The 226,216-nt window shown below is 72.2% G+C and carries 224 protein-coding genes and 1 pseudogene (2 of these 225 cut by a window edge); 124 read left to right on the top strand and 101 right to left on the bottom strand.

Annotation, left to right across the window (positions count from 1 at the left end):
* The 3 genes in view from HOO61_RS04350 to HOO61_RS04340 are tightly spaced (at most 39 nt apart) and all read right to left on the bottom strand, a layout consistent with a single transcriptional unit that may run on beyond the window.
* Positions 1–200, bottom strand: the 5' end (the start) of a protein-coding gene (locus tag HOO61_RS04350; RefSeq protein ID WP_172257235.1) for a dihydrofolate reductase family protein. 364 nt of this gene lie to the left of the window's left edge; 200 of the gene's 564 nt are visible here — the first part of the coding sequence; it begins with the start codon at positions 198–200; its stop codon lies off the left edge, out of view.
* 39 nt (positions 201–239) lie between these two features.
* A complete protein-coding gene (locus HOO61_RS04345) occupies positions 240–728 on the bottom strand; it encodes an SRPBCC domain-containing protein (RefSeq protein WP_172257234.1) in 489 nt (162 codons plus the stop codon).
* A gap of 13 nt (positions 729–741) precedes the next feature.
* Positions 742–1,107 carry a helix-turn-helix transcriptional regulator gene (locus HOO61_RS04340; RefSeq protein WP_172257233.1) on the bottom strand — a complete coding sequence of 122 codons (366 nt, stop codon included), beginning with the start codon at positions 1,105–1,107 and terminating at the stop codon, positions 742–744.
* Positions 1,108–1,274: 167 nt separating this feature from the next.
* On the opposite strand from HOO61_RS04340, the gene HOO61_RS04335 reads away from it, so the two are divergent.
* Positions 1,275–2,297, top strand: coding sequence for a serine/threonine-protein kinase (locus HOO61_RS04335; RefSeq protein ID WP_216658541.1), 1,023 nt, complete (start codon positions 1,275–1,277; stop codon positions 2,295–2,297).
* A gap of 28 nt (positions 2,298–2,325) precedes the next feature.
* Here HOO61_RS04335 and HOO61_RS04330 read toward each other — a convergent pair whose 3' ends face one another.
* Positions 2,326–3,009 (bottom strand): alpha/beta fold hydrolase, encoded by a 684-nt coding sequence (locus tag HOO61_RS04330; protein WP_172257231.1) that lies wholly within the window; start codon positions 3,007–3,009, stop codon positions 2,326–2,328.
* Positions 3,010–3,102: 93 nt separating this feature from the next.
* Here HOO61_RS04330 and HOO61_RS04325 point away from each other — a divergent pair, with 93 nt between their 5' ends.
* Positions 3,103–4,059 (top strand): YafY family protein, encoded by a 957-nt coding sequence (locus tag HOO61_RS04325; protein WP_172257230.1) that lies wholly within the window; start codon positions 3,103–3,105, stop codon positions 4,057–4,059.
* On the opposite strand, the gene HOO61_RS04320 is transcribed toward HOO61_RS04325, so the two are convergent.
* A complete protein-coding gene (locus tag HOO61_RS04320) occupies positions 4,049–4,681 on the bottom strand; it encodes a hypothetical protein (RefSeq protein ID WP_172257229.1) in 633 nt (210 codons plus the stop codon). The two genes, HOO61_RS04325 and HOO61_RS04320, sit on opposite strands and share 11 nt — an antisense overlap.
* Positions 4,682–4,731: 50 nt before the next feature.
* Between HOO61_RS04320 and HOO61_RS04315 the strand changes: the two genes are divergently transcribed.
* The gene (locus HOO61_RS04315) at positions 4,732–4,923 is read left to right on the top strand and encodes a hypothetical protein (protein WP_172257228.1); all 192 of its coding nucleotides are present in this window, start codon (positions 4,732–4,734) and stop codon (positions 4,921–4,923) included.
* An 8-nt stretch (positions 4,924–4,931) separates the two neighbouring features.
* Here HOO61_RS04315 and HOO61_RS04310 read toward each other — a convergent pair whose 3' ends face one another.
* Both HOO61_RS04310 and HOO61_RS04305 read right to left on the bottom strand, forming a co-directional pair.
* Positions 4,932–5,345 (bottom strand): DUF1801 domain-containing protein, encoded by a 414-nt coding sequence (locus HOO61_RS04310; RefSeq protein WP_172257227.1) that lies wholly within the window; start codon positions 5,343–5,345, stop codon positions 4,932–4,934.
* 145 nt (positions 5,346–5,490) lie between these two features.
* Entirely contained in the window at positions 5,491–6,093 is a 603-nt protein-coding gene (locus tag HOO61_RS04305) for a LysE/ArgO family amino acid transporter (RefSeq protein WP_172257225.1), read from the bottom strand.
* A 116-nt stretch (positions 6,094–6,209) separates the two neighbouring features.
* Here HOO61_RS04305 and HOO61_RS04300 point away from each other — a divergent pair, with 116 nt between their 5' ends.
* Positions 6,210–6,998 carry an ABC transporter ATP-binding protein gene (locus HOO61_RS04300; RefSeq protein WP_172257223.1) on the top strand — a complete coding sequence of 263 codons (789 nt, stop codon included), beginning with the start codon at positions 6,210–6,212 and terminating at the stop codon, positions 6,996–6,998.
* Between the two features lie 3 nt (positions 6,999–7,001).
* Positions 7,002–9,545, top strand: coding sequence for an ABC transporter permease (locus HOO61_RS04295; protein WP_172257221.1), 2,544 nt, complete (start codon positions 7,002–7,004; stop codon positions 9,543–9,545).
* 67 nt (positions 9,546–9,612) lie between these two features.
* Here HOO61_RS04295 and HOO61_RS04290 read toward each other — a convergent pair whose 3' ends face one another.
* Entirely contained in the window at positions 9,613–10,653 is a 1,041-nt protein-coding gene (locus HOO61_RS04290; protein WP_367650017.1) for a DNA polymerase IV, read from the bottom strand.
* A gap of 364 nt (positions 10,654–11,017) precedes the next feature.
* On the opposite strand from HOO61_RS04290, the gene HOO61_RS04285 reads away from it, so the two are divergent.
* Positions 11,018–11,722: a slipin family protein gene (locus tag HOO61_RS04285; protein WP_253941964.1), complete on the top strand. Its 705-nt coding sequence runs from the start codon at positions 11,018–11,020 to the stop codon at positions 11,720–11,722.
* A gap of 118 nt (positions 11,723–11,840) precedes the next feature.
* Positions 11,841–12,101 (top strand): hypothetical protein, encoded by a 261-nt coding sequence (locus HOO61_RS04280; RefSeq protein ID WP_172257219.1) that lies wholly within the window; start codon positions 11,841–11,843, stop codon positions 12,099–12,101.
* Between the two features lie 42 nt (positions 12,102–12,143).
* On the opposite strand, the gene HOO61_RS04275 is transcribed toward HOO61_RS04280, so the two are convergent.
* From HOO61_RS04275 to HOO61_RS04255, 5 genes are all read right to left on the bottom strand, one after another.
* Positions 12,144–13,001: a GNAT family N-acetyltransferase gene (locus HOO61_RS04275; RefSeq protein WP_172257217.1), complete on the bottom strand. Its 858-nt coding sequence runs from the start codon at positions 12,999–13,001 to the stop codon at positions 12,144–12,146.
* 48 nt (positions 13,002–13,049) lie between these two features.
* Positions 13,050–14,246 (bottom strand): cysteine desulfurase-like protein, encoded by a 1,197-nt coding sequence (locus tag HOO61_RS04270; RefSeq protein ID WP_172257215.1) that lies wholly within the window; start codon positions 14,244–14,246, stop codon positions 13,050–13,052.
* Between the two features lie 20 nt (positions 14,247–14,266).
* Positions 14,267–15,214: a succinylglutamate desuccinylase/aspartoacylase family protein gene (locus HOO61_RS04265; RefSeq protein WP_172257213.1), complete on the bottom strand. Its 948-nt coding sequence runs from the start codon at positions 15,212–15,214 to the stop codon at positions 14,267–14,269.
* 111 nt (positions 15,215–15,325) lie between these two features.
* Entirely contained in the window at positions 15,326–15,685 is a 360-nt protein-coding gene (locus HOO61_RS04260; protein ID WP_172257211.1) for a hypothetical protein, read from the bottom strand.
* A gap of 49 nt (positions 15,686–15,734) precedes the next feature.
* Positions 15,735–17,216 (bottom strand): carbohydrate-binding domain-containing protein, encoded by a 1,482-nt coding sequence (locus HOO61_RS04255; RefSeq protein WP_172257209.1) that lies wholly within the window; start codon positions 17,214–17,216, stop codon positions 15,735–15,737.
* A 156-nt stretch (positions 17,217–17,372) separates the two neighbouring features.
* Between HOO61_RS04255 and HOO61_RS04250 the strand changes: the two genes are divergently transcribed.
* On the top strand, positions 17,373–18,722 hold the full coding sequence (locus HOO61_RS04250) for a hypothetical protein (protein WP_172257207.1): 1,350 nt from the start codon (positions 17,373–17,375) through the stop codon (positions 18,720–18,722).
* A gap of 9 nt (positions 18,723–18,731) precedes the next feature.
* Here HOO61_RS04250 and HOO61_RS04245 read toward each other — a convergent pair whose 3' ends face one another.
* Positions 18,732–19,223, bottom strand: a complete 492-nt coding sequence (locus tag HOO61_RS04245) for an ATP-dependent zinc protease (RefSeq protein ID WP_367650016.1) — start codon at positions 19,221–19,223, stop codon at positions 18,732–18,734.
* Positions 19,224–19,275: 52 nt separating this feature from the next.
* On the opposite strand from HOO61_RS04245, the pseudogene HOO61_RS04240 reads away from it, so the two are divergent.
* The 4 genes and pseudogenes from HOO61_RS04240 to HOO61_RS04230 all read left to right on the top strand — a co-directional run.
* Positions 19,276–20,133 (top strand): annotated as a pseudogene (locus HOO61_RS04240) (RimK family alpha-L-glutamate ligase); the annotation flags it as partial.
* Entirely contained in the window at positions 20,131–20,466 is a 336-nt protein-coding gene (locus HOO61_RS24780) for a cation:proton antiporter regulatory subunit (RefSeq protein ID WP_367650073.1), read from the top strand. The pseudogene HOO61_RS04240 and the gene HOO61_RS24780, both read left to right, overlap by 3 nt.
* 51 nt (positions 20,467–20,517) lie before the next feature.
* Positions 20,518–21,876 carry a cytochrome P450 gene (locus tag HOO61_RS04235; RefSeq protein ID WP_172257201.1) on the top strand — a complete coding sequence of 453 codons (1,359 nt, stop codon included), beginning with the start codon at positions 20,518–20,520 and terminating at the stop codon, positions 21,874–21,876.
* Entirely contained in the window at positions 21,873–22,094 is a 222-nt protein-coding gene (locus tag HOO61_RS04230) for a hypothetical protein (RefSeq protein WP_172257199.1), read from the top strand. The genes HOO61_RS04235 and HOO61_RS04230 overlap by 4 nt, the downstream gene beginning before the upstream one ends.
* Positions 22,095–22,176: 82 nt before the next feature.
* On the opposite strand, the gene HOO61_RS04225 is transcribed toward HOO61_RS04230, so the two are convergent.
* A complete protein-coding gene (locus tag HOO61_RS04225; protein ID WP_172257197.1) occupies positions 22,177–22,503 on the bottom strand; it encodes a hypothetical protein in 327 nt (108 codons plus the stop codon).
* Between the two features lie 375 nt (positions 22,504–22,878).
* Between HOO61_RS04225 and HOO61_RS04220 the strand changes: the two genes are divergently transcribed.
* Positions 22,879–23,229 carry a hypothetical protein gene (locus HOO61_RS04220; protein ID WP_172257195.1) on the top strand — a complete coding sequence of 117 codons (351 nt, stop codon included), beginning with the start codon at positions 22,879–22,881 and terminating at the stop codon, positions 23,227–23,229.
* 87 nt (positions 23,230–23,316) lie between these two features.
* Entirely contained in the window at positions 23,317–23,598 is a 282-nt protein-coding gene (locus HOO61_RS04215; protein WP_172257193.1) for a hypothetical protein, read from the top strand.
* A gap of 119 nt (positions 23,599–23,717) precedes the next feature.
* Here HOO61_RS04215 and HOO61_RS04210 read toward each other — a convergent pair whose 3' ends face one another.
* A complete protein-coding gene (locus tag HOO61_RS04210) occupies positions 23,718–24,515 on the bottom strand; it encodes a hypothetical protein (RefSeq protein ID WP_172257191.1) in 798 nt (265 codons plus the stop codon).
* Between the two features lie 463 nt (positions 24,516–24,978).
* Here HOO61_RS04210 and HOO61_RS04205 point away from each other — a divergent pair, with 463 nt between their 5' ends.
* A complete protein-coding gene (locus HOO61_RS04205) occupies positions 24,979–25,623 on the top strand; it encodes a hypothetical protein (protein WP_172257189.1) in 645 nt (214 codons plus the stop codon).
* A 111-nt stretch (positions 25,624–25,734) separates the two neighbouring features.
* On the top strand, positions 25,735–26,928 hold the full coding sequence (locus HOO61_RS04200; RefSeq protein WP_253941963.1) for an IS30 family transposase: 1,194 nt from the start codon (positions 25,735–25,737) through the stop codon (positions 26,926–26,928).
* Between the two features lie 50 nt (positions 26,929–26,978).
* Here HOO61_RS04200 and HOO61_RS04195 read toward each other — a convergent pair whose 3' ends face one another.
* A complete protein-coding gene (locus HOO61_RS04195) occupies positions 26,979–27,845 on the bottom strand; it encodes a hypothetical protein (RefSeq protein WP_172257187.1) in 867 nt (288 codons plus the stop codon).
* Between the two features lie 131 nt (positions 27,846–27,976).
* Here HOO61_RS04195 and HOO61_RS04190 point away from each other — a divergent pair, with 131 nt between their 5' ends.
* The gene (locus HOO61_RS04190; protein ID WP_172257185.1) at positions 27,977–28,258 is read left to right on the top strand and encodes a hypothetical protein; all 282 of its coding nucleotides are present in this window, start codon (positions 27,977–27,979) and stop codon (positions 28,256–28,258) included.
* A 390-nt stretch (positions 28,259–28,648) separates the two neighbouring features.
* Here the strand turns inward: HOO61_RS04190 and HOO61_RS04185 are convergent, their stop codons facing one another.
* From HOO61_RS04185 to HOO61_RS04175, 3 genes are all read right to left on the bottom strand, one after another.
* Positions 28,649–29,008, bottom strand: a complete 360-nt coding sequence (locus HOO61_RS04185) for a hypothetical protein (RefSeq protein WP_172257183.1) — start codon at positions 29,006–29,008, stop codon at positions 28,649–28,651.
* A gap of 217 nt (positions 29,009–29,225) precedes the next feature.
* Positions 29,226–29,639 carry a hypothetical protein gene (locus HOO61_RS04180; RefSeq protein ID WP_172257181.1) on the bottom strand — a complete coding sequence of 138 codons (414 nt, stop codon included), beginning with the start codon at positions 29,637–29,639 and terminating at the stop codon, positions 29,226–29,228.
* Between the two features lie 247 nt (positions 29,640–29,886).
* A complete protein-coding gene (locus HOO61_RS04175; RefSeq protein ID WP_172257179.1) occupies positions 29,887–30,168 on the bottom strand; it encodes a hypothetical protein in 282 nt (93 codons plus the stop codon).
* Positions 30,169–30,471: 303 nt separating this feature from the next.
* Between HOO61_RS04175 and HOO61_RS04170 the strand changes: the two genes are divergently transcribed.
* Entirely contained in the window at positions 30,472–31,020 is a 549-nt protein-coding gene (locus HOO61_RS04170; RefSeq protein WP_172257177.1) for a hypothetical protein, read from the top strand.
* 109 nt (positions 31,021–31,129) lie between these two features.
* Here HOO61_RS04170 and HOO61_RS04165 read toward each other — a convergent pair whose 3' ends face one another.
* A complete protein-coding gene (locus HOO61_RS04165; protein ID WP_172257175.1) occupies positions 31,130–34,309 on the bottom strand; it encodes a glucan 1,4-alpha-glucosidase in 3,180 nt (1,059 codons plus the stop codon).
* 283 nt (positions 34,310–34,592) lie between these two features.
* Here HOO61_RS04165 and HOO61_RS04160 point away from each other — a divergent pair, with 283 nt between their 5' ends.
* Complete coding sequence (locus HOO61_RS04160) at positions 34,593–35,627, top strand: M14 family zinc carboxypeptidase (RefSeq protein WP_172257173.1); 1,035 nt, start codon at positions 34,593–34,595, stop codon at positions 35,625–35,627.
* A 142-nt stretch (positions 35,628–35,769) separates the two neighbouring features.
* On the opposite strand, the gene HOO61_RS04155 is transcribed toward HOO61_RS04160, so the two are convergent.
* The gene (locus HOO61_RS04155) at positions 35,770–36,213 is read right to left on the bottom strand and encodes a PA2169 family four-helix-bundle protein (RefSeq protein ID WP_172257171.1); all 444 of its coding nucleotides are present in this window, start codon (positions 36,211–36,213) and stop codon (positions 35,770–35,772) included.
* A gap of 92 nt (positions 36,214–36,305) precedes the next feature.
* Entirely contained in the window at positions 36,306–37,256 is a 951-nt protein-coding gene (locus tag HOO61_RS04150) for a class II glutamine amidotransferase (RefSeq protein ID WP_172257169.1), read from the bottom strand.
* 107 nt (positions 37,257–37,363) lie between these two features.
* Here HOO61_RS04150 and HOO61_RS04145 point away from each other — a divergent pair, with 107 nt between their 5' ends.
* A complete protein-coding gene (locus HOO61_RS04145; protein ID WP_172257167.1) occupies positions 37,364–39,097 on the top strand; it encodes a helicase in 1,734 nt (577 codons plus the stop codon).
* 9 nt (positions 39,098–39,106) lie between these two features.
* Here HOO61_RS04145 and HOO61_RS04140 read toward each other — a convergent pair whose 3' ends face one another.
* Positions 39,107–39,889: a hypothetical protein gene (locus HOO61_RS04140; RefSeq protein WP_172257165.1), complete on the bottom strand. Its 783-nt coding sequence runs from the start codon at positions 39,887–39,889 to the stop codon at positions 39,107–39,109.
* A gap of 76 nt (positions 39,890–39,965) precedes the next feature.
* On the opposite strand from HOO61_RS04140, the gene HOO61_RS04135 reads away from it, so the two are divergent.
* Together HOO61_RS04135 and HOO61_RS04130 are read left to right on the top strand one after the other, a co-directional pair.
* On the top strand, positions 39,966–41,609 hold the full coding sequence (locus HOO61_RS04135; protein WP_172257163.1) for an ABC-F family ATP-binding cassette domain-containing protein: 1,644 nt from the start codon (positions 39,966–39,968) through the stop codon (positions 41,607–41,609).
* 97 nt (positions 41,610–41,706) lie between these two features.
* Positions 41,707–42,171 carry a hemerythrin domain-containing protein gene (locus HOO61_RS04130; protein WP_172257161.1) on the top strand — a complete coding sequence of 155 codons (465 nt, stop codon included), beginning with the start codon at positions 41,707–41,709 and terminating at the stop codon, positions 42,169–42,171.
* Between the two features lie 12 nt (positions 42,172–42,183).
* Here the strand turns inward: HOO61_RS04130 and HOO61_RS04125 are convergent, their stop codons facing one another.
* From HOO61_RS04125 to HOO61_RS04115, 3 genes are all read right to left on the bottom strand, one after another.
* Positions 42,184–43,065: an RNA polymerase sigma-70 factor gene (locus HOO61_RS04125; RefSeq protein WP_172257159.1), complete on the bottom strand. Its 882-nt coding sequence runs from the start codon at positions 43,063–43,065 to the stop codon at positions 42,184–42,186.
* A gap of 2 nt (positions 43,066–43,067) precedes the next feature.
* Positions 43,068–43,667: a carboxymuconolactone decarboxylase family protein gene (locus HOO61_RS04120; RefSeq protein ID WP_172257157.1), complete on the bottom strand. Its 600-nt coding sequence runs from the start codon at positions 43,665–43,667 to the stop codon at positions 43,068–43,070.
* 84 nt (positions 43,668–43,751) lie between these two features.
* Positions 43,752–44,270, bottom strand: a complete 519-nt coding sequence (locus HOO61_RS04115; RefSeq protein ID WP_172257155.1) for a hypothetical protein — start codon at positions 44,268–44,270, stop codon at positions 43,752–43,754.
* Positions 44,271–44,368: 98 nt separating this feature from the next.
* Between HOO61_RS04115 and serA the strand changes: the two genes are divergently transcribed.
* Positions 44,369–45,562, top strand: coding sequence for a phosphoglycerate dehydrogenase (gene serA / locus HOO61_RS04110; protein WP_172257153.1), 1,194 nt, complete (start codon positions 44,369–44,371; stop codon positions 45,560–45,562).
* Between the two features lie 486 nt (positions 45,563–46,048).
* Here serA and HOO61_RS23985 read toward each other — a convergent pair whose 3' ends face one another.
* Positions 46,049–46,744 carry a DUF305 domain-containing protein gene (locus tag HOO61_RS23985; RefSeq protein WP_172257151.1) on the bottom strand — a complete coding sequence of 232 codons (696 nt, stop codon included), beginning with the start codon at positions 46,742–46,744 and terminating at the stop codon, positions 46,049–46,051.
* A 185-nt stretch (positions 46,745–46,929) separates the two neighbouring features.
* Between HOO61_RS23985 and HOO61_RS04100 the strand changes: the two genes are divergently transcribed.
* Positions 46,930–48,462, top strand: a complete 1,533-nt coding sequence (locus tag HOO61_RS04100) for an LVIVD repeat-containing protein (protein ID WP_216658539.1) — start codon at positions 46,930–46,932, stop codon at positions 48,460–48,462.
* A 75-nt stretch (positions 48,463–48,537) separates the two neighbouring features.
* On the opposite strand, the gene HOO61_RS04095 is transcribed toward HOO61_RS04100, so the two are convergent.
* Entirely contained in the window at positions 48,538–48,945 is a 408-nt protein-coding gene (locus tag HOO61_RS04095) for a hypothetical protein (RefSeq protein WP_172257150.1), read from the bottom strand.
* Positions 48,946–49,018: 73 nt separating this feature from the next.
* Between HOO61_RS04095 and HOO61_RS04090 the strand changes: the two genes are divergently transcribed.
* Together HOO61_RS04090 and HOO61_RS04085 are read left to right on the top strand one after the other, a co-directional pair.
* Positions 49,019–49,678 carry a Type 1 glutamine amidotransferase-like domain-containing protein gene (locus HOO61_RS04090; RefSeq protein WP_172257149.1) on the top strand — a complete coding sequence of 220 codons (660 nt, stop codon included), beginning with the start codon at positions 49,019–49,021 and terminating at the stop codon, positions 49,676–49,678.
* 67 nt (positions 49,679–49,745) lie between these two features.
* Entirely contained in the window at positions 49,746–50,954 is a 1,209-nt protein-coding gene (locus tag HOO61_RS04085; protein WP_172257148.1) for a YwqG family protein, read from the top strand.
* A gap of 21 nt (positions 50,955–50,975) precedes the next feature.
* Here HOO61_RS04085 and HOO61_RS04080 read toward each other — a convergent pair whose 3' ends face one another.
* Positions 50,976–51,278, bottom strand: a complete 303-nt coding sequence (locus HOO61_RS04080; RefSeq protein WP_172257147.1) for a hypothetical protein — start codon at positions 51,276–51,278, stop codon at positions 50,976–50,978.
* Positions 51,279–51,405: 127 nt separating this feature from the next.
* Between HOO61_RS04080 and HOO61_RS04075 the strand changes: the two genes are divergently transcribed.
* Positions 51,406–52,755: a wax ester/triacylglycerol synthase domain-containing protein gene (locus HOO61_RS04075; protein WP_172257146.1), complete on the top strand. Its 1,350-nt coding sequence runs from the start codon at positions 51,406–51,408 to the stop codon at positions 52,753–52,755.
* 19 nt (positions 52,756–52,774) lie between these two features.
* The gene (locus HOO61_RS04070; protein ID WP_172257145.1) at positions 52,775–53,134 is read left to right on the top strand and encodes a hypothetical protein; all 360 of its coding nucleotides are present in this window, start codon (positions 52,775–52,777) and stop codon (positions 53,132–53,134) included.
* 18 nt (positions 53,135–53,152) lie between these two features.
* Here the strand turns inward: HOO61_RS04070 and HOO61_RS04065 are convergent, their stop codons facing one another.
* Entirely contained in the window at positions 53,153–53,557 is a 405-nt protein-coding gene (locus HOO61_RS04065) for a hypothetical protein (RefSeq protein WP_172257144.1), read from the bottom strand.
* On the bottom strand, positions 53,554–53,913 hold the full coding sequence (locus HOO61_RS04060; protein WP_172257143.1) for a hypothetical protein: 360 nt from the start codon (positions 53,911–53,913) through the stop codon (positions 53,554–53,556). Before HOO61_RS04060 ends, HOO61_RS04065 begins: the two co-directional genes overlap by 4 nt.
* An 88-nt stretch (positions 53,914–54,001) precedes the next feature.
* On the opposite strand from HOO61_RS04060, the gene HOO61_RS04055 reads away from it, so the two are divergent.
* The 3 genes from HOO61_RS04055 to HOO61_RS04045 are packed head-to-tail and all read left to right on the top strand — an operon-like array spanning position 54,002 to position 56,681.
* Positions 54,002–54,601, top strand: coding sequence for a DUF4956 domain-containing protein (locus HOO61_RS04055; RefSeq protein ID WP_172257142.1), 600 nt, complete (start codon positions 54,002–54,004; stop codon positions 54,599–54,601).
* Positions 54,598–55,365, top strand: a complete 768-nt coding sequence (locus HOO61_RS04050) for a VTC domain-containing protein (RefSeq protein ID WP_172257140.1) — start codon at positions 54,598–54,600, stop codon at positions 55,363–55,365. The genes HOO61_RS04055 and HOO61_RS04050 overlap by 4 nt, the downstream gene beginning before the upstream one ends.
* The gene (locus tag HOO61_RS04045; RefSeq protein WP_172257138.1) at positions 55,362–56,681 is read left to right on the top strand and encodes a CotH kinase family protein; all 1,320 of its coding nucleotides are present in this window, start codon (positions 55,362–55,364) and stop codon (positions 56,679–56,681) included. Before HOO61_RS04050 ends, HOO61_RS04045 begins: the two co-directional genes overlap by 4 nt.
* Positions 56,682–56,718: 37 nt before the next feature.
* Here HOO61_RS04045 and HOO61_RS04040 read toward each other — a convergent pair whose 3' ends face one another.
* Complete coding sequence (locus tag HOO61_RS04040) at positions 56,719–57,435, bottom strand: EcsC family protein (protein ID WP_172257136.1); 717 nt, start codon at positions 57,433–57,435, stop codon at positions 56,719–56,721.
* Between the two features lie 104 nt (positions 57,436–57,539).
* On the opposite strand from HOO61_RS04040, the gene HOO61_RS04035 reads away from it, so the two are divergent.
* Genes HOO61_RS04035 through HOO61_RS04025 form a run of 3 tightly spaced genes read left to right on the top strand, consistent with a single transcriptional unit; the run spans position 57,540 to position 61,347 of the window.
* On the top strand, positions 57,540–58,952 hold the full coding sequence (locus HOO61_RS04035; RefSeq protein WP_172257135.1) for a S9 family peptidase: 1,413 nt from the start codon (positions 57,540–57,542) through the stop codon (positions 58,950–58,952).
* Positions 58,953–59,008: 56 nt separating this feature from the next.
* A complete protein-coding gene (locus HOO61_RS04030) occupies positions 59,009–60,655 on the top strand; it encodes a sensor histidine kinase (RefSeq protein WP_172258142.1) in 1,647 nt (548 codons plus the stop codon).
* Positions 60,652–61,347 (top strand): response regulator, encoded by a 696-nt coding sequence (locus tag HOO61_RS04025; protein WP_172257134.1) that lies wholly within the window; start codon positions 60,652–60,654, stop codon positions 61,345–61,347. The genes HOO61_RS04030 and HOO61_RS04025 overlap by 4 nt, the downstream gene beginning before the upstream one ends.
* A gap of 38 nt (positions 61,348–61,385) precedes the next feature.
* On the opposite strand, the gene HOO61_RS04020 is transcribed toward HOO61_RS04025, so the two are convergent.
* The 7 genes from HOO61_RS04020 to HOO61_RS03990 form a co-directional block, all read right to left on the bottom strand.
* Positions 61,386–62,885, bottom strand: a complete 1,500-nt coding sequence (locus HOO61_RS04020; RefSeq protein WP_172257133.1) for a tripartite tricarboxylate transporter permease — start codon at positions 62,883–62,885, stop codon at positions 61,386–61,388.
* A 1-nt stretch (position 62,886) separates the two neighbouring features.
* Positions 62,887–63,393, bottom strand: coding sequence for a tripartite tricarboxylate transporter TctB family protein (locus tag HOO61_RS04015; protein ID WP_172257132.1), 507 nt, complete (start codon positions 63,391–63,393; stop codon positions 62,887–62,889).
* Positions 63,390–64,382, bottom strand: a complete 993-nt coding sequence (locus HOO61_RS04010; protein WP_172257131.1) for a tripartite tricarboxylate transporter substrate-binding protein — start codon at positions 64,380–64,382, stop codon at positions 63,390–63,392. Before HOO61_RS04010 ends, HOO61_RS04015 begins: the two co-directional genes overlap by 4 nt.
* A gap of 207 nt (positions 64,383–64,589) precedes the next feature.
* Positions 64,590–66,917: a cation-translocating P-type ATPase gene (locus tag HOO61_RS04005; RefSeq protein ID WP_172257130.1), complete on the bottom strand. Its 2,328-nt coding sequence runs from the start codon at positions 66,915–66,917 to the stop codon at positions 64,590–64,592.
* The gene (locus HOO61_RS04000) at positions 66,907–67,881 is read right to left on the bottom strand and encodes a hypothetical protein (protein ID WP_172257128.1); all 975 of its coding nucleotides are present in this window, start codon (positions 67,879–67,881) and stop codon (positions 66,907–66,909) included. The genes HOO61_RS04005 and HOO61_RS04000 overlap by 11 nt, the downstream gene beginning before the upstream one ends.
* An 84-nt stretch (positions 67,882–67,965) precedes the next feature.
* On the bottom strand, positions 67,966–68,172 hold the full coding sequence (locus HOO61_RS03995) for a heavy-metal-associated domain-containing protein (RefSeq protein WP_172257126.1): 207 nt from the start codon (positions 68,170–68,172) through the stop codon (positions 67,966–67,968).
* Between the two features lie 48 nt (positions 68,173–68,220).
* Positions 68,221–68,523 carry a metal-sensitive transcriptional regulator gene (locus tag HOO61_RS03990; protein WP_172257124.1) on the bottom strand — a complete coding sequence of 101 codons (303 nt, stop codon included), beginning with the start codon at positions 68,521–68,523 and terminating at the stop codon, positions 68,221–68,223.
* 192 nt (positions 68,524–68,715) lie between these two features.
* On the opposite strand from HOO61_RS03990, the gene HOO61_RS03985 reads away from it, so the two are divergent.
* A complete protein-coding gene (locus HOO61_RS03985; protein ID WP_172257122.1) occupies positions 68,716–69,333 on the top strand; it encodes a response regulator transcription factor in 618 nt (205 codons plus the stop codon).
* Positions 69,334–69,352: 19 nt separating this feature from the next.
* Here the strand turns inward: HOO61_RS03985 and HOO61_RS03980 are convergent, their stop codons facing one another.
* Positions 69,353–70,186: a glycerophosphodiester phosphodiesterase family protein gene (locus HOO61_RS03980; RefSeq protein ID WP_216658538.1), complete on the bottom strand. Its 834-nt coding sequence runs from the start codon at positions 70,184–70,186 to the stop codon at positions 69,353–69,355.
* Between the two features lie 152 nt (positions 70,187–70,338).
* Here HOO61_RS03980 and HOO61_RS03975 point away from each other — a divergent pair, with 152 nt between their 5' ends.
* Positions 70,339–71,160 carry a DUF1963 domain-containing protein gene (locus HOO61_RS03975; RefSeq protein ID WP_172257120.1) on the top strand — a complete coding sequence of 274 codons (822 nt, stop codon included), beginning with the start codon at positions 70,339–70,341 and terminating at the stop codon, positions 71,158–71,160.
* Positions 71,161–71,177: 17 nt separating this feature from the next.
* Here the strand turns inward: HOO61_RS03975 and HOO61_RS03970 are convergent, their stop codons facing one another.
* Positions 71,178–71,564 carry a M48 family metallopeptidase gene (locus HOO61_RS03970; protein ID WP_216658537.1) on the bottom strand — a complete coding sequence of 129 codons (387 nt, stop codon included), beginning with the start codon at positions 71,562–71,564 and terminating at the stop codon, positions 71,178–71,180.
* A 207-nt stretch (positions 71,565–71,771) separates the two neighbouring features.
* Here HOO61_RS03970 and HOO61_RS03965 point away from each other — a divergent pair, with 207 nt between their 5' ends.
* The 6 genes from HOO61_RS03965 to HOO61_RS03940 all read left to right on the top strand — a co-directional run bounded on the left by HOO61_RS03965 (position 71,772) and on the right by HOO61_RS03940 (position 77,454).
* Positions 71,772–72,929, top strand: coding sequence for an LLM class flavin-dependent oxidoreductase (locus HOO61_RS03965; RefSeq protein WP_172257118.1), 1,158 nt, complete (start codon positions 71,772–71,774; stop codon positions 72,927–72,929).
* The gene (locus HOO61_RS03960) at positions 72,926–73,588 is read left to right on the top strand and encodes an FMN reductase (RefSeq protein ID WP_172257116.1); all 663 of its coding nucleotides are present in this window, start codon (positions 72,926–72,928) and stop codon (positions 73,586–73,588) included. The genes HOO61_RS03965 and HOO61_RS03960 overlap by 4 nt, the downstream gene beginning before the upstream one ends.
* Positions 73,589–73,713: 125 nt before the next feature.
* Positions 73,714–75,783, top strand: a complete 2,070-nt coding sequence (locus HOO61_RS03955; RefSeq protein WP_172257114.1) for a catalase — start codon at positions 73,714–73,716, stop codon at positions 75,781–75,783.
* A gap of 155 nt (positions 75,784–75,938) precedes the next feature.
* On the top strand, positions 75,939–76,283 hold the full coding sequence (locus HOO61_RS03950) for a PRC-barrel domain-containing protein (protein ID WP_172257113.1): 345 nt from the start codon (positions 75,939–75,941) through the stop codon (positions 76,281–76,283).
* Positions 76,284–76,431: 148 nt separating this feature from the next.
* Positions 76,432–76,854 (top strand): VOC family protein, encoded by a 423-nt coding sequence (locus tag HOO61_RS03945; RefSeq protein ID WP_172257112.1) that lies wholly within the window; start codon positions 76,432–76,434, stop codon positions 76,852–76,854.
* A 3-nt stretch (positions 76,855–76,857) separates the two neighbouring features.
* Entirely contained in the window at positions 76,858–77,454 is a 597-nt protein-coding gene (locus HOO61_RS03940) for a hypothetical protein (protein WP_172257111.1), read from the top strand.
* 190 nt (positions 77,455–77,644) lie between these two features.
* Here the strand turns inward: HOO61_RS03940 and HOO61_RS03935 are convergent, their stop codons facing one another.
* From HOO61_RS03935 to HOO61_RS03910, 6 genes are all read right to left on the bottom strand, one after another.
* A complete protein-coding gene (locus HOO61_RS03935) occupies positions 77,645–78,283 on the bottom strand; it encodes a hypothetical protein (protein ID WP_172257110.1) in 639 nt (212 codons plus the stop codon).
* A 25-nt stretch (positions 78,284–78,308) separates the two neighbouring features.
* Positions 78,309–79,838: an SDR family NAD(P)-dependent oxidoreductase gene (locus tag HOO61_RS03930; protein ID WP_172257109.1), complete on the bottom strand. Its 1,530-nt coding sequence runs from the start codon at positions 79,836–79,838 to the stop codon at positions 78,309–78,311.
* 74 nt (positions 79,839–79,912) lie between these two features.
* The gene (locus tag HOO61_RS03925; protein ID WP_172257108.1) at positions 79,913–80,563 is read right to left on the bottom strand and encodes a response regulator transcription factor; all 651 of its coding nucleotides are present in this window, start codon (positions 80,561–80,563) and stop codon (positions 79,913–79,915) included.
* 137 nt (positions 80,564–80,700) lie between these two features.
* On the bottom strand, positions 80,701–81,450 hold the full coding sequence (locus HOO61_RS03920) for a response regulator transcription factor (RefSeq protein WP_172257107.1): 750 nt from the start codon (positions 81,448–81,450) through the stop codon (positions 80,701–80,703).
* Between the two features lie 175 nt (positions 81,451–81,625).
* Positions 81,626–82,459 (bottom strand): response regulator transcription factor, encoded by an 834-nt coding sequence (locus tag HOO61_RS03915; RefSeq protein ID WP_216658535.1) that lies wholly within the window; start codon positions 82,457–82,459, stop codon positions 81,626–81,628.
* Positions 82,460–82,649: 190 nt separating this feature from the next.
* A complete protein-coding gene (locus HOO61_RS03910; RefSeq protein ID WP_172257105.1) occupies positions 82,650–83,591 on the bottom strand; it encodes a GNAT family N-acetyltransferase in 942 nt (313 codons plus the stop codon).
* Between the two features lie 93 nt (positions 83,592–83,684).
* Between HOO61_RS03910 and HOO61_RS03905 the strand changes: the two genes are divergently transcribed.
* Positions 83,685–85,433 carry a DEAD/DEAH box helicase gene (locus HOO61_RS03905; RefSeq protein ID WP_367650015.1) on the top strand — a complete coding sequence of 583 codons (1,749 nt, stop codon included), beginning with the start codon at positions 83,685–83,687 and terminating at the stop codon, positions 85,431–85,433.
* 133 nt (positions 85,434–85,566) lie between these two features.
* Here the strand turns inward: HOO61_RS03905 and HOO61_RS03900 are convergent, their stop codons facing one another.
* Positions 85,567–86,136: a YceI family protein gene (locus HOO61_RS03900; RefSeq protein ID WP_172257101.1), complete on the bottom strand. Its 570-nt coding sequence runs from the start codon at positions 86,134–86,136 to the stop codon at positions 85,567–85,569.
* A gap of 534 nt (positions 86,137–86,670) precedes the next feature.
* On the opposite strand from HOO61_RS03900, the gene HOO61_RS03895 reads away from it, so the two are divergent.
* Positions 86,671–86,931, top strand: coding sequence for a hypothetical protein (locus HOO61_RS03895; RefSeq protein ID WP_172257099.1), 261 nt, complete (start codon positions 86,671–86,673; stop codon positions 86,929–86,931).
* 24 nt (positions 86,932–86,955) lie between these two features.
* Positions 86,956–88,779, top strand: a complete 1,824-nt coding sequence (gene glmS, locus HOO61_RS03890; protein WP_172257097.1) for a glutamine--fructose-6-phosphate transaminase (isomerizing) — start codon at positions 86,956–86,958, stop codon at positions 88,777–88,779.
* 164 nt (positions 88,780–88,943) lie between these two features.
* Here the strand turns inward: glmS and HOO61_RS03885 are convergent, their stop codons facing one another.
* From HOO61_RS03885 to HOO61_RS03875, 3 genes are read right to left on the bottom strand one after another with little or no spacing between them, the layout of a single operon-like run.
* Positions 88,944–90,347 carry a hypothetical protein gene (locus HOO61_RS03885; RefSeq protein ID WP_172257095.1) on the bottom strand — a complete coding sequence of 468 codons (1,404 nt, stop codon included), beginning with the start codon at positions 90,345–90,347 and terminating at the stop codon, positions 88,944–88,946.
* A 48-nt stretch (positions 90,348–90,395) separates the two neighbouring features.
* Positions 90,396–91,940 (bottom strand): glycerol-3-phosphate dehydrogenase/oxidase, encoded by a 1,545-nt coding sequence (locus tag HOO61_RS03880; protein WP_172257093.1) that lies wholly within the window; start codon positions 91,938–91,940, stop codon positions 90,396–90,398.
* Positions 91,940–92,554 (bottom strand): TetR/AcrR family transcriptional regulator, encoded by a 615-nt coding sequence (locus tag HOO61_RS03875; protein WP_172257091.1) that lies wholly within the window; start codon positions 92,552–92,554, stop codon positions 91,940–91,942. Before HOO61_RS03875 ends, HOO61_RS03880 begins: the two co-directional genes overlap by 1 nt.
* A gap of 17 nt (positions 92,555–92,571) precedes the next feature.
* On the opposite strand from HOO61_RS03875, the gene HOO61_RS03870 reads away from it, so the two are divergent.
* Positions 92,572–94,155: an FAD-binding oxidoreductase gene (locus HOO61_RS03870; protein ID WP_253941962.1), complete on the top strand. Its 1,584-nt coding sequence runs from the start codon at positions 92,572–92,574 to the stop codon at positions 94,153–94,155.
* Between the two features lie 112 nt (positions 94,156–94,267).
* On the opposite strand, the gene HOO61_RS03865 is transcribed toward HOO61_RS03870, so the two are convergent.
* Complete coding sequence (locus HOO61_RS03865) at positions 94,268–94,972, bottom strand: pirin family protein (RefSeq protein ID WP_172257089.1); 705 nt, start codon at positions 94,970–94,972, stop codon at positions 94,268–94,270.
* 18 nt (positions 94,973–94,990) lie between these two features.
* Here HOO61_RS03865 and HOO61_RS03860 point away from each other — a divergent pair, with 18 nt between their 5' ends.
* From HOO61_RS03860 to HOO61_RS03820, 9 genes are all read left to right on the top strand, one after another.
* Positions 94,991–96,352: a GH1 family beta-glucosidase gene (locus HOO61_RS03860; RefSeq protein WP_367650014.1), complete on the top strand. Its 1,362-nt coding sequence runs from the start codon at positions 94,991–94,993 to the stop codon at positions 96,350–96,352.
* Between the two features lie 85 nt (positions 96,353–96,437).
* Positions 96,438–96,962, top strand: a complete 525-nt coding sequence (locus HOO61_RS03855) for a hypothetical protein (RefSeq protein ID WP_172257085.1) — start codon at positions 96,438–96,440, stop codon at positions 96,960–96,962.
* Between the two features lie 90 nt (positions 96,963–97,052).
* Positions 97,053–98,045, top strand: coding sequence for a hypothetical protein (locus HOO61_RS03850; RefSeq protein WP_172257083.1), 993 nt, complete (start codon positions 97,053–97,055; stop codon positions 98,043–98,045).
* Positions 98,042–98,788 carry a hypothetical protein gene (locus tag HOO61_RS03845; protein WP_172257081.1) on the top strand — a complete coding sequence of 249 codons (747 nt, stop codon included), beginning with the start codon at positions 98,042–98,044 and terminating at the stop codon, positions 98,786–98,788. Before HOO61_RS03850 ends, HOO61_RS03845 begins: the two co-directional genes overlap by 4 nt.
* Positions 98,788–99,192, top strand: a complete 405-nt coding sequence (locus HOO61_RS03840; protein WP_172257079.1) for a hypothetical protein — start codon at positions 98,788–98,790, stop codon at positions 99,190–99,192. Before HOO61_RS03845 ends, HOO61_RS03840 begins: the two co-directional genes overlap by 1 nt.
* 32 nt (positions 99,193–99,224) lie before the next feature.
* Positions 99,225–100,277, top strand: a complete 1,053-nt coding sequence (locus HOO61_RS03835; protein WP_172257077.1) for a sulfotransferase family protein — start codon at positions 99,225–99,227, stop codon at positions 100,275–100,277.
* Complete coding sequence (locus tag HOO61_RS03830) at positions 100,277–101,245, top strand: glycosyltransferase (RefSeq protein ID WP_216658534.1); 969 nt, start codon at positions 100,277–100,279, stop codon at positions 101,243–101,245. The genes HOO61_RS03835 and HOO61_RS03830 overlap by 1 nt, the downstream gene beginning before the upstream one ends.
* Entirely contained in the window at positions 101,242–103,032 is a 1,791-nt protein-coding gene (locus HOO61_RS03825) for a hypothetical protein (RefSeq protein ID WP_172257075.1), read from the top strand. Before HOO61_RS03830 ends, HOO61_RS03825 begins: the two co-directional genes overlap by 4 nt.
* Before the next feature lie 3 nt (positions 103,033–103,035).
* Positions 103,036–104,607: a glycosyltransferase family A protein gene (locus HOO61_RS03820; RefSeq protein ID WP_172257073.1), complete on the top strand. Its 1,572-nt coding sequence runs from the start codon at positions 103,036–103,038 to the stop codon at positions 104,605–104,607.
* Between the two features lie 279 nt (positions 104,608–104,886).
* Here the strand turns inward: HOO61_RS03820 and HOO61_RS03815 are convergent, their stop codons facing one another.
* The 3 genes from HOO61_RS03815 to HOO61_RS03805 are packed head-to-tail and all read right to left on the bottom strand — an operon-like array spanning position 104,887 to position 107,549.
* Complete coding sequence (locus tag HOO61_RS03815; protein WP_367650013.1) at positions 104,887–106,059, bottom strand: nucleotide sugar dehydrogenase; 1,173 nt, start codon at positions 106,057–106,059, stop codon at positions 104,887–104,889.
* 14 nt (positions 106,060–106,073) lie between these two features.
* Complete coding sequence (locus tag HOO61_RS03810) at positions 106,074–106,787, bottom strand: hypothetical protein (RefSeq protein WP_172257071.1); 714 nt, start codon at positions 106,785–106,787, stop codon at positions 106,074–106,076.
* A gap of 36 nt (positions 106,788–106,823) precedes the next feature.
* Positions 106,824–107,549 (bottom strand): hypothetical protein, encoded by a 726-nt coding sequence (locus tag HOO61_RS03805; protein WP_172257069.1) that lies wholly within the window; start codon positions 107,547–107,549, stop codon positions 106,824–106,826.
* A gap of 116 nt (positions 107,550–107,665) precedes the next feature.
* Between HOO61_RS03805 and HOO61_RS03800 the strand changes: the two genes are divergently transcribed.
* Positions 107,666–107,803 carry a hypothetical protein gene (locus tag HOO61_RS03800; RefSeq protein ID WP_172257067.1) on the top strand — a complete coding sequence of 46 codons (138 nt, stop codon included), beginning with the start codon at positions 107,666–107,668 and terminating at the stop codon, positions 107,801–107,803.
* Positions 107,804–107,926: 123 nt separating this feature from the next.
* Positions 107,927–108,580 (top strand): hypothetical protein, encoded by a 654-nt coding sequence (locus tag HOO61_RS03795; protein WP_172257065.1) that lies wholly within the window; start codon positions 107,927–107,929, stop codon positions 108,578–108,580.
* 42 nt (positions 108,581–108,622) lie between these two features.
* Here the strand turns inward: HOO61_RS03795 and HOO61_RS03790 are convergent, their stop codons facing one another.
* Positions 108,623–109,234: a DUF998 domain-containing protein gene (locus HOO61_RS03790; protein WP_172257062.1), complete on the bottom strand. Its 612-nt coding sequence runs from the start codon at positions 109,232–109,234 to the stop codon at positions 108,623–108,625.
* Positions 109,235–109,266: 32 nt separating this feature from the next.
* On the opposite strand from HOO61_RS03790, the gene HOO61_RS03785 reads away from it, so the two are divergent.
* The 5 genes from HOO61_RS03785 to HOO61_RS03770 all read left to right on the top strand — a co-directional run bounded on the left by HOO61_RS03785 (position 109,267) and on the right by HOO61_RS03770 (position 111,892).
* Positions 109,267–109,686, top strand: a complete 420-nt coding sequence (locus HOO61_RS03785; RefSeq protein ID WP_172257060.1) for a DUF1810 domain-containing protein — start codon at positions 109,267–109,269, stop codon at positions 109,684–109,686.
* A gap of 63 nt (positions 109,687–109,749) precedes the next feature.
* Entirely contained in the window at positions 109,750–110,124 is a 375-nt protein-coding gene (locus HOO61_RS03780; protein WP_172257058.1) for a PH domain-containing protein, read from the top strand.
* 68 nt (positions 110,125–110,192) lie between these two features.
* Entirely contained in the window at positions 110,193–110,327 is a 135-nt protein-coding gene (locus HOO61_RS24445; protein ID WP_301538942.1) for a hypothetical protein, read from the top strand.
* Between the two features lie 31 nt (positions 110,328–110,358).
* A complete protein-coding gene (locus HOO61_RS03775; protein WP_172257056.1) occupies positions 110,359–111,366 on the top strand; it encodes a beta-ketoacyl-ACP synthase III in 1,008 nt (335 codons plus the stop codon).
* A gap of 25 nt (positions 111,367–111,391) precedes the next feature.
* Positions 111,392–111,892, top strand: coding sequence for a GNAT family N-acetyltransferase (locus HOO61_RS03770; RefSeq protein WP_172257054.1), 501 nt, complete (start codon positions 111,392–111,394; stop codon positions 111,890–111,892).
* Position 111,893: 1 nt separating this feature from the next.
* Here the strand turns inward: HOO61_RS03770 and HOO61_RS03765 are convergent, their stop codons facing one another.
* Together HOO61_RS03765 and HOO61_RS03760 are read right to left on the bottom strand one after the other, a co-directional pair.
* On the bottom strand, positions 111,894–112,673 hold the full coding sequence (locus HOO61_RS03765; RefSeq protein WP_172257052.1) for an alpha/beta fold hydrolase: 780 nt from the start codon (positions 112,671–112,673) through the stop codon (positions 111,894–111,896).
* Between the two features lie 38 nt (positions 112,674–112,711).
* Complete coding sequence (locus HOO61_RS03760; protein ID WP_172257049.1) at positions 112,712–113,239, bottom strand: NUDIX hydrolase; 528 nt, start codon at positions 113,237–113,239, stop codon at positions 112,712–112,714.
* Between the two features lie 130 nt (positions 113,240–113,369).
* Between HOO61_RS03760 and HOO61_RS03755 the strand changes: the two genes are divergently transcribed.
* Complete coding sequence (locus tag HOO61_RS03755; RefSeq protein ID WP_172257047.1) at positions 113,370–114,353, top strand: hypothetical protein; 984 nt, start codon at positions 113,370–113,372, stop codon at positions 114,351–114,353.
* Between the two features lie 75 nt (positions 114,354–114,428).
* Here the strand turns inward: HOO61_RS03755 and HOO61_RS03750 are convergent, their stop codons facing one another.
* Both HOO61_RS03750 and HOO61_RS03745 read right to left on the bottom strand, forming a co-directional pair.
* Positions 114,429–114,653, bottom strand: a complete 225-nt coding sequence (locus HOO61_RS03750; protein WP_172257045.1) for a hypothetical protein — start codon at positions 114,651–114,653, stop codon at positions 114,429–114,431.
* A gap of 105 nt (positions 114,654–114,758) precedes the next feature.
* A complete protein-coding gene (locus HOO61_RS03745) occupies positions 114,759–115,265 on the bottom strand; it encodes a hypothetical protein (RefSeq protein WP_172257043.1) in 507 nt (168 codons plus the stop codon).
* 487 nt (positions 115,266–115,752) lie between these two features.
* On the opposite strand from HOO61_RS03745, the gene HOO61_RS03740 reads away from it, so the two are divergent.
* The 4 genes from HOO61_RS03740 to HOO61_RS03725 all read left to right on the top strand — a co-directional run bounded on the left by HOO61_RS03740 (position 115,753) and on the right by HOO61_RS03725 (position 118,330).
* Positions 115,753–116,082, top strand: coding sequence for a hypothetical protein (locus HOO61_RS03740; protein ID WP_172257041.1), 330 nt, complete (start codon positions 115,753–115,755; stop codon positions 116,080–116,082).
* Positions 116,061–116,300 (top strand): hypothetical protein, encoded by a 240-nt coding sequence (locus HOO61_RS03735; RefSeq protein WP_172257039.1) that lies wholly within the window; start codon positions 116,061–116,063, stop codon positions 116,298–116,300. The genes HOO61_RS03740 and HOO61_RS03735 overlap by 22 nt, the downstream gene beginning before the upstream one ends.
* 213 nt (positions 116,301–116,513) lie before the next feature.
* Positions 116,514–117,776: an HNH endonuclease signature motif containing protein gene (locus HOO61_RS03730; protein WP_172257037.1), complete on the top strand. Its 1,263-nt coding sequence runs from the start codon at positions 116,514–116,516 to the stop codon at positions 117,774–117,776.
* A 26-nt stretch (positions 117,777–117,802) separates the two neighbouring features.
* Positions 117,803–118,330 (top strand): heme-binding protein, encoded by a 528-nt coding sequence (locus HOO61_RS03725; RefSeq protein WP_172257035.1) that lies wholly within the window; start codon positions 117,803–117,805, stop codon positions 118,328–118,330.
* A 255-nt stretch (positions 118,331–118,585) separates the two neighbouring features.
* Here HOO61_RS03725 and HOO61_RS23665 read toward each other — a convergent pair whose 3' ends face one another.
* From HOO61_RS23665 to HOO61_RS03705, 4 genes are all read right to left on the bottom strand, one after another.
* Complete coding sequence (locus HOO61_RS23665) at positions 118,586–119,107, bottom strand: hypothetical protein (protein ID WP_216658533.1); 522 nt, start codon at positions 119,105–119,107, stop codon at positions 118,586–118,588.
* Positions 119,108–119,239: 132 nt separating this feature from the next.
* A complete protein-coding gene (ddaH, locus tag HOO61_RS03715; protein WP_172257033.1) occupies positions 119,240–120,004 on the bottom strand; it encodes a dimethylargininase in 765 nt (254 codons plus the stop codon).
* Positions 120,005–120,083: 79 nt separating this feature from the next.
* Positions 120,084–120,863, bottom strand: a complete 780-nt coding sequence (gene heR / locus HOO61_RS03710) for a heliorhodopsin HeR (RefSeq protein ID WP_172257031.1) — start codon at positions 120,861–120,863, stop codon at positions 120,084–120,086.
* Between the two features lie 49 nt (positions 120,864–120,912).
* Positions 120,913–122,595 carry a long-chain-fatty-acid--CoA ligase gene (locus HOO61_RS03705; protein ID WP_172257030.1) on the bottom strand — a complete coding sequence of 561 codons (1,683 nt, stop codon included), beginning with the start codon at positions 122,593–122,595 and terminating at the stop codon, positions 120,913–120,915.
* Positions 122,596–122,791: 196 nt separating this feature from the next.
* Between HOO61_RS03705 and HOO61_RS03700 the strand changes: the two genes are divergently transcribed.
* The 3 genes from HOO61_RS03700 (at position 122,792) to HOO61_RS03690 (ending at position 124,751) form a co-directional block, all read left to right on the top strand.
* Positions 122,792–123,238 carry a cyclic nucleotide-binding/CBS domain-containing protein gene (locus HOO61_RS03700; protein WP_172257029.1) on the top strand — a complete coding sequence of 149 codons (447 nt, stop codon included), beginning with the start codon at positions 122,792–122,794 and terminating at the stop codon, positions 123,236–123,238.
* An 87-nt stretch (positions 123,239–123,325) separates the two neighbouring features.
* Positions 123,326–123,787: an NfeD family protein gene (locus HOO61_RS03695; RefSeq protein ID WP_172257028.1), complete on the top strand. Its 462-nt coding sequence runs from the start codon at positions 123,326–123,328 to the stop codon at positions 123,785–123,787.
* Between the two features lies 1 nt (position 123,788).
* Positions 123,789–124,751, top strand: coding sequence for an SPFH domain-containing protein (locus HOO61_RS03690; protein WP_172258137.1), 963 nt, complete (start codon positions 123,789–123,791; stop codon positions 124,749–124,751).
* 9 nt (positions 124,752–124,760) lie between these two features.
* Here HOO61_RS03690 and HOO61_RS03685 read toward each other — a convergent pair whose 3' ends face one another.
* Both HOO61_RS03685 and HOO61_RS03680 read right to left on the bottom strand, forming a co-directional pair.
* Positions 124,761–126,797 (bottom strand): NADPH-dependent 2,4-dienoyl-CoA reductase, encoded by a 2,037-nt coding sequence (locus HOO61_RS03685; RefSeq protein ID WP_172257027.1) that lies wholly within the window; start codon positions 126,795–126,797, stop codon positions 124,761–124,763.
* Positions 126,798–126,799: 2 nt separating this feature from the next.
* Positions 126,800–127,345 (bottom strand): PadR family transcriptional regulator, encoded by a 546-nt coding sequence (locus HOO61_RS03680; protein WP_172257026.1) that lies wholly within the window; start codon positions 127,343–127,345, stop codon positions 126,800–126,802.
* 195 nt (positions 127,346–127,540) lie between these two features.
* Here HOO61_RS03680 and HOO61_RS03675 point away from each other — a divergent pair, with 195 nt between their 5' ends.
* From HOO61_RS03675 to HOO61_RS03640, 8 genes are all read left to right on the top strand, one after another.
* Positions 127,541–128,689, top strand: a complete 1,149-nt coding sequence (locus HOO61_RS03675; RefSeq protein ID WP_301538939.1) for a CaiB/BaiF CoA-transferase family protein — start codon at positions 127,541–127,543, stop codon at positions 128,687–128,689.
* A complete protein-coding gene (locus HOO61_RS03670) occupies positions 128,686–129,420 on the top strand; it encodes a glutamine amidotransferase (RefSeq protein ID WP_172257025.1) in 735 nt (244 codons plus the stop codon). The genes HOO61_RS03675 and HOO61_RS03670 overlap by 4 nt, the downstream gene beginning before the upstream one ends.
* A 52-nt stretch (positions 129,421–129,472) precedes the next feature.
* On the top strand, positions 129,473–130,921 hold the full coding sequence (locus HOO61_RS03665) for an NAD(P)/FAD-dependent oxidoreductase (protein WP_172257024.1): 1,449 nt from the start codon (positions 129,473–129,475) through the stop codon (positions 130,919–130,921).
* A 183-nt stretch (positions 130,922–131,104) separates the two neighbouring features.
* A complete protein-coding gene (locus HOO61_RS03660) occupies positions 131,105–132,385 on the top strand; it encodes an extracellular solute-binding protein (RefSeq protein WP_367650012.1) in 1,281 nt (426 codons plus the stop codon).
* 30 nt (positions 132,386–132,415) lie between these two features.
* Entirely contained in the window at positions 132,416–133,432 is a 1,017-nt protein-coding gene (locus HOO61_RS03655; protein WP_367650011.1) for a carbohydrate ABC transporter permease, read from the top strand.
* On the top strand, positions 133,429–134,247 hold the full coding sequence (locus HOO61_RS03650) for a carbohydrate ABC transporter permease (protein ID WP_172257021.1): 819 nt from the start codon (positions 133,429–133,431) through the stop codon (positions 134,245–134,247). The genes HOO61_RS03655 and HOO61_RS03650 overlap by 4 nt, the downstream gene beginning before the upstream one ends.
* Positions 134,244–135,734, top strand: coding sequence for a GH1 family beta-glucosidase (locus HOO61_RS03645; RefSeq protein ID WP_172257019.1), 1,491 nt, complete (start codon positions 134,244–134,246; stop codon positions 135,732–135,734). The genes HOO61_RS03650 and HOO61_RS03645 overlap by 4 nt, the downstream gene beginning before the upstream one ends.
* 10 nt (positions 135,735–135,744) lie before the next feature.
* Entirely contained in the window at positions 135,745–136,779 is a 1,035-nt protein-coding gene (locus tag HOO61_RS03640) for a LacI family DNA-binding transcriptional regulator (protein WP_172257017.1), read from the top strand.
* A 45-nt stretch (positions 136,780–136,824) separates the two neighbouring features.
* On the opposite strand, the gene HOO61_RS03635 is transcribed toward HOO61_RS03640, so the two are convergent.
* Positions 136,825–137,178, bottom strand: a complete 354-nt coding sequence (locus tag HOO61_RS03635) for an ArsR/SmtB family transcription factor (protein WP_367650010.1) — start codon at positions 137,176–137,178, stop codon at positions 136,825–136,827.
* 76 nt (positions 137,179–137,254) lie between these two features.
* On the opposite strand from HOO61_RS03635, the gene HOO61_RS03630 reads away from it, so the two are divergent.
* The 4 genes from HOO61_RS03630 to HOO61_RS03615 all read left to right on the top strand — a co-directional run bounded on the left by HOO61_RS03630 (position 137,255) and on the right by HOO61_RS03615 (position 141,327).
* Positions 137,255–137,671: an ArsI/CadI family heavy metal resistance metalloenzyme gene (locus HOO61_RS03630; RefSeq protein ID WP_172257013.1), complete on the top strand. Its 417-nt coding sequence runs from the start codon at positions 137,255–137,257 to the stop codon at positions 137,669–137,671.
* Positions 137,672–137,889: 218 nt separating this feature from the next.
* Positions 137,890–139,350 (top strand): DEAD/DEAH box helicase, encoded by a 1,461-nt coding sequence (locus HOO61_RS03625; protein WP_172257011.1) that lies wholly within the window; start codon positions 137,890–137,892, stop codon positions 139,348–139,350.
* 198 nt (positions 139,351–139,548) lie between these two features.
* A complete protein-coding gene (locus HOO61_RS03620) occupies positions 139,549–140,616 on the top strand; it encodes an LLM class flavin-dependent oxidoreductase (protein WP_172257009.1) in 1,068 nt (355 codons plus the stop codon).
* 24 nt (positions 140,617–140,640) lie between these two features.
* Positions 140,641–141,327 (top strand): CPBP family intramembrane glutamic endopeptidase, encoded by a 687-nt coding sequence (locus tag HOO61_RS03615; protein WP_172257007.1) that lies wholly within the window; start codon positions 140,641–140,643, stop codon positions 141,325–141,327.
* An 11-nt stretch (positions 141,328–141,338) separates the two neighbouring features.
* On the opposite strand, the gene HOO61_RS03610 is transcribed toward HOO61_RS03615, so the two are convergent.
* The 3 genes from HOO61_RS03610 to HOO61_RS03600 are packed head-to-tail and all read right to left on the bottom strand — an operon-like array spanning position 141,339 to position 144,204.
* Positions 141,339–142,238, bottom strand: a complete 900-nt coding sequence (locus HOO61_RS03610) for an NAD(P)H-binding protein (protein ID WP_172257005.1) — start codon at positions 142,236–142,238, stop codon at positions 141,339–141,341.
* Between the two features lie 35 nt (positions 142,239–142,273).
* Entirely contained in the window at positions 142,274–143,596 is a 1,323-nt protein-coding gene (locus HOO61_RS03605) for a sodium:proton antiporter (RefSeq protein ID WP_172257003.1), read from the bottom strand.
* On the bottom strand, positions 143,593–144,204 hold the full coding sequence (locus HOO61_RS03600) for a helix-turn-helix domain-containing protein (RefSeq protein ID WP_367650009.1): 612 nt from the start codon (positions 144,202–144,204) through the stop codon (positions 143,593–143,595). Before HOO61_RS03600 ends, HOO61_RS03605 begins: the two co-directional genes overlap by 4 nt.
* A 106-nt stretch (positions 144,205–144,310) precedes the next feature.
* On the opposite strand from HOO61_RS03600, the gene HOO61_RS03595 reads away from it, so the two are divergent.
* Both HOO61_RS03595 and HOO61_RS03590 read left to right on the top strand, forming a co-directional pair.
* On the top strand, positions 144,311–145,522 hold the full coding sequence (locus HOO61_RS03595; protein ID WP_172257001.1) for an acetyl-CoA C-acetyltransferase: 1,212 nt from the start codon (positions 144,311–144,313) through the stop codon (positions 145,520–145,522).
* Positions 145,523–145,627: 105 nt separating this feature from the next.
* A complete protein-coding gene (locus HOO61_RS03590; protein ID WP_172256999.1) occupies positions 145,628–147,850 on the top strand; it encodes a 3-hydroxyacyl-CoA dehydrogenase NAD-binding domain-containing protein in 2,223 nt (740 codons plus the stop codon).
* Between the two features lie 125 nt (positions 147,851–147,975).
* Here HOO61_RS03590 and HOO61_RS03585 read toward each other — a convergent pair whose 3' ends face one another.
* Positions 147,976–148,827: a hypothetical protein gene (locus HOO61_RS03585; protein ID WP_172256997.1), complete on the bottom strand. Its 852-nt coding sequence runs from the start codon at positions 148,825–148,827 to the stop codon at positions 147,976–147,978.
* Positions 148,820–149,353, bottom strand: a complete 534-nt coding sequence (locus HOO61_RS03580) for an RNA polymerase sigma factor (RefSeq protein ID WP_172256995.1) — start codon at positions 149,351–149,353, stop codon at positions 148,820–148,822. Before HOO61_RS03580 ends, HOO61_RS03585 begins: the two co-directional genes overlap by 8 nt.
* 215 nt (positions 149,354–149,568) lie before the next feature.
* Here HOO61_RS03580 and HOO61_RS03575 point away from each other — a divergent pair, with 215 nt between their 5' ends.
* The 5 genes from HOO61_RS03575 (at position 149,569) to HOO61_RS03555 (ending at position 156,033) form a co-directional block, all read left to right on the top strand.
* The gene (locus HOO61_RS03575; protein ID WP_367650008.1) at positions 149,569–150,267 is read left to right on the top strand and encodes an ABC transporter ATP-binding protein; all 699 of its coding nucleotides are present in this window, start codon (positions 149,569–149,571) and stop codon (positions 150,265–150,267) included.
* Positions 150,251–151,798, top strand: a complete 1,548-nt coding sequence (locus tag HOO61_RS03570) for a hypothetical protein (RefSeq protein ID WP_172256991.1) — start codon at positions 150,251–150,253, stop codon at positions 151,796–151,798. The genes HOO61_RS03575 and HOO61_RS03570 overlap by 17 nt, the downstream gene beginning before the upstream one ends.
* Before the next feature lie 197 nt (positions 151,799–151,995).
* Positions 151,996–152,589 carry a PadR family transcriptional regulator gene (locus HOO61_RS03565; RefSeq protein ID WP_172256989.1) on the top strand — a complete coding sequence of 198 codons (594 nt, stop codon included), beginning with the start codon at positions 151,996–151,998 and terminating at the stop codon, positions 152,587–152,589.
* The gene (locus HOO61_RS03560) at positions 152,586–153,308 is read left to right on the top strand and encodes an ABC transporter ATP-binding protein (protein WP_172256987.1); all 723 of its coding nucleotides are present in this window, start codon (positions 152,586–152,588) and stop codon (positions 153,306–153,308) included. The genes HOO61_RS03565 and HOO61_RS03560 overlap by 4 nt, the downstream gene beginning before the upstream one ends.
* Before the next feature lie 61 nt (positions 153,309–153,369).
* On the top strand, positions 153,370–156,033 hold the full coding sequence (locus HOO61_RS03555) for an ABC transporter permease (RefSeq protein ID WP_172256985.1): 2,664 nt from the start codon (positions 153,370–153,372) through the stop codon (positions 156,031–156,033).
* Between the two features lie 15 nt (positions 156,034–156,048).
* On the opposite strand, the gene HOO61_RS03550 is transcribed toward HOO61_RS03555, so the two are convergent.
* From HOO61_RS03550 to HOO61_RS03535, 4 genes are all read right to left on the bottom strand, one after another.
* Positions 156,049–156,759: a hypothetical protein gene (locus tag HOO61_RS03550; protein WP_172256983.1), complete on the bottom strand. Its 711-nt coding sequence runs from the start codon at positions 156,757–156,759 to the stop codon at positions 156,049–156,051.
* Positions 156,756–159,047, bottom strand: a complete 2,292-nt coding sequence (locus HOO61_RS03545; protein ID WP_172256981.1) for a MinD/ParA family protein — start codon at positions 159,045–159,047, stop codon at positions 156,756–156,758. Before HOO61_RS03545 ends, HOO61_RS03550 begins: the two co-directional genes overlap by 4 nt.
* Positions 159,048–159,131: 84 nt before the next feature.
* Positions 159,132–159,350, bottom strand: a complete 219-nt coding sequence (locus tag HOO61_RS03540; protein ID WP_172256978.1) for a hypothetical protein — start codon at positions 159,348–159,350, stop codon at positions 159,132–159,134.
* 89 nt (positions 159,351–159,439) lie between these two features.
* On the bottom strand, positions 159,440–159,634 hold the full coding sequence (locus HOO61_RS03535) for a hypothetical protein (protein ID WP_172256976.1): 195 nt from the start codon (positions 159,632–159,634) through the stop codon (positions 159,440–159,442).
* Positions 159,635–159,887: 253 nt separating this feature from the next.
* Between HOO61_RS03535 and HOO61_RS03530 the strand changes: the two genes are divergently transcribed.
* The 10 genes from HOO61_RS03530 (at position 159,888) to HOO61_RS03485 (ending at position 172,787) form a co-directional block, all read left to right on the top strand.
* Entirely contained in the window at positions 159,888–161,546 is a 1,659-nt protein-coding gene (locus tag HOO61_RS03530; RefSeq protein WP_172256974.1) for a BTAD domain-containing putative transcriptional regulator, read from the top strand.
* Between the two features lie 11 nt (positions 161,547–161,557).
* On the top strand, positions 161,558–163,162 hold the full coding sequence (locus tag HOO61_RS03525) for a hypothetical protein (RefSeq protein WP_172256972.1): 1,605 nt from the start codon (positions 161,558–161,560) through the stop codon (positions 163,160–163,162).
* A 155-nt stretch (positions 163,163–163,317) separates the two neighbouring features.
* Positions 163,318–163,947 (top strand): TetR/AcrR family transcriptional regulator, encoded by a 630-nt coding sequence (locus HOO61_RS03520; protein ID WP_367650006.1) that lies wholly within the window; start codon positions 163,318–163,320, stop codon positions 163,945–163,947.
* A complete protein-coding gene (locus HOO61_RS03515; RefSeq protein WP_172256970.1) occupies positions 163,944–164,732 on the top strand; it encodes a TIGR03084 family metal-binding protein in 789 nt (262 codons plus the stop codon). Before HOO61_RS03520 ends, HOO61_RS03515 begins: the two co-directional genes overlap by 4 nt.
* On the top strand, positions 164,729–166,447 hold the full coding sequence (locus tag HOO61_RS03510) for an acyclic terpene utilization AtuA family protein (protein WP_172256968.1): 1,719 nt from the start codon (positions 164,729–164,731) through the stop codon (positions 166,445–166,447). The genes HOO61_RS03515 and HOO61_RS03510 overlap by 4 nt, the downstream gene beginning before the upstream one ends.
* Complete coding sequence (locus tag HOO61_RS03505) at positions 166,444–167,592, top strand: acyl-CoA dehydrogenase family protein (RefSeq protein ID WP_172256966.1); 1,149 nt, start codon at positions 166,444–166,446, stop codon at positions 167,590–167,592. The genes HOO61_RS03510 and HOO61_RS03505 overlap by 4 nt, the downstream gene beginning before the upstream one ends.
* Positions 167,593–167,603: 11 nt before the next feature.
* Positions 167,604–168,074, top strand: a complete 471-nt coding sequence (locus HOO61_RS03500) for an SRPBCC family protein (protein WP_172256964.1) — start codon at positions 167,604–167,606, stop codon at positions 168,072–168,074.
* A gap of 5 nt (positions 168,075–168,079) precedes the next feature.
* Complete coding sequence (locus HOO61_RS03495) at positions 168,080–169,690, top strand: acyl-CoA carboxylase subunit beta (protein ID WP_172258132.1); 1,611 nt, start codon at positions 168,080–168,082, stop codon at positions 169,688–169,690.
* Entirely contained in the window at positions 169,687–171,630 is a 1,944-nt protein-coding gene (locus HOO61_RS03490; RefSeq protein WP_172256962.1) for a biotin carboxylase N-terminal domain-containing protein, read from the top strand. The genes HOO61_RS03495 and HOO61_RS03490 overlap by 4 nt, the downstream gene beginning before the upstream one ends.
* Positions 171,627–172,787 (top strand): acyl-CoA dehydrogenase family protein, encoded by a 1,161-nt coding sequence (locus HOO61_RS03485; protein WP_172256960.1) that lies wholly within the window; start codon positions 171,627–171,629, stop codon positions 172,785–172,787. The genes HOO61_RS03490 and HOO61_RS03485 overlap by 4 nt, the downstream gene beginning before the upstream one ends.
* A gap of 412 nt (positions 172,788–173,199) precedes the next feature.
* On the opposite strand, the gene HOO61_RS03480 is transcribed toward HOO61_RS03485, so the two are convergent.
* The gene (locus HOO61_RS03480; protein ID WP_253941961.1) at positions 173,200–174,594 is read right to left on the bottom strand and encodes an FAD-binding oxidoreductase; all 1,395 of its coding nucleotides are present in this window, start codon (positions 174,592–174,594) and stop codon (positions 173,200–173,202) included.
* A gap of 112 nt (positions 174,595–174,706) precedes the next feature.
* On the opposite strand from HOO61_RS03480, the gene HOO61_RS03475 reads away from it, so the two are divergent.
* The 3 genes from HOO61_RS03475 to HOO61_RS03465 all read left to right on the top strand — a co-directional run bounded on the left by HOO61_RS03475 (position 174,707) and on the right by HOO61_RS03465 (position 177,072).
* Positions 174,707–175,408 carry a helix-turn-helix domain-containing protein gene (locus tag HOO61_RS03475; protein ID WP_172256958.1) on the top strand — a complete coding sequence of 234 codons (702 nt, stop codon included), beginning with the start codon at positions 174,707–174,709 and terminating at the stop codon, positions 175,406–175,408.
* A 97-nt stretch (positions 175,409–175,505) separates the two neighbouring features.
* Positions 175,506–175,883, top strand: a complete 378-nt coding sequence (locus HOO61_RS03470; protein WP_367650005.1) for an MmcQ/YjbR family DNA-binding protein — start codon at positions 175,506–175,508, stop codon at positions 175,881–175,883.
* A 52-nt stretch (positions 175,884–175,935) separates the two neighbouring features.
* Positions 175,936–177,072, top strand: coding sequence for a heparan-alpha-glucosaminide N-acetyltransferase domain-containing protein (locus HOO61_RS03465; RefSeq protein WP_172256956.1), 1,137 nt, complete (start codon positions 175,936–175,938; stop codon positions 177,070–177,072).
* On the opposite strand, the gene HOO61_RS03460 is transcribed toward HOO61_RS03465, so the two are convergent.
* The 14 genes from HOO61_RS03460 to HOO61_RS03395 all read right to left on the bottom strand — a co-directional run bounded on the left by HOO61_RS03460 (position 177,048) and on the right by HOO61_RS03395 (position 190,301).
* On the bottom strand, positions 177,048–177,599 hold the full coding sequence (locus tag HOO61_RS03460) for a protein-L-isoaspartate O-methyltransferase (RefSeq protein WP_172256954.1): 552 nt from the start codon (positions 177,597–177,599) through the stop codon (positions 177,048–177,050). The two genes, HOO61_RS03465 and HOO61_RS03460, sit on opposite strands and share 25 nt — an antisense overlap.
* 4 nt (positions 177,600–177,603) lie before the next feature.
* Positions 177,604–178,083, bottom strand: coding sequence for a cupin domain-containing protein (locus HOO61_RS03455; protein WP_172256952.1), 480 nt, complete (start codon positions 178,081–178,083; stop codon positions 177,604–177,606).
* A 10-nt stretch (positions 178,084–178,093) separates the two neighbouring features.
* Positions 178,094–178,513, bottom strand: a complete 420-nt coding sequence (locus HOO61_RS03450) for a VOC family protein (protein ID WP_172256950.1) — start codon at positions 178,511–178,513, stop codon at positions 178,094–178,096.
* A gap of 10 nt (positions 178,514–178,523) precedes the next feature.
* Complete coding sequence (locus HOO61_RS03445; protein WP_172256948.1) at positions 178,524–179,000, bottom strand: helix-turn-helix domain-containing protein; 477 nt, start codon at positions 178,998–179,000, stop codon at positions 178,524–178,526.
* 204 nt (positions 179,001–179,204) lie between these two features.
* Positions 179,205–180,260, bottom strand: a complete 1,056-nt coding sequence (locus HOO61_RS03440) for a hypothetical protein (protein WP_172256945.1) — start codon at positions 180,258–180,260, stop codon at positions 179,205–179,207.
* 34 nt (positions 180,261–180,294) lie between these two features.
* Positions 180,295–180,846, bottom strand: coding sequence for an RNA polymerase sigma factor (locus HOO61_RS03435; RefSeq protein WP_216658532.1), 552 nt, complete (start codon positions 180,844–180,846; stop codon positions 180,295–180,297).
* A 79-nt stretch (positions 180,847–180,925) separates the two neighbouring features.
* A complete protein-coding gene (locus HOO61_RS03430; RefSeq protein ID WP_367650004.1) occupies positions 180,926–181,699 on the bottom strand; it encodes a DUF1295 domain-containing protein in 774 nt (257 codons plus the stop codon).
* Positions 181,696–183,015 carry a class I SAM-dependent methyltransferase gene (locus HOO61_RS03425; RefSeq protein WP_367650003.1) on the bottom strand — a complete coding sequence of 440 codons (1,320 nt, stop codon included), beginning with the start codon at positions 183,013–183,015 and terminating at the stop codon, positions 181,696–181,698. The genes HOO61_RS03430 and HOO61_RS03425 overlap by 4 nt, the downstream gene beginning before the upstream one ends.
* Before the next feature lie 7 nt (positions 183,016–183,022).
* Positions 183,023–184,369 carry a class I SAM-dependent methyltransferase gene (locus tag HOO61_RS03420; RefSeq protein ID WP_367650002.1) on the bottom strand — a complete coding sequence of 449 codons (1,347 nt, stop codon included), beginning with the start codon at positions 184,367–184,369 and terminating at the stop codon, positions 183,023–183,025.
* Positions 184,366–186,474 carry an FAD-dependent oxidoreductase gene (locus HOO61_RS24775; protein WP_367650001.1) on the bottom strand — a complete coding sequence of 703 codons (2,109 nt, stop codon included), beginning with the start codon at positions 186,472–186,474 and terminating at the stop codon, positions 184,366–184,368. The genes HOO61_RS03420 and HOO61_RS24775 overlap by 4 nt, the downstream gene beginning before the upstream one ends.
* 61 nt (positions 186,475–186,535) lie before the next feature.
* Positions 186,536–187,273 carry an anti-sigma factor gene (locus tag HOO61_RS03410; RefSeq protein WP_172256941.1) on the bottom strand — a complete coding sequence of 246 codons (738 nt, stop codon included), beginning with the start codon at positions 187,271–187,273 and terminating at the stop codon, positions 186,536–186,538.
* A complete protein-coding gene (gene sigK / locus HOO61_RS03405) occupies positions 187,270–187,890 on the bottom strand; it encodes an ECF RNA polymerase sigma factor SigK (RefSeq protein ID WP_172256939.1) in 621 nt (206 codons plus the stop codon). Before sigK ends, HOO61_RS03410 begins: the two co-directional genes overlap by 4 nt.
* A 34-nt stretch (positions 187,891–187,924) precedes the next feature.
* Positions 187,925–188,587, bottom strand: a complete 663-nt coding sequence (locus HOO61_RS03400) for a fasciclin domain-containing protein (RefSeq protein ID WP_172256937.1) — start codon at positions 188,585–188,587, stop codon at positions 187,925–187,927.
* A gap of 172 nt (positions 188,588–188,759) precedes the next feature.
* Positions 188,760–190,301, bottom strand: a complete 1,542-nt coding sequence (locus HOO61_RS03395) for a molybdopterin-dependent oxidoreductase (RefSeq protein ID WP_172256935.1) — start codon at positions 190,299–190,301, stop codon at positions 188,760–188,762.
* A gap of 178 nt (positions 190,302–190,479) precedes the next feature.
* On the opposite strand from HOO61_RS03395, the gene HOO61_RS03390 reads away from it, so the two are divergent.
* The 5 genes from HOO61_RS03390 (at position 190,480) to HOO61_RS24435 (ending at position 195,709) form a co-directional block, all read left to right on the top strand.
* Entirely contained in the window at positions 190,480–191,238 is a 759-nt protein-coding gene (locus HOO61_RS03390; protein WP_367650000.1) for an enoyl-CoA hydratase-related protein, read from the top strand.
* A gap of 69 nt (positions 191,239–191,307) precedes the next feature.
* Positions 191,308–192,000 carry an SDR family NAD(P)-dependent oxidoreductase gene (locus tag HOO61_RS03385; protein ID WP_216658531.1) on the top strand — a complete coding sequence of 231 codons (693 nt, stop codon included), beginning with the start codon at positions 191,308–191,310 and terminating at the stop codon, positions 191,998–192,000.
* Positions 191,997–192,425, top strand: a complete 429-nt coding sequence (locus tag HOO61_RS03380; protein ID WP_172256929.1) for a hypothetical protein — start codon at positions 191,997–191,999, stop codon at positions 192,423–192,425. Before HOO61_RS03385 ends, HOO61_RS03380 begins: the two co-directional genes overlap by 4 nt.
* A gap of 115 nt (positions 192,426–192,540) precedes the next feature.
* Complete coding sequence (locus HOO61_RS03375) at positions 192,541–194,730, top strand: UvrD-helicase domain-containing protein (RefSeq protein ID WP_172256927.1); 2,190 nt, start codon at positions 192,541–192,543, stop codon at positions 194,728–194,730.
* Positions 194,731–194,812: 82 nt separating this feature from the next.
* On the top strand, positions 194,813–195,709 hold the full coding sequence (locus tag HOO61_RS24435; protein WP_172256925.1) for a hypothetical protein: 897 nt from the start codon (positions 194,813–194,815) through the stop codon (positions 195,707–195,709).
* A 3-nt stretch (positions 195,710–195,712) separates the two neighbouring features.
* On the opposite strand, the gene HOO61_RS03365 is transcribed toward HOO61_RS24435, so the two are convergent.
* Positions 195,713–196,657: a DMT family transporter gene (locus HOO61_RS03365; protein ID WP_172256923.1), complete on the bottom strand. Its 945-nt coding sequence runs from the start codon at positions 196,655–196,657 to the stop codon at positions 195,713–195,715.
* Between the two features lie 173 nt (positions 196,658–196,830).
* On the opposite strand from HOO61_RS03365, the gene HOO61_RS03360 reads away from it, so the two are divergent.
* From HOO61_RS03360 to HOO61_RS03315, 10 genes are all read left to right on the top strand, one after another.
* Positions 196,831–197,910, top strand: a complete 1,080-nt coding sequence (locus HOO61_RS03360) for an NAD(P)-dependent oxidoreductase (RefSeq protein WP_172256920.1) — start codon at positions 196,831–196,833, stop codon at positions 197,908–197,910.
* Positions 197,911–197,991: 81 nt separating this feature from the next.
* Positions 197,992–199,776, top strand: coding sequence for a nucleoside-diphosphate sugar epimerase/dehydratase (locus HOO61_RS03355; protein ID WP_172256918.1), 1,785 nt, complete (start codon positions 197,992–197,994; stop codon positions 199,774–199,776).
* Positions 199,773–200,930 carry a DegT/DnrJ/EryC1/StrS aminotransferase family protein gene (locus HOO61_RS03350; RefSeq protein ID WP_172256916.1) on the top strand — a complete coding sequence of 386 codons (1,158 nt, stop codon included), beginning with the start codon at positions 199,773–199,775 and terminating at the stop codon, positions 200,928–200,930. The genes HOO61_RS03355 and HOO61_RS03350 overlap by 4 nt, the downstream gene beginning before the upstream one ends.
* A complete protein-coding gene (locus tag HOO61_RS03345) occupies positions 200,927–201,985 on the top strand; it encodes a polysaccharide biosynthesis protein (RefSeq protein ID WP_367649999.1) in 1,059 nt (352 codons plus the stop codon). The genes HOO61_RS03350 and HOO61_RS03345 overlap by 4 nt, the downstream gene beginning before the upstream one ends.
* Complete coding sequence (locus HOO61_RS03340) at positions 201,982–203,097, top strand: NAD-dependent epimerase/dehydratase family protein (RefSeq protein ID WP_172256914.1); 1,116 nt, start codon at positions 201,982–201,984, stop codon at positions 203,095–203,097. The genes HOO61_RS03345 and HOO61_RS03340 overlap by 4 nt, the downstream gene beginning before the upstream one ends.
* Positions 203,094–204,221 carry a non-hydrolyzing UDP-N-acetylglucosamine 2-epimerase gene (gene wecB, locus HOO61_RS03335; protein ID WP_172256912.1) on the top strand — a complete coding sequence of 376 codons (1,128 nt, stop codon included), beginning with the start codon at positions 203,094–203,096 and terminating at the stop codon, positions 204,219–204,221. The genes HOO61_RS03340 and wecB overlap by 4 nt, the downstream gene beginning before the upstream one ends.
* Positions 204,218–205,477: a glycosyltransferase gene (locus HOO61_RS24770; protein ID WP_172256910.1), complete on the top strand. Its 1,260-nt coding sequence runs from the start codon at positions 204,218–204,220 to the stop codon at positions 205,475–205,477. Before wecB ends, HOO61_RS24770 begins: the two co-directional genes overlap by 4 nt.
* On the top strand, positions 205,470–206,960 hold the full coding sequence (locus HOO61_RS03325; protein ID WP_172256908.1) for a hypothetical protein: 1,491 nt from the start codon (positions 205,470–205,472) through the stop codon (positions 206,958–206,960). The genes HOO61_RS24770 and HOO61_RS03325 overlap by 8 nt, the downstream gene beginning before the upstream one ends.
* The gene (locus HOO61_RS03320; RefSeq protein WP_172256906.1) at positions 206,957–208,417 is read left to right on the top strand and encodes a lipopolysaccharide biosynthesis protein; all 1,461 of its coding nucleotides are present in this window, start codon (positions 206,957–206,959) and stop codon (positions 208,415–208,417) included. The genes HOO61_RS03325 and HOO61_RS03320 overlap by 4 nt, the downstream gene beginning before the upstream one ends.
* Entirely contained in the window at positions 208,414–209,574 is a 1,161-nt protein-coding gene (locus HOO61_RS03315; RefSeq protein ID WP_172256904.1) for a glycosyltransferase family 4 protein, read from the top strand. The genes HOO61_RS03320 and HOO61_RS03315 overlap by 4 nt, the downstream gene beginning before the upstream one ends.
* On the opposite strand, the gene HOO61_RS03310 is transcribed toward HOO61_RS03315, so the two are convergent.
* From HOO61_RS03310 to HOO61_RS24765, 6 genes are read right to left on the bottom strand one after another with little or no spacing between them, the layout of a single operon-like run.
* Positions 209,571–210,833: a glycosyltransferase family 4 protein gene (locus HOO61_RS03310; protein ID WP_172256902.1), complete on the bottom strand. Its 1,263-nt coding sequence runs from the start codon at positions 210,831–210,833 to the stop codon at positions 209,571–209,573. The genes HOO61_RS03315 and HOO61_RS03310 overlap by 4 nt on opposite strands.
* A complete protein-coding gene (locus HOO61_RS03305) occupies positions 210,833–211,456 on the bottom strand; it encodes a sugar transferase (RefSeq protein ID WP_172256900.1) in 624 nt (207 codons plus the stop codon). Before HOO61_RS03305 ends, HOO61_RS03310 begins: the two co-directional genes overlap by 1 nt.
* A gap of 1 nt (position 211,457) precedes the next feature.
* Positions 211,458–212,159, bottom strand: a complete 702-nt coding sequence (locus HOO61_RS03300; protein WP_172256898.1) for an HAD family hydrolase — start codon at positions 212,157–212,159, stop codon at positions 211,458–211,460.
* Positions 212,156–213,130, bottom strand: a complete 975-nt coding sequence (locus HOO61_RS03295) for an ATP-grasp domain-containing protein (protein WP_172256896.1) — start codon at positions 213,128–213,130, stop codon at positions 212,156–212,158. The genes HOO61_RS03300 and HOO61_RS03295 overlap by 4 nt, the downstream gene beginning before the upstream one ends.
* A gap of 5 nt (positions 213,131–213,135) precedes the next feature.
* Positions 213,136–214,374: a hypothetical protein gene (locus HOO61_RS03290; protein WP_172256894.1), complete on the bottom strand. Its 1,239-nt coding sequence runs from the start codon at positions 214,372–214,374 to the stop codon at positions 213,136–213,138.
* A 56-nt stretch (positions 214,375–214,430) separates the two neighbouring features.
* Positions 214,431–216,044: a glycosyltransferase family A protein gene (locus tag HOO61_RS24765; RefSeq protein ID WP_172256892.1), complete on the bottom strand. Its 1,614-nt coding sequence runs from the start codon at positions 216,042–216,044 to the stop codon at positions 214,431–214,433.
* Between the two features lie 106 nt (positions 216,045–216,150).
* On the opposite strand from HOO61_RS24765, the gene HOO61_RS03280 reads away from it, so the two are divergent.
* The 5 genes from HOO61_RS03280 (at position 216,151) to HOO61_RS03260 (ending at position 222,658) form a co-directional block, all read left to right on the top strand.
* Positions 216,151–216,972: an FkbM family methyltransferase gene (locus tag HOO61_RS03280; RefSeq protein ID WP_172256890.1), complete on the top strand. Its 822-nt coding sequence runs from the start codon at positions 216,151–216,153 to the stop codon at positions 216,970–216,972.
* A 44-nt stretch (positions 216,973–217,016) separates the two neighbouring features.
* Positions 217,017–218,927: an anthranilate synthase family protein gene (locus tag HOO61_RS03275; RefSeq protein ID WP_172256888.1), complete on the top strand. Its 1,911-nt coding sequence runs from the start codon at positions 217,017–217,019 to the stop codon at positions 218,925–218,927.
* 201 nt (positions 218,928–219,128) lie between these two features.
* Complete coding sequence (locus HOO61_RS03270) at positions 219,129–220,799, top strand: sulfatase-like hydrolase/transferase (protein WP_172256886.1); 1,671 nt, start codon at positions 219,129–219,131, stop codon at positions 220,797–220,799.
* Between the two features lie 24 nt (positions 220,800–220,823).
* Positions 220,824–221,384 (top strand): aminodeoxychorismate/anthranilate synthase component II, encoded by a 561-nt coding sequence (locus tag HOO61_RS03265; RefSeq protein ID WP_172256884.1) that lies wholly within the window; start codon positions 220,824–220,826, stop codon positions 221,382–221,384.
* Positions 221,381–222,658, top strand: a complete 1,278-nt coding sequence (locus tag HOO61_RS03260) for an anthranilate synthase component I family protein (RefSeq protein WP_172256882.1) — start codon at positions 221,381–221,383, stop codon at positions 222,656–222,658. Before HOO61_RS03265 ends, HOO61_RS03260 begins: the two co-directional genes overlap by 4 nt.
* 51 nt (positions 222,659–222,709) lie before the next feature.
* Here the strand turns inward: HOO61_RS03260 and HOO61_RS03255 are convergent, their stop codons facing one another.
* On the bottom strand, positions 222,710–224,104 hold the full coding sequence (locus HOO61_RS03255) for a cell wall metabolism sensor histidine kinase WalK (RefSeq protein ID WP_172256880.1): 1,395 nt from the start codon (positions 224,102–224,104) through the stop codon (positions 222,710–222,712).
* 19 nt (positions 224,105–224,123) lie between these two features.
* A complete protein-coding gene (locus tag HOO61_RS03250; RefSeq protein WP_172256878.1) occupies positions 224,124–224,819 on the bottom strand; it encodes a response regulator transcription factor in 696 nt (231 codons plus the stop codon).
* A gap of 207 nt (positions 224,820–225,026) precedes the next feature.
* Here HOO61_RS03250 and HOO61_RS03245 point away from each other — a divergent pair, with 207 nt between their 5' ends.
* Both HOO61_RS03245 and HOO61_RS03240 read left to right on the top strand, forming a co-directional pair.
* A complete protein-coding gene (locus HOO61_RS03245) occupies positions 225,027–225,728 on the top strand; it encodes a hypothetical protein (RefSeq protein WP_172256876.1) in 702 nt (233 codons plus the stop codon).
* Positions 225,725–226,216, top strand: partial view of a hypothetical protein gene (locus HOO61_RS03240; RefSeq protein ID WP_172256874.1) — the 5' end (the start) only. The gene runs 633 nt beyond the window's last position; 492 of the gene's 1,125 nt are visible here — the first part of the coding sequence; it begins with the start codon at positions 225,725–225,727; its stop codon lies off the right edge, out of view. The genes HOO61_RS03245 and HOO61_RS03240 overlap by 4 nt, the downstream gene beginning before the upstream one ends.

Below are 226,216 nucleotides of genomic sequence, written 5' to 3'. Positions count from 1 at the left end.
ACGGGCGCGAACTCGTCGTAGGACTGGCGCCCGAGCATGAGCGCCGTGGCGTCGGCCATCTCGCGGCCCTTGATGTCGTAGGCCTCCTCGACGAAGTCGACGTCGGTGAACGTCCAGCCGGCGTGGGGGTGGTCCCCACCGCCGGGGGAGTCGACGATGCCGTCGGCGGTGATGAACTCGGTGACGACGATGGGTCGCATGTGCTGGTCTCTCTTCCGGGTGTCTTCGGTGGGTGCGGGTCAGGCCGCGAGCAGGTCGTCAACCTGGTTGATGGCCAGGGTCGAGCCCTCGACGGCCCCCATGTCGAGCACCTTCTGGAGGTCCTCGGCGCTGGCGTAGGTGCCGACGAAGGTCGCGCGGGTGCCGCCGTCGGTCTCCGCGAAGCTGTAGCTGTTGAGGGCCTCCGGCAGGTCGGGGTTGGGGGCGAAGGTGTCGTCGAGGGCGAAGCCGTCGTTGAAGTCGAAGCCGGTGGGCTCGTGGACCTCGAGCACGTTCCAGTAGGAGTAGTACTTCTCGCCCTCCGGGCTGGTCATGTAGTACGTCATCCGCCCGCCGGGCTTGAGGTCGTGGTCGACGAAGGTGGCGGGGTAGCCGGGAGGTCCCCACACCCGCTCGAGCTGGCGCGGGTCGGCGTACACCTCCCACACGCGGTCGACGGGCGCCGCGAAGTCCGCGGTGATGGTCAGGGTGCGGGCGTCGAGGTCGTGCTGGACGTCGGTGACAGGCATGGTTCGGTCCGTTCTATGTGTGGGTGGGTGGGTCGGGCGGGGACTGCTGCTGGCGGGCCTGCTCGGCGAACAGCTCGTCCATCCGGGAGATCCGGCCGCGCCACAGGGCCTCGAGCTCGGTGAGCATCGCGCCCACCGACCGGACGGCCTCCACGTCGCCGCTGGCCAGGGCCTCGCGGCCCTGCCGGCGCTTGGTCAGCAGGCCCGCGCGCTCGAGCACGGCGACGTGCTTCTGCACGGCGGCGAAGCTCATCTCGTAGCTGCGCGCCAGGGCCGAGACGGAGTGCTCGCCGGCCAGCACGCGCCGCAGGATGTCGCGGCGCGTCCGGTCGGAGAGCGCGTGGAACCAGGCGTCCGCGCGGTCCTCGTCGTCGGTCATGGGAACAACGTACAACCATCGGGTTGTATGTTGTCAAGGGCACCCGTGGGGGTGGAGGAGGGGTCGGGAAAGCCAGAACTGGGTACGAGTCGGAGTAACATCCACCGCTGGTGCGCCTCTGCGCGCCTGATTCGAGAGAAGTGGGGCACCGCCCGATGCACAGGCTCGTGGAAGGACTCCGTCTCGGGGACCGCTACGTCCTGCAGGAACGCATTGCCTCCGGCGGCATGGCCGATGTGTGGCGTGGCCTCGACGACGTGCTCAAGCGCGAGGTCGCGGTCAAGGTCATGCGCGCCGACCCGGACAACGAGGAGATCTTCGCGGAGCGCTTCCGCGACGAGGCCCTCCACTCGGCGTCACTCCTGCACGCCAACATCACGACCGTCTTCGACTACGGCCACCACGACCACCTGACCTACCTGGTCATGGAGCTCGTCCAGGGCCTGCCCCTGTCGGCGATCATCCGCGAGCAGGGGGCGATGCAGCCCGAGGCGGTGCGGTCCATCCTCGGCCAGGCCGCGCTCGCGCTCGGCACCGCCCACGAGGCCGGGGTCGTCCACCGCGACGTCAAGCCCGCGAACATCCTCGTGCGCGAGGACGGGCTGGTGAAGCTCACCGATTTCGGCATCGCCCGCGCCATCGACACGATCGGCCACACCCGCGTCGGCGAGATGCTCGGCACCCCCAACTACATCAGCCCCGAGCAGGCGATCGGGCAGCCGGCGACCGGTGCCAGCGACCTCTACGCCCTCGGCGTGGTCGCGCACGAGATGCTCACCGGCAAGCGGCCCTTCGACCGCGGTACGCCGATCGCGACCGCGCTGTGCCACGTCAACGAGCCGCCCCCGCCGCTCGGCGAGGACGTCCCGGACGACCTGCGCGACGTCGTCGCCTCGCTGCTCGAGAAGGATCCGGAGGACAGGCCCGACAACGCGCTGGCCGTCGCCGTGTCCCTGGGCGTGGCCCCGGCGGAGCTCGCCGACGTCGACGTCGACCTCGGCTCCGGCGTGCCGAGCGGCGTCGTCGTCCTGCCGGTCACGCCGCTGACGCCCTCGACGCCGCTCCAAGCGGTTTCGGTCACGGACGAGGAGCCGGCCGACGAGCCGGGCGAGTCCGCCGTCAGGCCTGCCGATCGCGCCCCCGCCGACCTCCCGACGATGGCCGCCGGGCCCGAGGAGCTCCTGGACTGAGGTCCCCGGGCTTCGACCGGCGGTTGCGTCAGCGCCTCGACGCCTTGTCGAGGAGTGCGGCCAGCGCGGCGGGCTGGGTGAACATCGGCCAGTGCCCGGACTCGATGTCGACGAGCTCGAGGGCGGTCGCGTCGGCGAGCTCGGGCACGTCGCCGGAGTCGATCCACTCCTGCGCCTGGGCCGGGCTGAACTCCGGGCACACGAGCGTCAGCGGCACTCCGTGGCGGCGCTCGTCGGTCCAGCGAACCGTGCCCTTCGTGACGCCGACCGGCACCGGGTGGGTGGCCGCCGCCACCTCCGCCTTGAGCTCGGGCGACATGTCGTCGGAGTCCGGGCCGGCGAAGGGCTCCCACCCCGGGAACGGCACCGCGTCGCGGTCGGCGTCGAAGAAGTCCGCGTACGCGTTGCCGTCGGTGGTGGGGAAGCCGCCGATGAGGACGACGCCGGTCACCGCGTCGGGGCGCCGGTCGGCCGCCACCCACGCCAGCGTCGACGCCGCGGAGTGACCGACCACGAGCGGCGACCCGTCGGCGGCGTCCACGGCGGCGATGACTGCGCCGGCCTGGTCGTCGTACGACGCCGAGGTGGCGCCGTCGCCCTGCCCGGGCAGCGTCACCGGGATGCCGCGGTGGCCGAGCCTCTCCAGCTCGGGCAGCACGTCGTCCCAGGCAGAGCCGTCGAGCCAGAGTCCGGCGATGAGCACGATGTCCATGGGTTCTCCTTCGATCGGTGGTTCGACCCTCGGCCTCCACGCTAGGGGCCATTCCGGACGCTCCACGTCCGGAACCGGTGCGACCATGACTGCATGAGCGAGATCAGCCCGACCGCGCGGGCGCTGCGGGCGCTGGACGTCCTGCAGGCCCGCCCCGGGGTCACCGCCGCCGAGCTGGCCGAGCGCCTCGGCGTGACCGAGCGCGCCGCGCGGCGCTACGTCGCGATCCTGCGCGAGGCCGACATCCCGGTCGAGTCGACCCGGGGCCCCTACGGCGGCTACACGCTGGGGCGCGGCCTCCGGCTGCCGCCGCTGGTGTTCTCCGCGACCGAGGCCCTCGGCCTGGTGATGGCCGCCCTCGACTCCCACCACGCGGTCGCCGACCCCGACGACCCGGTGGGCTCCGCGCTGGGCAAGATCCTCCGCGTGCTGCCGACCAACGTCGCACGGCAGGCGGCCGCGGTGCACGAGACCGCGCGCACCGTGCCGGAGCGGTCGTCGGTCCGCCCCGACCCGGAGGTCGCGAGCGGGCTGGTCGCCGCGGTGGCGGCCCAGCAGCAGGTCCGCATCGGCTACCGCACCGCGGCCGGCAACGCCCGCACGTTCGAGGTCGACCCGTGGTCGGTCGTGGTGCGCTACGGCCGGTGGTACCTGCTGTGCCACTCCCACCACGTCGACGCCCTGCGCACCTTCCGGATCGACCGGATCACCGAGGTCGAGCGGCTCGAGGCCACCTTCGACGTGCCGGCCGACCTCGACCCGGCCGCCGAGCTCGAGGCCAACCTCGGCAAGGGCTGGGAGCACGAGACCCATGTCGTCTTCGACGTCCCCGTCGAGGAGGTGCGGCCGTGGGTCCGCCCGACGCTGGGCGACCTGCGCGAGCTGCCCGACGGCCGGTGCGAGCTCGTCGGCAGCACCAGCAACCCCGAGGCGTACGCCGGCGAGTGGCTCGCCCACGTGCCGCTCCCGTTCACGGTGGTGGGCGGTCCCGAGCTCAGGGCGGCCGTGACGGTGGTGGCGGAGCGGCTCTCGCGGTCGGTCAGCGGCTGATGCCGACCTCCTTGCCGAGCGTCCAGCCGTCCGAGATGGGCAGGTAGTCACCGCTCCAGAACTTGCCCGGGTCGTACCAGGTCGCGCGGCGGTCGTCGCGCAGGATGCCCATCTCGATGTAGCAGGTGGCCACGATCTCGGCGCAGAACGCGGCCTCCGGCGTGACCCGCTGCCCGCGCTTGCGGTGCGGGACGTACGCGTCGCGGCCCCGCAGCCAGCGCGCGCCGAGCCGGGTGAGGCTGGGGAAGGAGACCCCGTCGAGCCGGGCGATCGCGCGCAGCATGCCGTCCTCCTCGTCGCGGCCGATCTCCGGGCTGAGCTGGCGCACCCAGGCGTCCTGGTCGTACTCGGCCTGCCAGCGGGCGACCGCGTCGCGCAGGTCGTGGAGCTGGACGCCGCGGTGGTGGGCGCCGGTCCAGACGTCGAGCTGCTTCTTGCCGAGCTCGGCGTGGAAGATCAGCGGCGGCAGGTCGTCGACGACCACCGCCATCCCGACGTGGTTGACCGGCGAGTTCGTGACCGCACGGATGGCACGGTCCGGCGCCCGGCGGCCGCGGAACAACCAGATGTCGCCGCTGCGGGTCAGGTCCACCGCCTGGTCGAGGGTGAGGGCCGAGGTCATGCGCGCAGTCTGCACGATCGACGCACGTCCGCCCCGCTACGCTCGGCCCCATGCGCGTGTGGAAGTGGGTCGGCCTGGCCGGCATCCTGGCCGGGGTCGCCACCGGTGCCGCCGTCGCCCGCGACGAGCGGGTACGCCGCCACTACGAGCCGTCGGAGGTACGCGAGCGGCTCCACGCCCGGCACGACGAGGCCGTCGCCCGCGAGGCGGCCGAGATGACCCGGGCGCCGCAGGACTCCTGACCGGCGCCTCACGCCGGGTGATGGTTCTCCCGCCAGGCGCGGTCGACCATCTCGGTGAGCACCGCGCGGTCGAGGTCGGCCACGCGCTTGACGTACACGCAGCCCTTGCCGGTGGTGTGCGGGCCGAGCCGCTCGAGCAGGTCCTCGTTGGAGCCGTAGAACGTCAGTCCGTAGAGGGTGAGGGCGGCCTTGCGCGGCGCGAGCCCGACGGCGAACCACTCGCGCTCCTTGCCGTCGGCCGTCGTGTAGGGCTGGCGGCCGAAGCCGATCATCGACGATCCCCAGACCACCGGCTCCGCACCGGTCACCTCGCGCATCAGGTCGAGCACCTCGCGCGCGTCGTCGCGCCGCCGCTCGTCCGCCGCGGCGTCGATGACCTCCTCGACCGAGGCGTCGTTCGGCTTCGTCTTCCGGTCGCTCATCACGCCATCATCTGCCCTCGCCGGCCCACGCGGGGTAGTCCAGTGGGAAACGGTCGTCCCCAGGCCGTGAGAACGACCAAACGTCACTGGACTACCCCCGGCGGGGGGGGGCTGGACCGCCCCCGCGGCCGAGGACGTACGACGCTCAGCTGCCGAGCGCCAGGCGTACGGCGATCGCCAGCATCACCAGGCCGATCAGCACGTCGAGCACCTGCCACGCGCGGGGGCTCGCGAGGCGCGGGGCGGCCAGCCGGGCGCCGTACCCGAGACCGGCGAACCACCCGATGCTCGCCACGCACGCCCCGAGCGCGAACCACCAGCGCCCGGGCGTCCCGTGGGTGCCGGCGATGGACCCGAGCAGGAGCACGGTGTCGAGGTAGACGTGCGGGTTGAGCCAGGTCAGCGCGACGGCGCGCGCGACCACGCCGCGGCGCGCCTCGACCACTCCGTCGCCCGCGTCGAGCACCTGTGGGCGCCGGGCCCGCAGCAGCGACGTCACGCCGTACAGGGTCAGGAACGCGACGCCGAGCCAGCGGACCACCTCGACCGCCCACGGCGCGCGGTCGACGAGGACGCCGATGCCGGCGACGCCCGCGAGGATGAGCACGACGTCGGAGAGCGCGCAGATCGCGACCACCAGTCCGACGTGGCTGCGGCGCAGTCCCTGCCGGAGCACGAACGCGTTCTGGGCGCCGATCGCCACGATCAGGGACAGCCCGGTCAGCAGGCCCGCGGCGACGTCTCCCACGCAGGACAACCTAGGGCCAGTGGTCCAGACCCCGACCCGACCCTGACAGATGTCAGGGTCGGCTGCGGGTGTTATCCCATGGCCGCGCGTCGGAGGCCCCTGCCAGACTTCGTCCCATGACTGAGCAGCCCACGGGAGGGGCGCCGCAGGGCGTCGCGGCAAGTGCACGGGACCTGGTGAAGGTCTACGGGTCGGAGGAGGCCGAGGTCCGGGCCCTTGACGGCGTGACCGTCGACCTGATGAAGGGGGAGTTCACCGCCATCATGGGGCCCTCGGGGTCCGGGAAGTCCACGCTGATGCACTGCCTGGCGGCGCTGGACACGCCCACGTCCGGGGAAGCCGTCGTCGACGGCACCTCGCTGGGCAACCTGAAGGACAAGGCGCTGACCAACCTGCGCCGCGACCGGATCGGGTTCGTCTTCCAGGCGTTCAACCTGGTGCCGACCCTGACGGCGAAGGAGAACATCCTGCTGCCACTCGACCTGGCAGGGAAGAAGGCCGACCAGGCGTGGTTCGACCAGGTCATCGACGCCGTCGGCCTGCGCCCGAGGCTGGGTCACCGCCCCAGCGAGATGTCGGGCGGCCAGCAGCAGCGCGTGGCCTGCGCCCGCGCGCTGGTGAGCCGTCCCTCGATCGTGTTCGCCGACGAGCCCACCGGCAACCTCGACTCCACCAGCTCCGCGGAGGTGCTCGGCTTCCTGCGCCGCAGCGTCGACGAGTTCGGCCAGACGGTCGTCATGGTCACGCACGACCCCGTCGCGGCGTCGTACAGCGACCGGGTCCTGTTCCTCGCCGACGGCAAGGTCGTGGACGAGCTGCGCAGCCCCGACCGCGACGCGATCCTCGAGCGGATGGGCGCCCTGTCCGCCGCCGCTGCGTCCAGCTCCGACGAGAAGGTGGGCTGAGCGGTGCTCCGGCTCACCTGGCGCAACCTGGTGGCCCGCAAGGTCCGCCTGGTGATGAGCACGCTGGCGATCGTGCTCGGCATCGGCTTCCTCGCCGGCGTCCTCACCTTCAGCCACGGCCTCGGCTCCACCTTCGACAACATCATCGAGGGCTCCACCTCCGACGCGCTCGTACGCACCGAGGGCGAGGTGTCGTTCCAGGCCTCGGGGGCCGGCACGACCAAGCTCGTGGAGCCGCAGGTCGTCGACCGGCTGGGCGAGCTGCCCGAGGTCGCCGCCGCCGACGGCTCCGTCGACGGCGTGGGTGCCTACCTCCTCGGCGAGGACGGCAAGCTCGTCGGCGGCACCGGCGCCCCCACGCTGGTCTTCAACTACTACGACAGCGTCAACGTCGCCGGTGACCCGATCCTGATCCTCGAGTCGGGCGAGTGGCCCGACGCGCCCGGCCAGATCAACCTCGACGCCTCGTCCGCCGAGCGCGGCGGCTACGAGATCGGCGACGAGGTGACGCTGCTGCTGCCCGTCGGCGACCTGCGCCAGCGGTTCGAGCTGGTCGGCACCTCCAACTTCAACGGTGGCGGCACCGCCGGTGCCACGCTGGCGCTGCTCGAGACCAGCCAGGCCCAGGACGTCTTCCTCGACGGCGAGGACGCCTTCACCACGGTGGCCCTCACGGCCGCCGAGGGGGTCAGCCAGACCGAGCTCGCCGACGCCGCCAAGACCGTCCTTCCCGAGGGCTTCACCGCCGTCACCGGGCAGGAGGTGATCGACGAGTCCGACGAGCAGATCGGCCAGTTCCTCGACGTCATCGGCTACTTCCTGATCGCCTTCGCGGTGATCGCGATCGTCGTGGGCGCCTTCATCATCTTCAACACCTTCTCCATCCTCGTCTCGCAGCGGGTCCGCGAGTCGGCGCTGCTGCGCGCCCTCGGCGCGAGCCGGCGCCAGGTGACGCGGTCGGTCCTCATCGAGGCCTTCCTGATGGCCCTGCTCGGCTCGACGCTGGGGCTGCTTCTGGGGCTCGGCCTCTCCCGCGGGCTCGCCGCGGTGTTCCGCGCGCAGGGTCTCGACATCGCCGGCGACGTGCTGGTGCTGACGCCCACGACGATCATCGCGGCGTACGTCGTCGGCATCAGCGTGACGATGGTCGCGGCCTTCGTGCCGGCCCGACGCGCCGCGAAGGTGCCGCCGGTCGCCGCCCTCCGCGACGACCTCGTGGTGCAGGAGAAGGCGCTCGGTCGCCGACGGCTCGTCCTCGGCACGCTCGCCCTCCTCGTCGGGGCCGCGCTCATGGCCGCCGGCCTGGTCGGCGCGCCCGGGGCGGACGCGGCGTGGATCGGCGCGGGCTCGGTGATCTGGGTGATCACGGTCGCCGTGATGGCGCCGGTGCTCGGTCGGCCGGTGCTGCTGGCCTGCCGGACGGTCTTCGGCAAGGTCTTCGGCACCGCGGGCAAGCTCGCCGGTGAGAACGCGCTGCGCAACCCGCGGCGTACGGGCGCCACCGCGTCTGCCCTGATGATCGGCCTCGCCGTGGTGTCGGCCGTCGGCGTGCTCGCCTCCTCGCTCAGTGCGACCAACGACGAGCTCGTCGACCAGGAGTTCCGCAGCGACTTCCTGGTGCAGTCGCCGAGCTTCCAGGGCTTCCCCACGAAGATCGGCGACGAGATGGCCGAGGTCGACGGCGTCGGCACGATCTCGCGGATGCAGGGATCGGTGGCGCTGGTCAAGCAGGACCAGAGCTTCGTGGCGGGCGTCGACGACGAGTTCGCCGAGATCTACGAGCTCGACATGCGACGCGGCACGCAGCAGATGCGCGGCGACCAGACCATCCTCAGCGAGTCGACGGCCGGTGAGCTCGACGCCGACGTCGGTACGACACTGCCGGTGGCGTTCCCGGGCGGTCAGACCGTCGACCTCGAGGTCGTCGGCGTCTTCGAGGACACCCCGATCACCAGCGGCGTCACCATGCCCCTCGGGGTCCTGGAGGACGCCGGGCTGCGGCGCAACGACAGCACGCTCAGCATCAACGTCGCCGAGGGCGCCGACGTCGACGAGGTGCAGGCGGCGCTCGACGAGGTCGTCGCGGACATCCCGGTCGTCACCGTGCAGGACAAGGAGGGCTTCGCCGAGCTGATCAAGCAGCAGGTCAACCAGCTGCTGTTCCTGATCTACGGCCTGCTCGCCCTGGCGGTGATCATCGCGGTCATCGGCATCGTCAACACCCTCGGCCTCAGCGTGATCGAGCGGACCCGCGAGGTGGGGCTGCTCCGGGCGGTCGGCCTGTCGCGGCGCCGCCTGCGGCGGATGATCACCCTCGAGTCGATCGCCATCGCGGTGCTCGGCGCGGTGCTCGGCCTGGCGGTCGGGCTGCTGATCGGGGTCGCGCTGCGCGAGTCGCTCAAGGAGGACCTCACCGTCCTGTCCCTGCCGCTCGGCTCGCTCGTGGTCTTCCTCGTGATCGCCGTCGTGTTCGGCGTCCTCGCCGCGATCGTCCCGGCCGTCCGCGCCTCGCGGATGAAGGTGCTCGACGCCATCGCCACGGAGTAGCCCGACCCTGCTGTCCGACCGGGGAGCGCGCGGCCCGACCTACCGGCCGTGCGCTCCACTGTCGGCCTCAGTAGCCGCCGTCGGGCGGCACCATCTCCCCGCGCACCCCGAGCAGTCGCACCGGGCGGTCGTCCTCGAAGGCGAGGTAGAGCTCGAAGGCCGTCTGCGCGATCACCTCGACGTCGTACGTCGCCTCGGGGAGCTTGCGGATGCGGGTGAAGGTGAAGAACGGCGCGAAGCGGATCTTGAGGTGCACCCGCTGCACCGCCCGCTCCTCCTTGCGCACGTCGTCGACGACCCGCGCGGCCAGCTCGCGGAGCGCGGTGCGTACGTCGTCGGGCGTGGTGAGGTCGGCCTGGTAGGTCGTCTCGCGACCGTGGGCCCGCGCCACCCACGGGGTGTCGTCAGGGCGGGACCGCCCGCCGCCACGACCGAGGCGGCCGAGGTGGGGACCATTGGTCGGCCCGAACGCGGCGACGAGCGCCTCGTCGGCGGCGCCGGCGAGGTCGGCCACGGTGCGGATGCCGATCGCCTCCAGCCGCCCACCGATCCTGGTGCCGACGCCCCACAGCGCGGTCGTCGGGCGCCTGCCCATGACCTCCATCCAGTTGTCGCGGGTGAGCTGGAAGACGCCCTGCGGCTTGCCGAAGTCGGTCGCGATCTTGGCGCGGACCAGCGTGTCGCCGATGCCGACCGAGCAGTGCAGCGCGGTCGCCTCGAGCACCGCCGCCTGCACCTGCCGGGCGGTGGCGACCGGGTCGTCGGTCTCGACGCCGACGAACGCCTCGTCCCACCCGAGCACCTCGACCACCGCGCCCGGCGTCGCGCGCAAGGTCTCCATCACCCGCGCCGACGCCTCCTCGTACACCGGGAAGTCGACCGGCAGGAACACCGCGTCGGGCGAGCGCCGCTTGGCCAGCTTGAGCGCCAGCCCGCTGCGTACGCCGTGCGCGCGGGCCTCGTAGGACGCCGTCGACACCACTGCCCGCTCGGTCGGGTCGCCGCGACCGCCCACCACCACCGGCAGCCCCACCAGCTCGGGCCGGCGCAGGAGCTCGACGGCGACCAGGAACTGGTCCATGTCGACGTGGAGCACCCAGTGACGCACCCCGCCATTGTGGCCGGGCGGACCGACAGGCCGCCGAAAACCAGGTGCGGCACGAGGCCCGCGGCGTCTAGCCTCGTCCAAGGCGAGATCAGCGGCGGGGCCGGAGTTCCGGGCCCCGTTCCGCGCGTCGTACCTCGCCACCACGCCCTGCACAGGCACTGGTATCGGAGCTGTTCACTCCTGTGAGTTCGACTCTCACTCCTCTCACGGGTGGTGGCCGGTGATGTGTCACGACGACGAGCCCTGAGGCGGATCCGGTCAGCACGACGGCTCCTGTCCCCGCCCGCCGCCGTGGTCGCCGGCCGCCACCCCGGTCGATCCGTCCCATCCGCCCACCACCGCTCTCCGCGAAGGAGGTCCGCCCATGTCACTCGATCTCATGTCCCTCAAGCTCCTGTTCCTGAACAGCTGCACCGTGCAGCCGTGGGAGGCCCTCCTCGAGCGCCGCGACGGCGAGCCCACCGTCGTCCTCGGCCCCGGCCGGCACGTCGTACGCAGGCGCGCCGAGCACCAGCTCGTCGACCTGCGCGAGCGGATCGACCTGGTGCCGGTGCAGGAGGTGCTGACGGCCGACGGCGTGACCGCGAAGGTGTCGGCCGTCTTCCGCTGGACGGTGGCCGACCCGGTGGCGTTCACCGAGCTCGTCCGCGACCCGGTCGGTGCGGTCTACCTCGCCGTCCAGCTAGGCCTGCGCGACGTGCTCGCCTCGCAGGACGCCGAGGCGCTCGTCCGGGCGCCGCGGACCCGGCTCGCCGACGGCGTACGCGACCGGGCGGCGTCCGCAGCGGCTGAGGTCGGCATCCGGCTCGTCGACGTCGTCGTCAAGGACGTCGTGCTGCCGGGGGACCTGCGGGCGGCGTACGCCGAGCTCGTCGTGGGCCGCCACCGTGCGCAGGCCCAGCTCGAGGCGGCGCGGGCCGAGACCGCGGCCCTGCGGTCCCTGGCCAACGGCGCCAAGCTGCTCGACGACCACCCGTCGCTCGCGCAGCTGCGGCTGGTGCAGGCGCTCCCGCCGGGCTCGCGCGTCGAGCTGGTGCAGTCGGCGCGCGCGTCCTCCCGCGAGGAGTGAGCGGTGAGTGGGGCAGGTTCCAAGTCGGCGGATTCATACGGTCGTAGGAACCTGCCCCACTCACCGCCACCCCTGGGGAGGTCCGCTGCCGTACGCCGGTCGGCGTACGGTCGAGGTCATGACGAGCGACGAGCAGGCCGGGCCCGAGTCCCCCCATCCCGACCCCTACGCGGAGCACCCCGAGCAGTCCGTCTTTCCGGGCGCGGGCGAGCGGGTCAGCGACGCCGACCGGCAACGGGCGCTCGACGCCGAGCCCGCGGGCAACGCGACGGTCGGCGACACGGTGGACACCGACGGGCTCGACTCGAGCGCCCACGAGGGCGGCGCTGGTGCGGAGGAGTTTTCCGAGCAGGTCGACGGCGGACACCGGACCGACTGACCGGAGGCTCGAAGTTCACTCGTGTTGCGGGCGAACTTCGAGTCAGGGCGCCTCGGCGCCGCCGGCGTCATGGGACGGGCGGTGCAGGCGTACGACGCTCATCGGCGCGGAGTCGTGCGCAGGGAAGGTCGCCAGCACGGCAGGCAGGTGGGGGTCGATGGTCCGGCCCTCCAGCTCGACCAGCTCGTCGCCGCGTCGGGCGCAGGCTTCGAGGGTGGCGGCCAGCGCCGCTGCCACCAGGGAGGGCCCGTTGGGCTCCTCGACCCGGGTGGTCTCGGCGATGATCCGCTGCAGCCCGTCGGGTGCGTCCTGGAAGACGAGGCTGAAGGCTGCGATGCGCCCGGCGCACAGCACCAGGCGGGAGACCTGGTGGTCCAGCTCGGCGGCGGTGCCGGCGGCTGCCCTCGCGACGACGTCGCGGGGACGGAGCGGACCGATCATCTCGTGCGCCCAGACGTACCAGTCCACGAAGGCCTCATCCACCTGTCCGGCGCTCACCGCGTCGCTGGGCTCCACGGTCGTCCCGGGCGGGGCGAGGTGCGCGGCCGCCCACGCACGCCACGCGGGGGATGCGGGCACCACCCGGGGTGCCGGGCAGTGCTCGACCAGGTCCGAGCCGATCGACTCGACGAAGCCGACGGCCTCGGGCTGCGAGTGCAGGACGCGGGTGATCAGGGCCTCGGTGGGCGGGACGTGCTCGTCGAGTGCGGCGTACAGCGCCGTGCCGATCCCCGACCGTCGGTGCTGCTGAGCCACCTCGACGTGACAGAACTGCTCGTTCTCGAACAGCTCGACCGGTCGGGCGGTGGCCGCGCCCACGCGAGTCCCGGCCAGCCACGCCTCGAGCCGGGTGCCGGCCTCGGTCGGGGCGTTGCGGATGTCGAGATCGTCGCCGGGCACGCCGCCAGCGTCTCACCGTCGCTGACTCGTGTCGCCCACCTGGCGTGGTCAGGCGAGCGCCTCTTCCAACCCCTCGAGCAGCCGGTCGACGTCGGAGTCGTCGTTGTAGGCGGCGAGCCCGATCCGGAGCCCGGAGTCGACGGGGAGGGCGAGGGCGCGGAAGGTCTCGTGGGCGTAGAACGTGCCGGCCGGCACGAGCACGTCGCGCTTGGCGAGGTGCTCGAACACGTCGAGCGGCGAGCGGTCGCGCAGGGTGAGGAAGAGGGTCGAGGTCCGGTCGGCCGCCCGCGAGTGGAGCGTCAGCGCCGAGCCGAAGGCCTCGAGTCCCACCTCGATCCGCTCCCGCAGCCGCAGCTCGTGCGCGGCGATCTGCGAAGCGGCAGAGACCAGCCGCGCGCGCCGGGTGTCGCCCGATCCGACGGAGGCGATCAGGTCGACGGCCGCGGTCACGCCGGCGAGCAGCTCGTAGGGCAGGGTGCCGAGCTCGAACCGCTCGGGCACCACGTCGGTCGAGGGCAGCAGCTTGTCGGGCCGCAGCGTCTCGAGCAGCGCGGGGTCCGCGGCCAGCGACCCGCAGTGCGGGCCGAAGAACTTGTAGGCCGAGCACACCAGGAAGTCCGCGCCCATCGCGGTGATGTCGGGCGCGGCGTGGGCGGTGTGGTGCACCGCGTCGACGTGGACGAGCGCGCCGACCTCGTGCGCCCGCGCCGCGACGGTGGCGACCGGGGGCCGGGTGCCGAGCAGGTTGGAGGCGGCGGTGAGCGCGACGAGCCGGGTCCGTGAGCCGATGACGTCGAGCGACGACAGGTCGAGCTCGCCGGTCGCCGGGTCCAGGCGCAGCCACCGAACGGTCACACCGGCCCGTTCGGCGGCCTGGATCCACGGCCGCACGTTGGAGTCGTGGTCGAGCTCGCAGAGGACGATCTCGTCGCCGGGCGACCACGTGCGCGCCAGCGTGCGGGAGACGTCGTACGTCAACGCGGTGGCGCTGCGGCCGTGGACCACCCCGCCGGGGTCGCCGCCGACCAGGTCGGCCACGGCGGAGCGGAAGCCGGCGACCGCGTCCTCGGCGTTGCGCTGGCTGACCAGGGCCGAGCCGCGCTGCGACAGCGGTCCGGTCAGCGTGCGCGCGATCGCCTCACCGACGACGGCCGGGGTCTGGGTGCCGCCGGGGTTGTCGAAGTGGGCGATGCCGGAGTCGAGGGAGGGGAACCCGGCACGGAAGGCGGCGACGTCGAAGGACACGGCACGAGCCAACCAGAAGCTCAGCTGGCGATGTGCACCACGGCATCCCCGGAGTTCACCAGGGGGGCCTCGGTCCGGCCGATCACGATGCCGTCGCGGTTGGAGTAGACGGCGCGCAGGGTCTTGCCGAAGGAGTCGAAGAGGGTGCCGAGCCGCTCGCCGTCGCTGACCTTCTGGCCGAGGTGCGCGTCGAGGTGCAGGATGCCGGTGCGCCGGGCCCGCACCCACCCGCTCGAGCGGCACTCCAGGCTCGGCTCGACCGGCGCCTCGTCGACCGGCTCGGTCATGCCGAGCGCGGCCAGCACGCGGCGTACGCCGACCACGCCGGCCTCGACGGCGTAGTCGTCGAAGCGGAGGTTCTCACCCGCCTCGTAGAGCAGCACCTTCGCCCCGTGCTCGCCGGCGGCGTGGCGCAGGGAGCCATCACGGATGCGGGCGTGGAGCATCACCGGGGCGCCGAACGCCGCGGCCAGCTCGCGCGTACGCGGGTCGTCGAGGTCGGCGCGCACCTGAGGGAGGTTGCTGCGCCGGTCGGAGCCGGTGTGCAGGTCGATGCCGACCTCGCAGCCGGCGACGATCTCGCGCATGAAGAGGTGGGCGATGCGGCCGGCGAGCGAGCCGCGTGAGGACCCCGGGAACGACCGGTTGAGGTCGCGGCGGTCGGGGAGGTAGCGGTCGCCGGTCATGAAGCCGAGCACGTTGACGATCGGCACCGCCACGAGCGTGCCGCGGAACGTCTTGGGGTCGAGGCCCGCCATCACCTGGCGGACCACCTCGACGCCGGCCACCTCGTCGCCGTGGATGGCGGCGTCGATCCACACGCGCGGACCGTCCTCGCGCCCGTGCACGACGCGGACCGGGAGCGTGACGTCGGCACCGGTGACGAGCCGGGTGATCGGCAGCTCGAGCGCACGCACCGTCCCGGCGCGGATCCGTACGCCACCGATGGCGAAGGACTCCCGAGGCACTAGGCGGCTCTCCGGTCGGCAGGGGTCACGCCGCTCAGGGTAGTGCGGACACAGGCCCGCCCCGACCACCTCCCGGGGGAACGGAGGGGACGGGGCGGGCGGATCGGGGGGTCAGCTGTTCTGCGCGTCGGTGTCGGTGTCGGGTACGCCGTCGCCGTCGAAGTCGGGCGCCTGGTCGGTCGTCCCGCCTCCGGGGCCGCCGCCCTGGGAGAGGTCGCCGGGCGGGACGCCCCGCTGGCCGCCCATCTCCCCGCCGGGCCCGCCGGGGTAAGCACCCCGGCCCCAGTCGTCGGTGGTCTGGGTGGTGGTCGTGTCGGCCGCGCCGTCGTCGGCGACGGCGTACCCGGCCCCGAAACCCGCGCCGCCGATCGCGAGGCCGGCCACGACGGCGCCCGCGGCCACCGCCCTGCGGCCAAACGGGAGGCGGTCGCGCCAGGTGCGGCGGGCGGTGGGGATGGACTGCTCGGTCATGTCGGGTTCCTTCGCGGTGGGGGTGGGGGTGGAGTGGTCGGGCACGACGTCAGCCCATCGGCCCGCCGTGACCACCGGCGGGCGCTTCGCCGGCGGTCACGGACGTCTCGGTGCCGTCGACGGCGACGGTGTAGGTGTCGCCGGAGGTGATGTCGCTGGAGGAGAGGACGACGGAGGCGGCGTCCTTCGCGAAGGTGTACGTCGCAACCTCGGCGCCGTCGGCGTCGCTGATGACGACCTCTGAGCCGGCCGCGGCCGTCGCGTCCAGCGCGGTGGCGATCCAGCCCTGCGGGGAGTCGGTGGACGGCGCGACCATCATCCCGGCGCTGCCGGTGGCCAGCAGCGTGCCGCCGCTGATCGTGAAGGTGCCGTTGACGTCGAGGGTGCCGTTGCCGTCGGTGGTCGGGCCGTGGACGGTGATGTCACCACCGCTGATGGTCGCGTCGCCGTTGGAGTCGAGCCCGTCGCCGCTGGCCCACACCTCGAGGGTGCCGCCGTTGACGTAGAGGTGGAGCGAGTCGTCCGCCGCCATCTCGCCGCCGGGCTGCCCGTCGGTGGCCCCGCTGTCGTCGGAGGAGGCGGCGTTGACGCCGTCGTCGGCGGAGTGCAGCTCGATGTCACCGCCGTCGATGACGATCAGCGAACCCTCGAGCGCCTCGGTGGACCCGGCGATGTCGACGGTGCCGCCCTTGATGAGCACCTGGACGCCCTTGATGCCGTCGTCCTGGGAGGTCACGGTGAGCTCGCCGCCCTCGATGAGCACGAAGCCCGAGCCGGCGTCCTCGGTGTTGTCGGACGTGAACGTGTCGCCGACCGCGTCGACGGTGACGGTGCCGTCGGTGAGGACGAGGTAGTCCTTGCCCAGGATGCCGTCGTCGATGGCCGTCACGTCGATCGTGCCGCCGGTGATGACGAGGCCGTCCTTGCCGACGATCCCGTTGTTGCTGTTGCCGGTCACCGTCAGCGACCCGGTGCCGCCGATGGTCAGGTCGGCCGTGGAGTAGAGGGCACCGGTCGGCGCGTCCTCCGAGGTGCCGTCGTACGTCGCCGCGTCGGCGAGCGCGTTGGTGCTGCCGTCGGCGAGCACGACGACGACGGACGTCGCGTCGACCACGTCAATCGCTGCCGTGGTCTCCGAGGTGATCGTCGCGTCGTCGAGCACGAGGCGTACGACGCCGGCGCTGTCGACGACGACCTGGCCGGTCAGCTCGCCGGTGAGCACGTAGGTGCCGGCCGCGCCGATCGTCACCGTGCCGTCGTCGACGGTGACCGCGTCGGAGTCGGACTCGGCGCTTGAGCCGGTCAACCTGATCGTCGTGGCGTCCTTCTCGTCGTAGGACGTGTCGCCGGTCTCGATCTCGACGTCGTCCTCGAGCACGTCCTCGACGGTCGTGCCCGAGGTCGCGGCGTACGTCGTGGTGGTCGAGTCGCCCGTGGACGTCGTGTCGCTGGCCACGGACGCGCCGCACCCCGCGAGGAGGACGGCGGCCAGGGTCCCGGCCACGGCCTGGCGGAGGGGGAGGAGTCGCATGGGTGCGGCCTTTCGTGGAGGTCGGATGCCCCGATGGTGGACGGCCCACCTGTCCGCGCCGTGGGGTGACCTTGTGCGTCTGCTGTGTGATGGGCTGACAACTTCCCGGCGCCCGCAGGCGTCTTCCCACGGACCGACCTCGACCGAAGGAACCGCATGCGACCCCTCCTGCCCGCCGGCCTCGCCACCGGACTGCTCGCCGTCACGCTGCTCACCGCACCCGGCGCGCAGGCGGCTTCGTACACCTGTCAGGGGCGTACGGCCACCGTCGTCGGGTCGGGTCAGTACGACCTGGTCGGCACCGAGGGGGACGACGTCATGGTGACCAACGGGGTGGGCACGACGGTCGGCCTCGGCGGCAACGACCTGATCTGCGTCACCGGCGGCACTGCCTTCGGCGACGTGAGCGTCGACGCGGGCGCGGGCGACGACGTGGTCGACGCCTCGGCCGTCATCGGCGGCGTCGACGTCGAGCTCGGCGCGGGCAGCGACACCTATACCGGGTCGGCGTACGACGAGACCGTCCACGGTGGCATCAACGGCTACGAAGGGGGTCCCGCGGTCGACACCGAGCGCGACAGCATCACCACCGGGTCGGGGGGCGACGACCGCGTGGTCTCCGGGTCCGACCGGACCGTGGTCAACGCCGACGTGGTCGTGCTCGGCGCCGACGACGGTGCCGGCTTCGGCAGCAGCGTGGCGTGGATCGGGCCTGCCGGCGCGGGCTTCCGCCTCGACGGCGGGGGCGGTGCCGGCCTCGGGTTCACGGTGGGTGGGGGCGACGTCCTCGTCCACGCCAGCAGCGGCACCCTGAGCCAGGACGGCACGCGCCAGCTGTCCTGGACGGGCTTCGACCGCTACACCACCGGTGGCAGCAACTCACGCACGCCGCGGTCGTTCACCTTCCTGGGCACGGACCGTGACGAGGAGCTCGACTTCCGGTTCCCCCACGCGGACAAGAGCCGCCAGAACATCATCATGGGCGGCGGTGACGACGTCCTCCACCTCGGCTACGACGACAACGTCGGGCGCAAGGGCAGCTCGTACGCCGGTGGCCACGGCGCGGACCACGTCAACATGTGGGCGGGCCGGAGCCTCGACCTCGATCTCCGTTCGGGTCGCATGGTGACGAAGAAGAACGGCCGCACGGTACGCAACCGCCTGACCGGCTTCGAGACCCAGCTGGTCGGCGCCAAGAAGCTCGTCCTCAAGGGCACCAAGAAGGCCGACGAGCTGCGCTTCTACGCCTGCAAGGCGACCGTGAAGGGCCGCGGCGGGGCCGACGACATCCGCCAGAGCCGCGGCGACGACTACTTCGAGGCCGGCCTCCGGTGCAACCCGCAGAAGTTCCGCCTGTTCGGCGGCGGCGGCAAGGACACGCTGCGCGGCAGCAGGGGCCGTGACCTGCTCGTCGGCGGTCCCGGGCGCGACACGATCGCCGGCAACGCCGGCCGTGACACCTGCAGCGGCGAGAAGCTGCGCTCCTGCGAGATCAGGCGGCGCTGAGGCCGGGGGCTACTTGCCCCAGTTCTTCCGGCGGACGGCCCGACGCGGTCGCCCGCCGGCGTACGAGATAGAGGAGTCGACCAGGAACCCGCGCTCGAGCGCCTCGCGCCCGATGAGCATCCGGAAGCCCATCTCGTCGCGGTTGCTGAGCGTCATGACGGTCGTGATGGTGCGCCCGGCGAGCGTCACGTCCAGCGCGACGGCGTACCTCTTCTCGACCTGGCCGTTGCTCGAGCGCACCTCGCGCATGTCGAGCACGGGCAGGCTGAGCTCGACGTGGTCCTCGTCGGAGCGCTGCCACGGGTGGATGGAGAAGCGCACCCACTCCTGGCCGTCCTGCTCGTGGACCTCGAGGTCGAAGGCGTGGATCGAGGACGACTTCGCGCCGGTGTCGATCTTGGCCTTCACCCACGGGACGTCGGCCTGCGGCAGCGCCACCCACTCGCGCCAGCCGACGACGACCTTGTCGTCGACGGGGGTCTGCTGGGGGGCGCTGTCCACGCGGTCATCTTGGCAGGTGGGGCTGCTGGGGCAGGTGGTTGGATGGCTGACCATGAAGCTCGCCATCCTGTCCCGGGCCCCGCGGTCCTACAGCACGCAGCGGCTCCGCACCGCCGCCGTGGACCGCGGTCACGACGTCAAGGTGCTCAACACGCTGCGCTTCGGCATCGACCTGTCGGGGGACGAGCCCGACCTGCTGTTCCGCGGCAAGCAGCTGTCGACGTACGACGCCGTGCTGCCGCGCATCGGCAACTCGATCACCTACTTCGGCACCGCCGTCGTGCGGCAGTTCGAGCAGATGGACGTCTACACGCCCAACACGAGCTATGGCATCGCCAACAGCCGCGACAAGCTGCGCGCGACGCAGATCCTGTCGCGGCACAAGATCCCGATGCCGGCCACGACGTTCGTGCGTGACCGCGCCGACGTGATCCCGGCGATCGAGCGCGTCGGCGGCGCGCCCGTCGTGATCAAGCTGCTCGAGGGCACCCAGGGCATCGGCGTCATCCTCGCCCCGACCATCAAGGTCGCCGAGGCGATCATCGAGACGCTGCAGAGCACCCGACAGAACGTGCTGATCCAGAGCTTCGTCAAGGAGAGCAAGGGCCGCGACATCCGCGCCCTCGTCGTCGGCGACCGCGTGGTCGCGGCGATGCGGCGCGTGGCGCAGGGCGACGAGTTCCGCTCCAACGTGCACCGCGGCGGCAGCGTCGAGCCGGTCGAGCTCGACGAGGAGTTCGAGCGCGTGGCCGTGCGGTCCGCGCAGATCATGGGCTTGCGCGTGGCCGGTGTGGACATGCTCGAGGGCCGCAAGGGCCCGCAGGTGATGGAGGTGAACTCCTCACCCGGCCTCGAGGGCATCGAGACCGCCACCAAGCTCGACGTCGCCGGCGCGATCGTCGACTACATGGCCAACCAGGTCGCCTTCCCCGACATCGACGTACGCCAGCGGCTGACCGTCTCGACCGGGTACGGCGTGGCCGAGATCGTGGTCCACGGCGGCTCCGACATGGTCGGCAAGAAGCTCGGCGACTCCGGTCTCGACGAGCGCGACATCACCGTGCTGACCCTCCACCGCGGCCCCCACGTCATCCCCAACCCGCGCAACAAGACCGTGCTCGAGGGCGAGGACCGCCTCCTCTGCTTCGGCAAGCTCGAGGAGATGCGCTCGATGATCCCGGACCGCAAGCAGAAGCGGGTCCGGCGCTTGATGAAGAAGCACCTGCCGCCGGAGAGCTCCTGACCTCGCTAGACCAGTGCCCCGTCCCGGTGCCGCCGGTGCGACGATGAGGAGATGGCATCGGCAGGTGCTGTCACGGCCCCGCTTCCGCCGAAGGTGGTCGGCCTCGGCCTGGGGAAGCGGCTCGACGCCCTGCGCAACTTCCACACCGGCGCCGGAGTCCTGCGCGACCACGGCGGCCCTGTCGTACGCGTGCCGATCGGGCCGCGGCGGGTGGCTCCCCAGTTCGTCCTCGTCACATCGCCCGCCGGCGCCCACGACGTGCTGGCCGGCTTCGACGGGGCACTGGACAAGGGCGTGCAGGTCCACGAGGAGACCAAGCACGTCGGTCTGAACCTCTTCAACCTCCCGCACGAGTCCTGGACGCCGCGACGGCGCGCGATCCAGCCCCTGTTCACGAGGAAGCACGTGCGGGACTTCGCCGTCCACATGTCCACCGAGGCGCAGCTGGCCGCCGAGCGGGCCGTCGAGGCCGGGCGGGTCGCGCTCGATCCGTTCACCCGACGGCTGACGCTGCAGGTGCTCGGCCGGTCCGTCCTCGGGCAGGACCTCGGCCCGCGGGCGCAGGCCATGGCAGGCGACTTCGCCACACTGTTGGAGTACTTCACCGATCGCGGGATCGCGCCGGTACGGGTCCCGGCGAAGTGGCCCACACCCGGCAACCGTCGCTTCGCCCGGGCGCGGGAGCGCTTCTTCGCCGTGATCGACGAGGCGGTCGACGAGTGTCGACGAGACCCCGATCACCCTGCTGAGCTCATCCGCCTCCTGCTCGACGTACGGGATCCCGAGACCGGCCGGCCGCTCACCGCGGAGGACATCCGGGGCGAGCTCTCCGCGTTTCTCATCGCCGGGCATGACACCACCGCCACCACCCTGTGCTACAGCCTCTGGGCGCTCGGCCGGGACCAGTCGCTGCAGGACCGCGTCGCCGCCGAGGCCGCCACACTGGGACGGCGTCCGCTCGACGCCGACGACGTCCCCACCCTCGAGCTCACCACTCGCGTCGTCCACGAGTCGTTGCGACTGTGCCCGCCGGCCGCCGTCGTAGCCCGGATGGCCATGCGCGACGTCGTCGTCGACGGGTGGCGGGTGCCAGCCGGGACCAACGTGGTCGTCGGCATCATGGCGCTGCACACCGACCCCACGCTGTGGCCCGACCCGCAACGGTTCGACCCCGACCGTTTCCTCCCCGAGGCCTCCCGCGGCCGCGACCGCTGGCAGTACCTGCCCTTCGGTGCGGGGCCGCGCTCCTGCATCGGCGACCACTTCGCGATGCTCGAGGCGACCCTCGGCCTGGCCACCCTCGTCCGGGCAGTACGAGTCGAGTCGCTCGAGCCACACTTCCCACTGGCCGTGCCCTTCACGATGACGGCTGGCGGGCCGATCCCAGCGGTGGTGACCGTCCGCTCGTGAGCACCGGACCCGACCACGGGATGCACGTGATCGGTGTGGGCTCGTCGTACGGGGCGAACGGTCGACGCCCCGCACGGACGCGCTGGACGTCGAGGGCGCAGGCAGCCACGTCCCGGTCGAGTGGCGGGCAGTTGTCGACGTACGGCGCCGGGCTGCCGCGCCTCGGCAACACGATCATCTATTCCAGCACCGCCGACGTAGGGCGGTTCGCCGCCTGACGGCGTGTGTCGAACATCCGGATCTGCCGAGATGAGGATGCCCGGGCCGTCGTTGCCGGGCGCGAGGTCCGGCACGGGAAACTCAGTCTGGGGCAGTGCCAAGGGCCGCCTCGATCGAGCGGGTGAGCACCGCGGGGTAGGCGAGCGGGACGGCGGGGTCGAAGTGGTAGCCGCGATAGTCGGAGACCTCGCTGAGAGACAGATCTGAATCTCCGAGGCCACGGGAATGAACGATGAGGCCTAACCCCGGCAGATCGAGGCTGAGGACCGCACGGGCACCGGCACGTTCCAACGCGCGCGCAGAGAGAGTCTGGGTGCCGACAGTGAGGGTGGCGGCATCCCACGTCTCCCATTCGTTTGGCGAAGAGTGCAGATGGTCGAGCAACGGACCGTTGTCCATACCGAGCATGGCGGTCCTACGCACGAGGTAGTGCTCGAACGTCTCATCAGGCCCCAACCACCCCGCTTCCACGTGCTGCCTTGAGAAGGTCGCGACCAGCGCCCAACTGCCCAGACGGGGACGTCGGTTGTCGTCACCGTGCCCGAGCCAGGCCCCGACAACGGGATCACCGGCCTGGCCCTCAACGAAATCGAGCCACCGCGGGCCATGCCAAGTCGACTGCAACCCAAAGAGCGGAAAGTCGAGCGGGGGATGTTCATGCGCCACACCTCACTGTCGCATGCACCCGAGACCGTAGAGAGGACATCCGGATCTGCCGCTGATGGTGCGCGAAGCGGCCGACGAGGGCACGCACTTGTCTTCGTGAGGAACTAGCGTCAGCTCATGCCCATTGTCGAGGTCACCCACGACCCTCTGATAGCGACGGCGCAGTTGCGGATCCTCGCTGAGACGCTCCCGCACGCCGTTTCACTCGCGGTCGAGTGCCCGGAAGAGCCGTACGACGGCAGACTGCGGCCGGGTGACGTGGAGGTCCGCTTCCGCCCACGGGGCCCTCACGACTTCGGTGGGCTCGACATCGTCGTCGAAGTGCGTTCCAAGTGGTTCGCCACTCGGGCCGAGACGCGTCAGGAGCGGTGTGACCGACTCCGTGACACGGTGGTCGAAGCCAGCGGAACGAACCAAGTTGGGGTGTACCTGTCCTTGCCACACGCCGCCTGGGCTCAGGGAGATTGACAGGCACGCCGTGATGATCCGCGCATGCCGCGATGAGCTCGCGCGCATCGCGGCAGATGAGTGCGTTCGGCTGGGAGACTCGCCGCCATGAACATGGGCGGCCCCACCGATCACTGGTACACCGACATCTTCACGTGGAACCGTCCGGCGTTCGGTGAGCCCGCCGACTCTCTGATCAAGGACATCCGCAAGTTCGGCGGCGATCGCCTACTTCAAGACGATCAGCCACTCGGGCGCCGCCTGTGGGACGCCTGGCCCCAGTGGGGTGGTGTCGACGATCGAACGCTGAGTCGGCTCGCGGCCGATTTGGTGCACATCCGCGACGATCTGCTTGCCGACGCGAAGGCCCGTGGCTGGGAAGTTGAGTAGTGCGGATTGCGGCATGTCCGGATGGCCGCAGCGCACGCTGTCTGCGGCAGGGTCCGCTGCGCAAAGGCCGGATGGTGACGCCTGCAACTGAGGTATCCGATTTGGCCAGAAGGCGGCAGCTAGTTCTCAGCGGCGAACCGCAGAGACTCTACGACGCTGGTCATGGTATCGACGGTTCCCGGAGCAGCGTGGATGTCGGTTATCTCGATACCCATCACTCGCTTGTGGTCTCGCAGCAGGTACAGGCGCATGGTCATGTCGTTGACGACACCGTGGTCGAAGCTGGATCCTTCGATCCCGCTGATCACCTGGTTGACCTCCACCTTGGTGCCGCCTTCCCTGCAGTGGTCGAGCGGCACCCCCGGCGCGGCTTGCAGATCGAGCACGACACCTGACCGACCACCGACCTCGGCTTCATGAACGTTCGACACGGCGAGATTCTTCTGCGTCCGGTAGTAGCGCACCATCTCCGCTGGCGTCGGCCCGGCCTCGACGCCGAGGGGCCAGTCCGCACCACAGCGGGGACTGGTCAACGTGCTGGGCAGCACCCCGCGGTAGGCGCCGATGTAGTCCGACGTACCAGCGTCCACGCCCTCTAGGTCGTTGCTGGGGGGCACGAGAAGGAAGTTGCCGTAGAGGTCCTCATAGTTCCTCCAACCCTCGTGCGGCACCTCGTACGTGATCGCCGGGCTGAACTCGACTGTCGTGTATAGCTTTCCCGGCCGTAGTGGGCCCAGGCAGGACCCACCCTCCGGGTTGGGACAAGGCGGTGGCGACGGGGTTGCGTTGGGCGTCTCGCTGTCCGATAGGGCTGCGCTGGGCGTCTCGCTGGGCGACGTCGACGCCGCCGACGACGGGTCCGGAGCCGTGGAGTCGTCGCTGCACGCGCCCAGGACGAGGACCGCCGGGAGGGTCAACGCCAGAACGTCACGACTGACCTATAACGTCATCTCTGCCTCCTTGAAGTGCCGACAGGGAGCAGGCGAGCGATGGCTCAGCCATCACGAGCATGAGGTCAGCATCCCACCGGCCGCCGCATGACGTCATCCGAGATTCCCGTAGTGCTCGGGATTGCGAACTCAGATCCCACGTCGTACTGACCGGATAGCCGTCGTCGTCGCCCTCTCATCGGCATGAGCGGATGCCCGGGACGCGGCAGATCCGGGCGAGCGTAGCCGCCCCCAACGAGGCAGATCCGGGGCGTTCGAGGATGGTTACTCAGCCGTGTCGTCATCCTCACCCAAGGCATACCGAAGCCTGTAGTTCATGGCGTTGAGGGCCCGGGTACGTTACCTCTCGCTCAGGACAGCCCTAGCTCCATGGGATCTGCACATGCCGATGAGCGGTCGGCCGGGAAATTGGTCTTCCATACTTGCCGGCATGGCGAAGAAGGGGCGGGCGCGTGACGTCGCGCGAGGGCGAGGTACGGCTGAGGTCTGGATAGACCACGCCGTGATCGAGCCCGCCGACCTCGACTGGCTCGCACCCGTGCGAAGGCTCACGTTGTGGGCCGTCGACCTGCCAGAAGGCTTCCTCGGGACCTTGCCGAACCTCGACTGGTTAGACGTCAGGGGAGGGTCCGGAGCGTCTGCGGACTTCGTCATCGGCTGCGAACGACTTCGATACCTCCAGGTCAACCAGGTCAGGGGACTGTCGGATGTTTCGGCAGTCGGAGAGCTCGTGACCCTGGAGCTGCTCAGCCTCTACGGGCTCCCGAAGGTCACGGCACTTCCCAGCCTGGCTCGACTTCGATCTCTCGCGAGGCTGGAACTCGGTTCCCTCAAGGGCGTCGGAAGTATCGCTCCCGCGCTCGACGCCCCCGCGTTGGAGGAGTTGTGCCTCTTGCGGGCGGTGTCGATAGAGGCCGATGATGCTGTCCGCATCCGCGATGCGTCACAGATCAAGGCGTTCTCGTGGTTCGCAGAGGACGTACCGGACCTGGTCTGGGTACCGGTGGTGAAGGTGGTCGACAAGCCCGCGGCTCGTGCCGTCACGCCTTCGGACTGGTTCGCCGAGCGCGACTGAAGAACGACCGGATCTGCCGGTGCTCTCAATAAGTCATCGCAACACTTCCTTGACTCGAGGAGGTCGCGATGGCGCGTCAGAACTACCAGAGGTTGTCGCCAGCAGACATTGATGAGATCTGGTCGCGGATGCGTGCCGGGCACGCAGTCAAGCCGACGGCACGGTCGCTGGGACTGTCGACCAGCACGGTGCGGACCTATCTGCTGCGTTGCGACGGGATCAGACCTGTTCCCCCGACGCCGGGCGGCAGGCCGGTTGAGCTTCGAGGAACGCGAGGAGATCTCTCGCGGCCTGGCCGCCGACCGGTCGTTACGGGCGATCGCGGCCGGACTGGGTCGCTCGCCCTCGACGATCAGCCGTGAGGTCGCGAGCAACGGTGGTCGCCGTTGCTACCGGGCCGCGACCGCGGACCAGCACGCCTGGGCCAGAGCAACCCGACCCAAAGCCTGCAAGCTGGCCGCCAACCCGGTGCTGGCTGGCATCGTGGCTGAAAAGCTCGGGCGACGGTGGTCACCGCAGCAGATCGCCGGTTGGCTCAAGCTCACCTATCCCCACGACCCGGAGATGCACGTGTCGCACGAGAGCATCTACCGCACGCTGTTCGTGCAGTCGCGCGGTGCGCTGCGCAAGGAGCTGACCGCCTACCTGCGCACGGGTCGGGTGATCCGACGCGTCCACGGGGTGCGTCTCCCCGACGGTCGAGGTGGTCGGCCGGGGATCCTGCACATCAGTGAGCGCCCCGCTGAGGCCGAGGACCGCGCAGTGCCCGGACACTGGGAAGGCGACCTGGTCTTTGGCAAGGGCATGAGCCCAGTGGCCACTCTGGTCGAACGCTCCACCCGGTTCCTGATGCTGGTCGCGTTGCCGGGCGGCCATCGGGCCGACGCAGTCGCCGACGCACTCGCCGCAGCAGTGACCACCCTGCCGGCCCAACTGGTCCGCTCCCTGACCTGGGACCAGGGAACTGAGATGGCCGCCCATCAACAGTTCACCACCGCCACTGGCATCGAGGTCTACTTCTGCGATCCCAAGTCACCTTGGCAGCGCGGCAGCAACGAGAACACCAACGGCCTACTGCGCCAGTACCTGCCTCGCAGAGTCGACTTCCGCACGCTGACCCAGGCCGACTTCGACGCCATCGCCCAAGAGCTCAACGAACGCCCTCGACAGACCCTCGGCTTCAAGACACCATCACAGGCACTAGCAGAGGTGTTGCGTCGACCGCCTGAGCCCGCACCGCGTTGGGGGCGGTTACGCTCGCCCGGATCTGCCGCGTTGAGCGCGCGCAGGACTTGGGCAACGTGATGCCACGACCGCGGCGAAACTCTCTGGGTCGCGTGCTGGAGAGCTCAGGCTTACAGCCCGAGTTGGCGCTTCACCTCGGCCAGGCTCGGTGCGTAGTTGCGGCGGCTCGCCATGCGCAGGTCACGCAGCCGATGCAGTCCGAGCAGCGGCGTCAGGTCGCCGTCCACGACCCTGGTCGATCCGTACAGGTGCAGCCGGTGGAGCCGATCCAGGCCGGCGATCGGAGACAGGCTAGACATCGCGCCGCATTCGCTGACGTCGAGCTCCTCCAATGCCTCACATGCCGCCACCGCATCGAGCTCGGTGACCTGCGTGCAGCCGCTCAGAGCCAGCGCACGAAGCACTGGAGACCTCGCCTCTGCCAGGGCGGTGCCGTCGTGCAGCGGGGCCATGTAGATCTCCAGTGTGTCGAGCCACGAGAGTCGCTGAACTCCTTCGAGAGTGCGCAGCGCGGGCCTGTCCTTCATCCGCAGGGCGCGTAGGTGGCTCAGATGGGCGAGGCGCTCCAGGTCCTGGCAGTCGTACGCCAGCAACGAGACCCTTTCGAGAGCATCGGTCTTCGCAATGCTGTCGGCGACCTGGCGCCAGTCGCATGAGAGGTCCTTGAGCAGGCGAAGGCGACTGAGGTCGATCTTTGTGCCTGATCCTGTCGTCATCGCCAACGACTCCAGTGTGTCGCCAAGCTCGTGGACCGGTCCGAGGTCGTCGATGGTGCGAGCGAGAACTTCGAGCGCGCGGATCGGGAGACCGACAAGGAACCGCAGATCGCGAGCCACGAATCCGCGCGCGTAGTTGGCGACCAAGCGGTCAGCTCCCGACTCGCGGAATGCCGCCGCAGCCTCTGGCGACCACGGCCCGAGCAGCTCGAACTCGGTGCCGCCATGGGGCAGCTCTCGAAAGGCGAAGTCAGGACTCACACGTCTCATCGTGCCGGACCCGGCGACAACCGCATTGCATTCCAGCCACGTTCCCGTCCCAGCCGGGGAACGCACTCATCTGCCGCGACGAGGGCGAGGCTCTCGAAGGACAGCCGCACTAGCCTGAGTAGGTGTCCGAGAAGGCAGCGCGCCAACAAGCACGCCAACAAGTGGCCGACTACCACGAGGCAGAGCTCGCCGAACTCGTCGCGCACGTCGCCGACGCGATCGATCATTTCCGCGACGGTGATCTCGACCCATTCGATATGGACCACGTGCTGTTCCAGTACTCCCGAGCGGCGAAAGAGCTCTGGAAGTACTGCAACCTAGGCAACGTCGAGGTGGCCGCACGGTACATACGGGAGGACCCGGCGATCGACTGGTGGGAGCGCGGAGCCTTTAGGGAGCGGTGACGCGCATGCGTCATTCCGCCGGCTGTAGGCGCAGCTGCACATCCAAACTGTCACCCGTTCGTGCAGCAGTCCCCTCGGGCGCAAGGTCGACGTGGGACGCGCCACCAGCTGGGCAGCAAGGTGATGTCGAGGGCGTTGCTACCGACGAACCCACAGCGGAGGGCTGGCCCCGGATGCGATTGTCGGCCGACGAGGGCGGCGATGAAGAGGACGCGCCGCGTCCGTGCCCCGGGTGCCCCGTCGCATCCGCGAGGGTGTCATGCAACGGCGCCGCTCTGCACGGCTGCGGCAGTGCGGTTCGAAAGGGGTGGTAGTTGGGGCGCTTCGGGGTGGGGCCCTGGTACCGAGGTGGTGGGCCGCTCGCCCGTCGCCGCGCACGGAGCATCGGTCTCACACGATCTCTTGAGGTCGGTGCGCGATGCCGTCGGAGACCGCGATCACGTCGACGTTGGCGTAGGGGCCCTTGCGTGCCTCAACCGGGACCAGCATCTGGACCAGTTCACCGTCAGTGACGTCCAGGGTCAGCTCGACGAACGACCCAACGGTCAGGTCGTCCGCGGTCACGGCTACGGGGGGTTCGTCGGCGAGGTGGACCGGTTCGTGCGGCGGCAGCCGGATGACATCGACGAGCACGGCGGTTGTGACGGGTGTGCCGTCGCTCTTGACGATGGCGCTGGTCACGGCGTGTGGTTGTTGCTCGGTGTTCAGCAGCGTGCCGACCACGCGTCCGTTCCCCTCGCCGTCGACCACGATCGCGAAACCGAAGGCGTCGACCTGTTGGGTGCGGGCGTTGCTGCCGATCGACGGCTGGTACGACTCAGCGTCGCGGGAGGCCCCTGCAGAGCACCCGGACGTGAGCAGCCCCAGCAGGAGTCCGGCGCACACGAGCGCTCGTCTCAGACTCAGCAAACTTCACCTCCGATGGAACATCCAGAGGGCGGGGCCGCCGCTCGCGTGCCGCGCGGCTTCAGTTCTCCGACACGTCAACTGGGAACTCCTCGCCAACTCCCGGTTCGCCGACCGGGAAGACCTCGACCACATGGGGTCCCACGTCGCGGGGCATCGCGCGACCATCTCCACGCCCACCGGCCGGCGCTTCCACTGCGTAGACCTGGTCTCCCTCGGGGTCGAGCAGGCGCAGCTCGTAGGCAGTCTCGCTCTCGTTCTCGAGCACCACAGCGGCGACTTCGCCGGCCTCGGCCTTGAGATCGGGTGAGGCATCCACCTGGCCGTCCGCGGACACGTGGAACCGCAGCGTCGGAGGGTTGAGGGGGACGTCGTTCTCGGCACGTTCGCTCAACGGCGCGGCACCGCTCGGGTTCTCCTGACCGCACGACGACAAGAATCCGGCGAGGACCACGCCCACCGCCGCCACCAGCACGGCCCGCCACTGTGGGTGCCCCTGCAGGAGCCACTGGCGCGGTGAAGCGGGCCGACAACCCGCGTGACGGTGGTCGATCGGTCGTCCGTCGTGCGTTCTCGTGCGCGGCACGTCTTGCACCTCTTCCAGGGACAGGCGCCGCGCGAGGCTGCGGCGGCGCGGTACGGGTGGGGCGCGACGAGCCGCCGTGGGCACCCATCCACGATCGGCGGGGCTGGCGGGCTGCGCGCGGTCGTACGGCCGCTTCTCAGGCGGCGTCTCGCACGACGAATTGCAGGCGGCCGTGGCCGTCGCGGCGGACGTCGAGGACGCTGTCACGGAACTTCAGCGCCGCGATGGGCGCCAGAAACACGCGGGCGCCGTCGTGCTCGACGATCTGGTCGGTCTCCTCAGGGCGCGCCGCGCGCCGGACGGCGAACGTCGGGCGGTCAGACCGACGGCAGATCCGCAGACCGGGGAGGTGGGAGGAGACGCTGGGACGGGAGATCGCAGCGACGGCCTGGTGGGCCTCTTCGGTGAGCGTGAGCATGGGTGACTCGACTCCTTCGGGTTGACTCCTTGGGTTGCTTCTCCTCCACCTTGCGGAAGTAGCGACGTCCTCACAACCGGGGTCACGCTGCGGCCGTGACCAAGCGTCACACGATGGTTATGCGGCTGTGACCCTTGACGCTCGCTGCCACGCTCCGGAGCCGCCGTACTGTCGTCTGCGGTCCCTGGACCGGCTCCCGGTCGTCACCGTCAACGAGCGCGTCGGTCACCGCCGGGTTGATAGGGGTGGAGCATGCGAACTTCACGACTGTGTGCGGCTCTGGCGGTAGGCGTTCTCGGGCCAGTGCTCCTGGCTGGCTGCTCTCTGGACGGATCGGACGACGACGAGCCCTACCAGGCGTCGATCGGCACCAACGCGAGGACCGACGACACCGACGCGCTGGGCTTCGCCCTCGTCGTCGACGGCGACGGAAACGGACGCGTGGTCGGAACGCTCATCAACACCACCGAGGCCCAGCACGCCCTCGTCGGCGCCCAGGTCGACGGTGAGCGTGGGCAGATCCGCGCCAGCGTGATCGGCGACAGCGTCCCGCTGCCGCCCGACGAGCCGGTCGAGCTCGCCCGCGAACCGGCCATAGCCGTGTCCGCCGAGGACCTCCCCGAGGGCCTGTTCGTGGAGCTCACGCTCGACATCTCCGGTGCTGAGCCGATCGAGATGCTGGTCCCGGTCGAGCCGCAGAGGGGACCGTACGCCGACGTCGAGGTGACCGAGGCGCCCGACGGCGACATCTCACCCGATTCCGTACCCGCAGGTCGACTACGCACTGATCGAGCGGATCGTGCGCCGGCTGCTCGAGACTCACCCGTCGAATTAGCGTCGAAGCTCCCCTGAGTCCCTGAGCAAGCGGGACCGCGGCCCCCGCACCTCGCCGACGACGCTGCATTCCGCCGCTATCGGGACGCAGCCTCGATGTCGGCTGACAACGACAGCTGCCAAACGATCACTGCAGCGGGATCATCGGCAGGGCGACAGGTGATGCGCTCTGCCAATCCATCACCTGTTCCTGCGTCTGACCGACACCGACGGTGATGTCGATGGCATTTGGATCCCGGATGTCGGTGTCCTTGCTGGGCAGATTGAAGTCGATCTCCCCCGCACCCCCGCCGAAGCGCCAATCGCGGACGAAGCCGAGGGCGTTGCTGTTCCAGTAGTCGTAGTCGTAGACCGGACGGACGAAGCCGATGCCCTCACCGGCCTCGGCGTTGCCGAACATCGCAACGCCGTAGCTCGCCGTCGACAGGTCGAGGCCGCCGAGGTCGGCCTTGTCGACCAGGGTGACGACCTGGTGGGTCTCCGGGATCGCCACCAGCGACACGTCACCGACCCTGGCGCCGTCGCCGCCGAAGACGCCGGCGCTGGAGAAGCGACCGTCGGTCACCACGACGCGGGACCACGGGCTCGCTGTGTTGAGGTTCGTGCCCGGCAGCGCGGGAACGGCCGCGCCGCTGCCCGAGCCGAGGTAGACGTTGATCCGCTGGTGGGAGATCTGGTCTCCGCCGAAGGGGTTCTCGATCGCGCCGGCGATGCCCGTCACGACGGCGACCTGGTCACCGCGGTCGTAGACGTCGGTGCCGGTCAGGTCGAAGGTGCCGGGCTTGTAGACCGCGTTGGCGGGATACACGTACGTGCCCGGCCCGTCGTCGTCGCCGGCGGGATCTGCGAGCGAGCCGATGCGATTGCCGTACGACAGCACGGTGCGGGTGACCGTGCTGGTGGCACCACGCTTGCCCTCCGCGACGACGACCAGCTGGTTCCGTAGGTCCGGGACCTCGATGACGACGTCGAAGGTCGACGTGCCCCGCCGTCCACGCTCGAGAGCGAGGCGACGGTTCTGCCCGTTGACCCCGACGTAGACCGCACGGCCGTCGGTGCTCCCGGTGAGGCGGATCGAGTCGCCGTCCGCGAGCTGCACGCCGGGCTCCGGTGACGTGACCGTCAGCGCGGGCGGAGTCAGGCGACGACCCGACACATAGCGGCGAGACGTCACCTTCGGCGTCTCGACCGGGCCGCCGTTGGCGATGCCGCGGGCGAGGCGGACGTACTGCGCCATCGCCCACGCGAGCGGGCCGGCTGAGCCGGTGCCCTTGCCGAGCTCGTGCCCGTACGACGTTGGCTCGGGACGGTCCCACGCCTGCTCGGGGATCATGTAGCCGGCGTTGGCCGAGCGGTGCATGGTGCGCAGGTGGGCGAGGGCGTTGCGCCCGTTGGCCAGCTCGTACTCGCCACGCTCGCCGGACAGCAGCGGCCAGAGCCGGCCGATGCCACCGGTCGCGAGGGTCCACGGGGACCCGTCGGCGCGCTCGCCGTAGCCGTCGTAGGTGTAGCGGTGCCACATCCGGCCGCTCGGGGTGTCGGTGGCCAGCGAGCGGTCGGTCTCGGCGATGGACCCGACGACGTAGGGGTCGTCGGGAGCCTTGACCCCGAGCCGGACCAGCTCGAGGAAGCCGGCGTCGAGGACGGCGCGCTCCTCGTGCACGCCGGCCGCGTCGGAGTACTCGCGCGAGTCGCCGTCGTCCGGGTCGCCGTCGCCCTCGATGCGGATGTAGTACTTCCCGTCGCCCACGGGGCCGGTCGTGGTGTACATCCACTTCTCGGTCTTGCGCTGCCAGTCGTCAGCCGTGCCCTGGTAGACCGCGGCCGAGGCGTCGTCGCCGTTCCTACGGGCGATGTCGGCCGCCGCCGTCAGGCCGGCGATCTGCGAGGCCATCGTCGACGGCGAGTAGCCGTCCTCGGTCTCCCAGCGCTCCTGCGGCGTCCGCGGCCCCGAGGCGACCAGGAAGTCGGCCGCCTTCTTGATGTGGTCGCGGTAGAACGCCCCACCGGTGCGACCGACCTGCCAGGCGAGGACGATCGGGAAGGCCGTCTCGTCGAGCTGGACGTTGTTCTGGTCGGGGCTGCCGTCGACGTGGGAGTTCTGGGGGAAGCGCCCGTCGGGCAGCTGCTGCCGGGTGAAGAGCCACGTGACCGCTCGGTTCGCGGCGGCTGTGTCGCCAGCCGCGAGCAGGCTGGTGACCTGGTGGTAGAGGTCGCGGGCCCACACGAAGTGATAACCCGCGCCACCGCCGCCGGCACCGTCCGCGTTGACGGCCTGCCCCCACGGCAGGGTCAGCGAGGCGATGAAAGCACCCGGGTAGGTCTTGTCCTCGTGGGCCTTCACGGTCATCACCGAGACGTCGTACTGCGTGCGCAGTTCGTCCCGGAGATTCTTCGGGGCCTTCTTCAGGCTGTCGAGGTAACCGCTCCACTCACGCTGGTACGCCGATGCTGTCGCCGCGTACCCCCTGTCGAGGCTCGACCTAGCCGTCGCGGTCGCCTCCGCCGCGTCGGCGCCGAACCCGACGGCGAGCGTGAACGAGGTCTTCGCGCCGGAAACCGGGACCTGGCCGGTCTGCGCGATGTTGCCGGGCCCGGCCGTGGCGTACGTCGTGTCGAGCCGGCCGTCGGCCAGGTCGGCCCACCCGTCGCTGGTGCCGACGTAGCCCGTGGAGGTGGCGGTGAAGCCGGTAGAGGCGACCAGCGCGCTGGCGATGGGCCGGTCGGCGAGATGTGTGTCGGTGGCGACCAGCGCGCCACCGGCAGTGGAGCCGCTGTCGTGGGTCGAGGTGCCGGCCAGCGACGGGTCGTAGAGGGTGAAGAGCTCGTAGGGCCCGGCCTCCAGGGCCTCGAAGTCGACGCTGATCATGAGCGTCGATCGCTGAGGGTCGGTGACGTACGTCTTGGTGAGCCGCCAGCGTCCCGCCTTGTCGGTGGAGGTCTGCCGGTAGGTCAGGGATGTCGGGTCAGCGAGCTCGGCGGTCCGCACGACCGAGTCGTCCGTCTCCAGCTGGCTGTTCGTCCCGTCGGAGACCGCGAACTGCAGGTCGCGCACGTTGGGGGTGTCGGCAGCCGGGTAGTAGGTCTCACTCAGCGTGCCGTCGGCCAGCGTGTACCAGACCTTGGAGGTGCGGCTGAGCGAGGTGCCGACCCCGTCCTTGTCGCCGCTGCGCCAGGTGGCGTCAGCCCCCGGCGCACCCGGTGCCTCGTCGGCGGCGACCGCCGGGCCGGGCAACGCGAGCAGCGGGACAAGGAGCCCGGCGGCAGCAGCCGCCGCGGCCAGTGAGCGTGCAGGGACGACGTGCATGAGATCTCCTGGCGACCGAGAGGGCCAGATGCGAAACCGCAGGTGGGCCCTCAACGCTACGCGCCGCCGATCCCACCCACCTCGCCCTCAGGGGTAGCGCCTCTCGGCGTGAAGACGATCAGCTGGGCGACGAGACCAAGTCCCCGCCTCCCGCAGGGACATCCGTTGCCACCGGAAGACCTCGGGCCTAAGGTCGATCACGGCGTCCTGGACCGACCTCTCGGGGAGGGAAGCCGGACGTGGCCGGTGCCTCGGTTCCGGCTGTCTCGAAGGAGGTCGTCACGTGAGGAAGTCACTTGTCGCAGCCGCGGTAGGGCTGGTCGCCAGCCTGGGGGCCGGTCTGGGGGCCGTCACTTCAGCCACTGCGGACCCGCCGCACAACCCCGGCGGGCCATGCATCCAGCCGGACCAGAACGTCAGCCTCTCGAGCGTTGCGGGCTACCGCGACGTCGTGCGGGAGCTGGACCGGATCGAGCGCACCAGCCAGGGTCGGGTGAGCGTTGCGTCCGCCGGCACCTCCGGTGAGGGCCGCGACCTGCTCTACGCGACGGTGGGAGACGGGCCGACCACGTTCTGGTTGCATGCCCGCATCCACGGCAACGAGCTGCACAGCACCGAGGCCGTACTGCAGATCCTCGATCATCTGGCCAGCGGCGACCCGCGCGCCCGGCTGATCCGTGAACGCCTCACGGTGATCGTGATCCCGATGTACAACCCGGACGGCGCAGAGGCGAACATCCGCCAGAGCACGACGCCCACCCGGATCGACCTCAACCGCGACTGGGAGAACTTCGCGCAGCCGGAGTCGGTGGCGTTCTGGCGACTGTGGCGTGAAACCGCCCCCGAGCTCGCGCTCGACCTGCACCACATGGGCGAGGCGCCGGTCGTCAACGGCACGAACGACCTCAACCAGTTCCAGATCGGTGCCAGGTCCATCGACCCGTCCCGCATGACGGCTGAGCAGTGGCTGACCAACCGGCAGATGGCGATGGTGAGCGTCGACGCCCTCGACCGCTTCGGGATCGCCAACGTCGCGCACTACCCGCTCATCGACATCACGAACGCGGCGCTGAGCCGGATGCTGATGGGTGGGACCGCGCCTGCCGGCGAGCAGCCGGTCGCCCAGACGCCGACCAAGGGCGCGATCTTCTACGAGGTCCGGTCCGTGGGCCAGAAGAGCAACGGCCAGCTCGAGCGGCTCTTCACGGTCCCCACCATGGCTGTGCTGTCCGCTGCCGCCAACGGCTCACTCGGGTCGTACGACGTCTCGGGCTACGCCGATATCCCGTTCGCGACCCAGGGCCCCTGCGGGGAGTGAACCGGGCAACGGCAGTCGGACAATGCGGTGCGGCGAGAGCTCTCGCCGCACCGCATTGCCCGCGTTCACCAGGAGGTGCCTTCGCCGCCCCGTAGTGCGCCACACCCGGCGTCGCCAGGTGCAGCGACGCCGGGCGATGCGTCTAGCTGGCGTTCTGGAGCGCCTTGACCTCGTCGCGGGCGGCGACCACAGCAGCCTGCTGGCGTACGACGACCTCGCGGAACCCTGCGCTCAGGTCCATCTTCAGGGCGTCCTCGTACTCCGAGACCGCGTGGTCCTCACCGGTCAGGGCAGCCTTGAGCACGGCCTCGGCGTCGTCGCCGGTGAGAGCGTCCTTCAACGCGATCCAGCCGCGGTGCACCGCTGCCGCGACGGTGCCGCTCTCGTCGACGTCGTCGCCGTAGGCGTGACCCATGTCGACGATCTCGCGCCAGAAGCCGGCGCGCTGCTCGGAGAAGCGCTGCAGGGTCGTGGCCCACTCGGGGTGCTCACCGTCGCGGAGCTTGTCGGCCGCTTCGGCGAAGCCCCGCTCGCCGTCCTTCAGCGTCTCGACCAGTTCCTTGGCCGCCTTGGCGTCATCAGACATCTCTGCTCCTTCGTGCGTTGGGAAGTGCCTACCGTTGCGGACTCGTCGCGTCCACGAATCACCCGTGGGGATGCGAGACGCGACCGGCGCGCCTAGACCGCCAACCTCTTGACGGTCTTGCTGACGTGATCGCCCTTCTTCTCGAGGAACGCGATCTCGCCGAACTCGAGGGAGCTCCAGCCCTCGCCGTCCTCCGTGAGGGCCTCGGAGGCGAACATTGCGACCGTCGCCTCTCCCTCGCCGCACGCCTCGAAGTCGTAGCCGTCGTCGTCCTGCTGGACGTGGCACCCCAGGAACAGGTGCATCGGCTCCAGGAGCATCGAGAGGGCGAAGTCGTCCGTGCCCGGACCGGACTCGCGCAGCTTCTTCCAGTCCCCGGCGGGGTTGGTCTCGCCCTGGTGCCCGAGGCCGACGTTGACCCCGATGATCCGGTTCGGCGACACCAGGGCCATCTTCAACTTGGTCAGGCCCGGGAGGTCGAGGTTCTCCATCGCCTTCGCGATGAGCCGCAGCACCTCCTCGACCGCACGCTGCACGTCCTCGTCGCTGTCGCCCTCGAGCAGGGACAGAAGCAGCACGTAGAGGAACTCCGTGTCGGTCGTGCCGCGCATCTGCTTCAGGTAGGCGTCCTTGCAGTGCGGCAGCAGCTCTCGCTGCAGCAGCTGCCAGTTCGGCACGTAACCGTTCTGGGCGATGATCCACGGCGTCTCGTCGAAGGAGAACGGGTGGCAGTTCTCGTCGGCCAGGACCGCCTTGGAGTCGTAGGCGGCGGCTCGGACGTGGCCGAGCATCGTGCTCGTCTGGAGGCTCGGGATGATGTGCTCCGCGTTGTCGTCGTAGAAGGCGGCCATGGGCCGGCGGTAGAGGAACGGGTCCTCCGGCTTGAGCAGGTGCTCGCTCCAGGTAGCGAAGCCCCACCCGGCCAAATGGAGGTCCGGGTAGAGCTCAGGGTCGAGCGCCTGGTTGACCAGGCTGTTCGCCGGCCGGAGCAGCAGGCTCTCGAGGGGAACGTCAGGCCCGATGTAGGCGAGCACTCGGCACATGGGATTCCTTCACTGACGGAGGATGTGTCGCGGTGGCGTCCACGAGCCTCGCCACCCTACGGGCGAGCCGGGCACGGCCGCGGGCGAGACCCGGCTACCGTCCTTCGGTGGCCAGCTCCCGCCGATCCGGCGTACGTCGACGCAGCGCGTCCCCGCGCCGGCGCAGCGCGGGCAAGGCGCAGCGGCCGTTGCCGGTCGCCGGGCCGGACGAGCGGCTGTGGGTGCTCGACGTCCCCTACGGCACGCAGGTCGACGGCGCCACCTGGCACCCGGCGGTCAAGATGCACCTGTACGTCGGCCGCGCGCTGCCCGCGCACCTCGCGCCGTACGCGCCGAGTCCCCACACCCTCGGTCGGTTCATCGAGAACACGCTCAACCCTGACTCTCCGACGCCCGCGCCCGAGCCGGACGGGACGCTCGAGCCCCGGCAGCTCCAGTACGAGGCAGCCGATGCGATCGCCGCGCGCGCGGAGGCGGGCGGCCGGCTGTTCCTGCTCGCCGACGAGCCCGGGGTGGGCAAGACGATCTCCGCGGTCCTCGGGGCGACGGCGGTCGGCGATCTCCGCGGCGCCCGGCGGGTGCTGGTCGTGGCGGACCGGCCGGCCGCGATCACCATCGGCCACTGGTGCCGCACGATCACGGCCCTCGGGGACGGCGGGCTGGAGTGGGTCGTGATCACGTGGGACCGGCTGGAGAAGGTCAAGGACCACGCCTGGGACGTGATCATCGCGGACGAGGCGCACGCGCTGCGACGTACGACGACGAAGCGGTGGAAGCTCTGGGCCCGGATCTCCGGGCACGGCAAGCCCCACGACCGGGCGCCGTTCGTCATCGCCACCACCGCGACGCCCGGGCACACGCCGCTCGAGCTGCCCTACCTCGCCCCGGCCTACGCGCAGGTCCTGGGCGAGTCGATGAAGGAGTGGACCTCGGCCACACAGGCTGCGGACACCTTCGCCACCGCGCTCGAGCGCCACGGCGTCGGGGTGGAGCGGGGACGGTACGGCGCGACCTGGACCACTGACCCCGCACGACGCGCAGCGGACCTCAAGCTCGTACGCGGCTGGCTGGAGGAGGAGCGGCCGCCGGCGATGCTGCACCGGGCCGCGCCGTGGGGGCCGGTGCCCATCTCCGGCATGCCCGTCGCGCTCACGCCGGCCGAGCGAGCGGCGTACGAGGCGGAGTGGGGCGAGTTCTGCCGGGAGATGGACATCGCCCGGCGCGGGCGCAACGTCGCCCAGGGTCGGGCCGCGCTGCTGCGCTTCCGGCAGAAGGCCGGGCTCATCCGCGTCGACTCGACGGTCGCCTGGATCGCCCAGCAGGTCGAGGCCGAGCGGCAGGTGGCGTGCTCGGTCGAGTTCGTCGCGACCGCGGCCGACCCGATCGCCGACCGGCTGCGGGACTCGGGCATCGAGGTCGCCACGATCTACGGGCGCGACCGGTTCGACCCGGAGGCCGAGCGGCTCCGGTTCCAGACCGGGCAGGCGAAGGTCTGCGTCTTCACCACGGTCGCCTCGATCAGCCTGCACGCCGGCGAGACCCTCGCCGACGGGCGCTCGGCGAGCACCGAGCCCCGGGTCGGGGTCTTCCACCAGGCCCGCTTCTCGGGCATCGCCGGACGGCAGGTGACCGGCCGCACGCACCGCGACCACCAGGTCTCGCCGTGGCACATCGCCTATGCCGAGGGCACCGTCGAGGAGCAGGTCGGCAAGGTGATGGTGGAGCGGATCGCCGCCGCCTCCGACACTGTCGGCGGCGACACCAGCGGGCTCACCGACCTGGCCCAGCTCCTCGGAGCCGACTGGCTCCCGATCGCGAGCCTGACCGAGGACGGCGCCTGACCGGACGGTTCAGAACCCGCCCATGTCGAAGCCGCCCATGTCGAAGCCGCCGCCGTCCCCGCCGCCGTCGCCCCCGTAGTCACCGCCGCCGTCGCCGGAATCCCCGCCGTCACCGCCACCGTCGTACCCGGAGCCGAAGTCGCCGAACATCATGGCGCCCATGAACATCCAGGTCATCGGGCCGAAGGCGCCGAAGTAGCCCATCGCGTAGGGCTCGTAGGCGCGGCCGCCCTGGTAGTACGGCACCCGCTGCGCGCCGACCATCACCTTGCGCACGTCCGGCTCGGCACCGGCGCGGACGCGCTCGGTGTCGAGGGCGCACGCAGGCACGTCCCGTTCGACGCCGTCCGGGGGGACGAAGGGGACGTCGGCCACCGAGGGGCCGTGACGGGGGTCGAAGAAGCAGGGCGGGCGCCGGGTCGGCAGCGGCTCGCCGGCCACGCGGGCGCGGACGCAGGCGATGGCGTAGCGACCGTCCTCGACGATCCCCGTGACGTGCCGGATGTCGTCGGGCCCGGTGATCGAGTCGCCGGCGGTCTTGGCGGACTCGTAGGCGTCGAGCGCTCGCTGGTAGTCGGCGGTGGCACCGGCGTCGAGCTCGTGACCGACCATCTCCAGGTCGAGCTGCTGCAGGTCCTCGCCGAAGGCGGTGATGTCCTCGAAGGCCAGCTTCCTAACCGGGGCCAGCTCGTCCTCGCGCCGGGCCAGCTCGCGTTGGTTGTTGCGGCGCGACGCCGCGACCGCGACGGCGCCCAGCGCCGCCAGGATGACCAGGATGAGGATCAGGTCCATCTCCAAACTGTACGTCCGGCGGGAAGCCACGACCACGCGTCGGCGGACCGCGCGATCGTGACTAGGCTCCCGTCGCGTGAACGCCACCCTCGTCGCCAAGGACCTGTCCGGCGGCCACGGCCACCGGGTCCTCTTCGAGGGGCTGGACCTCACGGTCGCCCCGGGTGACGTGATCGGTGTCGTCGGCGCCAACGGTGCCGGGAAGTCGACGCTGCTGTCCCTGCTCGGCGGGGTGGCGCAGCCGATGGCCGGCACCGTCGAGTGCGCGCCGCGGGACGCCTTCGTCGGCTGGCTGCCGCAGGAGCACGAGCGGGTGCCGGGCGAGACCGTCGCGCACTACCTCGCCAGGCGGACGGGCGCGGCCGACGCGACCACGGCGATGGAGGCGACCGCTGGCGCGCTGGGCTCGGGCGAGCCGGGGGCGGACGAGGCGTACGCCGTCGCGTTCGACCGGTGGCTCGCGAGCGGGGCGCCCGACCTCGAGGACCGCATCGCGCCGGTGCTGGCCGACCTGGGGCTCGACGTCGGTCCCGACGCCCTGATGACCACGCTCTCCGGCGGCCAGGCCGCGCGCGTGGCCCTCGCCGCGCTGCTGCTCAGCCGCTTCGACGTCGTACTGCTCGACGAGCCGACCAACGACCTCGACCTCGACGGGCTCGCGCGGCTGGAGGCGTTCGTGCAGGGCCTGCGCGGCGGCGTCGTGCTCGTGTCGCACGACCGCGAGTTCCTGGCACGCTGCGTCACCCGGATCGTCGAGCTCGACCTCGCGCAGGGCCAGGTCACCGTCTACGACGGCGGGTACGACGCGTTCCTCGAGGAGCGCGCCGTCGCCCGGCGCCACGCCCGGGAGGCCTACGAGGAGTACGCCGAGACGCGCGCCGACCTCGTGACACGGATGCGCACCCAGCGCGAGTGGAGCTCGAAGGGGGTGCGCAACGCGATCCGCAAGAACCCCGACAACGACAAGATCCGGCGCCGTGGATCCATCGAGTCGGCGGAGAAGCAGGCGCAGAAGGTCCGCCAGATGGAGTCGCGGATCGCGCGGCTCGAGGAGGTCGAGGAGCCGCGCAAGGAGTGGGTCCTGCAGTTCGACGTCGGCACCGCGCCGCGCTCCAGCGAGGTCGTGGCCACCCTCAACGAGGCGACCCGGACCCTGGGCGGGTTCACCCTCGGCCCGGTCTCCGTGCAGGTCAACGCCGGCGACCGGATCGGCATCACCGGCCCCAACGGGGCGGGCAAGACCACGCTCCTGCGGCTCCTGCTCGGGCAGTCGGCCCCGGACTCCGGCACCGCGTCGCTCGGCGCGTCCGTCGCCGTCGGTGTGATCGACCAGGCTCGCACCGGCCTGGCCGAGGACCAGCCGCTGGGCGCCGCCTTCGAGGCCGTCGTACCGGAGATGACGCAGGCCGAGGTGCGCACGCTGCTCGCCAAGTTCGGCCTCAAGGCGGACCAGGTCACCAGCCGGGTCGGCCGCCTCTCCCCGGGCGAGCGCACCCGCGCGTCCATGGCGCTCCTCCAGGCGCGCGGCGTCAACCTGCTCGTCCTCGACGAACCGACCAACCACCTCGACCTGCCCGCCATCGAGCAGCTCGAGCAGGCCCTGGAGTCGTACGACGGCGCGCTGCTGCTGGTCTCGCACGACCGGCGGCTGCTCGAGAACGTCCGGCTGCACCAGCGGTGGGAGGTCGACGGCGGCCAGGTCGTCGTACGCCACTCCTGACGTCGCGGCGGGCCAGACCGGACTCAGGAAGGGCTCGCCCCCCGACGCTCTGGGGGCGACACTGGTGGGAGGACGGGGCCCGGGGACGGAGGGGTCGATGGAACCCAGCTCGACAGCAGACGAAGACCTCCTCGAGGAGCTGCGGCGACACCGCGCGGAGCTGCGCGAGTCGATGAGCGCGCTGGAGGCCGCGCTGGCCGCGCCGGCCGTCAGCGACACGAGACGCTGGGCCGAACGCGTCCACGTGGCGACGGTGGAGCTCGCCGGCGACTTCCGGGAGCACGTCGGCATCACGGAGGCTCCCGACGGTCTCTACCGCGAGGTCCTCGACACCTCGCCACGGCTGTCCGGAGCCGTCACCGCCCTCACCCACGAGCACGTGCTGATCCGGGGCCAGCTCGACGGCCTCCTGACCCGCGTCGCCGCACCGGACGCCCTGGGCGACGTCGACCGGGTCCGCGACCTGGGTACGGCGCTCCTGGGGAGGCTGGTCCGGCACCGACAACGAGGCGCCGACCTCGTCTTCGAGGCCTACGAGTTCGACATCGGCGGCGAGACCTGACGAGGCCGTCGATCACCGGCGGAGCATCGCCTCGGTGTCGATCCCGCCGAGCTTTGCGGGGTTGCGGACGGCGTAGATCCGGGAGACGCGGCCGTCCGCGACGACGAAGCTGATGGCCGTGTCGTAGCCGTCCACGACGTCGACGATCCTGGCTCCGGGCGAGCCGTTGAGGGTGACGGGGACGATGCGGGCGTTCGCGCCGAACTTGTGGAAGGTGCGGAGCAGGTTGGCCACCTTCTTCGCGCCGAGCACCGGCTTGAGCGTCGCCTGGGCGATGCCGCCGCCGTCCGCGACCAGGACGACGTCGGGAGCGAGCGCGTCGAGGAGGCCCTGGAGGTCACCGTCGGTGACGGCGGCGAGGAACCGCTCGACGACTTGCTGCTGCTCGCTGCGCTGGACGTCCATCCGCGGTCGCCGGGACGCGACGTGCTCGCGCGCGCGGTGACCGATCTGCCGCACGGCGGCCGCGGACTTGTCGACCGCCTCCGCGATGTCGGCGTACGGCACGTCGAAGACCTCGCGCAGCACGAACACCGCCCGCTCGACCGGCGTCAGCGTCTCCAGCACGGTGAGCATCGCGAACGACACGCTCTCCGCCAGCTCGACGTCCTCGGCCACGTCCGGCGCCGTCAGCAGCGGCTCGGGCAGCCACTCACCGACGTAGTCCTCGCGCCGCCGCGCGATGGCACGGAGCCGGTCAAGGGCCTTGCGCGTGACCATCCGGACCAGGAAGGCGCGGGGGTCGCGGACCTCTCCGCGCGCGTCCGCGCCGATCCCGTCCCACCGGATCCACGTCTCCTGCACGACGTCCTCCGCCTCGGCGGCCGAGCCGAGCATCTCGTAGGCGACGGTGAAGAGCAGTCCGCGGTGCGCGACGAAGGGGTCCTCGGTCACGGTCACGACCTTACGGCGAGCCGCGGCGTGGTCGGCCGGGCCAGCGGCTCGAGGCCGCAGGCGTCGGCGAAGCCGTCGGACTCGATGCCGAGCGCGACGTTCGCGCGGGTGGTGAAGTTCGCGAACGCGATCACCGCGGTGAGCTCGAGCACCCCTGCCTCACCGAGCTGCGAGCGCAGCGACTCGACCAGCTCGTCGGTCACCGTCGGCTCGGTCTCGGTCATCGCCTCCGCGTACTCGAGCACGCTCCGCTCCAGCGGGGAGAACACCTCCGACTCGCGCCAGCGCGGCACCTCCCGGGCCTTGTCCATGTCGAGGTCCAAGTTGTGGGCCTCGAAGTAGTTGAAGTCGAGGCACCACGTGCAGCCGACGCGCGAGGCCACGGCCATGTGCGCGAACGACTTGAGCTGCTCGTCGCACCGGTCCCACTTCTGGACCTTCCTGCCGAGCGACGCCATGTCCATCAGCACCTGCTGGTGGTGCCAGTAGACGCCGATCGACGTCGGGACCGTGCCGCCCAGCGTCTTGCGGGCGAAGCGCTTGATCATCCATCCCTTGAAGCCGGTGATCTCGGTGGCGGGGATGCGGGTCGTTCCGGACATGACGTCCTCCTCAGGCGGTCGGTAGGACATCAAGACGCCGGCCACGCCCGATGTGTGACACCTGGTGGGTAGCGGGTCAGCAGGTCATCGGGTGTCGGCGAGATCTGCGAGCCAGGTACTGACGACCGACGCGAGGCGGTCGTCGGCCGGCGGCCACTCGCTGAACACCTGGCGCCCCAGGTTGCCGATCGTCGTGGCCGGCACCTGCTCCCACGCTCCTGCCCTCAGCATCGGTTGGTTCTGGTGGAGGAACTGCGGGTGCGGGTCGGTCGCCACCTCCCACGTCGCGTCCGGGGCGGCGCTCGTGACGATCTCGGTCACGTAGGAGATCAGGCCGTCGAGGAGCTGGAGGGAGGCCTCGTCGAGTCGCTCGTGCTCACCGAGCCCCAGCCTCGACCAGGACGGCTGCTGTCCGGACGGCCCGAGCTGGAGCCGCTTCTTCACCCAGACCCACAACGGTCCGAGGCTCTCGACCGATCGGTCCAGCTCGACCGCATCGCCCACGGCGAGCTCGAGATGCCGCAGGGCGGCGGGCCGCTCCTCGAGGAACTCCTCGAGGGCGGCCGCCGCCTGCTGCTCGGTCAGGTGTGCGTACGGGGTCATGGGAGGTGGACAACGTACGAGATCCCGCTCTCGTCGGACAGGTCCAGCGCGGGCACCGGCGCCCGACGGCTCGCCTCCACTGCCCTACCGTTGGCGGCATGAAGGCTCTGGTTCTCGAGAACATCCACCCGACGGCCGTCGACCTCCTGAGGTCCCGCGGCTACGAGGTCGAGCTGCGCTCCGGAGCGCTGCGCGAGGACGAGCTGATCGAGTCGCTGGACGGCGTACAGCTGCTCGGGATCCGGTCCAACACGAACGTGACCGAGAAGGTCCTGGACGCAGCTCCCGGCCTGGAGGCCATCGGCTGCTTCTGCATCGGCACCAACCAGGTCGACCTGGGCGCGGCCGCCGAGCGGGGCGTCGGCGTCTTCAACGCGCCGTACTCCAACACGCGGAGCGTGGTCGAGCTGGTGATCGGCGAGATCATCGCGCTGGCCCGCCGGCTGCCGGAGAAGACCCAGCGGATGCACGACGGCGTGTGGGACAAGTCCGCGCGGGGCAGCCACGAGGTCCGCGGCCGCACGCTCGGGATCGTCGGGTACGGCAACATCGGCACGCAGCTGTCGAACGTCGCTGAGGCACTCGGGATGCGGGTGGTCTTCTACGACAAGGCCGATCGCCCGGCCCACGGCAACGCCCGCCGGATGGCGTCGCTCACCGAGCTGCTCGAGACCGCCGACGTCGTCAGCCTCCACGTCGACGGCCGGCCCGGCAACGCGGGCCTCTTCGGCCCCGACCAGTTCGCCGCGATGAAGCCGCGGGCCCTCTTCATCAACGCCTCGCGCGGCATGGTGGTGGACTACGACTCGCTGCGCAGCCACGTCCTGTCCGGGCACATCGCGGGCGCGGCGGTCGACGTGTTCCCGGTCGAGCCGAAGGCCCAGGGCGACGCGTTCGAGTCCGTGCTGCGAGGCCTCGACAACGTCATCCTCACGCCCCACGTCGGCGGATCGACGCAGGAGGCGCAGGAGGAGATCGGCCGGTTCGTGGCGGAGAAGCTCGCCGGGTTCGCCCTCCAGGGCAGCACCGCGCTGTCGGTCAACCTGCCGCAGGTCCTCACGCCCCACCTGGACGGTGAGCACCGGCTGGGCTTCCTCCACCACAACGTCCCCGGCGTGCTCGCCCGGCTCAACGCCGTCTTCGCCGAGGCCGGCGACAACGTGATCGGCCAGCACCTGTCGACCCGGGACCACCTCGGGTACGTCGTCACCGACGCGTCGGAGCCGCTGTCGCCCGAGGCCATCGAGGAGCTGCGGCGCTCGGAGCACTGCGTGTGGGTCCGCACCTGGTGAAGCCGCAGGCAAGCGGGGCAGCCTCGGGTCAGGGCCGCGGGAGGCTCTCGGGGGTTCCGAGGAGGCAGCGCGACGCGGGGTCGGAGATGGCGCCCGATGGCGAGCAGGAGCACCACCCCCACCCAGGTGAGGACCCGCGAGCCGCTGAGTGGGACACCCGTCGTCGTGGTCAGTGCAGCACCCTCTCACTCGCCGTGCACGTCGGGCGGTGACCTGACTCCACCCATGCAGCGTCGACCATGCTCGTGGCCCCCGCATATGGGCCTGCGGCGCGCGAGTCCCGTTGTGAGGTCGCTTCGGACTGCTGCCTGATGACTTTCGATGGCTCAGAACCGTGCTTCAGTTGAGCGACGCGCTGATCGAGGACCTGAGGGTGAAAGCGGCTGGCGCCTGCTACCCGCACTGACGTTCCGGATGTCCGGGTCTGCCGCGATGAGCGCGTAGGTCTGTCGATCGGCGGGCCGTTCTTGAGCGTCGGGTACGACGTCAGGCCTGGTCGAGCATCTCCCGCATGCGGCCGATCTCGGCCGTCTGGGTGAGCGCGACATCGGCTGCGACCTCGCTGACCATGATGTCGATGCCGTCGACGGCGACGTCGTCGGCCATGTCGATCGCACCCTCGTGGTGCTGGACCATGGCGCGGAGGAACAGCCGGTCGAACGCCGCACCGCGAGCCCGCCTGAGCTCGTCCATCTGCGCCTCGGTGAGCATGCCGACCATCCCGTTGTGACCGTGCTCGCTGTGGTCCCACTCGCTCGGGTCCTCCGCGGCCGTCGGCACCGCCATGTCGCGCTCCTCGAGCCAGGAGGCCATCATCAGGATCTCCGGGCCCTGCGCCGCCCGGATGCGCGCGGCGAGCTCGCGGACCCGGTCGCTGCGGGCGTGCTTCTCGGCCAGCTCAGCCATCACGATCGCCTGCGCGTGGTGCGGCACCATCATCTGCATGAAGGCCACGTCGGCCTCGTTGAACTCCGGCTCGACGGCCTTCTCGGCGTCCTCGGGCGAGATCGTCTCGTTCGCCTCGCCGGGACCGCCGGGCTGGAGCACGCCGGGCGTCTCGACGTCGCTCCTGCTCGAGGCGGGCGCGGCGCCAGGCTCATCCGACGTACACGCGGACAGGGACAGGGCGATGGCCAGCCCGGTGGCCGCGGCGGCCAGGGGGCGGGAGAGTCGTCCGAGCACGGTTCTCCTTCAGCGGGCCAGGCGATGCGTTCTCGCCGGGCACTTGCGTCAATTCTGGTGCAAAAGTCTTTACTTGTGTGTCCGAGGCACGGTACGACGGTGTCGACCGTTTCGGAAACCCCGGAGCGGTCGTCGACTGATGAAAGGTCTCGGGTTCCATGTACTCATCTCGGAGACGCACGTCCATGCCCGGACGGGCACGTGTCGCCGCCACCGCCGCCGTCGCTCTCGGACTCACCCTGTCCGCGGTGCCGGCCCTGGCGCACGACAAGCACGACAGCCACGACAACAGCACGACCAGCGCCCGGGAGAGGGCCGGGGCCGAGGATCTCTGCACCGACGCCCGTGAGGACCGCCTCGAGGCGGCGGGCGACAACTTCGCGCAGGCCTGCCTCCCCGGCCAGGACCTCGCGCAGACGAAGGGCTTCGAGTCCGACCTCGCCGCGGGCGAGATCGCCTCGAGCCCCAACACCAGGCTGGTCGCCAACCTGCCCAAGCAGGGCCGGTTCGACTCGACCAGTGCCCTCAACAGCGACCTGGCGTTCCAGGGCACCTACGCCTATGCGGGCAACTACGAAGGCTTCATGGTCTACGACATCTCGACGCCCGAGGCTCCGAAGGTCGTCAGCCAGGTCGTCTGCCCCGGCTCGCAGAACGACATCTCGGTCTCGGGCAACCTGCTCGTCCTGAGCGTGGACTCCAGCCGCAGCAACAACACCTGCGACAACGTCGCGCAGTCCGCGACGATCAAGGAGTCGTGGGAGGGCATCCGGGTCTTCGACATCAGCAACCCGGCCAGCCCGCAGTACGTCGCGGCGGTCGAGACCGACTGCGGTTCGCACACGCACACGCTCGCCCCGAGCAAGGACGGGGCGAACCTCTACGCCTACGTCTCGTCGTACAGCCCCAATGCGGCGTTCCCCGACTGCCAGCCGCCGCACGACTCCATCTCGGTCGTGAAGATCCCGGTGGACGCGCCGCAGACCGCCGCGGTGGTCACGGAGCCCGTGCTCTTCGCGGACGGCGGCAACCCGGGCGGCAACGGGTCCAGCACGACCAGCGGCTGCCACGACATCACGGCGTACCCGTCCAAGGACATCGCGGCCGGCGCCTGCATGGGTGACGGCATCCTGCTCGACATCGCCGACCGGGAGAACCCGGTCCTGACCGAGCAGGTGCGCGACACCACCAACTTCGCGTTCTGGCACTCCGCCACCTTCAACAACGACGGCACCAAGGTGCTGTTCACCGACGAGCTCGGCGGTGGCGGCGCGGCGACGTGCAACCCAGAGGTCGGCCCCACCCGCGGGGCGGACGGGATCTACGACATCGAGGACGGCCAGCTGGCGTTCAAGAGCTACTACAAGATCTCGCGCACCCAGGCGTCCACCGAGAACTGCGTGGCCCACAACGGCTCGCTGATCCCGGTGAACGGCAAGGACATCATGGTGCAGGCCTGGTACCAGGGCGGCATCTCGGTGTTCGACTTCACCAACTCCAAGAAGCCGCGGGAGATCGCCTGGTTCGACCGGGGTCCGCTCCCCGCCGGCCAGATCGGCGGCTCGTGGTCGGCGTACTACTACAACGGCTACATCTACTCCAACGACATCCAGAAGGGCTTCGACGTGATCAAGGTCGATGACAAGGTCATCAACCGCGCGGCGAAGAACCCGATGGACGTCTTCAACCCGCAGTCCCAGCCGTCCTACAACGGCTGACCTGCCAGACGCGCAACATTCCGGACCCCGGGGCCTCCACGGCCCCGGGGTCTGTCGCGTGGTGGCGCGTGGTGCTCACGTCTCCAGGAAGGCGAGGCTGATCGCCGCTGCGGCGAAGACCGCGGTCGTCACGATGACCAGCCACTCGATCCCCTGCAGCCACGTTCCGCGCAGGGGCTCGACCAGCTGGTGCACGGCCATGACCGCGAGGCCCGCGGAGAGCAGGGTGATGGCGGTGAGTACGACGACGAACGTCCACGCTGCTGTTTCGCCGGCGGCCAGCGACCCGAGCGCGAGGAGCTCCGCGACGAGGACGAGACAGGCCGCGACGATCGCCCCGGTGATGCCCAACCCGCCCAGCCAGCGGGGCTCCCGTCCCGACTGCCGACCCTCGGGATCGAGGTCGCGGCTCATGAAGGCAGCGGCGACCACGAGGATCGGGATCACGACGACGGCCGCCTGATAGAACCGGATGTCGACCACGGTTGCTCCTGGGACGAGGGCTGTCCCCATGATGCCTCACCGTGATCCACTGGCGGCCGACTCGGGAGGGCTCATGAAGCTGCTGCTCACGTCCGGTGGCATCACGAATGCCAGCATCGAGGCGTCGCTGGTCGAGCTGCTGGGCAAGCCGATCGCCGACTCCACGGCGCTCTGCATCCCGACGGCCCTGTGGGGCTGCCCCCGGGAGGTGCCGCCGGCGGCACCGGACTACCTGACCGGGCGGGCCTGGGGCGGCATGACCTCCCTGGGCTGGAAGTCGCTCGGCGTCCTCGAGCTGAGCGCGTTGGCCGCGACCGGCAAGGACGTCTGGGTGCCGTGGGTGGAGCAGGCTGACGTGCTGCTCGTCGCCGGCGGCGAGACGGCGTACCTGTGCCACTGGATGCGCGAGTCCGGCTTCGCCGACCTCCTGCCACAGCTCACCGACACGGTCTGGGTCGGGGTCAGTGCCGGCAGCATGGTGATGACCCCGCGGGTCGGCGACGACTTCGTGGGCTGGGCGTCCGCTCCGGACGACCGCGCCCTCGGTGTCGTGGACTTCTCCATCTTCCCGCACCTGGACGTCTTCCCGGAGAACTCCCTGGCCGACGCAGAGCGCTGGTCGGCCGACATCGGCGGGCCCGCCTACGCCCTCGACGACCAGTCGGCGATCGCGGTCACCGACGGCGCGGTCGAGGTCATCTCCGAGGGGCACTGGAAGCTGCTCACCTCATAGAGGTAGGCACGCGGCCAGGGTGCACGAACCCGCCGCATGCGCCTCCTCGGAGTGGTAGGAACGCCCTGTGGCAGCCGATCGGTACGACGAGCTCATGGCGCGGCATGACGCCCTGACGCGAGAGCTCCAGGAGCGGATGCGGCTGCACCACGAGGAGATGCTGCCCCAGATGGCGCTCCTGGGGAGCTCGGCCAAGGGGTTCGGCAGCCGCACCGACGGCATCCGCCTCGCACGAGACGGCTCCCTGGACGCGATCCTGGAGCTCCAGGACGTCCACGGCCGGACCTCGACCGTGGTGCTGCGGGCAGACCCGCGCCGCGGGGTGGTGGAGCACGTCGTCGGAGCGAGGGCTGAGACCGAGGCGGAGCCCTCGCCGCGCACGCGTGACGAGACCGCGGAACGGCTCACCGCGGTCACCGCGTTGGCGCACGAGCACCTCCCGGGCGCCGCGCCGCAGGACTTCCTCGCCCTGCTGCGGCCGGCGCTCCGACTCGAGCACGCGGCGGAGGGGGATCCGGTGGTGGGCCAGCTCGGGGGCCTGCCGAGCCTGCCGATCAACTCGTGGCCGGTGTGGGACGGTCACGGCCCGCTGAGCCACGTCCTCACCTTCGAGTGCGAGGCCGTGGCGGCGATGCTGCCCGAGCTCGGTCTCCCGACCACCGGCCGCCTCGCGTTCTTCTACTTCGACGGCGCCTTCGACGACTTCACCAGCGCGGTCGGGACGTGGGACCCGACGACGCGCCCCGGATCCCGGGTGATGCACCTGCACCCGGACCAGGCCGCACCGCACGACCGCATGCACCTCGCGACGCCTGCCCCGCCCGGCCTCACGCCCTTCCCCGCTGTCGCGCTGACAGCTGTCAGGACCATGACCTGGCCGGGCCGCGAGTCGCCGACCGCCGAGGCGGTCTGGGCGAGGGCCGGGCTCGTGGGCCCCCGGCCGGGCGTCCCCGCGCCGCCCGTGGCAGCGCTCTACGACGCCCTCCACGAGCTTCCGCACGGTGGGTACGACACCCACCAGATCGGGGGCCACGCCTGCCCCCAGCAGAACGCGGTGGAGATGGAGGTCGAACAGCTGCACCGTGGGCTCACCGGTGAGCCCTTCGAGTGGGACGACCCGCAGGTGCAGGCCGCGGCCACCGGCTGGCAGCTCGTGCTCCAAGTGGCCTCCGACGACGCCGCGGACATGATGTGGGGGGACGTCGGCCAGCTCTACTACCTCGCCCGCAGCCCGGGTGAGCCGGAAGAGGCGCTGGCCACCTTGCAGTGCGGCTAGGCCGGCCCAGCGGCCGTCGCGTCAGCCCTTGTAGGGCTTGTCCTCGTGCCGCGGGTCGAGGCTGGGATAGCCCGCCTTGGGCGCGATCCCGTCCGGCTGGGGCTCCTCGCCACCGGGGCTCTGCTCCGGGGGTGCGTCCTCAGGGGTGTCCTGCACCGAGGTGTCCCGCAGGCCGTCCGCGCCGACCTGTCCCGGGCCGGTGTGGCCGACACGCTCGCTGCTGGAGCCCATCCCGCCCGCCGCTCCCTGCGGACCGGACGCGTTGGGCGTCGACCTCCGCTCGGTGGCGGCTGGTTCGGTAGTCGTCTCGTCCGGGCTGGTCATCGGGTCATCCCCTCGGTCGCGAATGGATGACCTCCTGTTCCCCACCTGCTGGGCGCCATGTGTGCCCGGCCCAGGACGTGACGTTGTCCCCTACAGGGGTGCGCGTAGGCGGAGGCAGTCTGCTCGTGTGAGCACCCGACTCCACGTCCGCGGGCCGAGCATCGAGCGCGCCAGTACCGCGGACCGTGCCTTCCTCGCCATGGAGGGTGGCGGCCGTGCGGAGCAGATCGGCGTGGCGCTGGTCCTTGAGCCGGGCTCGACGCCTGTCGACGTCGCGACGGTGACGCGGCTGGTCGGTGAGCGGCTGACGACGATCCCGCGGATGCGGCAGCGCCTGGTGCCCACCCCGTGGGGCTGCGGCGGGCCGATCTGGGTCGACGACGCGCGCTTCGACGTACGCCGACACGTGCGCCACGTCGCGTGCCGGTCTCCGGGGGACGAGCAGGCCTTCCTCGACACCGTCCTGGCCGTGGTCGCCGAGCCCCTGCCGGTGGACGCGCCGCTGTGGTCGGCCGTGGTCGTCACGGGCCGTGCGGACGGTTCCACGAGCCTGGTGCTGGTCCTGCACCACGTCCTCGCCGACGGGGTCGGCGGCCTGGCCGTCCTCGTGGCCCTTGTCGACCCCGGTGGACCCGCCCCGGAGCAACCGTTCCCGCGGCACCGTCCGACGGCCCGCGCGCTCGCCCGCGACGCCTGGCGCACGCGCGTGCGGTCACTGGGCCGCTTCTCGTGGTGGCTCCGGCAGGTACGCCGTTCCTTCGCCGCCGCCGGCGGGCTCGTCCCGCCGCGCGTCGCACCGTGCTCGTTGCTCCGGCCGACCGGGCCGCGGCGCGCGATCGGGGTGGTGTCCGTCGACGGCCGGGCGCTGCGGGAGGCCGCCCACCGGTTCGGGGCCACCGGCAACGACGCCGTGCTCGCCGCGGTCGCCGGTGCGCTGCAGCGGGTGCTGCGCGCACGGGGCGAGGCGGTCGACGCGGTGGTGATCGCCGTACCGGTCTCCGGCCGGCGCAGCGACGACACCGCCTCGCTCGGCAACATGGTCAGCCCGATGCTCGTCACCGTCCCGGCCACCGACGACACCCGCAGCCGGCTGCTCGCCGTCTCCAGCCACGTACGTCGCCATCGGTCCGACGCGAGCGGGCCACCGCCGATCGCCCTGCTGGGCGGGCTGTTCCGGCCGCTGGCCGCCCTGGGTGGCTTCCGCTGGTACATGCGTCACCAGCAGCGGCTGCACACCCTGGTGAGCCACGTGCGCGGTCCCGAGCAGACGGTGCACCTCGCCGGACGCCCGGTCCGCGCCGCGGTGCCGATCGCGCTGTCGGAGAGCGGCAACGTGACGGCGTACTTCGAGGTGCTCTCCTACGCCGGCACGGTGACCGTCACCGCCGTCGTCGATCCCGACGGTTTCCCCGACCTCGACGTGCTCCTGGCCGGTCTGCGTGACGAGCTGGGCGTGATCGCCGGTCTCGAGCCGTAGGGCTCCTACACTCGTGACGATGGCAGACCTCGACGCGGTCGAAGCCCGGATCTGGGCGCTCCTCGAGCCCTACCGGGACGAGCTCGAGGACGCGACCATCTACGGCATGCCGTCCCTGCGATGGCCCGGCTCCGGCGCCCACGACTACTTCGCAGCCGTCAAGCGGAGCACCACCAAGGTGAGCCTGTACGCGATCGCCGTGGACACGTGGCCGGAGGCGCTCGAGGGCTCCTCGGAGGAGCTCCGGAAGCGCCGGACCGGCAAGGCGACCTTCTCGTTCCCGTCCCTGGACGACGACCTCGCAGCGGAGCTCGAGTCGTTCCTGGGGCGGCTCTACCAGCCCTACCGCGCGCACCACGCGGGTCGTTCGTCGACCTAGGAGCGTGTCCTCGGCGACTCAGTCCCGTCCCCGCGTGTGCCAGAGCCACGCGATGCCGACGAAGGGCAGCACGAGCGGCAGCCAGCCGTACCCCGCGCCGTAGTCCGACCACACGGTCGCGTCCGGGAACAGCTCCGGGTCGAGCACGGTCAACGTGCCGACAGTGAGCACCCCGACGAGCTCGAAGCCCACCGCAGCCCAGGCCAGCCGGCGGGGGTTCGGCCCGACCTCCGCGAGGCCGAGGGTGGCGGCGACGTACACGAGCGCGGCCACGGCCGAGAGGGCGTACGCCAGCGGCGCCTCGTCGGCCTTGGTGGCCAGCTGCACGAGCGAGCGGGCGGTCGCGGCGAGGGCGAAGACGCCGTACACCGCGACGAGGGCGCGGCCGAGGCCCGCGGAGGTGGAGGTGGCGGTGCGGGTCACGACTGCCACACCTGCAGGGCGCGTACGACGACGAAGGCCTGGGTAAGACCCGCGACCATCAGCACGGCGGTGGCGCCGCGGCTGCGCTCGGCCAGCGACCAGGCAAAACCGAGCGGCAGCAGCACGAGCCCGGCCGCCAGGTAGCCGAACAGCGTGATCGCCGACGGCCCGGAGAGGTCGGCGTCGCCGACCTGCACCGCTGCGACGACCAGCAGCACCAGCGTCGCGGCCTCGATGACCGCGGCGAAGCCGAGCAGCCCCCAGTCCGGTGTGCGGTCGAGAACGACGTAGACCAGCACGACCACGGCGAAGAGGAGCGAGGCGACGAGCAGCGCGAGGGGCAGGGGTCCGTCCACGAGGGTCGATTGTCGCAGGGGCGCCCTCACAGACCCGTCACAGGATCGCGGCAGGCCACCGACAGGTCGACCGGCGACCGTTCCCCGCATGGACCCCACCTACCTCCTCGCCGCCGCCGACCTCATCGCCGTGCTGGTGCTCGCCCTCGCCGTCTACTACCCGCGCCACCGTCGCGCCGACCTCGTCACCGCGTTCGTCGCGGTCAACGTCGGCGTGCTCGCCGTGACCATCGTGCTGGCGAACAGCGCCGCGACCGTCGGGCTGGGCCTCGGACTCTTCGGGGTGCTGTCGATCATCCGACTCCGCTCCGACGAGCTCGGCCAGCACGAGATCGCCTACTACTTCGCCGCCCTCGCCATCGGCCTGCTCGGTGGTCTCGGCACCGGCGACGTGGGCCTCTCGATCGCGCTCATGGTCGGTCTCGTCCTCGTGCTCGCCCTCGCCGACAGCCGTCTGCTGCACGCCACCGGCCTGCGGCAGGTCGTCGTGCTCGACCACGCCGTCACCGACGAGCGCGAGCTGGTCAGCCGCCTCGAGCTGCTCCTGGACGCGAAGGTCAACCGGGTCACCCCGATCCGTGTCGACCTCGTCGACGACACCACCACGGTCGAGGTCCACTACGCCCTCGCGCCCCGCCCGGCCATGCCGCGCGCCGAGCGCCACGACGTACCGGCCGTGACCCGATGAGCGCGCTGAACCACCTCCCCGCGGTCTCGCTCGAGGAGCTCAACGACCGCGCGGAGCTGCTGACCAGGACCGACCGCAAGTACGTCGTCCCCGCCTCCGAGCTCGATGCAGTGGTGGGCATCGTGGGGCTGCGGGTGCTCGAGATCGACGGCCGCCGCAGCTCGCGCTACGAGTCGACGTACCTCGACACCGTCGAGCTCGACAGCTGGACCTGTGCTGCCAACCGCCGGCGCCGCCGCTGGAAGGTGCGCACCCGGGTGTACGCCGACACCGGCGAGCGCTGGCTCGAGGTCAAGACCCGCGGCCCGCGTGGCAGCACCGTCAAGGAGCGGCTGCCCCACGACGGGGCCGACGTGGCCGGCCCCGCTGCAGCCTGGGTGCGTGACCGGCTCGGCGCCGCGCAGGTCCACGACGTCGACCCGTCCGGCCTCGTCGCGACGCTCCACACCACCTATCGGCGTACCACCCTTCTCCTGCCCGGCGACGCCGGCCGCGCGACCCTCGACCGCGGGCTGCGCTGGGTCTCGGGCCACGGCACCGCTGAGGTCGGCGACGTGCTGGTCGTCGAGACCAAGTCCGGCACGCCGCGCCCCGGCCCGCTCGACCGGCGCCTGTGGGAGCTCGGCCACCGGCCCGTGCGGATCTCCAAGTACGCCACCGGGCTGGCGCTGCTGATTCCCGCGCTCCGCGGCAACCGCTGGCACCGCGTCACCACCCGCCACCTGGCCGACCACCTGACCCTCCGTGAAGGAGCCCTCGCATGAGACCTCGATTCGTACGCCGACCGCTGGCCCTTGCCGTCGTCGCGTCCCTCACCCTCGGCGGGTGCGCCGTCGGCACGTCCTCCGAGCCCGGCGCCGTGGCCACCACCGGCGCGACGACCGCCGCCCGCGACGTCGCCGACGGCAGCGGCGTGTGGGACGCGAGCCGGGTCCACTCGATCGAGATCGAGGTCGACGAGGACGCCGTCGCGGCGATGATCGAGACCTACCAGGACTCGGGGGAGAAGGAGTGGCTCGAGGCCACCGTCACCATCGACGGCGAGGTCTTCGAGCGCGCCGGCATCCGGCTCAAGGGCAACTCCTCGCTGCGCGGCGTCAGCGACGACGCCGACCCGACCGACCTCCCGTGGCTGATCCGGCTGGACGAGTTCGTCGACGACCGGTCGATCGACGGTTGGAGAGAGCTCGTCGTCCGCTCCAACAGCTCGGAGACCGCGCTCAACGAGGCCGTCGCGCTGGACCTGCTCGCCGAGGCCGGGCTGGCGAGCGAGCATGCCGTCGCGTCCTCGTTCAGCGTCAACGGCACCGACGCGCGGTTGCGGCTCGTCGTGCAGAACCTCGACGAGGACTGGGAGGCGGAGAACTTCGCCACCGACGGGCTGCTCTACAAGGCCGAGGCCGGCGGCGACTGGTCGTGGCGCGGCGACGACCCCGACGCCTACGCCGGCGTCTTCGACCAGGAGACCGGCGACGACGACCTCACGCCGCTGATCGACTTCCTGGACTTCCTCAACAACAGCAGCGACGGGGACTTCGCCGCCGAGCTGCCCGAGCGGCTCGACGTGCAGGCCTTCGCCCGCTACCTCGCCTTCGAGGAGGTCGTCGACAACTTCGACGACATCGACGGCCCCGGCAACAACTCGTACCTGCGCTGGGACGCCGAGTCCGGCGCGTTCACCGTCGTGGCCTGGGACCACAACCTCGCCTTCGGCGGGTCGCCGGACGGATTCGGCGGGGCCGGTGGTCCCGGCGGCCTCCCTGGAGGGGACGGCGAGCGACCCGAGCGCCCGGAGGGGATGCCGACCGACATGCCCGAGGGCGGTCCCGGCGGGATGGGTGGCCCGGGCCCGACGGGCGGCTCGAACGTCCTCGTCGAGCGCTTCACCGCGGTCGAGGAGTGGGCCGACCTTGTCGAGCAGCAGAAGGCCGACCTGACCGAGGAGCTCTACGCCAGCGGCTACGCCGAGGACGTCCTCGACCAGTGGGTCGCGGTCCTCACCGAGCAGGCCGGCGACCTCGTCGACGCCGACACGGTCGAGCAGGAGGCCGGCGCCATCCGGGCGTCCATCGAGGGTTGAGTGCGCAGCGCCGCGGCGACTGCGACCGCGAGCGCACTCAACCGGCGTCGGCCACGACCGGGAGCTCCTTGATCGCGTGGTCGGCGATCTTCTTCATCATGAAGCCGTCGATGCCGCCGCCGACGAGCCCGCCCGCGAGGGGGACGCCGCGGCCGAGGCCGGCGAGTGTCTTCTCGCTGACCCCGCGCATGAGCCGGAAGCCGACGGCCTTGTTGATCATCATCAGCGCCGCGGGCGGCAGGCTGCCGAGGGCGAACGCCGTCGCGCGGCTGCCGGCGGTCGACATGCCGGCGCGCTTGAGCACCTCGTCGGAGTCAGCGCCGACGAGCGTCAGCAGGATCGCGCTGCGCACGCGCGGGTCGTCGACGTCGTGGCCGCGCAGCACCGCGATCGCGCCGACCAGCCGGGTCGCCTGGAGGTAGAACTCCGCGACGTTGACCGGCAGCGCGACCGGCATCGTGACGAAGCCGCCGAGACCGGTGACGAAGCCGCCGATGCCGCCGGTGAGGGTGGTGCGTCGGGCCAGCGCGGCGATCGCCTTGTCGCGGTCACCGCCCGCCTTGCGCAGCGCCTCGTCGGCCACCTCGCGGACCGGGTCCAGCGGGCCGCGCCCGTCGAGGCCGACGTCGAGGAGCATCGTGACCAGCCGGTCGATGGCGCCGGGGTCGTGCTGCTGGTCGTCGGCGGCCTCGAGCGCGGAGGCCGTCGTACGAGCCTCGGCGCGGCCGGGGATGCGGAGGTCCTTGAGTCCCATGCGGCAAACACTACGAACACAACGGTGAGACGGGCGTCACACCCTCCTAGCGTCAGGGGTCCGGACGCACTCGGTCGTCCGCCCCCCCATCCCGGAGGCTCCTCATGCCCCATCGATCCGCTCTCGCCCGCGCTGCCACCGCGGCCGGCTCGGCGCTGCTGGCCGGCGCCCTGCTCGCCCCCGTCCCCGCCTCGGCCGCCACCGGCCCGACCCCGTCGGCCTGCCCGGCCGGGGTCGCCGACGTCGCCGACTGCTGGACCGGCCAGGACGACAACGGCGCCTACTACGCCATCGCCGTCCCGCACGACTGGAACGGCGACCTCGTCGTCCACGCCCACGGCGGTCCCGACCTCGGCGCCGCGTCCGACCCGGCCCGCAGCGTCGAGGACCTCGACCGCTGGGCGGTGATGGCCCGCGAGGGCTACGCGTGGGTCGGCTCGGCCTACCGCCGCGGCGGCTACGGCACCCGGATGGCCGTCGCCGACACCGAGAGCGCCCGGCAGGTCTTCGAGGAGTCCTTCGGCGTGCCCGGTACGACGCTCGCCCACGGGCAGTCGTGGGGCGGCGACGTCGCCGCCAAGCTCGTCGAGGTGCACCCCACGTCGTACGATGGCGTGCTGCTGACCAACGGCGTGCTGGCCGGCGCCTCCCGTGGCTACGACTACCGCGTCGACCTGCGCGTGGTCTACCAGTACTACTGCGGCAACCACCCGCGCCCGACCGAGCCGCAGTACCCCCTCTGGATGGGGCTGCGGAAGGACTCGACGATGACGTCCGCCGGCCTGCGCTCGCGGCTCCAGGAGTGCACCGGCCACCAGTCCGAGCCCGCAGAGCGCACCGCCCTGCAGCAGCGCAACCTCGACGACATCCTCGCCGTCACGAAGGTGCCCGAGCGCACCCTCGAGTCGCACCTGCGCTTCGCGACCTTCACCTTCCGCGACATCGTGCACAACCGGCTCGACGGTCGGAACCCGTTCAGCAACGTCGGCGTGCGCTACTCCGGCAGCCACGACGACAAGGCCCTCAACCAGGGCGTCGAGCGGTTCGCGGCCGACCCGTCCGCGAGGCGCGACCTCACCTGGGACAGCGACCTCACCGGCGCCGTTGGGATCCCGACCGTCACCCTCCACGCCATCGACGACCCCACCGCCTTCGTCGAGCACGAGTCGGCCTACCGCGCGACCCGCGAGGGTGCCGGCACCGCCGACGCGCTCGTGCAGGTCTTCAGCCGCGAGTCGGAGCACAGCTCGCTGAGCAACAGCGGGTACGCCGCCGTGCTCGACGCGCTCGACACGTGGGTCGACACCGGCGAGAAGCCCACGCCCGTCGGCGTCGCGACCGCCTGCGCAGGGTTCGACGCGACGTACGGCACCGGCTGCTTCGTGGACCCGGCCTACCAGCCGGCGTCGTACGACAGCCGCGTCGAAGCGCGCCCGGGCGGCCACCGGTGGCCGACCATGAGCGCCGCGCAGGAGCAGGCCTGGTCGCGGATCCCGGGCATCGGGATCGAGCCGTGAGCGGTGGATGATCCTGTGAGGGCCGTCACGCACCCGCGTACGGTGGGCCGGTGCTGATGCGTCCTCGCCACGAGCAGTCCGTGGCGCGCCAGGTGCTGGTCCTGCAGCTCATCGCAGTGCTGGTCCTGGTCGTCACGGCGCTCGCGCTCGCGACGTACGACGCCCGCAACGACATCCGCGCCAGCGCCGGCGACGAGGCGGTGTCGGTCGCGAGGGCGGTGGCGCGCTCGCCGGTGGTCCGCGAGGCGATGGCGACCAGCGACCCCAGCGCGCTGCTGCAGCCCTACGCCGAGGCGGTGCGCGTCGACACCGGCGTCGACTTCGTCGTCGTGATGGACCGCGACCGCACGCGCTGGTCGCACCCGAGCGTGGAGCAGCTCGGCAAGGCCTTCATCGGCAACCTCGGCGGGGCGCCGCAGGGCGAGGTCTACACCGAGGAGTACGTCGGCACGCTGGGCCCGTCGATCCGGGCCATCGTGCCGGTCTTCGGCCAGAGCTCCGCCTCCGACACCAACACCGGTGCGCCCGTCGTCGCGCTGGTCGCCGTCGGGATCACCCTCACCCAGCTCGACGACCTGCTCGTCGAGGAGTTCGCCGACATCGTCGTCGCCGCGGTGGCCGTGCTGGTGGTCGGCGTCGCCGGCGCCTGGCTGATCGCGCGGCGGCTGCGGCGTCAGACGCACGGCATGGGTGAGCGCGAGATCACCCGGATGTACGAGTACTACAGCGCCGTCCTGCACGCCGTCCGCGAGGGGCTGCTGCTCATCGACCTCGAGCGCCGCGTGCAGCTGGTCAACGACGAGGCCCGCCGGCTGCTCAAGCTGCCCGAGGACGTCGTCGGCCGCTCGCTCGACGACCTCGGCCTGCCGCCGGCGCTCGTCGACGCGGTGTCCGGCGAGCGCGGCGCCGACGAGGTCTACGTGACCGGCGACCACGTCCTGGTCGCCAGCTCCAGCGCGGCCTTCTGGGACGGCAAGGAGGTCGGCGCGGTGGTCACCCTGCGCGACCACACCGAGCTGCAGGCGGTCACCGGCGAGCTCGACATCGTCCGCGGCCTCACCGAGTCCCTGCGCGCGCAGACCCACGAGGCCGCCAACCGGCTGCACACCGTGGTCTCCCTCATCGAGATCGGGCGCAGCGAGGAGGCCATCGACTTCGTCACCGACGAGCTGAAGGTCGCGCAGATGCTCACCGACCGCGTCGTCGGGGCGGTCGGCGACCCGGTCGTCGCCGCGCTCCTGCTCGGCAAGTCCGCCGAGGCCGCCGAGCGCGGCATCTCGCTCACCGTCACCGGCGAGCTGCCCGCGTCGTTCGCCGTCGGCTCCCCGCGCGACCTCGTCACGGTCCTCGGCAACCTCGTCGACAACGCGATCGAGGCCGTCGGCGGGAGCGACGACCGCCGCATCGTGGTGCACCTCGAGGGGTCGCCCGAGCACGCCCGGCTGGTCGTCGGCGACAGCGGTCCCGGGCTCACGCCCGAGGAGGCCGCCCACGCGCTCGAGCGCGGCTGGACGACGAAGGTCGACGCGGGCGACGCGCACGGCGTCGGGCTGGCGCTGGTCTCCCAGGTCGCCCGGCGCCTCGGCGGCGGGGTCACGATCGGGCGCTCCGAGCTCGGCGGCGCCGAGATGGTCGTCGTACTCGGCCGGGCGCCGGCCCCGGCCCAGGCCCCCGCTGAGGTGCAGGCTGAGGTGCCGTCGTGAGCGTCAGGGTGCTGGTCGTCGAGGACGAGCCGCTCGTCGCCGAGGCGCACGCGGAGTACACCGGCCGCGTCGCGGGCTTCGACGTCGTCGGCGTCGCCCACTCCGCGACGGAGGCCGCGCGCGTGCTCGGCGACCGCGAGGTCGACCTGGTGCTGCTCGACATGTACCTCCCCGACGGCCACGGGCTCGGCCTGCTCCGCAACCTGCGCGCCGGCGGCACGATGTGCGACGTCATCGCGGTGACCTCAGCGCGCGACGCCGAGATGGTGCGCCGCGCCGTCGCCCACGGCGTCGTGCTCTACCTCATCAAGCCGTTCACGTTCCCGATGTTCCGCGCCAAGCTGGAGCAGTACGCCGACTACCGCCGGCAGCTCGGTGACGCGCCCGAGGAGGTGATGCAGGACGAGGTCGACCGGATGCTCGGCTCGCTGCGCGTCGCCACCTCCGACGGCGCGCTGCCTAAGGGGCTCACCGCGGAGCGACTCCACGAGGCGATGGACCACCTGCGCACCCCTCCCAGCGTGCTGTCGGCGCGCGAGCTCGCCGAGAAGCTGGAGAGCTCGCGGGTCACCGCGAGACGCTACCTCGAGCACCTCGCCGACGTCGGTGTCGTCGCGCGCTCGCTGCGCTACGGCGGCAGCGGGCGGCCGGAGGTGGAGTACCGCTGGCAGCACTCCACCTCCGGCCGTTGACGAATTGAACTGACGTCAAGTCAATCCGCCAGGGAAGCTCAGTCGTCCTCGCCCTGGAAGACGACCTCGCGCTTGCGACGTACGGACGGCAGCACCGCGACGACGATGATCACCGCGGCCAGCAGCAGCAGCGAGGCCGAGATCGGCCGGGTCGCGAAGACCGTCGGGTCGCCCCGGCTGATGATCATCGCGCGGCGCAGGTTCTCCTCCAGCAGCGGCCCGAGCACGAAGGCGAGCAGCAATGGTGCGGCCTCGCAGCCCCACCGGATGAGGAAGTAGCCCACGACACCGGCGGCCGCGATCGCGAAGACGTCCCACGAGTTGAGGCCGAGGGAGTAGCAGCCGATCGAGGCGAAGGCGATGATCGCGGGGAACATCACCTCGTAGGGCACCGAGAGCATCTTCACCCAGATGCCGATGAGCGGCAGGTTGAGCATCACCAGCAGCAGGTTGCCCACCCACATCGAGGCGATGAGGCCCCACACCAGCTCGGGCTCGTCGTTGATGACGTTGGGGCCCGGGGTGATGCCCTGGATGATGAAGGCCCCGACGAGCAGCGCCATCACCGGGTGCGCCGGCAGGCCGAGCGAGAGCAGCGGGATGAACGACGTCTGCGCGGCCGCGTTGTTGGCCGACTCCGGCGCCGCGACGCCCTCGATGACGCCGGTGCCGAACTTCTTCGGCTCCTTCGACAAGTTCTTCTCCACCGAGTACGACGTGAAGCTGGCCAGGACGTGCCCGCCGCCGGGCAGCACGCCGAGCACCGACCCGAGGGCCGTGCCGCGCAGCACCGGCTTGGTGATGCGCCGGACGTCGTCCTTCTTCAGCCAGAGCCCCTCGACCTTCTTCGTCACGATCGAGGCGGAGTGCCGCGACTCGAGGTTGCGGATGATCTCTGCGAGGCCGAACAGGCCGACCGCCAGCGAGACGAAGTCCAGCCCGCCGTAGAGCTCGCGCACCCCGAACGTGAAGCGCGGGACGCCGGTGAACTGGTCCTGCCCGATCGTGCCGAGCAGCAGGCCGAGCACGATCATGGCGAGCGCCTTGACTGCGGACCCGCTGGCGAGCGCCGTGCTCGCGATCAGGCCGAGGACGACGATCGCGAAGTAGTCGGCCGGGCCGAACTGCAGTGCCAGCTGCGCCAGGGGCGGGGCGAACAGGGCGAGCACGATCGTGCCCACGGTCCCGGCGAAGAACGACCCGAGGGCCGCGGTGGCCAGCGCGGGCCCGGCCCGCCCCTGTCTGGCCATCTGGTGCCCGTCGAGGGCGGTCACCACCGAGGACGACTCGCCCGGCAGGTTGAGCAGGATGGCCGTCGTGGAGCCGCCGTACTGCGCGCCGTAGTAGATGCCGGCGAGCATGATCAGCGAGGCGACCGGGTCGAACTCGAAGGTGATCGGCAGCAGCAGCGCCACCGTCGCGGTGGGCCCGATGCCGGGCAGCACGCCCACCGCGGTGCCGAGGGTGACCCCGAGCAGGCAGATGAGGATGTTGGTCGGCTGCAGCGCCGTCTCGAGACCGAGGAGGATGCCGTCCACGTCAGCCCCCCAGCCAGTCGCCGAGGATCGGGAGCCGAAGCTGCAGCAGCGCGACGAAGACGACCAGGCACAGGGCGGTGATCCCGGCGGACGTCAGCGCCGCCTTGAGCGGACTCGTGCCGTGCCCGGCCAGTGCCGCGATGAAGGTCGTCACGAACAGCGTCGGGCCGAGGCCCAGGCCGCCGACGAAGAACCCGAAGAACAGGATCGCAGCCACGAGCAGGCCGCCGCGACGCCACGGGACGGGCTCGCGCTGCACGTCGCGGATCGACGGGTCGCCGCCGCGGAACGCGTTGACGACGATGACGAGCCCGAGCACGACCAGCAGGCCGCCGAGCGCCAGCGGGACGTAGCCCGAGCCCATCCGCAGCGCCGAGCCGACGTCGTACCGCGAACCGCCGATCGCGAACGCGAGGCCGAACACGATGAACGTGCTCCCCGCGAACAGGTCCGGCCGGAAAGGCGCCGGGCGGTGCCCGGCGCCTTTCCCGATGGTCTCGGTGCTCATCCGCCGGTGACTCCCGACTCCTCGATGATCGGGGTCCAGAGGTCGATCTGCTCCTGCAGCTTGGCCGTGTGGGCATCGGGCGTGACGTCCTCGGCCGGCGACGGCGTGGTCCCGAGGTCCGCCATGCTGTCGATGACGTTCTGGTCCTGCAGGGCCACCTCGAGCGCGCCGGTCAGCTTCTCGACGATCTCGTCGGGCGTGTCGGCCGGGACGTAGAGCCCGTGCCACACGCCGACCTCCACGTCGGTCCAGCCCGCCTCGGCGGTCGTCGGCAGGTCGGGCAGCGCCTCGACCGGCTCGGGCGTGGTGACGGCGTACGCCTTGATGTCCCCGGACTGGATCTGGCCGGCGGTGTTGGTGGTCTGGTCGCACATGAAGTCGACCTGGCCGCCGACGAGGTCGGTCAGCGCCGGGCCGGTGCCGTCGTACGGCACCTCGGTGAGGTCCACACCGAGCTGCTGCTCGATGAGCAGGCCGCACAGCTGGGAGGCCGCACCGACGCCGGCGTTGGCGAGCGTGACGGTGTCGGCGTTCTCCTCGACGTAGGTGGCGAGCTCCTCGAGCGTCTCCGGCTCGAAGTCGGGGCGGGCCACGATCGTCATGGGGACGTCGGTGACCAGGCCGATGGTCTTGAAGTCCTCGAGCGGGTCGTAGGCGAGGTCGGGGTAGAGGCCGGGGGCCGTCGACATGCCGATGTGGTGGATCAGCACCTCGTAGCCGTCGGGGTCCGCGTCGGCGACCTGGCCCGCCGCGACGGTGCCGCCGGCACCCTCGACGTTCTGGACGACGATCTCGGTGCCGAGCTCCTCGGCCATCGGCTCGGCGATCAGGCGGGTGACGGTGTCGGTGGGTCCGCCGGCGGCGAACGGGACGACCAGGGTGATGTCGTCGTCCGGGTAGTCGGCCGGGTCGGCCTCTCCGCCGCCGCACGCGGCGAGCGTCAACATCGACAGGGTGGCGAGGGTGGCCAGGGGGATGCGCCGGTGCATGGCAGCTCCTTCATCGGGGGTGTGTCCTCGGTCACACTCACCTCTGATCCGGCCCCGGTCACCGTTGTGCACCTTGTGTTCACGGGTTGTGTTCACGAGCTCGACCCGCTGCCGGGCGCGGCCTGTCGCGGGGCGGAGCGGTGGTGGAGCCACATTTTGAACGGCCGGAACGTGGGTGGACCACCGCTCGGTGGCGCAGGCGGGGCGTCAGGCGATGGAGGAGCGGAAGCCGCGCAGCCGGAGGCTGTTGGTCACCACGAACACGCTGGAGAACGCCATCGCGGCACCGGCGAGCATCGGGTTGAGGAGCCCGGCCGCGGCGAGGGGCAGGGCGGCGACGTTGTAGGCGAAGGCCCAGAAGAGGTTGCCCTTGATCGTGGCCAGGGTGCGGCGCGAGAGCCGGATCGCGTCGACCGCGACGAGCAGGTCCCCGCGCACGAGGGTGAGGTCGCCGGCCTCGATGGCCACGTCGGTGCCGGTGCCCATCGAGAGGCCGAGGTCGGCCTGGGCGAGGGCGGCCGCGTCGTTGACGCCGTCGCCGACCATGGCGACGACCTTGCCGGTGCCCTGGAGCCGCTGCACCTCGGCCACCTTCTCGGCGGGCAGTACGTCGGCCACGACCGTCTCGATGCCGACCTGGGCGGCGACGTGGCGGGCCGCCGCCTCGTTGTCGCCGGTGAGCAGGACCGGCGTCAGGCCGAGATCGCGGAGCGCGGCGACCGCCTGCGCCGAGGTGGGCTTGACGGTGTCGCCGACCACGATGACGCCGCGGGCGCGACCGTCCCAGCCGACGGCCACGGCGGTGCGGCCCTCGCCCTGCGCGCGATCGACGGCGGCGACCAGCGACGGCGGCAGGTGCTGCGCCCAGTCGGCGAGCAGGCTGGGCCGCCCGACGACGACGGCGTGGCCCTCGACGACGCCCTGCACGCCCAGGCCCTCGCGGCTGGAGAACTCCTCCACGACCGGTACCTGAGGACGTTCTGGGTGGATGTCGCGGTCGATCCCACCCAGATCGTCCCTAGATACCGAGGTGGGGGCGGGAGTGGAAGAGGAGGCGGCGGCGATGGCCCGGCCGATCGGGTGCTCGGACGCCGACTCGAGGGCGGCGGCGAGGCGTCGTACGTCGTCGGCGGACTCGCCCTCGGCGGCGACGACCGCGTGGACGGTCATCTCGCCGGTGGTCACGGTGCCGGTCTTGTCGAGCACGATCGTGTCCACGCGCCGCGTGGACTCGAGGACCTCGGGGCCCTTGATGAGGATGCCGAGCTGGGCGCCGCGGCCGGTGCCGACCATCAGGGCGGTCGGCGTGGCCAGGCCGAGGGCGCAGGGGCAGGCGATGATCAGGACGGCGACGGCGGCGGTGAAGGCGGCCGTGGCGCCCGCCCCGGCGCCGAGCCAGAAGCCCAGGGTCGCGACGGAGAGCCCGATGACGATCGGCACGAAGACCCCGGAGACGCGGTCGGCGAGGCGCTGGACCTCGGCCTTGCCGTTCTGCGCGTCCTCGACCAGCCGCGCCATCTGCGCGAGCTGGGTGTCGGCGCCGACGCGGGTGGCGCGTACGACGAGCCTCCCGCCGGCGTTGACGGTCGCGCCGACGACGGCGTCGCCGGGACCGACCTCCACGGGCACGGACTCGCCGGTCAGCATCGAGGCGTCGACCGCGCTCGTGCCCGAGACGACCGAGCCGTCGGTGGCGACCTTCTCGCCGGGGCGTACGACGAACTCGTCGCCGACCGCGAGCTGGTCGACCGGGATCCGGGTCTCGACACCGTCGCGCAGCACCGCCACGTCGCGCGCGCCGAGCTCGAGCAGAGCCCGGAGCGCTGCGCCCGCCCGCCGCTTGGACCGGTGCTCGAGCCAGCGGCCGGCCAGCAGGAAGGTCGTCACGCCCGCCGCGGCCTCGAGGTAGATGTTGGCCGCGCCGTCCGTGCGGTCGATCGAGATGCGGAACGGGTGGGTCATCCCGGGCTCGCCGGCGGTGCCGAGGAAGAGCGCCCACAGCGACCAGCCGAAGGCGGCCAGCACGCCGACCGAGACGAGGGTGTCCATCGTCGTCGCGCCGTGGCGCAGGTTGGTCCACGCAGCGCGGTGGAAGGGCAGCGCGCCCCACACGACGACGGGTGCGGCCAGCGCCAGCGAGGCCCACTGCCAGTAGGTGAACTGCCACGCCGGGACCATCGCCATCGCGATGACCGGCGCGGTGAGCACGGCGCTGACGACCAGCCGCTGGAGCAGCGGGTCGCGCTCGGCGGGCTCCTCGTCGGCGGTGTCCGACGCGGGCGGCACTGGCAGCGCGGCGGCGTAGCCGGCCGCCTCGACCGTGCGCAGCAGGTCGTCGGTGGAGACGGTGCCGGGATAGGAGACCTTGGCCTTCTCGGTGGCGTAGTTGACCGTCGCGGTCACGCCGTCGAGCTTGTTGAGCTTGCGCTCGATGCGGTTGGCGCACGACGCACAGGTCATGCCGGTGATGGCGAGCTCGACGTCGCTCGTCGGCTCGGGCAGGGACTGGGCCTCAGTCCGGACCTCAGTGGCCATGGTCGTCCCCTTCCTCGTCGGAGGAGCCGTGGTCGGTCGAGCCGTCGTCGGAGGACGGTGCCCCGCCTGACTCGACGGTGAACGCGGCCGTGTGGACCGCCCCGCGATGCTGGAAGTCCAGGAACAGGCGGTACGTCGCCGGCTCGGGGAAGGCCGTCGCGAAGTCGATGCCCGGTCCGGCCGGGCCCGCCTCCGGGTGGACGTGCAGGTAGCCCAGGTCGCCGGCGCGCAGCGCGACGAGGTGGCCGTGGGCGCCGAGGTAGGGCTCGAGGTCGGTGACCGGCTCGCCGTCGAGCTCGACGCGCGTGGTGAGGACGGTCGAGGCGCCGGGGGCGGTGTCGCCCTCGAGCGTGACGGTGTAGGTGCCGGCGTCGGTCTCGACGCGCGCGGTCCGGTCGTCCGACGGGAGGGCGGCTGGGGTGAAGTCGCCGGCGACGGAGACGTCGTCGGCCAGCGTGATGCCGTCCCAGCCCTCGGGGGCGAAGTCCGCGACGACGCGCCACACGCCGGGGGTCAGGCGCACGTCGACCGACCACGTGCCGGTCGAGCGGTCGAGACGCGGGTGCACGTGCTGGAAGCCGGTCAGGTCGCGGCGCACGACGATGAGGTGCAGGTCCTTCTCGTGCTCGCGCGTGTAGTCGAGCAGGGGGCGCCCGCTGGACGTGCGGACCTGGAAGTCGAGCCGCGTGCGGCCGGCGGCCGGGGTGCGGTCGGCGAGCGCCAGCGTGAAGCCGTCGGCCCGGGCGGTCAGCCCAGTCGCCTCGGCGACCAGGCGCGATGGCGTACCTGGGTTGCCGTTCAAGCGCTCGATTCGGTCACCTGTCGGCTCGCTGGCGCTCGCGGACAGGTGACCGCTCTCAGGCTCGGTGTCGAGCGGCCCGACGAGCCGGCCGCCGCCCCAGGCCAGCGCGAAGGCGGTGGCGAGGGCTGCGACGAAGGCGACGACGCGCAACGGCGTGCTCATGGCGACGGCTCCTCGGGGTTGGGGTTCAAGAACTCGACTCGGCGTCCTGTCGGCTCGCTGGCGCTCGCGGACAGGCCACCGCTCTCAGACGAGTGCGTAGCCGGCCTCCTCGACGGCGGCGCGGACGGCCGATTCGTCGAGCGGGGTGGCGCTGGTGACGGTGACGGCTCCGGTCTCGACGACGACGTCGACGTCCTCGACGCCCGCGATCTCGGAGATCTCCTCGGTGACCGAGGCGGCGCAGTGGCCGCAGGTCATGCCGGTGACGGTGTAGGTGGTGGTCTCGCTCATGGGTGTCTCCTCAGACAGTGGGTGGGTCGGGCGCGTCAGGCCGTCGGGTCAGGATCGGACGAGGCGGGCGATGGCCTCGGACGCCTCCTTGAGCTTGAGCTCCTGCTCCTCCCCGCCCTGGCGGGCGGCGTCGACGACGCAGTGCGCCATGTGGTCGTCGAGCAGCGACAGCGCGAGGGACTGCAGCGCCTTGGTGGCCGCGGACACCTGGGTCAGGATGTCGATGCAGTACTTCTCCTCCTCGACCATCCGCTGGATCCCGCGGACCTGTCCCTCGATCCGGCGCAGGCGCTTGAGGTGGGCCTGGACGGCCTCGTCGTTGCCCTCGAGGTGACCGTGGTGCTCGCTCATGGCCTGAACGATACCCCCAGGGGGTATGCAGGACAAGCCCAGGCCCACCCGAGGGGGTGTAAAGGGTGGTGTGGGCACCCCTCAAGGGGATGTACGGGACCTTCGCGGGCTACTGTCCCCGATGACGGTCGGGGGGTCGTCGAGGGGCGGGCGAGCCTGTCCGCCGCTCCCGGACGACCCTGAGGACGACCAATGGACATCCGTGTCGCGCTGCTCGGCGGTGACGAGCTCGTGAGGCGAGGCCTCGACAGCATGCTGAAGACGCTCGGCGGCTTCGAGCTCGGGACGATCAAGGACCGCTCCCGCCTGCCCGTGGACATCGCGCTGGTCGAGACCTTCGGCACGGCCCGCGGCGACACCACCCTCCAGCGCGCGGTCACCGACCCCCACATCCGGCGGGTCGCCGTCTACACGTGGAACCACCAGCCGGGCCTCGCCCACGAGCCCCTGGGGGACGGGGTCACCGGCTACCTCGCCAAGAGCCTCAACGCCCAGCAGCTCGGCCGCGCCCTGCGCTCCATCCACCTCGGCGAGACCGTCGTCGCGCCGCTGCTGCCGGTGCTGCCGACCAAGGACCTGCGGTCCTCGACGCAGGTGGACTTCCTGACCGCTCGCGAGCGGGAGACCCTGGCCCACATCGCGACCGGCAAGAGCAACGACGACATCGCGCGACAGATGCAGATCTCGCTCAACTCGGTGAAGTCCTACATCCGCAGCGCCTACCGCAAGACCGGCGTGCAGAGCCGCAGCCAGGCGGTGCTCTGGGCCGTCTCGCACGGCCTGGCCGCGGAGGCCCTCGAGCGCGTCTGACGGCCCGCTCGAGGCACGGTCAGGGCGCGTTGGCGGGTGCCGCGGGTGCCGCTGGAGGGACGACCGTGCGTACGCCGGACGGGCGCGTCCACTGGTCGCGGCTGACGAGCACCTCGCGCAGCACGTCGGGCCGGTCGGTGATGATCCCGTCGACGCCCATGTCGAGCAGCGTGCGCATCGTGGCGGGGTCGTCCACGGTCCACACGACGACCCTGATGCCGAGCTCGTGGGCCCGCCGGATCACCCGCTCGGAGTGCACGGGCAGGCGTCCGAGCCGGATCGGCACGTGCGCGAACCCGCCGCGCGCGAGCACGTCGACCCGCAGGCCGGGAGGGCGTACGCCGCCGCGCGAGCAGGCGATGAGCATGGTCAACGAGCGCCAGCCGAGCGCCGTCGTCACGCCCGGCGCCTCGTCCCGCAGCCGGTCCAGCCAGCGCGCCCACGCCCCGGCGACCAGGATCCGCTCCGCCCAGCCGGGGTTGGCCCGCAGCAGCCGCGCCGTCGCAGCGATCGAGGCCTCGTCCTTGAGGTCGATCGCGAACCTCGCGTCGGGGAAGGACGCCATCGCCTCGACCAGCGTCGGGACCTGGTCGGTGCCGTCGACACGGAGCCGCCGCAGGTCGGCGAGGTCGAGGTCGGCGACCCGGCCGGGATGGCCGGTGACGCGGCGCAGCGTCGGGTCGTGGAAGCACACGACGTGCCCGTCGCGGGTGGTGCGGACGTCGGACTCGAGGTGGGTGAGGCCGAGGGCGGTGGCCCGCCCGAAGGCGGCCAGGGTGTTCTCGGGGGCCAGTGCCATGCCGCCGCGGTGCGCGATGGCCAGGGGTCCGGGGTGGTCGCCGTAGCTGCTCACGTGATCAGCATGTGCCGCTGCCGGCCCCCTGTCGCTGCCGACGGGGGCGTCCGAGCGAGTGTTCACGGAGGCTTCTCCGGCGCGCCGTGAGGAGGAGCCGGCGTTCACCTCGTCGTCGTCGGCGCGACCGGCGCGCTGCCATGATCACGCCCATGACCTCTCGGACCGCCGCCCACCTCGCCGAGCTCGCCGCCACCCACCTGGAGCCCGACGCCGCACGCCGCTGGCTCGCCCTGCTGCGCCCGGCCGTCCAGCTCGTCCCGGCGCGGGCGGGGGACCCCGTCGTCGCCCGCCTGGGCGGCACGCCCGAGCTGCCGCCGGGGACCGACTGGCCGCAGTGGTCAGGTCACGGTCCGCTGGGGTTCGTCGCGGAGGTCGACCTGGCCGCGCTCGCCGCGACCGGCGCGGACGCCGGCCTGGCCCTGCCGACGGAGGGACGACTCCTGGCGTTCTTCTTCGACGACCCGGACGGGACCGGCGCGGTCGTGCTCAGCGGCGACCCGGACTCGCGTCCCGGCTCGCGCCTGCTGCACGTGGACGGCACCGGTCCGGCGGCAGACCCGGCCGTCGAGCTGACGGCGGTCGAGGTGCTCACCTGGCCGGGCGACGGGCACCCGGTCCTCGAGCAGTCAGGCCTCGACGAGCTGCCGGACGACTTCGCCGAGGCGCTCGGCCAGCTGCTGGAGGACGAGGTCGGGGTCGACGTCTGGGGCCACCAGCTGGGTGGGTGGGCCTCGGCGGTCCAGGGCCCCGTCGAGGTCGAGGTCGCCGAGACCCACCTTGGCACGGCGACGTACGACGACGCCCACACCGCCGAGGCGCTCCGCTGGCGACCGCTCCTGCAGGTCGACAGCGACGCGGCGGCCGGCACCGCCTGGGGGGACGAGGGCTGCCTCTACTGGCTCGCTCGCACCGACGGCACGCAGCCGCCGCGGCTCCCCGACGACATCGGCTTCACCTGGCAGTGCGCCTAGGGCGTGTCCCTAGCCGGTCAGCTGCGGTAGCCGCCGAGGAGCTCGGCGAGCCGCAGGTGCGGCCGGGCCTCGTCCCGCCGACCCTTGCGTTGCAGGGCGCGGCCGAGCAGCAGGTGGGCGTACGGCTCGTTGGGGTCGTGCTCGAGCAGCTCGGTCGCGACCCGGATCGTGCCGTCGAGCTGGGCCGAGTGGAAGAGCGAGCGGGCCAGCAGCAGGCGTACGTCGGTCAGCTCGTGCCCGACATCGCCCGGGTCGTCGAGCAGCTCGGTGAGCATGACGGCGGCCTCGCGGTAGGAGCGCATCTCGAAGAGTGCCTGCGCGCGCAGCCAGCGGTCGTGGGTGGAGTCCTGCAGCAGGCCCGCGTGTCCGCGCAGCAGGTCCTCGAAGGGGGTGAAGTCGGTCATCGTCGCTCCTCTCGCAGAGCAGGTCCCCCGGGTGTCCGGAGGACAGCTCGCCGGAGGGGTTGGTCCGAGCGTGCGCCCGGATGCCGGTCCAACGCCGCAGGCGCCCCGGCGATTCCACGCCCGATCGCACGGAATACTGGGGGAGGACAGCCGGTTGAGAGTGGTACAAACTTCAACCAAAGGGTTGGACCCAGGGCAGGAGGAACCATGCAGTTCGGCATCTTCAGCGTCGGTGACGTCACGACGGACCCGACCACCGGACGGACCCCGTCCGAGGCCGAGCGCATCTCGGCGATGACGCAGTACGCCCTCAAGGCCGAGGAGGTCGGCCTGGACGTCTTCGCGACCGGCGAGCACCACAACCCGCCGTTCGTCGTGTCGTCCCCGACGACCCACCTGGCCTTCATCGCCGCGCAGACCGAGGGGCTGCTGCTGTCGACCAGCACCACGCTGATCACCACCAACGACCCGGTCAAGATCGCCGAGGACTACGCCTTCCTTCAGCACCTCTCCGGCGGTCGCGTCGACCTGATGATGGGCCGCGGCAACACCGGCCCGGTGTACCCCTGGTTCGGCAAGGACATCCGCGACGGCATCAAGCTCGCGGTCGAGAACTACCACCTGCTGCGCAAGCTCTGGCGCGAGCCCGTCGTCAACTGGCAGGGCCAGTTCCGCACGCCGCTGCAGGGCTACACCTCGACGCCCGCGCCGCTCGACGGCACGCCGCCCTTCGTGTGGCACGGGTCGATCCGGAGCACCGAGATCGCCGAGCAGGCGGCGTACTACGGTGACGGCTTCTTCCACAACCACATCTTCTGGAACAAGGAGCACACCCAGCAGATGGTGCAGCTCTACCGCCGTCGCTTCGAGCACTACGGCCACGGCTCCGCCGACCAGGCCTACGTCGGCCTCGGCGGGCAGGCCTTCATGGCCTCGACGGAGGCCGAGGCCAAGCGGGTCTTCCGACCCTACTTCGACAACGCCCCGGTCTACGGCCACGGCCCGTCGCTGGAGGACTTCTCGGAGATGACCCCGCTGGCCGTCGGCACCCCCGAGCAGGTCATCGAGCGCACCCTCGGCTTCGCCGACTACGTCGGCGACTACCAGCGCCAGCTGTTCCTGATGGACCACGCCGGCCTGCCGACGTCGCTCGTGCTCGAGCAGATCGAGATGCTCGGCACCGAGGTCGTCCCGGTGCTCCGCAAGGAGTTCGAGCGCCGGCGCCCCGCCCACGTGCCCAGCGACCCGCCCACCCACGCCTCCCTCGTGGCGGCCGGCCCCGACGCCCCGCACCACCACGTCGAGCCCGCCCGGGCCCGCGTCGAGGAGCTCCAGGCAGAGCAGGCCGCGCAGGTGGGCGCATGAGTCGACGCGTCGTCGTGGTGACGGCGGGGCTGACCGTCCCGTCGTCCACCCGGCTGCTGGCCGACCAGCTCGCCGAGGCGAGCACCGCGCAGGTCACCGCCCGCGGCGAGGCCGTCGACGTCGAGTTCATCGAGCTGCGCGAGGTCGCCGGCGAGCTGGCGACCTTCATGGTCACCGGCGGTATCCCGACCCCGCGGCTGACCGAGCTTCGCGAGCAGGTCGCCGCGGCCGACGGCCTCATCGTGGTGACGCCGGTGTTCAACGGCAGCTACAGCGGGCTGTTCAAGATGTTCTTCGACGCCCTCGACAAGGACGCGCTGGCCGGTACGCCGGTGCTGATCGCGGCAGCCGCCGGCAGCGCCCGGCACTCGCTGGTGCTCGACCACGCGATGCGGCCGCTCTTCGCCTACCTCCGCGCGGTCGTCGTACCCACCGGCATCTTCGCCGCCACCGAGGACTTCGGCAGCCACGGGCTCTCGGACCGGATCACCCGCGCTGCGGCCGAGCTCGCGGCGCTGGTCGTGGGCCAGGGCGACTACGGCGTCGGCGGTTTCGCTCCCGACCTGGCCGCGCGCCCGAGGCGTACGTCCGGCACGCAGGTCGAGGCCGACGTGACGCCCTTCGGCGACCTGCTGCGCGGGCACAGCGGCACCGACTAGGGCAGACCTGGGGACCACCCGTCCGGGCGCCTACCGAGGTCGGGGGTCCCACGGGGTGAGCCGGTTCGAGACGGGGCGCGCCTACCGTCGAGAGGACCGCGACGACCCCCTCGGAAGGACGTGCCATGGCGCGCAGGACGACCACCTCGAAGGACCGCACCGGCGAGGGCGGCGAGCTGCACCAGGCGCCGGTCAGGGGCGAGGTGATGACCACCGCCCAGGGCGTCCCGATGGGCGACGACCAGAACTCGCTGCGCGCCGGCGAGCGGGGCCCGACCCTGCTCGAGGACTTCGCGATGCGGGAGAAGATCTTCCACTTCGACCACGAGCGGATCCCCGAGCGCGTCGTGCATGCCCGCGGCTACGGCGCCCACGGCTACCTCGAGTGCCTCGACCCGGTCACCGACCTGACCCGGGCGGCGCCGTTCGCGCGCAAGGGCAAGCGCACGGAGGCCTTCGTCCGCTTCTCGACCGTCGCCGGCAACCTCGGGTCCTTCGACCTCGCGCGCGACGTGCGCGGCTTCGCGGTGAAGCTCTACACCGAGGAGGGCAACTGGGACCTCGTCGGCAACAACATCCCGGTCTTCTTCATCCAGGACGCGATGAAGTTCCCCGACCTCGTCCACGCGGTCAAGGAGGAGCAGGACCGCGGCTGGCCGCAGGCACAGAGCGCCCACGACACCTTCTGGGACTTCATCTCCCTGATGCCCGAGTCGACCCACATGACCCTGTGGCAGATGTCGGACCGCGCGATCCCGCGGTCGTTCCGGTTCATGGAGGGCTTCGGCGTCCACACCTTCCGCTTCGTCAACGCCGACGGCGAGTCGACGTTCGTGAAGTTCCACTGGAAGCCGCGCCAGGGCATGCAGTCGGTCGTGTGGAACGAGGCGGTCAAGATCAACGGCGCCGACCCCGACTTCCACCGCCGCGACCTCTACGCCGCCATCGAGGCCGGCGACTTCCCCCAGTGGGACCTCGGCGTGCAGGTCTTCGACGAGGCGTTCGCCGAGGAGTTCGAGTTCGACGTCCTCGACGCGACCAAGATCATCCCCGAGGAGCAGGTGCCGGTGCGGGTCATCGCCCGACTGACGCTCGACCGGGTGGCGAGCAACGTCTTCGCCGAGACCGAGCAGGTCGCCTTCTGCACGCAGAACGTCGTGCCCGGCATCGACTTCAGCGACGACCCCCTGCTGCAGGGCCGCAACTTCTCCTACCTCGACACCCAGCTCAAGCGGCTCGGCAGCCCCAACTTCACGCAGATCCCGATCAACGCGCCGCGCTGCCCGGTCGCGCACTTCCAGCGCGACGGCCACATGCAGATGTCGCGCCAGGAGGGCCGGGCCAACTACGAGCCCAACTCGCTCGGCGGCACCGAGCGCGGCCCGCGCGCCGACGTCGAGAACGGCTACACGAGCGTGCCGCGGGAGGAGGGCGGACAGGTGCGCCGCGTGCGGTCGGAGACCTTCGCCGACCACTACAGCCAGGCCCGGCAGTTCTGGATCAGCCAGACCGACGTCGAGCAGCAGCACATCGTGGCGGCGTACGGCTTCGAGCTCGGCAAGTGCGAGGAGCCGGCCATCCGCACCCGGATGCTCGGCAACCTCCGCAACGTCCACGAGGACCTCGCGCAGGGCGTCGCCGACGAGCTCGGCATGCCGCTGCCGGAGGCCAACCCGGCCGCGATCGAGCCGCGCACCGACCTGCCCGAGTCGGCCGCGCTCAGCATCCTGCTCAACGGCCCCGACTCCTTCGCCGGCCGCAAGCTCGGCGTGCTGGTGACCCCCGGGTCCGACGGCGCGCTGGTCAAGGCGATCGAGGACGCGTTCACCGGTGCCGGTGCGCTGGTGGAGTACGTCGCCCCTGCCGCCGGGCCGCTGAGGCTCAAGGGCGGGCGCAAGCTGGTCCCCGACCATGCGGTCGTGGGCGCCCCGTCGGTGCTCTTCGACGCCGTGGCCGTCGTGCCGTCCGCGGACGGGGCGCAGGAGCTGGCGGGGCGCAAGACGGCCCGCGACTTCGTCGACGACGCCTTCGCGCACCAGAAGTTCCTCGGCTGGTCGGCCGACGCGCAGGCACTGCTCGACGCGGCCGCCGTGACCCCGGACGACGGGTGCCCGGAGCTCACCGCCTCGTCGGTGGCCGGGTTCCTCGAGCAGTGCGCGGCGCTGCGTCACTGGGAACGGCCCGTGCAGGACTGACCTGCGGGCGTCGACGTACCCCTGCGGACGTACCCCTGCGGACGTACCCCTGGGGCGGTAACCGGCTGTCACACCGCCCCACGGGTGTGCTCCGCCCCCGGAGCGGGTGGTTACGTCGATTGCTCGGCACAACCGAGATCCCTTGGGAGGGAACCATGAGTGACACCGTGTGGAGCTACCGCGACACGACGTGGAGCCAGGACAGCGACCTCATCGGCTACGACGTCGAGGCGACCGACGGGTCGATCGGCAAGATCGACGAGGCCAGCAACGAGGCCGCCGGACAGTGGCTCGTCGTCGACACCGGCTTCTGGATCTTCGGCAAGAAGCGGCTCGTCCCCGCCGGCGCCGTGACCGGGATCGACCACGACGGCAAGACCGTGATGGTCAACCTCACCAAGGACCAGATCAAGTCCGCACCGGACTACGCCAAGGACGACTGGAACGACGACTCCCGCGGTCGTCACACGGACTACTACACGCCGTACTCCAGCCGCTGACGCGACCTGCGTCTCCCGCGCACCCCCGCGCCGGCGCCCCGGACGACACGCTCGTCCGGGGCGCCGTGCGTCTCGGCGCTTCCCCGGCCCGCGCCGCGTCACTAGGTTGGGTGGTCCACCTGCATGTCGCCTCGGGAGGAGACCAGCGATGTCCGTCGTGCTCAACCCCTACCTCAACTTCGCCGACGGGAAGGCCCGCGAGGCGATGGAGTTCTACGCCTCGGTGCTCGGCGGCGAGCCGACCTTCATGACCTTCGGCGACATGGGCACCGAGGGCCCGCTCGCCGAGCAGGTCATGCACGGCCAGCTCGAGACGCCCGACGGCTTCACCCTGATGGGCGCCGACGCGCCGCCGGAGTTCGTCGAGGTGACCTTCGGCGACAACGTGTCGGTCAGCATCGCGGGTGACGACGCGGAGAAGATGCGGCGCTGGTTCGATGCCCTCAGCGAGGGTGCGCAGGCCGTCACGACGCCGCTCGGCACGCAGCCCTGGGGCGACGTCTTCGGGTCCTTCAAGGACCGCTACGGCATCAGCTGGCTGTTCAACATCGCCGGAGACGCCGGGTCCTGACGCGTGCCCGACCTCGTCCCGTGGCGGGCCGACCCGCCCCCTGCCCGCGTGCACGCCGGCACGGTCCGCGCCGACCGGCTCCGGGTGCGCGCCGACTACCCGATCACGGGCGTCGCGCTCGTCCTGCTGGTCCTGCAGGCGGTGTTCCTCCTCCCGGTCTTCTGGCAGCTCGACGTGACGACGCTCGCCGTGCCGGCGCTGCTCGCGGTCAACGCCCTCGGCTTCGCCGGGCTCTGGGCGCTGCGGGAGCGAGCCCGGCGCGACGTCGGCCGGCTGGAGTCGTCGTACGGCGACAGCGAGCGCGACGGGGTCACCCGCGACCCGTCGCTCGTCGGCCTGCTCGCCGTCTCCCGGGAGCGGCACGAGGCGATCCGCGAGGAGTGGACCCGCGCCGTGACCGACCCGCTCGCGCTGCACACCTCGACCGCGTCCACCGACGTCTCCGACCCGGACACCGCGGCCTTCCTCGAGTCCTACGCCGCCCTCGAGGACCTCCTCGCCGCCCACCCCGACGGCCTGCCCCCCGAGCTGGTCGCGGTCTACGGCCAGGACGTGCGCGAGTGCCGCCGGCTCTGGGACGCCGCCCGGGCGACCGCCTGAGGTCCCCACCGCCCGGCGGGCCCGCCAGCCTCCCGGGGGCGGGGGTAGTCCAGTGGGTCCTGGTCGTCCGGCTCGGTAGTCCAGTGGGTTCTGGTCGTCCGGGAACCCGATCGACAGCCGCAATCCACTGGACTACCCCCGCTGGCGCCGGGCGCGCGACCACCTGCGGCGGATTGCGGCGGGTGGAGGTTCAGGCCTCCCAGGCCGGGCCCTGCCCGCCGACCCGCTCGACGAGGCGGCGCCCGACGTGCCCGGCGTTGGCGAGGCGTACGTCGTCGGGGACCGGGGGCAGGTTCTCCTCCCAGTCGAGCAGGCAGGACCCGCGCAGCTGTCCCATGCGGGCCGGGCGGCCGAAGAAGAACGGGTGCGCGTGGGCGCCGCCGTCGCCGTACCGCCCGATGTGGCAGCGCCCGACGCTCGGCAGCTCCTCGACCGCAGCCGTGACCCGCACCATCAGCACGCCCATCTCGGCCGCCATGTCGTCGGGCAGGTCGGCGATGTCGAAGTGCTCGACCGGCCGCAGGATCAGTGAGACCGGCAGCTTCATGTCGAGCGTGACGAGCAGCCAGCGCTGGTTGCGCCAGGCGATCCGGGCGGCGCGCTCGGGCGGCATCGGCTGCCGGCAGAAGCAGTCGGCCGGGTCCTCGCCCTCGCGGGGCGGCTCGGCGTCCTGCAGCGGCTCGAGCGGCTTGATCCGCAGGCCGTCGGGCTCGAACGGGAAGATGTCCCACCCGGGCATCTCCTCGATCGCCACGGGCAGCCGGCCCTCGGCGTCGGTCGCGGCGGCGACGCGGGCGTGGAACTCTTCAGCGGTCTCGAGGCGGCTCATGCGCCGAGTCAACCAGCAGCCGGCCTCACCAGGGGGCGGGCTGGTAGTCCTTCAGGAAGCAGCCATAGATGTCCTCGCCCTGCTCGCCGAGCACGATCGGGTCGTAGACCCTCGCGGCACCGTCGACCAGGTCGAGCGGCGCGTGCCAGCCCTCGGCGGCGATCCGGAGCTTCTCGTGGTGCGGCCGCTCGTCGGTGATCCAGCCGGTGTCGACGGCGGTCATGAGGATGCTGTCGGTCTCGAACATCTCCCCCGACGACGTGCGGGTCATCATGTTGAGCGCGGCCTTGGCCATGTTGGTGTGCGGGTGGCCGGCACCCTTGTAGCGACGACCACCGAACTGCCCCTCCATCGCCGAGACGTTGACGATGTAGGCGCGGCGGGCGCCGTTCTGCACGGCCGCCCGCAGCGAGGGCCGCAACCGGGAGTTGATCAGGAACGGCGCGATCGAGTTGCAGAACTGCACCTCGAGGAGCTCCAGCGGATCGACCTCGTCGAGCACCTGCGTCCACGAGTTGTTGTCCTGGATGTCGGGGATCAGGCCGCCCGCGTCGATCGCCGTGCCCGCCAGGTGCGCGTCCAGGGAGGCGCCCCCGGCCTTGAGGGCGAGGGCGGTCAGCGACGCGGCGTTGTGCGCGGCGAGCGCGTGCTCGGCGGACTCGCCGTCGTGGTGGGCGACCGCGGTCGAGGACAGTGCGCCGGCGATCGCGGCCGGGTGCGCCTCGGAGATCCGGTCGAAGGTGACCATCTCCGGCAGTGCGGTCACCCCGAGGGACTCGGCGGTCGGCAGTGGTGCGGCCTCGCCGTCGATCAGGTGCGAGTACGCGCCCGGCAGGCGTCGTACGGTCTGGCAGGCGTTGTTGATGATGATGTCGAGCGGCCCGTCGGCAGCGACGTCGTCGGTGAGGGAGATGACCTGCGTGGGGTCGCGCAGGTCGATGCCGACGACCTTGAGCCGGTGCAGCCAGTCGGCCGCGTCCTCCATCGCCGCGAACCGACGTACGGCGTCCTTGGGGAAGCGGGTCGTGATCGTGGTGTGCGCGCCGTCGCGGAGCAGGCGCAGTGCGATGTACATCCCGATCTTGGCGCGGCCGCCGGTGAGCAGCGCGCGCTTGCCGGTGAGGTCGGTGCGCTGGTCGCGCTTGGCGTGGCTCATCGCCGCGCAGGTGGGGCACAGCCAGTGGTAGAACGCGTCGACGAGGGTGAAGTCCTGCTTGCAGATGTAGCACCCGCGTGCGGTGATGAGCTCGCCGGCGAAGGCGCCCGCCGCGTTGGAGACCAGCGGGATGCCGGCGGTCTCGTCGTCGATCCGCATCGGTGAGCCGGTGGCGGTCTTCGCGATGATGTCGAGGTCGTGCTGCAGCCGCTCCATCCGGATCTCGGCACGGCGCTGCTTCTTGATGAGCTTGTACATGGAGGACGCCGCGCGCTTCATGGTGCGTACGTCGTCGTGGTCCGGCGGGAGTGCCGCCACGTCCTGCAGGACCTCGAGCGCGATCGCCAGCTTGTCGGGGTCGATGCCGTGCTCGGCCGAGCGGTGCTGCTGCTGTGTCACGGGGAGGAGGGTACGGCGCTGCGGCGCCCGGTCCCCAAAGCGCGGAGCCCCCGCCACGCGGGCGGACGGCCCGGTCAGGCCTCGCGGGCCGGGGATCCGTTGATGCGCACCCGGTCGGCGCGCATGCCGTGCTCGACGCCCCACAGCACCGCCCGCGAGCGCGAGTCGACGTCGATCTTGCGGTAGGCCGAGCGGATGTAGGACTTGATGGAGTTGAGCGACAGCAGGGTGCGCTCGGCGATCTCCTGGTTGCTCAGGCCCATGGTGATCAGCGACAGCACCTCGGCCTCGCGCGCGGTGAGGCCCTCCTCGCGCCCGGGCCAGTCGCCGCCGACGAGCGGCGAGCGTCCCCGCGAGGGCGAGACGACGAGCTGTCCCGAGGAGATCGCGGTCACGGCGTCGACCAGGCGGGCGGCGGGCAGGCTCTTGGACAGGTAGCCGCGGACGCCCTGGCTGAGGGTGTCGCGGGTCAGCCACGGCTGGAAGTTCCACGTGTAGACCGCGACGGAGCGGACCTGCGGGCTCTCGACGAGGTGGCGTACGGCGGGACCGTTGCCCTGGCCCATCCCGAACGTGTCGTAGAGGGCGACGTCGACCGGCTGCGCGACGGGCTTGCCGGCCACCAGCTCGACCACCTCGACGCGGTGGCCGTAGCTGCGCATCATCGCGTCGAGGCCGCGGACGACGACCTCGTCGTCGTTGACCAGCGCGACTCGAATGACCATGGGCTCAACGTACTGCTGTTTGCGCGACTTGGACCCGGCGTTCCACCGAGTTGACACGATCCTGAGGCAACGGCGCGCAGCGATCCCACCCCTGCGGCGGGTCGTGCCGGCGGTGCTCAGCCGGGTCAGGAGCCGGGTCAGGGGCAGCAGGGGTCGAAGCGGAAGCCGACGCCCCGGATGGTGCGGATCCACTGGTTGCTGCCGGCGGCGCTGCGGAGCTTGCGGCGCAGGTTGGCCAGGTGCACGTCGACGACGTGGGTGCTGTCGGGGACGAAGTCGCTCGCCCACACGGCCCGCATCAGCTCCTCGCGGGGGACCACGACCCCAGGGTGGCCCACGAGGTGGGCGAGCAGATCGAACTCGGTGCGGGTCAGGTCGACCTCCCGGCCGGACACCAGCACCTCGCGCGACCCGCGGTTGAGCGTCAGGTCGCTGCAGCCCTCGGAGCTGGTCGGGGCGAAGTCGGGGACGGGCTCGGATGTCGGCGCCGGCGCAGCCGCCGCGGGGCCCTGGTGGCTGCTGCGCGGACGCCGGAAGAGGGCGGCCACCCGGGCCTGCAGCTCGCGCATGGAGAACGGCTTGACCAGGTAGTCGTCGGCGCCGACCTCGAGCCCGATGAGGCGGTCCACCTCGGCGGTGCGGCCGCTGACGACGATGACGTAGCAGTCGCTGACCGTGCGGATCTGCCGGCAGACCTCGACCCCGTCGATGTCGGGCAGGGTGAGGTCGAGCGTGACCAGGTCGGGACGCGCCTCACCGATGAGCGTGAGCGCCTCGGTCCCGGTGCGCGCGACGGTGACGTCGAACCCGGCCTGGTCGAGGAGCTTGGAGATGGCGTCGCCGACGTCGTGGTCGTCCTCGACGACCACGGCTGTCCGTGCGTTCATCATCCGTGTGCTCCCCAGTTGACCGTTCACCTACCCTGCCGCGCCCGGCCTGAAACCGGGTGGGCACGGTCGGTGCTCCCCGCCTGCCGACGATGCTAGGCGGCGGCAGGTGGGGAGCGTGGTCGAACCGGGCGCAGCACCCCCCTACGAGGGGGTCACGCGTCCCGTCGGAGCGTCAGAAGTCCAGGCCCCGGGCCCAGTCCTCCGAGTCGATCCGGGCGACGAGGTAGGGACCCCCGCCGGCACGACGGTCCTGCTCCTCGCCCTCGCGGTCCATCCGGTAGCCGATGCCGCGGATCGTGTGGATCCAGGTGGCGTCGGAGTGACGGCGCAGCTTGCCGCGCAGGTTGGCCACGTGCACGTCCACCAGGTGGTGGTCGTGGGTGAGCGCGCTGCTCCAGATCGCGAGCACCATCTCCTCGCGGGTGCACACCCGCGACAGGTGCGTCGCGAGGTATTCCAGGACGTCGTACTCGATGCGGGTCAGGTCGACGATCGTGCCGTCGACCTGCACCTCGCGCCGGGCGGAGTTGATCACCAGCCCCGCACCCGCGGAGATCGTGGTCGGCTCGTCCACCGGCTGGGCCGGGCTCGGGACCTGCGGGCTGCGGCCGTTGGCCGACTCGTCCGCCGCCGTCGCGGTGCGAGGACGCCGGAACAGCGCGGCCACGCGGGCGCGCAGCTCGCGCGGCGAGAACGGCTTGAGGACGAAGTCGTCCGCCCCGACCTCGAGGCCGATCAGCTTGTCGACCTCGTCGGACCGCGCGGACACGATCACGATGTAGCAGTCGCTGGTCTCGCGGATGCGGCGGCACACCTCGATGCCGTCCATGTGCGGCAGCGTCAGGTCGAGCGTGACCAGGTCGGGCGGATCGGCTGCCGCCGCGCTCACCGCCTGTCGTCCGTCCGGCGCCGAGGTGACACGGAAGCCCGCCCCCTCGAGGGTCTCCACCAGCGCTGACGAGATGTCCGGATCGTCCTCGACGACCAATGCATGTAGCTCTTGCACGTCAAACCCCCACAGTTCGAAGGCAAGGGCCCCACGCCCTCGCCGTGACACCGCCCGAACGGCGTCGCTCGATGCTAATGCCATCAACGGCACAGAACTAGGAGAGGTCTGAGGCGCGAACGGGCTGTCTAGACCGGCCGAATTGACGGAATCTGCGGCGGGAAATGCGTCGCGGTGCGCTTTCCCCGGCTCAGGTGAGGTCCATCGCGCGATTGACCCAGACGTGGTCGACGACCATCCCGACTCGTTCGTACATCGGCAGCGCTCCCGTGCGCGAGTCGGTGCTGAGCTCGCAGGTGCGGGTGCCGTGCTCGCGGCCGCGGGCGAAGGAGTCGACGAGCAGGGCCTGGGCGATCCCGCGATTGCGCTGGTCGCGCCGCACCGCGAGCCGGCTGACGTACGCCGTCGCGCCGTCGTCGGAGACCAGGACGAGCGAGACGCCGACCACCTCGTCGCGGCCGTCGACGGCGACGCGCAGGTTCCACGGCTCGAAGCCGGGCCGTCCGAGCGTGGCCGCCTCGAAGTCGTCGTACGGCTCCCTCTCGCGCACGGACCACTCGAGGAACGCGTCCTCGAGGACGTCGTGCGCGGGTCGCAGATCGTCGGGTCGGGCGGTGCGGATCGCGTAGCCGTCCGGCAGGTCGCGCTCGGGGATGGTCGCCCCCTCCGGCAGCCGGAGCACCCAGCTGGTCCACCTCACGTGGAAGCCGAGCTGCTCCATCAGCCGGTCGCCGGCGGAGCCCTGCGGCATCGGCATGCCGACCACTGTCGAGCCGAGGCTGCGTCCCCGGTCCTGGAGCCAGTGCGCGAGCCAGGTGCCGATGCCGCGACCGCGGTGACTGGGCAGCACCGCCGTGTCGGCGCGGTCGGCGCCCATCAGCTCGGCGTACGCCACCAGGGTGTCGGCGTCCCAGACGCCCACCGACCGCGCCTCGAGGTCGTGGCTGGGCTTGGCCCAGTCGGCGACGATGTCGGCCTCCTCGATGGCGACCTGCCCGGTGTCCTCGAGCTCCTGGGCGACCATCAACCGGTGGACGGCGCCGGCGTCGGACTTCTGCAGCGGTCGCGTGGTGAGCCCCTCGGGCAGGACCGGCTTCGCGTCTGGTGTCGCGTCTGGTGTCGCTTCTGGCATGGAAGGAGTGTGCTTGCTCACGTAGGGCCTTGTCGCGCCTTTATCGGGCGCCGGGGAATGTCGCCTGCACGCCTGAGGCCCTACCGTGGCAACGTGAGTGATGAGCAGCCCGTAGCACCTGAGCAGACCTTCTCCGACCTCGGCCTCGCGCCGGAGGTCCTCAAGGCGTTGTCGGACGTCGGCTACGAGACCCCCTCGCAGATCCAGGCCCTCACCATCCCGCCGCTCCTCGAGGGGCGCCACGTCGTCGGCCTCGCGCAGACCGGCACCGGCAAGACGGCCGCGTTCGCCCTGCCGATCCTGTCGCAGCTCGCCCTCTCCCAGAAGACCCCGCAGGCCCTCGTCCTCGCGCCCACCCGCGAGCTCGCGCTCCAGGTGTCTGAGGCGTTCGAGAAGTACGCCGCCCACATGAAGGGCGTGCGCGTGCTTCCCATCTACGGCGGCCAGGGCTACGGCGTCCAGCTCTCCGCGCTGCGTCGTGGCGTGCACGTCGTCGTCGGCACGCCCGGTCGCATCATGGACCACCTCGAGAAGGGCACGCTCGACCTGTCCGAGCTGCGCTTCCTGGTCCTCGACGAGGCCGACGAGATGCTCAAGATGGGCTTCGCCGAGGACGTCGAGACGATCCTCGCCGACACCCCGGACGACAAGCACGTGGCGCTGTTCTCCGCGACGATGCCGGCGCAGATCCGCCGCATCTCCAAGAAGTACCTCGCGGACCCGGTCGAGATCACGGTCAAGAACAAGACGACGACCTCCTCCACGATCACCCAGCGCTACCTGATCGTGTCCTACCCGCAGAAGGTCGACGCCCTCACGCGCATCCTCGAGGTCGAGAACTTCGAGGGGATGATCGTCTTCGTCCGCACCAAGAACGAGACCGAGACGCTCGCCGAGAAGCTGCGGGCCCGCGGCTACTCCGCGATGGCGATCAACGGCGACGTCGCCCAGGTGCAGCGCGAGCGCACCGTCAACCAGCTCAAGGCCGGCAAGCTCGACATCCTCGTCGCCACCGACGTCGCCGCTCGTGGGCTCGACGTCGAGCGCATCAGCCACGTCGTCAACTACGACATCCCGACCGACACCGAGTCCTACGTCCACCGCATCGGCCGCACCGGCCGTGCCGGTCGCTCGGGCGACTCGATCGCCTTCGTCACGCCGCGCGAGCGTCACCTGCTCCGCGCGATCGAGAAGGCCACCCGCCAGCCGCTGACCCAGATGCAGCTGCCGACCGTCGACGACGTCAACGCCACCCGCCTCACCCGCTTCGACGACCAGATCACCCAGGCGCTGACCCAGCCCGAGCGGATCGACTTCTTCCGTGACGTCGTCTCTCACTACGTCAGCGAGCACGACGTGGCCGAGGTCGACGTCGCCGCCGCCCTCGCCGCGGTGATGCACGGCGAGCAGCCGCTGCTCCTGGACCCCGAGCCCGAGCCGCGCACCCGCTCCTTCGAGGAGCGCTCGAGCCACGGCGGCAAGGCCGACCGGGCACCGCGCGAGTCGCGCAGCGGGCAGCCGATGGCGGCGTACCGCATCGAGGTCGGCAAGCGGCACAAGGTCGAGCCGCGCCAGATCGTCGGCGCGCTCGCCAACGAGGGCGGGCTCTCGCGCGGCGACTTCGGCTACATCTCGATCAAGCCGGACTTCTCGGTCGTCGAGCTCCCCGCCGACCTGCCGCCCGGCACCCTCGACCGGCTGTCCGGCACCCGCATCTCCGGCAAGCTCATCGAGATCAAGCCCGACAAGGGCCCCTATCGCGGCCGGCCCGGCGGTGGGCACGGCGGCAAGGCCGGCGGGCACCGCAAGGGCGGCGGCTACCAGGGCAAGAACCCGCGCTGACCGGGCGATCCCTCGCGTTGAAACGCGGCGACCGGGCACCTCCTTCAGAAGGAAGTGCCCGGTCGGTCGTTCCTGACGCGAGGAAGTGCCCCGTCAAACTGCTCAGCGCGAGGAAGGGGGGAGCTCGCCTGGGTCAGGCGTTGCGGATCGCCGAGACGTCGAACTCGAGCTTGATCTTCTCGGAGACGAGGACGCCGCCGGTCTCGAGCGCGGCGTTCCAGGTGAGGCCCCAGTCCTTGCGGTTCACGGTGACGTCGCCCTCGAAGCCCACGCGGGTGTTGCCGAAGGGGTCGACGGCCGAGCCGGTCTGCTCGAACTCGATCGTGACGGCCTTGGTGACGTCCTTGATGGTGAGGTCGCCGGTGATCTCCCAGTCGTCGCCGTCGCGCTCGACCTTGGTCGAGGTGAAGGTGATGGTGGGGTACTTCTCGGCGTCGAAGAAGTCGGCGGACTTGAGGTGGCCGTCGCGGTCGGCGCTGCCGGTCTCCACGGACGCGACCTGGATGGTGAGGTCGACCTTGGAGGCGGACGGGTTCGCCTCGTCGATGCGGGCGGTGCCCTCGAAGGCGCCGAACTGGCCGCGGACCTTGGTCACCATGGCGTGGCGCGCGACGAAGCCGAGGCGGCTGTGGCTCGTGTCGATCGTGTAGTCGCCGGTGATGTCGTCGATGGCGGTGGTGGGGGCGTCGAAACCGGTCGTCATGGGTGCTCCTGGAGTTCTCGGTGGGGTTGGTAGAACTTTCAACCACCATAACGGAGAGCCCCTGAGGTTCATTCCCGGCGTCCGCGATTTTCCGGCCACAGAGCGCAAAATGCGCACGAGCCACGCCCCGGTGGGGCGTGGCTCGTGCGAAGTGACCTGGGTCAGGCGGCTCGGGTGGCGGCTGTGTTGACGGCCGTCCAACGTGCCTCCATGCGGGTGCGACCCGACGCATCCGTGACGGAGACCCAGGTGCACACCGGCGCGCCGGTCATCGACTGCTTGCTCATACGACACCTCCCGTTCACCTTGTGTTCACCAAAGGTAGCACGTCCCCACTGGCGCACCAACGTTTCGCTGGGATGCGGCCCTTGATCCCCACCTCCGGGCATCCAGCCCGGGTCAAGGCGGGCCCCTTCCCCCACCTGTGACAGGAGAGGTGGCACCGGGAGGGCCCCGCCTGGGTTCAGAGGCGGGTTCTGCCCGAATTCGGGCAAGAAGTTGCCCATCGTCGGGCTGTCGGCCCATCATCGTCCGGTGCCGGACCCCGCCCTCGTCGCCCATGTCGTCGCCACGACGTCGCTGACGCCGGGGGAGGCCGCCCGGGTCATCGAGGACGTGATCGCCTTCCACGCCCAGTCGGTGGAGGACTACGTCCGGGCCCGCCACGCGAGCCTCAAGACGTACGGCGCCAAGAACCCCGAGATCTTCGCGCGCATCGCCGAGGAGCTCGCCCAGCGCGTCGTGGCCGCCCCGGAGCTCTCCGAGCGGCAGCTGCGACGCATCGTCTACGGATAGATCAACGGACAGGAAGCAACCAACATGTGTGGAATCGTCGGCTACATCGGCCGTCAGGAGGCGGCCCCGGTCGTCCTCGAGGGGCTGACCCGGCTCGAGCACCGCGGCTACGACTCCGCGGGCGTGGCCGTCCTCGGCAACCGGGGGATCCGGGTGGCCAAGCAGGCCGGTCGCGTGCGTGACCTCGGTGACGCGCTGCCCAAGAGGTTCGCCGGCGCGACCGGCATCGGCCACACCCGCTGGGCCACCCACGGGCCGGCCACCGACGCCAACGCCCACCCCCACACCGACGAGGCCGGCCGGGTCGCGGTCGTGCACAACGGCATCATCGACAACTCCGCTGCGCTGCGCGCCGAGCTGACCGACGCAGGTGTCGAGCTGGCCAGCGACACCGACACCGAGGTGCTCGCCCACCTCGTCGCCCGCAGTGACGCCGACACCCTGGAGGGCAAGGTCCGCGACGCCCTCGGCGCGGTGGTCGGGACGTACGGGCTCGCCGTGCTCCACGCCGACTTCCCCGACCGCATCGTCGCCGCCCGCAACGGCAGCCCGCTGCTCGTGGGCGTCGGTGACAAGGAGATGTACGTCGCCTCCGACCTCGCCGCGATCGTGCGCCACACCACGACCGTGGCGGTCCTCGACGACGGCGAGCTGGCCACCGTGACCGCCGCAGGTTTCAGCACGATGCGCCACCGCGACCTCGTCGCGACCGGCAAGACGGCCGCGCAGCTCGACGTCGACGCGGCGTCGTACGAGGCGGGCGAGCACGAGTCGTTCATGCGCAAGGAGATCCTGGAGCAGCCGACCACGGCCCAGGCGGTGCTGCGCGGGCGGCTCGACGAGCGCTTCGGCACCGCGCACCTCGGCGGTCTCGACATGGACGCCCGCGAGCTGCGGGCGGTGCGCCGCGTCAAGATCCTCGGCTGCGGCTCGGCCTACTACGTCGGCCAGATGGGCGCCGCGCTGATCGAGGAGCTGGCCCGGATCCCGGCCGACGCCGAGGCCGCCAGCGAGTTCCGCTACCGCGACCCGGTGATCGAGCCCGACACCCTCTACGTCGCCGTGAGCCAGTCCGGCGAGACCATCGACACCCTGCTCGCCGTCCAGGAGGTACGCCGCAAGGGCGGGCGCTGCGTCGGCCTGGTGAACGTCGTCGGGTCGGCGATCGCCCGCGAGTGCGACGGCGGGATCTACCTCCACGCCGGGCCGGAGGTCGCGGTGGCCAGCACGAAGGCGCTGACCAACATGTTCCTCGCCTTCGCGCTGCTCGCCCTGCAGCTGGGCCGGGTCCGGGACCTGTCGATCGCCGACGGCAAGCGCCTCGTCGCCGGGCTCGAGAAGCTGCCCGGGCAGATCGAGGAGGTGCTCGCCGGCGAGGCCGACCTCGTCGAGGTCGCCAAGGACCTGGCGGAGGCGCGCAGCCTGTTCTTCATCGGGCGCGTGCGGGGCTTCCCGGTGGCGCGCGAGGGCGCGCAGAAGTTCAAGGAGATCAGCTACCGCCACGCCGAGGCCTACCAGACCTCCGAGCTCAAGCACGGGCCGCTCGCGCTGATCGACCCCGAGGTGCCGACGGTCGCGCTGGTGCCCCACGACGAGCTGGCCGAGCGCAACGTCGGCGCGCTGCACGAGATCGAGGCGCGCAAGGGCCCGCTCGTGGTGATCACGCACGAGGACGTCGACCTCGGGGAGGTCAGCGCCCGCCGGATCGTCGTACCGCGCAACGAGCCCGAGCTCGACCCGATCCTGCTCAACGTCCCGCTCCAGCTGCTGGCCTACCACGCGGCGCAGCACCTCGGTCACGACATCGACAAGCCACGCAACCTGGCCAAGTCGGTCACCGTCGAGTGAGCCGGAAGCCCGCGACGAAGGCCTGAAATGGACTGGGCGCCCCTTGCCGCATGGGGTCGGCAAGGGGCGCGCCGTGGAGAACCTTCCCACCCGGTCCACGTCCTGTCCGTGGATCGCTGCAACTACTGACGGATTTTGCTGTCGGCTGCATCACGCCCGTCGGGTCAGGGCTGCGGGGCATCCTTGGTGACGGTCAGGTCGAGGCTGCCGGTGGCGCCCGGAGGAACGGCGAGGACCGCGACCGCGGGGTTGGCGAAGGCGTCGAAGGGCAGCGGCGACGTCGGTCGCGCCGGGCTCAGCGTGAAGGCGTTGGGGGTCGCGTCGATGGCGAAGCAGTCGTCGAACAGACCGGGGTTGCACGGGCCGTAGCCGCTGACGGCCCTGACCCGCCAGTCCACCAGCATCGACACGTTGGCGAGGGTGATCGTCGCCCCCGACCCGCCGGCGGCGTCCTTCGGGACCTCGGGCAGGTCGCCGACGACCCATCGACCGGGGGTGGTGACGGCGTACGACACGGCGGGGCCGTCGACAGTGGCAGGCAGTGCGCGGGCGGCGCTGCGGACCCGCACCGAGACGTCGGTGTCGTCCCCGGGGCTGATCGGGAGGGAGACGACGTAGGTGCCGGCGGCGGGGAGCTGGGTCACCATGCAGCTGCCCGGGGTGGACCCGGGGCACTCGACCTGCACGGCGGGGAGGAAGTACTCGACCGGCGAGGACTGCTCGGCCGGTCCGACGTTGTACATCCGGTGCTGGTAGGCCGCCTGGCCCGTCGTCGCCGACGTGATCTCGGCGTAGACCCACTGGCCCGCGGTGCCTGTGAACGACAGGCGCGCGTAGCGACCGGCGGGGACGATCGTCGGCGACCCGTCCACCGCCACGGTGCGCACGGTGGACGTGCTGAGCGACACCTCGGTCCGGGGCTCGACCTCGACGAACCAGCGCCCGATGAGGCTGGCGACGTCGACCCCGGACGCGCCGGAGGCACCCGGCACGGCGAACCCGAGATCACCGGGTGCCACGTCACGGGTCGTCGACCGGTCGGGCCGGATCAGGGCCAGTCGGCCGCCGCCTCCCAGGTGGGCGCGCTCGTCGGCGAGGACCCGGAACGGTATGAGGTGGGTGACGCGGGCGCTCCGACCCGAAGTGACCGGGTCGTCGGTGGTGAGGCGGTCCTGCCGCACGACCTTGCGGACCTGGAGGCGGACCCTGGCCTTCTCCTGATTGCGGCATGGCTTGTTGATCGCGGTGTAGCTCGCGGTGCGGGGCAGGCGCCAGTAGCCCTGCGCCCACGGCTTCACGGTCTTCCCGCCGCGGCGCAGGATCCGGCCGCCGCACTGCTCGGCGGCGTCGACGCGGGCGAGGTTGACCAGCTGGCCCTTGCGGCCCTCGAAGGTCAGCCGCACCTTGTGCGCGGTCGTGGCGCGGACCGGCTTGTGGCCCAGCTTCACCATCCGCGTCTTGGTGGCGGCAGCGCGCTGGTCCGCAGCGGGTGCGGCCTGCGCGGTGAGCGCCTGCGCGGGCAGGAGCAGGGCGAGCGCGACGACGCAGCCCCCGAGACGACGAAGCATGGGATCCCCCGATCAGGTCGGCGCACCGTTGCGCACGACAGGGAGACGCTAGCCGGTGACGGTTGGTTGCGACGCGAGGGCGAGCGCCCGCCGCGCCAGCGGTTCGGCCGCGGCACGGTCCTCGGCGACGAGCCCGACGCGGGTACGCCGGTCCAGCAGGTCGCCGACGTCGTGCGCGCCCTCGTGGGTGACCGCGAAGACCAGCTCGGCGAGCGTCACCGGGACCTGCGCGGAGACCGGGGCGAGCAGCTCGTCGTCGGCCAGTCCGGTCACGTCGCGGGCGGTGGCCAGGACGAGGCCGGCGTCGGTGCCGAATCGTCGTACGAGCCGGGCGGGGGCGGTCGAGCGCCGCAGCTCCTCCGGTGCTGCGGCGCCGAGAAGCGGGAGGGAGGCGGTGCGGCAGGGGCCGGCGTGGGGCAGCGCGCCGGCGAGGCCATCGAGGGTGTCCTGGGCCATCCGGCGGTAGGTGGTCAGCTTGCCGCCGACGACGGTCGTCACGCCGGTGGCCGAGGTGAGGATCGCGTGGCGGCGCGACAGGTCGGCGGTCGCGTCGGTGCCGGCGACCTCCAGCAACGGCCGCAGGCCCGCGAAGGCGCCGACCACGTCGGCCCGCGTCGGCGGGGTGGTGAAGGCGGAGGCGACGACGTCGAGCAGGAAGTCGATCTCGCCCTGGCTCGGCTGCGGCACGTCGGGCACGGGTCCGCTGACGGGTTCGTCGGTGAGGCCGACGTAGATCGTGCCGTCGGGCTGGGGGAGGACCATCGCGAAGCGCGCGCTCGTGCCGGGGATCGGCACCATCACTGCGACCCGGGCGTGCGGCAGCGCCGACCCGCGCAGCACGAGGTGGGTGCCGCGGCTCGGCCGCAGCCGCACCTGCGCGTCGAGGTCGCCGGCCCACACGCCGGTCGCGGTCACGACCGCCCTCGCGCGGACGGCGTACGACGCCCCGGTGAGCTCGTCGCGCAGCGTGACGGAGGTGCCGGTCGCGGCGGTGACGCGGGCCCGCGTGCGCACATGGGCGCCGTACGACGCCGCGGTGCGGGCGACGGTCACGACGAGGCGCGCGTCGTCCTCGAGCTGCCCGTCCCAGGCGAGCAGCCCGCCGCGGAGGGTGTCGGCGCGCAGCGCGGGAGCGAGGCTGAGCGCCTCGGTGGCGTTGAGCCGGCGGGGGCGCGGGAGCGTCCGCGTGCTGGTGTGCGCGCTCCGGCGGAGCACGTCGCCGGCCTGCAGCCCGCCCCACGTGAAGGCGGTCCGGCTGCGCGGCATCGCGTCGTTGACCGGCGTCAGCATCGGCAGGGGGTGGACGAGGTGCGGTGCCGTGACGCCCATCAGGATGCCGCGCTCGACGGCGCTCTCGTGGGCGATGGCGAGGTGGCCCTGGGCGAGGTAGCGGAGGCCGCCGTGCACGAGCTTGGACGACCACCGCGATGTCCCGAAGGCCAGGTCGTGGGCGTCGACGGCGAGCACCGTGAGGCCGCGCGTGGCGGCGTCGAGCGCGACGCCGGCGCCGGTGATGCCGAGGCCGACGACCACCACGTCGACCTCCGCGGGGATGCCCGCCAGGCCGGGGATGATGCGGCGCCCGGGCTCCATCAGGGCTCCAGGGTCCGCGTGATCAGCCGGGCGTACTCCGCGTCGAGGTCGGCGAGCTCGACCCGGGCGTCGGTCATCGTCAGCGCGGAGAAGACGAACCCGTGACCGGCCAGGGTCAGCGACCGCGCGATCAGCACGGGGTCGCCGGCCCGGATCGCACCGGCGGCCTGGCCCGACTCGATCTCGGAAGCGAGGATCTCGACCAGCGCCTCCTGCGAGCGACCGCGGCGGTGGAGCAGGTAGGGCAGCATCAGGTCGGGGTCGAGCTCGACGATGCGCACGAAGAGCTCGTTGTCGCGCAGCGCGCGGACCGTCGACAGCGCGGCGGCGGCGATGCCGTCGGGGGTCGTGGTGTCGGCGGCGGCGACCTGCGTCGCGGCGGCGATGCCGACCCACTCGCGGGTCATCAGGTCGCCGAGCAGCGAGCCCATGTCGGGCCACGCACGGTAGATCGTCATCCGGGAGACGCCGGCCCGCTTCGCGACCTCGGTGAGCGTCGTACGTCGCCAGCCGACGTCGAGGATGCAGTCGCGGGCGGCGTCGAGGTAGCCGTCGAGCCGGGGGTCCCCGTTCGGTCGGCCCGTCTGCTGCTGCGTGTGACGAAGTGACGCCATATGTCACACTGTAACGCATGCCCAACGAGCCGACCGCAGTCGAGATGCACCCGCAGCGCTGGGGCGCCCCTTCCGCCGCCACTGCCCTGCCCGACTCCGCGCTCGGTCTCGTCGAGCTCGCCTTCGGCCTGCAGGACCGCCCGCCGGTCGAGGGCGCGACGCCGCCGGCGTCCGCCCTGGACGACGCGCTGCTCGACGGGCTGCGTGCAGTCGTCGGCGCCGAGCACGTGCTGACCGACGACGCCACCCGGACGCTCCGCACCCGGGGCAAGTCGACGCCCGACCTGCTGCGGGCCCGGGCCGGTGACCTCGACGACGCACCCGACGCCGTCGTACGTCCTGATGGGCACGCCGAGGTCGAGGCCGTGCTGGCCTGGGCCGTGGACCACCGGGTGGCGGTCGTGCCGTTCGGCGGCGGCACGTGCGTGACCGGAGGGCTGGCCGCGCGTCGCGACGGCTTCGCCGGCCTGGTCAGCCTCGACCTCGTGCGGATGAGGCGGCTGCTCGCCGTCGACGAGGTCTCGATGACCGCGACCCTCGAGCCCGGCCTGCGCGGTCCGGAGGCCGAGGCCCTGCTCACCGAGCACGGGCTGACGCTCGGGCACTACCCGCAATCCTTCCGGCACGCCTCGATCGGGGGCTTCGCGGCCACGCGGTCGAGCGGGCAGTCCAGCGCCGGCTACGGCCGCTTCGACGCGATGGTCGTCGGCCTCACCGCGGCGACGCCCACCGGGCCGCTGCGCCTCGGGTCCTCGCCCGCCAACGCCGCCGGACCCGACCTCCGTCAGCTGCTGCTGGGCTCGGAGGGAGCCTTCGGCGTCATCACCTCCGTCACGGTCCGGGTGCGTCGCGCGCCCGCCGTGACGTCGTACGAGGGCTGGCGGTGGCCGTCCTTCGACACCGGCTCCGAGGCGATGCGCACGCTCGCGCAGGCCGGCCTGCTGCCGACCGTGCTGCGGCTCTCGGACGAGTCCGAGACCGCGATCAACCTCGCCGACCCCTCCTCCATCGGTGGGTCCGAGGACCCGGGGTGCCTGATGGTCGCCGGCTACGAGGGGACCGCGTCGTTCGTCGACGCGCGGCGCGCCGCCGTCACCGCCCTCCTGACCGACCTCGGAGGGACGCCGCTCGGCGCCGAGCCGGGCGAGAAGTGGGAGCACGGCCGCTTCGAGGGGCCCCACCTCCGCGACGCGCTCCTCGACCACGGGGTGCTCGTCGAGACCCTCGAGACCGCGACCTTCTGGTCGAACCGGGAGCGGTTGTACGCCGACGTGAGGGCCGCGCTCACATCGGCCCTCGGCGACGGCTCGCTCGTGCTGTGCCACGTCTCGCACGTCTACGAGACCGGCTGCTCGCTCTACTTCACCGTCGCGGCCCGGCAGGCCGAGGACCCCCTCGCCCAGTGGCAGGCCGCCAAGGCCGCCGCCAGCGACGCCATCGTCGCTGCGGGTGCGACGATCACCCACCACCACGCCGTCGGCACCGACCACAAGCCGTGGCTCGTCCAGGAGATCGGCGACGTCGGGGTCCGGGTGCTCCGTGCCGTCAAGGACGAGCTCGACCCGACGGGGATCCTCAACCCGGGCGTCCTCATCCCCTGACTCGGGCCCGCCCGCTTCGGGGTATCCAGGGACGATTTGGTAGGTCTGCGGGCCGATCGACCTACCAGTTCGTCCCTGGATACCGGGGCGGGGAGGGGGCGGCGGCAGCCGGTCAGGCGAAGGACCACACCAGGAGCTCGGTGGGCTCGGTGGCCATGACGAGGCGACCGGGCTCGTCGGTGAGGCGTACGGCGTCGCCGGCGCGGAGGTCGAGCCCGGCGAGCGAGACCGCCCCGGTGGCCGCGAACACGTGCTGGCGTGGATCCTCCGGCAGCGACACCGACGCGCCGGGCGACAGCCGGGCGACGAGCAGCCGGGCGCCGGTCGTGCCGATCGGCAGGCCGCCGCCGCCGGCCACCTCGACCAGCCCGGACGACGGCGGCGGCGCCTCGCCCAGGACGTACGACGGATCGGCCCCCGGCGATGACGGGGTGAGCCACGCCTGCACGAACCGGCACCGCCCCGACCCCGGGTCGGCCAGCTCGCTGTGCCGCACGCCGGTGCCGGCGGAGAGCACCTGCGCGCGACCGGCCCCCACCACATGGCGGCCGCCGGAGGGGTCGGTGTGCACGAGCGAGCCCTCGAGCACCCACGTCACGATCTCGAGCTCGGTGTGCGGGTGCTCGGGGTAGCCGGCGACCACACCGGTGCCCTCCGTGGCCGACGGATCGAGCACGTCGTCGTTGTGGCACACGAGGGGTCCGAACCCCAGGTTGGCCGGGTCGTAGTGGGGTCCGAACGAGAACGAATGGCTGGTCAAGCGCCCCTTGACGGCGTCCGACGACCTGGCGGATCCGGCGTACAGGGCCATGGTCATGCCGATATCTTCGCCGGTGTGGCCCCCCCGCACGATGTCCCCCCGCAGTTCCCCCTGCTCCCTCCCGGCTTCCGCTTCGGCACCAGCACGGCGAGCTACCAGATCGAGGGCGCGGTGACCGAGGACGGCCGGGGTCCGAGCATCTGGGACACCTTCACCGCGGAGCCCGGACGCATCGTCGACGGCAGCAGCGGTGAGGTCGCGTGCGACCACTACCACCGCGTGGACGAGGACGTCGCGCTGATGAAGGAGCTCGGCACGGGCGGCTACCGCTTCTCGATCGCGTGGCCCCGGATCCAGCCGACGGGTCGCGGTCCGGCCAACGAGAAGGGCCTGGCGTTCTACGACCGGCTCATCGACACGCTGCTCGCGAACGACCAGCAGCCGATGGTCACGCTCTACCACTGGGACCTCCCGCAGGCGCTGGAGGACGACGGCGGCTGGCTTAACCGCGACACCGTGGAGCGCTTCGCGGAGTACGCCGCCATCGTCGGCGAGCGGTTCGCCGACCGCGTCGAGCACTGGATCCCGGTCAACGAGCCCAACGTCGCCTCGATCCTCGGCTACGGGCTCGGCACGCACGCTCCTGGCAAGGCGATGCTCTTCGACTGCCTGCCGGCCGCCCACCACCTGCTCCTGGCCCACGGTCGCGCGGCCATCGAGCTGCGGCAGGCGGGCGCGACGTCGATCGGCTGCGCCAACAACCACGCCCCGATCTGGCCGGCCAGCGACGACGACGCCGACGTCGGGATGAGCAAGATCTTCGACGCGCTGTGGAACGGCACGTTCCTCGAGCCGATGCTGCTCGGGCGCTACCCGGTCGACCTGATGCCGCTCTTCGAGGGCGTCATGGCCGACGGCGACCTCGCCACGATCCGGCAGCCGCTCGACTTCTACGGCGTCAACTACTACCAGCCGATGAAGGTCGCCGCCGCCGACGAGGACTCCGAGATCCCCTTCGACCTGCGCGAGGTCGTCGGCTACCCGACCACCGACTTCGGCTGGCCGATCGTCCCCGACGCGCTGCGCGAGTGGCTCGTCATGTTCCGCGCCCGCTTCCGCGCCGCCCTCCCGCCGATCGTCATCACCGAGTCCGGCTGCAGCTACAACGTCGGGCCCGACGAGGACGGCGTCGTCGACGACCAGGCGCGCATCGACTACCTCCGCGCCCACGTCAACGCCGTCTCCGAAGCCATCCAGCGCGGCGTCGACGTCCGCGGCTACTACTGCTGGTCGCTCATGGACAACTTCGAGTGGGCCGAGGGCTACACCCAGCGCTTCGGCCTCGTGCACGTCGACTACGAGACGCTGCAGCGGACCCCCAAGAAGTCGTTCCAGTGGTACGCCGACCTGATCAGGGCCCAACCCCAGCACCTGTAGAGCAGGTATCTGAGGACACCACGGACGTGAGAGACCCCCCGACCCGTTCACCACGTCCTCAGATATCGGGTGGTTGACTGCCGCCATGGCCGACGAGCGTCCCGTCCCCGACCGCCCCGTGCCCGACCGTCCGGGGGCGCCCGGGTCGGAGGGTGGCTTCTCCGGCGGCTCGTCGAGCAACCACGGCATGACGTGGATCGCGCTGGTCCTGCTGCTGGTGATGGTGGTCGTGGTGGGGTGGCGGCTCTTCGACTTCTGGGACAGCCGCCAGCCGCCGTCGGGCGTCGAGACCCAGCAGGCGACGGTCCTCGGCTTCGAGGAGCTCGGCCCCAGCCGGGCCGGACAGAAGTCGACGGAGTACTCCTCGGTCCTCTTCGAGCTCCCCGACGGCGAGCAGGCGTCCGCGCTCTACGAGCTGCGCCGCCTCGGCGACGTCGAGAAGGGTGACGAGATCACCGTCTACGAGCAGGGCGGCGAGTGGCGTACGACGGTGGAGCGGGCGTGGGGCTCCACCTTGCTGTGGGCGCTCGGCCTGGTCGCCCTTCTCGCGATGGTCGTCGGCTGGTTCCGGGTCCGGGCGAGGGCGAAGAAGGCCGGATCGCCCGTCTGAATGCGGGTTCTCGGGTTTGACGACGATCTCGTCGGGTAGGACTGGGGTCGACCCCGACCGTCTCGACGAGACCGACGAAGGACCTGCCCCGTGAGCTTCCAGGTGGACCCGGACGCGTTGACCGCGTCGTCGCGACTCGCGTCGCAGCAGCGCGACCACATCGGCGCGATCGACGACAACATCAGCTCCTCCTGCAGCAACTTCGGTGCGTTCTCGGGGGTGCTCAACCTGTTCCAGGGCAGCTACGAGTCGGCGGTCGCGACGGCGCACGACGGGCTGCGTGACTCCCGGGCCGTCGCCGACAAGGTGCGCGACGCCTTCATCGACTCGCGTGACGACTACCTCGACACCGACGAGGCGACGTACGACCGCTTCCGCGCCCTCGCCCCCGACCCGGCGACCTTCCCGCCCTACGCCCCCGCCGGCAGCGGCAACGACACCCCGGGCGGCCCGCTGTCCAACGCACCGCAGGACGGCAGCAAGATCCCCGTCCTCGAGGACAAGCACCCCGGCATCTCCGACGGCGCCTCCGCCATCGGCGACAAGGTCAAGCCCGGCAACGACGTCGGCAAGGTGCCGCCGTGGATGGACCCGCAGAAGGCGGCCTCCGACGCGGTCACCGACGCCTTCGAGCGTCGCACCGACGAGTACCAGTACTACCGCTCGCTGGGCTACTCCGACGAGGAGGCGCTGCAGATCGCCAAGACGGACGGCATCGACGCCCACGCCGACACGATCAACCACGACCGGATCAACCGCACCGCCGAGACCGCCTACAACGCCGAGTACGACCGGGCGATCGCCGAGGGCGCGAGCCCGGAGGACGCCCGCGAGCGCGCCAACGACGCCTACGCCGACTCCCGCTCGCGCGACTCCGCCGACCACGACCGCCGCCGCGACATCGGCGAGACGGCGTCGACGTACGCCGACCTCTACGACGAGGGGAAGCAGGTCGTCGACAACATCAACGACCTGGCCGACAACGTCAACGAGATCGGCGACAACGCCGACGACCTCGGTGCGTACGACGACTACCAGTCCCAGGACGAGGACGAGACCGCACAGGAGTGGGCCGGACGATGACGACCATCACCGAGCACGTCAACCCGCTGTCGGCGGTGGCCGGAGGTACGCCGCCGGGCACGCAGGGCCAGTACATCGAGGACAAGAAGGGCGAGTGCGGCCTGATCATCCCGGCGATCGACGGCATCGTCGACAAGATCACCGGCTGGAGCCTCCTCGAGGCGCTCTTCAAGCCCGTCGCCGGCGACTTCAACGCCGTGTCGTCGATGCAGCTCGCGTGGGGCAACGTCGGCAACGCGTGCGCCGGGGTGGGCCAGAACTACACCTCGCTCGGCCAGCAGCTCCCCGGCGTGTGGACGGGCCCGGCGGGCAGCGCTGCGGCGTCGCGGATGGCCGACGTCGGCCAGATGCACGCCGACCAGCAGGAGGCCTCGGGCTACATCGCCGAGCAGCTCGGGCACGTCATCGAGGTCGGCAAGGCCACCCTCGACGTGCTGGTCATCGCGATCGACTTCATCGACGGCGTGATCCAGGAGCTCATCATCGCGGGCCTCGCCGGCCCGATCGGTTGGCTGAAGGCGGGCGTCTCGGCGCCCGGCAAGGCTCGCCGCATCGTCGAGCTGATCCACGACGGCCTGCGGGCGATCGAGAAGCTCACCGAGGCGGCGCAGGCGCTGCTCAAGGTCCTGCGCTACGTCAACGCCGGCCTCGGCGGCGCCAACGCCGTGCTGTCCTCGATCAGCACGGCCCAGCACTCCTCGGCCGGCAACCGCACCGACGACTCCGCCCAGCAAGGATTCTGATGGCCCTCTCCGACGACCCCGGCCTTCAGGCCGCCCTCCAGGACTCGCGCCGCCAGGCCAACGAGGCGGCCGCGTCCCTGCGCCGCCTCGCGGCGCATCTCTCTGCCGAACGCGACAAGTTCCGCGCCGAGTCGGCCCGCCGCATCGCCGACCTGCAGGCGCAGGCCCGGCGCGGCGAGCTCGGTCCCGACCAGGAGCGGCTCCAGCGCCGCGTCGACGCCGGCGAGACGTCGTGGCGCGACATCGCCTCCGGCGCCGACGACGACCCGACCGCCGAGGCCGCGCGCGCCCACCTCGGCGCGAGCCTGTCCGCCCTGCGCGAGGAGCTCGAGGACGACGAGGCCTTCCAGGAGGCCGACGCCGCCGCGCGGGCCCAGCAGGAGCGGGCCACCCCCGACCACTGAGGGGTGCCCGGCACCCCCGATAGGCTCCGATCATGACCGAGCCCACCAGCCGCCGCGTCGTGTTCGTCGTCGGCTCGGGCCGCAGCGGCACGAGCACGATGGCGGGTGCGCTCAAGACTCTCGGCCTGCACGTCCCGCAGCCCGAGGTGGTCGCGGACGCCACCAACCCCAAGGGGTTCGGCGAGCCGCGCTGGGTCGTCGACCTGCACACCGAGCTCCTCGCCCGCAGCAACGTGCAGGTCTCCGACGCCCGGCCGCGCGCGTGGCTCGACACCGGCACCACCAGCGGCGACCACGCCACCCGCGCGCGGGTGGCATCGTGGCTCGAGGAGCAGTTCTCCGTCGCCGACGAGCTCGTCGTCAAGGACCCCCGCGCCGCCTGGTTCCTCGGCCTGTGGCGGGCCGCGGCCGACCGCTGCGGCGCCACGTCGTCGTACGTCACCATGCTGCGCCCGGTCACCGAGGTGGTCGGCTCCAAGCAGACCTACTACGGCCGGATGGGGGCCGGGTCCGACCAGGGCGCCGTCACCCGCACCGCCGCGTGGGTCAACATGATGCTCCACACCGAGCGCGCCACGCGCGGCCAGCAGCGCGCGTTCGTCCACTACGGCGACCTGCTCGACGACTGGACGCAACCGGTCTTCGCGCTCGGCGAGGCCTTCGACCTCGCGGCCGTCAAGACCGCGATGGCGGTCGACATCGCCGAGGTGCACCGCTTCATCGACCCGTCGCTGCGGCGGGTGACGATGACGTGGGACGACATCGGCGTGCCGACCCGGCTGCGCGAGCTGGCCGACGAGACCTGGCAGGCGCTCGACGCGATCGCCGCCGACGACTCGACGAAGAACCAGGAGACGTGCGACCAGCTCCGTGCCGCCTATGCCGAGCAGTACGCCGAGGCCGAGGCGTTCGCCCACTCGACCGTCGTGGCCCAGCGGCGCGCCGCCGCCGCCGAGGCGCGTCGCGAGGCCGGCCAGGCCGCCCGCAGCGGCGCCGACCGCGTGCCCCACGCCGTACGCGCGATGGTGCCGCCCACGGCCCGGCAGAAGCTGCGCAAGGTGATCGGCCGGGAGCGGCCCGCCTGATGCCCGACCTCGCCTCCCTCGAGGGGGACCCGGCGTACGACGTCACGTGGCCGTGGACGTCCGGCGAACCGCTGGTCCCCGGGCTGACGTGCGTCTTCCGGCTCCGCAACGAGGCGCGCAACCTGCCGTGGGTGCTGCCGCCGATCCTCTCCGCGGTCGACCACGTGCTGGTGGTCGACAACGGCTCCGACGACGGCACCGCCGACGTCGCCCGTGCGGTGGCCGAGCGGTGCGGCGCCGCCGACCGGCTCACCGTCCTGGACTACCCCCACCGGGTGGCGCGGGCCGGCGGTGAGCACCTGGCGACGCCCGCGACGAGCGTCCACTCGCTCACCCACTTCTACAACTGGTGCTTCTCCCACGTCCGCACGACCTACTCGATGAAGTGGGACGGCGACATGGTGCTCACCCCCGAGGGCGCCGGCATCCTGCGCGACCTGGCGTGGCAGCTCCAGCCCACCCGGGCGATCGTCGCGATGCCGCGTCACCCGCTGACCGTGGTCGACGAGTCGACCGGTTGGCTCGACCTGTCGCTGCGCTTCCTCGAGCCGTGGATCTACCCGATGGGCCCGGACACGACCTTCGTGAAGGCCTTCGACTGGGAGCTCCGCGAGCAGCCGCCCGGCATCGAGCGGATCGTGCTGCAGCAGGGGCTGGTCGTCGAGGTGAAGTGGCTCGACGCCGACGAGTACGCCCACTGGCGCCGCGACGGCGTCGACTTCACCAACACCCGGCTCTACCGCAAGCTGCGGGAGTTCGAGGTCGACGAGGCCATCCGCAACGGCGACCCCGAGGCGCTCGGCGGGCTCGTGAAGGTCACCGCACCCCCCGGGGTCCACATCATCGACCACGTCAGCCGCGACTGGCTCTGGCGCCAGCCGCGCCCGCTCGTGCAGCACTCGCTGCCCGCCGCACTCAAGGAACGAGCACCGAAGGAACGAGCACCGAAGGAGCCCGTGCGCCCGTGACCCACCCGCTGCACGACCTCCGCCTGCCCGGACCCACGCTGGTGCTGGTCGACGACTCCGACAGCCTCGCCCTCGACGCGCTGCACGGCATCGAGGACGTGCCCGGCCTCGAGCCGACCATCGTCGCGCTGTCCGCGCTCGACGGCCCGCGCAAGGGCTGGGGCTCGGTGCTCGTCGTGGCTGCCGACCGCGCGCGGCTGCGGCGGATGGCCAGCGCCGTACCCCTCCTCGGGCAGTGCAAGGCCGTCGCCTGCTGGCTCACCGACACCCCCGTGCCGTGGGTGCTCGTGCCGCGCCCGGAGTGGCCGCGGCTGGTGCACCTCGCCGCCCGCGAGGCCGGGGACCGTGGCGTCCTGACGGTCGCCCGCTTCGCCTCGGGCGCCCGCGCGCAGCTGGTGGTGATGGAGATGGCCCGCCAGGCCGCCGGCCCCGGCGACACCTCGCACGGCGGTCTCGTCGTGTCCTACGCCGGTCGTCCCGCCGCCCCCGGTCTCGACGCCCGCTCGGTGCTGCTGCGCGACGTCGCGGGGGCCGGCGACGCCGAGCGCGACGTGCCGCCCGACGTCGTCGTCGCCCGCCGCGGCGCCACCTCGCAGCAGAGCGTCGCGGAGCACCACGTCATCGACCGCGCGCCGACCGTCGTCACCGACCCCGGCCCCGAGCCGGTCGACGAGCGCGTCTTCAACCCCATCGGCTTCCGCAAGGACTGGGATCACCCGGTCGTCGACCTCGCCCGCATCAGCCCCGGCCCGGTCACCGAGGGTGTCGTCGCCGCGGCCCGCGCCTTCCAGGGCGTCCGGCTGCCCGCCGACACCCCCACCGCCGACCTGCTCGCGCTGGCGATATCCGGCGTGCCCGTCGTCACCGAGGGCGCGCTCGATGTGGCGCCGCCGCTCGCCGCGGCCCTCGACGCCGAGGTCGACCTCGACGACGCGCTGCGGCGTGAGGAGCACAGCCTGGCCGTGCGCCGCGCGGCCTTCGACCACCACTCGACGCTGGCGTGGCGGTCGGCGCTGGCCTCGCGCGCCGGCGTACGCCACGTCGGGCTGCCGGCGGTCAGCGCGCTGCTGTCGACCAAGCGTCCGGAGATGCTCGACTTCGCGCTGCGGCAGGTCGCCCGGCAGCGGGGCGCGGAGGTCGAGCTGGTGCTCGCCGCGCACGGCTTCGAGCCCGACCGCGACGCCGTACGTCGTGCGCTCGGCGACCGGCCGCACCAGGTCCTCACGTTCGACGGGTCGGACTTCTTCGGCGACGTGCTCACCGGGGCGGCGCGGGCCGCGTCGAGCGAGGTGCTGCTCAAGGTCGACGACGACGACTGGTACGCCCCCGACGCCGTCCACGACCTGCTGATGGCCCGCCGCTTCTCCGGCGCGGACGTGGTCGGGATGCCCTCGGAGTTCGTCTACCTCCACGCCAACGCGGAGCGGGAGGCGCTCACCGTGCGGCGCCGGCACCCCTCGGAGCTGTTCGCCCGCTTCGTCGCCGGTGGCACCCTGCTGCTCGACCGCGGACTGCTCCACTCGCTCGGCGACTTCCGCCGGGTCCGCAAGTACGTCGACGCGCAGCTGCTCGCGGGCGTCGAGGCGGCCGGCGGCCGGATCTACCGCACCCACGGCCTCGGCTACGTCCTGCGGCGCACCGGCGCGGGACACACGTGGCAGCGCGACGACGAGGAGTTCCGCCGACCTGACATCGTTGCCTCCGAGTGGCCGGGCTTCCAGCCCAGCCTGGCGTTGGAGGTCGACCCGGTCGACCGGCCTGGCCCGGACTCGACAGGGGGGAGCTAGGACATGGCGCGGCAGCCGGTGGTGCGGCAGAACGACTGGGGGTCGCTGATCCCCGCGACGCTCGGCGACTGGGAGCCGACGCTGTCGGTCACCGTCGTCGTCCCGACGTTCAACTACCAGCACACGCTGCCCTACGTCCTGGCCGGGCTCGCCGCTCAGTCCTACCCCGCGCACCTGCTCGAGGTCCTCGTCGTCGACGACCAGAGCTCGCCGGCGCAGGAGCTGCCCGAGGTCCGCCCCGACAACACCCGCCTGATCCGGGTCGAGGAGGGCTGGGGGCGCGCCAACGCCTGCCACCTCGGCGCCCTGGCCGCCGACGGCGACGTGCTGCACTGGTACGACGCCGACATGCTGGCCTACCGCGAGGAGGTCGAGGCGCACGCGCGCTGGCACCACCTCGTCGACTACGCCGTCCCCGGGGGCTTCAAGCTCTTCGTCGACCCGGCCCCGCTGCTCGAGCTCGACCCCGGCGTCGTGCGCGACCGGGTGGCGGCCGGCGAGGCGGGCGAGCTCTTCCCCGGCCAGGAGCACGAGCCGCACCAGTGGGTCGAGGACTACTGGGCCAAGACCGACGACCTCCGCACCGCCGGCCCGCGCGCCCAGCGCTACCACATCGGGATGACCGGCTCGGTGACGAAGGCGCTCTACCTCGACTCCGACGGCTTCGACCGCACGCTGCGCCTCGGCGAGGACATGCACCTCGGCCACTCCCTCGCCCAGGCCGGCGGCGTCTTCGTCGTCGACCGCGAGGCGCGCAGCTGGCACCTCGGGCGCTCGCAGGTGCTGCGCCGCGCCGAGCAGGTCAACCGCTTCAACGACCCCTACCTCGCCGACCTCGTGCCGACGATGCGTCCCAAGCGCAACCGCCGCGGCCGCGCCTACCAGGTCCCCTACCTCGAGGTCGTCCTCGAGGCCGGTCCGGCCGACGAGACCATCCACGTCGTCGACTCGCTCCTCGACGGCGACGTCCCGGACCTCCGGGTGACGGTCGTCGGGCCGTGGAGCTCGGTGCACGACGACCGGGTGCAGCCGGTCGAGGACCCGGTGCTGGAGACCCGCCTGGTGCACCGGTCGTTCGTCCACGAGCCGCGCGTGCGCCTCGTCGAGGAGGCGCCCACCACCTCCGATGCCGAGTTCGTCCTCACCCTGCCCGGGGTGTCGCTCGCACCGTTGCCCGCCACGCTGGCTGCCCTCCTCGACGACCTCGAGCGCACCCACCACGGCGCCCGGGTGCTGACGTACGACTCGGGCGCGGCCGCGCGTCTCGAGCGGACGGCGGCGCTGGCCCGCGTCGGGCGCCTGGCCGGTCCCGATGACGACCGTGAGGCGCTGCTCGAGGAGACGTTCGGCGTGAAGACCTACGCCGCCGCGTCGGTCGGCTGGGTGCCGGTCGCCGAGCGCGTCGTCGAGCGGTTCGTCCTCGGCGCCCGCCCGCCCATGGACCCCGACAAGTCGGAGAAGCGGCTGCGCAAGGCGCTCGCCAGGGGCGCCGGCTCCGGCGACGCGTCCGCCCCCTCCGCCCCGACCGCCGCTGACGGCGACCACCGGCGCGGGCTCTTCGGCCGCCGCCGCTGACCGGGCACTTCCTCGCGCTGGGTCGCGGCGACCGGGCGGTTCCTCGCGCTGGGGCCCGCTGACCGGGCACATCCTCGCGCTGGGACGCGCCGCGGGGTACTCCAGGGACGGGTGGTTGTTCGAGGACGATCCCGACGACCATCGATCACTGGACTACCGTCTGGCGCCAGCCGTTCGTCACTGGAGTACGTTGACGCGTGCGCGAGGAACCGCCCGCCCAGCGGCCTGCAGCGCGACGAAGTGCCCGGTCGGCGGTGTGCAGCGCGACGAAGTGCTCGCTCAGTCGGCGCCGAAGAGGTCGCGCGTGTAGACCTTGTCCGCCACGTCGCGCAGCTCCTCGACCATCCGGTTGGCGACGATGACGTCGGCGCGCTCCTTGAAGGACGCGAGGTCGCTGGTGACCTCGGAGCCGAACCACTGGTCGACGTCGAGCTCGGGCTCGTAGACGACGACCTCCACGCCCTTGCCCTTGAGCCGCTTCATGATCCCCTGTACCGACGACTCGCGGAAGTTGTCGGATCCGGCCTTCATGATCAGCCGGTGGATGCCGACGACCTGCGGCGCGCGGTCCAGGATGTCGAAGGCGATGAAGTCCTTGCGGGTGGTGTTGGCCTCGACGATGGCGGAGATCAGCGTCTGCGGGACGTCGGAGTAGTTGGCCAGCAGCTGCTTGGTGTCCTTCGGCAGGCAGTAGCCGCCGTAGCCGAAGGACGGGTTGTTGTAGTGCGTCCCGATGCGCGGGTCGAGGCCGACGCCGTCGATGATCTGGCGGCTGTCGAGGCCGCGGGACAGGGCGAAGGAGTCGAGCTCGTTGAAGTAGGCGACCCGCATCGCGAGGTAGGTGTTGGCGAACAGCTTGATGGCCTCGGCCTCGGTGGGCTCGGTGAAGAGGACCGGTACGTCGTCGGCGTCGGCGCCCTTGACCAGCAGCTCGGCGAACGCGCGCGCCCGCTCCGAGTCCTCGCCCACGACGATCCGCGCCGGGTGGAGGTTGTCGTGCAGCGCCCGCCCCTCGCGCAAGAACTCGGGCGAGAAGATCACGTCGGGGATCCCCAGCCGTGCGCGTACGTCCTCGATGTACCCCACCGGCACGGTCGACTTCACGACCATGGTGGCGCCGGGCTCGATCCGGTGGACGTCACGCATGACCGCCTCGATCGAGCTGGTGTCGAAGTAGTTGGTGACGGGGTCGTAGTTGGTCGGCGTCGCGATGATCACGAAGTCGGCGCCCGTGTGGGCCTCCTCGGCGTCGGTCGTGAAGGTGACGTCGAGGTCCTCCTCGGCCAGGAAGCGCGAGATGTCGTCGTCGTGGATCGGGCTCTCGCCGTTGCGCAGCTTGTCGATGCGCGGGGCGTCGAGGTCGAGGCCCACGACGGTGTTGTGCCGGGCGAGCAGCACGGCCATGGACAGGCCGACGTAGCCGAGGCCCGCGACGGAGATCTTCGTGGTCACGCGGTCAGTGTGCCTCACCGTCCGGCCGGCACCACCGCGAACCACGGCTCCGACCACCCCGACACGCGCAGGTCCCCGCGCTCGAAGGCGTCGCGCGTCACGGTGGCGCGCCCACCGCTCGCCGGGTCGTACGCCGTCAGCGCGGCGTCGTCGCCGCCGATGACCAGCACGACGTGGCGCGGCAGTGACCGGTTGCCGACGTAGAGCGGCACGGCATGCCCCAGCGCGACCGCGGCCACCACGTCGTCGTACGCCTCACCGCGACGTCGCGGCGAGACCGCCTGCACGCGGTGGCTCGTGCCCGGCGGCGACGTGCCGCCGGTGACGGTGAGCTCGTGGGCCAGCGCCCAAGGGGCGGTGCCGAGGGCCCGCGGCCACGCGACCTGCAGCGCACCCGAGGCGTCGTACCAGCGGTTGGTGCGCACGTGCGTGGCGAGGGCCTCGTCGGCGAAGCGGCGGGTGCGGCTGCGGGTGTCCCTCGGCCGTCCGGCGACCTCGCCGGTCTCGATCCAGCCGGCGTAGTCCGGGTCGCCGAGCATCCGGGCGACGACCAGGCTCGCCGCGCCGCAGGTGCGCTGGTCGGGCTGGACCAGGCCGGCGCGCACCCCACGGCGCGCGCCGGCCCTCGCACCGCGCAGCGGGTCGGGCGACAGCGGTTCCCGACCCGGCGCCGGCCGCCCGGCGAGCGCATGGCGCAGCCGATCGACCAGGTGCTCGAGCAGGCGCATGGTCCATGTCTACCGCGCGGCCTGCCCGGGGTGTGGTCAGCCGCGGTCGGAGGAGTCCCCGGTCACGACGACGTAGAAGCGCTTGCGTGTACCGTCGGCGGTGACGGTGCCGTCGCTGTTGCGCGGGCTGACGACGAGGTGGTGGGTGTTGCCAGTGCCGGGAGGCGCGCAGTTGACGACGCCCGGCTGGCACATCGCGGCCGAGATCTCGCCGGAGAACTCCGGGTTCGCGTCGGCGCCGGGCGCGCGGCCGTTGGTGACGGTGTCGCCGTTCTGGTCGACGGTGTTCTGCAGCGCGACGACGGCGAGGACACCGTTGTTCGCGAGGTTCTCGCCCGCGTTGATGTAGACGTTGCCGTTCGCGCGCAGCCCGGCGGCGTCGGCGCCCATCGGCGCGAGGGTCGGGTAGGCCGCGGTCACGGAGAAGCCGCCGGACTGCGCCACGATCGCGCCGCTCGCGTCGACCAGCGCCCACCGGCCGACGCCGGCAGGTCCCTGCGCGCCCGCGGGCAGCTGCCCCTCCTTGAAGTCCCGCGCCTTCAGCGACCCGTTGCGGACCTTGTTGGACCCGATGACGTCGTTCTTGATGTCGCGGCCCTTGAGGGTGCGGTCCTTGACGTCCTTGGACTGGATCGAGTTGTTGCGGATGTCGTCGGAGCCGATCAGGCCGGCGGCGTACGACGTACCGGTGGACGCCACGACCAGGGCCATGACCGAGACGGCCATGGAAGGGGACGGACGGCGGACAGCGGGGAGGCGCATGGTCTGGGACCCTTCGTCGACAGGACCGCCTGGACCGGCGGCTCCCCGGGGGTTCGGAGTGACGCGGCTCACGGATGGGGACGAATCGCCTTGCCGCTGCTGGGTACCGTTCAGGCATGGGTATGGCAAAGAAGATCGCGGCCTTCGGCATCGCCAAGAAGGTCTACGACGAGGCGCGGAAGCCCCACAACCAGGCCAAGATCAAGGAGGCGGCGCGCAAGCTGCAGGAGCGCCGCGGCGCGAAGCGCTACTGAGACCTCGCGGGCACGGGACGCCCCTCCCCACGGGTGGAGCGGGGCAATCCGTTCCTGACGCGGGTACCGAACGACGCTGCAGGGCCGAGACTCGGCCGTCGTTCGAACTCGAGGAGTTCTCCCATGCAGCATCGCAAGCTCTACGCCGGTCTCGGCGGAATGGTTCTCGCAGGCACCGTCGCGGTGGCCGGCATCCAGGCCAGCAGCGCCACTGAGTCGCAGCGGCCGGCAGCCGCTCCGGGCGGCGTGCACCTGAAGGCGGATCTCGACTCGCTCAACGACTCCGGCGCGGACGGCCACGTCCACGCTGAGTTCAAGGGGCGCAAGGCCCACGTGCGCATCAAGGCGCACGGCCTCGCCAAGAACCTCCCGCACGCCCAGCACCTGCACTTCGGCAAGGAAGCACGCAACGAGTGCCCCAGCGTCTTCGACGACGCCAACAACGACCACCGGCTCAACGTGGCCGAGGGCGTGCCGGCCTACGGCCCCATCCTCAAGTCGCTGACGACGACGGGCGACACGAGCCCCGAGAGCGGTCTCGCCGTCGACCGCTTCCCGACCACGCCCAAGGGCGTCGAGAAGTACTCGCGGACGATCAACTTCGCTCCCGGCGCCGTGCTCAAGGCGATCAAGAACGGCAAGGGCGTCGTCGTGATCCACGGTGTGGACCACAACGGCAACGGCAAGTACGACTTCGACGGTGCCGGCGCCAGCGAGCTCGACCCGAACCTGCCGGCCGAGGCGACCGACCCCGCCCTGTGCGGCGTCCTGCGCTGACCTGCAGCTGACCTGACCGCTCTCGTCGTCGACCCCGTCCCGTCAGGGGCGGGGTCGACGCACGCCCGGGTGCTGGCTGAGAGCGAAGGCAGCCAGACCGAACAGCACGGGCCACAGGGCGAGCCGCTCGAGCGCGCCACCTGCCGCTCCGTCTCCGGAGAGCACGAAGCCGATGGCCGCCGCGGCGGTGAGGGCACCGGTGGCGATCAGGGCCGTCCCAAGCCGCGGGCGGTCCGGGCGCACCCGGCGGCCGAGGAGCAGGAGCGCGAGCGGCTGCGCGACGAACAGCGGCGTCGCGGCGAGCACGTGCAGCGTGGCGTCCTGGTCGAGCGGCGCCAGCCCGGTGGCGTACGAGCTCAGTCCCGACACCACCAGCAGCGCGGCCACCCACGGGCCGAGCGGCCGCGCCAGCAGCAGCGCGCCGCCGGCGAGGGCGAGGCCGTAGCCCACGAACGCGCCGTTCATCACCTCGTGCCGCGGGGAGCAGTACGCCACCGTGCACCCGACCTCGCCGAGCCTGCTCACCGAGTCGGCGACGAAGCTGTAGCCGCCGGTCGTCGCGGCGGCGGTGACGACCTCGGCCGCGATGTAGGTCGGGCGGAGCAGGAGGACGAGCGCGCCGAGCCGGATCGCGCGGGACGGGGCGTCGGGCACGGCGTCACGCTAGCCGGAGGCACACTGAGGTGATGGACCTCCAGCGCTTCGTCGACGCCCAGGACGACCACGGCACCTATGACCAGGCCCTGTCGGAGCTGCGGGCGGGCCGGAAGACGAGCCACTGGATGTGGTTCGTCCTCCCGCAGGTGTCCGGCCTCGGACAGAGCCCCACCGCGAAGCACTTCGGGATCGCCGGTCTCGGCGAGGCCCGGGCCTACCTCGACCACGAGGTGCTCGGCCCGCGGCTGCTCGAGTGCTGCCGTGCCCTGCTCGCGCTGGACGGCGGCACGACCGCCGAGGAGGTTCTCGGGTCGGTCGACGCGATGAAGCTCCGCTCGTCGATGACGCTCTTCGCGCGCGCCGACCCTGACGAGCGGCTCTTCCCCGACGTGCTGGACCGCTTCTTCGACGGAACGGCCGACGAGCGGACGATCCGCCTGCTGGGGTGAGGCGACGCTGCGGGTTGTTCCAGTTCGCCCATCCGGCATGCCTCCCGCACCTAACCTGTGCCGGTGATCGACTTCCAGAACGGAACCTTCGTCAAGCTCGGGCCGATCGACCCGAACAGTCTCGCTCGCGAGCTCGAGCCGCTGCTCGTCCAGGGCGAGGAGGTGCTCCTCGCCTTCAAGGGCATGCGTGATTCCGTGGTGTTCACCAGCAAGCGCCTGATCTCGATCAACGTCCAGGGCCTCACGGGGAAGAAGCGGGACTACACGTCGTTGCCGCTCAACCGGGTGCAGGCGTGGAGCGTGGAGACGGCCGGCACGTTCGACCTCGACTCCGAGCTCGACCTGTGGTTCAGCGGCCTTGGTCGCGTACGACTCGAGTTCAAGGGGAACGTCGACATCCGGCGGATCAGCAATCTCATCGGTCAACACGTGCTGTGACCCCGGCGTCCCCTCACTCGGGGTGGGAAGGCGTTGCGACGCCGGCCGGGTCGGCGTAGGACTGGAGAATGACCACCACACCCGTCGAGCCCGAGTCCGACCCCGACGTCGTGCCGTCCGGAGACCCCGGCATCGCCCCGATCGACCCCGGCGAGGTGCCCGACTCGCCCATCCCCGAGACCCAGCCTGCCGGCGACCTGTAGCGCTGCCCGCAGACCTGCCTATGCTCGCGACATGACGATCCAGCAGCCCACCGAGCTCACCCACGCCGCCATGCTGGGCCTCGGCGTCCACCGACCCGAGCGCGTCGTGACCAACGACGAGATCTGCGAGGTGCTGGACTCCACCGACGAGTGGATCCAGACCCGGTCGGGCATCCGCACGCGGCGCTTCGCGGGCGACGACGAGACCCTCATCGGGATGTCGATCTCGGCGGCCGAGAAGGCCCTCGCGGCCGCCGGCGTGGAGGCCCAACAGGTCGGCTGCGTGATCGTCGCGACCTCGACCCACCCCGAGCACACGCCCGCCTCGGCGCCCCAGGTCGCGACCGCGCTCGGCATCACCGCGGCGGCGTTCGACATCTCCGCCGGGTGCGCGGGCTTCTGCCACGCGCTCAACCTGGCCGCGTCGATGGTGCGCTCCGGCGCCGAGAGCCACGTGCTCGTGATCGGCGTGGAGCAGCTGAGCCGCTTCATGGACCCGACCGACCGGGGCACCGCCTTCATCTTCGCCGACGGTGCCGGCGCGGTCGTCGTGGGTCCGTCGGAGACCGCCGGCATCGGCCCGACCGCCTGGGGCTCCGACGGCTCCCAGGCGCACGTCATCACCCAGACGCCGAGCTGCCTCGGTGGCCACTCCGCGGACGAGGGGTTCGACCACCCGGTGGTCCAGATGGAGGGCACCGCGGTCTTCCGCTGGGCGCCGTTCGCGATGGCGAAGGTGGCCCACGAGGCGCTCGACCTCGCCGGCGTGTCCGTCGACGACCTCGACGCCTTCATCCCTCACCAGGCCAACCTGCGCATCACCCAGACGCTCGCCAAGAACATCCAGCTCCCCGACTCCGTCGCCATCGCCACCGACGTCGTCGACTCCGGCAACACCTCGGCCGCGTCGGTGCCGCTCGCGATGGAGGCGATGCTGCGCAACGACGAGGCGACGGCGGGCGACACCGCGCTGCTGATCGCCTTCGGTGCCGGGCTGAGCTACGCCGGTCAGGTCGTCACCATCCCGCCGCTCGGCTAGCGCGCCGATGGACGACGCGCGCGAGGTGAGGCTCCGCAGTGGCGACCTCGTGCGTATCCGGCAGATCCGTGACTCGGACGCGTACGAGCTGCAGCGGGCGTTCGCCCTGATGAGCGAGGTGTCGCAGTACAGCCGCTTCCTGACCGGCACTCCCCGGCTGACCGACAGCCAGGCGACGTACTTCACCGCGATCGACCACGTCGGGCACGAGGCGTACGTCGCCCACTCCCCGGACGACGAGACCTACATCATCGGGGTCGCGCGGTTCATCCGCTACGCGTCGGCGCCCGACGAGGCCGAGCTGGCGATCACGGTGGCGGACTTCTGGCACGGCCGGGGACTCGCCACCGCCCTGCTCCGGGTGCTGACCGAGCGCGCGGTCGCCGTGGGGGTGAAGCGGTTCCGGGCCGAGATGATGGCCGACAACGAGGCCGTCCTCCGTCTCCTGCGCAGCGCCGGGATGGCCGACGAGACCGTGAGCGGTGAGCTGGCCAGCGGGTCGATCGAGCTCGCACCCGCCGACTGAGTCAGGGGCGTGCGAGCCGGTCGGCCACGACCGTCCACACGTCGGGGTCGAACCCCATCCCGAGGTGGGTCGACGACACCTCGACGTGCTCGGCCGACGGCGTCGACCGGTCGATGCACGCCTGCCAGGAGACGACTCCGTCGCGGCGCGAGAACAGCACCGTGAGCGGCACGCGGATGGGCGACTCGGCGTCGAGCCGGCGGCTGACGCGGTCGGCGTGCGCGTCGGCTCCGACGTTCGAGGAGCGGGCGACGCTGGTGTGGCGGGCGCCGCCGGTCACGGGCGTGCCGTAGGTGATGACGCGTCGTACGGCGTCCGGGTGCCGCCGGGCGACCTCGCGCGCGATGACGCCACCGAGGCTCCAGCCGACCAGCGAGGCCGGCTCGCCCTTCGCCTCGACGAGCTCGCGGACGCGCTTCGCCAGCCGTTCGACGTCGCGGCGCGGGTCGCCGGTGTTGGTGCCGAAGCCCCAGCCGCGGGCGTCGTACCCGAGCCGCGAGAGGTAGGCGCGCAGCGGCGCACCCGTGAGCTCGGGCGCCTTCCAGCCGGGGATGTCGACGACGAGGTGGCCGTCGCCCCTGGGTGCTGCCGCCAGCCGGGGCGCCGCGCCGATCAGGCGGGCCGCCGCGAGCCCGGACCCGAGCTCGCCGAGCATCGTCCAGGGTGTGGGCGGTCCGTCGGGGTGGTCGAGGCCCCTGGCGTCGTCGTGGGCGCGCGCCCTCGTGCGTACGCCGGTCGCGGAGAGGAGGGCCTCGCCGGTCGGCCAGGAGCGGGGACGCATGCGGGCGACTGTACGACGGTGCTGCGAGGCGGGCGGAGTCAGAGTCCCAGGGGGATCGGGGTGCCCGGCACGTAGCCGGCGACGAGGCTCGCGAGCGGACCGGCGAGGTCGCGGGGCGAGAAGACGTCGGGGCCGTCGTGCGCGGCGACCTCCTCGTGGTGCCACCACCGCATGGCGCTGATGTGCTCGGCTGCGAGGTCGTCGTCCGGCAGCGCGCCCCGCGGGTCGAAGCGGGTGGTGCGGACGAGGAAGTAGTCGTTGACCAGCCCGTCGTACCCCTCGGAACCCTCGTACCCGACCGGGGTGAGGACCTCCTGGTGCCAGACGTGGGGCGGGTCGGCGTCGAGGACCAGACCGGTCTCCTCCAGGAGCTCGCGGCGCAGCGCCTCCAGCGGCAGCTCGCCGGGCTCGATGCCGCCGCCGGGTGCCGACCACACGCCCGTGGCGCCGTCCGGGACCGCCGGGTGCGGATGACGGAACCGGCAGAGCAGGACGCTGTCGTCGTCGGACAGGACGATCGCCCGGACGGCACGTCTGAGCCGGGGCTCGGCAGCGGTCTCGTCCATGCGCCGATCCTCGGGCCGCGCCCGAACGCCGGCAAGTCGGTCCTGGGCGGCGGTCAGATGACGAAGGTCCCGTCGAGGTCCGGACCTTCGCCGCTCACCCGCGAGCGGGAGCGGGACCGAGGGTGGTGCCATGACCCTCCCCGGAGCCCTGCTCGTGCCTGCCCTGCCCACCCACGAGCGCTGGTTCGTCGAGTCCCAGCAGGCGGGGGACTGGTCGTTCTTCTTGTCACCGCTGCCGCTCGTGCTGACCGCCGCCGTCGTCGTCGCCGCCGTGGCGTGGCGTGTGATCGCCCTCCGCGTCGACCGCCCCGAGCTCCCGGTGCTGCGTCCGCTGGGCCGCCTGGTGCCGTTGGTGCCGCGCCTGCTCGGGATCCACCTCGGTGTCGCCCTGCTCGCGCTCGCCGCGACGGGCGCGTTCATCACGCCGTCCAACGACCACCTCGAGGGGGTGGGCGGCAATGCGCTGCTCCTGGTCGAGGCCGGGCTCGGGATCTGGCTGGTCACCGGCTGGCAGCTGCGCACGGCCGCCGCGCTGGTCCTCGGCCTGGCCCCGGCGCTCGCCCTGGTCGCCGGCCTCACGGCGCTCGGGGAGTGCGCGAACCTCGCGGCCGTCGCGGCCTTCCTGGTCGTCGTGCCTCCCGGTCCCGACGCGTACGGCGCCGCGCACCCGTCACGGGCCCACCTGCGCTGGGCGCTGCTGTGGCTGCGCCTCGGCGTCGGCGCCGCCCTGATCGTGCTCGCCTTCTCCGAGAAGCTCACCAACCCGGCCATGGCCATCGACACCCTCGAGCACTACCCGGCGCTCGACGTCTTCGCACTCGTCGGCGTCCACGTCTCGCCGGAGACCTTCGTCGCGATCGCGGGAGCCACCGAGCTGCTGTTCGGGCTGCTCGTCATCTCCGGCGCCTTCCCGCAGGTGGCCGTGCTCGTCGCGATGGTGCCCTTCAACGCGACCCTGCTGCTCTTCGGCCAGACCGAGATGGTCGGGCACCTGCCGGTGTACGGCGTCTTCCTCGCGCTGCTGGTCTACGGCTCGTCGGAGGAGACCTTCCGCGCCGTGCGCTGGCTGCCGCGCCGGTCGGCTCGCCGGGTCGCCGTGCCGGCGGCGGCCTGAGCACGCGCTCGACACTGGAGCGTACGGCCGGTAGGTCCGGCCGTGCGCTCCACTGTCGGCAGCGCTCGGCGCCTGCTAGAGGACCGCCCCGCGGGGTGCGACCTCCATCGCGGCAACACCTCGTGCGTATAGCACCAGGAGCCGGTCGCCGTGGCTGCAGCGGAGCACGCCGGTCTCCTCTGAGAGCGTGCTGATGACGTGGTCGATGACCTCGTCCTCGCTCATCCCGCTGCGGTCGTCGTACGTGACGTCCATGCTGTCGCCGCTGACGAGCCGGACACGGAGCACAAGCCCTTCCATGCTTCGCACCCTAGGTGCGCGCGCCGTCCGCCCGCCATGGATCTCCGCCAACAACACGGCGGGTTGCGTCGGGTTGCCGTGCCGGGTGCTGCCGCGTGATCCTGTTCAGGCGGCGGCGCCGATGTGGAAACCCCCCTCGCCCCTGGATGCCTCGAGCTCACCTTCGGCGGACAGGTCGACCGCAGCGCATCCGGTGACGCGGCCGCCGATCTCGTCCGACCAGTAGCAGACGGCGTACTTCCCCGCCGGCACCTCGACGCGGAAGTCACCCTCGTCGTCGATGGGAACCACTGTGCCGTCCAGCCGGGAGACGTGCGCCTCGCTCAACAACAGCGCCAGGTGGGCCCAGCCCCGCGGGTCGGCAACCCGCTCTTGGTCGGTCAGGTCCCAGAACGGGCCGTCCATCGCCGCGATCGGGATCACTGCCAGCCCGCCGCCTGCGATGGCCGGGTCACCCGGCCGTCCTTCCACGTCGGATGTGCCGGACATGTGCCCGATCATTCCGCCCGAACCGGCCGGGTCGGGCGAGTCCGCCCCGCAGGCCGCCAGGAGACCCACTGCGAGCGACAGCGCGGTGCCTGCCAGACCCTGGCGGCCTGCGACGGAACTCATCGAAAGACGATGGCGAGCTCGTGCACAGTGACGGCCTTGCCCCCTCCGGAGAGGAGGAGGGCACTGGTCGAGAGTGCGGCCCGTGCGCCGACGTGAGCAGGCCTCTTCATGTTGCCCCCCGTGGACAGGTACGAATGAGCTGGTCGCATCACCCAAGCAGGCAACGCGGTCACCCTGAGGCGAAACGCCAAGACCAACGTCAGTCGATGCGGCTCCCGAGGGGGATCTACCGCACGCCCACGCCCACAGGCAGCGGAGCGACGCTGCCTGTGGGCATGGCGGGCGGACGACTGATGGGTGTTCAGCTCGTCGTGCAGGATGGATCACGAAGCGGGGCATGCGCACGTGAGCCAGCGAGCGATGTGGACCGGTCTCGGGTGGTTCACCGTGCTCGCGCTGTGGGTCTCGACAGGGGTCTATGCCGCGACCCGTCAGCGGGCTCGTGGGTCCCGATGAGCCCGGGCGCGCCGACGACGTGGGCGCCTACGTGCGGGACTACCTCGCCTACCGGAACGACCTGTTCGGTTTCGAACAGGTCGAGAACTGGTGCCTCGCCGCGGCGCTCCTGGCGATCGCGGCGATGTCTGTCGGTTGGCTGGCGCAGGTCGATGAGCCGAACCGCGCACGAGCTCGCCTCGCTGCGTCTGCACTCGTCCTCGGCTCGGTGATCTCGTCGGTGACACAGACGGCGTACCTCGGTGCGGAGGATCGCGTCCTGGCCGTTGCCCATCTGCCGCAGTTCGATGCGGCGGCGCTCGCAACGATGATCGACGCAATCGGCCGCACGACGACTACGTGGAGAATCTCGGCTATCTGATGATCTCGGCCGGCACCGCGGCGATGGCCTTCATCGAGCCCTCCCCGACTCGGCCTGATCGCTGGTGGTGGGTCACCTGCTTGGCACTATCAGGCGGGCTCGTTGTCATCGTGGCCACCAGCTTCATGTCTGTCGCTGCCAGCGACCTGGCACTGCTTGCCGTGGGTGCAGTGCTTGCGCCTGCGTGGGTCCTCGTGCTGACGCGACGCATCGCTTGAGGCACCGGCCGAGGGATCTCGAGGCTGGTTCGAGCGCCAGCCGCATCTGCGCCGTGCCGCGCCAGCAGGCTGTCGTCGGCAGTAGTGCCCTGAACCCGCCGGATCGTGCCCACCTGCCTTTCGTCCCAGGCCCTCCTTGACGGCTCCTTCGGCTCTCCACACCCCACGTCAACGCTCGACCCCACTGTCGTACCCCTCTGGAAGAGTCCGTGCATGACAGCGATCGCACACTTCGACGACCACCAGGTGGTGGCGTTGGCGCGGTGGCTGGAGGCCGACCTCGCGGCGGCCATCGACCGGCCGATGTGGACGATGTCGACCAAGGACGCCGAGGAGGCGCTGCTGTCGCTGACCCGCGCGCGGGGCCAGCTCGACGCGCTCCTGATGCGGGTGCTGCGGCAGGCGGAGGCCGTGGGCGTCGGCATGGACACCGGCGCCACGTCGACGGCCAACTGGTGGTCACACGCGACGCGCACCACCCGGGCTGAGGCGCACCGGCTGGCACGGTTGGCGAAGACTCTGGAGGACCACGACGAGGTCGCCCAAGGGTTGGCGTCCGGCGACTTGCGCACCGACCAGGCGCGGGTGATCGCCGACGCAGTGGACGAGCTGCCCGACGCCGTCGAGGACTGGGTCCCGGCTGCGGCGACGCGGTTCCTGCTCGACAAGGCCGGCGAACACGATGCCAAGGACCTGCGCATGCTGGGGCGCCGCGTGCTCGAGGCGGTCGACCCCGCGGCCGCGGACGCCGAGGAGGCGCGCCGTCTCGAGGCCGAGGAGGCCGACGCCCTCGCCGAGGCGTCGTTCTCCATGGTCGACGACGGGCACGGCACGTGCCACGGTCGCTTCACCATCCCGTCGCTCCACGGGGCGATGCTCGCCAAGGACCTCAAGGCCCGCGTCGCTCGAGACCTCAGGAAGGGAAGCGCGGGCGGCCACGGAGACGCGGAGCGCCCGCCGGCGCTGACCCGACACCGGATGGGCCGGGCATTCATGGACTACATCGAGACCCGCCCCGCCGCGTCCACGCCCAAGGCGGGTGGGGTGGCGGCGACGGTCGTCGTGACCATGGACCTCGACACCCTGCTCGGTGGCCTCAAGGCTGCGTCGCTCGACACCGGCGGCCGGATCAGCGCCGGCGAGGCGCGACGGCTCGCCTGCCGGGCGGGCATCATCCCCGCCGTGCTCGGCGGCCCGAGCGTGCCGCTCGACGTCGGCCGCAAGCGTCGCTTCCACACCGAGGCGCAGCGGGTGGCGATGGGCATCCGTGACGGCGGCTGCACGGCCGCGGGCTGCGATGCGGCACCTGCGATGACCGAGGCCCACCACGACGAGGTGTCGTGGGGCGAGGGTGGCGGGACGAGCGTCGAGAAGGGGCGGCTGCTCTGCCCGCCCCACCACCGCCGGATCCACGACCCGACGTTCCAGCACTCCCTCGACACGCACGGCAAGGTCCGCTTCACCAGGCGGACGTGAGGAGGTCGCGGAGGGAGGATGGAGTCATGACCGAGCAGCAGCCCTACGAGGTCGTCCGCGAGTACGCCGACTTCGAGCTGCGCCGCTACCCCGACCACGTGGTCGCCGAGACGCGGGTGACGGGGTCGTTCGAGGGCGCGGGCAACACCTCGTTCCGACGGCTCGTGGGCTACATCGGCGGCCGCAACACTCAGTCTCGCAAGGTGGCGATGACCGCGCCGGTCGTGCAGGAGACCGAGGACGAGTCGGCAGGCCGCTTCGTCGTCGGCTTCGTCATGCCCGCCGGCTTCGACCTCGCCAGCGCTCCCGACCCGACGGACCCCGACGTCCGCATGCGCGCGGTGCCGGCACAGACAGCCGCGGCGCTGACGTTCTCCGGACGCTGGACGCGCGAGCGCTACGACGAGCACGCCCGCGGGCTCCTCACCGCCCTGGACGCCGCGGGCCTCGACGTCGTGGGGCCGGCTCGGTTCGCGCGGTTCGACCCGCCGTGGACGCCGTGGTTCCTGCGACGCAACGAGGTCGTCGTCCCGGTCGCGTCTCCGGCTGTCTGACCGCAGCCGGCGAAACGGCGGGTGCTCGGCGGGCGTGCTGCGGGCTAGCCTCGAGTCCTCGCCTCACCCCTGGGGCGGACGGGCTCCGCAGGCTCGACCTGCGCGGCGACCGTGATCCGTGAACAGTGGTCCGACCACATCGGCAGGGGTTGCCCGGCGGCCGGGTCCTTCCGACCCGGCCCGTCGGTGCCGCGCACGTGCGGTCGCGCACGTGCGGCGGACGTGCGGCGGACGTGGCCCGGACGCCAGCCCCGTTCAGCGCCGCTCGGCGACCGCCCGGAGCGCGGCGAGGTCCGCGCGGTCCTTGTCCCCGCCCGCGTCGTCGGGGCGTGGTTCGGCCTTGCCCTCGAGCATCGACTCCAACGTCATCACCCGGACGTGCAGGTGGCCCAGGGGTCGACGCTCGTGGGCGAGCGGCCCGGGTGAGACCACGATCGGCTCCCCCGGCACCCGTACGACCACCCGGCCCTCGTCGTCGGTCTCCACGAACGTCAGCTGCAGCTCGTAGCCGTCACCGGCGTAGTTGGTGCCCACGAGGTCGTCGTCCTGCGGGGTGTGGACCCAACCGGCGGCGGTGAGCGCTTCGTGGACCTTGGCCTCGTCGCTGCGTTGGACGAGCACGTCGATGTCGTCGTGAGCGCGCGTGACGCGTCCGACCCACAGGTCCACGGCCCACCCGCCGAAGAACCAGTGGCTGACTCCGGCCGATTCCAGGGCTTCGGCGGCGCCGGCGAGCGCGGCCGTCTGCGGTGTCAGCTCCAGCGACGGCTCTTCCATGGTGTCCCCGTCCGGTCGTGTGCCTGCGGCCAGAGTCCTCGGGTGCCCGGCCTGCTGGCAAGGGCGAGGCTCCCCGGTCCGGACCGGCCACACGTGCGGCGGTCGTGGCGCCGGCCCCGGCAGGCCCGACCCTCAGCCGCGCAGGCGCACGGACAGGCAGGTGACGCAGCCCTCGAGCTTCTCGTACTCCGTGACGTCGACGGCGACCACGCGGAGCCCGCGCTCCTCGTAGAGCGCGCGGGTCCGGGATGCGGCCGACGACATCAGCACCGTCGCCTCGTCGAGGAGCACGACGTGCGAGCCCGGCTCCTCTGGCACCGGGAGGAACGACTCCCACACCGAGGGGTCGTCGACGACCTCTTCCCACCCCACGACCGTGCCGTCGGGCAGCGCGGTGACCGCGGACTTCAGGTGCAGCGCCTTCGTGAGCGGTACGGCGACCACGCGGGCGCCGAGCGGCGCGAGGTGCTCGGCGAGCTGGTCGACGCCGGCCTGGTTGGTGCGCCCGCCCAGGCCGACCCACACGGTGTCGTCGTGCTTGAGGACGTCGCCGCCGTCGAGGGTGCCGGGTGCCTCGATGCGTGCGATCCGGTAGCCAAGGCCGCGCAGCACCTGCTCCGTGCCGGCCACCTCGGCCTTGCGCTCGTCGGCGCCGGGGCGGGTGATCACGGCGAGGTCGTCGTACATCACCACCGTGTCCTCGACGAACACCGAGTCCGGGCACTCGGGCGCCGGTGGCACCTCGATGGTCTCCCAGCCCTCGGCCTGCAGGGCGGCGACGTACGCCTCCCACTGGCGCTCGGCGAGGTCCAGGTCGACCGGGACGCGGTCGATGTGGGTCAGCAGTCCCTCGGTCAGGCGGGGGCTCGGGCGGCGGACCAGGGCGCGACGGTTCATACGGCGATCCTCCCAGCCCGGACCGGCCGCGGTGTCCCCGTCCCGCGGGGTGCACCGCTGAGGGGTCGCGGGTCCCCGCTCAGCTCGCGAGCGACCCGGCGAAGATCTGCCAGGCCAGTGCGGACTTCGCCACCAGGCTCAGCACGAGGTAGGCCTTCTCGCCGAACGCGTAGCTGCGCCAGGGCCCGATGCCGCGGTACTGCAGCCACTGGTTGAGCGCGAAGCTGTTGAAGAAGACGAACAGCGACACGAAGATGCCGATCACGAACCCGGGCACCTCCTCGGCGGCGACGAGGTTGGCGGCGATGGCGATCCACGGCGCGGCACCGGCGACGCAGCCGAACCAGAAGGGCTTCATCGTCCGGGTCGGGCTGCCGGGCGGGTTGGCCGACTCCTGGAGCCAGCCGAACAGGATCATCGCCACGTTGGCGCCCACGATGCCGATGAGGGCCGAGATGTCGACGATGCCCGAGTAGAGGGCGATGAGCACGACCATGATCGTGGCGCTGAAGGAGTACTCGACCCAGCGGAACCGGTTGATCCCGCCCCGCAGGTCACGCTCGTAGGTGCGGCGCGCGACGGTGGCGGTGAGCAGGTGGTCGAGGCTCGCCATCAGCAGGAAGACCGCGATCGTGGCGCCGATCGGGAGGTCGACGAGCGACTCGGGAGAGGCGGGTGCCGAGCCGGGCGGGCCGGTGGGGAGCGTCTGGGTGATCGTGATCGCGAAGTCCGTGGCCAGCACGACCACCGCGACCGCCTGCCCGAGGTGCAGCGCGGTGAGGGCGAGGTTCCACCGCCGCAACGACCGCAAGGATCGTTCGTCGACGCCCGTCGCAGTCACCTCGGAGGTGGTCGTCATTCCTCCATCATGCGGCACCACGCCCAGACCCCGCCGGACGTCGACGAGGTCAGGCGTGCGGCCGCAGCCGCGCCACCACCTCGCGGCGCAGCACCTTGCCCATCGGGTTGGTCGGCAGCTCGTCGACGAACACCACCCGGCGCGGCACCTTGTAGGGCGTGAGCCCCTGGCGCGAGTGGTCGCGCAGCTCGTCCGGCTGCACCGGCACGCCCTCCACGAGCACGACTGCGGCGACGACCTCCTCGCCGCCGTCGTCGTGCGGCAGGCCGACGACCGCCACGTCCACGACGCCGGCATGGGTGCGGATCACGGCCTCCACCTCGGACGGGTAGACGTTGAACCCGCCGGTGATGATGATCTCCTTGATCCGGTCCACGACCGTCAGGAAGCCGTCGGGCGACATGGTCACCACGTCCCCGGTGCGGAACCACCCGTCGTGGAAGGCGGCCGCGGTCTCGTCCGGCAGTCCCCGGTAGCCGGAGAACACCTGGGGGCCCTTCACCAGCAGCTCGCCGCGCTCGCCCTGCGGCACCTCCCGGTCGAGGTCCTCGGGGTCGGCGACACGGACCTTTACGTCGGGGAAGGGCACCCCGATCGCGCCCGGGCGCCGCGCCTTCGTCATCGGGTTGCCGACGATCACCGGCGACGTCTCGGTGAGGCCGTAGCCCTCGACGAGAAGCCCGCCGGTGGCGGCCTCCCAGCGCTCGACAAGGGGAGCGGGCAGCGGCATCGCCCCCGACAGCGCGTAGCGGATGCCGCGGATCGAGACCCCACGTCGCTCCGCCTCGTCGACGATGCGCTGGTAGAGCGGGGGCACCGCGGGCACGAAGCTCGGCACCTCGCGCTTGACGGCGTCCATGATCAGCCCGATCTCCGGCTTGGGCAGCAGCACCAGCTTGGCGGCCAGGGCCACGCCGAGCAGCACGCTCACGGTGACGCCGTACGCGTGGAAGAGCGGCAGCGCGACCAGGAACGACTCCTTGCCCTCCTCGAGGCCGGGGACCCAGGCCCGGCCCTGGACGACGTTGGCGACGAGGTTGCGGTGCAGCAGCGGCACGCCCTTCGGCACTCCGGTCGTGCCGGACGTGTAGAGCAGCAGCGCGACGTCGTCCCGGGACGGCCGGGGGTGCGACTCGTCCAGCGGGGCGGCCGAGGCCAGCTCGTCCCACTGCATCGCCTGCGGTGCCGGTGAGGTCAGCTGGTAGCGGGCGGCGCGCGCCTTCGGGATCGGCAGGCGCAGCGCGAGCCGCTTGGTCCACGGGAGCCGGGTGGTCAGGTCGACCGCGACGACGTGCTCGAGGGCCGAGCCGGCGCGCAGCTTCTCGACGACGGGCACGACCTTGTCCCACACGATCGCCACCCGGGCGCCGTGGTCGACGAACGGGTGGCGCAGCTCCGCCGCGGTGTAGAGCGGGTTGTGCTCGACGACGGTGGCGCCCAGCCGCAGCACCGCGAAGAACGCGATGACGTTCTGCGGGCAGTTGGGCATCACGAGCGCGACGTTGTCGCCGGGTCGTACGCCGAGCGCGTGCAGGCCGCCGGCCACACGTCGTACCTCGTCGTCGACCTCCGCGTAGGTCGAGACCCGGCCCAGGAAGTCCAGCGCGGGTCGGTCGGGGTGCCGTCGCGCGGAGTTCTCCCACAGGTCGAGCACCGTGGTGTCGCCGTAGTCGAGGTGCAGGGGCACCCCGGGTGCGTACGAGTCAGCCCACAGGGGCTCCTGAACCGGCACGTCTCTCCTCGTCCTGGTGTCGCAGCACGGGATCGCGCTACCCACCAACGTATCGCCGGCACCGGACGGGGCGCAGGGCAGTGTGTCCCCCCGGCCGGGGACCAACGCCCCTGCCGCCGGCGAGGACGACGGAGCAGGCTCGGGTCACCAGCAGAGGCGAGCGGAGGACACCGTGATCACCAGCAGCAGACGCAGCATGCATCCCACCGACGTGGTCGCCCGGGTGATGGTGTGGCCGGTGGCGACCGTGCCGGGCGAGGCCTCCCTGCTGGAGGTCGCGGAGTCGTTGGCGGCCGACGGCGTCGGTGCCCTCGGCGTCGTCGAGGGCGGACACCTCGTCGGTGTCGTGTCCGAGCGCGACGTCGTCCACCACCTGGCACAGGGCGCGAACCCCGACCACGTGACGGCGGCCGACGTGATGGCCACCGACCTCGTCACCGCCAATCCGGACGACCCGATCCTCGACACGGCGCGGCGGATGGTGGAGGCGCAGGTCCGGCACCTGCCGGTGCTCCGGGGCGACGAGGTCGCCGGCTTCGTCTCGATGCGTGACCTCTTCGAGGTCCTCGTGGACGTCGCCGCCCACGAGGAGGACGTGGTCGTGGTCCCGAGCGGCACCCGGGTCGTGGTGCGCCAGGAGTGACGCGTCCGGGCAGGGGCGCCGCGCACCCCTGCCCGCCCTTCCATCATCGACGTACGCTGGAGGGACTTCCTCCGACGGACGACCCTCATGTGGTGGCTTGCCTGGCTGATCGCGGCTCTCATCCTCGGCGTGGCGGAGTTCCTCACGCTGACGCTGGTCTTCGGCCTCCTGGCGGGTGCGGCCCTGGCTGCGGCCGTCGCCGCAGGTCTCGGCGCCGCGGTGCCGGTGCAGCTGCTCGTCTTCGCCGTGACCGGCGGCGTCGCGCTGGTCGCCGTACGACCGATCGCCAAGCGGCACCTCGCGCTGCCGCCGGTCTCCCGTGAGGGGAGCGACGCGCTCGTGGGTCGCTCCGCCGTGGTGGTGCGAGAGGTGAGCGACACGGGCGGGCTCGTGCACCTCGGCGGCGAGGACTGGTCGGCGCGGCCGTACGCCGACGGGCTGGTGATCCCGGCCGGCGTGCGCGTGGACGTCTACGAGATCGAGGGCGCGACCGCCCTGGTGCACCCGCGCGAGCCCCTGCCCGAACGACTACCGAGAGAGCGTGAGTGAGATGTACGTGTGGGTGCCCCTGGTCGTGCTGGCCCTCCTGGTCGCCTTTGCGGTGGCCTCCTCGATCCGGATCGTGCCGCAGGCACGCCGCTACAACATCGAGAGGTTCGGCCGCTACCAGCGCACGCTCCAGCCGGGGCTGAACCTGATCATCCCGCTGGTGGACCGGGTCAACACCAAGCTCGACGTGCGCGAGCACGTCTACACCTCGGAGCCCAAGCCGGTGATAACCGAGGACAACCTGGTCGTCGCCATCGACACCGTCCTCTACTACCAGATCACCGACCCGCGGGCGGCGGCCTACGAGGTCACGGACTACCTCCGCGCGATCGACCAGCTCACCGTCACGACGCTGCGCAACCTCATCGGCTCCATGGACCTCGAGAGCACCCTCACCTCGCGCGAGACCATCAACGAGCGTCTGCGCGAGGTCCTCGACGAGGCGACGGGACGGTGGGGGATCCGGGTCAACCGCGTGGAGATCAAGGCGATCGACCCGCCGCGCAGCATCCAGGAGGCGATGGAGAAGCAGATGCGCGCCGAGCGCGACAAGCGTGCGGTGATCCTGCACGCCGAGGGCGAGCGCCAGTCGCTGATCCTCACCGCGGAGGGCAACCGCAGCAAGATGATCCTCGAGGCCGAGGGCCGCCAGCAGGCCAAGGTCCTCGAGGCGGACGGGGAGGCACGGGCGCTCGAGCGGGTCTTCCAGGCGGTCCACGCCAACGACGCCGACCCGCAGGTGCTGGCCTACAAGTACCTCGAGATGCTGCCGCGCCTCGCGGAGAACGGCAACGGCTACTTCGTGATCCCGGGCGAGCTCAGTGAGGCGATGCGCACCGTGACGTCGGCCTTCGCGTCCGGCCGCGCACCCGAGGCCGCACCCGAGGCGGCCGCAGGCGACCAGAGGTCCGGCGAGCCGTTGCTCGACGAGACGCTGGTACGCCGGCAGCAGCTGGGCGCCTGACGCCGGGCGTCAGATCGCCGCGACGACCTCCGTGCCCTGCTTGATCGCGCGCTTGGCGTCGAGCTCGGCGGCGACATCGGCTCCGCCGATCAGGTGCACAGTGGCGCCGCCGATGAGGCGGGCGTCGCGGTCGAGGCCGTCGTACAGCTCCCGCACCGAGTCCTGGCCGGCGCAGACCACGATCGTGTCCGCCTCGATCACGCGCGGCACGCCGTCGACCGTGACGTGGAGGCCGTCGTCGTCGATGCGGTCGTAGGTCGCTCCGCTGACCATCGTGACCTTCGACTGCTTGAGCACCGCACGGTGCGCCCAACCCGACGTCTTGCCGAGGCCGATGCCGATGGGGGTGGTCTTGCGCTGCACCAGCGTCACCTCGCGCGCCGGGGTGCGCGGCTTGGCCTCGATCAGGCCGCCCGGACTGAGGGCGGGGTCACCGACGCCCCAGTGGGCCATCCAGTCGTCGAGGTCCTCCTCCTCGTGCGTGAGGAAGACGCTCACGTCGACGCCGATGCCGCCCGCGCCGATCACCGCGACGCGGCGACCCGGGACGACCGCGCCGCTGAGCACGTCGGCGTACGACGCCACGGATGCGTGGTCGATGCCGGGGATCTCCGGGATGCGGGGCTCCACGCCCGTCGCGACGACCACCTGGTCGAAGCCGGCGAGGTCGGCGGCGGTCGCCGCGGTGGAGAGGCGTACGTCGACGCCGAGGACCTCGAGGCGGCGGGTGAAGTAGCGCAGCGTGTCGGCGAAGTCCTCCTTGCCCGGGACCGCCATCGCGAGGCGGAACTGGCCGCCGAGCTCGGGCGACTTCTCGAACAGCGTGACCGCGAAGCCGCGCTCCGCCGCGGACGTGGCGGCGGCGAGACCGGCGGGACCCGCGCCGACGACGGCCACCGTCTGCTTGCGCAGCGTCGGCATCAGCACCAGCTCGGTCTCGTGGCAGGCGCGCGGGTTGACCAGGCAGGAGGCCCGCTCGTTGCTGAAGACGTGGTCGAGGCAGGCCTGGTTGCAGGCGATGCAGGTGTTGATCTCGTCGGCGCGCTCGTCCATCGCCTTGGCCACGAAGGCCGGGTCGGCCAGCAGCGGGCGTGCCATCGACACGAGGTCGGCCTCGCCGGCCGCGAGGATGTCCTCGGCGAGCTCGGGGGTGTTGATCCGGTTGGAGGCGCAGACCGGGACGTCGACGACCTCCTTGAGGCGCGCGGTGTGCGAGCGCCAGGCGCCGCGCGGGACCTGCGTGATGATCGTCGGCACCCGCGCCTCGTGCCAGCCGATGCCGGTGTTGAACACCGTGACGCCGGCGGCCTGCAGGTGCAGCGCCAGCTCGGCGGTCTCCTCCCAGGTCTGCCCGCCCTCGACGAGGTCGAGCAGGGAGATCCGGTAGACGATCGGGAAGTCGGGGCCGACCAGCTCGCGCGAACGGCGTACGACCTCGACGGCGAAGTGCATGCGGCGCGCGGGCGAGCCGCCCCAGGCGTCGTCGCGGTCGTTGGTGCGAGCGGCGAGGAACTGGTTGATGAGGTAGCCCTCGGAGCCCATGATCTCAACGGCGTCGTAGCCGGCCTTGCGGGCCAGCGCGACGCTCTTGGCGAAGGCGGTCGCGGTGTGGTCGACCTCCTTGCTCGACATGGCGCTCGGCTTGAACGGCGTGATCGGCGACTTCTTGTCCGACGCGCTCTGCGAGAACGGGTGGTAGCCGTAGCGACCCGCGTGCAGCACCTGCAGCGCGATCGCGCCGCCGGCCTCGTGCACCGCGCCGGTGACCCGCTCGTGGCGCTTGGCGTGCAGCCGGTTGGTCATCTCGCTGGCGAACGGCTTGAGCCAGCCGCGCTTGGTCGGCGCGTAGCCGCCGGTGATGATCAGGCCGACCCCGCCACGCGCCCGCTCCTCGAAGAACGCCGCGAGCTTGTCGATGTCCCACGGGTGGTCCTCGAGCCCGGTGTGCATCGAACCCATCACGACGCGGTTGCGCAGCGTCAGCGCGTCGGGGCCGGTGCCGAGGGTGATCGGCTCGAGGAGGTGGGGGTAGCGGGGGTGCGTCATCGTCAGTCTCTTTCGGCTCTTCCGTGGGCGTGCAGGTAGTCGGTGGTCCAGTCGACCCAGAACCGCTCGAGCCGGATGCCGCCGCGCAGCACCAGCCACTGGTCGAGCGCGGCCTCGTCGAGGTCGGCGGGGTCGGGGAACTGCTCGCGCTCGAGCTGCTCGTAGTGCGCGAGCCGGGTCGCGTGCTCGGCCCGCGCGGCGAGGAGGTTGTCCAGCAGCACGGCGCGGTCGCCGTACGACGCCCCGCGCAGCTTGACCGCCAGCTCGCTGCGGAAGGTCTCCATCGCCATCGGTGTGGCCAGCCACTCCGCCAGCACGCGACGGCCGGCCTCCGAGGGCGTGTGGACCTTCTTGTCGGGTCGCCCGTCCTGGGCGACGACCTCGACCCGCACCCACCCGTCGGCCTCCATCCGCGCGAGCACGCGGTAGATCTGCTGGTGGGTGGCGTGCCAGAAGAAGCCCAGCGACTTCTCGAAGCGCCGGGTCAGCTCGAGCCCGCTCGCCGGGCGCTCGCTCAGCGCGACGAGGAGGGCGTGCTCGAGGGCCATGGCGCCATGGTGCCCGACCTATGCAACGAGTTGCAAGCCTCGGGTGACCCAGGAATCCCCGGCCGACCGGCTCTTGCTGCACTTGTCAGGCCGTGCACAGGCCGACAACTTCAGGAATCACCGGCCAGCCGGGGATTCCTGATGCAAGGCCGCCGCCCTCGCGACCCTGACAGCACCGGTGTCATGATCAGGCGCATGACGTACGAGCTGGGGCAGGGGACCGGGCCGCTGCGGGGCGTGCGGGTGGTGGAGGTCGCGGGCATCGGGCCGGGGCCGCACGCGTGCATGCTGCTGGCCGACCTCGGCGCCGACGTGCTCCGCATCGACCGGCCGGGCGGCGGGATGTTCGTCCTGGGCGACAAGGACGTGCTCAACCGCGGCCGGCCGAGCGTCGCGCTGGACCTCAAGCGGCCCGAGGCGATCGAGGCGGTGCTCGGCCTCGTGGAGCGCGCGGACGTGCTGGTGGAGGGGATGCGTCCCGGGGCGATGGAGCGGCTCGGGCTGGGGCCCGAGGACTGCCACGCCCGCAACGGGCGGCTGGTCATCGGCCGGATGACCGGCTGGGGCCAGGACGGCCCGTGGAGCCAGGCCGCCGGCCATGACATGAACTACATCGCGATCACCGGCGCCCTCCACGGCCTCGGTCAGGACCGCGAGCGGCCGCACTTCCCCAGCAACCTGCTCGGCGACTTCGGCGGCGGCTCCACCTACCTCGTCATCGGCATCCTCGCCGCGCTGCTCGAGGCCCGCACCAGCGGCCGCGGGCAGGTCGTCGACGCCGCGATCGTCGACGGCACCGCCCACCTCAACGCCATGGCCTCCACCTTCGCCGCGACCGGACTCGCCACCGGCCGACGGCGCGAGGGCCTGCTCGACGGCGGCACCCCCTGGTACGACGTCTACGAGACCGCCGACGGCAAGCACGTCAGCGTCGCGGCGCTCGAGCCGCAGTTCTGGGCCGCGCTCGTCGAGCGCATCGGCGTCGAGCTGCCCGACCGCGACGACCCGGCCAACCACGCCACCATCCGCGGCGCCCTGATCCGACGCTTCAAGGAGCGGACGCAGGCCGAGTGGGCCGAGGTCTTCGCCGGCACGGACGCCTGCGTCGCGCCCGTCGTACCCCTCGCCGAGGCGCCCGCCCACCCGCACCTCGCCGCGCGGGGCACGTTCGTCGAGCACGACGGCATCACCCAGCCCGCGCCGGCGCCCCGCTTCTCGCGTACCGCGTCCACGATCCGCAGCGGTCCCGCGCTGCCGGGCGAGCACACGCGCGAGGCGCTCGCCGCCTGGGGCATCGAGGACGTCGACCGCCTCCTCGCCAGCGGGGCGGCAGTCCAGACGTGAAGCCTTTCCTCTTCCTCGGTACCCGCGCAGAGGACGACGTCGCCCAGCAGGAGTACGACGCCGTGCTGGCCGGTTGCGGCCTGCTGCCCGACGAGCTGGCGCGGGTGCGTCTCGAGGCAGCACCGCTCGGCGAGGTCGACCTCGCCGACTGGTCGGGGATCATCCTGGGCGGCGGACCCTTCAACAAGTCCGACCCCGACGACTTGAAGTCGCCGGCGCAGCGCCGCGCGGAGGCCGAGCTGCACCACCTCGCCGTGCGGGCGGTCGAGGCGGACTTCCCGTTCCTCGGCGCCTGCTACGGCATCGGGGTGCTGGGCACCCTGCGGGGAGGCGTCGTCGACCGGACCTTCGGCGAGCCGATCGGCGCCCTGACGGTGCGCCTCACCGAGGAGGGTCGGTCCGACCCGCTGTTCGGTGAGCTGCCGGCGGAGTTCACGGCCTACCTCGGCCACAAGGAGGCCGTCGCCCGGCTGCCCGAGGGGGCGGTGCTGCTGGCCTCGACCGACACCTGCCCGGTCCACGCCTTCCGGATCGGCCGCAACGTCTACGCCACCCAGTTCCACCCCGAGCTCGACGCCGTCGCGATCTGCGACCGGATCGACGCCTACAGCGCCCACGGCTACTACGAGCCGCACGAGCAGGAGCAGCTCAAGGCCGGCGCCCGCGAGGCGATGGTGACCGAACCGGTACGGCTCCTGGCGCGGTTCGTCGAGCTCCACGCGCGGGGGTAGCCGTGCAACTCGCGGTTACACCTGAGCTGCCGACCGACCTAGGCTGGGCGTCGTGACGACTGTCGAGCACGTCGACGTGCTGATCATCGGGGCGGGCCTGTCGGGCATCGGCGCGGCGGCCCACCTCGCCAAGGACCTGCCCGGGACGTCGTACGCCGTCCTGGAGCGGCGCGAGGTCAGCGGCGGCACCTGGGACCTGTTCCGCTACCCGGGCGTGCGCTCCGACTCCGACATGCACACCCTGGGGTACCGGTTCCGGCCGTGGCGCGGTGACACCGCGCTGGCCGACGGCGCCTCGATCCTCGACTACCTGCGCGACACCGCACGCGAGTACGGCGTCGACCGGCACGTGCGCTACGGCCACCGCGTCGCCTCCGCCGACTGGGACTCGACCACCGCCCGGTGGACGGTGACCGCGGAGGTCGACGGCGAGCCTCGCGCGATGACCGCCGGCTTCCTGTGGGCGTGCAGCGGCTACTACGACTACGACGCCGGCTACACCCCGCACTTCGAGGGCCAGGAGCGCTTCGGCGGGCAGGTCGTCCACCCGCAGCACTGGCCCGACGACCTCGACCCCACGGGCAAGCGGATCGTCGTCATCGGCTCGGGAGCCACCGCGGTGACCCTCGTCCCGGCCCTCGCCCGCACCGGCGCCGCGCACGTCACGATGCTGCAGCGCTCACCGACGTACGTCCTCTCCGTGCCGGCGAAGGACGCGGTCAAGGGCCGGCTGACCAGGCTGGTCGGGGAGGAGCGGTCCTACGTCGCGACGCGGTGGAAGAACATCGCGCTGCAGTCCGCGCTCTACCGCGTCAGCCGGCGTCGCCCCGACCTCGTGCGCCGGTTCGTCCGCAGGACCAACGTCGCCCAGCTCCCGCCCGGCTACGCCGTCGACACCCACTTCAAGCCGACCTACGACCCGTGGGACCAGCGGATGTGCCTGGTCCCCGACGGCGACCTGTTCCGCGCCATCAAGGAAGGTCGCGCCGACGTGGTGACCGGCCGCATCGCCACCTTCACCGAGACCGGCCTGGAGCTGGAGTCGGGGGAGCGGCTCGACGCCGACGTCGTCGTCACCGCGACCGGCCTGAACCTGCAGGTCTTCGGCGGCGCCGAGCTGCGCGTCGACGGCGAGCGGGTCGAGCCGAGCCGGACCATGGCCTACCGCGCGATGATGCTCTCGGGCGTGCCCAACTTCGCCTTCACCATCGGCTACACCAACGCCTCATGGACGCTCAAGGCCGACCTCGTCGGTGAGTACGTCGTCCGGCTGCTGCAGCGGCTGCGCGCCACCGGCACCCGGTCGGTCGTGCCGGTGCGCGAGCCGGACGTCGAGGAGGTGCCGCTGATGGACTTCGACGCCGGCTACGTCCAGCGGGTGGTCCACACGCTGCCGCGGCAGGGCACCCGCGCCCCCTGGACGCTCCGGCAGAACTACCTCCACGACGCGCGGACCATCCGTCGTGCACGGCTCGATGACGGCGTCCTCCGGTGGTCCTGAGCGGGGATACGTGGAAGCGCTCCCACATTTCGGGGACGAGACCTGCCTCGATCGTTGACAGACGTGTGTGACGGCGGTCATAGTTGCTGGCGGACGGAAGTGGAAGCGCTCTCACACGGCTCACCGTCCACCTCCCGGTCGGGCAACCAGCCCGGCGCCCCGCAGGACGGCAGGAGTGCAGTGGTGCAGACAAAGACCCGGCGAGTCCGACTCGCCTCGAGCGCGCTGATGGCGCTCACCCTCGCGACGACCGCGGCCGCGTGCGGCGGCGGTGACGACGGGGGCACGACCGCGGACGGCAAGACCAAGCTCACCGTCGCGACCTTCAACGAGTTCGGCTACGAGGAGCTCATCGAGGAGTACAACGCGATGCAGGACGACGTCGTCGTCGAGCAGAAGAAGGCCGGCACGGCCAACGAGCACCAGGACAACCTCTACACCAAGCTCGCCGCCGGCTCGGGCCTCTCCGACATCGAGGCGATCGAGGTCGACTGGTGGTCCGCGCTCATGGAGCAGTCCGACGCCTTCACCGACCTCTCCGATAAAGAGGTCGAGGGTCGCTGGCTCGACTGGAAGACCGAGGCTGCGACGACGCCCGACGGCGCGCTGATCGGCTACGGCACCGACATCGGCCCGGAGGGCATCTGCTACCGCGCCGACCTGTTCAAGAAGGCCGGGCTCCCCACCGACCGCGAGAAGGTCGCGGCGCTCTTCGGCGACTGGGACTCCTACTTCGAGGCCGGCCGGCAGTTCGTCGAGAAGGTTCCCGGCACCGCCTGGTACGACTCCTCCGGTGGCACCGCGCAGGCCATGATCAACCAGGTCGAGTACTCCTTCGAGGACGAGGACAACACCGTCATCGCCGCGGACAACCCGGAGGTCAAGGAGGTCTTCGACACCGTCACCGCCAATGCCGCCGACGGCCTGTCCACCGGCCTGACGCAGTGGAGCGAGGACTGGACCGCCTCCTTCCAGGACGACGGCTTCGCCACGATGGCCTGCCCGGGCTGGATGCTCGGCGTCATCGAGGGCAACGCCGACGGCGTCGAGGGCTGGGACATCGCCAACGTCTTCCCCGGCGGCGGCGGCAACTGGGGCGGGTCCTACCTCACCGTCCCGGCGCAGGGCGACAACGTCGAGGAGGCCAAGGAGCTGGCCAAGTGGCTGACGGCTCCGGAGCAGCAGATCAAGGCGTTCGAGGCCAAGGGGACGTTCCCGAGCCAGGTCGACGCCCTGGAGGACCCGGCGCTGACCGGGTCGACCAGCGAGTTCTTCAACGACGCCCCCACGGGCCAGATCCTGGCCGACCGCGCCGAGGCGGTGCCCTTCATCGCCCACAAGGGGCCGAAGTTCGCCGACATCAACACGGCGTTCCAGCAGGCCATCCAGCGCGTCGACGAGGGCAAGGAGTCGGCCGACGAGGCCTGGGACTCCTTCCTCGCCGACGTCGAGCGGCTGGGCTGAGCCACGGCGATGGAGGCAGGTTCCACTGCCGTGCAGCCCGTCGGGGACACCGGTGCCTCGGTGTCCCCGACGGGTGACCGGCCACGACAGCCGCGGCGCGACGTCGTACGACGACCCGCGTGGCGGCAGCGGCTCTCGATGCTCGACGCCAAGGTCTCGCCCTACGTCTTCGTCTCGCCGTTCTTCGTGCTGTTCCTCGTCGTCGGGATGTTCCCGCTCGGCTACACGGCGTGGGTGTCGGTGCACCAGTGGGGCCTGCTGTCCGGTCAGGGCGACTTCGCCGGACTCGAGAACTACCGCCGGGTCCTGGAGGACCGCTACTTCTGGAACGCGCTGCGCAACACGATCAGCATCTTCCTGCTCTCCTCCATCCCCCAGGTGCTCATCGCCCTTGCCCTGGCGGGCCTGCTCGACACCCAGCTCCGGGCACGGACGCTGTGGCGGATGAGCGTGCTGCTGCCGTTCGTGGTCGCCCCGGCCGCCGTGGCGCTGATCTTCGGCAACGTCTTCGGTGACCGCTACGGGCTGGCCAACGAGGTGGTCACCTGGTTCGGTCTCGAGCCGATCCGCTGGCACGTCGACACCCTCGCCAGCCACCTCGCCATCGCCTCGATGGTCAACTGGCGCTGGACCGGCTACAACGCCCTGATCCTGCTCGCCGCGATGCAGGCGATCCCGCGCGACGTCTACGAGTCGGCCGCCCTCGACGGCGCCGGGCGGATCCGGCAGTTCACCTCCATCACCGTGCCGATGATCCGGCCGACCGTGATCTTCGTGGTCATCACCTCCACCATCGGCGGCCTGCAGATCTTCGCCGAGCCGCGGCTCTTCGACACCCAGGGCCTCGGCGGCTCCGACCGCCAGTACCAGACGCTCACGATGTACCTCTGGGAGCTCGGCTGGCGGGTCCGCGACCTCGGCATGGCCTCGGCGGTGGCGTGGCTGCTGTTCCTCATCATCGTCGTCTTCGCGCTCGTCAACCTGCTCGTCAGCCGACGGGCCGGGTCGCTGAAGGGCGTCCACAAGAAGGGAGCAGCACGCCGATGAACCGCCGCCCCGGCTTCTTCGTCTACGGCCTGCTGACCGCCTTCGTGCTCGGATCGTGCGCGCCGCTCTACTGGTCCTTCCTCGTCGGCTCGCACAGTCGTGAGGTGCTGACCAAGCGGGTGCCGCCGCTGCTCCCCGGCGGGCACTTCTGGGACAACGCCCAGCGCGCGTTCGACGCTGTACCGTTCTGGAAGGCGCTCGGCAACAGCCTCATCGTCTCCGGCACCGTCGCGACGTCGGTCGTCTTCTTCTCCACCCTCGCCGGCTTCGCGTTCGCCAAGCTCACCTTCCGCGGGCGCACGCCGCTGCTCGTCTTCGTCGTCGCGACCTTGGCCGTGCCCACCCAGCTCGGCGTCATCCCGCTCTTCATCGTGATGGCCAAGCTCGGCTGGGTCGGCTCGCTCTGGGCGCTGATCGTGCCGGGCCTGGTGACCGCGTTCGGTGTCTTCTTCATGCGGCAGTACCTCCTCGACGCGCTGCCCGACGAGCTGATCGACGCAGCGCGGGTCGACGGGTGCTCGCTGTTCCGCACCTTCTGGACCGTCGCCGTGCCGGCGGCGCGTCCGGCCGCCGGGATCCTGTGGCTGTTCACCTTCATGGCCACGTGGACCGACTTCTTCTGGCCGCTGATCGTGCTGCCCGCCAGCAACCCGACCGTCCAGATCGCCCTCCAGCAGCTGCAGAGCGGCTACTACGTCGACTACAGCCTCGTCCTCGCCGGCGCCACGCTGTCGACGATCCCGCTGCTGGTCCTCTTCGTCCTCACCGGCCGCCAGATGGTCGCCGGCATCATGCAAGGAGCAGTCAAGGGATGAGCATCCCCACCACGATCCAGACCACGACCGGGACCACCCCGGCCACCAGCCCGGCCGGCAGCGTCCGCTTCCCGCACGACTTCGTGTGGGGGATGGCCACCGCCTCCTACCAGATCGAGGGGGCCGTCGCCGAGGACGGACGCACGCCCTCCATCTGGGACACGTTCTCGCACACCCCGGGTGCGGTGCTCGACGACGACAACGGCGACGTGGCCTGCGAGCACTACCACCGCATGCCCGCCGACGTGGCGCTGCTCGCCGACCTCGGCGCGACGTCGTACCGCTTCTCGGTGGCGTGGCCGCGGGTGCGCCCCGACGCCGGTCCGGTCAACGACGCCGGGCTCGGGTTCTACGACCGCCTCGTCGACGAGCTGCTCTCCCACGGGATCGCGCCGTGGCTGACGCTCTACCACTGGGACCTGCCGCAGACCCTCGAGGACGCCGGCGGCTGGACCAACCGCGACACCGCGCACCGCTTCGTGGAGTATGCCGTCTCGGTGCACGAGGCGCTCGGCGACCGGGTGCCGACGTGGACCACGCTCAACGAGCCGTGGTGCTCCGCGTTCCTGGGCTACTCCGCGGGCCACCACGCCCCGGGGCGCCAGGAGGGTGCGGCCGGCCTGGTCGCGGGCCACCACCTGCTGCTCGCCCACGGCCTCGCGACCCAGGAGCTGCGCAGCCGCGGTGCGGACCGGCTCGGGCTGAGCCTCAACCTCACGGTGCCCGACCCGAGCGACCCCGCCGACCCGGTCGACGTCGACGCCGCCCGGCGCATCGACGGCCTGCACAACCGGTTCTTCCTCGACCCGATCTTCCGCGGCGCCTACCCCGCCGACGTGCTCGAGGACACCGCCGGCCTGACGTGGCACGACCGGCCGTGGCTCGACGTGGTGCGTGACGGCGACCTCGACACCATCTCGGCCCCGATCGACGTGCTGGGCGTGAACTACTACCACGGCAACGAGGTCTCGGGTCATCCGCGCACCGACGTCGTCGGGATCGGCGCCGACCACCCCGACCGCGTCGCGCTGTCGCCCTTCCCGGGCTCGGAGCACGTCACCTTCCCGAGCCGCGGGCTGCCGCTCACCGCCATGGGGTGGGAGATCCAGCCGGAGGGCCTGCACCGGCTGCTGCGCCGCCTCCACGACGACTACCCACACCTGCCCATCCACCTCACCGAGACCGGCGCGGCCTTCGACGACCGGGTCGGCGACGACGGTCGCGTGCACGACCCCGACCGGATCGCGTTCCTCGACTCCTACCTCCGTGCGGTGCACCAGGCGATCGAGGAGGGCGTGGACGTGCGCGGGTTCTTCCAGTGGTCGTTCTGCGACAACTTCGAGTGGGCCTTCGGCTACGCCAAGCGGTTCGGCCTCGTCCACGTCGACTACGCCACCCAGCGTCGGACGCCGAAGTCGAGCGCCCACTGGTACGCCGAGCTCGCCCGCACCGGGAGCCTGCCAGCGCAGGACGACGCGGCCGACTAGCGTGGCGCGCGTGACGAGCTCTCGGACCCCTGCCGGCGCGGGTCAGCCGACCCTCGACGAGGTGGCCCGGGTCGCCGGCGTCTCGCGGGCCACGGCCTCGCGCGCGATCAACGGCGGCCAGCGGGTGAGCCCGCGCGCCCAGTCGGCCGTCGACACGGCCGTGCGCACGTTGGGCTACGTGCCCAACCCCGCGGCCCGCAGCCTCGTTACGCGGCGCACGGACTCGATCGCCGTCGTCGTGCCCGAGCCCGACGACCGGGTCTTCTCCGACCCCTTCTTCGCCGGGACGTTGCGCGGCGTCAACCGCGTGCTCGCCGAGCGCGACATCCAGCTGGTGCTGCTGCTCGCGCGTCCGGGGGCGTCGACGGCCCGCACGCTGCGCTACCTCACCAACCGCCACGTCGACGGGGCCCTGGTCACCTCCCACCACCGCGACGACCGGCTCGCCGAGCACCTCGCCGACATCGGCCTGCCCTGCGTCTTCGGCGGCCGGCCGTGGACCGGGGGCGACCGGGTGGCCTACGTCGACGTCGACAACGTCGCGGGGGAGCGCGAGGCGACCGAGCTGCTCATCGGCCGCGGCTGCACCCGCATCGGCACGATCGCCGGGCCCGCCGACATGACCGCCGCCGAGGATCGCCTCGACGGCTGGCGCAAGGCGATGACCGCGGCCGGCCTCCCCGCCGACGCCGTCGAGCACGGAGACTTCACCGAGGCCAGCGGCGAGGCCGCCGCTCGCGCGCTCATGCAGCGCCACCCCGACCTCGACGGGCTCGTGGTGGCCTCGGACCTGATGGCCGTCGGGGCGCTGCGCGTGCTGGCGGAGCTGGGCCGACGGGTGCCCGACGATGTCGCCGTCGTGGGCTTCGACGACCTGGGGGTCAGCGAGCGGACCACGCCGCCGCTCACCACCGTGCGGCAACCGGTGGAGGAGATGGCCGAGCGCGCCACCCGCCTGCTCCTCGAGCGCGTGGACGAGCCCGACGCCGGCCGCCCGATGCGGATGATCATCCCGCCGACGCTCGTGCGGCGCGCCAGCGCCTGACGCCCCCGGTCATGCCGGTCGCGCGTCACCGCGGCGACGTCGCGGTCACGCGCCCCCGACCAGCGCGGCGAGGTCGGCCAGCACCTCGCGCCGCACGGCGTAGTAGACCCAGACGCCGCGCTTGGTCCGGTCGAGCAGACCCGCCTCGTGCAGCACCTTGAGGTGGTGGCTGATGGTCGGCTGCGACAGGTCGAAGGCGTCGTTGAGGTCGCACACGCACGCCTCCCCGCCCTCGCTCCCGGCGACGATCGAGACCAGCCGCAGCCGGACCGGGTCGGCGAGCGCCTTGAACAGCGGCGCCACGCGCTCGGCCTGCTCGCTGGGCAGCGGCTCGCGCACGAGGGGCGAGCAGCAGGCGACGGTCTCGACGGGGGTCAGGGTCAGCGCGGACTTCGACACCCCACGATATTGACAGATGTCGATGTCTGGGGCAATCTCGGACATAGACATTCATCGATATCCGAAGGAGCACGCCATGTCCCGCCTGCAGCTCGCCCTCAACGTCGACGACCTCGAGACGTCGATCGCCTTCTACTCCACGCTCTTCGACACCGCGCCCCACAAGGTGCGCCCGGGCTACGCCAACTTCGCCGTCGCGCAGCCGCCGCTCAAGCTCGTGCTGATCGAGAACGCCGGCAAGGGTGGGAGCATCAACCACCTCGGCGTCGAGGTCGAGGACGTCGACACCGTCGACGGCGAGCTGACCCGCCTGGCGGCCGCGGGGTTCGCGACCACCGAGGAGCGCGACACCACCTGCTGCTACGCCAAGCAGGACAAGTTCTGGGTGCAGGGCACGCCCGACGGCGAGCGTTGGGAGGTCTACACGATCACCGACGACGCGCCCGTCGAGCAGCCCACGCCTACCGAGGCCGAGGCCGTGTGCTGCGCCTGACTCCCGATGTCGGGTGCTGAGTCCCGACTCACACGGCAATGGATTGGCCGGAACACCACCCGTCCCGCTAGCGTTGACACCTCAGACGCCCGGCCGGTCTTGCCCCGGGCGCAGGTCCTCCGGGATCCTCCCTCATTTCTGAGGCACGTACGCCGCACCACACCTGCACTTCCAGGCCCGCGGCTCACGGTGGCGAGACGCCAACCGAAAGCAGTCACATGACCTTCGCCGACCTCGGCGTTCCGTCCTCGCTCGTCCAGATCCTCGAGCAGCAGGGCATCACCACTCCCACTCCGATCCAGGCCGCGACGCTGCCCGACAGCCTCGCCGGCCGCGACGTCCTCGGCCGTGGCCGCACCGGCTCCGGCAAGACGTACGGCTTCCTGCTCCCCCTGGTCGCCCGCCTCGACGCGTCCAAGATGCCGGCGATGCCGCGCAAGCCGCGCGCCCTCATCCTGGCCCCGACCCGCGAGCTGGTCGGCCAGATCCACGCCGCCCTGGCCCCGCTGGCCAAGGCTGCCGGCCTGTCGTCCGTCGTCGTCTACGGCGGCGTCGGCCAGAACCCGCAGGTGACCGCGCTCAAGAAGGGCGTCGACGTCGTCATCGCCTGCCCGGGCCGCCTCGAGGACCTGATGGGCCAGGGTCACGCCGACCTCTCGGCCATCGAGATCACCGTGCTCGACGAGGCCGACCACATGGCCGACCTCGGCTTCCTGCCCGGCGTGCGCCGGATCATGGACAAGACGCCGCAGTCGGGCCAGCGCCTGCTCTTCTCGGCCACCCTCGACAAGGCGATCGACGTCCTGGTCAAGCGGTTCCTGAGCAACCCGGTCACCCACGAGGCCGACTCGGCGCAGTCGCCGGTCGCCACGATGCACCACCACGTGCTGCACCTCTCGCGCGAGCAGCGGGTGCCGGTGCTGGTCGACCTGACCAGCGCGCCGGGCCGGACCGTCGTCTTCACCCGCACCAAGTACGGCGCCAAGGCGCTCGCCCGCCAGCTCAACAAGTCCGGCGTCCCGTCGGTCGAGCTCCACGGCAACCTGTCGCAGAACGCGCGCACCCGCAACATGGAGGCCTTCCACTCGGGGTCGGCCACCACGCTCGTCGCGACCGACATCGCCGCCCGCGGCATCCACGTCGACGACGTCGCGCTCGTGGTCCACGCCGACCCGCCGGTCGAGCACAAGGCCTACCTGCACCGCTCCGGCCGCACCGCCCGCGCCGGCAACGAGGGCACCGTCATCACGCTGATGACCGACGAGCAGGTCCGCGACGTGCGCGACCTGACCCGTCAGGCCGGCATCAAGCCGGTCACCACCAAGGTCAACGGCCCCGACCACCCGGTCCTGGTGCAGCTCGCCCCCGGCGAGCGGACCCTCGTGCCGGGCGGCCTCGTCGTCGAGACCCCCACCGGTGCCGGCGCCCAGGGTGCCCGCGCCGGCGGTGGCGGCCGCAACCGCTCGCGTCGTCGTGGCAAGAGCACCGGCCAGGGCGGCGGTCAGGGCGGCGGCCAGTCCCGTGGCCAGGGTCGCGGCCAGGGCGGCGGCCAGCGCAGCCAGGCCTCGGGCACGTCGTCCGCGTCCGGCGGCCAGCGTCGCCGCAGCGGCGGCCAGTCGGGCGGCTCCTCGCAGGGCGGTCGCGCGCACAGCGCGTCGTCGTTCAGCCGCAGCCGCTGACGCCACCGCGCAGAAGAGCCTGACATCTTCAGGGATCCCCGGGCAGCCGGGGATCCCTGAACATGTCGGCCCGTGCACGGCCTGACAACTTCGGGGATCCCCGGCCGGCCGGCCGTTCCGAGCGGGGCGTGGGCGCCGCCGGAATGCCCGCCGCCCCACGATGGTTCACCCTTCAACCAACTTGGAGGACTGGAACCGATGGCTGACTTCGACTTCTCGGTGCTCGGCACCCGCGAGCACCCCACGCTGGGCCTTGACACCTTCGGCGACGCGCCGCTCGACGGCGCCCCGGGCAACCACCCGGAGACGCTGCGCCAGGTCGTCGCCGAGGCGGTCCTCGCCGATCGCGTCGGCATCGACTACATCGGCCTCGGCGAGCACCACCGCCCGGACTACGCGATCTCCGCGCCCGACGTCGTGCTCGCCGCCATCGCCGGGCAGACCGAGCGCATCCGCCTCGGCACCGGCGTCACGGTGCTGTCCTCCGACGACCCGATCCGGGTCTACCAGCGCTTCGCCACCCTCGACGCGGTGAGCAACGGCCGCGCCGAGGTGCAGCTGGGCCGCGGGTCGTTCGTCGAGTCCTTCGGCCTGTTCGGGCTCGAGCTGTCCGACTACGACCGGCTCTTCGCCGAGAAGGTCGACCTCTTCGCCGCCCTGCAGAGCGAGGGCCCCGTGTCGTGGGAGGGCAGCGTCCGCCCGCCGCTGGTCGACCAGCGCGTCTACCCGACGACCGCCGCCGGCCGCCTGCCCGCCTGGATCGGCGTCGGCGGCACGCCGCAGTCGGTGGTGCGCGCGGCGCAGTACGGCATGCCGCTGATGCTGGCCGTCATCGGCGGCTCGCCAGCGGGCTTCGTCCAGCTCGCCGACCTCTACCGCGAGGCGCTCGGCCGGATGGACCTGCCCGAGCTGCCGATCGGCATGCACTCCCCGGGCCACGTCGCGGCCACCGACGACGAGGCCCGCGAGCAGCTCTACCCGCACCAGGCCGAGCTCTACACCCGCCTCGGCCGCGAGCGCGGCTGGCCGCCGTACTCGCGTCTCCAGTTCGAGCAGGCCGCCTCCCCGCAGGGTGCGCTCTTCGTCGGCTCGCCGGAGACCGTCGCCCGCAAGATCGCCTGGGCCGCCCGGACGCTGGGGCTCTCCCGCTTCCAGCTGAAGTACTCCGTCGGCTCGCTGCCGCACGAGCAGCGGCTGGAGTCGGTGCGCCTCTACGGCGAGGAGGTCGTCCCGCGGGTCCGCGAGCTCCTGCGGTCCGGCTCCTAGAGGCGCCCTCCTAGGCTGACTCGCATGCGTGCCTGGATCCAGCGATCGCTGTGGGACGTCGTCCCGCGCGACCAGCGTGACAGCGATGCCGCCTTCCGGCGACGCCAGGTCGTCGCGGCGGTCGTCGTCCTCGTCGGGGCGGGCGTCCTCGGCTGGTCGCTGCGCCTCGAGCCCGGCGGCAACACCTTCTACGTCGCGGCCGTCGTGCTGGCCGGGGTCTGGGCCGCCGGCGCCTTCCTGTCAGGGCGGCTCCACCTGGGTCGCATCGCCGGCGACGGCGAGGTCTTCATCCGGCCGATCCTGGCGCCGATCCTGCTGGGCCTGCTGATGGTCGGCATCTTCGTCCTCGGCGCGCTGGTGGTGCGCGAGATCGAGCCGCTCGCCGACTACGTCAGCAGCGTCCTGGAGTACGCCGACCAGGGCTCGCTGACGATCCTGGCGGCCATCACCTTCGTCAACGGCATCGCCGAGGAGCTGTTCTTCCGCGGCGCGATGTACGCCGCGATCCCGCGCCACCCGGTGTTCTGGACGACGATCGCGTACGTCGTCGCGACCCTCGCGACCGGCAACGTGATGCTCGCCTTCGCCGCCATCCTGCTCGGCGCGGTCTGCGGCCTCGAGCGGCGGGCCAGCGGCGGCATCCTGGCGCCGATCCTGACACACATCACGTGGTCGCTGTCGATGCTCTTCCTGCTACCGCTGCTCTTCTAGGCGCTGCTCTTCTAGGACTGCTCGGCGGCTGCGCGCTCGGCCAGCGCGCGTCGTACGGACTCGCGGTAGGACAGCGGCTCCCCGGGCACGACGTCGCGGATCGAGGTGTCCTTGACGACGACCTCGTGCGACATCGAGTCGATCAGGTTGCGTCCCGTCGTGGCGTCGACGTCGGTGACGAGCGCGAGCCAGTACGACGACAGCCGCGGGGTCAGCACCGGGACCGTGATGATCGGGATCGCACGACCGTTCATCGACTCGGCGGCGACCTTCATCATGTCGAGGTAGGTCAGCTGCTCGGTGCCGCCGATCTCGAACACCCGGCCGAGGGCCTCCTCCTTGCCGACGACGCCAGCGAGGTAGCGGATCACGTCGTCGAGCGCGATCGGCTGGGTCCGCGTGTTCACCCACTTGGGCACCACCATCGCGGGAAGGTTCTTCACGAGCTGGCGGGTGATCTCCCACGAGATGCCGCCGTGGCCGACCACGATCGCGGCTCGCAGCACCGTCACCGGTACGCCGTCCTGGCCGAGCAGGTGCTCGACCTCGCGCCGCGAGCGCAGGTGTGCGGACAGGTCGTCGTCGTCGTCACCCAGGCCGCCCATGTAGACGATCTGCTTGATCCCGGCGGCGGCGGCTGCCGCGCTGAAGTTGCGGGCCGCCTGCGCGTCCTTGCGCTCGAAGTCGGGGTCGTCGAGGGAGTGGACGAGGTAGATCGCGACGTCGACGCCCGCCAGCGCGGGTCCGAGCGAGTCGGGGTCGGACACGTCCGCCCCGACCGGCTCGCCCTCGCCGTCGTACGAGTCGGGGTGCCGGGTCATCGCGCGGACGTCGTGACCCTCCTCGACCAGGGCGGGGACCAGGCGGCGGCCGATGAAGCCGGTGGCACCGGTGACGAGGACTGTGCTCATGCACCCACTCTGTCAGCCCGCACCGCACGTACGCCTCACCCAGTCGCGGAGGGAGCCCTCCTGCGGGCGTCGAGGCGTGCCATCGCAGGCGTCGCGGTGACGCCGTGGAGGATCACCGACACGATGATCGTGAAGGCGACCGTGGACCAGAGCCACGGCTCGTCGGGCACGTGCTCGTGGGTCACGGCGTAGCCGAGGTAGAACACGGAGCCGACGCCGCGCACGCCGAAGAACGCCACAGCGGCCATCTCCCCGCGGTCCAGGCCGCCGTCCTCGCGCTCGTCTCGCGGGAGTACCGCGAGGGCGATCCAGCCCGCCAGCGGCCGCACGACCAGCACGAGCGCCAGGGCCACCGCGACGCCGCGCCAGTCCAGGTGCTCGAGCAGGCCCCGGGTCATCGCCATCCCAAGGACGAGCAGGATCAGCAGCGTCATGAGTCGTTCGAGGCGCTCCACCACGCCGTGCATCGCCCGGTGGTAGGCGTTGCCCTTGTCGGAGGCGCGCAACCGGATCGCGCACACGAAGACCGCGAGGAAGCCATAGCCGCCCACGAGCTCCGCGGCGCCGTATGACGCCAGCAGGGCGGCGACCGCGAGCAGGGGCTCACCCGCGTCGGCCAGCCGCAGCTCCTCCTTGCGCGCGTGGAAGGCCTGTCTCCCGAGGAGCCATCCGGCGCCGAGCCCCACCACGACCCCGACAGCGAGCTTGCCGACGACGTACCAGCCGAGCCACGTCCCGGCCTCGGCGAGCCCGAAGCCGCCAGCCAGGAGCAGCAGGGCCAGGTGCACGAACGGGAAGGCGAGCCCGTCGTTGAGGCCGGCCTCCGCGGTCAGCGAGAAGCGGATGTCATCGTCCTCCTCCACGCCGTCCTCGGCCTCGGCCTCGGCCACGTCGTCCGTGAGCGGCTCGCCCACCTGCACGTCGGAGGCGAGCACCGGGTCGGTGGGCGCGAGCACCGCGCCCAGCAGCAGGGCGACCGCGGGCGCCAGCCCGGCGACCCACCAGCCGAGCAGCATCGTGCCCAGGATGGTCAGCGGCATGGCGACCAGGAGCATCCGCCACACCGGCGACCAGGTCCGCCACGAGCGCCACGACCGCAGGTCGAGGATCCGGTCGATCGCCAGCCCGACGCCCATGAGGGACACCAGCACGGTGAATTCGGCGACGTGGGTGATGAGCTCGCGGTTGTCCTCCGGCTGCAGGCTCACGTCGTCGGAGAGGGGGAGCAGGCCGATGGCGAGGCCGACGCCGACGAGGACCATGGGGGGCGACAGCGCCACCCGACGCGTGAGGTGCGGCAGGAGCGTCGCCAGGAGCAGCGACAGTCCGAGGATGAGGTAGACCGCGCCTCCCGTCATCGCGGCCGCTTGGCGTCGTACGACGCCTGGCTCTCGTCGATCGCCTGCTCGTAGGCGGTGACGAGGCCCGCGATGGTGAGCGGCTTGAGGCGGTGGATGAACTCGCGCAGCTGCTCGGCGGTGTAGCCGGCCTCGCGGAACTGCGGCCAGATCTTGGTGCGCACGATCTCCGAGAGCTCCTCGGCCACCTGGCGACCGTGCTCGGCGTAGACCTCGGCCACTGCCTGGGCCGCCTCGGGGGAGATGCCCATCCCCGACAGGCCGCCGGGCACGTCGACGTCGCGATCACCGGTGACGGGCGCCAGCAGGGAGAGGTGGCGGGCGATGTCGGACGGCGTCGCGGTCTCGGGGATCTGGTCGACGTACTTCTCGATCGCCGACAGCGTGAACCCGTGGCCCTGCAGCTCGCGCACCAGCTCGAGCCGCGCGACGTGGTCGGGGCCGTAGTAGCCGGAGCGACCGCGGCGCACGGGCGGGGGCACGAGGCCGCGCGAGGCGTAGAACCGCACGTTGCGCGCGCTGACGCCGGTGCGTTCGGTCAGCTCGTCCAGCGACAGCAGCTCGGTGTCCGTCCCGGTCTCCCGGTCGGCCTGCAGCTCTGTCTCCACCGGACCATCCTCTCCTCAGCCGCCTCCTCCGCCGGAGACCCCATGGGGTGGGTGACGCGCGCCACACCTGTTGGACTGTGACAGTAATGGTGTCACAATCGCCCACATGGCAGAAGCATTCGTCTACGACCACATCCGCACACCTCGCGGCCGCGGCAAGGCCGTGGGCTCGCTGCACGAGGTGAAGCCGGTGGACCTGGTCGTCGGACTCCTCGACGAGCTCAAGACCCGCAACCCCACGCTCGACCCGGCCCGCGTCGACGACGTCGTGCTCGGTGTCGTGACCCCCATCGGCGACCAGGGCGGCGACATCGCCAAGACCGCCGCGCTCAAGGCCGGCTACCCCGAGACCGTTGCGGGCGTGCAGCTCAACCGCTTCTGCGCCTCGGGCCTCGAGGCCGTCAACCAGGCAGCGCAGCGTGTGCGCTCCGGCTTCGAGGACCTCGTCATCGCCGGCGGCGTCGAGTCCATGAGCCGCGTGCCGATGGGCAGCGACGGCGGCGCCTGGGCGATGGACCCCGCGACCGCGCTGCAGACCGGCTTCGTGCCGCAGGGCATCGGCGCCGACCTGATCGCGACGATCGAGGGCTGGAAGCGCGAGGACGTCGACGCGTACGCCGCCGAGTCGCACCACCGCGCCGCGAAGGCATGGGCCAACGGCTACTTCGACGACGCGGTCGTCCCGGTGAAGGACCTCAGCGGGGTCACCGTGCTCGACCGCGACGAGACCGTGCGCCCCGACACCTCGGTCGAGGGGCTGGCCGGGCTCAGGCCGTCGTTCGCGCAGATCGGGCGCGACGCCGGCTTCGACGACGTGGCGCTGGAGAAGTACCACTGGATCCCCGCGATCGACCACGTCCACCACGCCGGCAACTCCTCCGGCATCGTCGACGGCGCGGCCCTGATGGCGATCGGCACCGAGGAGGTCGGTACGTCGCTCGGCCTGACGCCGCGCGCGCGCATCATCTCGACCGCCGTCTCGGGCGCCGACCCGACGATCATGCTCACCGGCCCCGCGCCCGCCGCCCGCAAGGCGCTGTCCCGGGCCGGGCTCGAGGTCGACGACATCGACCTGTGGGAGATCAACGAGGCGTTCGCCGCCGTCGCGATGCGGTTCATGCGCGACATGGGCATCAGCCACGACGTCACCAACGTCAACGGCGGCGCCATCGCCATGGGCCACCCGCTCGGCGCCACCGGCGCGATGATCCTCGGCACGCTCGTCGACGAGCTCGCCCGCCGCGACCAGAAGCGCGGCCTCGCCACGCTCTGCGTCGGTGGCGGCATGGGCATCGCGACGATCGTCGAGCTCGTCTGAGCGCGCCCCTCCGGGTCGCCGGGGTAGTTCAGTGAGAACTGGCCGCCCCGAGCGCCCCGTGACGACCGATTCTCACTGGACTACCCCGCCAGACAGGACTCCCGCATGACCGAGACCACCACCCAGACCGCGGTCCGCTACGACCGCGACGCCGACGGCATCGTCACCTTGACCCTCGACGACCCGACGGCCAGCGCCAACACCATGAACGAGCTCTACCAGTCGTCGATGGAGGCGGCCGTCCAGCGGCTGCACGACGAGGTCGACGACGTGACCGGCGTCGTCCTGACCAGCGCGAAGAAGACCTTCTTCGCCGGCGGCAACCTCAAGAACATGATGAAGGCGACGCCCGACGACGCGGAGGAGATCTTCGCGATGGGCGAGGCCGTCAAGGCCAGCCTCCGCAGGCTCGAGACCTACCCCCGGCCCGTCGTCGCGGCCATCAACGGCGCCGCGCTCGGCGGCGGCCTCGAGATCGCGCTCGCGGCCAACCACCGCATCACCGTCGACGACCGCTCGGTCAAGATCGGGCTGCCCGAGGCGACGCTCGGCCTGCTGCCCGGCGGCGGCGGGGTCACCCGCGTCGTACGCATGCTGGGGCTCCAGTCCGCGCTGATGGACGTGCTCATGCCGGGCACGCAGTTCGACCCGCAGGGCGCGCTGGCCAAGGGTCTCGTCGACGAGGTCCTGCCCACCCGCGAGGAGCTCGTGCCCGCCGCGAAGCAGTGGATCCTCGAGCACGAGGACGACGAGGACGCCGCGAAGAACCCGTGGGACCGCGCCGGCTACAAGATGCCCGGCGGCACCCCGAGGACTCCGGCGCTCGCGCAGTTCCTCCCGGCGTTCCCGGCGCTGCTGCGCAAGCAGACCAAGGGCGCGGTCTACCCCGCCCCGCGCGCGATCATGAGCGCGGCGGTCGAGGGTGCGCAGGTCGACTTCGACACCGCGTCGCGCATCGAGAGCCGCTACTTCACCAACCTGGTGGTGAACCAGCAGGCCAAGAACATGATCCAGGCCTTCTTCTTCGACCTCCAGGCGATCAACTCCGGATCCCTGCGCCCGCAGGGCATCGAGCGCTGGCAGGCGACCAAGGTCGCGGTCCTCGGGGCCGGGATGATGGGCGCGGGCATCGCCTACTCCTGCGCACGCGCCGGCATGCAGGTCGTGCTCAAGGACGTATCGCTCGAGGCGGCCGAGAATGGCAAGGAGTACACCGCGAAGCTCAACGCCAAGGGCGTCGAACGCGGCAAGATCACGCAGGACAAGGCCGACGAGCTGCTGGGCCGGATCACCCCCACCGCCGACGCGGCGGACCTCGCGGGCTGCGACCTGGTCATCGAGGCCGTCTTCGAGGACCCGTCGCTCAAGGCCAAGGTGTTCGCCGAGGTGGCGCCGTACGTCGACGACGACGCGCTGCTGTGCTCCAACACCTCGACGCTGCCGATCACCGAGCTCGCGACCGGCATCGACCGGCCCGCGGACTTCATCGGCCTGCACTTCTTCAGCCCGGTCGACAAGATGCCGCTGGTCGAGATCATCCGCGGCGCGGAGACCTCCGACGTCGCGCTGGCCAAGGCGTACGACGTCGTCCAGCAGATCCGCAAGACGCCGATCGTGGTCAACGACTCGCGCGGCTTCTACACCTCGCGCGTCATCGGCACCCAGATCAACGAGGGCCTCGCCATGCTCGCCGAGGGCGTGCACCCGGTCTCGCTCGAGCGGGCCGCGACGTCCGCCGGCTTCCCGGTCGGGCCGCTGCAGATCAGCGACGAGCTCAACATGGAGCTGATGAAGAAGATCCGGGTCGCCAACGAGGCGGCCTGGGAGGTCGCGGGCAAGGACGTCGCCGCCGACCCGTCGTCGAAGGTCGTCGACACCATGCTGGAGCTCGGCCGCCCCTCGCGACTCAAGGGCGCCGGCTTCTACGACTACGACGAGAACGGACGGCGTACGACGCTGTGGCCCGGGCTCGCGGAGCACTTCCCCGTCGCGGAGCAGCAGGTCCCGATCCGCGACGTCCGCGACCGGATGCTCTTCATCGAGGCGCTCGAGACGGCCAAGTGCTTCGAGGAGGGCGTGATCACCTCGGCCGCCGCAGCCAACATCGGCTCGATCATGGGCATCGGCTTCCCGGCGCTCACCGGCGGTGCCGCCCAGTTCATGACCGGCTGGCAGGCGCTCGACGACACCGGCCACGGCGTGGGCCCGGTCGGGCTCGACGCCTTCCTCGCCCGCGCCGACGAGCTGGCCGACGCCTACGGCGAGCGCTTCCGCCCGACCGCCTACCTCCGCGACCTCGCGGCGAAGGGCGGCTCCTTCCCCGCCTGACGCGCCGACAGTCGAGTCGGCGCATCCTGCGCCGGACAGAAGGTCGAGTCGGTGCATCCTGAGCCTCGCGGTGCCAGGATGCGCCGACTCGACGCGTTTCGCGAGTCAGGATGCGCCGACTCGGCTCAGGAGGGGTCGGGTGGGACCAGCTCGACGGAGTCGACGATCCGCAGCAGGTCGTCCACCTCGTCGTCGGGGGCGTCGCGCGTCCACGCGGCCCAGATCAGGAGCGGTCGACCGTCGAGGTCGATCACCCAGGCGTCGTACGTCGTGCCGCGTCCGAGGTAGGTGACCTGGGCGGTGGGAGCAGCGTTGAGGTAGGCCTCGTTGGGGCACTGTCCCGCCCGGCCCTGCTCCCGCAGGCGTAGGTGCACCACACGGTGGCCGAAACGTATGCCTCGCTCGGGGCCGGAGACCACCTCCAGACGAGGAACGTTGGTGAGCGCCTCCACCAGCGTCGTGGTGTCGGCGCGGATCACCTCCCCCATGGTGCACCCGGGCTGGGCGAGCCACTGGACGTCCAGGCCCAGCATGCCGACCACCCACCCGGGACCCCTGTCGAGCACGTCCTCGTTGCTGCCGACCTGCTCCGACGTCCCGTCCGACAGACCCTCGAACCGGTTGGGCCCGGCCCAGGAGTTCCAGCCGGCGGGGAGGGTGAAGCGCACGGTGGGCAGTGTTGGATCGAGGGGCTCGAGCTCGTAGGTGCCCTCCTCGAGGGTGGTCATCGCCCCCACGGGGAAGGGCCGCGCGGAGGACGCGCCGTCGGAGTCCTCGGCCGGTTGTGGGTCGGCGCGGTCGCCGTACGTCGCTGCGAGCAGGCCGCTGGCCCCGAGCACGCAGGCGGTCACGGCGGCCACCACCGCGTGACGGCGCCGCCTCCGGTCGCGACCGGCCGCCGAGATCAGGTCGAAGTCCGGCAGGGGGGTGCTGTGCTCGGCCTCCTCGCGGAACGCCTCCAGGAGTCGCTCAGACATGGGGGACGCCTCCTTCGGCGTAGGCGAGGTGCGAGGCGAGTGCCTCTCGTCCTCGACTGAGGCGGGACTTCACGGTCCCGGCCGCGACGCCGAGCTCCTCGGCGATCGTCTCGACGGGGAGGTCCGCGAGGTAGAACAGGGCGATCACCTGTCGCTGGGCCTCCGGAAGGGCGCGCAGCGCAGTGATGATCTCCAGGTGTGACTCCAGTGCCTCGGGGTCGCGGGGCGCCACCATGCGGCTCCGCGCACGCTGGGCGTTGCGTCGCTTCCGCCAGCGGCTGCGGTGCTGGTTGATCGCGGTCGTCCGCAGCCACGCCTCGGGGTTCTCGACCCTGGCGAAGCGCCGACCTGCCGCCGCGGCACGGACGAAGGCCTCCTGCACCAGGTCCTCGGCCTCGTCCATGCTGCCCGTGACGCCGAACAGCTGCACCACGAGGCGGCGGTAGCTCGCGTCGAACACGTCGCGGAGGCTCGTGGGGTCGTTCGACGACCACGGACCGCCGATGCTCACGGTGTCCTCATCCATGCCGGCCTCCTCTCCGGATGACCAGAACGACCCGCGAGCACCCCCTCCGGTTCCGCCACCCTGCCGACTTCTTCCATGGTGCGCCGGGACGGCGACCGTCGCCTGCCCGTCTGGACCGGTCGGCCGGCGCCGCCCGCTGCCCCCATCGGCGTTACAGCGATCATTGTCCGGCCAAAGCGCCCTCGCGGACCCCTGAAGCGCGGCACACTCGTCCGGTGAGCCAGAGCCCCGCCGTCGTCGTCCGCGACCTGCACGTCCGCTTCGGCGACGTCGAGGCCGTCTCGGGGGTCGACCTGACCGCCGCCAGCGGGCGCGCGACGGCCCTGCTCGGGCGCAACGGCGCCGGCAAGTCGACGACGATGAAGGTCCTCGCCGGGGTCGTGCCGCCCACCTCCGGTGCGGTCACGGTCGCCGGCCACGACGCCGCCACCGACGCTCTCGGCGTCAAGCGCGCCGTCGGCTACTGCCCCGACGTGGGCGGCCTCGTCCCGCGAGCGACACCCTGGGAGCACCTCCAGCTCAGCGCCCGGCTCCGGCGGATGCCGGACTGGGAGGAGCGTGGGCGCGACCTGCTGGAGCGCTTCGAGCTCGGCGACGTCGCCCACCGGGTGGTCGGCGGCTTCAGCCACGGCATGAGCCGCCGCCTCAGCGTCGTCCTCGCCGCGCTCCACGAGCCGGCCGTTCTGCTGCTCGACGAGCCGTTCGACGGCGTCGACCCGCTCGGTGTCGAGGCCACCCTCGAGGTCGTCGCCGACGCGCGCGCCCGCGGCGCGTGCGTCCTGCTCTCCACCCACCTGCGCGACCTCGCGCTCGAGGCCTGCGGCGAGGCCGTCGTGCTGCGCGGCGGCAACCGGGTCGCCGCGATGCAGGCGGGCGACCTCACCGGCGAGGCCTACCGTGCCCTCCTCGACTGACACCCCGCACGCCTGGCTCGAGGCGGCGCGCGACACCCGTCACCTGATGGGCTTCCGCGCCCGGACCGTACGCCGTCGTGGCGCCGCCGGCCTCGGCCTGGCCGTCGTCGTCGTGCTGACCGCGGTCTTCGCCGTCGGGCCCTCGCGGGTCGACCTGCAGGCCGCCGGTTCGGCACCGCTCGAGCGGGCGCTCGCGGCCCTCGAGAGCAACCTCGGCGCCGCCTTCGCGGGCTTCCTGCTGCTGGCCGTCAGCGCCGCGATGGGCAGCGGCGGCGGTCGCGAGCTGCTGTCGCGCAGCGAGGCGTCCGTCCACCCGATCAGTCCCGTCACCGAGCACCTCGGCGCCCTGCTCCTCGCCCCGGTCAACCTCGCCTGGCTGGTCCAGGCCTGGGGGCTCCTCGCGATCACCGCGCTGGTCGCACCGCCCGGACGCCTGCTCGGCGCCCAGGTCGTCGTCCTGGCGTGGGTCCTCGCCGCGACCGCTCTCGGGCAGGCGGCCGGCTGGGCCGTCGAGGGCGTACGCCGCACCGAGCGCGGCGTGCTCGTCGTACGACTCGTCGCCGGCGCGGTCGTCGTGCTCCTCGCCGGGCTCCACCTCGCGGGCCTGCTCGCGCCGCTGGCGCGCGCCCTCCCGACCACCTGGGTCGCGGACACCGCGCTGACCGGCCGCTGGCCGCTCGCCGCCGCCCTGCTGCTCGTGCTCGCGGCGGTGGCGGTCGTGCTCGGCGCCCGGCCGGCCGCCTGGGCGCTCGGGCTGCCACCGCGCGAAGAGCTGCGGGTGCAGTCCGGCGTGCACGAGGCGCGCCCCGCGCCCGAGCCTCGCTGGGGGTCCGGCGACCGCGCCCTGCTGCGTCGCCTCGACCGCGGGTCGGTGTGGCGCTCGGTCGGGATGCGCCGCGGCCTGATGGTGCTCGGGATCGGCCCCGGCCTGGTCGCGCTCGTCGCCGGCCTCGAGTGGGGGACCGTGCTGCTGCTCCCCGGCCTGACCGCGAGCGGCGCGGCGCTGCTCTTCGGCGTGAACGCCTGGTGCCTCGACGGCAGGGGGATGGTCTGGCGCGAGACGCTGCCGGTGTCTGCGGCCGACGTGTTCGACGTACGCGCCCTGGTGGTCGCGGAGTGCATGGCTGTGGTGTCGGGGGTGACCGTGGTGCTGGCGCTGCTGCGCAACGGCCTGCCGCCCCTCGTGGTGGGCGTGGCGGTGGCGTCGTGCTGGCTCGTCGTGGTCCTGCAGGTGCTGGCGATCGTGATGTCCTGGTCGATCCGGTCGCCCTACTCGGTCGACCTCTCCTCGCCCCGGGCGACGCCTGCGCCGCACGCCGCGATGGCGGGGTACGCCGGCCGGCTCTCCCTGGTCACGACGCTGACCGCGATGCTCTTCACCGGCCTCGCCGCGCTCCCGTGGGCGTGGGTCCCGGCCGTGGTGGCGCTGCCCTTCCTCGTCTGGTCGACGGTCCGCCTGCGCCGCGCACGCCGCCGGTGGCTGGCCGGCGACGACCGCGCGCGGGTGGTGCTCACGGTCGCGGCCGTCTGAGTTCCGGGCGGCCCCTCTGTGCAGAGTCCCCGCTCGAGCGGGGAGTCCGTCACCTGGAAGGGCAGACAACGCCCTCCCGGTGACGGACCACCCCCACAGGTCGCAGCCAGCGGCGCTCGTGCCGGCATGCATACGTGGTATACATACCCGGTATCCATCGGTCGACAGGGATCGATGGACAGGTCACGGAGGCGCGGATGTCGATCCGGCAGGCGATGCTCGCCCTGCTCGAGCAGGGGCCGATGTACGGCTACCAGCTCCGGGCGGAGTTCGAGCAGCGCACCGGGGAGACCTGGCCGCTCAACATCGGGCAGGTCTACACGACGCTGTCTCGGCTCGAGCGTGACGGACTGGTGGAGGTCGTCGACCACGGGGGTGCCGACGACCCCGCCAGTGACCGTCACGTGAGCTACCGCGCCACCGAGGCCGGGCGCAGCGAGGCATCGGCGTGGTTCACCACGCCGGTGCCCCGCGCACAACCGCCACGCGACGAGCTCGCGATCAAGCTCGCCATCGCCGTCACGCTCCCGGGCGTCGACGTCAGCGGGCTCATCCAGAAGCAGCGGACGGCCACGATGTCCGCGCTCCAGGACTACACCCGGCTCAAGCGCAGCGGCCGCGCCGCGCAGCCGACCGACCCCGCCGACCTGGCGTGGAGCCTCGTGCTCGACTCGCTCGTCTTCGACGCCGAGGCCGAGGTCCGCTGGCTCGACCACTGCGAGGCCCGACTGCGACGCGCGGCCGGGACCCGGGACGTACGACCTACCACCGACAGGGAGACCACCCGATGAACGCCGTCCTCGACCTCGCCGCCGTCACCCGCGTCCACGGGGAAGGGGCCACCGAGGTCCACGCGCTGCGCGGCATCACCCTGCGGGTCCGCCCCGGGGAGCTCGTCGCGATCATGGGTCCGTCCGGATCGGGCAAGTCGACCCTGCTCAACCTCGCCGGCGGACTCGACCAGCCGACCGGCGGGTCGGTCCGGATCGAGGGCACCGACCTCGCCTCGCTCGACGCCGCCGGCCAGGCCCGGATCCGTCGTACGTCGGTGGGCTACGTCTTCCAGGCCTTCAACCTGATCCCCGCCCTCACCGCCGCGGAGAACGTCTCGCTGCCACGCGAGCTCGACGGCGAGAAGGCCAGGGTCGCCCGCCGGTACGCCCTGGCTGCCCTGGCCGAGGTGGGCATCGAGGACCTCGCCGACCGGTTCCCCGACGAGATGTCCGGCGGCCAGCAGCAGCGCGTCGCGATCGCCCGCGCGATCGTGGGGGACCGTCGCCTGATCCTGGCCGACGAGCCCACGGGCGCCCTCGACACCGACACCGGTGAGGAGATCCTGCGGCTGCTCCGCGCGCGGTGCGACGCCGGTGCGGCGGGCCTGCTCGTCACCCACGAGGCACGGCACGCCGGGTGGGCCGACCGGGTGGTGTTCCTGCGCGACGGGCGGGTGGTCGACGAGTCCGGCTCGGACGAGCCCGAGACGCTGCTCGACAGGGGCGCGGCCCGATGAACACCCCACGACGTTCTTCTCCTCCGCTTCGCTCCCCCGAACAACGCCCCGGGGACCCCGCATGAGGGGGTGGCGGCCGGCGCTGCGGATCGCGTGGCGCGACGTCCTGCGCGCCAGGGGGCGCAGCGCCCTCGTGCTGGTGATGATCTGCCTGCCGGTGCTGGCGGTGAGCGCCGCAGCGGTGGTGTGGAAGACCTCGGACGTGTCCGGCTCGGAGTCCGCGACGCGGCTCATGGGTGCCGCGGACGCGCGGCTGTGGTCGGAGGGCCGCGGGCCCATCATCCAGGCGCCCGACCCCGGGGAGTACGACTGGGCCGAGGTCGGTGACGACTTCCGTCGCGGCCGACCGGCCTCCGAGGACGAGATCCGTGAAGTCCTGGGCGCCAACGCGCGGCTGCTGCCCCTGCTCCGCACCCACGCGCAGGCGCGGGTCGGCGAACGCGCGATCTTCTTCGACGTCACCGAGGTCGACCTCCACGACCCGATGGCCGAGGGCCTCTTCGAGCTGCAGGAGGGCACCCTGCCGGCCGGGCCGCACGAGGTCGTGGTCAACACGGCGATGATCGGCAAGGGCTTCGCGCTCGGCGACGAGATCAAGGTGGCCGACACGACCGCCACGATCGTGGGGGTCGGGCGCGACGCCACGAGCCGCCAGAACGCGACCGTGCTGGGGCCCATCGGCGCGGTGGGTGCGTCCGACACCACCCACCGCTCGGACTGGCTGGTCGAGTCCGACCCGGTGAGCTGGGCGCAGGTCCGCGAGCTCAACGCGATCGGCGTCGTCGTCGCGTCGCGCGCCGTCCTGGCCGATCCGCCGGACGTGGAGACCATCGCCGAGCAGCTGGGCTACGACACCGGGCGCGACGAGATATTGGCGATCCTCGCCCTCGTCGTGACCATGACGCTGCTCGAGGTGGTGCTGCTGGCGGGCCCGGCGTTCGCCGTCGGGGCGCGTCGCCAGGCGCGCGTCCTGGCGCTGATGGCCGCGTCCGGCGGTACGCCGACCCAGACCCGCCGCGTCGTGCTGGCGGGCGGGCTCGTGCTCGGCCTCCTCGCCTCCGTCGTCGGGGTCCTCCTCGGCATCCTCGTCGGCTGGGCCGTGGTGCCGGCGGTGCAGCTCTTCGACTGGAAGTGGTTCGGCCCGTTCGAGGTCCCGTGGGGCTGGCTCCTGCTGGTCGCGGCCTTCGGACTGCTCTCCGCGTTCCTCGCCGCGGTCGTCCCGGCGGTCATCGCGTCGCGCCAGGACGTGGTCGCGGTGCTCGCCGGTCGGCGCGGTGACCGCGCCCCGCGAGCGAGCACGCCGATCCTCGGGCTGGTCATGCTCGGCCTCGGTACCGCCGGTTCGGCGTACGGCGCGGTGAGCTCCGACGACGGCAACGGGGCGACGTGGATGTCGTTGTCGGCCATCGTGTCGGTGCTGGGCATGGTGCTGGTCGTGCCGGTCGTGGTCACCCTGCTGGGGCGGGCGGCCCGTCGCCTGCCGCTGCCCGCCCGCTACGCCGCGCGCGACGCCGTACGTCATCGCACCCGCACCGTGCCGGCCGTCGCAGCCGTGGCCGCCACCGTCGCCGGTGTGGTGGCACTGGGGATCGCCAACGCGAGCGACGAGAAGGGCAACGAGGCGACCTACTACCCCCAGATGGCGATGGGCGAGGGCCGGGTGTCGTGGTGGCCGACCGTCCTCCCGGGCGAGGAGGCGCCCGACACGGATCCGGTGTGGGCACGTCTCGAGCAGGTGGTCCGCGAGACCGCCCCCGACGTCGGCGTCGCGCCCGTGCAGGGGCTCCCCGAGTCGCTCCCGACCGGCGGATGGGTCGGCTGGACGATGCGCGTGCCGGGCGCAACGGGTGACGAGCGGCACCTGTCCCTGGCCTACTCCGGTGGCTACGGCGCGTCGATGATCGTCGCCGAGGACTCGCGCGCAGTCGGCCTCGACGACGCCGCCCGCGAGCAGGCCGATGCTGCGCTCGCCGCGGGCCGCATGGTGGTCTTCAACGACGCCCCGGTCGCGGCGGACGAGGTGGTCGTGCTGGCCGACAGGTGGGGTGACGAGATGGCCGAGGAGGCCACGGTCAACGTGCGCCGCACCGTCCCGGCGAGCTACGTGGTGGTCGACGGGACCGCACCCAGCCAGGCCATCGTCCCGCCCGAGATGGCCTCAGGGCTGGCCCAGGACGTCGGTGGCGAGACCTCGACCAACGCCCTCGTCCTCACCGGCGGCGTCGACCGCGAGACGGAGACGGCGATCGAGGAGGCCGTCGGCGGCGCGCAGTCCGAGACCTCGGTCTACGTCGAGCGGGGCTACCAGCGCCCGCCCGAGGCGACGATCGTGCTGCTGGTGCTGGGGGTCCTCGGCGGGGTCCTGATGCTCGGGGGAACCCTGACGGCCACGTTCCTCGCCCTCGCCGACGCGCGTCCCGACCTCGCCACGCTGAGCGCGGTGGGCGCGGCGCCCCGGGCACGACGCGCGGTCGCGGCCTCGTACGCCCTGGTCATCGGCCTCGCCGGCGCGGTGCTGGGCGCGGTGGTCGGGTTCGTGCCCGGGATCGCGGTGTCCCGGCCCCTGACGAGCTTCAGCATGGGTCCCGACGGCGACGTCGGTCCGTACCTGGCGATCCCGTGGCTGCTGATCGCGACGGTCGTGGTCGTCCTGCCGCTGCTCACTGCCGCCGTCGTCGGGCTGACCGCCCGCTCCCGGCTCCCGCTGGTGGCCCGCCTCGACTGAGTCCGACTCGGTGGATCAGCGGGTGACCGCGACCCGGGCGGAGCGGGTGCGGCCGTCGAGGGCGCGTACGACGACGCGGCGGAGCTCGCCGAGGGAGCGGGACGATGCCCGCTCCGCGCGTCGTGGCGTGACCGGGGTGACGACGGCTGTCCGGAGCGCGGAGGCCTCGGCCTCGACCCAGGCGGCGACCTCGGCGAGCGCCGCGTCCGGGAGCCGCCCCACCGCGTCGACCTGCACGACGAGCTGGAAGGCGGCCGTCGCCGTGACGCAGGTGGCACACGCCCCGCCCATGGACAGCGCCCGGTTGGTCGGGCGCGCCCGGGTGCCCGGCCCGATGACGACCACCTGCACGGCCAGGGCAGCCGCGCTGCAGTCCCAGCAGTCCTGGGTCCAGGCGGAGGCGACGTTGTCGAAGCGGGCCGACGAGGGCCCCGGGACGTAGAGCACCTGCACCACCGTGCTGTCCCCGCGGCACCCGTGGCACGAGGTCGTGGTGGTCGCGACCGCGTCCGCCTTGAGGGCGTCCTCGCGGACCATGGTCTCGCCGACGACGACGTCGCTGTCCTCGCGGCGCTGGTCGCTGGGCTGCGCGCTGGCGACGAGGTCGAGGTCGCGCCGCTCGTCGGCCGCCCCCCGGGAAGCCGGCCCGCGGGAGGTGGCGTCCGCGGCACCGGCCAGGAGCAGGGTCGCCACGACGGCGTGCGCGACCACGCCGCGCGCGGTCACGAGTCGTTCCCGAGGACGAAGTTGTCGGCCACCGCCGCCGCGATGTCGACCAGCGCGTCACGTGTACGACGGTGCAGCGCGGACATGTCGGTGAGCGCGCCCGGCTCGAGCGCGTCGTCCCACGGGACCGTCACGACGCGCGCGCACCGCTTCTCGAAGTGCCGTCGCATCGGCTCCGGCGGCTCGCTGCCGCGGCGCTCGGCATTGACCACCACCACCGTGCGCGCGACGAGGTCGTCGAACCCGTGCTGGTCCATCCAGTCGAGGGTCAGCGCGCCGGCCCGGCCGCCGTCGAGGCCGGCGCGCACCACCAGCACGACCTGGTCGGCCTCGGTGAGCAGCCCCTGGTTGGCGCTGTCGAGGATGCCGGTGCCCGTGTCGAGCAGGATCAGGTTGTAGAAGCGGTCGAGCAGGCCGATCAGCCGGTGGTAGTCGTCGCGGGCCAGGGCCATGCCGATGCCGGGGTCGTCGTCGGAGGCGAGCACCTCGAGCCGCGACTCGACGGCCTGCGAGGTGTAGCGGCGCAGCGCGGCGTACGTCGTGATCCGGTCCAGGTCGCGCAGCACGTCGGTCACCGTGCGGTCGTGCGGCGGTGCGACCCGGTGGGCCAGGTTGCCGGCGTCGGGGTTGGCGTCGACCGCGATCACGCGGTCGCCGCGCAGCAGCGCGAAGGTGCTGCCCAGGGCCAGCGTGATCGTCGTCTTGCCGACGCCGCCCTTGCGGCTCATCACCACCACGCGCCGCGAGCCGTCGATCGGCGTGCGCAGCCGGCGCTCGAGCTCGCGCCGGCGCTGCTCGGGCAGGCTCGGTCCGGGGTTGAGCAGGTGGCCGCTGCCGCGGTACACCGTGCTGCGCCAGCCCTGCGTCGGGACCGGTGCCGGGGCGGCGTACATCACCTCGTCGGTGAAGTCGGCCGCCGAGACCACCCGCGGCGGGTCCGGGACCGGGACGGGTTCGGACGGCGCCGCGCCGTTCGCCACGAGCCGGTTCCGGGCCAGCAGCACCAGCGTGGACGCGACCCGCCACAGGGCCAGCAGCGCGCCCAGGATCGGCAGCAGCAGCAGGGCGATCGAGACCACCGCGAGGGCCATGGCCGCCCAGTCGCGCTGCTGCCACGCGAGGTCGAAGACCAGCTGCTGCAGCTGCAGGCCCTCGCGTCCGCGCTCGAGGAACTCGGGGAGGTACCAGACCGCCCAGCCGAGCGCCCCGACCAGCAACGGCACCACCACCACGACCCAGCCGGTGACGAACCGCCGCGAACGCGGCCGGAGCTCCGTCACGCGCGGGTCGGCGGGGTGTCCGGGGCGCAGGCTCCGGAGCACCGGACCGACCCGGGCGAACAGGTCGGGCACGCCGGCCAGGTCGGACAGGACGTAGTAGCCGTCGAAGCGGACCACCGGGATGAGCTGCTGGAGCATCTGGAACTGGAGGACGAACGCGGTCAGCAGCAGGACGCCGTTGCCCGTCGCGAAGTAGGCCCCCGCGAGCACCAGCACGGTGAGGGCGTTGAAGTGCAGCCCACCGAGGTCGGTGCGCACCCGGCCGGCCCGGCCGAGGCGGTAGGAGTCGGTCACGTCGGTGTAGAAGGCCGGGAAGACGAGGTAGAGCCCGAAACCGATCTCGCCCGGGCGCGCGCCGCCGTAGCGGCAGGCGGCCGCGTGACCGAGCTCGTGGACGATGGCCGCCGCCGTGAGGAGCGCGTAGATCAGCAGGGCGATCGTCGGAGTCGCGAAGAGCTCGCCGATCGCCGCCCAGAGGTCGCCCTGCGTCACCAGCGCGACGTCGGCGGCGACCAGCGCCGCGAGCGCCAGGACGACCAGCGGCGGCCAGAAGAACGGCACCAGTGCGCCGGCCAGGCGGTTCACCAGGCCGGCCGGGATCAGCGTGCCCTTGGCGGTCAGCGTGAGCAGGGGTCGCGCCCGCACCGCCCGCGTCGGCTCCGGCGACTCGTCCGGGACCACCAGCCCCAGGGGCTCGAGACGGGTGGTCACGAGGTGCGCCAGTCCCTCCACGGTCAGGGTCCGCCCGTACGCCGCACTCACGTCGGCGGCGACCTCCTCGGCCGGCCGGGGCGGCTCGACCGCGCGCACGACCAGGTGGAGCAGCTCGGACAGCTGCACCACCTGGTCGTCGACGCGGCGCACGAGGAACGCCGGGTCCTTCAGGCCGGATCCCTGGACCGGGCCCAGGAACTCCAGTCCGCGCGCCTGGCGCCATCGTTGCCGGCTGGTGGGTGAGGTCGGCGCGGGTGGCGCGGTCGCCACGTGGTCTGCGGTCGTCAGGTCCATCGCTCTGGGTGCTCTGTCTGCTCTGGTGGGTGGATCGCGCGACGGCGGCGGGCGCGCCAGAGCAAACGCGCCCGCCGCCGGGTCTCACGGCATGTGCATCTGCACCGAGGCGAGGTACTGCAGCGCCAGTGCATTGGCCTGGGAGCCGATCGTGGCCGCGTTGACGGCGAGGGCGAGGTTGACGCCCACGACGTTGGTGACGTTGACGCACGCGAACTGGCAGCTCAACGTCTCCCGACGGGGCAACGGCGTGGCCGTCTCGGCCTCGAGGTCGGCCATGACGAGCTCGTTTCGTCGGACCATGCGGGTTCACCTCCATCTGTGCTGGGTCGGCGGAGGGCGGCACAGACCTTGCGTGGCCTCCCCCTCCGCAGGGAGGCCACGCCCGGTCATCAGCCCTGCGTGACGGTGATCGCCTGCCAGGCCTCGCTGTGCGCGAGGGACCCGAAGGTGGCGGCGTTCACGGCCATGGACGAGTTGGTCGCCCAGACGTTGGCAAAGTTGGTGTTGCCGAAGATCAGCGTCTCCCGGATCGGAAGAAGCTCGGTGCGCTCGGTGTCGAGCTCGGCGAATGACAGTTCCCGCATGATGTTCACCTCCCCCCTTGTGCGGTTTCTCTGGCGGGCACATCGCACTCGGGCCAGCGTGACTCCTGCGTGACCGGTCGGTGACGCCGCGTGAGGTGGTCAGGACTGGTCTGGACGTCGACCCCAATCCTGGGGAGATCAGTGCGGGCCTCTACTCCTTAGGGGTGGGATTCGGGCACCGTGGTCGGTCGGGGAAGCCCGCGACTCGCCGTGCGAGCCGCGGCACGGGAGAGGGAAGTCTCGGTGATCGACCATGCCGGAGACAGCGCTGGCAGCCAGTCGTGGACTGAGCCTCCTCGGCGGGTGGCAGCTCGTCGTGGACGGCGACGTCGTCGCGCTCGGCGGGCGCGAGCAGCGCCTGTGCGCCCTGCTCGCCCTCACCGGTACGCACGCCCGCGCGCAGGTCGCCGGCACGCTGTGGCCCGAGAGCACCGACGCCCGTGCCCTCGCGAGCCTCAGGCGGGCCGTCGCGCAGACCCACCAGCGCTGTCCGGGCCTGCTCGCCGCCGACCGGACGAGCATCGGGCTCGCGGCGGACGTCGTGGTGGACGTCCACGTCCTGCGGGAGGCCGTGGCAACCGCCACGGACCCGGACGCCGGGGCGGACCCGTCGCTGCTGGTCACGCTGGCGGGGGAGCAGCTGCTCCCCGGTTGGTACGACGAGTGGGTCGAGGCGCACCGCGACGAGCTCGAGCACCAGCGGATCGGCGCGCTTGAGCGGCTGGCGCGGCGGGCCCTCGACCACGGCAACACCACGCTCGCCGAGGACGCCGCGCGAGCGGTCGCCCGCGCCGAGCCCTTGCGGGAGTCGGCGAGCGAGCTGCTGATCCGCGCCCTCCTCGGGCGCGGGGACCGGGCCGGTGCCCTGCGTGAGCTCGAGCGCTACCGCGACGTCGTCCGCACCGAGCTCGGCGTCGTGCCCTCGCCCGCCCTCGGCGCCCTCGTGGAGGACCCCGCGCCGCCCGTCGTCCCCGTCCAACGCCGGGCGCCCGCCACGGGGACGGCCCGACCGACCGAGCCGACCGGGTCGGTCCTGCGGCAGGTCGCGCCACCCGGTCCACGGGTCGCTCACCCCGGACCGCCGCCCCCACCGGACCCCCTGTCCCCCACAGGGCCGGCCGGCCTGTCCCGGCGGGCGACCGCTGCGCGGCTGGCGGTGGGGGCGGCCCTCGTCCTGGCAGTCTCGGTGTCGGTCGCCAACCTCGGCCCCGACCGCACCCGGCCGACCGACCCGGCGTCCGCCGACCGCCTCCCGCCCGCGCCGTCGGACCGCCGGACCGGGGCGACCTCCGACGACGGCCCGGCGTCCCCCGCCCGCGAGGTGCTCGTGCGTCCCGTCGACGCGGCCCAGGGTGCCGCTGCCTTCGTCGTCAGGGCCACCCAGCGCCCGGCCCGCGTCCGGCTCGAGGTCGCCGGACCGTCCGGGAGGAGCGTCGTGCGCAGCGTCGTCGTACGCAGTCGCGACGGGCAGCGACTGGTCCTGGGCGGGCTCGACGGTGGCACCTACGAGTGGTCGGCGACGTCCCCGACCGCCGCGCCCGTCGTCGGCGAGGTCCGGGTCGCCGACCCGGATGCTCCCGCCCTGGTCGCGGCCGAGGAACCCCGGCGCGACCCGTCCCCGCCGCCCGCGCAGACCCCCACCCCGACGCCCACCCCGACCCCCGCCACGACCCCCGCCACGACGCAGGTCGCCGCGACGACCCCCGCCCCGACCCAGGCCTCCACCCCCACCCCGACGCCCACGCCGAACCCCACGCCGAACCCCACGCCGAACCCCACGCCGAACCCCACCCCGACCCAGCAGCCGGACCCGTCCCCGAGCCAGACCCCCCAGCCCAGCCCGACGCGGAACCCGAGCCCGCCCGGCGAACCCACCGATCCCGGCACCCAGGACCCGGGCCCGGTGGGGTGAGGAGCAGCGCCATGCCGACCACCACGACCACCGCTGCGGACCCCGCACCGCCGGCCCCGTCACGCCCGGCACGCGGCCGCCCGTTCGCCGCACTCCTCGCCTTCCTCCTCGGCGCAGTCCTGGCCACCACGCTCACCCTGTCGACCCTCGTGGCACTGCCCGCGCCCCTGGCCGCCAGCGCCGACGACCGGGCCGAGCGGTGGGCCGGCTTCCGCATCCCCTCGACCGGCCGCGCGTCCGGGGGCTGGATCGGCGGCTACCGGCTCGACGGCACGCCCGTCTTCGTGATCACGCCCGGCCGCCGACCCAACCGGGCCGGCTTCCGCGAAGCCGATGCCACCTCCGACCTCCGGGGCCCCAAGGGACCGTCCGAGGCCGCCACGCAGCGCGCCGCCTGGATCCTGTCGAAGTACGGCGGCCACAAGGACGCCGTCCAGGCCGCGGCGGTCGACGCGGCGGTGCTCCACCTCCTCGGTGGCCGGGCCTGGCAGCTCGGCGCCCGACGAGGCGCCGCTCGGGTCCGGGCCTCGGGCGACCCGGCCACGGTGCGCCGCTACGTACGCCTCATGCTGAGCGGTTCGCGCGCGAGCGCCGGGCCCCACGAGGTCGTCGTCGAGGCCACCACGGCCGACGTCGGCGGGGTGACGGCCGTGACCGTCCGCGTGACCGACGGTCACGGAGGACCGGTTGCGGGCCTGCCGGTGACCGTGACCTCTCCCGACGGTGGCACCTCCCAGCCGGCCGCCGGTCCGCTCGACGCGGTGACGGGTGACGACGGGCGGGCGCTGGTGCGCCTCGCCGCACCGCTCGCCGGCTGGCGCACGGTCGTCGCGGAGGTCGGTCAGGTGCCCCTGCACTGGCTGCGCGTCCGCGGCGCCGACCGCGAACGCCAGGCGTCCGCGGCCGAGGGCGGCGTACGTCGCACGATCGCGGCCAGCGCCCGGGTCGCGGTCCGCGGCCCGCAGTCCCTGAGCCTCGCGGCGGACCCGACCGTGCTCGTGGCCGGCTCCGCGGCGCGGGTGGTGGCGACGGTCGACGGCGACGGCGCCAGCCGCACGGCCACGGCGTCGCTGCACGGACCGTTCGCCTCCGCGGCGGTCGCCCACTGCGGTGGTCCAGCGGTGGGCAGCGTCTCGATGCCGGTCCTCGCCGACGGCGCCTACGCCTCGCCCGCGATCGCCCCGGCCGCCGGTGGCTACTACCTGTGGCGCGTGATGGTCGACGGGACGGACTCCAGCGTGCCCGTGGCCTCGTGCGGCGCGCCGGTCCGGGTGCGCTCCCGCGCGACGGTGGGACTCTCAGCACCGGCCACCGCGGCGGCGTACGACGCGGTCTCGGCCCGGGTCACCGTGGGCGGGCTGCCGTTCGGAGGCCCGATCGACGTGACCACCACGCTCTACGGCCCGTTCGCCACGGCCGGTCTTGCCGCCTGTACGGGCACCCACAAGCAGGTGACCCAACGCCGCCCCGACAACGGCACGTTCCAGTCCTTGAGCGTCCAGGTGCTCGAGTCCGGCTGGTACGCGTGGCAGACGTCGGTCACCGAGGGCGACCTGTGGCTCGGGACGACCTCGACCTGCGGTGCCGTGGGAACGGTCACGCAGGTGTCCCCCTGATCGCCCGCCCTATCGGGGTAGTCCAGTGGCCGATGGTCGTCAAACGGGGGCCCGCACGACCATCCCCCACTGGACTACCACCGGCGGGGCGCGTACCCAAGGTGCCAATAAAAGTCAGGCTTGACTGTTTGTTTGTACGACGGCAGGCTGGGTCCGTGACCTCCCCCCTCCCGGCCGCCGCACCCCGCGTGCCGCAGGCCGACCGGACCCGGGCGATGAGGGCGCGCCTGCTGGACGCGACGGTCGAGCTGCTGGTGGAACGCGGCTTCACGGGCACGTCGACGACCCTCGTCTCCGAGCGGGCGGGGGTCAGCCGCGGCGCGCAGCTGCACCACTTCCCGACCAAGAACGACCTCGTCGTCGCCGCCGTCGAACACCTCACCGAGCGGCGGGGTGCCGAGCTCGCGGACGCGGTGGCCCACCTGCCGTCGGGCGGACGGCGTACCCGCGCTGTGGTCGAGATGCTCGGCGACCACTTCGCCTCCCCGGTCTTCGCCGCCGCACTGGAGCTGTGGGTGGCCGCCCGCACCGACGAGGCCCTGCTCGCGGCGGTCGGTCCGCTGGAGCAGCGGGTCGGTCGCGAGGCGCACCGGCTGACCGTCGCCGCGCTCGGCGTGGACGAGTCACGCCCGGGCGTGCGCGAGCTGGTCCAGGCGACCCTCGACCTCGTGCGTGGCCTGGGCCTGGCCTCCACGATCACCGACGACTCGGCCCGCCGCCGCCGGATCCTGCGCGAGTGGGCCGACGTGATCGACCGCGAGCTCGACCGACAGGAGCAGCAGTGACCGACGTCCTCACCCAGGTGCTGACCGACCTCGAGGCCGAGGGGGACCGGCTCGAGCGGCTCGTCGCCGACCTCGACGAGTCGGCCGACGGCGGCTGGCGCACCCCGACCCCGGCTCCCGGCTGGGACGTCGCCACCCAGGTCGCCCACCTCGCGTGGACCGACGAGGTCGCGGTCAAGGCCGCCACCGACAAGGAGGCCTGGGACGCGGTCGTCCTCGAGGCGATCGCCGACCCCGAGGGCTACGTCGACGTCCAGGCGCTCGCCATCGCGCGTGAGCCCGGCCTCCTCGAGCGCTGGCGCCGGGCACGGGCCGACCTGCGCGCGACGCTCGTCGCGATGCCGCAGGGCGAGAAGATGCCGTGGTTCGGTCCCCCGATGTCGGCCACCTCGATGGCGACCGCGCGGCTCATGGAGACGTGGGCGCACAGCCTCGACGTCCACGAGGCCCTCGGCGCCCCGGTCGAGGACACCGACCGGATCCGCCACGTCGCCCACCTCGGCGTACGCACCCGCAACTTCGCTCATCACCTCCGCGGCCTCGACGCCCCGGCCGAGGAGTTCCGCGTGGACCTCGTCGCCCCGTCGGGCGACGTGTGGTCGTGGGGGCCCGACGACGCCGCGCAGACGCTCACCGGCAGCGCCGGCGACTTCTGCCGCCTCGTCACCCAGCGCCTGCACCGCGCCGACACCGACCTCGTCGCCACCGGCGACGACGTCGACCGCTGGCTCGACATCGCCCAGGCCTTCGCCGGCCAGCCGGGCGAGGGACGGTCGCCGCGATGAGCCCGGCGACCGGGGTCGTGCGGATCGGCAACTGCTCCGGCTTCTACGGCGACCGGCTCACCGCCATGCGGGAGATGCTGGAGCAGGGCGAGCTCGACGTCCTCACCGGCGACTACCTCGCCGAGCTCACGATGCTCATCCTCGGCAAGGACCAGCTCAAGGACGCGTCCCTCGGCTACGCCCGCACCTTCGTGCGCCAGCTCGAGGACTCCCTCGGCCTCGCGCTCGAACGCGGCGTGAAGATCGTCGCCAACGCCGGCGGGCTCAACCCGGCCGGCCTGGCTGACAAGGTCCGGGAGGTCGCCGCCGGCCTCGGGCTCGACCCGCAGGTCGCCCACGTCGAGGGCGACGACGTACGCCACCTCTCCTTTCCGAACGCCCTCACCGCCAACGCCTACCTCGGCGGCTTCGGCATCGCCGCCGCCCTGACCGCCGGCGCCGACGTGGTCGTCACCGGCCGGGTGACCGACGCCTCCCTCGTGGTCGGTCCCGCCGTCGCGCACCACGGCTGGAGCGCGACGTCGTACGACGAGCTGGCGGGCGCGGTCGTCGCGGGCCACGTCATCGAGTGCGGCACCCAGGCGACGGGGGGCAACTTCAGCGGCTTCCTCGACCTGCCCCACCGCGACCGGCCGCTCGGATTCCCGGTGGCGGAGGTCGCCGCCGACGGGTCGAGCGTGATCACCAAGCACGCCGGCACCGGCGGGGCGGTCACCGTCGACACCGTCACCGCCCAGCTCGTCTACGAGATCCAGTCCACCCGCTACCTCGGGCCCGACGTCACCGTCCACCTCGACTCGGTGCGCCTCGAGCAGCAGGGCGAGGACCGGGTCGCGATCCGCGGCGTCGTCGGCGAGGCGCCGCCCGAACGGCTCAAGGTCTGCGTCAACGAGCTCGGCGGCTGGCGCAACCAGGTCGAGCTCGTCCTGACCGGCCTCGACGTCGAGGCCAAGGCCGCGTGGGCGCGCGAGCAGCTCACCACGCGCCTCACCGCCGCCGAGGTGACTTGGTCGGCCGTCGACCCGCCGACCCACGACGCGGACTCCGAGGAGGCGGCCTCCACCCTGCTGCGCTGCACCGTCAAGGACCCCTCGCCCGACCCGGTCGGGCGCGCCTTCACCGCCGCGGTCGTCGAGCTCGCGCTCGGGTCCTACCCCGGGTTCACGATGACGGCACCCCCCGCCCCCGCGACGCCGTTCGGCGTCTACCGGGCCGAGTACGTCGACCGCGCCGACGTCGCGCACACCGTCGTCCACGCCGACGGCCGCCGCGAGGTCGTCGCCGACCCGACGACGTACACCCCCGCGACAGAGGCTCCGGGCCGCCGTCCGTCGCCGTACCCGGCCGAGCACGACACGCTCACGCGCCGCCTGCCGCTGGGCACGTTCGTCCACGCGCGCTCGGGCGACAAGGGCGGCGACGCCAACATCGGCCTCTGGGTCGCGCACGACGGCGTCGACCCGGAGACGTACGACGCCCGCGTGCAGTGGCTGTTCAAGCTGATGTCACCGCGCGGCATCCCCACCCTCCTGCCGGAGGCCGCCGACCTCGACGTCGACGTCTGGCTGCTGCCCCACCTGGGCGCGGTCAACCTCGTCGTGCACGGCCTGCTCGGGCAGGGCGTGGCCGCATCCACCCGGTTCGACCCGCAGGCGAAGGGGCTCGGCGAGTTCCTCCGGTCGCGGCTGGTCTCGATCGAGGAGAGCCTCACATGAGCACGACGTCGAGAGCTGACGTGCACGACGCGTTGCGCGCCACCGGCGCCGAGTTCGTCCGCCGCGAGGTGGTCCCGCACCTGCAGGAGTGGGAGGACGCCGGCGAGATCCCGCGCGCGCTGCACCGGACCGCCGGACAGCTGGGCCTGATCGGCGTTGCCTTCCCCGAGGAGGTCGGCGGCGGTGGCGGTGACCTCCTCGACAGCGTCGTGCTGCAGGAGGCGATGTTCGATGCGGGCGCCTCGAGCGGGCTGATGGCCGGACTGTTCACCGCCGGCATCGCGCTGCCCCACATCTCGGCGAGCCGCGACCCCGACCTGGTCGACCGGTTCGTCCAGCCCACTCTGGCCGGCGAGACCATCGGGTCGCTCGCGATCACCGAGCCCGGCGGCGGGTCCGACGTCGCGCGCATCACGACCCGCGCCGAGCGGGACGGCGACCACTACGTCGTCAACGGGTCGAAGACCTTCATCACCTCCGGGGTCCGGGCCGACTTCGTGACCACGGCCGTCCGCACCGGCGGCCCCGGGCACGGCGGCATCTCCCTGCTGGTCGTCGAGAAGGGCACGCCAGGCTTCACAGTCTCGCGGTCGCTGCGGAAGATGGGCTGGCACTGCTCCGACACCGCGGAGCTGTCGTACGTCGACGTGCGTGTGCCGGTCGGCAACCTTGTCGGCGAGGAGGGCTCGGGCTTCGGGAAGATCGCCGAGCAGTTCGTCGTCGAGCGGATCGCGCTGGCCGTGCACGGCTACGGCATCGCGGCCCGCTCGCTCGACCTCGCGGCGGCGTACGCCCGCGAGCGCCAGACCTTTGGCCGGCCGCTCATCGACAACCAGTCGGTGCAGCACACGCTCGTCGAGATGCGGCGCCAGGTCGAGGTCGCGCGCACCTACACGCGGGCGGTCGCCGAGCGGCACGTCGCGGGCGAGTTCGTCGTCGCCGAGGCGTGCCTGGCCAAGCAGACCGCCGTCGACTGCGCGGCGTACGTCTGCGACCGGGCCGTGCAGATCTTCGGCGGCTCCGGCTACATGCACGGGACCGAGGTGGAGCGGCACTACCGCGACGCCCGGCTCCTGCCGATCGGGGGCGGTGCCGACGAGGTGCTGCGCGACCTGGCGGCGAAGTTGATGGGTTATGCCTCGTGAAAGGACTCTCCATGATCAAGCTGCCCTCCCTCGGTGACGAGGTGTCGGTGTGGATGGACGCCCCGCCCGCCGAGGTCTGGGACCTCGTCAGCGACGTGACCCGGATCGGGGAGTTCAGCCCGGAGACGTTCGAGGCCAAGTGGACCCGCGGCTCGACCGGCCCCGAGGTCGGCGCCTACTTCGCCGGCCACGTGAAGCGCAACGGCGTCGGGCCGACGTACTGGTCGCCGTGCCGGGTCACCGCGTGCGAGCCCGAGGAGGTCTTCGAGTTCTCCGTCGGAACCGACGCGGTGACGGTCAACAACTGGGGCTACCGCCTCGAGCCGAAGGACGGCGGCACGCTCGTCACGGAGTACTTCCGCCTCGACCCCAACCTGCCGACCCGCCTCTACTGGCTGGTGCTCGGCCCGCTCCGGCGGCGCACCAACCGCGACGGCATGCGCACCACCCTCGAGCGGATGAAGGCGGTGGTCGAGAAGTGAGCACCATGTCGGCCAACCGCGAGGCGATGCTCGAGAAGCTCGCCGACCTCGACGCGCAGCACGCGGTCGCGGTGGCGGGCGGTGGTGAGAAGTACGTCGATCGCCACCACGCGCGCGGCAAGCTGACCGCCCGCGAGCGGATCGAGCTGCTCCTCGACCCGGGATCGGCCTTCCTCGAGCTGTCGCCGCTGGCAGGCTGGGGCTCCGACTTCACGGTCGGTGCGTCGGTGGTGACCGGCATCGGCGTCGTCGAGGGTGTGGAGTGCCTGATCAGCGCCAACGACCCGACCGTCAAGGGCGGCGCGAGCAACCCCTGGACGGTGAAGAAGATCTTCCGCGCCTCGCAGATCGCCGAGGAGAACAACCTGCCGACGATCTCGCTGGTCGAGTCGGGCGGTGCGGACCTGCCGACGCAGAAGGAGATCTTCATCCCGGGCGGCAAGCTCTTCCGTGACCTCACCCGCGCCTCGGCGCGACGCCAGCCCACCATCGCCCTGGTCTTCGGCAACTCGACCGCCGGCGGGGCGTACGTCCCCGGCATGAGCGACTACACCGTCTTCGTCCGCGGCGGCGCGAAGGTCTTCCTCGGCGGTCCGCCGCTGGTGAAGATGGCGACCGGCGAGGAGTCCGACGACGAGTCCCTCGGCGGTGCCGAGATGCACGCCCGCGTCTCCGGCCTCGCCGACTACCTCGCCGAGGACGAGCACGACGCGATCCGCATCGGGCGTCGGATCGTGGCCCGCCTCAACCGGCGCAAGCCCGCTGCCCTCGGTTTCGACACGGGCCCGGGGGGCCCTGCTCAACCAGCGGTCGTGTCGTTCTCCGAGCCCGACGCCGACCCCGAGGGCCTGCTCGACCTGGTCCCGACGGACCTCAAGGAGCCGTTCGACCCGCGCGAGGTCATCACCCGCATCGTCGACGGGACGAGCGCGCACAACGGGCGGCCCTTCGACGAGTTCAAGCCGCTCTACGGCACCTCGCTCGTCACCGGCTGGGCCCAGCTCCACGGACGCCCGATCGGCATCCTCGCCAACGCGCAGGGCGTGCTGTTCTCCGAGGAGGCCCAGAAGGCGACGCAGTTCATCCAGCTCGCCAACCAGGCCGACACCCCGCTGCTCTTCCTGCACAACACCACCGGCTACATGGTCGGCAAGGACTACGAGCAGGGCGGCATCATCAAGCACGGCGCGATGATGATCAACGCGGTCTCGAACAGCACCGTCCCGCACCTCAGCGTGATCATGGGCGCGTCCTACGGCGCCGGCAACTACGGCATGAACGGTCGCGCCTACGACCCGCGCTTCCTCTTCACCTGGCCCAGCGCGAAGTCGGCCGTGATGGGCCCGGCCCAGCTCGCCGGCGTGCTCTCGATCGTCGCCCGCGCGGCCGCCGAGGCCAAGGGACAGGCGTACGACGAGGAGGGCGACGCCGGCATGCGCGCGATGGTCGAGCAGATGGTGGAGGAGCAGTCGCTGCCCTACGCGCTGTCCGGGATGCTCTACGACGACGGCGTCATCGACCCCCGCGACACCCGCACCGTGCTCGCCATCTGCCTCAGCGTCATCGAGAACGCACCCATCAAGGGTGCCGAGGGATTCGGGGTGTTCCGACCGTGATCAATCGACTCCTGGTCGCCAACCGCGGCGAGATCGCCCGCCGCGTCTTCGCCACCTGCCGCCGGCTCGGCATCGAGACCGTCGCCGTCCACTCCGACGCCGACGCGGGCCTGCCGTTCGTCGCCGAGGCCGACCGCGCCGTACGCCTGCCCGGCAACGCGCCCGCGGACACCTACCTCCGCATCGACCTGGTCGTCGAGGCGGCGCTGCGGTCGGGCGCCGACGCCGTCCACCCGGGTTACGGCTTCCTGTCGGAGAACGCCGACTTCGCCCGCGCGGTCATCGGGGCCGGCCTCACCTGGGTCGGTCCGCCGCCCGAGGCCATCGAGGCGATGGGCGACAAGGTCCGCGCCAAGGAGATCGCCGAGAAGGCCGGCGTCCCGGTGCTGTCGGCACCGGACGACCCGACCGAGGCCGACCTCCCGCTGCTCGTGAAGGCCTCGGGCGGCGGCGGCGGGCGGGGCATGCGCGTCGTACGCACCCTCGACCGGCTCGACGCCGAGATCGGGGCCGCGCAGGCGGAGGCCGAGTCGGCCTTCGGCGACGGCACCGTCTTCGTCGAGCCCTACGTCGAGGCGGGGCGGCACGTCGAGGTGCAGGTCGTGTCCAGTGCGGCGCGCACCGTCGCGATCGGCACTCGGGACTGCTCGGTCCAGCGTCGGCACCAGAAGGTGGTCGAGGAGGCCCCGGCCCCCGGGCTGCCAGCGGCCACGGAAGCGGCCATGTGCGAAGCGGCCGAGCGGCTCGCGAGCGACATCGACTACCGCGGCGCGGGCACGGTCGAGTTCCTCCACGACCCGGCAACCGACCGGTTCTTCTTCCTCGAGATGAACACGCGTCTCCAGGTCGAGCACCCTGTCACCGAGCTGACCCACGACGGCGAGCTCGTCGAGACCCAGATCGTCGTGGCCGAGAATCCGGGCTTCGACCTGACGCGGAGGTCGAGGACCGGGCACGCGATCGAGGTGCGCCTGTACGCCGAGGACGCGGCGTACGTCCCGCAGAGCGGTCGGCTGGTCACGTTCGACCTGCCGTCGGACGGCGAGTTCGGGCCGATGGCCGACTTCGGCGTTCGGGTGGACAGCGGCTTCGCATCCGGCGACGAGGTGTCGACGTTCTACGACGCCATGCTGGCCAAGGTGATGGCCTGGGCGCCGACCCGCGAGCAGGCCATCCGGATGCTGGTCGCAGCGCTCCGCCGCGCCCGGATCCACGGAGTCACCACCAACCGTGACCAGCTCGTCGAGATCCTCCTCGACCCGGTCTTCGCGGCCGGGGAGATGACGACGACGTGGCTCGAGTCGCGTCCGACTCCCGCTGAGTCTCCCAGCGACTCAGCGGCGAGGGTGCGCTCGGCGGTGGTCGCCGGCGCGCTGATGCTGGCCGCGGACGACGCGAGTCGACGTACGGTCCAGCAGGGCGTCCCCGCCGCCTGGCGCAACGTCGTCAGCCAGCCCCAGCGGACGGTCTTCGAGGGGCACGAACCGGTCGAGTGGTGGGGCACCCGCAACGGGTTCGCCGTCGACGGCGTGACCGTCCTCGAGGTGTCCCCGACGCACGCCCGGCTTCAGGTCGACGGCGTGACCACGGAGACGCGCGGACACATCTCCTCAGACCGGCCCGGTGCCCCGCGTGAGGTGTGGGTCGACGGACCACTTCGGTCCGCGCGGCTACGCGAGGTGCCGCGCTTCACCGACCCGGCGGACGCGGTGGCCAGCGGCTCGCTGCTCGCGCCGATGCCCGGCACGGTCGTGGCGGTCAAGGTCGAGGCGGGCGCCGAGGTCGCCACGGGCGACGTCGTCCTCGTGCTCGAGGCCATGAAGATGCAGCACACCGTGACCGCGCCGCACGACGGCACCGTCACCGAGATCAACGTCGATCCCGGGTCGCAGGTCGCGTCCGGGGAGGTTCTGGCAGTAGTGAGCGAGGGAGAGGCATGACCAACTTCACCGAGTCCGAGGAGCGCCAGGAGCTGCGGCGCCAGGTCGCGAGGCTGGCGAGCGGCTACGGCCGCGACTGGTTCGTCGAGCGCGCCCGCTCCGGCGAGAAGACCACCGAGCTGTGGCTGGAGATCGCCAAGGCGGGGTACCTCGGCATCAACATCCCCGAGGAGTACGGCGGCGGGGGCGGTGGCATCGGCGACGTGGCGGCGGTCTGCGAGGAGCTGGCCGCGCAGGGGTGCCCGCTGCTGATGATGGTCGTCAGCCCGGCGATCTGCGGCACCGTCATCGCCCGCTACGGCACCGAGGCGCAGAAGCAGCAGTGGTTGCCCGGCATCTGCGACGGCACCGCCACGATGGCCTTCGCGATCACCGAGCCCGACGCCGGCACGAACTCCCACAACATCACCACCACCGCCCGCCGCGACGGCGACGAGTGGGTGCTGAAGGGCCAGAAGATCTACATCTCCGGAGTCGACGAGGCCGCCAACGTGCTGGTCGTCGCCCGCACCGAGGACGCCCGGACCGGCAAGCTCAAGCCCTGCCTGTTCGTCGTCCCGACCGACGCGGCCGGCTTCGAGTTCACCGCGATCCCGATGGAGATCGTCAGCCCGGAGAAGCAGTTCCAGGTCTTCATCGACGACGTCCGGCTGCCGCGCGAGGCGCTGGTCGGCGACGAGGACGGTGGCCTCGTGCAGCTGTTCGCCGGCCTCAACCCCGAGCGGATCATGGCGGCCTCCTTCTCGACTGGCCTCGCCCGCCACGCCCTCGCCAGGGCGTCGTCGTACGCCAAGGAGCGGACGGTCTTCAAGGCTCCGATCGGCTCACACCAGGCGATCGCCCATCCGCTCGCGATGGCGCACATCGAGACCGAGCTCGCCCGGCTGATGACGCAGAAGGCCTCCGCGCTGGTCGACGCCGGCGACGACATGGCAGCCGGCGAGGCGGCCAACATGGCGAAGTACGCCGCCGCCGAGGCGGCCGTGCATGCCGTCGACGCCGCGGTCCAGACCCACGGCGGCAACGGCATCACCCAGGAGTACGGCATGGCCGGGCTGCTCGTCGCCGCCCGCGCGGGCCGGATCGCCCCGGTCAGCCGGGAGATGATCCTCAACTTCGTCGCGATGCACAGCCTGGGGCTGCCCAAGTCCTACTGACGCGTCCTGCGTCATCCCGATCGGCACTGATGTGTGCTGGTCGGGATGACGCTGCGCCGCGCCTGCGGTCGCCACGGTGAGCAATTGGGTCCGGCATGCGGGCCACCGCGGCGGCCCGAGCAACCCGAGATGCACAACGTAGGCAGTTGGGCAGACCGAGCTCAGGGCTGAGCGTGCACCTCGGCGTTCGCGTGGTGAACTGCCTTCTGGGGTCGGCCTGCGCCGGTACCCGCCGCAGCAGGCCAGGTGCAGGCCCGCCGACGGCGACACCACCCGGCGACGGCGCACCATGCAGGCAGTTGGGGACGGAGCGGCCACGGCTGAGCGTGGCCCCACGCCCGCGAGCCCCGAACTGCCTGCATGGTGTCGGCCCGCGGTCCGACGGGACCACCCCCGTGGCCCGCGACGTCCGTCAGGCCAGCGGCGGGATGTTGGCGTTGCCGCGGAAGACGTTGTCCGGGTCCCAGGCGGTCTTCAGCGTCCGCAGCCGCTCCCACTGCGCCGCGCTGTAGGCCTCCTGCACGCGGGTCTGCGCGTCGTCGCTGGTGAAGTTCACGTAGACACCGCGGCTGTGGGGAGCGAGCGCGTCGAAGAAGCCGCGGACCCAGGCGCGGTGCCGGTCGGCGTCCCCGGCCTGCTCCGGCAGCCAGGACGCGACGATGTTGATGTCGTGGCTGGCGTCGCGGTGCGGGAAGGCGGTCGCGTCCTCAGGCACCCGGCTCATCGCGCCGCCGAAGGTGAAGATCGGGACGGTCGAGAGCGGGCTGCTGATCGTCGCGAGGTGCTCGCAGATCGTGTCGATGACGTCGTCGGTCAGCGGGCCCAGCCGGTGCGACTTCCAGTAGTAGTGCCGCCCGTGCGGCACCGCCGGGTCGAGGAACTTCTGGTGCGCGACGTACGGCTTCGGCGCGATGGTGTCGAGCACCGGGTGGCCGAGCGCCCGGACCGGCGCCAGCACCCGCTCGCCCTCCTCGACCGGTCCGGCGTACGTCGCCACCAGGCCGATGATCGGCCTGCCGTGCAGGGGCTCGGGGAACAGCGGCAGGGCCGGGGCCAGTCGGAGGTTGGCCATCAGGCCGACCTCGTCGGGGGCGTCGGCCATGAAGTCGCGGAGGAACGCGAGCACGGTCGGCGCCTCGTCCGCCGGCCACGCAACCAGGCCCGCGAGGATGGTCGGCCCGAGCGGCTGCAGCTCGAACGTGAAGTCGGTGACGACACCGAAGTTGCCGCCGCCGCCGCGCAGGCCCCAGAACAGGTCGGGGTTCTCGGCCTCGGAGGCGCGCACGATCGAGCCGTCGGCGGTGACGACCTGGCAGGACCTCAGCGCGTCGATCGCCAGGCCCATCTTGCGCATGAGGTGGCCGATCCCGCCGCCGAGCGTCAGCCCGGCGATGCCGGTGTGGCTGATGTAGCCGCTGGTCATCGCGAGCCCGAAGGTCTGGCCCTCCCGGTCGACGTGGGCGTTGAGCGCCCCGCCCTGGGCCGACACGGTCCGGGTCGTCGGGTTGACGACGGTGCCCCGCATCCCCGACAGGTCGAGCACGACGCCGTCGTCCACGAGCGAGTGGCCGGCGATCCCGTGGCCGCCGCCGCGTACGGACACCGGCAGGCCGCGATCACGCGCCCACCGCAGCGCCGCGGCGACGTCGCTGGCCCCCTCGCAGCGGGCGAGGACGGCCGGGTGGCGGTCGATCTCCCCGTTCCAGATCCGTCGCTGGTCGTCGTACGCCGGGTGGTCGGGCGTGATGAGCTCTCCTGCGAAGTCGCCGGCCAGGGCCTCGGCGGCGGAGATGTCGAGCATGGTCATGGTGTTCTCCTCGTCGGTGGTGGTGCCCGACCACCGTGCGACCGGAGGAGCTCGGCCCGCGAGTATCGATCCTGTACTGGTACAGAACCCATACCGGTCCTACCGTCAGAGGATGGCAACCAGCTACGGGCAGTTCTGCCCCGTCTCGATGGCCTCGGAGGTGCTCACCGAGCGGTGGACGCCGCTGGTGGTCCGCGAGCTGCTGTGCGGCAGCACCCGCTTCAACGACCTCCGTCGTGGGGTCCCGCTCATGTCACCCGCGCTGCTGTCCAAGCGCCTGAAGACGCTCGAGCGCGTCGGGGTCGTCGACCACGTCGGCGGCGAGTACCACCTCACCGCGGCCGGTCGGGAGCTGCGGCCGGTGATCGAGTCGATGGGCATCTGGGGTCAGCGCTGGGCGCGGGGTGACGTGATCGCCAAGCACTACGACGCCTCGCTGCTCATGTGGGACATCCACCGCAACGTCGACCCGTCCGCCCTGCCCGAGGGACGGGTCGTCGTCCACTTCCACCTGCGGGGCTCCAGCGACCGGAAGAGCCACTTCTGGCTCGTGCTGGAGTCGCCGACCGTGGACCTCTGCCTGACCGACCCGGGTCACGACGTCGACGTGGAGGTCGCGGGCCACGTGGAGACGATGGTCGACTACTGGATGGGGCGCCGTGACCTCATGGCCGCGGTGAAGGCCGGGGACCTCGCCATCGCCGGCCCGCGGCCCCTGGTCCGGGCCCTGCCGACGTGGTTCACCCGCAGCACCTTCGCCACGGTGCCGCTGCCCGAGGACGCCGCCGCGGGCGCGGCAGTGGCCCCCTCCTGACCGATATCTGAGGACGCCCTGGACGGGTTGGGCGCCCCGATCCGTCCACCACGTCCTCAGATACCGGCTGTCGGTGCGCGGTGGCAGGATCGCGACCGTGGCCCTCGCCGACCGTCCCCTCGTGCCCGAGGAGTGGGTGCAGCGCATCGACGCCGTGCTCGGCGCGCTCCCGCGCTGCCGGCAGGAGCAGGCCTGGACCGGCACGCGGTGGCGCGTGGGCAGCGCGACCGTGGCCCACGTCTTCGGTGGCGAGGACCAGCTGTTCCGGATCACGTTCCGCGGCGAGCCCGACGAGGTGGCGGCCTTCGAGCACATGGGCGACCCCTACTTCCGCGCCGGCTGGGGCGGCAACTACATCGGGATGCTGCTCGACGACGACACTGACTGGGACGAGCTGGCCGAGCTGCTGACCGACTCCTACTGCATCCAGGCCCCCCAGCGCCTCGCCGAGCAGGTGGCCCGCCCGGGCGCCTGACCGAGGTCGTCGGTCGGGCTCGTCGTCGGGACGCGCCCGGCAGGATGGGGCCATGACCGGGACGTCGCGCGGCCGCCTGATCGGGCTGGACGTCGCCCGGTGCCTGGCGCTGCTCGGCATGGTCGCCACCCACGTGCTCGACGAGCGCACCCCCGGCGGTGACCTCACCACCGCCCAATGGCTGGCCGGCGGCCGGGCATCGGCGCTCTTCGCGGTCCTGGCCGGCGTGAGCCTCGCGCTGATGACCCGCGAGCCACTACGGGGTCGACCGCTCGCGCTGCGCACAGCCGGCATCGCCGCCCGGGCGCTCCTCATCGGGCTGCTCGGCCTGCTGCTCGGCGGCCTCGACACCGGTATCGCGGTCATCCTCACCTACTACGGCGTGCTGTTCGTGCTGGGCCTGCCGTTCACCTTCCTGGGCGTCCGGGCGCTCCTGCCTCTCACGGTGGCGTGGGTCGCCCTCGCGCCGGTCGTGTCGCACCTGGTGCGACCGCACCTGCCGGAGCGCGGCTTCGACAGCCCGACCTTCGAGCAGCTGGCCGACCCGGGCCAGCTGGCCAGCGAGCTGCTGCTCACCGGCTACTACCCGGTCGTCCCGTGGCTGGCCTACCTGCTCGCCGGCCTCGTGCTCGGACGCCTCGACCTGCGCGACCCCGCGCTGCTCGGCGGCCTGGCGCTCGGCGGGCTGTCGGTGGCCCTGCTCGCGACCCAGGTGTCGCGCACCTTCGCCGACCCGGTCGTGGCGGCGGACAACGCGACCGGGATGTACGGCGTGACGCCGCCCGACGGTGACTGGAGCTGGCTGCTGCTCGTCGCGCCCCACTCCGCGACGCCGTTCGACCTCGCCCAGACCATCGGCAGTGCCGTCCTCGTGATCGCGCTGTGCCTGCTCGTCGAGCGGCTGCTGCCGCGTCCGGCGAACGCCGCGCTCGCCGTCCTGTTCGGAGCCGGCACCGCGACACTCACGCTCTACTCCCTCCACGTCGTGATGCGCACCGAGGCGGTCTGGCCGCCCGAGGAGCCGTCGACGTACGTCCTCCACGTCGTCGTGCTCCTGGCCATCGGAGCGGCGCTCCAGCTGCTGCGGCTCCGCGGACCGCTCGAGGCGATGGCGAGCCTGCCGGTCCGGCTCGCCCGTCGGTCCGCGACCTCTGCCGAGGAGCCTCAGCGCAGCGGCACGAACCGGTAGCGCCCGTGCGCGGTGACGACCGCGCCGGGGTTGGTCACCCGCTGCATGGTCCCGTCGACCGGCACCACCAGGACGCCGTCGTCGGCCAGCTGGTCGACCAGCGGCTGCGGCATCGTGTCGGCCATCGCGGAGACCAGGATCCGGTCGTACGGCGCCCCCTCGGGGTCACCGAGCACGCCCGGGGAGGCCTGCCGGATCGTCGCCCACGTGCGGTCGGTGCGGCCCAGGTTGGCGGAGCCGAACGACACCAGCTCGGGCTCGAGCTCGACACCGAGGACCGACCCCGCGGGACCGACCAGGTGCGCCAGCAGGGCGGTCGTCCACCCCGACCCCGACCCGACGTCGAGCACCCGGTGCCCGGGGTGGACGTCGAGCAGCCGCAGCATGTCGTCGACGGTGCGCGGCTGGGAGTTGGTCTGGCCCGCCGCGATCCCCAGCGGGCCGTCGTACGACGCGCGACGCCGGACCGCGCGCGGGAGGAAGTCCCGGCGCGGGGTGGCGTCGAACGCTGCGGCGACCCGGTCCATGAGGTCAGACCCAGGTGTTGTCGTGCTCGCGCATGAAGCGGTCATAGGCGTCGCCGTCGAGGTTTCCCATGCCCTCGGCAAGCCCCTCGAAGTAGGCCTCGCGCGGCGCACCCGGCGCGAAGTGGAGCAGCATCTTGGCCGGCCCGTCGGAGTTGCGGAAGCCGTGGATGCCGCCCGCCGGGACGTGGGCGAAGTCGCCGGCGCGGCACCTCACCCAGTCGGTGCCGTCGTAGATCGTGACGGTGCCCTCGAGGACGTAGAACGACTCGGTGATCGTGCGGTGGAAGTGGGCGCCCGGACCGCTCTCGGGGCCCGCGAACTCCCACCGGTAGAGGCCGAAGGTGCCCTGGGTGGCAGCGCCCTGCGCGAGGTAGAAGACCTTGTTGCCGTTGGGGTAGACGACGGCGGGCTCGAGGTCGGCCGGCACGACGTGGGCCGACACCTCGCCGGACTCGCCGTGGTACATCGGCGGCGGATAGCTCATCGAGGTCCTCTCAGGCCGTCGCCGGCTGGTTGATGCGGACGTGGTTGCCGAACGGGTCGCGGATGCCGAAGTCGGTGCCGTAGGGCTGCTCGACCGGCTCCTGGGTGATCTCGACGCCCGCGTCGCGGAGCGCGGCGAAGGTGGCGTGGACGTCGTCGCTGAGGAGGAAGACCCCGCCGAGAGCGCCCTTGGCCACGAGCTCGCGCACCTGGGCCGCGGTCGCCTCGTCGTGCATCGGCGCCCCGACGAGCTCGAGCAGGATGGAGGTGTCCTGGCCGGGGACGCCGACGGTCAGCCAGCGCATGAAGCCGAGGTCGATGTCGTCGCGCACCTCGAAGCCGAGGTGGGTGGTGTAGAAGTCGAGCGCCTCGTCCTGGTCGAGGACGGGCACGCTGCGGATGTGGAGGCTGGTGATGTGGTTGGTGTTCATGGCAAGGACGCTAGCCAGCGCCGACCCCCTCCCGCTTCTCCGTTTGCGCTGTCTCGGGATGGACTGTCTCGGGAGGGGCTGTCTCGCGCTCACGGGGGCGCGTCCACGCGGCGATGAAGCACGACGGCACCGCGACCGGCGTGTGCCGGGCGCGGAACTCCGACGGCGAGCACCCCACGACGTTGCTGAAGGTGCGGCTGAACGTGCCGAGGCTGGCGAAGCCGACGTCCCAGGCGACGTCGGTCACCGACCGGTCGGTCTGGCGCAGCAGCGTCATCGCGCGCTCGACCCGCCGCCGCTGGAGGTAGCGGTGCGGGGTCTCCCCGTAGACGTCCTTGAAGACGCGGCCGAACTGCGACACCGACAGGTGCGCGACGGCGGCGAGGGTGGGTACGTCGAGGGGCTCGGCGTAGCGGCGGTCCATCTCGTCGCGGGCACGCAGCATCCGACGGTTGGTGTCCTCCTGCGGGGAGAGCGGCCGGCCCATGCTGACGAACCTAGCCCCTGGTGGCGACATTGCAGGGGACACCGCAGGAACGCGACAACGGCATGGCCCCGGGGGAGGGCCATGCCGTTGTCTGTGCGTTGGTAGGACGTGGATCTCGCGGTTCTGGGGGGATCCCTTACGTCGGCGGGAGGTCGACGTGCGGGGTGCGAGAGCCGGTCCTGCGGAACGCGGCCGCCGCCGGTTTCACCCGGACGATTGGTGTGCGCCCCCCTTGCCGGGGTTGTCGGGCTTGTCCGGTCCACCCGAGCCGTCCGGCGTCGGGAGGTCGGACGGCTTGCCCGGGGAAGGGGACGGCTTGTCGGTGGGCTTGCCGGGCGACGGGGACGGCCTGTCGGTCGGCTTGCCCGGGGACGGGGTCGGTTGGTCGGTGGGCTTGCCGGGCGCCGGGGTCGGCGTGTCGCTCGGCTTGCCCGGGGACGGGGTCGGCTTGGTGGGCGTCGGCTTCGTCGGGCTCGGCCGGGTGGTCGGCGTAGCAGTGTCGGTGGGCTTGCCGGTCGGCTTCGGCGGGCCGATGAGGTCGACGCAGTAGGTAGAGATCCGGTCGGCGCCGCCGGCCTCGGCCGCGAGCGCCTGGAAGGCCGCGCTGTCGAGGGAGCCGCCGCCGTCGGCCCGGTCGGTGGCCTGGAAGGCGCGGCACAGGCCCTCGAGGTTGGGGCTCGGCGCGGAGGTGTCGTCGGGAGACTCCGACGGGGTCTTCGCGCCGGAGGGGTCGGTCGCTCCGGGCGGGCTCGGGCTCGTGGCGGAGCCCGACGGGCTCGCGCCGGAGCTCTCGTCACTGCCCGAGGTGCCCGAGGTGCCCGAGGTGGCTGAGGTGCCTGAGCTTGACCCGGCAGCACCTCGAGGCGCCTCGGCGACGGACTCCGTCGCGCGGTCGGAGGCCTGGCCGGGGAGGGCGGGCAGGTCGGGCAGTCCGGGAACTCCCGGTAGGTCGGCGGAGCTGGCGAGGGCGAAGCCGCCCGACATCAGCGCGACCACGGCGCCGGTCGCGACGACGGCCCGGGTGGCGGCGCGGCCGCCGAGATGCGACGGCGAGACGTAGCCGGTCCGGGCGGCGGGGGCCGGTGAGACGCGGGCGGCGTGGAAGGCGGCGGCAGCCGCGTCCTCGCGGCGCAGCTCCTCCGCGTGTGCCGGCGCGCTGGCGGCGGTGAGGGCCCAGCCCAGGACGCTGTCGTGCTCCGCGGGGGCGTCGAGCAGGCGCTCGGCGTCACGGCGGGACAGGCGGGGGTCAGGGGTGCTCATCTCACTGCCTTCAGCGTCACGGCGTCCACAGGTGTTACGGCTCCTCGGAAATTCGCTTCGCCAGCTGCTTGAGCCCGCGGTGGGCCGCGGCGCGCACCGCACCGGGACGCTTGCCGAGGATGCGGGCGGCGGTCGGGGCGTCGAAGCCGAGCACCGTGCGCAGCATGATGGCCTCGGCCTGGTCGCGCGGCAGGGTGCCGATCAGCCGGATGACGGCCTCGGAGTTGATCCGGCCGATGGTGTCGGCCTCGAGGTCGACGTCGTCGGGCAGGTCGATGAGGTCGTCGATCGACTCGTCGGCGACCGGACGGCGCCGGGCGTGGCGGATGTGGTCGAGGGCCCGGTTGCGGCCGATGGTGGTGATCCACCCGCGGAAGCCGTCGGCGTCGCCGCTGAACCGATCGAGGTCGCGGAACGCCTGCGCCCAGGCCTCGCTGGCGACGTCCTCGGCCTCGGCAGGACCGACGAGGACGCTCAGGTAGCGCAGGAGGGGTGGCTGGACATGGCGGTAGACGACGCGGAACGCCGCCTCGTCCCCCGCCTGCATCGCCTCGACGGCGCAGTCGAGCCCCTCGTGCTCACCCACATGGCGCATTGTCACCCGACGGCGGGCGCCGCACGTGCAGAACCCCCCGGCCGGGCTCCGGGATCGCCGACGACGTCGCTCAGCCGTGGGGCGGTCGGGGGACGAACAGCGGTACGCGGGCGGCGTACTCGTCCCACCCCTCGCGCTGCGACATCGTCCGCTCGAGGAGCTTGGCCCCGGTCACGTTGCGCACGAAGTACGTCATCGCGGCGGGCGCCCACACGGTGAGCAGGCCCGGAAGCCAGCCGAGGGCCAGCGCGCCGGCGATCCACAGGCCCCACCACACGCACGCGTCGCCGAAGTAGTTCGGGTGCCGGCTCCAGCCCCACAGACCGGTGTCGAGGATCCCCGGTCGCGACTCCCGCGGCTTGGCCTTGTACGCCTCGAGCTGGGCGTCGCCCACCACCTCGAAGAACACGCCCACCGCCCAGACCGCGACGCCGACCCACACCACCGGCCACCAGCGGACGTCGTACGCCGCCGCGACCTGGAACGGTGCGGAGATGAGGAACGCGACCACGGCCTGCGTCGCGAACACCTTCGTGACGATGCGGCCCGCTCCGGCGGACCAGCCGGGACCGCCGAGCATCTTCTCGTAGCGGGGGTCCTCGCCGTGGCCGCGCGAACGGCGGCCGATGTGCCACGCGAGCCGTCCTCCCCACACGACGACGAGTGCGGCGAGGAGCCAGGAGTGCGCGTCGGGCCAGAGCACGGCGAGGGCCAGCGCGATCGCCACGAAGGCCAGCCCCCAGGCCACGTCGACCACCGCCACCCGGTCGAGGCGACGGCTCACCACCGCCGTCGACCCCATCACGACGACGGCGGCGAGGAGCGCGACCAGCGCGGCACTCACCACGTACGCACCGCCGGCAGGGTGTGGGCCGCACCGGGACGGACGGACAGGATCTGGTCGACCCCCATCCGGCCGTCGCGGAAGGCGAGCGCGCCGCCGACGAGGTAGAGCCGCCAGACGCGGACGACCTCCTCGCCCACCAGCTCGGTCAGTCGCGGCAGGTTGGCCTCGAAGTTGTCGATCCAGCCGTTGACGGTGTGGACGTAGTGCTCACGCATCGCGTGCAGGTCGCGCACCTCCAGCCCGCCGGCCTCGATGAGGTCGACGGTCTCGCCGACCGGCCGCATCGTCATGTCGGGGGCGATGAACGACTCGATGAAGGGCCCGCCGCCCGGGTGCCGGCCGCCGCCGGCGCCCTGACGTGACATCTGCTGCACGAGCACCCGCCCGCCCGGCTTCACCGCGCGACGCAGCACCTCGACGTACGTCGCGTAGTTGCGGGCACCGACGTGCTCGCCCATCTCGAGCGAGCCGACGGCGTCGAAGTGATCGCGCTCGGGCACCTCGCGGTAGTCCTGGAGCCGGATCTCGACCCGGTCCTGCAGGCCGCGCTCGGCGATGCGGGCGTCGATGAACCTCTTCTGCTCCGCCGAGATCGTGACGCCGGTGATCTGGGCACCGAACTGCTCGGCGGCGTGCAGGGACAGCGAGCCCCAGCCGCAGCCGACGTCGAGCATGCGCATCCCGGGTTCGAGGCCGAGCTTGGTGCAGACCAGGTCGAGCTTGGCGCGCTGCGCCTCCTCGAGCGGCGTCTCCGGGGTCGCGTGGTAGCCGCAGCTGTAGGCCATCTGCGGCTCGAGGATGAGTGAGTAGAACTCGTTGGAGAGGTCGTAGTGGTGGCTGATGGACGACCGGTCGCGGGCCAGGCTGTGCAGCCGGCCCCTGATCCGCGCCTGCGAGGCCGGGGGCGCGGGCGGCCGACCGAGCGCGCCGAGGCCGGCGGCGGTGCGGACCGCGTCGACCATGGCGCGCGGGGAGAGGCGTACGCCCGACAGCCCGCGCTCGGCCCCCACAGCGAAGGCGTGGGTGAGGGCGGACCCGAGGTCCCAGCCGTCCTGCTCGGGCACGTCCAGCTCACCGGTGACGTAGGCCTGGGCGGCGCCGAGCTCGCCCGGGTGCCACAGCAGCCTGCGCAACGCGTCGGGGGAGCGGAGCACCACCAGCGGGGCACCTGCGGGGCCGGCGACGGAGCCGTCCCACGCCTGCAGGCGCACCGGCACGTCGCCGCCGATGAAGGGCCGCACGGCGGCGGCGAGGCGGTCGGCGACCCCGGCGGAGGTGTGCGTGACGCCGGCAGGAGGGGCGGTCTGGGTCACGGAGTCGTCACCGGTCCTCTCGGGTGAAGGTGAGCTGCGAGACGTCGATGTAGCCGCTGGCGAACCCCGCCTGCGAGTAGGCGAGGTAGAAGTGCCAGACCCGGGTGAAGAGGTCGTCGAAGCCCAGGGCGAGCACGGCGTCGCGCTGGGCGAGGAACCGGCGGTCCCAGCGGCGCAGGGTCTCGGCGTAGTGGCTGCCCATCGCGAGCTGCCCGGTCAGCCGGAGCGAGGTCTCCGCCCGGGTGACCTGGTCGATGACCTCCACGCTGGGCAGGAAGCCGCCGGGGAAGATGTACTTGTTGATCCAGGTGTGGCCGTCGCGGGTCGCGAGCATCCGGTCGTGCGGCATCGTGATCGCCTGGATGGCGACCCGGCCGCCCGGCGCGAGCACGCGGTCGATGGTGCCGAAGTAGGTGCCCCAGAACTCGTGCCCGACGGCCTCGATCATCTCCACCGACAGCACGGCGTCGTACGTCGCTCCGGTGGCGGCGAGCGCGCGGTAGTCCATCAGCTCGACGTGGACCCGGTCGGCGAAGCCGGCTGCGGCGATGCGCTTCTCGGCGAGCTCGAGCTGCTCCACCGAGAGCGTGATCGAGTGGACGGTCGCGCCGCGGCGAGCGGCGCGGATGGCGAGCTCGCCCCACCCGGTGCCGATCTCGAGGACCCGGGAGCCCTCGGTGACCCCGGCCTCGTCGAGGAGGCGTTCGATCTTGCGGCCCTGGGCGTCGGCGAGGTCGGGGTGGTGCTGCGTGGGGTCGGCGGTGTCGGTGGGCTCTGGTGGAGTGGCGACCAGGTGGTCACCCACGGAGCCGGGGCCCTTCCCGGTGGGGACGAAGGAGGTGTCGAAGAGCGCGGACGAATAGCTCAGCGTCTCGTCGAGGAAGAGCGCGAAGAGCTCGTTGGACAGGTCGTAGTGGTGCGAGATGTTGGCCTGGCTGTTGGCCTCGGTGCTGCGCTGGTGGCTGGGCAGCCGGGGCGTGACGAAGGCACGGAGTCGCTGCAGCGGCTCCGGGACCAGTGTGCCCATGCGGGCTGCCGGCACGGTGAGGAAGCCGGCCAGGTCGTCGGCGTCCCACGCGCCGGTCAGGTAGGCCTCGCCGAAGCCGATCAGCCCGTCGCGGCCGACGCGGGCGTAGAACTCCTCGGGCCGGTGCAGGCGCATGACGGGTCCGCCCTGCCCGAAGCTGCGCCCGGTCGGCTCCTCCACCACCGTGACGTCGAGGCGGGCGACCGCGGCGCGGAACAGGCGACGCGCCACCGCGGCCGAGACGGCGGTGCGGGGTCCGGTCGGGAGCTGCTCGAGGGCGGGCATGCCCTGGGTGCGGGTGTCGGGGTGGTTCTTCTCGAGGGTCACTGGACGCCCTCCTGTCGGTGTGTCGGACGGGGACGGACCGGCAGCCGGCGGGTCCACAGCCAGATGCCGTGCGCACGGATCAGTGCGCTGCCGCGCAGCGTGGCGCCGAGGGTCCGGCGCACAGGTACGTCGCTGCGGGTGCCGGTCAGGCTGGCGCTGAACGGCGGCGATCCGCCGTCGGTGCTGCTGTCGTGGCCGTCGTCGTGGCCGCCGTCGTGGCCGCCGTCGTGGTCGCTGTCGTGGTCGCGGAGGGTCACCGCGATGTCGAGGCGGTCGGTCGGGACCGGTACGGCGACGTCGTACCAGCCGTCGACGCCGTGGAAGGGCGAGACGTACATCGCCTTGTCGGTGCGGGCGCGGCCCTGCTCGTCGGGGTGGACGAGGTAGGCGTGGCGGTCGCCGTAGGTGTTGTGCACCTCGACGACGACGCCCGCCTGGCGCCCCTGGTCGTCGAAGCACCAGAAGACGCTGATCGGGTTGAAGCAGTGCCCGAGCGAGCGCGGGTGCGCGGCCATCAGGATCGTGCCGGGGCGCTCGCCGTCGCCGAGCGAGACACCGTTGTCGGCGAGGAACGACTCGACGTTGTCTCGCAGGCTGCGCTCGGGCGAGCCGAGGTGATCCCGCGCCTCGAACCGCGCCAGCACGCCGTGGTCCGGCAGGTCGTCGAGGTCGACCAGCCAGAAGGTCGAGCGGTGCTCGAAGCTGCGCCGGAACGGGCTGCGCCGGGTGTGGCGGATGGTGGTCTCGAAGCGGCCGGGCCGGGGCAGCGTGCGGGCGGGGCGTACCCACGGGAGGTCGAGGTGGGTCGCCGCGGCGACGCCGGAGCGTGAGCCGTCCTCGTGGAACCCCCAGCCGTGGTAGGCCCCGGCGAAGGCGATCCGCGCGGTGTTGATCTCGGGCAGCCGACGCGAGGCGGCGACCGACGCCGGCGTGTAGAGCGGGTGCTCGTACTCCATCCGGTCGATCACGCTCGCCGGGTCGACCAGGTCCTCGCCGCCCAGGGTGACGAGGTAGTGCGTGTCGGTGGGCAGCCGCTGGAGACGGGTGAGGTCGTAGGTGACGGTCACGCCGCCTGCCTCCGACGCGCCGGGCTCAGTCGCAGGGCGGCGGAAGTTCCAGCTCGCGCGGGCACCGGGAGCGTCGGGCAGCAGCGAGGTGTCGGTGTGCAGGAGCGCGGGGTTGCTGCTGTAGGGCAGGGCGGACAGGACCTCGCGCTGGAGGTCGGTCGGCGACTCGAGCATCCCGAGGGCGTGGGACGGGTGGGTGGCGACCACGACCGCGTCGAAGCGGGTGGTGGCGCCGCTCCCGTGGGTGACCTCGACGCCGTCCGCGAGCTCGCGCACCGACGTCACCTTGGTCTCGAGGCGGACCTCCTGCAGGCCGGCGGCCACCGCGGCGACGTACGTCGCGGAGCCACCCGTGACCGTGCGCCACTCGGGCGAGCCGAAGACCCCGAGCATGCCGTGGTGCTCGAGGAAGGTGAAGAGGTAGCGGGCGGGGTAGTCGAGCGAGGTCGCCGGGTCGCACGACCACACCGCGGCCACCAGCGGCTCCATGAAGTGCCGGACGAAGCCGGGGGAGAAGCCGCCGTCGTCGAGGAAGTCGCGCAGCGTCCGGTCGGCGCCTGCGTCATGCGAGTCCGCACCCATGGGTGCCGATCCGGATGACGCAGCGCCATCGGCGAGCAGCGCCTTCGCGCGACGGTGGAAGCGCGGGATCTCCAGCAGCATCCGCCAGTGCTCGAGGGAGCGGAGCGACGACCGCTGGGCGAAGAGGCCGCGCGGCCCTAGCGCGCCGGCGTACTCCAGGCCGGTGGCGGCGTCGCTCACCGAGAGCGACATCTCCGAGGGCTGGGTCTGCACGCCGAGCTCGGCGAACAGGCGCAGGAGCGTGGGGTACGTGCGGCGGTTGTGGACGATGAAGCCGGTGTCGATGGCGAGCTCGCCGTCGGGGGTGGCGACCCGGTGGGTGTCGGCGTGGCCGCCGAGCCGGTCGTCGGCCTCGTAGAGGGTCACGTGCGCGGTGCGCGAGGCGATCCAGGCAGCAGTGAGCCCCGCCACGCCGGAGCCGACGACGGCGATCCGGCGTGGCTCTTCAGAGGTCACGCGGGGTCCCCGCGGCGTTGTTCGGGGGAGCGGAGCGGAGGAGAAGAACGTCGTGGGGTGCTCATGTCGCCTCGGTGAGGTCGAAGACGGCGATCGGGTCGCTCGTGGGCTGCGCGGAGCCGCCGTCGGGCTCGACGGTGATGCCGACGGCCGCGGCCTTTCCGGCGGACCCGTCGAGGACGACCGTCTGGTCGGGCTCGTCGGGCATCAGTCCGGCGGAGACGAACTCGTCCCCCTCGATGAACCACAGCTCGTAGTCCTTGCCCGAGGGTGCCGAGACCATGTCCTCGGTGGAGATCACCGCGCGGTCCTGCGACTTCGAGCGGACGACGGTCGCGCGTCCGGCCTCACCGAGGTCGACGAACACCTCCTCGGCGTCCGGTGCCTGCAGGACCTGCTCGGCCGCGGTCAGGCGCTTGACGTCGTCTGACGGAGCCCACGGCTGCATCACCAGGGCGCCGACACCGACGACGAGCGCGAGTGCCGCCGCGACCAGAAAGGGCATCCAGGCCCGCCCCCGGGCGGCCGGGCGTGCGGCGTGGCGCGTCGGGGAGGTGGGCACCTCCGGAGCGAGCGGACGGACCTGCGAGATGCCGGAGAGGACCGAGTCGCGCAGCGACGCGGGAGGGGCGACGGCGGTGGTCTCGGCGAGAAGGGCCGCGGTCTCGCGCAGCTCCGCCACCTCGGCGCGGCAGTCCTCGCACTGGGCGAGGTGCTGCTCGAACCGCGCGCGCTCGAGCTCGTCGAGCGCGTCCATCGCATAGGCGCCCGTGAGCTTGTGAACGTCGAGCTCGCTCATGAGGCAACTCCCATCAGGTCTCGCAGGCGGATCAGTCCGTCGCGTATTCGGGTCTTGGCCGTCCCCAGTGGGACGTCCAGCAAGGTGGCGACCTCGGTGTGCGTGTAGCCGCCGAAGTAGGTGAGCTCGACGGCCTGGCGCTGCACGTCGGTCAGCGTGGCGACCGCGCCGCGCACCCGAGCGGCGTCGAGCGAGGCGTGCGCGGCCTCCGCGGTCTGGTCGTGATCGGTCGGGGCCGCCTCCCGGTTCCAGGTCTCGTCACGAGACGTGGCGGCCTCGACCGAGCGGACCCGGTCCACGGCCTTGCGGTGCACGATCGTCATCAGCCAGCCGACCGCGCTGCCGCGCTCGGCGTCGTACCTCGTGCTGGACCGCCACGCGTCGAGGTAGGCCTCCTGGGTGACCTCTTCGGCGTGTGCCGGGTTGCGGACCACCCGCAGCGCCAGGCCGTAGGCCCGGGCCGACGTCGCGTCGTAGAAATCAGCGAAGGCGCCCTCGTCGCCCAGGGCCGCCTGCCGGAGCAGGTCGGCGAGTCGGGCAGCGTCGCCCTTGGCTGCGTCGCCCCCGGACGGGGCGCCCTGGGGCGCCCCGTCCGGTACGGGCCTCACGTGGTCCACGTCGTCATCCTTGCCTAGTGATCGTCGGGGGACGTCACATCTGCGGCATCAGGACCTGGTCGACGACGTACACGGTGGCGTTGGCGGTCTGCACGTTGCCGCAGACGACGCTGGCCTCACCGATGGTGAACTCCTCGCCCTCGCCCTCGACGGTGATCATGTCGCCAGCCAGGGTCTCGTGCTCACCGGCGAGGTCCTCGGGGGCGATCTGCTCGCCCACGACGTGGTGCGTCAGGACGGTGGTCAGCGCCTCCTTGTCGGCGAGCAGCGCGTTGAGGTCCTTCTTCGGGATCGCCGCGAACGCGTCGTTGGTCGGGGCGAACACGGTCAGCGCCTCGGCGGAGTTCAGCGTGTCGACCAGCTCGGCCTCGCCGACGGCGGTGACCAGGGTCTCGAGAAGCGGGTTGTTGGAGGCGGCGGTGGCGACCGGGTCGTCGGCCATGCCCTCGACGGAGCCCTCACCGGAGGTGGGGACGCCGGCACAGCCGGGACCGAAGGGAGCGTCGGCAGCCATCGGCTCCTCGGACTCCATCGGCTCCTCGGACTCCATGGTCTCCTCCTCCATGGGGGCCTCGGACGTGGTGGACTCGGAGGCGTTCTCGGTGTCGGCCTCGTTGCCACAGGCAGCCAGGCCCATCGACGCGGTCAGGGCGAGGGCGGCGAGGCCCATCGAGCGGGTGCGGAGCTTGGTGTTCATGGCACTGCCTTTCGGTTGGAGCCAGTCGGTGGGCCCGTGGGCCCGCTGTCGGGAGGTGTTCGGGGCCGCTCCCGGGGCGGATGGGTGATTCGGGGAAAAACTTTGGACAATCCTTGGACAAGGTCGGGAACGGGGCCGCCGGGCGGTGGAGGGGTGGGCGAGCGCGGCGCCGTCAGGAGATGAGGACCGAGATCTCCTGCAGCCCGCTGGAACCCTCGGGGAACGGCCGCATCCGGACGTCGGTCTGCACGTCGCCGGCCTTGTTGGTGGCGCGACAGGCGATGAGGTGCCGGCCGGGCTCGGCGTCCCACTCGATGAACCACTGGCGCCAGTAGTCGTCGGTGACCTGCGGGCCGAGCTCGGCGGGCTGCCAGGCGCCGCCGTCGACGCGTACGTCGACCTTGTCGATGCCGACGCCCTGGGCCCAGGCGATGCCGCCGATCACGACGGTGCCGGCGTCGGTCTCCGACAGCGGCTTGGGGGTGTCGATGCGGCTGGAGATCTTGATGGGGGCGTCGATGGCCCAGTCGCGCTCGGTCCAGTAGGCCTGCTCGGCGTCGTACGTCGTCAGCGTCATGCGGGTGATCCACTTGCACGCGCTGACGAAGCCGTAGAGCCCCGGGACGACCATCCGGGCCGGGAAGCCGTTGGCACGCGGCAGGGGGCCGCCGTTCATCCCGATCGCGATCATCGCGTCGCGCCCGTCCAGGGCCACGTCCAGCGGCGTCGAGATGGTCATCCCGTCCACGTCCGTCGACAGGATCTGGTCGGCCTTCGTCGCGTCGATCCCGGCGAGGTCGAGCACGGCGGCGAGGGGTACGCCGAGCCAGCGGGCGCCGCCGACGTAGGGTCCGCCGACCTCGTTGGAGACGCACGTGAGCGTGATGTCACGCTCGACGGTGTCCATCGCGGCGAGGTCGTCGAAGGTCAGCGTGACCTCCCGGTCGACGTCGCCGTCGATGGTCAGCGTCCACGACTCCACGTCGACCGTGGGGAGGGTCAGGCGGGTGTCGACGCGGTAGAAGTCAGCGGTCGGGGTCCGCAGCGGCGTGATGCCGTCGTACCGCTCCTCCAGGCCGGCGGGGAAGGACGACGCGGGGTCGGTGGCGACCGGCAGGGCCACGTCGGTCCCGCCGAGGCGGTACGACGTCACCCAGCGCCCGGCGGCCCCCATGGCTGCCGCGGCCACGGCGAGGCCGCCGGTGGCCAGCACGACCCCGCGTCGTGACGGACCGTCGACCCCCGGCGACGGGTCCGCAGTGCCCTGGCCGTCGATGCGGTGCAGCCACCACAGCGCGGTGGCACCGACAGCGGCGGCGACCAGGGCAGGAAGGAGGTCCAGCGGCCCGGAGCCCGGGCGCAGGACGGCGAGCACGCCGGCGAGGCCGGCGAGGCCCACGAGGATCAGCAGCCCGGGCGTCTCGCGACGCGCCGTGACCACGCCGGCGACGGCCGCCAGCAGCAGCACGACCACGGTCACCGAGCCGACCAGGACCAGCTTGTCCGCACTGCCGAACTGCCGGATCGCCCACTCCTTGAGCGGCGTGGGCGTGAGGTCGATGACGGTCGAGCCGACCGCTAGCACGGGGGAGGCCGCCGGCACGGTCAGCGCTGCGACCAGGTGGGCCGCCGCCAGGCCGACGACGGTGGCGAGCACGCCGTACGCCGCGTGGCGCAGGGCGCGCGGCCGGGACCGCTGGTCGAGGGAGTGCATGGGCGGTGTTCGGAGCCGGGGGTGGGGACGGATGGCCCGCCGGGGTAGTCCAGTGACGGATGGTCGTCAATCGGGCCGCCGGACGACCAGAACTCACTGGACTACCCCGGCGAGGCGACCAGATCCCACTGGACTACCCCGCCCGGGGGCGCGCGCCCCGTGCGGCAGGATGACCGCCATGACCGACGCCCCCGCAGAGCTGGTGCACTACGCCGTGGTCGACGCCGTCGCCACCATCACGCTCGACAGCCCGGCCAACCGCAACGCCCTGAGCCGGCAGCTGGTGACCGAGCTCTACGCCCACCTCGAGCGGGCGGGCGCCGACCCCGCCGTGCGGGCGGTGCTGGTCGAGAGCTCCGGCAAGGTCTTCTGCTCCGGCGCCGACCTCACCGAGGCGTCGACCGAGGGCATGGAGGCCGGCACCCGCCGCATCGTCGAGCTGCAGCGGCTCGTCGCCACCCTCGACAAGCCGGTGGTCACCAAGAACCTCGGCGCGGTCCGCGCCGGCGGCATCGGGATCGTCGCGGCGGCCGACATCGCCATCAGCGCGGACGACGCCACCTTCGCGCTCACCGAGGTCAAGCTCGGGTTGGCCGCCGCGATCATCAGCCTGACGGTCCACCACCGGATGAACCCGCGGGCCGCGGCGCTCACCACGCTCGGCGGGGAGGTCTTCACCGGCGCCGAGGCAGCGGCGTACGGCCTGGTGACGAAGGCGGTCCCCGCCGACGACCTCGACGCCGAGGTGGCGGCGGTCTGCGCCAGCCTGGCGACGGGCGCCCCCCAGGGCCTCCGCGAGTCCAAGCGCATCCTCAACCGCGACCTGGTGGCGCGCATCGACGCGCTGGGCGAGGAGATGGCCGCGACCAGCACCCGGCTCTTCGCCTCCGACGAGGCGCGGGAGGCGATGACCGCCTTCCTCTCCCGCAAGAAGTAGCGCGCGACTGCATCCGTCCGCGGCGCAGGGACGGAGAAGTGGGAAGGACCCACTTCGATGGAGGCAGCCGTGACACAGCGCGACCCCCGCGAGCTCGCAGGCGCTCGCATCGCCGTGGTCGGAGCCACCGGCGCGCTCGGCACCCTGCTGGCGGCCGAGCTCGCCGTGCGCGGCGCCCGGCTTCTGGTGACCGGGCGGGACCCCGACCGGGTCGACGCGCTGGAGACCGAGGTCCGGGTCGTGGCCGACCTGGGCGACGCGACGGCCGGTGACGCCGTCGCGGCCGCCGCGCGGGAGCACCTCGGCGGCCTCGACGGGCTGGTCAACGCCGCCGGCGTCGTGGCGTTCGGCTCCCTCGTCGACACCCCGGACGAGGTGGTCGAGGAGCTGTTCCTCACCAACGTCGTGGGGCCGCTCTTCCTGCTCCGCCGGGTGATGCCGCTGCTCGCGGAGTCGCAGGGCTTCGTGGTCCAGCTCAGCGCCGTCGTCGCCGAGCAGCCGCTGCCGCGGATGGCGGCGTACTCCGCCAGCAAGGCCGCCCTCAGCGCCGCCGCGACCGCCCTGCGCACCGAGCTGCGGCGCAGCCGCGTCGAGGTGTACGACGTCCGTCCCCCGCACACCGAGACCGGCCTGGCCTCGCGCCCGCTGGCCGGCGAGGCGCCGCGGCTGCCGGCCGGCAAGGACCCCACCGCGATCGCACGACGGGTCGTGGAGGCGATCGTTGCGGGTGAGCACGACCTCGGCCCGGAGGCGTTCGCGTGAGCCCCGCCGCTCCGGCCACCTGGCTGCTGCTCGTCGCGGCCGCCCACCTCGGCTTCCAGCTGACGGTCGCCGCGGTGGTCTACCCGGCCCTCCGGGAGGTAGCGGACGATGCATGGCCCGGGGCGCACGAGCGGCACTCGCGACGGATCGCACCGCTGGTGGGGGTGCTCTACGTGCCGCTGGTCCTCGCCCTCGCCTGGACGGCGATGGCGGAGCCGGACGCCGGAGGCACGTGGCTCGCACTGGCCGGTGGGGCGCTGTCGGTGGTCACCACCGCCGTGCTCGCCGCTCCCGTGCACGGCCGGCTCGCGACCGTCCCGGCGGCGGAGCGCCCGGAGCTGCTCGGCGCGCTGGGGCGTGCCGACCTGATCCGCACGGTCGGCGCCGTGGTGTGCCTCGTGGGCGCCGTGCTGCTCCTGGCGTGATGGTCGTCCGGTCCACGATGCGCGAGAAGTCGGTGGTCGTCGGTGCTCGCCGGTACGCTTGTCGGTCTGTCCGGGACCGTTGGGCAGTGGTTCATCGGGGGATGAGGAGCGGGAGTTGAGCGAGGAGCTCGCAGAGTCGATCGAGGGCAGGGAGATCGCGGCGGAGCAGGCGTACGTCGACGAGGTCTACGTGCAGCTCGAGGCGTCCATGGTGAACGCCCGGGCGCTGGCGACCGAGGGGCGCAACCGCGGCCGGCTGGAGCACGAGGGCGGCCTCGTCGAGCGCGACGCGATGGTCTTCCAGGCCGCCAAGCGCATCGCCCAGCTCGATGCCGCCCACGAGGGGCTGGTCTTCGGCCGGCTCGACCTCGACCCGGCGATCGACCCCCAGCCGCGCTACATCGGCCGCATCGGCGTGCGCAACGCCGACCGTGACGTGCTGCTCATCGACTGGCGCGCCCCGGCGGCCGGGGTGTTCTACCAGGCCACGGCCGCGACCCCGTCCGGCGTCGTACGCCGTCGCGTGCTGCGCTCGCTGCACCGCACGGTCATCGGCGTCGAGGACGAGCTGCTCGACGACCAGGTCGAGACCGACCTGCCGATCGTCGGCGAGGGCGCCCTGATGGCGCAGCTCTCACGCGCCCGCGACCGCTCGATGCACTCGATCGTGGCCACCATCCAGGCCGAGCAGGACCAGGCGATCCGCGCGCCCGGCAAGGGCGTGGTGTCGATCTCCGGCGGCCCCGGCACCGGCAAGACGGTCGTCGCCCTGCACCGTGCCGCGTTCCTGCTCTACTCCGACCGTCGTCGCTACGAGGGCGGCGGCGTGCTCGTCGTCGGCCCCAGCGGCGTGTTCATGCGCTACATCGAGCGGGTCCTGCCGAGCCTCGGCGAGACCGCCGTGGCGCTGCGCTCCCTCGGCGAGGTCGTCGGTGGCATCCGCGCCACCCGCCACGACGAGCCCGCGGTGGCCGACGTCAAGGGCGCGACCCGGATGGCCGAGCTGCTGCGCCGCACCGCGCGCCAGCACGCGCCCGGCGCCCCGACCAGCTTCCGCATCTACTGGCGCGACGAGACCATCGTGCTCGACCCCGGCCTGCTCGGCCGGCTGCGTCGCCAGCTCATGTCGCAGGGGCGTCGCAACCGCCAGCTCCCGCGGGTGGCCAAGACGCTGCTCGACGCCATGTGGCGCCAGGTCACCGGTGAGCGGGGCCGCGAGCGCGGGCGCGAGGCCTTTGACGACGACATGCTCGGCCACGCCGGGTTCGTGGAGTTCGCCTCGGCTTGGTGGCCGCCGCTGGACGCGCAGACCGTCTTCAGGTGGCTGCGCGAGCCCGACTTCCTCGCCCGCGTCGGCGAGGGCGTGATCAGCCGCGAGGAGCAGGTGCTGCTGGCCAAGTCGTGGGTGGCCGATGACCTGTCCATCGAGGACGTGCCGTTGATCGACGAGCTGCGCTACGCCCTCGGCGACGTCCCGCAGCGCACCGACGACGAGCGCGACCTCGACGAGACCGGTCTGCTCGAGGGCGGGGTCGACCTCCAGGAGCTCACCACGATCTCCGAGCGGGACTACGCCCCCGGCGGCCGGCAGTGGGCGCCGCCGACGCACCGCATCGAGGACGACGGCTACGCCCACGTCCTCATCGACGAGGCGCAGGACCTCACCCCCATGCAGTGGCGGATGGTCGGCCGTCGCGGCCGCACCGCGAGCTGGACGATCGTCGGCGACCCGGCCCAGTCGTCGTGGCCCGACGCCCCCGAGGCCGCCGCCGCGCGCGCCGAGGCGCTGGAGGGCAAGGAGCTCCACGAGTTCCACCTCTCCACCAACTACCGCAACTCGGCCGAGATCTACGCCTTCGCCGCCGACTACGCCCGCCGGGTGGGCCTCGACGCCGACCTGCCCGACGCCGTACGCCGCACCGGCGAGGAGCCGCAGGTCGTGGGCCCGGTCGACGAGCTCGAGGCCGCCGTGCGCCAGGCCGTGACGACGACCGCCGACCGCGTCGAGGGCACCGTCGGCATCGTCGTGCCGGTCGCCCGGCGCTCGGAGGTCAACGCCTGGCTGGCGTCGTGGCCCGAGCTGGCCGACGCCGCACCCAACGCCCGCGCGGCCGTGGACTCCAGCGTCACGCCGAGCGGCGAGGACCGCGTCGTGGTGCTGACCGGCCTCGACACCAAGGGCCTGGAGTTCGACGGCATCGTGGTCGTCGCGCCGCAGGAGATCGAGGACGAGTCGGCCACCGGTCGGGCGACGCTCTACGTCGTCCTCACCCGCGCCACGCAGCTGCTGACGACGGTCGGCTGAGCCCGGCGCATGCCCGTCGTCGGTGGTGCCCCGTAGAATTCTGCGCTCTGGTCCCGGTCCGTCAGCTGACTCCAGGAGGGTGATGTCCCTGCTCGCGCGCGCCCTCGGCACGGTCGTGACGGCGCTCCTCCTGATCGTCGTCGCCGACGCGCCCGCCGGGTTCGGCGGTGGCGCGGCGGTCATCGAGTCCGTCGACCCGACGCCCGAGCCCACGCCCGCCGTCCCTGAGCCGGCGCCGGAGCCGCCTCCGGCGCCGACACTGACCCCCGAGCCCACGCCGGTCTCGGGCTGGGAGACCGTGTTCCACGACGGGTTCGACGGCCCCGCCGGGGTGTGGTCGGACCAGTGGCACAACATGCTGTGGACCAACGCGGCCGCGCAGAACGGTCTGGGCCAGCTCGAGGTCGGCCACCAGTCCCAGATCCGCACCAACCAGGGCTGGACCCTCCCGGTCGGCACCCGGGTGCGGGTGACGGCCAGCCTGCTCATGCCTGACACCGGCAGCAACTACGCCGCCCTGTGGGTCCAGCACCCCAACGGCGTCGACCCGCGCGAGATCGACGTGATCGAGAGCTACGGCCCGCTCAAGCCCGCGGGTGCCCAGTTCGCCTCCCACATCTGCTACGACGACACCCCGGAGACGGCCGTCAACGCCTGCGCCGCCACGGGGCGGGCGCCGATCATGACCCCGGTGACGCAGTACTTCCCGGTCGGGGCCGAGCCGTGGAGCAGGTTCTGGAGCTACTCCGCAGAGTTCACCGTCGGTGGTGACACGACCCTGTTCTCCGCCAGTGACACCGCCGGCAACCGCCCCTACGAGATCACCTCCGCGCCCGACCCCCGCCGAGTCCCCGGCAACGCCGCTCCCATCCAGATCCGGCTGTCCAACAAGGACGTCAAGCCCGAGCACGCCGTCCCCGGCGGCAGTCGGCAGAGCATGCTCGTCGACTGGGTGACGGTCGAGGTCGACTACCCCTAGCCGTCAGGGCGCCGGTGCCCCGGCGTCCGGCAGCACCGGCCCGGCTGCCGTGCTCGCCCGGCCGAGCCCGGCCACCGCGCCGAGCACGAGCAGGATGCCGACGACCGCGGCCGGTCCCAGGGCCTCCGACAGTACGACCGCCGCGATGACCGCCGCCGTGACCGGCTCCACCAGGCTCGCCGTGACGGCGGTGCTCGGCGCGACCACGCGCAGCCCGGAGTAGAGCAGGACGTAGGCCAGAGCCATCGTCAGCGCCCCGAGGTAGACCAGCCAGGCAACCGCGGCGGGGTCGTCGGTGACGAGCGGCCCGTCGACCAGCGCCAGGCACGGCCCCAGGGTGACGGCTCCGACCAGGGTCATCCCGCTCGTCAGCACCAGCGGCGAGGCCTGCCGGCTGATGGAGCCGCCGGCAACGGTGGTGAGCGCGTACGTCGTCCCCGACGCGAGCGCGAGCAACACGCCCGCCACCGGCGCGGGCCCGGTGCCGGACTCGTGCCCCGCCACGCTGACCAGCACCAGCCCGGTGAGTGCCGCGGCGAGGACCGCCAGCCGCGAGCGGGTCGGCGTACGTCGGTGGCGTACGGACTCCGCGACGGTCAGCAGCACGGGGGCCAGGCCGAGGCTCACCACGGTCGAGACGGCAACGCCGACCTGCGTCACGGAGACGAAGTAGAAGCCCTGGTAGGCGGCGGTGCCGACACCGACGGCCAGCAGCTGCCGTGGGCGGGCGCGGGCGAGGTCGACGAGCTCGCCGGCGCGCCGCAGCACGAGGAGGGCGACCACCAGCACCGCGGCGGCGATCACCATCCGCCAGGCGCTGATGGTGACGGGGGACAGGGCCGCGCGCTCGCGGATCAGCTGGACCGCGAGGCCGCCGGTGCCCCACAGGACGCTGGCGGCGGCGACCTCGGCGAGGCCGCGCAGGTGGGACGGGGACGAGGTGGGCATGACAGGGACGCTCCGGTGCGAGTCGGGAGAGGGCTCGTGGGGAGCGGCGGACCGCTCCGGCTCAGGCGGCCGGAGGCGGGAGCAGGCGGGGCTGCGGCGTCATGCAGGTCAGTCTGCCAGTGCCCGGGCGGCGCGACATCCACCTTTCCCGCGGAGTCTCATAGGGTCGACCCATGTCCTCTCAGCAGCAGGCAGGTGGCCGGGTCCTCGTCACGGGTGGTGCCGGCTTCATCGGTACGACGCTGGCGCGCGAGCTCGCGGAATCCGCCGAGCGGTGGGTCGTGCTCGACAACCTGCACCCGCAGGTCCACCCCGGCTCGACCCCGCCGGCCGACCTCCCCGACGCCGTCGACCTGCGCGTCGGTGACGTCACCAGCGCCGAGGACCTCGACGCCGTCGTGGCCGACCTGCGGCCCGACACGGTCGTCCACCTCGCCGCCGAGACGGGCACCGCGCAGTCGCTGTCGGAGAGCACCCGACACGGGATGGTCAACGTCGTCGGCACCACCCAGCTGCTCGATGCCTGCACCCGGGCCGGCCACGTGCCCTCGCACGTGGTGCTCACCAGCTCGCGCGCGGTCTACGGCGAGGGGCTGTGGCGCAACCCCGACGGGACGACCTTCCAGCCCGGGCTGCGCACGCACGCCCAGCTCGAGGCCGGCCAGTGGGACCACGGCGACCGGGCGGCCCACGTGCCCAACTCCGTCGCCGGCACCCACCCCAACCCCATCAACGTCTACGGCGCAACCAAGCTCGCCCAGGAGCAGATCCTCGCCGCGTGGACGGGCTCGCACGACACCCGGCTCTCGGTGCTGCGGCTGCAGAACGTCTACGGCCCCCGCCAGTCGCTGTCCAACCCGTACACCGGCATCGTGTCGCTCTTCTCGCGCCTGGCGCGCGAGGGGGAGTCGATCCCGCTCTACGAGGACGGCGACATCACCCGCGACTTCGTCTACATCGACGACGTGGTCAGCGCCCTGGTCGCGGTCATCGCCCACAAGCCCGCCGACCACATGCGCACCGTCGACATCGGCAGCGGCGTGCGTACGACGATCGGCGATCTCGCCCGCGAGATCGCCCGCTACCACTCCGCGCCCGAGCCCCACGTCACCGGCCAGTACCGCGACGGCGACGTCCGCCACGCCTCCTGCACGGTCGAGGACACCGTCCGGCACCTCGGCTGGGAGCCCCGCTGGAGCCTCCGCGACGGGGTCGCCGAGCTGCAGAAGTGGATCGCCACGCAGCTCGACTGACCCGGCGGCGCCCCGCCACGCCCGACCGCGCGAATCGCCGAGCGCCGCTCGTCCGGTCTAGCATGGTTTGCCGCCCGCTGGGTGAGCAAGCCAGGAAACGACTTCACGCACGGGGGCGGGGAGATGATGGAGAACGCAATCGCGCGCCGGGGTGCCCTGGCGCTCTGGGACGTCGTGTCCTGGGCGCTGGCGGCGGCCCTGGTGATCGGCGTACGGCACGACTTCCGCCTCACCGAGGTCCAGTGGGACTCCGTCATCGCCTACTGGCTGCTTGCATCAGCACTGCTCGTGGGCCTGGGGTACGCCACGAAGTTCTACCGCGGGCGATACCTCGTCGGGTCGTTCGACGAAGCGTTCGGCCTGGCCCTGCACCTGTTCGTCGTGGGTGCCCTCATGCTCGGCATCTCGGCGATGATGACGAACCCCGCGCCCCGCAGCGTCGTGGTGCTCACCCCGCCGATGGCCCTGTTGATCTCCGCTGCGGGTCGCCTGTTCTACCGAGCCCTGCGCGATCGCCTCCGCGTCGACCACGGCCCCGCCGAGGGGCGTCGGGTGCTCATCTACGGTGCGGGTGACGCCGGACGTCAGGTCCTCCATCTCCTGCGCGGCGACGCCGACGAGGTGGTCGGCTTCCTCGACGACAACCCGGGCAAGCGGCACCTGCGCATCAGCGGCGTCCCCGTCCTGGGTGACGGCAGGCAACTCGCCAGCGTGGCAGCCGACCGTCAGGTCGACGTCATCGTCCTCGCGGTTCCGTCGGCCAGTGGCCAGCTGGTCGACCGCGCCCAGAAGGTGGCGCAGGCGGCGGGGCTCGACTTCCTCGTGCTCCCCCGGGTATCGGAGATGATCGGCGGCCAGGTCAGCGCCGCCGACATCCGCCCGGTCGACATCCGCGACGTCCTCGGGCGGCACCAGGTGTCGACGAGCGTCACGGAGATCGCGGGCTACCTCACCGGCAAGCGGGTGCTGATCACCGGCGCCGGCGGCTCGATCGGCTCCGAGCTCGCACGCCAGGTCCACAAGTTCGGTCCGGCGGCGCTCGTGATGCTCGACCGCGACGAGTCCGCGCTGCACGCCGTCCAGCTGTCGATCTTCGGCCATGGCCTGCTCGACGAGCCCAACACGGTCCTCTGCGACATCCGCGATCGTCAGGCGCTCGAGAAGGTCTTCGACGCGCACCGGCCCGAGATCGTGTTCCACGCGGCCGCGCTCAAGCACCTGCCCATGCTGGAGCGCTACCCCGACGAGGGCTGGAAGACCAACGTCCTCGGCACGCTCAACCTGCTGCGCGTCTCGGAGCGCCACGAGGTGGCCCACTTCGTCAACATCTCCACCGACAAGGCCGCCGACTCCACGAGCGTGCTCGGCACCACCAAGCGCATCGCCGAGCAGCTCACGGCGTGGTATGCCGAGCGCGGCGAAGGCCACTTCATCAGCGTCCGGTTCGGCAACGTGCTGGGCTCGCGCGGCTCGATGCTGCACACCTTCACCGCGCAGATCGAGGCCGGCGGCCCGATCACGGTGACCCACCCCGACGTCACGCGCTACTTCATGACCATCCCCGAGGCCTGCGAGCTCGTCGTCCAGGCCGGCACGATGGGCCGCTCCGGTGACGTCATGGTGCTCGAGATGGGGACGCCGGTGAAGATCCTCGACGTCGCGCATCGCATGATCGAGCTCTCGCACGCCTCCAACGTCGAGATCGTGTTCACCGGACTGCGCACTGGTGAGAAGCTCCACGAGCGCCTGTTCTCGGACGAGGAGAAGCCGGCCGTGACCGAGCACCCGATGATCCGCAGCGTGGCCGTCCCACCTGTGGACCCCACCGAGCTCAGCGACCTCTCGCACGCGATGGGGGATCGTTGACCTCACGTACCTACCTGTCCTCCCCCGACGTGACGCAGGCAGAGGAGGACGCCCTGGTCCGCGCCCTGCGTTCGGGGTGGGTGGCTCCCCTCGGGCCCGAGGTGGACGCTTTCGAGGCCGAGCTCGCCGAGGCGACCGGGCGTTCGCTGGCGGTCGCGCTGAGCTCGGGCACCGCGGCCCTCCACCTGGGGCTGCTCCACCTCGGTGCGCGCCCCGGTGACGTCGTCATCACCTCGTCGATGACCTTCGCGGCCACCGCCAACGCCATCACCTACACCGGCGCGGTGCCCGTGTTCGTCGACTCCGACGAGACCGGGAACCTCGACCCGGCGCTGGTCGAGAAGGCGATCGAGGACCAGCTCCGCTCGGGCGCCCGCATCGCTGCCGTCGTTCCGGTCGACCTCCTCGGCAAGGTCGCTGACCACGAGCGCGTCGAGGCCGCGGCCGCGCGCCACGGCGTACCCGTGCTGGTCGACGCAGCCGAGTCGCTCGGTGCGCGTCGGGGTGGTCGCCCCGCCGGCGCCGCCGGCGTCGCCGCTGTGGTCTCCTTCAACGGCAACAAGATCATCACCACATCCGGCGGAGGGGCGCTGCTCTGCGACGACCCCGACATGGCCGAGCGCACCCGCTACCTCGCCACGCAGGCGCGCCAGCCCGTCGTGCACTACGAGCACGTCGACGTCGGCTACAACTACCGCCTGTCCAACCTGCTCGCCGCTGTGGGCCGGGTGCAGCTCTCCCGCCTCCCCGAGATGCTCGAACGGCGCCGCGGCTGGCGGCGTCGCTACCGCGAGCTCGTCGCGCCTGTCGACGGTCTCTCCGTCTTCGGCGGTGCCGACGGCGTCGACGCCGCAGCCGACGAGGACCATGACAACTTCTGGCTCACCTCGGTGGTCGTCGACGAGGCGGTCACGGGGTGGAGCGCTGACGAGCTCCGGCTCCACCTCGCCGAGGCCGACATCGAGGCGCGTCCGCTGTGGAAGCCGATGCACCTGCAGCCCGTCTTCGCCGACCGGCCCGCCTACGCCAACGGCACGTCCGAGCGGCTGTTCCGCACAGGGCTGTCCCTGCCCAGCGGATCGGCCCTCACCGATGACCAGTTCGAGCGGGTCGTCGCGCACGTCCGCACGTTCCTCGAAAGGAAGTCCCTGTGACCACCCCCGCGAGCCCGTCCCCCGATACCGACACCTCGGTCGCCGGACGGACCATCACGATCACCGGCGGCACCGGATCATTCGGGTCCGTCATGGCCCGGCACCTGCTGGCAGACGGAGCGGCGAGGATCAACGTCTTCAGCCGCGACGAGGCCAAGCAGGACCTCATGCGGCGCGCGTTCAACGACGAACGAGTGCGTTTCTTCCTCGGGGACGTGCGCGACATCGACAGCGTCCGCACCGCCGTGCTCGACGCGGACTTCGTGTTCCACGCCGCTGCGCTCAAGCAGGTGCCGTCCTGCGAGTTCTTCCCCCAGCAGGCCGTGAAGACCAACGTCGTCGGCAGCCACAACGTGATCGAGGCGAGCAGCGCCGCCGGCGTCCGCTCCGTCGTGCTCCTGAGCACCGACAAGGCGGTCTACCCGGTCAACGCGATGGGCATGTCGAAGGCGCTGATGGAGAAGACCGCCCAGGCCTTCGCTCGCAACCATCCCGACTCCGACATGACGGTGTCGGTGACCCGCTACGGCAACGTCATGTACTCCCGTGGCTCCGTCATCCCGGCGTTCATCTCGCTGCTGAAGGAGGGCAGGCCGCTCACGATCACCGATCCGCGGATGACTCGGTTCCTCATGTCGCTCGCCGACTCGGTCGACCTGGTCAAGCACGCCTTCGTGCACGCGCAGCCCGGTGACCTCTTCGTGCGCAAGGCGGCCGCCACGACCGTCGCCACGCTGGCCACGGCAGTCGGCCGCTTGTTCGGCCAGGACGAGCCGGAGGTGCACCACATCGGGACGCGCCACGGCGAGAAGCTGCACGAGACCCTGCTGACCCGCGAGGAGATCGCGAAGGCCGCCGACCAGGGCGACTACTTCCGCGTACCGCTCGACGACAGGGGCCTGCAGTACGAGAAGTACTTCTCCGAGGGGGAGGAGGAGGTCGACACCACCGTCGACTACTCCTCGGACTCCGTACCGCCCCTCGACGTCGACCAGACGGTCGCCCTGCTGCGCACCATTCCGGAGATCGCCGCCGACCGGGAGATCCGGGCGTGAAGATCCTGCTCACGGGGGCCGAGGGCTTCCTCGGCTGGCACCTGCGCTGCCGCGTCCATGCGACGACCGAGCACGAGGTCGTGCCGGTGGGTCGCTCCGACTGGCACCGGATCCCGGAGCTCGCTGCGGACGTCGACGCGGTGATCCACGTCGCCGGGGTCAACCGTGCGGCGGACGACGAGCTGGTGGACGGCAACGTCGCCCTCGCCCAGGACGTCGCGGACGCGCTCGACGGCACCAGCTCGAAGGTGCTCGTCTTCGCCAACTCCATCCAGGTCGGCAACGGCTCGGCGTACGCCGCCGGGAAGGAGCAGGCGGCCGCCGTGCTCCGGGCCGCAGCGGGTCGGACGGGCGGGCGGTTCGTCGACGTCCACCTTCCCAACCTCTTCGGCGAGCACGGCCGTCCGGGCTACAACTCGTTCGTCGCGACCTTCGTCGACCGGGCCATCTCGGGCGAGCGGCCCGAGATCGCCGACCGGCCGATCGAGCTGCTCCACGCCCAGGGAGCGGCGCAGGCTCTCCTCGACGCGCTGGAGCCGACATCACCCGACACCGTGCGCCCCGCGGCGCACCCGACATCGGTCCGGGCGGTGTGGGACGCGCTCGAGCGGTTCCACTCAACGTACGTCCCCAGCGCCGACGTGCCGGCAATGGCCGACGACTTCGAGCGCGACCTCTTCAACACCTACCGCGCGGCCCTGTTCCCGTCGCACTACCCGCTCGCGCTCACCCCGCGCAGCGACCAGCGAGGCCGGCTCGTCGAGACCGTCCGCAGCCACGGCGGCGGCGGACAGACCTTCGTCTCCACGACCGTGCCCGGCGTCACCCGCGGCATCCACTACCACCTGCACAAGATCGAGCGGTTCGTCGTGCTCGACGGTGAGGCGGTGATCCGTCTGCGACGGATGTTCCACGACGAGGTCCTCGAGTTCCCCGTGTCGGGGGACCGGCCCGCGGTGATCGACATGCCGACCATGTGGTCGCACGAGATCACCAACGTGGGCGATCGCGTGCTGACCACCCTGTTCTGGACCGATTCGCTCTTCGACCCCGAGTCGCCCGACACCATCCACGAGCCGGTCGTCCGCGCGGCCGCGGAGGAGATCGCATGACCAAGGTGATGACCGTCGTCGGGACCCGTCCGGAGATCATCCGGCTCTCCGAGACGATCAAGCTGCTCGACCGCACGGTGGACCACGTCCTGGTGCACACCGGGCAGAACTACGACCACAACCTCAACGAGATCTTCTTCTCCGAGCTCGGGCTGCGTGCGCCCGACCACTACCTCGACGTCGACACCAGCAGCCTCGGCCGGGTGCTGGGCGAGGTGCTGATCAAGACCGAGGAGGTGCTGCTCGAGGAGCGCCCCGACGCCGTGCTGGTGCTCGGCGACACCAACAGCTGCCTGGCGGCGGTGATGGCCAAGCGGATGCGGATCCCCGTCTACCACATGGAGGCCGGCAACCGGTGCTTCGACGAGAACGTGCCGGAGGAGACCAACCGGCGACTCGTCGACCACGTCGCCGACTTCAACCTCGTGTACACCGAGCACGCGCGTCGCAACCTGCTGGCCGAAGGCCTCCACCCGCGCCGGATCCTCAAGACCGGGTCGCCGATGAAGGAGGTGCTCGCCGCCCACGCCGACACGATCGACGCCTCCGACGCCGTCGAACGCCTCGGGCTCACTCCCCAGGGATACGTGCTCGTCAGCGCGCACCGCGAGGAGAACGTCGACAACCCCGACCGGCTCAACCTGCTGCTCGACTGCCTCGAGGGCGTCATCGCCGACAGCGGCATGCCGGTGCTCGTCTCGACCCACCCGCGCACCCGCAAGCGGCTCGACGCGCTGGGACGCTCGACCGAGGGCATCACGTTCCACGAGCCGCTCGGCTTCATGGACTACAACAAGCTGCAGAAGCAGGCCTGGTGCGTCCTGTCGGACTCGGGCACGATCTCCGAGGAGTCGTCGCTGCTCGACTTCCCGGCCGTCACGCTCCGCGACTCCATCGAGCGCCCCGAGGCACTCGACTCGGCCTCGATCCTCATGACCGGCCTCGACGCGGCCAACGTCGTGGAGGCCGTCCGCTTCGCGGTCTCCGACACCGACCGGGCCTCCCGCGTGCCCGACGACTACCGGATCGGTGACTGCTCACGCCGGGCCGTGGGGTTCATCCTGTCGACCCACGCGCGCTACGAGAGCTGGCTGGGAATCCGGCAGGCCCCGGGGACACCGTGACCTCCAGCGGACGCCGCGAAGCCGTCGAGGTCCTCTACGTCTCGTCCGTGCCGTCGCCGGAGCAATTCGTGGCGATGCAGGGGGAGCTGCTGCCCGATGCGCAGCAGGTGACCTACGGCATGCCCGAGTCGGGCTACAAGTTCCACTCGCTCATCCAGCGCGGGCTGATCGAGAACGGTGCCCGCGTGACGTCCCTCGTGGGCCGCAGCGCAACCCCGCGGTTCTACCGCGGCGGCTGGTGGCCACGCGTGGTCGACCGCCCACGCGACTCCCTCGTCGTCGACCACCGCGGGTTCCCCAACGCCCGCGGCGCAAAGCAGCTGCACCTCGCCGTCTCGCTGGCGCTCGGGGCGTGGCGGTGGCGGCTGCGCACCCGCGGGCGGGACCGCTTCGTCGTGGTGGACGCCGCCTACGTCTCCGCGCTCCCCGGGGTGCTCGCCGTGACGCGCGGTGTGACCCGGGTCGCGATCTTCGCCGACGTCTACACGTTCATGGCCGACGTGGCCGACGCGAGCGATCGTTCGGGTGCGCGCTACCGCGCCATGCGCCGCGTGGTCGCGCGCACCTACCGGGCCATCGACCGGTTCGTCCTGCTCACGCGCCAGATGGACCCCGTCGTCAACCCCGAGCGCCGACCCTCGATCGTGATGGAGGGACTCGTGGACGCCGACATGGCGGCCGCCGACAACGTGCTGGCGGCCAAGGACGAGCATCTGACCGTCCTCTACTCCGGCGCCCTCCGCAGCGAGTACGGCCTGGCCAACCTCGTCGACGGCTTCCGCGCCTGGGACGCGCCCGACGCCCGCCTCGTGGTCTACGGGGGCGGTGACTACGCCTCCGCAGTCGCGGCAGCCGCTGCGGTGGACCCCCGTGTCGAGTTCCGCGGCACCGTGCCCAACGCCGAGGTCGTCGCCGCCCAGCAGCGCGCATGGCTCCTGGTCAACCCGCGACCGGCCGACCAGGAGTTCACCGCCTACTCCTTCCCGTCCAAGAACATGGAGTACCTCGTGTCGGGCACGGCGGTGCTGACCACCCGGCTGCCCGGGATGCCCGCCGACTACGACAAGCACGTCCTGACCATCGACGGGTCGAGCGCTGCTGACATCACCGCCGCGCTCGAGCGGGCGGCCGCGCTGGGCCGGACCGAGCTCCACGCGCGTGGAGAACGGGCGCGGCAGTTCGTCCTCGACCGAAAGAACCACAGTGAGCAGGGACGGCGCATCATGGAGCTGGCCCTGGGGGAGACACGTGCCTGAGACCACACCACACACCACATCGACCGCCGCGTCCGGGACCACCGGATCGACGGCGCCGGCGCGCGGCGTCCGCGCGTGGACCCGCGACAGCGATCGGCCGCTCGTGTTCGAGTTCGCCGGCGTCACCCGCTACGTGCCGCTCGTCGTGACGCTCGGTCTCTTCGTGGTGTCCTGGTCGCTGGTGGTCCTCGGCCCGATCGACTGGCACCTCACCGACCCGGGCCGTGTGCACCTGTTCCTGGCCTGCGCGACCCTGGCCTTCGTCGCCGGTTACGCCGTGGCGGTGCGATGGCGTCGTACGACGACCGCGACCGGCCGCAGCCCGCTGTCGGCCTCCGCGCTGGTCACCGCGGGAGCCGTGGTCTACCTCCTGCTCTACGTGCCCGTCACCTGGACCACGACCGGCGACTGGGTGCCGGACGTCTGGCACGGCCTCCGTGATGCGGGGAGCGCCTATGCGGAGAACAAGCGGCTCAACGAGTCGGTCACCCCCGTGTTCCTCTACGTGCGGATGCTCGTCGCCCCGCTGACGATCCTGCTCTTCCCGCTGACCCTCTTCCTCTGGCCCCGGCTGTCGCGGCCAGCACGGGCGCTCGGCGTGCTGTGCGTGCTGCTGTCGGTCGCCCTCACGATTGCGCAGGGCATCAACCGAGGCGTCGCCGAGTTCAGCGGGCAGCTCGTGCTCTTCCTGGTCCTCGTGGCGGGCAGCTCGCTGTCGCGCGAGCGTCGTGGCCGGCTCGTCCGGTCCCTCGTCGGCATCGTTCTGGTCGTGGCCTGCTTCTTCGCCTACTACGCGACCACCATGAACAGCCGGATCGAGGCCGACGGGGCGGCGGACGAGTCCTCCTCGACCGACGACGACACCGACGAGCGGATGCGCGACACGGCGATGATCGGCGTCGCGACCACCCGCGAGGACAACCCGTTCTTCGACCTCGTGCCGCCGGCGCTGCAGTCCGAGGGGCTGATCCTCAGCAGCTACCTCACCCACGGCTACCGCGGGTTGTCGCTCGCCATGGACGAGGACTTCACTCCGACGTGGGGGCTCGGCTTCTCGGAGTTCTACCGGCACAACCTGCTGCGCGTAGCCGGGCAGGCCGACCGCGAGGAGGCCGTGGAGGCCCGGACCTACGCGGGGAAGCTCATCGATCAGGGCTGGCCCGACGGGATGGTGTGGTCGACGTTCTTCGTCCACCCGGCGTCCGACCTGGGCTTCCCCGGTGTCGTGGTGCTGATGGCCCTGATCGGGTTCGCCCTCGGGCTGAGCTGGCGCGACACCCTCGAGCGGGGTGACCCGCTCGCTGCGGGGGTGTTCTTCCACCTCTGCATCCTCGTGTTCTACCTCCCGGCCAACAACCAGCTCTTCCAGGGTGGCGAGCTCGCCATCGGCTTCACGGTGGTCACCGGGGCGTGGTTGTTGCTGCGCCGTCGTGGTCGCGCGGAGGTCGACCGGACACCCGTGACCGAGGTTCCCGCTCGATGACCGGGGCTGGGCGCCGACTCGTCGGCCGCGGCTCCATCTACACGCTCGGCAGCGCCGCACCGATGCTCGCCGGCCTCCTGGTGACACCGTTCCTGACCCGCGCAGCCGGTGTCGGGGAGTACGGCCTGATCTCGGTGGCCATCACCACCATGCAGTGGTCCCTCGTCGTCCTCACCCTCGGCCTCCCGCTCGTCATCACCCGCCACGCCCTCACCGAGTCCACCGGCACGGAAGGTGCCCGGGGACTCGTGCTGGCCGGCAGCGTCATGGCGCTCGGTGCCGCCCTCCTGGTGGCGGGCGGACAGCACCTGGCGGTGGCGCTCTCGGGCTCGTCGACACCGCTCGCCGTCACGCTGGGCCTGGTCGCGGGCGGCCTCGGCGCCGGTATCGCGCTGACCCAGGCCTACGCCGTCGCGCTGGAGCAGGCGTGGTTCTACGTCGCGCTCGCCACCGGTCCCACGCTCCTCGCTCCCGCCGCCGGACTGCTGGCGGTGACGCTGGGCGACGCGCCGTCGGCAACGCGCTACTTCGCCGCGGTCGCTGTCGTCAACGCGGTCACCCTCGGTCTGGGGCTGCTGAAGGTGCTCGGCTCCGGACGCACGGTGCTGCGCTGGTCGGACCTCACCCGCGCCGTGCGGACGTCGCTGCCGCTGGTGCCGCACCAGTTCGTCACCGCCAGCGCCAACGGCGTCGGCATCCTGGTCGCGGCCGCCGTGCTGGGCCGCGGCGACGGCGGTCGCGCCCAGGTGGCGCTCTACCTCGGCACGGTCGCGCTCACCCTCACCAGCGCCGTCGCCTACGCCTGGCTACCGGTGCTGGCCCGGGAAGCCCGGGAGAACCGGGGCGAGCAGCTCGGCGAGACCTCGCGCCTGGTGGCGACGCTTGCGGCCCTCGCCACCGGCGGCGTCGCCCTCCTCTCGCCCTGGCTCCTGAGGGTGCTCGTGCCCCCGTCGTTCTCGATCGCCGACATGGTCCCCCTTGTCGCCGCGGCGTGCCTCGCTGCTCCGCTGGCGGCGGTCTACCTCGCCCACTACCAGCTGGTGGTGCTCAGCGGCCGCACGGCGGCGCTGGCGGTCCTCAGTCCCCTCGCCATGGTGCTCGGCGTGGCCTGCTCGGTGGTCGCGACCCGCCTCGTCGGCCTGGCCGGCGTGGGCATCGGCGTCGCGGTGACGTACGCCCTCCTGTGGCTGCTGGTGCGTGGCCTCGCGAGACGCGTGGACGACGTGAGGTGGCCCGAGTGGTCGGCGCTGCCGGCCGTCGTGGTGGCGCTCGTACTCTGCCTGGCGGGCGGGCTGCTGCCCGTCAGCGGAGTGGCGGCCGTCGTCGTTCGCGGGCTGCTCGCGGTCGCGACCGCGGCAGCCGGCCTGGCAGTGCTGATGCGGCTGTTCAGTGCGGGCGGGCAGGCCGCCGACACGGTCGACGACACGGTCGACGGTCCGGTGGGGGAGGCATCGTGAAGGTCGTGGTGCTGGCGCCTGCCTACGTGCCGGCGCACAAGGCGGGTGGCCCGGTGCCGGGCATCACGGGAGCCGTCGAGCAGCTCGCCGGCCACGAGGTCCACGTGCTGACGGCAGACCGCGACCTGGGTGACACCCGCCCCTACCCCCCGCCCCACGTCGGCACGACCGAGGTGGCCGGCACGCCCGTCACCTACCTCCCGCCGCCCTCGTGGGGCAGCCGGCGGCAGTGGCGCGAGGCCCTCCGCACGATGCGCTCGGCCGACGTCGTCTACGTCAACTCCGTCATGTCGAAGGGCTTCACGGTCCTGCCGCTGCTCGTCCTCGGTCTGTCGAGGTGGCACGGACGCCTGCTGTCCAGCCCCCGCGGCGAGCTGGCGGCCAGCGCCCTCGCCCTGGGCACCCCGTGGCAGAAGCGCGTGTGGATCGGGCTGCTGCGGGGCACCCGGTGGGCGCTGCGCTTCGGCGGCTCGCCCACGACGTGGGTCGTCAGCTCCGCACGCGAGCGTGCTGACGTCGAGCGGGTGTTCCCGGGCGCCCGGACCGCGGTCGTGCCTGAGCGGCTGCGACCGTTGCGGGGGACGACGACGGCCGCACGACCGCTCCGCACCGATCGCCTCCGGGTCGTCACCGTCGGCCGGGTCGCGCCCGTGAAGGGCATCGACGACCTCGTCCGCGGCCTCGCCCACGTCACGACCCCGGTGCACCTCGACGTCATCGGCCTGCTGGAGGACGAGGAGCACGTGGCGCTGGTGCAGGACCTCGTCGGGCGGCTGCCGGCCCACGTCGACGTGCGCCTCGCCGGCGCCGTCGGCCCCGAGGAGGTCGAGCAGGTGCTGCGGACCAGCCACCTCTTCGCCCTGCTGACGCGCGGCGAGAACTTCGGCCACGCCATCGGCGAGGCGCTCCGCGCCGGGTGCCCGGTGCTGATCAGCGACCAGACACCGTGGTCCGCTGTCGCGGACGCCGGGGCCGGCGTGGTGCTCGACCGCGCGGCCTGCGAGTCGGCGCCGGAGGTCGGCGCCGCCGTGCAGCGCTTCGCCGACATGGACGACGACGAGTGGGCGGAGTGGTCGCGGCGCGCGGCGACACACGCCACCGGCTCGGTCGACGCGCCCACCCTGGACCAGGTGCTCGGCGCGGTGGGCCGGGACTAGCGGGCGCCCGGCCCGGCCGTGCCGGTCGGGTGCGCCGACGCGGCCGCCTCGAGTGCCCGGGCGAGGCGCGCCGGCCCCACCTGGGGGGAGAACTGCTCCTCGTAGAGCCGGCGCGCGCCCCGGCCCATCGCCCGGAGGTCGGCCTCCTCCACCGCGAGCCCGTCGCCGATGGCGGCGTCGAGCGCGGCAGCGTCGCCCGGAGTGGCCGCCCACCCGCAGCGGGCACCGGTCACGACCGCCGCCGCGTCGCCGGCGGCGTGGACCAGCACCGGGCGCGTCGCAGCGAGCGAGCCCTGCACCTTGCTCGGCATGGTGACGCGGAGCAGCGGCGTGTCCTGGAGGGAGACCACCTGGACGTCCGACGCGGCGATCCAGCGGCCCACCTCCGAGGTGGGCACCGAGCCGGCGAAGCGCACGTTGTCCGCACCGAGCCGGGTGGCGAGCTCCTCGAGCCGCGGGCGGGCGACGCCGTCCCCGACGAGCACGAGCTGCGCCTCGGGGCGGCGGGCGAACGCCTCGACGAGGGCGTCGAGGCCCTGGAGCTCGCCCAGGTTCCCGGCGTACATCCACAGTCGTCCGGGCGGCAGCCCGAGGTCGCGGCGCAGCTGCGGGTCGGGCGCGTCACCGGGCAGGAGGTGGTCGTCGGAGATCCAGTTGGGGGTGTCGTGGACGATGCCGTCCGGCACGCCCCGCCCCACGAGCACGCGACGCATCCCCGGGGAGATGACACCGATGCCGCCCGCGTGGCGGTAGGACGCGTCGCAGAAGCGGGTGAGCAGCCCCTCGACCGCCGACCCTGCCGCGCCGCCGACGAAGCCGCTGCCGGTGACGCTGTCGGGCCACAGGTCCTGCACGAGGAGGAAGTAGGGGGCGCGGTGGCGGCGCAGCGCCCGCACCACCGGCAGCACGGCGGTCGCCGGTGAGGAGTAGACGAGCCACACGTCGGGACGCGGCATCCGCGCGCGGGCCACCGCGCTCGCGCCGGCGGCGAAGGAGAGGTAGTTGGCCATCCGTGCGACGGCGCGAGAGTCGTGGTTGGGCCACAGCGGCGCGCGGTGCACCGGGATGCCGGACGCGGTCGTCTCCCGCTGGTAGGGCCGGACGCGGTAGCCGTCCATGACCCGGCCGGTGGGGTAGTTGGGGAACCCGGTGAGGACCTCGACCTGGTGGCCCGCGCCGTGCAGGCCCTCGGCGATGGCGGAGGGGACCACCGTGCCGGGCTCGGGCGGGAACCACTGCGTGACGAATCCGATCCGCATCAGGCGCGGTCCTCGCGTGCGGTGGTGCCGTGGAACTCGGGCATGGTGGCCTCCCCGACCGCGGAGACGCCCGAGCCGCGGACGACCTGACGCACCGTCGCGGCCAGGATGCGCAGGTCGCCGATGAAGCTGCGGGTGTCGACGTACTCGACGTCGAGGCGGAGCTTGTCCTCCCACGACAGCTGGTTGCGCCCCGACACCTGCGCCAGCCCCGTCAGGCCGGGACGGACCTCGTGGCGCCGGGCCTGCTCGGGGCTGTACCGGTCGAGGTAGCGCTCCAGCAGCGGTCGCGGCCCCACCAGCGACATGTCGCCGCGCACGATGTTCCACAACGAGGGGAGCTCGTCGAGGCTGAGCTTGCGCAAGACGCGGCCGGTGGTGGTGAGCCGCGAGGCGTCGTCGACGCGCCCGCGGGAGACGTCCTCGTGGTGCATGGTGCGGAACTTCACCAGCTCGAACACTTCTCCGTGCAGGCCGGGGCGGCGCTGCCGGAAGAGGACCGGACGCCCCATGGAGAGCCGCACGGCCAGCGCGGTCACGGCCTGCAGCGGCAGGCTCACCACGAGCGCGGGGAGGGAGACGGCCAGGTCGAAGAGGCGCTTGAGCACGAGTCCTCGGTCCATGTCAGCGGAGTCTAGGTGCGGGCGTCAGTGCCTCGGCGAGCGCGCCCACCGAGGTGACCGTCAGGTCGGGGACCACCCGGTCGGGCACGTCGGCGTGCAGCTGACCCGGGAGCCGGAGGCGTACGCACGCCCAGCCGAGGTCGCGCGGCGCGTCGAAGTCCTTGTGCGGGTTGTCGCCGACGTAGACGAGGTCCTCCGGGGGCAGGCTCCACGCCTGCTGGACGTGGAGGAACGCGCGCGGGTGCGGCTTCCAGCCCTCACGACCCCACACGTCGGTCAGCACGACGGGGCCCTCGATGAGGCGGTCCACCGCGAGCGCGTCGACCTTCGCCTGCTGGCTGGCGAGGGCGCCGTCGCTGATGACCCCCGTCCGCAGTCCCGCCGAGCGCAGCGCCCCGACCAGGTCCTCGATGCCCGGGAGCAGGCGGATGGCGGGGACGTGGTGGCGGTAGACCTCGACGAGGTCCGGCACGTGCACGCGGTCCCGCAGGGCCGGGTCGCCGGAGACCAGGTCGTCGAAGTGGCTGCCGCGCTCGCCCTCGGTGAACCGCCGCCACAGGTGCTCACGGACGCGGGCGGCGTCCACGTCCCATCCGGCGGCGAGGTGCTCGGCCACCGCGCCGAACCCGGAGCGTACGTAGTCCCGCTCCAGGTAGAGCGTGTCGTCGAGGTCGAGGACGACGCCGCGGGTGCCGGGCCTCACCATCGGAGGGTGTCGGTGAAGTGCTCGACCATGTGGCGGGTCATGTAGAGACCGGCCCGGTAGTCGCCGAAACGCTCCGTGGGCGCGCTACCCGCCAGCTCGTCCAGCAGCCAGGCGGGGTAGTCGCCCCCAGCCGCTCGCGTCAACGGGAACCCGCCGCCGAAGCGGGGGTTGACCTCGATCAGGACGGGCCCACGGTCGGTGCGGAAGAACTGCAGGGTCACCGGACCACGCGCGCCCAGGTCGCTGCACGCCGCGAGGACGCGCTCGATCCACGGGCCCAGCTCGTCGTGGGGCAGCGTGACGCCCTGGATCGACTCACCGCCCAGGGTCTTGATGCGGGTGCGCGGGACGTAGTGGAGCGGTCGCCCCTCGAGGTCGAGCAACGCGTCGACCGTCACCTCCGGTCCGGTGAGGCGCTCCTGCACGATCGGCTGCGGGACGACCGCCACCGTCTGCACGACCTGGTCGCGCGCGACGAGGTGCACGTCCTTGCTGGAGCTCCCGTTGCGTGGCTTCACGACGAGGTCGTCCGGAAGGTCGGCCAGCACGTCGTCGGTCAGCTCGTCGGGCAGCCAGGACCGGGGTACGTCGACGCCGCGCGCCGCGAAGGCCTCGGCGGTCAGGGCCTTGTCGCCGCAGATGTCGACGAAGCCCTCGCTCGAGACGAGAGCGGTCGCCCCCGCGTCCGCCAGGTCGGCCACGTGCTGGGCGAGGAGCGGCAGCTCGGTGTCGATCGTGGGCACCACCAGCCCGATGCCGTGCTCGCGGACGACGCGGAGCAGCGTCGGGAGGTAGTCGGGGTCGGCCAACGGCGGCACCCGCACGGCCTGGTCGACGCCGACCAGGGCAGGAGCGAGGGGGTCGGGGTCTGCGGCCAGCACCTTCAGTCCACGCGCGTGGGCGGCCTCGACGAAGCCCTGCACGAGCGAGACGCGGCGGCCGGCGCAGGTCACCAGCACATGCGACATGGACGCTACCTTTGCACGTGGCGGGGACGCGCCGCCAAACTCCGGCCCGCCTCGTCGTCCGCACACGTAGGACGTCCGGCCAGGCCCGCCAGCACGACGAGCAGGAACCAGCCCAGCGGGGTCGTCGCCAGCGGCTCCGTCGCCCCGTAGGCGACCAGCCCCAGCAGGACCAGCAGCACCAGCCGTCCGGTCGGGTCGCGCCGCGCGGTCTCCGACGGGGTCCGCCACCACCGGTGCACGCCCAGCACCGCGACGACGACGTGGGCGAGGGCGAACGCCGCCATCCCGGCGAAACCGAGGTCGGGCATGACGTCCATGAGCGAGGCGTGGCCGTGGGCAACGACGCCCGCTCCGTAGTTGGCGTTGACGTACTCGAAGACCGGGTTGGGCGGGGCCTGCACCCAGGCGTGCGGCCATGTGGTGCCCCAGCCCTGCCCGAGCAGGCGTTGACCGTAGGTGGCGTCCCAGATGGCCGCCCAGATCTGGGTGCGGCCCGACAGCGAGGCGACGTCGCGACCGAGCAGCACCCCGGTGGCGAGCAGGGCGGCGAGCGCCGCCGCGCCACCCCCGGCCGCCAGCACGAGCGGCCGATGCGTACCCAGTCGCACCGAGAGGGGGTCACGCCGGGCGAGCGCCAGCGCGAGGCCCGCGACCAGTGCGGCGACGACGAACGCCGTGGCCGACTGGGCGAGGAACAGCCCGAGGGCAATGGTGGCCACACCGAGGGTCCAGGCGGGCCGGGCCACCCGCCCGTGCGGCACGTGCGCGAGGGCGGCGGCCCAGGCGAGCACGAGGGTGTAACCGAGGATGTTGCGGTTGGCACCGACCCCGGCAAGGAAGCCCGTGGCATCAGCGGGCACGTCGGCGAAGGGCAGCCCCGCCCAGAAGGCGTACACGCTCGTGACGACGACCACCACGCCGCCGAGGTGCAGGCCGTGCGTGAGGGAGCGCGCGTCGGTCGACCACGTGCAGAGCCACGCGACGAGCGCGACCTTCACGTAGACCTGCGAGACGCCCCAGGTGACGTCCCAGCTGATGGTCCACCCGAGCGAGGCGTACATCAGCGCGATCGCGGGCAGCACCGCCCAGGGGAGGCGGGGCAGGCGGAGCCATGGGAGGGTCAGCACGGTGGCGCCGACGGCGACAATGATCGATCGGTGCAGGGAGTCGCCGAAGAACGGCACCATGGTGAGCGGGTTGCTGAGGTGGAAGAACAGGGCAGCGACGGCCAGCGTCCACACCACCCCGGGCACGCTCAGGGGTGGTTCGGGGGGTCTCCGCAGCCGCTGCCAGATGCCCGTCACCGGAGCCTCCGGCGCAGCCGGGCGTTGCGCTCCTTGAGGTCGGCGACCTGCTCGCGCAGCGCCGCGACGGCGTCGTTGACCGCCCGCAGATCCGATGCCGCCTGCTCGTTGAGGGCGGCGAACCGGTACTTCTCCTCGGTTTCCTCCGCGAGGGCGCGGTGGAGCTCCCTCACCTCCCGGGCGACGCCCGGCGCGAGCACGAGGGGAGCCCGGTCGAGCTTGGCGAGCACGGCCTCGCGGCTCGCCTGCCACTGGGCACCGTCGTGGAGGTGCCGCGAGCCCTCGCCGTCCCCCCACACGCGGTAGACCGCCGTCACCGCAGGTGTGTCGACGACACCGGTGACGGCCGCGGCCCGCACCAGGACGTCCCAGTCCTCCGTTGTGTCGAGCGCCTCGTCGAAGCGCACGCCGAGGTCGTCGAAGACGCCACGCGGGATCGCGAAGGTCATCGGCGGTGAGGCGTTGTCCCACAGGTGGTCGACGATGCTGAACGTGTCGGGCCACACGTGGTGGGCCGGTTCGGTCTCGACGGGCACCGGCCCGCGTGGGCCGTGCTCGTCCGCGACCTGGACCGGCCGGACGGGCTGGGCCAGGGCCACGGACCGCAGGACGACGCCCGGCTGCTGTGCCTCGAGCGCGGCGTAGGCCGCCACCCACTCGGCGGTGACGGCGTCGTCGTCGTCGAGCACCACGGCGTAGCGGCCGCGGGAGGCGTCGAGGGCTTCATTGAGCGGTGAGGAGCGTCCGGGTCGCTCGACCTCGAGCACCCGCACGCGCTCGCGCAACCACTCCGGCGCCTCGGCCAGCACTCGGTGCACGGCAGCCAGGCCCTCCGGGGTCGTGCGGTGGCACGCCAGCAGGACCTCGAAGTCGCGGCACGTCTGGCCAGCCAGGCAGGTCAGCACCTCTTCCAGGCACTGCAGCCGGGTGCCCTGGGTGCGGGTCAGGACGCTCAGGAAGGGACGCGGTTCCTGCCCGGCAGGGAGAGTCGGCGGCGTGACGCCGGTCGCAACGAGTAGCTGGTGCAGGGCGGTGGCCGGCAGGGCGGCCGGGTGACCGTAGGGCGGCTGGTGCTCACTCCGGCCGGTGGCGGGGGCGGCCGGCGGGTCACCGTCCCGCGCCTCGCTGAGCACAGCGGCCGCGTCGAGCCTCCGGAGGGGAGTGCCGGACCGCTCGGCGGCCGCGACCGCAGAATCGGGTGTCGAGGCGCGCCGGCAGTCGTCGGGTGCTGAAGGAGGGACGGCCACGCACGGTCGAGGTGCGGGGTCACCGTCTGCCACCGCGCCGACGGGCAGCACCCGGGTGCTGACGACGTCCGTCCCCTCGGCGGCGGCCACGACGAGCAGGCGCAGGCACGAGGGGGTGGGCAGGTCCGCCGCGCGGGCGAGCACGACCACCTCGCCCGGGGCGTACGACGCCAGAGTGCCCGCGACCGCCTCGACACCAGCGGCCCGCAGGCGGTCTCCGAACCCCTCCGGGGAGGCGTCGGCCCCGAGCAGCTCCAGCGAGCGTCGCTGGGCCGGGACGCGACCGAGGGCGCGCACCCACGCGAGGATCCTGTCGTCGGGTGCCGTGCCGGTGAGACGAAGGGTCACCGCCGGGACCGGCACGCCTCACCTCTTCTCTGGAGTCCTGCCACACGGCCGGACGGCCGCGAGTCTAGTCAACGGCTCGGTCCTGTCGTCGATCGCCGGGCGGCACTAGGGTGGCGGCTCAATGAGCCTGGACCTCGTCGCCCACGCCCGCCGCCGGATCCTGCCCTGGCTCGCGGCGCACAACCCGGGTGACATCACCATCCGCAACCCGCACACGCGTGACCGCCTGCGGCTGCACAGCTTCCGGCACAAGGGCTACTGGTTCCATCGCCGACGCCGCGAGGCGGCGACGATGGCTCTGTTTGGCCGGCTCGTGGGTCCCGGGGACCGAGTGGCGGAGGTCGGCGGCCACATCGGGTTCATCACGCAGTACTTCGCGCACCTCGTCGGCCCCACCGGATCAGTGGTGGTCTTCGAGCCCGGCCCCAACAACCTGCCATACCTGCGAGCCACCACATCCCAACTTCCCCAGGTCACGGTCGTCGAGGAAGGGGTCGGCCGTGAGCCGGGTCGCGCGACGTTCTACGTCGAGGGTCTGACGGGGCAGAACAACTCCTTCGTCCCACACTTCGAGGGGCTCGAGGTCAACGCGCGACCAGCCGGCATCGCGCCGGAGGTGCAGCCCGTCGAGGTGGCCGTCACCACCCTCGACGCCAAGTTCCAGGCTCCGCCGGACTTCGTGAAGGTCGACGTCGAGGGGTTCGAGCTCGAGGTCCTCCTCGGTGCCCGTAGGACCCTGGAGTCGGGCCGGCCAGCGCTGATGGTCGAGGTCCGGGCCGACCATGCAGAGCTCCGCGCGCTTGCCGAGCAACTTGGCTACGTGGTGATGGACGAGGAAGGGGTCCGCATCGACCTGTCCCCGACCTGGGCGGGCAACTCGTTCTGGCTCCACCCGGACCGTCACGGCGAGCTTCTCTACGAGCTGGGTCGAACGTCCGCCTGAGACGTGCCGTCCAACGCCCGGCAGGCGCCCGTAGGGTCTCTCCCATGACCCAGCCCCCCGCCGTCCGAGACCTCCTGGAGCAGATCCAGGGGTTCGGGGCGTGGGCGGTCATCCGACGCAAGGCGTCGCCGACGGCGGGGCTGATCGGCGGCACGCCGCACGAGGTCGCGAGCCTGCTCGACATCCCGCTCGAAGCCGGGGCGCCCGAGCCGGGCCGCAGCGCCGACCGGCTCGTCGCCGTGCCGTTCCGGCAGGTGCGCGAGCGCGGGTTCGCCGCCATCGACGACGGCGCCCCGCTGACGGTGGTCGACATCGAGGCTGAGCACGAGGTGTCGGTCGACGACCTGCTCGCGGCTCTGCCCGACGTGCCGGTCGAGTTCGCCGACCGGGGCGGCTTCGCCACCAGTGACGAGGACTACGGGAAGGTCGTCGAGGCGATCATCCGCGACGAGATCGGGCAGGGCGAGGGGGCCAACCTCGTCATCGGCCGTCACTACCGCGCCGTCGTCGCCGACTGGGACGCCTCGCGCGCGCTCACCGTGCTGCGTCGGCTGATGGAGCGCGAGCGCGGCGCCTACTGGACCTTCTGCTTCTTCACCGGCGACCGGTTCCTGATCGGCGCGAGCCCCGAGCGGCACGTCTCGGTGCGCCAGGGCGACGTACGGATGAACCCGATCTCGGGGACGTTCCGGGTGGCGGGGCACGGCGAGGCCCTCAAGGAGCGGCTGCTCGACTTCCTCGGCGACGAGAAGGAGGTCTTCGAGCTCTTCATGGTGGTCGACGAGGAGCTCAAGATGATGTGCGACATCTGCCACGAGGGCGGCCAGGTGCTCGGGCCGTTCCTCAAGCCGATGACGCACCTGATCCACACCGAGTACCTCCTCGCCGGCCGCTCCGATCGCGACCACCGCGAGATCCTGCGTGACACGATGTACGCCGCCACGGTGACCGGCGCGCCGGTCGAGAACGCCTGCCGCCTGATCGCCGACTACGAGCCCGAGGGCCGCGGCTACTACGGCGCCGCGCTCGCGCTGTTCGGCCGCTCGCCCGACGGCACGCCGACGATGGACAGCCCGATCCTGATCCGCACCGCCGACGTCTCGCCGTCCGGCGAGCTCAAGGTGACGGCCGGGGCGACGCTCGTGCGCGACTCCGACGCGGCGTACGAGGTGGCCGAGACCCGCGCCAAGGCCGGCGGCATCCTGAGCGCCTTCGGCCTGGCGCCCGCGGCGACCTCCGACGGCACCGACATCGCCGAGCTGGCGCGCGACGAGGACGTCCTGCTCGCCCTGGGCACCCGCAACCAGCGGCTCTCCCGCTTCTGGCTGACCGACCAGGCCGGCGAGCCGGCCGACCCGGGGCTGGCCGGGAAGTCGGTGGTGATCCTCCACGGCGAGGACGACTTCGTGAACATGCTCGTCCACGTGCTCGGGGTCTTCGGGATGACCTCGCGGGTCGTGCGGCACGAGGACTACGAGACCGGCGCCTTCGACGGGGCCGACCTGGTCATCGTCGGCCCCGGCCCGGGCGACCCGCGCGAGGGCGACCACCCCAAGATCGCGTCCTTCCGTCGCGCCGTCGACGACCTGCTCGCCTCGGACCAGCCGTTCCTCGCGGTGTGCCTGGGCCACCAGACGCTGTGCCAGCGGCTCGGCCTCGACCTCGGCTACAAGGACGTCGTCTTCCAGGGCACGCAGTCGCCGGTGCGACTCGACGGTCGCACCGAGCGGGTGGGGTTCTACAACACGTTCGTCGGGCGCGTGCCGGCCGGCGCCACCCTGCCCGACGGCGTACGGGTCGAGGCCGACGAGGCAACCGGGGACATCCACGCCGTCGTCGGACCGCACTTCCGCGGCATCCAGTTCCACGCCGAGTCGATCCTCACCGAGAACGGCTACGACCTGCTCCACACGGCGGTGCGCGACCTCCTCGCTCCCGCCGCCAGCGATATCTGAGGACGTCACGGTCGTCCGTCATCGGTTTTTCGTTCACCACGTCCTCAGATACCGGAGTGGGGTCGCACTGAAGTCGATCGGACGTATAGACATTAGTTCGGCGTGGCAGGCAACGAATCGGTGGCGTGGGACGTCACCCTAGGTAGCCAGCACGGGACAGGCGGGGGAGCAGTGGGGTACTTCAAGGGAGCGTGGGCAGGCGTGTGCCTGTTCGCACTGATGGCATGCGGCGCGACGGGCGGGTCGGACGACGGCCTGCGCGGGGCGGACGACGTACCGAGGCAGGCGACGAGCGACGGGTCCGCGGTCGCGGAGCTCCGGCCGGCAGCGGCCCGCGACGAGCGACCCAACATCGTCGTGGTGATGCTCGACGACTTCTCGATGGACCTCGTCCAGACGATGCGGTCGGTGCAGCGGATGCGGAAGGCGGGGGCGAGCTACCCGCACTCGTTCGTCACCGATTCGCTGTGCTGCGTGTCGCGGTCGAGCTTCTTCACCGGGCAGTACCCGCACCAGACGGGCGTGCACACCAACACGTCCAACAAGGGCACCTCGAGGCTCGGCGGCTGGCCCGCCTTCGACACGAACGGCAACCCTGAACGCGCCTTCAACGTGCGGCTCCAGGAGGCCGGCTACCAGACGGGCTTCGTGGGCAAGTTCCTCAACGAGTACGAGTGGTCGCCCGGCCGCGCGCTCCCGCCGCTCGTGCCGGGCTGGTCGACGTTCAACACCGTCTTCGGCTCCGCCTACGACGGCTGGGACTTCGCCAGCACGTCGGTCGTCGACCAGCGGCTCCAGCTGGTGCAGCACCCGGCACCCCCGGCGAGCGCGAGCAACGCGGCGAAGGACAAGGCGTACGCCGGTGCAGTGATCGGCGACCTGGCGACGGACTACATCGCCGCCAACGAGGCGACCGGCGCGCCTTACTTCCTCGAGGTGGCGCTCTACGCGCCGCACAACCGCGTCAACCCCGAGGGGCACTACGCCGGCGACCCGCTCTTCCCGCCGATGTTCCGCGACCGCACGGGCCGGCGCAGCTGCGGCCGCGTCGCCTGCCGCAAGCTGACCGTCGACGACCTCCCGGGCTTCGGCGACCCGCGCAAGGACAACCGGCCCCGCAAGGCCAACGGCAAGCGTGCCCGTGCGTGGAACACCACCCGCACCCTGCCCGCCGCGGTCGCCGTCCGGGACCTCCGCGACCGGGCCCGGATGGCGCAGTCGGCCGACCGCCTCGTCACGCGGATCCTCCAGGGCGTCGGTCCCGAGACCTACGTCGTGCTGACCTCCGACAACGGCTTCCACCTCGGCCAGAACGGCATGGGCCGCGGCAAGGGGACGCCGTACGACACCGACGTCCGCGTGCCGCTGCTGGTCAGTGGGCCGGGGGTGGTGCCGGGCAAGCGTCGTGAGGTCACGAGCAACATCGACCTCGCTCCGACCTTCGAGGAGCTCGCCGGGCTCGCGCCGGCGCCCTACCGCAGCGGGCTCTCGCTCGTCCCGACCCTGGCCGACCCGGCCCTGGTGCGGCAGTCCCACGCCTTCCTCGAGCACACCCAGCAGACGCTCACCGGCAACGACCCGGACGCGGCGTACAGCGGCACGGAGCTCGACCGGATCCCGTCCTTCACCGCGGTGCGGAGCCGGACGGCGCTGCTCGCGAGGTTCGACCTGGACCCGAGGCCCGCCAAGGTCGCCTGGGGCTACGAGTACTACTCGTACAAGCGCGACCGGTTCGAGAAGCGCAACACCTTCGCGAGCAGGAAGAAGTCGCCCGAGGTCGCGGCGCTGATGGCCAAGCTCACCGCCTTCGACGGCTGCCGGGAGGTGGGCGACCAGCCCGTGGCGGAGGCCTGCCGCGCGGTGCGGCAGTAGCCCGGGGACCACTACTGTCGCTGCGTGCAGCCGGACGTGATCGTGGTCGACCACCACGACTCCTACACGTGGAACCTGGTGCACCTCGTCGCCCGGGTGACCGGCGTCCTGCCGCGGGTGGTGCAGCACGACGAGGTCACCGTCGAGGAGGTGCTGTGGCACTCGCACGTCGTCCTGTCGCCCGGACCCGGGCACCCCGACACCCGCGCGGACTTCGCGGTCGGGCCGGAGGTGCTGCGCGCCGGCACCCGCCCCGTGCTCGGCGTCTGCCTCGGCATGCAGGGGCTGGTGACGGCGTACGGCGGGACGGTGCGGCGCCTGCCCCCGGCGCACGGCGAGGTGGCCGCGGTGCGCCACGACGGCGCGGGTGTCTTCGCCGGGCTGCCCCAGGGATTCGCCGCGGTGCGCTACCACTCGCTCGGCGCGGTCACGCTGCCCGACGAGCTGGTCGCGACCGCGTGGAGCGAGGACGGCGTGGTGATGGGCGTGCGCCACGCCTCGCTGCCGCTCGAGGGCGTGCAGTTCCACCCCGAGTCGGTGCTGTCCGCACACGGCGAGGACCTCGTCAGGAACTTCCTCTCATGACCGAGCCGGTGGACGACCCGGTCGAGTTCTTCCGGTCCGTCGCGGCCGAGCACCCGCGCTGCTTCTGGCTCGACGGGGGCGGTGCGCGCGAGTGGTCGGGCCGGCGCTCGATCATCGGCTGGCTCGACGAGGACGACGTGTCCCTGTCGTGGTCGGCCGAGCGGCGCGAGGTCGTGGAGCACGCTGGTGGCGCCGCGACCGTCGTCGGCGACGACGTCTTCGCCGTCCTGGAGGCCCGGATCGCCGCGGGTGAGCAGTGGTTCGGTTACCTCGGCTACGCCGCCCGCACCGACCTGCCCGCCGCACCCGACCCGACCCTTCCCGACGCCGTCTGGATGCGCCCACGCGCGGTGCGGGTCTTCGAGCACCCGGCGCCCTCCGGGGACTCCCCGCTCGAGCGGGGAGTCCGTCACCTGGAGGGGGAGACAACCGCCTGGGAGTGTCGGACTTCCCCACCAGGTGTGTACGAGCGTGCCTTCACGCGGGTCCAGGAGCACCTGCACGCCGGCAACTCCTACGAGGTCAACCTCACCCACCGCCTCAGCCGCACCGCCGACCTCGACCCGGTGACGGCGTACCTGCGGCTGCGCGAGCTCAACCCCGCGCCGTACAGCGGCTTCCTCCAGCACGACGTCGCCGGCGCCCGTGCCTGGCTGCTGTCGAGCTCGCCGGAGCGGTACGCCCTCGTCACCGCCGACCGGCACCTCGAGACCAAGCCGATCAAGGGCACGACGCCTCGGGGTGCCACCACCGAGGAGGACGAGCACCACCGCGAGCGGCTGGCGCGCGACCCCAAGACCCGCGCCGAGAACCTGATGATCGTCGACCTGCTCCGCAACGACCTGTCCCTGGTCTGCGAGGTCGGGTCGGTCGAGGTGCCGGCGCTGATGCAGGTCGAGAGCTACGAGTCGGTGCACCAGCTGGTGTCGACGGTGCGCGGGCGGCTTCGCGACGACGTCTCCACGGTCGTCGCGCTGCGCGCGCTCTTCCCGGCCGGGTCGATGACCGGGGCGCCCAAGCTGCGCACGATGGAGATCATCGGCGAGGTCGAGTCGACGCCGCGAGGTGCGTACGCCGGCGCGTTCGGGTGGATCAGCGGCGACGGTCCGGCCGACCTCGGGGTCGTCATCCGCTCCCTGATGACCGACGGCAGCGGCACGTGGACCCTCGGCACGGGCGGCGGCATCACCGTGAAGTCCGACGTCGCCGAGGAGTGGGCGGAGTCGGAGTGGAAGGCCGAGCGGCTGCTGCGCGTCTTCGACCAGCCGCTGTAACGCCAGGTTACTGGCTGTACCCACCCTGTTGCAACCGGGTGGGTACAGGCACTAACCCGGCGTTACAGCCGCCACTCCGGGCAGCCACAGGGCGAAGCGGGCCCCGCCGCCGGGGGCCTCGGTGACCTGGATCTGGCCGCCGTGGCGGTCGATCACCTGGCGCACGATGGCCAGGCCGAGCCCGGACCCGGGCATCGCGCGCGACTCCTCGGCCCGGTAGAACCGCTCGAACACGTGCGGGCGGTCGGCCTCCGCGACGCCCTCGCCCTGGTCGTCGACGGTCAGCACGCCGTCGGCGAGGCGCACGGTGACGGTGCCCTCGGGCGGGCTCCACTTGGCGGCGTTGTCGAGCAGGTTGGTGACCGCGCGCTCGAGGCCGTTGGCGTCACCCACGACGGGCCACGGGTCGAGCACGACGTCGAACGACACCCCGTGCGCGCGACGGCGTACACGCGTCACAGCCCGCTCCACGACCTCGGCGAGGTCGACCTCCGCGACCACCCGGGTGGTGGGCTCGTCGCGTGCGAGCTCGACGAGGTCACCGACGAGGGCGCTCAGCTCCTCGATCTGCCCGCGGACGTCGTCGAGCAGCTCGAGCCGGGCCTCGGCCGGCAGGGCCGCGTTCCCCTCCGCCTGGCGGAGCAGGTCGAGGTTGGTGCGCAGCGAGGTGAGCGGGGTGCGCAGCTCGTGGCTGGCGTCGGCGACGAGCCGGCGCTGCCGGTCGCGCGAGGCGCCGAGGGCGAGCAGCATCTGGTTGAAGGCGGTGGCGAGCCGGGCGACCTCGTCGTCCCCCTCCACACGCAGGGGTCGCAGGTCCTCGGTGATCGCGATGCGCTCGACGGCGGAGGTGAGCCGGCGCAGCGGACGCAGGCCGTTGCGGGCCACCAGCCAGCCGGCGAGCAGCGCCGCCAGCACCCCGAGCGCGCCGAACACGAACAGCACCCCGCCGAGCTTCTCGAGCGTCCGGTCGTTGGGCGCGAGGGGCTGGGCGAGGATGAGGGCCTCGCCCCGTCCCGCCTGGACGGTCGCGACCCGGAAACGCTCGCCCTCCCGGGTCACCAGCGTGCGCACGGCGGACTCGCGCTGGCCGGTCACGACGTCGTACTCCGGCTGGCCGAGGGTGAAGTGCGGGATGTCGGACCCCGACATGCCGCGGCCGTCGGCGCTGATGAAGATGATCCGGACGTCGGCCGCGCCCAGCATCCACGACGGGACGCCACCAGAGGTGACGCGCGACAGGGTGGTGTTGGCCGTCGCCTTGTGCGCACGGTTGAGCAGCGACTGGTCGAGCGAGTTCATCATCTGCTGGCGCATCACCACGAACGCGGTGAAAGCCATCACGGCGATCGAGAGCCCGAGCGCGATCGTGGTGAGCACGGCCACCCGCGACGCCAGGGACCGGCGGTAGTGCCAGCGCCCGTCGGTCAAGACGGTGGACGGCGTCATGCGGGGTCCCGTGGGGTGCTCATGATTCCTTCAGCACGTAGCCGACGCCGCGCACGGTCTGGATCAGCCGCGGCTCGCCGTCGGCCTCGGTCTTGCGGCGCAGGTAGCCGACGTAGACCTCGAGCGAGTTCGCACTCGTGGGGAAGTCGTAGCCCCAGACCTCCTCGAGGATGAACGAGCGGTCGAGCACGCGCCGCGGGCGGCGCAGGAACATCTCGAGCAGCGTGAACTCGGTGCGGGTCAGCTCGATCGGCCGGCCCCCGCGCGAGACGTCACGGCTCGCGACGTCCATGGTGAGGTCGGAGAAGGTCAGCACCTCGCTCGCGGCGTCGCCGTCGGGGACCACGCGGCGCAGCAGCGCCCGCAGCCGGGCCAGCAGCTCCTCCAGCGCGAACGGCTTGGTGAGGTAGTCGTCGGCGCCGGCGTCGAGGCCCTCGACCCGGTCGCCCACCGCGTCACGCGCGGTCAGGACCAGGACGGGTACGTCGTTGCCCGCCGCCCGCAGCGCGCGCGTCGTCTCGATCCCGTCGAGCCGCGGCATCATCACATCGACCACCACGACGTCGGGGTGCTGAGCCCCGACCGCGACCAGGCCCTCGGCGCCGTCGGCGGCCAGCACGACCTCGTAGCCGTTGAACTCCAGCGACCGGCGCAGCGAGTCGCGCACGGCCCGGTCGTCGTCGACGACCAGCACGCGGGGCCGGGACTCACTCACGCGCCAAGGATGCCACCGGCTCCTGAGGCGATCCTGAACGTCGAGTGCGCGGCTCCGTGGCGACCACTACCGCGAGCGCACTCGACCGGGGATGGGTCGGGGTCTCACCATTCCTGCCCGACGAGCGATCGCCGCCGTCATGCTGTGGGCGTCGGAGGGACTGCGTCGGGTGCTGTCAGACGCCGACGAGGGGCGAAGGGAGTGCACATGGAGCAGCGCGACCGCAGGTATCGCGCCCACAGGTTCGTGGCGTTGCGGGTCAACGTCCTGTGGTCCTGGCTGCTCTTGACGCCGGTGGTCCTCTGGAGTGCCGTGCTGGGCATGGCCGCGCTCGTGGTGGCGTTGGTCTGGGCGGGCACCCTGGGCGCACGGTCGGCGGACGCGTGGTCGTCGGAGCGCGCGAGGGGACTGTCCGGTCGGGCGGCGGCCTCGGCGGCGGGCTGGTGGCAGGCGGCCACGGTGCTCGTGCTCGCCGTCGCTGCGACGGTCCTCGCCGGGCTCGCGCTGCGAGAGCTGTTCCCGGTGGGCGACTGGCTCGACGCCGACGGGATCGCCCGGCCCGTGGTGGGGGCGCTGTCCCTCGTCCTGGGCGCCGCGATCCCCGGGGTCGCCGCGGTGGTCGTGGCGTTCCGGTCCCGCGCCCTGGAAGGTGCGGTTGTCGGCGAGGGGGAGCTCCCGGAGCGGCGAGCCCGGGCGGGTCTGGTCGGGGTTCGGCGTACGGCGGCCCTCGCCGTGGCCGCGGCCCTGGGTGTCGTCAACGTGGCGGTGCTGACCAGCGTCACGGCGCTCGGAGAGTGGGTGGGAGCGGGCGCGGGCCAGGCAACCGCCGCCGTGGCAGTCCTGGCGCTCGCCCTCGCGACGCCTACGGCGGCCGTCTGGTACGCGAGGCGCCCGGGAGGACCGTGGTGAGGATCAGCACGGCGGCCGAGCTCGAGGCGCGACTGCGGTCGATCCGGGACACGCCAGGCGACGAGGACCAGTTCGCCGCCGAGGCGCGGGCGCTCGGCCGGGACCTCGGGGTGCGGATCGGGTGCGACTCGCTGCTCCAGCTCGCGCTGGCGGGGCTGACCCGCGTCGGTGCTCGTGACCGCCCCGAAGCAGGCCCGCATGCGGTTTTCTCGGGACGGAGCGTGGTGCTCGCGCCCGCACCTGCCACGCGGTGGGGGGAGGCGGACGCGGGTGACCTCCTGTCGGCGCTGCTGGGGGCCGTGGAAGCCGCGGTCCCGGCCATCGATGTCCAGGGCGAGCTCCGGTCGACGTACGTCGCCGTGCTGGCCCGACCCGACGTACGGGCCGCCCTCGGAGATGATCGGCCCGTCGACCTCCACGCCCTGGCGGCGCTCGTGGCCGAGCGCGCGGCCGCCGGCTTCCGGGTCCCGGCGACGCTGGAGCTCGAC

Origin of the sequence: Nocardioides sp. zg-1230, assembly GCF_013155335.1 — a bacterium.
Lineage (GTDB): Bacteria > Actinomycetota > Actinomycetes > Propionibacteriales > Nocardioidaceae > Nocardioides.
This window is presented reverse-complemented; position numbering and strand designations above follow the sequence as displayed.

Coding starts and splice junctions, on each gene's coding strand:
- HOO61_RS04250 (WP_172257207.1), top strand. CDS start 17,373: ATGCGACCCCTCCTGCCCGCCGGCCTCGCCACCGGACTGCTCGCCGTC.
- HOO61_RS03830 (WP_216658534.1), top strand. CDS start 100,277: ATGCCCGACCTCGCCTCCCTCGAGGGGGACCCGGCGTACGACGTCACG.
- HOO61_RS04090 (WP_172257149.1), top strand. CDS start 49,019: ATGAAGCTGCTGCTCACGTCCGGTGGCATCACGAATGCCAGCATCGAG.
- HOO61_RS03675 (WP_301538939.1), top strand. CDS start 127,541: ATGACGTACGAGCTGGGGCAGGGGACCGGGCCGCTGCGGGGCGTGCGG.
- HOO61_RS04150 (WP_172257169.1), bottom strand. CDS start 37,256: ATGTGCCGAGTGCTCGCCTACATCGGGCCTGACGTTCCCCTCGAGAGC.
- HOO61_RS04070 (WP_172257145.1), top strand. CDS start 52,775: ATGGCAGACCTCGACGCGGTCGAAGCCCGGATCTGGGCGCTCCTCGAG.
- heR (WP_172257031.1), bottom strand. CDS start 120,863: ATGACGACCACCTCCGAGGTGACTGCGACGGGCGTCGACGAACGATCC.
- HOO61_RS03585 (WP_172256997.1), bottom strand. CDS start 148,827: ATGTCTGAGCGACTCCTGGAGGCGTTCCGCGAGGAGGCCGAGCACAGC.
- ddaH (WP_172257033.1), bottom strand. CDS start 120,004: ATGAACCGTCGCGCCCTGGTCCGCCGCCCGAGCCCCCGCCTGACCGAG.
- HOO61_RS04325 (WP_172257230.1), top strand. CDS start 3,103: ATGAGCGAGATCAGCCCGACCGCGCGGGCGCTGCGGGCGCTGGACGTC.
- HOO61_RS03885 (WP_172257095.1), bottom strand. CDS start 90,347: ATGCTTCGTCGTCTCGGGGGCTGCGTCGTCGCGCTCGCCCTGCTCCTG.
- HOO61_RS03495 (WP_172258132.1), top strand. CDS start 168,080: ATGTCGGCCAACCGCGAGGCGATGCTCGAGAAGCTCGCCGACCTCGAC.
- HOO61_RS03945 (WP_172257112.1), top strand. CDS start 76,432: ATGTCCGTCGTGCTCAACCCCTACCTCAACTTCGCCGACGGGAAGGCC.
- HOO61_RS04340 (WP_172257233.1), bottom strand. CDS start 1,107: ATGACCGACGACGAGGACCGCGCGGACGCCTGGTTCCACGCGCTCTCC.
- HOO61_RS03910 (WP_172257105.1), bottom strand. CDS start 83,591: ATGCCAGAAGCGACACCAGACGCGACACCAGACGCGAAGCCGGTCCTG.
- HOO61_RS04235 (WP_172257201.1), top strand. CDS start 20,518: ATGGCATCGGCAGGTGCTGTCACGGCCCCGCTTCCGCCGAAGGTGGTC.
- HOO61_RS04130 (WP_172257161.1), top strand. CDS start 41,707: ATGGAACCCAGCTCGACAGCAGACGAAGACCTCCTCGAGGAGCTGCGG.
- HOO61_RS03540 (WP_172256978.1), bottom strand. CDS start 159,350: ATGGTCCGACGAAACGAGCTCGTCATGGCCGACCTCGAGGCCGAGACG.
- HOO61_RS03775 (WP_172257056.1), top strand. CDS start 110,359: ATGACGATCCAGCAGCCCACCGAGCTCACCCACGCCGCCATGCTGGGC.
- HOO61_RS03880 (WP_172257093.1), bottom strand. CDS start 91,940: ATGGAGCCCGGGCGCCGCATCATCCCCGGCCTGGCGGGCATCCCCGCG.
- HOO61_RS04300 (WP_172257223.1), top strand. CDS start 6,210: ATGACTGAGCAGCCCACGGGAGGGGCGCCGCAGGGCGTCGCGGCAAGT.
- HOO61_RS04205 (WP_172257189.1), top strand. CDS start 24,979: ATGGCGAAGAAGGGGCGGGCGCGTGACGTCGCGCGAGGGCGAGGTACG.
- HOO61_RS03645 (WP_172257019.1), top strand. CDS start 134,244: ATGAGCATCCCCACCACGATCCAGACCACGACCGGGACCACCCCGGCC.
- HOO61_RS04225 (WP_172257197.1), bottom strand. CDS start 22,503: ATGCTCGGTATGGACAACGGTCCGTTGCTCGACCATCTGCACTCTTCG.
- HOO61_RS03590 (WP_172256999.1), top strand. CDS start 145,628: ATGACCGAGACCACCACCCAGACCGCGGTCCGCTACGACCGCGACGCC.
- HOO61_RS04255 (WP_172257209.1), bottom strand. CDS start 17,216: ATGCGACTCCTCCCCCTCCGCCAGGCCGTGGCCGGGACCCTGGCCGCC.
- HOO61_RS03960 (WP_172257116.1), top strand. CDS start 72,926: ATGAGTCGACGCGTCGTCGTGGTGACGGCGGGGCTGACCGTCCCGTCG.
- HOO61_RS03870 (WP_253941962.1), top strand. CDS start 92,572: ATGCCCAACGAGCCGACCGCAGTCGAGATGCACCCGCAGCGCTGGGGC.
- HOO61_RS03450 (WP_172256950.1), bottom strand. CDS start 178,513: ATGAACACCAACCACATCACCAGCCTCCACATCCGCAGCGTGCCCGTC.
- HOO61_RS04015 (WP_172257132.1), bottom strand. CDS start 63,393: ATGAGCACCGAGACCATCGGGAAAGGCGCCGGGCACCGCCCGGCGCCT.
- HOO61_RS03595 (WP_172257001.1), top strand. CDS start 144,311: ATGGCAGAAGCATTCGTCTACGACCACATCCGCACACCTCGCGGCCGC.
- HOO61_RS03510 (WP_172256968.1), top strand. CDS start 164,729: ATGAGCCCGGCGACCGGGGTCGTGCGGATCGGCAACTGCTCCGGCTTC.
- HOO61_RS03810 (WP_172257071.1), bottom strand. CDS start 106,787: ATGCGCCTGCTCGAGCACCTGGTCGATCGGCTGCGCCATGCGCTCGCC.
- HOO61_RS04280 (WP_172257219.1), top strand. CDS start 11,841: ATGACGAGCGACGAGCAGGCCGGGCCCGAGTCCCCCCATCCCGACCCC.
- HOO61_RS03950 (WP_172257113.1), top strand. CDS start 75,939: ATGAGTGACACCGTGTGGAGCTACCGCGACACGACGTGGAGCCAGGAC.
- HOO61_RS03440 (WP_172256945.1), bottom strand. CDS start 180,260: ATGAGCACCCCTGACCCCCGCCTGTCCCGCCGTGACGCCGAGCGCCTG.
- HOO61_RS03785 (WP_172257060.1), top strand. CDS start 109,267: ATGGACCTCCAGCGCTTCGTCGACGCCCAGGACGACCACGGCACCTAT.
- HOO61_RS04055 (WP_172257142.1), top strand. CDS start 54,002: ATGGACCCCACCTACCTCCTCGCCGCCGCCGACCTCATCGCCGTGCTG.
- HOO61_RS03820 (WP_172257073.1), top strand. CDS start 103,036: ATGGCGCGGCAGCCGGTGGTGCGGCAGAACGACTGGGGGTCGCTGATC.
- HOO61_RS04315 (WP_172257228.1), top strand. CDS start 4,732: ATGCGCGTGTGGAAGTGGGTCGGCCTGGCCGGCATCCTGGCCGGGGTC.
- HOO61_RS03925 (WP_172257108.1), bottom strand. CDS start 80,563: ATGGTCATTCGAGTCGCGCTGGTCAACGACGACGAGGTCGTCGTCCGC.
- HOO61_RS03730 (WP_172257037.1), top strand. CDS start 116,514: ATGACAGCGATCGCACACTTCGACGACCACCAGGTGGTGGCGTTGGCG.
- HOO61_RS04035 (WP_172257135.1), top strand. CDS start 57,540: ATGCCCCATCGATCCGCTCTCGCCCGCGCTGCCACCGCGGCCGGCTCG.
- HOO61_RS04155 (WP_172257171.1), bottom strand. CDS start 36,213: ATGTCTGATGACGCCAAGGCGGCCAAGGAACTGGTCGAGACGCTGAAG.
- HOO61_RS03975 (WP_172257120.1), top strand. CDS start 70,339: ATGACCTCTCGGACCGCCGCCCACCTCGCCGAGCTCGCCGCCACCCAC.
- HOO61_RS03545 (WP_172256981.1), bottom strand. CDS start 159,047: ATGGACCTGACGACCGCAGACCACGTGGCGACCGCGCCACCCGCGCCG.
- HOO61_RS03460 (WP_172256954.1), bottom strand. CDS start 177,599: ATGGACCGGGTCGCCGCAGCGTTCGACGCCACCCCGCGCCGGGACTTC.
- HOO61_RS04000 (WP_172257128.1), bottom strand. CDS start 67,881: ATGAGCACGCCGTTGCGCGTCGTCGCCTTCGTCGCAGCCCTCGCCACC.
- HOO61_RS03255 (WP_172256880.1), bottom strand. CDS start 224,104: ATGACGCCGTCCACCGTCTTGACCGACGGGCGCTGGCACTACCGCCGG.
- HOO61_RS03565 (WP_172256989.1), top strand. CDS start 151,996: ATGTCGATCCGGCAGGCGATGCTCGCCCTGCTCGAGCAGGGGCCGATG.
- HOO61_RS03395 (WP_172256935.1), bottom strand. CDS start 190,301: ATGCACTCCCTCGACCAGCGGTCCCGGCCGCGCGCCCTGCGCCACGCG.
- HOO61_RS03465 (WP_172256956.1), top strand. CDS start 175,936: ATGACCGGGACGTCGCGCGGCCGCCTGATCGGGCTGGACGTCGCCCGG.
- HOO61_RS04050 (WP_172257140.1), top strand. CDS start 54,598: ATGAGCGCGCTGAACCACCTCCCCGCGGTCTCGCTCGAGGAGCTCAAC.
- HOO61_RS03900 (WP_172257101.1), bottom strand. CDS start 86,136: ATGACGACCGGTTTCGACGCCCCCACCACCGCCATCGACGACATCACC.
- HOO61_RS03410 (WP_172256941.1), bottom strand. CDS start 187,273: ATGAGCGAGCTCGACGTTCACAAGCTCACGGGCGCCTATGCGATGGAC.
- HOO61_RS03745 (WP_172257043.1), bottom strand. CDS start 115,265: ATGAGTTCCGTCGCAGGCCGCCAGGGTCTGGCAGGCACCGCGCTGTCG.
- HOO61_RS03610 (WP_172257005.1), bottom strand. CDS start 142,238: ATGAGCACAGTCCTCGTCACCGGTGCCACCGGCTTCATCGGCCGCCGC.
- HOO61_RS03560 (WP_172256987.1), top strand. CDS start 152,586: ATGAACGCCGTCCTCGACCTCGCCGCCGTCACCCGCGTCCACGGGGAA.
- HOO61_RS04320 (WP_172257229.1), bottom strand. CDS start 4,681: ATGACCTCGGCCCTCACCCTCGACCAGGCGGTGGACCTGACCCGCAGC.
- HOO61_RS24780 (WP_367650073.1), top strand. CDS start 20,131: ATGGCCAACCAGGTCGCCTTCCCCGACATCGACGTACGCCAGCGGCTG.
- HOO61_RS03625 (WP_172257011.1), top strand. CDS start 137,890: ATGACCTTCGCCGACCTCGGCGTTCCGTCCTCGCTCGTCCAGATCCTC.
- HOO61_RS03970 (WP_216658537.1), bottom strand. CDS start 71,564: ATGACCGACTTCACCCCCTTCGAGGACCTGCTGCGCGGACACGCGGGC.
- HOO61_RS03360 (WP_172256920.1), top strand. CDS start 196,831: ATGTCCTCTCAGCAGCAGGCAGGTGGCCGGGTCCTCGTCACGGGTGGT.
- HOO61_RS03400 (WP_172256937.1), bottom strand. CDS start 188,587: ATGAACACCAAGCTCCGCACCCGCTCGATGGGCCTCGCCGCCCTCGCC.
- HOO61_RS03990 (WP_172257124.1), bottom strand. CDS start 68,523: ATGAGCGAGCACCACGGTCACCTCGAGGGCAACGACGAGGCCGTCCAG.
- HOO61_RS03875 (WP_172257091.1), bottom strand. CDS start 92,554: ATGGCGTCACTTCGTCACACGCAGCAGCAGACGGGCCGACCGAACGGG.
- HOO61_RS23665 (WP_216658533.1), bottom strand. CDS start 119,107: ATGGAAGAGCCGTCGCTGGAGCTGACACCGCAGACGGCCGCGCTCGCC.
- HOO61_RS03535 (WP_172256976.1), bottom strand. CDS start 159,634: ATGCGGGAACTGTCATTCGCCGAGCTCGACACCGAGCGCACCGAGCTT.
- HOO61_RS03800 (WP_172257067.1), top strand. CDS start 107,666: ATGGGTATGGCAAAGAAGATCGCGGCCTTCGGCATCGCCAAGAAGGTC.
- HOO61_RS03295 (WP_172256896.1), bottom strand. CDS start 213,130: ATGTCGCATGTGCTGGTGACCTGCGCCGGCCGCCGCGTCTCGCTCGTG.
- HOO61_RS03920 (WP_172257107.1), bottom strand. CDS start 81,450: ATGAACGCACGGACAGCCGTGGTCGTCGAGGACGACCACGACGTCGGC.
- HOO61_RS03280 (WP_172256890.1), top strand. CDS start 216,151: ATGAGCCTGGACCTCGTCGCCCACGCCCGCCGCCGGATCCTGCCCTGG.
- HOO61_RS03690 (WP_172258137.1), top strand. CDS start 123,789: ATGTACGTGTGGGTGCCCCTGGTCGTGCTGGCCCTCCTGGTCGCCTTT.
- HOO61_RS04040 (WP_172257136.1), bottom strand. CDS start 57,435: ATGGGACTCAAGGACCTCCGCATCCCCGGCCGCGCCGAGGCTCGTACG.
- HOO61_RS03630 (WP_172257013.1), top strand. CDS start 137,255: ATGTCCCGCCTGCAGCTCGCCCTCAACGTCGACGACCTCGAGACGTCG.
- HOO61_RS03580 (WP_172256995.1), bottom strand. CDS start 149,353: ATGGATGAGGACACCGTGAGCATCGGCGGTCCGTGGTCGTCGAACGAC.
- HOO61_RS04215 (WP_172257193.1), top strand. CDS start 23,317: ATGAACATGGGCGGCCCCACCGATCACTGGTACACCGACATCTTCACG.
- HOO61_RS04115 (WP_172257155.1), bottom strand. CDS start 44,270: ATGACCCCGTACGCACACCTGACCGAGCAGCAGGCGGCGGCCGCCCTC.
- HOO61_RS04120 (WP_172257157.1), bottom strand. CDS start 43,667: ATGTCCGGAACGACCCGCATCCCCGCCACCGAGATCACCGGCTTCAAG.
- HOO61_RS04165 (WP_172257175.1), bottom strand. CDS start 34,309: ATGCACGTCGTCCCTGCACGCTCACTGGCCGCGGCGGCTGCTGCCGCC.
- serA (WP_172257153.1), top strand. CDS start 44,369: ATGAAGGCTCTGGTTCTCGAGAACATCCACCCGACGGCCGTCGACCTC.
- HOO61_RS04045 (WP_172257138.1), top strand. CDS start 55,362: ATGAGACCTCGATTCGTACGCCGACCGCTGGCCCTTGCCGTCGTCGCG.
- HOO61_RS03305 (WP_172256900.1), bottom strand. CDS start 211,456: ATGGACCGAGGACTCGTGCTCAAGCGCCTCTTCGACCTGGCCGTCTCC.
- HOO61_RS03260 (WP_172256882.1), top strand. CDS start 221,381: ATGACCGAGCCGGTGGACGACCCGGTCGAGTTCTTCCGGTCCGTCGCG.
- HOO61_RS03615 (WP_172257007.1), top strand. CDS start 140,641: ATGCGTGCCTGGATCCAGCGATCGCTGTGGGACGTCGTCCCGCGCGAC.
- wecB (WP_172256912.1), top strand. CDS start 203,094: ATGACCAAGGTGATGACCGTCGTCGGGACCCGTCCGGAGATCATCCGG.
- HOO61_RS03555 (WP_172256985.1), top strand. CDS start 153,370: ATGAGGGGGTGGCGGCCGGCGCTGCGGATCGCGTGGCGCGACGTCCTG.
- HOO61_RS03310 (WP_172256902.1), bottom strand. CDS start 210,833: ATGCGGATCGGATTCGTCACGCAGTGGTTCCCGCCCGAGCCCGGCACG.
- HOO61_RS03365 (WP_172256923.1), bottom strand. CDS start 196,657: ATGCCCACCTCGTCCCCGTCCCACCTGCGCGGCCTCGCCGAGGTCGCC.
- HOO61_RS03530 (WP_172256974.1), top strand. CDS start 159,888: ATGCCGGAGACAGCGCTGGCAGCCAGTCGTGGACTGAGCCTCCTCGGC.
- HOO61_RS03765 (WP_172257052.1), bottom strand. CDS start 112,673: ATGCGTCCCCGCTCCTGGCCGACCGGCGAGGCCCTCCTCTCCGCGACC.
- HOO61_RS03795 (WP_172257065.1), top strand. CDS start 107,927: ATGCAGCATCGCAAGCTCTACGCCGGTCTCGGCGGAATGGTTCTCGCA.
- HOO61_RS04080 (WP_172257147.1), bottom strand. CDS start 51,278: ATGACCAGCCCGGACGAGACGACTACCGAACCAGCCGCCACCGAGCGG.
- HOO61_RS03500 (WP_172256964.1), top strand. CDS start 167,604: ATGATCAAGCTGCCCTCCCTCGGTGACGAGGTGTCGGTGTGGATGGAC.
- HOO61_RS24435 (WP_172256925.1), top strand. CDS start 194,813: ATGTCCCTGCTCGCGCGCGCCCTCGGCACGGTCGTGACGGCGCTCCTC.
- HOO61_RS03755 (WP_172257047.1), top strand. CDS start 113,370: ATGACCCTCCCCGGAGCCCTGCTCGTGCCTGCCCTGCCCACCCACGAG.
- HOO61_RS04100 (WP_216658539.1), top strand. CDS start 46,930: ATGCCCGGACGGGCACGTGTCGCCGCCACCGCCGCCGTCGCTCTCGGA.
- HOO61_RS04260 (WP_172257211.1), bottom strand. CDS start 15,685: ATGACCGAGCAGTCCATCCCCACCGCCCGCCGCACCTGGCGCGACCGC.
- HOO61_RS03865 (WP_172257089.1), bottom strand. CDS start 94,972: ATGACCATGGCCCTGTACGCCGGATCCGCCAGGTCGTCGGACGCCGTC.
- HOO61_RS03605 (WP_172257003.1), bottom strand. CDS start 143,596: ATGACGGGAGGCGCGGTCTACCTCATCCTCGGACTGTCGCTGCTCCTG.
- HOO61_RS04030 (WP_172258142.1), top strand. CDS start 59,009: ATGCGTCCTCGCCACGAGCAGTCCGTGGCGCGCCAGGTGCTGGTCCTG.
- HOO61_RS04345 (WP_172257234.1), bottom strand. CDS start 728: ATGCCTGTCACCGACGTCCAGCACGACCTCGACGCCCGCACCCTGACC.
- HOO61_RS03275 (WP_172256888.1), top strand. CDS start 217,017: ATGACCCAGCCCCCCGCCGTCCGAGACCTCCTGGAGCAGATCCAGGGG.
- HOO61_RS03475 (WP_172256958.1), top strand. CDS start 174,707: ATGGCAACCAGCTACGGGCAGTTCTGCCCCGTCTCGATGGCCTCGGAG.
- HOO61_RS03505 (WP_172256966.1), top strand. CDS start 166,444: ATGAGCACGACGTCGAGAGCTGACGTGCACGACGCGTTGCGCGCCACC.
- HOO61_RS04175 (WP_172257179.1), bottom strand. CDS start 30,168: ATGCTCACGCTCACCGAAGAGGCCCACCAGGCCGTCGCTGCGATCTCC.
- HOO61_RS03760 (WP_172257049.1), bottom strand. CDS start 113,239: ATGGACGAGACCGCTGCCGAGCCCCGGCTCAGACGTGCCGTCCGGGCG.
- HOO61_RS03935 (WP_172257110.1), bottom strand. CDS start 78,283: ATGAGCCGCCTCGAGACCGCTGAAGAGTTCCACGCCCGCGTCGCCGCC.
- HOO61_RS03525 (WP_172256972.1), top strand. CDS start 161,558: ATGCCGACCACCACGACCACCGCTGCGGACCCCGCACCGCCGGCCCCG.
- HOO61_RS04330 (WP_172257231.1), bottom strand. CDS start 3,009: ATGGACATCGTGCTCATCGCCGGACTCTGGCTCGACGGCTCTGCCTGG.
- HOO61_RS03620 (WP_172257009.1), top strand. CDS start 139,549: ATGGCTGACTTCGACTTCTCGGTGCTCGGCACCCGCGAGCACCCCACG.
- HOO61_RS03390 (WP_367650000.1), top strand. CDS start 190,480: ATGACCGACGCCCCCGCAGAGCTGGTGCACTACGCCGTGGTCGACGCC.
- HOO61_RS03750 (WP_172257045.1), bottom strand. CDS start 114,653: ATGGAAGGGCTTGTGCTCCGTGTCCGGCTCGTCAGCGGCGACAGCATG.
- HOO61_RS04005 (WP_172257130.1), bottom strand. CDS start 66,917: ATGGCCACTGAGGTCCGGACTGAGGCCCAGTCCCTGCCCGAGCCGACG.
- HOO61_RS03835 (WP_172257077.1), top strand. CDS start 99,225: ATGACCGAGCCCACCAGCCGCCGCGTCGTGTTCGTCGTCGGCTCGGGC.
- HOO61_RS03320 (WP_172256906.1), top strand. CDS start 206,957: ATGACCGGGGCTGGGCGCCGACTCGTCGGCCGCGGCTCCATCTACACG.
- HOO61_RS03995 (WP_172257126.1), bottom strand. CDS start 68,172: ATGAGCGAGACCACCACCTACACCGTCACCGGCATGACCTGCGGCCAC.
- HOO61_RS03445 (WP_172256948.1), bottom strand. CDS start 179,000: ATGGGCCGGCCGCTCTCCCCGCAGGAGGACACCAACCGTCGGATGCTG.
- HOO61_RS04010 (WP_172257131.1), bottom strand. CDS start 64,382: ATGCACCGGCGCATCCCCCTGGCCACCCTCGCCACCCTGTCGATGTTG.
- HOO61_RS04200 (WP_253941963.1), top strand. CDS start 25,735: ATGAGATCTGGTCGCGGATGCGTGCCGGGCACGCAGTCAAGCCGACGG.
- glmS (WP_172257097.1), top strand. CDS start 86,956: ATGTGTGGAATCGTCGGCTACATCGGCCGTCAGGAGGCGGCCCCGGTC.
- HOO61_RS03855 (WP_172257085.1), top strand. CDS start 96,438: ATGGCCGACGAGCGTCCCGTCCCCGACCGCCCCGTGCCCGACCGTCCG.
- HOO61_RS03245 (WP_172256876.1), top strand. CDS start 225,027: ATGGAGCAGCGCGACCGCAGGTATCGCGCCCACAGGTTCGTGGCGTTG.
- HOO61_RS04140 (WP_172257165.1), bottom strand. CDS start 39,889: ATGGACCTGATCCTCATCCTGGTCATCCTGGCGGCGCTGGGCGCCGTC.
- HOO61_RS03805 (WP_172257069.1), bottom strand. CDS start 107,549: ATGCGCCTCCCCGCTGTCCGCCGTCCGTCCCCTTCCATGGCCGTCTCG.
- HOO61_RS03965 (WP_172257118.1), top strand. CDS start 71,772: ATGCAGTTCGGCATCTTCAGCGTCGGTGACGTCACGACGGACCCGACC.
- HOO61_RS03455 (WP_172256952.1), bottom strand. CDS start 178,083: ATGAGCTATCCGCCGCCGATGTACCACGGCGAGTCCGGCGAGGTGTCG.
- HOO61_RS24445 (WP_301538942.1), top strand. CDS start 110,193: ATGACCACCACACCCGTCGAGCCCGAGTCCGACCCCGACGTCGTGCCG.
- HOO61_RS03685 (WP_172257027.1), bottom strand. CDS start 126,797: ATGACGCACCCCCGCTACCCCCACCTCCTCGAGCCGATCACCCTCGGC.
- HOO61_RS03985 (WP_172257122.1), top strand. CDS start 68,716: ATGGACATCCGTGTCGCGCTGCTCGGCGGTGACGAGCTCGTGAGGCGA.
- HOO61_RS03695 (WP_172257028.1), top strand. CDS start 123,326: ATGTGGTGGCTTGCCTGGCTGATCGCGGCTCTCATCCTCGGCGTGGCG.
- HOO61_RS03480 (WP_253941961.1), bottom strand. CDS start 174,594: ATGACCATGCTCGACATCTCCGCCGCCGAGGCCCTGGCCGGCGACTTC.
- HOO61_RS03485 (WP_172256960.1), top strand. CDS start 171,627: ATGACCAACTTCACCGAGTCCGAGGAGCGCCAGGAGCTGCGGCGCCAG.
- HOO61_RS03725 (WP_172257035.1), top strand. CDS start 117,803: ATGACCGAGCAGCAGCCCTACGAGGTCGTCCGCGAGTACGCCGACTTC.
- HOO61_RS03700 (WP_172257029.1), top strand. CDS start 122,792: ATGCATCCCACCGACGTGGTCGCCCGGGTGATGGTGTGGCCGGTGGCG.
- HOO61_RS04310 (WP_172257227.1), bottom strand. CDS start 5,345: ATGAGCGACCGGAAGACGAAGCCGAACGACGCCTCGGTCGAGGAGGTC.
- HOO61_RS03680 (WP_172257026.1), bottom strand. CDS start 127,345: ATGGCCCTCGAGCACGCCCTCCTCGTCGCGCTGAGCGAGCGCCCGGCG.
- HOO61_RS03955 (WP_172257114.1), top strand. CDS start 73,714: ATGGCGCGCAGGACGACCACCTCGAAGGACCGCACCGGCGAGGGCGGC.
- HOO61_RS03840 (WP_172257079.1), top strand. CDS start 98,788: ATGGCCCTCTCCGACGACCCCGGCCTTCAGGCCGCCCTCCAGGACTCG.
- HOO61_RS04220 (WP_172257195.1), top strand. CDS start 22,879: ATGCCCATTGTCGAGGTCACCCACGACCCTCTGATAGCGACGGCGCAG.
- HOO61_RS03845 (WP_172257081.1), top strand. CDS start 98,042: ATGACGACCATCACCGAGCACGTCAACCCGCTGTCGGCGGTGGCCGGA.
- HOO61_RS03650 (WP_172257021.1), top strand. CDS start 133,429: ATGAACCGCCGCCCCGGCTTCTTCGTCTACGGCCTGCTGACCGCCTTC.
- HOO61_RS04285 (WP_253941964.1), top strand. CDS start 11,018: ATGTCACTCGATCTCATGTCCCTCAAGCTCCTGTTCCTGAACAGCTGC.